Below are 225726 nucleotides of genomic sequence, written 5' to 3' on the forward strand. Positions count from 1 at the left end.
TCGACCACTGGCTTCGGCGTAGCTGCCCAGCGCCGAGGCGCCATCGGCCGAGGCAGTGGCGCGGAAACCGCTGGCCTGCGACTGCGTGCCGCTGGCCGTGGCCTGCGCGCCGCTGGCGGTGCTGTAGGCGCCCTTGGCCTGGGCGCCGGCGCCGGTAGCGCTGGCGCCGAGTTCACTGGCGCGGGCAGCGCTGCCCACGGCCACGCTGTCGACACCACTGGCCTGTGCGTTGGTACCCAGTGCCGCCGCGTTGCTGCCGGTCGCCAGGGCGTCGGCGCCTACCGCCGTGGCGTTGGCGGCCATCGCGTTGGCGCCACTGCCCAGCGCGGTGGCACCGTTGCCGATGGCGTTGGACGCGTTGCCGGCGGCCAAGGCGTTGTCACCGTCCACCAGGGCACCGGCCTCGCCATCGGCATTGCCGCTGGCCTGGAACTGGCGGCTGGTCCTGTCGGCGACGCTGGCAACGGCATCCAGCTGGCCCTTGTTCACCGCGTCGGTGGCTTCGGTACCGGCTGCCACATGGGTCACCTGGCGTTCGCCACCGGCCTTGCCGACGGCCACGGTGTTGTCACGGTCGGCCTTGGAGCCGGCACCGAGGGCGACACTGTTGCTGCCGTTGGCGGTGGCGTTGGCGCCCAGGGCCGTGGCATTGCTGCCGGCGGCCCACGAGTTCCAGCCGATTGCCGTGGCGTAGTCTTCGGTCGCCCATGCGCCGGCACCGAACGCCGCCGCACCGGTGCCACTGGCACGCGACGGGATCAGGCCGAAGAAGGTGCTGCCACCGATGGCCACGCTTTCCTCGCCGCTGGCCTCGCTGGACTGACCCACCGCCACGGCACCGGTACCGGCTGCAGCAGCACCGAAGCCGACGGCGGTCGTGTTGGCACCACTGGCCGCCGAGCCGTAGCCCAATGCGGTGCCGAGGCGTCCACTGGCCTCGGCATAGCCACCGACGGCAGTGGTGCCATCGGCAGAGGCGGCACTACGGAAGCCGCTGGCCAGGGCCTGCGTGCCGCTGGCGTTGGATTCGGTGCCGGTTGCCGTGCTGTACGCACCGCTGGCCTGTGCACGCGCACCGACCGCGCTGGCGCCGAGCTCGCTGGCGCTGGCACCGGTGCCGAGCGCAAGGCTGTCTTCACCGCTGGCCTGCGCTGTGCTGCCCAGCGCCGCCGCATTGTTGCCGGTGGCCAATGCATCGATGCCCACGGCCGTGGCGTTGGCCGCCAGCGCGTTGGCACCGCTGCCCAGCGCGGTGGCCCCGTTGCCGATGGCGTTGGCCGCATCGCCGGCCGCCAGCGCGTTGTCGCCCTCGACCAGTGCCCCTGTTTCGCCATCGGCGTTGCCGCTGGCCTGGAACTGCCTGCTGGTCTTTTCCGCTGCGGCGGCTACGGCGTCGAGCTGGTTCTTGTTGACCGCATCATTGCCCTGCGTGCCATCAGCCACGTTGGTGATCTGGCGGGTGTTGCCACCGCCGCCGACCGACACGGTGTTGTCGCGGTCGGCGATCGAATCGGCACCCAGCGCCACGCTGTTGGCAGCGCGCGATTCGGCGGCGTTGCCCAGCGCGGTGCTGTTGATGCCACCGGACCAGGCGCCGCCACCGACGGCGGTGGAGTAGTTGCCCGATGCTTCGGTGGCCAGCACGCCGAACAGCGATCCGCCGACGGCGACGCTGTTGGTGCCGGTGGCCAGGCTGCCCTGGCCAGTGGCGGTGCTGTAGGCACCGGAGGCTTCCGAATCACCGCCCAGCGCCACGCTGTTGGAGCCGGAGGCATTGGCGAAGTTGCCGAAGGCTGTGGCATTGAAGGCCGAGGCCTGTGCATAGCCACCGATGGCGGTGCTGTAGCCGCCGGTCGCCTCGGCACCGATGCCGAACGCTGCCGACGCGGTGCCACTGGCGACACTCTCGCTGCCGACCGCGGTGGCGCCGCTGCCACTGGCATTGCTGAAGTACCCCACTGCCACCGCCTCCTCGCCGGAGGCTTCGGACAGCACGCCGGTCGCGGTGCTGCCAGCACCGCTGGCGATGCTGGCCGCACCGAACGCCGCACTCTGCTCGCCACTGGCCTCGCTTTCCGCACCCTGCGCGGTTGCGTATTCAGCGGTCGCCTGCGCATTTGCACCGACCGCGCTGGCGTTGGCGGCGCTGGCCAGGGCGTTGACGCCCAGTGCCTGCGCATTGCTGGCCAGCGCGTTGGCGCCACTGCCGAGTGCGGTGGCCCCGTTGCCGATGGCGTTGGCCGCATCACCGGCGGCCAGCGCGTTGTCACCGTCCACCAGTGCACCGGCCACATCACCGCCGTTGCCGCTGGCCTGGAAGAAGCGGCTGGTGGTGGCTGCCGCGCCCGCCACGGCATCCAGCTGCGCCTTGTTCACCGCGTCGGTGGCCTGGGTACCGGCGGCGACGTTGGTCACCTGGCGTTCGTTGCCGGTGCTGCCGACCGAAACGCTGCGGGCGCGGTTGGCGACCGAGCCGGCGCCCAGTGCGACGGCGTTGCTGGCGCTGGCGTTGCTGCCGGCACCGAGCGCGATCGCGCTTTCACCACCGGCCACCGTGTTGGTGCCGATGGCGATGCTGTTGAGGCTGTTGCCCAGCGCTTGGAAGCCGAGCGCCACGCTGTTGTCGCCATAACCGAATGCGCCGCGACCGACGGCGGTGGAGCTGGTGCCGTTGGCCCAGCTGTTGTAACCGATGGAGGTCGCACCACTGCCACTGGCCCAGGCCGCGTTGCCAAATGCCGAGGCATTGGTGGCCGTTGCCCAGGCGCCGGAGCCGAACGCACTCGCCCCGCTTGCGGTAGCCCAGCTGTAGCCACCGACGGCGGTGCTGTCGTCACTGCTGGCGAAGGCGCTGTCGCCAACCGCAACCGCGTAGCTGCCGGTCGCACGCGACTTGCCGCCGGCCGCGAAGCTGTTGTCTCCGCTGGCCCTGGCGGCGTTGCCGAACGCACTGCTGGCAGCACCGGTCGCCTGCGCACCACTGCCGACCGCTGTGGCGTCGGCGACGGCAGTGGTGCCGACCTGCTGTGCCGTACCGTCGGCACCGATGATCGGCTGGTTGTACTCGTCGTAGGCCTGGCCGAGGCCACCGATGGCAACACCGCCATTGCCGGTGGCGTTGCTGTTGCGACCCACCGCCACGGCGTCGTCACCGATGGCCGAGGCTGCTGCGCCCTGTGCAACCGCGCCGGCGCCGATCGCATTGCTCGACGAACCCGCCGCAACCGCACCTTCGCCCTCGGCCAATGCACCCGCATCGCTGCCTGCTTCCGGCTGGGCCTGGAAGAAGCGCGCTGTGCTGTCGGCGGTGCTGGCCACCGCGTCGAGCTGCGCCTTGTTCACTGCATCGGTGGCTTCACTGCCCGCGGCGACGCTGGTGATCTGCCGTTCGTTGCCGGCACTGCCCACGGCCACGCTGTTGGCACGCACCGCTTCGGAGTTGGCGCCGAGCGCAACGCTGTTGGCACCGCGTGCGGTGGCGTAGTAGCCCACGGCGGTGCTCTGCGCGCCGCTGGCCCAGGTCTGCGCGCCGAGCGCGCTGGCGTTCTCGCCCGGTGCGTAGGCGAAGTAGCCGACCGCAGTCGCTTCGGCGCCGGACGCTTCGGTCAGGCTGCCGTTGGCCACCGCGCGATCACCGCTGGCGATGGCACCGGCGCCGACGGCGGTCGACGCTTCGCCGCTGGCCTGGGTCTGCACGAAGAAGCCCAGGCCTGGAATCAGATCGGCCGGGCCGCCGATGGCCACGCTGCTGGTGCCGGTGGCATTGCTCTGCGTACCCAGCGCGGTGGAGTAATCACCGATGGCATTGGCAACCGCACCGAACGCGGACGACTGCGCGCCGGCGGCATATGCGCCAACGCCATAGGACGACGCGGCGAAACCACCGGCCTCGGCACTCGCACCCACCGCAGTACCCCCGACACCGGCACTGGTGGCGCCGGTTTCCACCGGCACGCCGCCACTGGTGATCAGCGGATTGCCATCGGCATCCACCGCAGCACCACCGACGGCGACACTGCCTGGGCCGTTGGCCTGCGCGTTGTTGCCGAACGCGGCACTGTTCTGGCCCGAGGCCAGCGCGTTGTTGCCAACGGCGGTGGCGTTCTGCGCGACGGCGGTCGCACCGGCGCCCACGGCCGTCGCACCCTTGCCGATCGCATTGGCGGCCTCGCCAGCCGCCAGCGCCTCGTCGCCCTCGGCCAATGCACCCGCATCACTGTTGCTGCTGCCCGTGGCCTGGAAACGCTTGGCGGTGGCATCGGCCACGGCGGCGACGCCCTTCAACTGGCCGACGTTGACCGCGTCGGTGTCTTCGGTGCCCGCCGCGACGCTGGTGATCTGCCGGGTCAGGCCGTATTCGGCGGCGCCGACCGACACGGTGTCGACACGGTCGGCCAGCGAGCCGGCGCCCAGCGCCACGCTGCCGGTGGCGACCGCCGCCGAGTTGGACCCCAGCGCGGTGCTGTACTCACCCACGGCAGTGCTGAACGCCCCCACCGCGATCGATGCTTCATTGGCGGCAGTGGCGCCGCGGCCCAGTGCGGTGCTGCCCGGGCCCATCGCCACGGCACCACCGCCGACGGCCGTCGCGCCATCGGCAGTGGCTTCGGACAACGCACCGAGTGCGGTGGCCGCGCCGTTCTCGCTGGCTGCGTACGCGCTGGCGCCGACGGCTGTATCGCCAAGCCCGAACGCGGCCGCGCTCTGCCCGACCACCACGCTGGCATCGCCGATTGCCAGGGCGCCCTGGCCGAAGGCACTGGCGCCGAGACCGGCGGCAATGGCCTGGGTTCCGATGGCGGTGGTGGCGTTGGCCAGCGCCTGTGCACCGGCGCCGGCCGCGACTGCGCCCTGCCCCTCGATCTTCGCCGCGTCGCTGTCATCGCCTGCGCCGTCGGCCTTGAAATAGCGGTTTCCATCGGCGGCTACATCAGCCAGCGCGGCCTGCGTGGCGCGCGCCTGCGCGTCCAGCTGCGCCTTGTTCACCGCATCGGTGCCCTGCGTGCCAGCAGCCACGTTGGTGATCTGCCGCTCCTTGCCGGCATCGCCGATGGACACGGTATTGGCCCGCGTGGCCTTGGAGCCAGCGCCCAGCGCCACGCTGTTGGCGGCGCTGGCATTGCTGTTGCTGCCGATCGCCACCGCGTTGCTGCCCTTGGCCGTGGCCGAGCCTTCGATCAGGCACTTTTCCAGCAGCTTGCCGCTGAATGCAACGCAGGTGGCGCTGCCGCCGATCTGCACCGACTGTGCCGTCGCGCTGCCGCTCATGCCCAACCCCAATACCAGGCCCAGTGCCACCGCCAGCAGTGCGGGCGTGGCCTGTGTCGCATCGCGGCGCTGGTCGACGACCCCGCCACTGCTGCTGTCGGAGGAGGCCAGTTCCGAGGCCACCACCAACTGACCCAGTGCTTTGTTCCAGACCTTGCGATAAATCCGATTCATCGGTACGGCTCCTGATTGGACTGGTTTTGGGCAAAGCAACGCCACCGCTGGGCTTTCCGGCCCAACGTCCCCTGGGGGCGTTTATTCGCGTGATTTACTGCGGGGTATTGCCGAACGGCGCGCAGCGACAGAAAACCGAGCGCGTGCGCCAACCGGTTACTGCGAAATGAATGATTCTGAAACGGGGTTCAAGTGTTAACGGCAACTTTGCAGATCGTCAAGACTTTGACACGACAAATCCTATTGCCGTGAAGCAGTTCACTATTTCACGTGTTTATAAAGGCATTTTGTTAGACATACGTGACGAACTGCTGGCGCATGAAAACGGATGTAACTAGCGGCCAGATCAGCAATTTCACGCACACAAAGAAAAACCCGCCGACAAAGCGGCGGGTTTTTCCATACGCGGTGGCATTGCGGCCTGCGCGGAACGATGCGATCAGCCGCACCACACCCGCGCGTTGCGGAACATGCGCATCCACGGCGAATCACCCTGCCATTCAGCCGGTGCCCAGCTCAGGTTGAGCGCGCGCGGGGTGCGCTCCGGGTGCGGCATCATGATGGTGACGCGGCCGTCGGTGCTGGTCAGGCCGGTGATGCCGTCCGGCGAACCGTTCGGGTTCAGCGGGTACTGGCTGGCGACGTTGCCATGGCCATCGATGTAGCGCAGCGAGACGCGGGCGGCAGCCTGGTCGACGGCGTTGTCGAACACGGCCTGGCCTTCGCCGTGCGCCACCGCTACCGGCAGGCGCGAGCCGGCCATGCCACGCAGCAGGATCGACGGCGATTCCACCACTTCCAGCAGCGCGGTGCGGGCTTCGAACTGCTCGCTGGCATTGCGGCGGAACTGCGGCCAGTGTCCGGCACCCGGGATGATGTTCTTGAGCTGGCTCATCATCTGGCAGCCGTTGCACACGCCCAGCGCGAAGCTGTCTTCGCGCGCGAAGAACGCGGCGAAGGCATCACGCAGCGCACTGCGCTCCAGGATCGAGGTGGCCCAGCCACGGCCGGCACCGAGCACATCGCCGTAGCTGAAGCCGCCGCAGGCGACCAGGCCGGTGAAATCCTGCAGCGCCACGCGGCCTTCGATCAGGTCGCTCATGTGTACGTCGAAGGCGCGGAAGCCGGCACGTTCGAAGGCGTTGGCCATTTCGATCTGGCCGTTGACGCCCTGCTCGCGCAGCACCGCCACGCGCGGACGCGCACCGGTGCTGATGAACGGTGCCGCCACATCCTCGTTCAGGTCGAAGCTGAGCTTGGGCTTCAGGCCCGGTGCGTTGAAGGCACGGGCGACCTCGCGCTCGGCATCGGCGTTGGCCGGGTTGTCGCGGCGCTTCTGCATCGCGTGGGTGACCGACCACCAAGCGTCGAACAGTGCGTCCCAACGCCATTCGGCCAGGTTCTCGCCACCCAGCGACACGCGCACCACCGGCGCGGTGGTCGGCTTGGCGATGCGCTGTGCGCATTCGGTCAGTGCGTGGCGTTCGACCAGGTCGGCGAACGCAGCGCGGTCTTCGCGCGCGATCTGCACCACCGCACCCAGTTCTTCGTTGAACAGGCTGCGGAACGGATCATCGCCCCAGGCATCGAGCGCGATGTCCAGGCCAAGGCGCGAAGTGAAGGCCATTTCGCACAGCGCGGCGAAGGCACCACCGTCGCTGCGGTCGTGGTAGGCCAGCAGCAGGCCAGACTGGCGCGCATCGCGGATCAGCTCGAAGAAGCCACGCAGGCGCTGCGGATCGTCCAGGTCCGGAGCGGCACCGGCGAAGGCCGGCAGGTCGCCATGGTCGGCGTGCACCTGGGCCAGGATCGAACCGCCCAGGCGCTGCTTGCCGGCACCCAGGCCGATCAGCCACAGCTCGCTGTCCACGTCGCGGTCGAGCAGCGGGGTCAGCTGCTTGCGCACGTCGGCGACCGGCGCGAACGCCGAGATCACCAGCGACACCGGCGACACGCTCTTGTGTGCTTCGCCCTGGTCGTGCCACTGCGCCTGCATCGACAGCGAGTCCTTGCCCACCGGGATGCTGATGTCCAGCTGCGGGCACAGTTCCATGCCCACCGCCTTCACCGCGTCGTACAGCAGCGCGTCTTCGCCCGGGTGGCCGGCCGCGGCCATCCAGTTCGCCGACAGCTTGATTTCATCCAGCGCATCGACCGGGGCCGCGCACAGGTTGGTCAGCGCTTCGCCCACCGCCATGCGTGCCGAAGCCGCCGCATCGAGCAGGGCCAGCGGAGTACGCTCGCCGATCGACATCGCTTCGCCAGCCACGCCATCGAAGTCGGCCAGGGTGATCGCCACGTCGGCCACCGGCAGCTGCCACGGGCCGACCATCTGCTCACGCGCGGTCAGGCCACCGACGCTGCGGTCACCGATGGTGACCAGGAAGTTCTTCGAGGCGACGGTCGGGTGCGCGAGTACGCGCAGGCCGGCTTCCTGCAGGTCCAGGCCGCCGGTCTTCAGCGCCGGCCAGCGCGGTGCCGGCGGGTGCGCGGTGTCGCGGTGCATCTTCGGCGGCTTGCCGAACAGCACGTCCATCGGCAGGTCGATCGGCGCATCGGCCGGGGTGTGGCCCGGCACGGCACCGTAGGCCACCACCAGGTGCTCCTCGGCGGTGGCCACGCCAACGGCAGCGAACGGGCAGCGCTCGCGGGCGCACAGCGCGGCGAACTCGGCCAGGCGCTCCTGGGCCACGCCCAGCACGTAGCGCTCCTGCGACTCGTTGCACCACAGCTGCATCGGCGACAGCGACGGATCATCGGTGGGCACCTTGCCCAGGTCGATGACACCGCCAACCTTGGAGTCGTGCAGCAGTTCGGGGATGGCATTGGACAGGCCACCGGCACCGACGTCGTGGAAGAACTTGATCGGGTTGTTGGCGCCCATCGCCACGCAGCGGTCGATGACCTCCTGGCAGCGGCGCTCCATTTCCGGGTTGTCGCGCTGCACGCTGGCAAAGTCCAGGTCCTCGGCGCTCTCGCCGGAGGCCACCGAACTGGCGGCGCCACCGCCCAGGCCGATCAGCATCGCCGGCCCGCCGAGCACGATGACCGCATCACCGGCCTGCAGCGGGATCTTGTCGACCTGCACGCGATCAATCGCGCCGAGGCCGCCGGCCAGCATGATCGGCTTGTCGTATGCACGCACCAGATCGGCGCCTTCGGGCAGCTCGAAGCTGCGGAAGTAGCCGAGCAGGTTCGGTCGGCCGAATTCGTTGTTGAACGCGGCGCCGCCGAGCGGGCCGTCGGTCATGATTTCCAGCGCCGGCGCCATGCGCGGGTTCAGCGCGCGCGGCGCTTCCCACGGCTGCGGCAGCTCGGGGATGCGCAGGTGCGAGACCGAGAAGCCGGTCAGGCCCGCCTTCGGCTTGCCGCCACGGCCGGTCGCGCCCTCGTCGCGGATCTCGCCACCGGCACCGGTCGAGGCACCCGGGAACGGCGCGATCGCGGTCGGGTGGTTGTGCGTTTCCACCTTGATCTGGAACGCGCTGGGCACCTGCGGCTCGCGGCGGTATTCGCCACTGGCCGGATCGGGGCGATAGCGCGAGGCCGGATGGCCTTCGATCACCGCGGCATTGTCGCTGTACGCGCTGAGCGTGTGCTGCGGAGTCTGCTGGTGGGTGTTCTTGATCATCCGGAACAGCGAGCGGTCCTGCTCCTGGCCGTCGATGGTCCAGCTGGCGTTGAAGATCTTGTGGCGGCAGTGCTCGGAATTGGCCTGCGCGAACATCATCAGTTCCACGTCCGACGGCGACCGGCCCAGCGCAGTGAAACGCTCGCGCAGGTAGTCGATCTCGTCCTGGGCCATGGCCAGGCCGAGGCGCTGGTTGGCGGCCTCCAGCTGGTCCACCGGCACGCGCTCCAGTTCACCCCGGGCCGGTGCCGAGAACAGCGCCTGGCCCTGTTCCACGGTCTCCAGCACCGACTGCGTCATCGGGTCGTGCAGCGCCTTGACCAGCGCCTGCTGGGCGGCGGCATCGGCCGGCCAGCCCTGCACGTCGATGCGCAGGCCACGCTCGACCCGGCTGACCGGCTGGCCGGCACCGCGGACCAGTTCGGTGGCCTTGCTCGACCACGGCGACAGCGTGCCCAGGCGCGGCACCACGATGCGGCTGACCGCGCCGTCGGCCACGGCTTCGGCCTGCGGCGCCGCTTCGAGGATGCGGCACAGGGTGGTCAGGTCGGGGGCGGCGCTGCCTTCGGGCTGCACGAAATAGACGTGCCAGGCACCGCTGATGCGCAGGGAGGGAGCGATGGACTGCAGGCGGGATTCAAGACGTTCGCGGCGGAACGGCGACAGGGCGGGCGCGCCCTCGAGGACCATCATGTCCGGGGAACCGTAGTTGGGAAACGGGCCCGACATTGTACCGGAAGCGGGGGAAGGGCTCTGGCCGGGCGGCGCCCGGCACCCGCCGAGGCCAGGGCAACGGCAACAGCAACGGCCAAAGCAAAAGCGGGGTTCCCGTGGGGTGGCGGGGTGGGTCCGGTGGCGGGGGACGCCGTAAACCCGTCCCTGGGGGCTTGGCCGCGGCATCCATGCCGCGGACACCCCCGCCACCGGACCCACCCCGCCTTCGACAGATTTCCGCGATCTGCGGTAAATCCACGCCATGCGTGCATGCTCTGCGGTAGTGCCGGCCGCTGGCCGGCAACCAGGGAAATCTCAGAAGTCAGGCATTGAAGAGCGAAGCGACCGGCTTTTGCTTTTGATTTTTTGTTCTGTCTTTCGTGGCTGGCCGCGCAGGAACCTGTCCGTGGCCGGGCGGGTGGGTTGCGCAGGGGCGTAAGCGCCATGGATGGCGCGCCCGAGCCTACAGGGACGTATTCACGGCGTCCCCTGCGCAGCCCACCCACCCGGCCAACCCCAGAAATCTGCTTTTCGCGGAAAGCCCCCAGCCACGAGGGGGCTCCGCTGATGGCCGCCGACCGCGCGCAGCGCCGCTCTCCGCCCGAATCCCGGAACCATGCGCTTGCTCACGGATTGACCACGCGATTGATGACAACGTTGTCCCCACCTGGCGCCGGACTCTCTCCCCGGCCCCCCAGGTACCCCGTCCGCCCCCTCCGTCGCCTTCCCGGGCGACGCCCGGACCTGCGTCACGCGCGGCGCCATCGGGGCCCGCGCGCCCTTTGATCGGAGACTTACCCATGTACGACCCGATTGTGCGCAGTGCCGAACGTTCGACCCGAAGCTGTCGTCCCCGCCACCTGGCCTGGCTGCTTGCCCTGGCCGCCGGTACCGCCGCCCTGCCCGGCCTGGCGCAGGCTGCCAGCTGTGCCGGCGTGGCCCAGTGGGACCAGGCCAGGATCTACCGGGCCGGCGATACCCTGCAGAAAGGAGGCGTCCTCTATCGGGCGAACCAGGACATCTGGAACGCGCCGCCGGACCATCCGGCCGGTGCGCCCTACTACACCAACCTTGGTGCCTGCGATGGCAGCGGCAGCAACCAGCCGCCGGTGGTCAGCCTGACCTCGCCGGCCAACGGCGCCACCTTCAGCGCCGGCAGCACGGTCAACGTGACCGCTACCGCCAGTGACCCGGACGGCAGCGTCGCCAAGGTCGAGTTCTTCCGCGACGGCAGCTCGCTGGGCGTGGCCACCGGTGCGCCGTATGCGGCCAGCTGGGCCAATGCCAGCGCCGGCAGCCACACCCTGCGTGCGGTCGCGACCGACAACAACAACGCCACCACCAGCACCCCGACCATCACCATCACCGTCAACGCCGCCGGTGGCGACACCACCGCACCGAGCGTGCCGGGCGGGCTGGCGGTCGGCACCCGTACCGCCAACAGCATCGCGCTCAGCTGGAGCCCGTCCACCGACAACACCGGTGGCAGTGGCCTGGCTGGCTATGACGTGTACCGCAACGGCAGCCTGGTCGGTTCGCCGTCCAGCGCCAGCTATGTGGATGGCGGGCTGACCGCATCGACCACCTACCGTTACCGCGTGCGGGCGCGCGACAACGCCGGCAACGCGTCGGCGCAGGGCACCGAAATCAGCGCCACCACGCTGGCCGGTGACGGCGGCACCACCGGCAAGCGCGTCATCGGTTACTTCACCCAGTGGGGCATCTACGGCCGCAACTACCGGGTCAAGAACATCGACAGCAGCGGCTCGGCCGCACGCCTGACCCACATCAACTACGCGTTCGGCAACGTGCGCAACAACCGATGCGAAGTCGGCATCACCCAGCCGTCGGATCCGAACAGCGGTGCCGGTGGCGATGCCTTCGCCGACTACACCAAGGCCTTCAGTGCCGCCGAGAGCGTCAGCGGCAGTGCCGATACCTGGGACCAGCCGCTGCGCGGCAACTGGAACCAGCTCAAGCAGCTCAAGGCCAAATACCCGGGCATGAAGGTGCTGATCTCGCTGGGTGGCTGGACCTGGTCGCGCGGCTTCTCCAGCGCAGCGCGCCCGGAAAACCGCCAGGCCTTCGTCGCCTCGTGCATCGACGCCTACATCAAGGGCAACCTGCCGGTGACCGACGGTGCCGGCGGTGCCGGTGCCGCGCTGGGCGTGTTCGACGGCATCGACATCGACTGGGAATACCCGGTGGCCTGTGGCATCGAATGCGGCAAGCCGGAAGACAACGCCAACTTCACCGCGCTGATGGCCGAGTTCCGCCGCCAACTCGATGCGGTGCGGCCGGGCCTGTTGCTGACGGTGGCGGTGGGTGCCGGCATCGACAAGATCCGTGTCACCGATCCGGCCGCCTACCACCCGTACCTGGACTACATCAACGTGATGACCTACGACTTCCACGGCGCGTGGGATGCGAAGACCAATCACCAGTCGGCGCTGTTCGATTCGCCGAATGATCCGTCCACCGGCGACCAGAAGCTGTACAACAGCAACGACGCCATCGAGGCCTTCATCAGCCGTGGCGTGCCCGCCGCCAAGCTCAACCTGGGCATTGGCTACTACGGGCGTGGCTGGACGGGTGTGGCCAACGCCAACAACGGCCTGTACCAGACCGCGACCGGCGCCGCCCCGGGTACGTATGAAGCCGGCATCGAGGACTGGAAGGTGCTGAAGAACCTGGCGTGGCCGGGCTACACCGACAACACCGCCGGTGCCACCTGGATCTACAACGGCAGCACGCTGTGGAGCTTCGACACCCCGGCCAACATCACCCGCAAGATGGGTTACGTGAAGACCCAGGGCCTGGGCGGCGCGTTCGTCTGGGAGTTCAGCGGTGACGATGCGCAGGGCACGCTGACCAAGGCGGTCAGTGATGGCCTGAAGTAAGCAAAAGGCCGGGGATGCGACACGCATCCCCGGCTTCCTGCCTGTAGAGCCGAGCCCATGCTCGGCTGCTGTTTCCGCAGCCGAGCATGGGCTCGGCTCTACAGAAAAAGACCAGCGACGATCAGCGCTTGGCCGACAGCTTCTCCAGCGCGGCACGCAGCTGCGCCGGCGGCAGGTAGCCGCCCAGCTGGGTGCCATCCGGCGCGAAGATCGCCGGCGTTCCATTCACGCCCAGCTGCTGGCCCAGCGCGTACTGCATCGCCACCGGGTTGGTGCAGTTCCTGGCCGGCACGCTGCCACCGCGCTTGGCGTTGGTCAGCGCCTGGCGACGATCCGCTGCACACCAGACCGAGATCATGTCGGTGTAGTCCTTGCTGCCCAGGCCCATGCGCGGAAACGCCAGGTACTCGACGGTGATGCCGTTGCGGTTGAGTTCGGCGATGTCCTGGTGCAGCTTGCGGCAGTAACCACACTCGATGTCGGTGAACACGCTGATGGTGTACTTGGCGTTCGGCGCGGCAAACACGATGCGATCGCCGTGGTTGGCCTTGGCCAGCAGGCCGCGGCGGTAACCAAGCAGGCCCTCGCTGTTGGCCGGACCCTTGGCGCGGGTGTCGTAAGGCTGCGACTGGAACAGGTAGCGGCCGTCATCGGACACGTACAGCAGCTGGCCGGAAACGACGACCTCGCGGAAGCCGGGGAACGGCGCGGCACCGATGTAATCGACCTGGAAACCCGGATTGAGCGCGGTCAACGCGGCACGTACCGCCTGGTCGGCCGGCGCGTTGGCGGCCGGGCTGGCCTTTGCCGCAGCGGCAGCAGGCGCCTTGGCGGCCGGCGGAGCCGGCTGGGCGCAGGCGGTCAGGCTGAGCGCACCGAACACGGCGGCGATGGCAAATCGGAGCATGGAGCGATCCGCAGCAGAAGAAGACCCCGGATTCTGACACAGCCGCCGGTACCGGGCCGCGACGCCCGGCACGGCCCCGGGCAGCAATTCAGCCCGGCGCTCAGCCGCGCGGATGGTGGCGGGCGTGCAGCTTCTGCAGATGCTCGCGCGCTACCAGGGTGTAGATCTGGGTGGTCGACAAGGAACTGTGGCCGAGCAGCATCTGCAGCGCGCGCAGGTCGGCACCGCGGTTGAGCAGATGGGTGGCGAAGCTGTGGCGCAGGCCATGCGGGCTGATCCGCGCCGGGTCGATGCCGGCCACCTGCGCGTGGCGCTTGACCAGGTGCCAGAACGCCTGCCGGGTCAGCGCATGCAACGTCGGCTCGATGAACAACGGGGTCTGACCATCCGCCAGGGCATGCACCTTGCCCTTGCCGACCAGCAGCGGGCGCGACTGCTGCAGGTAACGCTCCAGCCAGTGCTGCGATTCCTCGCCCAGCGGCACCAGCCGCTCCTTGCTGCCCTTGCCGGTGACCCGCAACACGCCCTGGCGCAGGTTGACCGCCGTGGCCGGCAGCAGCACCAGCTCGCTCACGCGCAGGCCGGCGGCATACATCAGTTCCAGCATGGCGCGGTCGCGCAGGCCCAGCGGGCTGTCGATGTCCGGTGCCGCCAGCAGCGCATCGATCTGGCTCTCGGCCAGCGCCTTGGGCAACAGCCGCGGCAGCTTCGGGGGGTCGAGCAGCGCACTGGGGTCTTCGCTGCGTTCGCCACGGCGCACGCCATCGGCGAAGAACGCCCGCAGCGCCGACAGCAGGCGCGCGTTGCTGCGCGGCGACCAGCCGTGGCGGGTGCGCCAGGCCAGGTAGTCGAACAGCCCGGGACGTTCGATGCCGGCCAGGCCACCGTCGCGTCCATCCATCCAGCGCGCCAGCCCTTCCAGGTCGCGCCGGTAGCTGTCCAGGGTGGCGCGGGCCAGGCCGTTCTCGGCCCAGATCGCATCGAGGAAGCGCTGGATGCGCACACTGTCGTCGGCGCGCAGCTCGGGCAGTTGCTGGACCAGCTGGCGGCGTTCGGCGGGGGTGGAAACAAGGGCCATGCATGCAGGATACGAGGGCCACTGCGGGCACGGCCAGCTTTGCGTATGCTCGGCGCATGTCCCGCCCTGCCACCGACACGGCCCCTGCGGCCGCTACCGAAACGCCCCGTCCGCGCGCGCTGCTGCCCTGGCGCATGCTGGCGATGGTCTACGACGCGCTGCCGGTGCTGGCGCTGTGGATGCTGGCCGGCACGCTGTTCACCCTCGCCTACACCTTCAGCGGCCACGCGCAGCGCGAGAACATCGCACCGTTCAGTATCTGGCAGTGGCTGCTGTGGGCGGTGTGCTGGGCGATCACGGGGTGGTATGCCACGGCCAGCTGGCGCCGCGGCGGGCAGACGCTGGGCATGCGGCCGTGGCGGCTGAAACTGCAGTCGCGCGATGGCACGCCGTTGCGGCACGGCCAGCTGTGGCTGCGCTTCGCGGTGGGGACGCTGTCGCTGCTGCTGGGCGGCCTGGGATTCTGGTGGGCCTGGGTCGACCGCCAACGCCTGACCTGGCACGACCGCGCCAGCGGCACCCGCCTGGTGCGCATGCCCAAGCGGTGATGCACGATCTGTAGAGCCGAGCCCATGCTCGGCTGGCAGGCGGTGCGCAAAAAGCAGCCGAGCATGGGCTCGGCTCTACAGAATCCAGCACGCTGGGCCGGGATGCTGGTGGTCCTGGCACGGATGCCGAAGCGGTGGATTGCCCCGGTAGCGCCGGGCATGGCCCCGCGCTACCAGAATCAGCCCGACTTGCGCCGGAACAACAGTCCGGACACGGCCAGCATGACGATCGGCGGCAGCGCATAGGCAATGCGGTAATCGAACTTCAGCGCACCGGCCATGCGGCCGAAGAACAGCTGCAGCAGCCAGAAGCCCAGTGCAAACAGGATGCCCAGGAACAGGCGCTTGCCCATGCCGCCGCTACGCAGCGACCCGAACGCGAACGGCACCGCGGCCAGGCACAGCGCCAGCACGTTCACCGGGTAGAACCAGCGGCTCCAGTACACATCCTCGAAATCACGCGCATCCAGCCCGTTGCGCTGGCGGTAGGCAATGCTGGTGCTCAGCTCGGCCACGCTGAGGTTTCGCGGCTTGGCGATGCCGGTGGCCAGCGCCGCCGGATCCAGCTTCGAGTTCCACGGCTCACGCGCCACTTCCTGGCGGGTGGCCGAGCGCTCGCCGAAGGTGTCGCGACGCACCCCGGTCAGCACCCAACCGTCCTTGTCGTGCTCGGCGGTGGCGGCATGGGTCAACGAGGCGATATTGCCGTCTTCGGCGATCCGGTACAGCCGCACGTCACGCAGGATCAGCCGCGTGCCCTTGTCGCCCACCAGCTGTTCCTCGCCGCTCTGGGCGTTGAGGAAGGTGTCGCCTTCGCGTGCCCATAGGCCGGAGTAGCGGGTGGTGGAGATGTCCCGCCCCCACTTGGCACTGGCCTTCAATGCATCGGCACGGTCCTGTCCCCACGGGCCCAGCGTCTCGGCGCTGAGCACCATCACTGCGGTCAGCAGCGACAGCGCGATCGCCACCGACACGCTCAGGCGCTTGCGCGACAGGCCCAGCGCACGCAGGGCGGTCAGCTCCGAGGTCGCGGCCAGCTGGCCCAGACCCATCAGCGCGCCGATCACCGCGGCGGTCGGGAACATCGTGTAGGCGCGGCGCGGCACCGTGTACAGCACCCAGGCGGCGGCATGGCCCAGGGTGTAGCCGTTCTTGCCGATGTCCTTGAACTCGCCGGAGAACGCCATCACCACGTCCAGGCCGACCAGCACCGCCCAGGTCAGCAGCACCGTGGTGAACACCGACTGGCCCAGGTACAGATCGAAACGCATCGGGCGCAGCCTCATGCGCGGGCTCCCTTCGAGCGGCCCAGGCGGCCATCACGTGCATACATCCAGATCGCCAGCGCCAGCAGCGGCACGGTCAACCACCACAGGCCGAGCGCGGCCGGAATCTTGCCGTTGGCGATCCAGCCACTGCCGATGAACATCAGGTTGGTGCCCACCATGTAGGCCATCAGGGCCAGCATCATGCGGCCGTAGCGCTGCTGGCGCGGCGAGCTGCGACCCAGCGGCACGGTCAGCAGGGCGAAGGCCAGCGCGATCAGCGGCGGTGCCAGGCGGCGGTGCAGCTGCGCCTGCGCCTGGGGGCGCTCATCGCCGATCAGCTGCAGGGTCGGCATCAGTTCCGGGTCGTCCTCGGTGCGGGTCTGTGCACCGTCGGGCAGGGCCACGTCGTTGCGGGCAAAGGTCGCCAGCCGGTAATCCAGCGCGCCGGCCACCGGGCCTTCCACCTGGTGGCCATCATCCAGCTCCAGAAAGCGCTGGCGGGTGCCCTCGAAGAACATGCGGCCACCATTGGCGGACACCACTTCCAGGCGGTCATCCTTCTGGCGCTGCAGGAACACCTTGCCCAGCTGGGTGCCATCGGGCGAGATCGAGGACAGGTACACCACGCCGCCATTGGGCAGCGGGGTGAAGCGGCCCGGCTCCAGGCCGGCCATCAGCACGCTGCGGTTGGCCTCGATGATCATCTGCTCGGCCATCCGGCCGGCCCACGGGCCCAGCCACAGCGAGCAGGCGCCGACCAGCAGCACCACCGGCACCACCAGCATCAGCAGTGGCCGCAGCAGCCGCTTGGGCCCCACGCCAATGGCGGTGATGACCGCCATCTCCGAGTCGCGGTAGAGCCGGGCCACGGCCAGCAGCAGGCCCAGCATCAGCGCCAGCGGCAGGATCAGCGGCAGGTAGGCGATGAACTGCAGGCCCAGCTGGGAGAACAGCAGCTTGGCCGGCAGGCGTCCGTCGGCGATGTTGCCGAGGATGTCCACCAGCACGCCGCCCACGCTGACCACCAGCAGGACGATCAGGGTAGCCAGGAAACTCTGGACGAAATCGCCCAGCAGGTATCGGTCGAGCTTCAGCATGGGGCGGTGGTTTAAACTCTGGGGTTCGTTCGCGGTGCCGCCCAGTCTACTGTCTGGGCGTAAACGGCCTGCGATTGTACGGACTCGCCAATGGAATCTGCTCAATGGCCCTCGAATTCACCCTGAACCACGTTGCTCCGGCCGCCGCCACCGTTGATTGCCTGGTGGTCGGCGCGTATGCCGACCATACCCTGACCCCGGCCGCGCAGGCCCTGGACGCCGCCAGCGGTGGCCGCCTGGCCGCCCTGGCCCAGCGTGGCGACCTGTCCGGCAAGACCGGCGCGACCACCCTGCTGCACGACCTGCCGGGCGTGACCGCGCCGCGCGTGCTGGTGGTCGGCCTCGGCGACGCCGCCCGCTTCGGCGTGCCGCAGTACCTGAAGGCCGTGGGCGACGCGGTGCGCGCGCTGAAGGCCGGCGCCGTCCGCAGCGCGCTGTTCACCCTGTCCGAAGTGGCCATCAAGGACCGCGACGCGGCCTGGGCGATCCGCCAGGCAGTGATCGCCGCCGATCACGCCGCCTACCGCTACACCGCCACCCTGGGCAAGAAGAAGGCCGACGATGCCGGCCTGGCCCAGCTGGCCGTGGCCGGTGACGACGCCCAGGCCCTGGCCCAGGGCCAGGCCATCGCCGCCGGTGTCGAGTTCGCCCGCGAGCTGGGCAACCTGCCGCCGAACTATTGCACCCCGGCCTATCTGGCCGACGTGGGCGTGAAGTTCGCCGGCGAGCACGAGGGTGCCGAAGCCGAGATCCTCGACGAGCACCAGATGGAAGCGCTGGGCATGGGCTCGCTGCTGGCCGTGGCCCGCGGTTCGGCCAACCGCCCGCGCCTGGTCGTGCTGAAGTGGAACAATGGCGGCGACGCCAAGCCCTACGTGCTGGTCGGCAAGGGCATCACCTTCGATACCGGTGGCGTCAACCTGAAGACCCAGGGCGGCATCGAAGAGATGAAGTACGACATGTGCGGCGGCGCCAACGTCATCGGCACCTTCGTCGCGGCGGTCAAGGCCAAGCTGCCGCTGAACCTGGTGGTGGTGGTGCCGGCGGTGGAAAACGCCATCGACGGCAACGCCTACCGTCCTTCCGACGTGATCACCTCGATGTCGGGCAAGACCATCGAAGTCGGCAACACCGACGCCGAAGGCCGCCTGATCCTGTGCGACGCGCTGACCTACGCACAGCGCTTCGAGCCGGCCGCGCTGGTCGACGTCGCCACCCTGACCGGTGCCTGCATGGTCGCCCTGGGCCACCAGACCGCCGGCCTGATGAGCAAGCACGACGACCTGGCCAACGAGCTGCTGGCCGCCGGCGAGCACGTGTTCGACCGCGCCTGGCGCCTGCCGCTGTGGGACGAGTACCAGCCGATGCTGGATTCGACCTTCGCCGACGTCTACAACATCGGCGGCCGCTGGGCCGGCGCGATCACCGCCGGCTGCTTCCTGTCGCGCTTCACCGAAGGCCAGCGCTGGGCCCACCTGGACATCGCCGGCGTCGCCAGCGATGAAGGCAAGCGTGGCATGGCCACCGGCCGCCCGGTCGGCCTGCTGAGCCAGTGGCTGCTGGACCAGGTCGCCCGCGCCTGATGCCGTACCCGACCCTGGCCGGCAGACGCCGGCCGGGGCCTCGCCCGGCACTGCCGGGCCCTTGCCTGACCCGGACCCTGCCATGCCCCGCGCCGACTTCTACCTGATCGCCAAGCCCCGCTTCCTGACCGAGCCGTTGCGCCTGGTCTGCGAACTGGCGCGCAAGGCCAACGACGCCGGGCTGTTCACCCTGGTGCTGGCCCGTGACCAGGCCCAGGCCGAGGAACTGGACGAGCTGCTGTGGGCGTTCGACAACGATGCCTACATCCCGCACCAGATTGCCGGCGAAGACATGGACGAGGAAGAGGCCCTGGTGCTGATCGCCGCACCCGGCACCGACGCGCCGGCACGCCCGCTGGTGATCAACCTGCGCGATGAGCCCTGGCTGGGCCAGTGCGAGCGTGTGCTGGAAGTGGTGCCGGCCGATCCGGAAGCGCGCGAACCGCTGCGCGAGCGCTGGCGCCAGTACAAGGCCGCCGGTTACGACCTCAACAAGCACGACATGTGAGCCCGGCGAGGACCCCTTGATGCGCCTGCTGATCGCCCTGATTCTTCCCTGGCTGTCCTTCTTCACCATCGGCCGGCCGCTGGCCGGGATCGTCTGCCTGATCCTGCAGATCACCCTGATCGGCTGGCTGCCCGCCGCCATCTGGGCCGCCTACGCGGTCAGCCAGTACCACACCGACCAGAAGATCCGCCGCGCCCTCGGGTCGCGCTGATCTCCCTTCCGCCTTGATTACCGGTTCCCCCGCATGACCCAACTCGCCTCCAGCTACGACCCGACGTCCTTCGAGACCGACCTCTACGAGGCCTGGGAGAAGGCCGGCCACTTCAAGCCGTCCGGTACGGGCGAGCCGTACACCATCCTGCTGCCACCGCCGAACGTGACCGGCACCCTGCACATGGGCCATGCCTTCCAGCAGACCCTGATGGATGCGCTGGTGCGCTACCACCGCATGCGCGGCTACGACACGCTGTGGCAGGTCGGTACCGACCATGCCGGCATCGCCACCGAAATGGTGGTCAGCCGCAACCTGGCGCTGGAAGGCAAGGGCGAGACCCGCGATTCGCTGGGCCGCGAAGGCTTCATCGGCAAGGTCTGGGAGTGGAAGCAGCAGTCCGGCGACACCATCGAACGCCAGATGCGCCGCCTCGGCACCTCCGCCGACTGGTCGCGCAGCACTTTCACCATGGACCCGCAGCCATCGGCGGCGGTCAACGAGGCCTTCGTGCGCTGGTACGAGCAGGGCCTGATCTACCGCGGCCAGCGCCTGGTGAACTGGGACCCGGTGCTGAAGACCGCCATTTCCGACCTGGAAGTGGAGAGCGCCGAGGAGGACGGCTTCCTGTGGTCGATCGCCTACACGCTGGATGACGGCCTGAGCTACGAACACGTCGAGCGCGATGCCGACGGCGTGGAAACCCTGCGCGAAACCCGCGACTACCTGGTCGTTGCCACCACCCGCCCGGAAACCCTGCTGGGCGATACCGCGGTGATGGTGCACCCGGAAGACGAGCGTTACGCGCACCTGATCGGCAGGAACGTAGTGCTGCCGCTGACCGGGCGCCGCGTGCCGGTGATCGCCGACGACTACGTGGACCGCGCGTTCGGCACCGGCGTGGTCAAGGTCACCCCTGCACATGATTTCAACGACTATGAAGTGGGCGTGCGCCACAGCCTGCCGATGATCAACCTGTTCACCCCGGTGGCGGCGCTGAACGAGAACGCGCCGGAACGCTTCCGGGGCCTGGACCGCTATGAAGCACGCAAGGCCGTGCTGGCCGAGCTGGAAGACCTGGGCATCCTGGTCGAGACCAAGGCGCACAAGCTGCAGGTGCCGCGTGGCGACCGAACCGGCCAGGTGATCGAGCCGTACCTGACCGACCAGTGGTTCGTGAAGATGGACGACCTGGCCAAGCGTGGCCTGGACCTGGTCGAGGACGGAAGCATTGCCTTCGTGCCGCCGAACTGGATCAACACCTACCGCCACTGGATGAACAACATCCAGGACTGGTGCATCAGCCGCCAGCTGTGGTGGGGCCACCGCATCCCGGCGTGGTTCGATGCCGCCACCGGCAGCTGCTACGTCGGTCGCAGCGAAGAGGAAGTGCGGGCCAAGCACAACCTGGGCAGCGAGGTGGTGCTGAACCAGGAAAGCGACGTGCTGGAGACCTGGTTCTCCTCGCAGCTGTGGCCGTTCTCCACCCTGGGCTGGCCGAACGAACAGGCCATGGCCGAGCGCGGCTTCGATCGTTACCTGCCGTCGTCGGTGCTGATCACCGGCTTCGACATCATCTTCTTCTGGGTGGCGCGCATGATCATGGCCACCGACAACCTGGTCGGGAAGATCCCGTTCAAGGACGTGTACTTCACCGGCCTGATCCGCGACGGCCAGGGCCAGAAGATGTCCAAGAGCAAGGGCAACGTGCTCGACCCGCTGGACATCATCGACGGCATCACCATCGACGACCTGGTCGCCAAGCGCACCGGCGGCCTGATGCAGCCGAAGATGGTGGAGAAGATCGAGAAGGCCACCCGCAAGGAATTCCCGGACGGCATTGCTGCCCACGGTGCCGATGCGCTGCGCTTCACCATCGCCGCGCTGGCCACCCACGGCCGCGACATCAAGTTCGACATGAACCGCGCCGAGGGCTACAAGAACTTCTGCAACAAGCTGTGGAACGCCAGCCGCTTCGCGCTGATGAACACCGAAGGTGCGGCGTTCACCGGCGTGCCGACCCCGCGCACCGATGCCGAGCGCTGGATCCTTTCGCGCCTGGCCGCCACCACCGCCGAAGCGCAGGGCCATTTCGCCGCGTACCGCTTCGACCTGCTGGCGCAGTGCCTGTACGAGTTCGCCTGGAACGCGTTCTGCGACTGGTTCCTGGAGCTGAGCAAGCCGGCACTGAACGGTGCCGACGCGGCTGATGCCGAAAGCACCCGCCACACCCTGCTGTACGTGCTGGAAGCGCTGCTGCGCCTGCTGCACCCGCTCACCCCGTTCATCACCGAACAGCTGTGGCAGCAGCTGGCCCCGCGCCTGGGCCTGGCCGAAACCACGCTGTCGCTGCGCCCGTACCCGACCGCCGCCGAATTCGCCGGTGATTTCGCCCAGGCCGAGGCCGACGTGGAATGGCTGAAGGCGGTGATCAGTGCGGTGCGTCGCGTGCGCAGCGAATTGAACGTCGCGCCGTCCAGGCAGGTGCCGCTGCGCCTGCAGGCCGGCCTGGAGCAGGACCGCGTGCGCATCGAACGCTTCAGCGCCTCGCTGTCGTTCCTGCTGAAGCTGGACAGCATCCAGTGGCTGGCCGAGGGCGAAAGCGCACCGCCGGCGGCCGCCGCGATCGTGGGTGAGCTGAAGCTGCTGGTGCCGCTGGAAGGCCTGGTCGATCTCGATGCCGAGCGCGCGCGCCTGGACAAGGAGATCAAGCGCGTGGAAGGCGAGCAGGAAAAGAGCGAAACCAAGCTGGCCAGGTTCACCGACAAGGTGCCACCGGCGGTGGTCGACCAGGAGCGCGTGCGCCTGGTCGACTGGAACACCCAGCTGGCCGGCCTGCGCGAGCAGCGCGCGAAGCTGTAACGCCGCTCTGGTGCGTGCCAACCAAGGTTGGCACCTGCCACGGCAGGGGAGGTTGGCACCTGCCACGGCGGGAGAGGTTGGCACCTACCACGGCGGGAGAGGTTGGCACCCACCGAAGCGGAATCGGAAACGTCGGGCGATGCCCGGCGTTTCCATTTGTCCCGCATGGCATCATCGGCGGATGCCGCTTTCCATCTTCCTGCTCGTCCTCGCTGCCGCGGCGCTGCATGCCAGCTGGAATGCGATCGTCAAGCGCGGCCCGGACAAGTTCCTCGGTACCGTGCTGGTGACCGGCAGTGCCGCGTTGCTGTCGGCCGCCGCCCTGCCCTTCCTGCCCTTCCCGGCCGCGCACAGCTGGCCCTGGCTGGCTGCGTCGGTGCTGCTGCAGGTGACCTACTACGGGCTGGTCGCGCGTTGTTACCAGCAGGTCGACATGAGCCTGGCCTACCCGCTGATGCGTGGCAGCGCGCCGATCCTGGTCGCACTGGCCGGCACCCTGCTCGGTGAGCCATTGCCCGCCGCAGCGTGGCTGGGCGTGGTGCTGGTGAGCACCGGCATCCTGTGCATGGCACTGGGTGCGCGCGGCGGCCAGCTGCGCCTGCCGCTGCTGACAGCGGCGATGATCGCCACCTACACGCTGGTCGATGCGCAGGGTGCGCGCCAGTCCGGCAGCGCGCTCAGCTACACGTTGTGGTTGTTCCTGCTGTCGGGCATCCCGCTGCCGCTGTGGGCGTTGTATAAGCGCGGCGGCGCGGTACTGGACTATGCGCGGCAGCATTGGCCGCTGGGACTGGCCGGTGGCGTCGGCACCACCGCCTCCTATGCGATGGCGTTGTGGGCCATGACCCAGGCGCCGGTGGCAATGATCTCGGCGCTGCGCGAATCCTCGATCCTGTTCGCGCTGCTGATCTCGGTGTTCCTGCTGCGCGAGCGGGTGCCGCGCACGCGCTGGCTGGCAGCGTCGCTCATCGTGGGCGGCGTGCTGGCGTTGCGGCTGGCGTGAGCGACGCATCGGTAGTGCCGGCCGCTGGCCGGCAACCCGTCTGCGTTACAGCGGCGGCATTTCCTGCAGATCGCCGTCGACCAGCTCGATCGCCATCACGACCGCATCCTCGCGGCCCTGTGCAGCCGGGTAGTAGCGCGGGCGGCGGCCGATCTCGTTGAATCCTTCGCTGTGATACAGCGCCAGCGCCGGCGTATTGGACGGACGCACTTCCAGGAAGACGCGCTGTGCGCCACGGTCGGCGGCCAGCTGCACCAGCGCGCGCAGCAGCTGGCGGCCCAGCCCGCGCGACTGTGCCAGCGGATCGATGCAGATGTTCAGCACGTGCGCTTCATCGGCGGCGATGCTGAGCACGCCATAGCCGACCAGCAGGCCATCGCGCTCCATCGCCAGGCCGGGATAGCCGGCACGCAGGCAGTCGATGAAGATGCCGCGGGTCCAGGGAAAAGGGTAGCCGCGCAGTTCGATCGCCATTACCGCATTGAGGTCGCTCTCGCGCAACGCACGCAGGCTGACCGGGCCGGGCCGGGTGACCGCGCTCATGGCGTGCCCCGCTTGCGCAGGGCACGCAGCTGCGGCCACAGCGCACGCTTGGCGGCCGGGTCGTGGCGCAGCTGGTCCAGCGGCCAGCTGTCCATCAACCGCTGCGTAGCCGGGTCGTTCGGGTTGCAGCCGGACGCACGCAGCAGCGCGATCTGCAGGCGATCCGGCAGGCGGACCACCGGCTGGCGCGCGTTGCCGCTGGGCATCGGGCGCTCAGCCGCCGGCACGGTATCCGGGGCACTGACCGGCGTTTCGCGGCGCGGCGGTGCCGGCCGTTCCGGGCGGGCTGCGGGCGCCACCCCGGCATGCTGTTCGCGCGACGGCACGGGGGCCCGCACCGGTTCCGGCGGGGCGACGCTGGCCTCGGCTTCGGCCACGCTCAACTGCAGCGCGGCATCCAGCTCGGCAGCCAGCTGGCCATCGTGATAGACGGTGTAGCCCATGGCCTGCAGCCAGGCCTGCTGGGCCGGTGACCACAGCACGGGCAGGTCCTGGCTCACGCGGCCTCGGGCTTCTTGCGCAGGCGCTGCACGGCCCACATCACCGGGCCGGACAAGGCGTACAGGATGCCGACCGCGAACAGCACGCGCGGCAGGTCGATGACCGCAATGGCGATCGCCACCGGCACCAGTGCCAGCACCAGGAACGGCACGCGGTCCGAACGGGTGCCCTTGGCAGCGCCACCCTTGAAGCTCCAGAAGCGGATGCGGCTGACCATCAGCAGCGCAGCGATGATCGTCACCGCCAGCGCCACGTAGCGCAGCTGGTTGCCGTCCCAGCCCAGGTTGCCATCGGCGAACGCCCAGACGAAGGACATCATCAGGCCCGCTGCTGCCGGGCTGGCCAGGCCGACGAACCAGCGCTTGTCGACCACCGCCACCTGGGTATTGAAGCGGGCCAGGCGCAGCGCCGCGCAGGCCGCATACAGGAAGGCCACGGCCCAGCCGACGCGGCCGAGCAGCGGATCGTCGAACTTCAGCCACGACAGCGACCAGTGGTACATCACCAGCGCCGGGGCCATGCCGAAGCTGACCAGGTCGGCCAGCGAGTCGTACTGCACGCCGAATTCGCTGCTGGTACCGGTCAGGCGCGCCACGCGCCCGTCCAGGCCATCCATCACCGCCGCCACGAACACGGCGATGCTGGCATTGACGAAATCCCCGTTGGCCGCGGCGATGATCGCGTAGAAACCGGCGAACAGGCCGGCGGTGGTGAACAGGTTGGGCAGCAGGTAAATCGTGCGCGAGCGCGGCGGCGGTGTGATCGGGTCCATGGAATCCAGTTTAATCGACTTGCCAGCGGTCGGCGCCAATGCTGCAATCGGCGTTCTGCGCCCATTCCGTGGAGTCTGCCATGCGTGCCCTGTCCTGCCTTGGATGCCTGCTGCTGTTGGCCACTGCCAACGCCGTGGCCGGCCCCGTCTACAAATGGAAGGACGCCCATGGCGTAACCCAGTATTCGGAGACCCCGCCGGCGGGCAAGAAGTTCGAGACCCGCGAGCAGGCCCGCACCCCGCAGGCCGCAGCCGGCACCGAGACCCCGGCCGCGCCGGTCCCTGGGCAGTGCAGCACGGCCCGGGCCAACCTGGCCCTGCTGGACGGTGGTGGCCAGGTGATGCAGGACACCGATGGTGATGGCAAGGCCGATACCCCGTTGACTCCGGAGCAGCACACCGCGCAGAGGGGATTGGCGCAGGCCGCCATCAAGGCGTACTGCCCACCGGCCGGTTAAGGGTATCGGCAGGGCTGCGCCCTGCACCTGCAGAGGCTGCAAGCAACGGCAACGTCAAAAGCGGGCATTCCGTGGAATGGCGGGGCGGTGTCGGATTGCGGGGACGCCGTAAACCCGTCCATGGGGGCTTGGCCGCGGCGTCCATGCCGCGGACACCCCGCAATCCGACACCGCCCCACCCCCGACAGATCCCCGGTGGCCAGTAGATCCACGCGATGCGTGGATCAAATCTGTCGGATCTCGAATTGAATCCGGGGTCAGAGCCGTTTTCCTGCGGAAAACGGCTCTGACCCCAGGAGCCATTCCGACAGCTCGCAGGAAACTGTCGAAGGCGGGGTGGGTCCGGCGGCAGGGGTGTGAGCGCCATGGGCCCGAGGCATGCCTCGGGCGGGTTGGGCAGGACGCTCAACACCGGTCTTGCCGTGTGCGCAGGACAGCGCACACGAGCAAGCCGCGACCAAGCCCCCAGGGATGGGTTCACGGCGTCCCCTGCCGCCGGACCCACCCCGCCATCTCCCAGGAAACCCGTTTTTGCTGTTGCTGTTGCTGTTGACGTTGCTTGAGGCGGGTGCAGGGCGCAGCCCTGCCGATACCCCTCCCCCCGGCCGGGCTGGCAGAATAGAGGTCTCTGCCGTTATCCGAAGCCGACGATGCGCCTCTCCCAGTTCCACCTGCACACCACCAAGGAAACCCCCAGCGACGCCGAGCTGACCAGCCATCGGCTGATGCTGCGCGCGGGCATGATCCGCAAGCTGGCATCGGGCCTGTACACCTGGTCGCCGCTGGGCCTGCGCGTGCTGCGCAAGGTCGAGCGCATCGTGCGCGAGGAAATGGACCGGGCCGGTGCCGTGGAATTCCAGATCCCGACCATCCAGCCGAAGGAACTGTGGGAGCAGACCGGCCGCTGGCAGAAGTTCGGCCCGCAGCTGCTGAAGATCAAGGACCGCAAGGACCAGGTGTTCTGCTACAGCCCGACCGCCGAAGAAGCCGCCTGCGACTTCGCGCGCAGCGAGCTGTCCAGCTACAAGCAGCTGCCGGTGAACTTCTACCAGGTGCAGACCAAGTTCCGCGACGAGATCCGCCCCCGCTTCGGCGTGATGCGCTCGCGCGAGTTCCTGATGAAGGACGCCTATTCGTTCCACCTGCACGATGAGTGCCTGGTGCGCGAATACGAGAACATGAAGTCGGCCTACAGCCGCATCTTCACCCGCCTCGGCCTGGATTTCCGCATGGTGCAGGCGGACTCCGGTGCCATCGGCGGTGATGCGTCGCAGGAATTCCACGTCATCGCCGATTCCGGCGAGGACGCGCTGGTGTTCTCCACCGGCTCGGACTACGCAGCCAACATGGAAGCGGCGATTGCCGCCGACCCGGCGCCGCGTGCGGCCGCCACCGAAACGATGCGCAAGGTGGATACCCCCACCCAGAAGACCTGCGAGGACGTCGCGGCGCTGCTCGGCATCGACCTGCAGCGCACGGTGAAGTCGGTGGCGCTGATCGCCGGCGAAGGCAAGGCACAGCAGTTCGTGCTGGCGCTGGTGCGTGGCGACCATGAGGTCAACGAGATCAAGCTGGCCAAGGTCGCCGGCCTGGACGAGCAGCGCTTCGCCAGCGAGGCGGAAATCGCCGAGCACCTGGGCAGCGTGCCGGGCTTCCTTGGCCCGGTCGCCCCGGCCAAGGCCATCCGCGTGGTCGCCGATCGCGAAGTGGCGGCGATGGCCGACTTCGTCGTCGGCGCCAACGAAGCCGGTTTCCACCTGGCCGGCGTCAACTGGGGCCGCGACCTGCCGGAACCGGAAGTGGCCGACATCCGCAACGTGCGGGCCGGCGACCGTGCCGTGGACGGCGGTGAACTGAAGATCGCACGTGGCATCGAAGTCGGCCATGTGTTCCAGCTCGGCCGCAAGTACGCCGAAGCGCTGGATGCCACCGTGCTGGACGAGAACGGCAAGGCCGCGGTGATGGCGATGGGGTGCTACGGCATCGGCATCTCGCGTGTGGTGGCTGCCGCGATCGAACAGAACCATGACGATGCCGGCATCATCTGGCCGGACGCGATGGCGCCGTGGCAGGTGGTGGTGTGCGTGATCAACCCGAAGGGCGATGCGGCCGTGGCCGACGCCGCTGCCAACCTGCTGCAGGAGCTGCGCGAGGCGGGCCTGGACGCTGCACTCGACGACCGCGGCCTGCGTCCGGGCGCGATGTTCGCCGACATGGAGCTGATCGGTATTCCGCATCGCGTGGTGGTCAGCGAACGCGGCCTGGCCGCTGGCACCTACGAGTACCGCTCGCGCCGCGCCAGCGACGCGGAGAACCTGGACAAGGCCTCCCTGCTGCAGCGTCTGCAGGGCTGATCAGGAAAAGACCGGGGCCTGCCCCGGTCTTTTTTTTTGCCCGCGCCCTTCCCCGATATTGCAGCGGACATAATCCGGTCAAAATCACCGGGATGGCGTCTGCATGCCGCCACGCCATGACCCGCCTGCATTTGTGCTGTGATTAATTCATCTCTATTCTGTCCGCCGACGCCATGGACTGGCTTGTCCCGTCCACACATTAGTTTCCGGAGTAACCGTAAATGAGCATTGACCTGACCGGCCTGTCAGCACGCGAGCTGGGCGCCCTGATCCGTACCGCCAAGAAGCAGCAGACCATCGTCGCCAAGCGCCGGCCGATCACCAAGGTCCGGGCCCAGCTGACCAAGCTGGCCAAGACCGAGGGTTACACCATCGAAGAACTGTTCGGCAGCGCCCCGGCCACGCGTGCCCGCAAGGCCGCCCCGGCCGCCAAGGCCCCGTCGAAGACCGCCGGCCGCAAGCTGGGCAAGGTTGCACCGAAGTACCGCAACCCGGCCAATCCGAAGGAAACCTGGACCGGCCGTGGCAAGCAGCCGCGCTGGATGGCTGAACTGACCGCCAAGGGCAACAAGAAGCCGGAAGATTTCCTGATCAAGAAGGCCTGAGGCCGGGATCAGGTTGGAATGAAAGACGCCGGCGGACGCCGGCGTTTTTCATTCTCCGGTGTGTGGACCGGGGTCCACACCCACCGACATCATCACAGGGTCTTGCGAGCGGGCATCAGCAGGTTGCCGAACAGCAGGCCGGCGACCAGCGCCATCACCACGTTGAGCACGGTGAGGAACACGCTCTGGCCGGCGCCGACATCCTGTTGCTGGACCAGGGTCAGCACGCCGCGCAGGCTGGTGCTGCCGGGCACCATCATGATGATGCCGGGCAGGCGGATGATCGCGCCCGGACGCCCGACCAGGCGACCGAACAGATTGCCGCCCGCGGTCAGCAGCATCGCCGACAGGAAGATGCCGGCCGGCGCGCCCCAGGCATGGCCGCCGAACTTGGAGATCGCATAACCGGCTACCGAGGCGGCGATCACCCACGGGTAATCGCGCCGGTTGGCCTTGAACAGCATCGCGAACGCAAAGGCCGCGGTCAGCAGCGAACCCCACTCCACCCACGGCCCCTGCGGCCGCGTGGCGCGGATCACCGGATCCAGCCCGAGCACGTCGGCCAGGGTCACCGCGATCATCGCGCCGACGCTGAGCTTCATGATGGTGGTCAGCGCGCCGGCAAAGCGCGCGGTGCCCGACACCCAGTGCTGGCTGGCCAGCTCATTGACCGCATTGGTCAGCGACATGCCGGGCAGCAGCACCACCAGCGAGGCGATGATCACCGTATTGAGGTTGAGCGCGCCAATGAAGGACGCCACCAGGGTGGCGACCATGCCGGCCAGCAGCGCCGCCAGCGCCTCGGCCGCTTCGCGGGTGGCCGGGCGGCGGTCGGTGACCATGCCGAGCAGGCCGATCATCAGGCCGATGACACCGGCGGTGGCGATGTCCAGCCACGGCAGCTTCCACATGCCGGCCACGCCGGCCGCGCCGAGGGTGAATGACAGGATGGTGCGCAGCTTGCCGCGCCGGCCCGGATCCTTGTCCAGCTGGCGCAGCGCGGTATGGCCCTGGGCGATGCTCATCCGCCCGTTGGACACTTCTTCGGCGATATGGTCGGCGACGCTGAGCTTGTGCAGGTCGTTCTCACCGGGCGCCAGGCGGATCACGCGGGTGATGTCGCTGGAGCCGATCGCCTGCGCCGGATCGCTGAAGCTGAGGATGATACCGGTGGGATTCGACCACGGTTCACAATCCAGATCGAGCTGGCGGGCCAGTGCCACCACCGCCGTTTCCAGGCGCTGGGCCGTGGTGCCATAGCTGTGCAGGCGTCCGGCGATCTCGGAAACAAAGGCCACGCGCTGTGCGTAGGTGGCCTGGGGCGTGGGGATCGTGTGAGCGTCTGCGGACATGCGCCGTAGTATTACCTACGCTGGGGCCCACCGGAGAAATTCATCCGAGTTCGACGCGAAGCCCGATACAGAACGGTTATGCTGCGACCCGAATGGCCCACGTCACCCCGAACCTCGCCCCCCAGCTCGAACAGGATGCCCATGACCCGGGCCTGATCCACCTGTCCGGCACCTGGACCTTGAAGACCGCGCTGGCCGCGGCCGAGGTCCTGCACGGCGTTCCCGACAAGCTGACCGGCATCGATGCCACCGGCATCGAGCAGCTGGATTCGGCCGGCGTGCTGCAGGTGCTGCGCGTGGCCCACCGTGCCGATCTGCACGAAGACGCACTGCAGTTCCGCGCGGACCACCAGGCGCTGGTGTGCACCATCGAGGAAGTGGCCGACGACCGCCCCAAGCCCAAGCGCGATTTCGGCGTGCTGGCCGCGCTGGAACGGCTGGGTGTCAGCGTCCACGCCACTGGCCACAACATCAAGGCGCTGTGCAGTTTCCTCGGCGAGAACCTGGTCAAGGCGGCCCGGCTGGTCAAGGAACCCCGCCGCTTCCGGCTGACCGCCACCGTGCACCAGATGGAGCAGGTGGGGCTGGATGCGGTACCGCTGGTGGCGCTGCTGTCCTACCTGGTGGGTGCGGTGATCGCATTCCTCGGCTCGACCATCCTGCGCGACTTCGGCGCCGAGATCTACGTGGTCGAGCTGGTCAACATCGCCTTCCTGCGCGAGTTCGCGGTACTGCTGACCGCGATCGTGCTGGCCGGCCGCACCGCCAGTGCGTTCACCGCGCAGATTGGTGCGATGAAGGCACGCGAGGAGATCGATGCAATGCGCACGCTGGGCCTGGACCCGGTCGACCTGCTGGTGCTGCCGCGACTGCTGGCGCTGCTGGTCACCCTGCCCTTGCTGACCTTCATCGCGATGATCGCGGGCCTGGCCGGCGGCATCACCGTCGGCGCGTTCGACCTCGACATCCCGCCGCAGATGTACATCGCGCGCATGCACGAGACGATGGAAGTGCGGCACCTGCTGGTCGGCCTGTCCAAGGCACCCGTGTTCGCGCTGGTGATCGGCCTGATCGGCTGCCTGGAAGGACTGAAGGTCGAGGGTACCGCGCAGTCGGTCGGCGAGCGCACCACCTCCAGCGTGGTGCAGACGATCTCGCTGGTGATCATCATCGACGCCTTCGCGGCGTTGTGGTTCATGCACATGGACTGGTGACATGAGCACATCCGCCCTCCCCGACTCCATCGACATGCGCGACGACCAGGGCCACGAACTGGCCATCCGCGTGCGTGGCCTGGTCAACCGCTTCGGCAGCCAGACCGTGCACGAAGACCTGGATCTGGATGTGCGCCGCGGCGAAATCCTGGGCGTGGTCGGCGGCTCCGGTACCGGCAAATCGGTGCTGATGCGCTCGATCCTGGGCCTGCGCGTGCCCGATGCCGGGCAGATCGAAGTACTCGGCCGCGACGCGCGGGCCGACGACGCCGAGAGCCGCCTGCACATCGAGCGCAACACCGGCGTGTTGTTCCAGGACGGCGCCCTGTTCTCCTCGCTGACCGTGGGCGAGAACGTGCAGGTGCCGCTGAAGGAACACCATCGCGAGCTGCCCGAGCGCTGGCACTACGAACTGGCGCTGCTGAAAGTGAAGCTGGCCGGCCTGCCCGCCGATGCGATCAACAAGCTGCCCTCACAGCTGTCCGGCGGCATGCGCAAGCGCGCCGGCCTGGCCCGGGCACTGGCGCTGGATCCGCCATTGCTGTTCCTGGACGAACCCACCGCCGGCCTCGACCCGATCGGCGCGGCCGCGTTCGACCGCCTGATCAAGACTCTGCAGGAAGCGCTGGGGCTGACCGTGTTCCTGATCACCCACGACCTGGACACGCTGTACGCGATCTGCGACCGGGTCGCGGTGATCGCCGACCGCAGGGTGGTGGCCAACGCACCCTTGCCTGACATCGAGAAACTGGATCATCCGTGGATCCAGGAATACTTCCACGGACCCCGCGCGCGCGCCGCGCGTGGCGAACAGATCGAGAGTGCCTGAGCCATGGAAACCAAAGCCAACTACGTGCTGATCGGCGCGTTCACCCTGATCACCGGCCTGGCCCTGCTGGCCTTCGGCCTGTGGGCCGCCAAATACTCCTCCGACCGTACCTGGCAGGAGTACCGCGTGGTGTTCCGCGAAGCGGTGACCGGCCTGTCGGTGGGCAGCCCGGTGCAGTACAACGGCATCGCGGTGGGCTCGATCACCGAACTGAACCTGGTGCCGGACGACCCGCGCCAGGTAGTCGCGCGCATCCGCCTGAACTCCAACACGCCGGTCAAGACCGATACCCGCGCCAAGCTGGCGATCACCAGCCTGACCGGCCCGTCGATCATCCAGCTCAGCGGCGGCACGCCGCAGTCGCCGGCGCTGACCACGGTCAACAAGGACCCGGCACCGATCATCCCGACCACGCCCTCTGCGCTGCAGAACATCACCGACGTCGCCAACCGCATCGTCGAGCGCATGGACCAGATCCTCAGCGACCGCAACGTGGCCTCGATCAACGCGACGCTGGCCAACCTGGAGACGATCAGCGGCGGCCTGGCCGACCGTGACCAGGGCACGCAGGCGCTGCTGCTCAGCGCGCGCGATGCCGCCCGCAGCCTGGACACCACGCTGAAGACCACCAACGGCACCATCGAGCGCCTGGACAGGAACCTGGTGCAGCAGCTGCCTGGCATCATCGACAAGCTCGACGCGACCCTGGCCAAGCTCGACTCGGCCGCCGGCAACGCCGATTCGATCCTTGGCGAGAACCGCGCCGCGATCAACAGCTTCGCCAACGATGGCCTCGGCCAGCTGGGCCCGACGCTGACCGAACTGCGCGGCCTGATCCGCGACCTGCGCCGGGTCAGCGACCGCCTCGAGAACAACCCCGCGCGCTACCTGCTGGGCCGCGACGCACCGAAGGAGTTCGAACCCAAATGAGCCCGACCACCCTTCCGCGCCTGCTGCTGGCCGCTTCGATGGTCACCCTGCTGGGGGGCTGCTCCATCCTCGGCAGCAGCGAGAAAACCGCGGTGACGCTGTACTCGCCGTCCGTGCAGGTCAAGGCGGACCCGGCGTGGCCGCAGGCCAGCTGGCAGCTGGTACTGGCCAAGCCCAGCGCCGCGCGCATGGTCGACAGCCCGCGCATCAATGTGCGGCCGACACCGTCGCAGCTTGAGATCTACAAGGGCGCCAGCTGGGCGCAGCCGGCCACCGACATGATCGAGGACACCCTGCTGCGTGGCTTCGAGGATTCCGGCCGCATCCGCGGCGTGGCCCGCAGCACCGCCGGCATCCGCGCCGACTACAAGCTGTCCACCGATGTGCGCCGCTTCGAATCGGATTACCAGGGCCAGGCCACGCCCACCGTGGTGATCGAGGTCAACGCCAAGCTGATCCATGTCGCCGACCAGCGTGTGGTCGCTGACCGCACCTTCCGCCAGGCGCAGCCGGTCGGCAGCACCGACGTACCGGCGGTGACCGCCGCGTTCGAGCGTGGCCTGCAGCAGCTGGCGCAGGACGTGGTGGGCTGGACGCTGCAGAGCGGGCAGGCCGACCAGCCGACCGTTGCGCGCTGATCGCAGCATTCGCCGGGCATGTGGTTACGGGGTCAGGTCCCTTTCCGGCCGGAAAGGGATCTGACCCCTTCTTCGTCAACGCGGCGAAATCCAACGGAAGGTCAGGTTGATCCGCTCGCCGTGCACCCGCGCCATTTTCGGCAGCGCGTGCTGGTAGAAGCGCTGGGTCTGTCCGGCCATCAGCAGCAGGTCGCCGTGGCCCAGCACGAATTCAGCCTTGCGTGCCGGGTCCTCGCGGCGTCGCAGCAGGAATCGGCGCGCCGCGCCCAGGCTCAGCGAAGCGATCACCGGGGCCGGACCCAGCTCCGGCTCGTCATCGCTGTGCCAGCCCATGTAGTCACCGCCACCGCGGTAGCGGTTCAGCAGCACGCTGTTGAAGCGGCCGTGGCCTTCGGCTTCCAGGCGCCCGCGCATGGCCTGCAACACCGGCGGCCAGGGGCGCGGCACGAACTCGGCACCGGAATAGCGATAGCGGGCCTGCGGGTCGCCGATCCAGCAGCTCAGCCGCGGCGAGTCCACCCAGTTGCCGAACATGCGGATGCGATGGGTTTCCCAGGGCACTTCGGCCTGCAGCGAATACAGGAGCTGGTCGGCCTCGGCCGCAGCCAGCCATCCCGGCAGGTGCAGGACATCGGCATCGGGCAGGTCGTGGGGGAACAGCATGGTCACACGCTAGCACGCCGCCGTTTGCCGTCATGGCCGCCAGCACCGAAAATGGCGCCATGACCGTTGCCCAGATGCTGATTCCGTCCTACCGCCCGCTGTCGCGAGGCCTCGCCCGATGAGCCTGCGCCAGTCGCTGTTCCCGTTGCTGCGCGCCGTGTTCCGGGCCTTGCCGTTGCCGCAGGCGCAGCGCGACCGGTTGCGCACCCGGCTGTTGGCACGGCATGGCGACTGGGTGCCGCCGCCCCCCAAGGGGCAGCAGGATGAGGGGGGCGCGCGCGCCAGTGCCCAGCTGCGCTGGCGTGCCGATGAACCGGCGATCGGCCACGTGCCATGGCGTGAGGGAGCATTGCCGTCACCCATGCCGGCGACGCTGGTCGCTTTCTACCTGCCGCAGTTCCATACCTTCCCGGAGAACGACGCCTGGTGGGGCAAGGGCTTTACCGAGTGGCGCAACGTCACCCGCGCCCTGCCGCAGTTCGAAGGTCACATCCAACCCCGCCTGCCGGCCGACCTCGGCTTTTATGACCTGCGCAACCTGCAGGTGATGCGTGACCAGGCACGCTTGGCTGCGGAGTACGGCATCGGCGCATTCTGCTTCTACTACTATTGGTTCAGCGGCCGCACCCTGATGGAGGACCCGCTGCGTCAATGGCTGGCCGATGACAGCATCGACCTGCCGTTCTGCCTGTGCTGGGCCAACGAGAACTGGGCACGACGCTGGGACGGCCGCGACGACGACATCCTGATCGGCCAGCAGCACAGCGCAGAGGACGATCTGGCCTTCATCGCACATGTCGCGCCCTACCTGCGCGACCGCCGTGCATTGAAGGTCGAGGGTCGGCCGATGCTGCTGGTCTATCGCCCGAACCTGCTGCCCGACGCCCGGGCGACTGCCGAGCGCTGGCGCCGCTGGTGCCGCGACAACGGCGTGGGCGAGATCCACCTGGCCTACGTCCAAGGCTTCGAGCGACCGGATCCGCGCGATATCGGCTTTGATGCCGCCGTCGAATTCCCGCCGAACATGAGTAACCCGCGCTCGTTGTCGGCACAGCAGTGGCTGCTCAATCCTGCCTTCAATGGCGATGTACGCGACTGGCGCGAACTGGCTGCAGAAATCGCAGCGCGGCCGCTTCCGGATTATCCGCTCTATCCCGGCGTGAACCCGGGCTGGGACAACGAGGCGCGTCGTTCCGGCCGCGGCCGCGTGTACCTGCACGCCTCACCCCGTGGCTACCGCGACTGGTTGCGCACCACGATCCATGAACGCCTGGCCCTGGCGCCTGCGCGCCAACGCATGGTCTTCATCAATGCCTGGAACGAATGGGCCGAAGGCGCGGTGCTGGAACCGGATGCCCGGCTTGGGCATGCCTGGCTTGACGCGACGCGCCAAGCGCTGTCCCCGGCTTCGCCCGCCGGCCCCCTGCGGGCCTGCCTGCTGATTCTCATTGATGATCCCGGGCTGATCGCTACAGCTTGCGAGGCCGCCAGCGGCCTGGGCGTGAGCTACCGTGTTTTCATTCCAATGGCGCAGCGCCCTCATGACGCTGCGGTCGATATCATCGGCCATGCGGGCAATGCCCTGTCCAGCATCGTGCAGGTCCTGGAGGCTTTTGGTCCGGATCCATCGTTGCTGGCCTGCTGGCTGGACCTCCGCGGAAGCAGCGAGACAAGACCTCAGCTACCAGGAACGGCCGATCTCGACGCTGTGCTTCAACAGTTCGATGAGCAACCTGCGCTGGGCATGTTCGCGGCATCCACTCCGGAGGCCATCGCCGTTTCACGCCGTCATCTCCGCTGGGCGGCGCGGCTGGGGATGGCCGACGCCCCTACGCCGCAGACAGCAGGCACGATGTGGCTGCGGGCGTCGGCGTTGCGGTCACTGCTGGATGCGCACTGCTATCCCAGTGAGCTGGACAACGACAATGCACTTGATCCGGTCATGCAGTTGCTGCCGGACCTTGTTGCCAACGCCGGCTACGTCGTCGGAGGCGCACAACGCCAACCCTGAGGCTGGCGCTGCGCGGCAACATCATTGTCCTCAACGCCGGAACGCGACGCCGGTCTTTTCCTTCAGCTCTTCATCGCTGACACCCGGCGCGGCCTCCACCAGCAACAGGCCCTTTTCAGTCACGTCGAACACCGCCAGATCGGTGATGATGCGGTCGACCACGCCCACGCCGGTCAACGGCAGCGTGCATTCGGCCAGGATCTTGTGCTCGCCGTTCTTGGCAGTGTGCTCCATCAGCACCACAACGCGCTGCACGCCGGCGACCAGGTCCATTGCCCCGCCCATGCCCTTGACCATCTTGCCGGGCACCATCCAGTTGGCCAGGTCACCCTTGTCGGTGACCTGCATGGCGCCAAGGATGGCCAGGTTCACATGGCCACCGCGGATCATCGCGAAGCTGTCGTGGCTGCCGAAGTAGCTGGCACCGGCACGCGCCGTAACCGTCTGCTTGCCGGCATTGATCAGGTCCGCGTCGACTTCAGCGTCGGTCGGGAACGGGCCGATGCCGAGGAGGCCGTTCTCCGACTGCAGCCACACATCCACGCCTTCGGGAATGTGATTGGCAACCAGCGTCGGCAGGCCGATGCCCAGGTTCACGTAGGCGCCATCGATCAGCTCCTGGGCGGCGCGTGCCGCCATCTCGTCACGGGTCCACGCCATGTCAGTTGCCCTCCGCGCGGATGGTGCGCTGTTCGATTCGCTTCTCAGGATGCGCGTTGTGCACGATGCGGTGCACATAGATGCCTGGCAGGTGCACCTGGTCCGGGTCGATGGCACCGACCGGCACCACCTCCTCCACTTCCACGATGCAGACCTTGCCGGCCATCGCACAGGCCGGGTTGAAGTTGCGTGCGGTCTTGCGGAACACCAGGTTGCCGGCCTCGTCGGCCTTCCAGGCCTTGACCAGTGCCACATCGGCGCGCAGCGCCGTCTCCATCACGTAGTGCTTACCGTCGAACTCGCGGGTTTCCTTGCCCTCGGCAACCACCGTGCCATAGCCGGTGGCAGTGAAGAATGCCGGAATACCCGCACCACCGGCACGCAGGCGCTCGGCCAGTGTGCCCTGCGGGTTGAACTCCAGCTCCAGCTCACCAGCCAGAAACTGCCGTTCGAATTCCTTGTTCTCGCCCACGTAGGACGAAATCATTTTCTTGATCTGCCGGGTTTCCAGCAGCTGGCCCAGTCCGAAGCCATCGACACCGGCATTGTTGGAGATCACGGTCAGGCCCTTGACGCCACTGTCGCGCAGCGCAGCGATCAGCGCCTCGGGAATGCCACACAGGCCAAAGCCGCCCACGGCCAGGGTCTGTCCATCGGCGACCACCCCCTGCAGGGCCTCCGTCGCACTGGCGAAGCGCTTGCCGCGCTTTCCGCCGGAAGTCGATTGCTGCATTGCTCTACTGCCCTGCACGTTGAGGATGACCGCATTCTAGCCGGAGGCAACGAAAGAGCTGGATGCGCCGCAGCATTGCCGAGGCATCGCCAAGGGCTGCGTTGCATGGGGGTTTCTCCTGCCGGTGGTGGGCGCGGCGCTCGGCTCGCCCGCACTGATGGCCCGGACCTGCAACGAAGAGGGCCTGCTTCGCGGGACGGACGCGTGGCCGCTGGAAAAGGGTGAACGCTGCCTGTCAGATGTCGCGGCACGCAGCCATGCGGCGACAGGCGCGTCGCCAGGGTGAAATGCTCGGCCAGAAATTCCTGGCGGGGGGAAGCAACCGCGCCACAAGCCTGCGTCATCCCTGCAGCTGTCCGCGTCCGGCCATCGCCCGCCGGTCCTGCTCCGCCACGTCAAGTACGCCAGCAACGGCGTGATCGCGTTTGGCTGCCAGTGGCAGGAACTCCTGGGGCTGCTGCTGGCTCCCGGCCACTTGACGCAGGCTGGCCTGGCCGTGATCGCCCAGCCAGCGGCCGTTTACCCGCTTGCCAAGCGGTACGGGCGCCCCCGCGTACCCGATACCCTCAGCCAATCACCGGGAGTTGCGGAATGGAAACGATTCCCATACAGGACAAAGGCTACAATCAGTGGCTAAGCTCACATTGGATCTGACCGATGCCCCTGCCCGCCTTCAAGGCCTATGACATCCGCGGCCGCGTGCCGGAAGAACTGAACGAAGACCTGGCACGCCGGATCGGCACGGCCCTGAATGCACAGCTCGCTCCGGGCCCGGTGGTGCTGGGCCACGACGTCCGCCTGACCAGCCCCGCGCTGCAGGACGCGCTGGCGGCCGGCCTGCGCGGTGCCGGCCGCGAAGTCATCGACATCGGCCTGTGTGGCACCGAGGAGGTCTATTTCCAGACCGATCACCTGGGGGCTGCCGGCGGGGTGATGGTCACTGCCAGCCACAATCCAATGGATTACAACGGCATGAAGCTGGTCAAGGAGAACGCCCGGCCGATCAGCTCCGATACCGGCCTGTTCGCGATCTCCGATGCGGTCGCCGCCGATTCATCCGCGGCACAGCCGCCTTGCGCCGGCCAGATCGCCCAGCATGACAAGAGCGCCTACATCCAGCACCTGCTGAGCTACGTTGACACCAGCAAGCTCAAGCCACTGCAGATCGTTGTCAACGCCGGCAACGGCGGCGCCGGTGCCATCGTCGACCTGCTGGCACCGCACCTGCCGTTCGAGTTCATCCGCATCTGCCACGAACCGGACGGCAGCTTCCCCAACGGCATTCCCAATCCACTGTTGCCGGAAAACCGCGCCGCCACCGCCGACGCCGTGCGCGAACATGGCGCGGACTTCGGCATTGCGTGGGATGGCGATTTCGACCGCTGTTTCTTCTTCGACCACAACGGCCGCTTCATCGAGGGCTACTACCTGGTCGGCCTGCTGGCCAAGGCAATCCTCGCCCACCATCCGGGTGGCAAGGTCGTGCATGACCCCCGCCTGGTCTGGAACACCGTGGAGATGGTCGAACAGGCCGGTGGCGTGCCAGTGCTGTGCAAGAGTGGCCACGCCTTCATCAAGGAAAAGATGCGCGCGGAGGATGCCGTGTACGGCGGCGAGATGAGCGCCCACCACTACTTCCGCGAGTTCGCGTATGCCGACTCGGGCATGATTCCGTGGCTGCTGATCGCCCAGCTGGTCTCCGAAAGCGGCCGCTCGCTGGCCGACTGGGTTGAAGACCGCATGGCCGCCTACCCTTGCAGCGGTGAGATCAACTTCAAGGTTGCCGATGCCAAGGCTGCGGTCACACGCGTGATGGAACACTTCGCCGCTCAGTCGCCCGCGCTGGACTACACCGATGGCGTCAGCGCCGATTTCGGCGACTGGCGCTTCAACCTGCGCAGCTCCAACACTGAACCGCTGCTGCGCCTGAATGTGGAATCGCGGGGAGACGCTGCATTGATGCAGGCGCGTACCGACGAGATTTCCTCCCTGCTGCAGAAATAATCAAAGGAAGGCCATGAGCACTATCCAGCCTGTCATCCTGTCCGGTGGCTCCGGTACCCGTCTGTGGCCGCTTTCGCGCGAAGCCTATCCCAAGCAGTTCCTTCCGCTGGCCAGCGAACAGACGATGCTGCAGGCCACCTGGCAGCGGGTGGCGCCGATTGCCGCGCGCGGCCCGTTGGTGATTGCCAACGAGGAACACCGCTTTGTTGCCGCCGAGCAGCTGCAGCAGGTTGGCGCCGAGCCAGCCGCGATCATCCTTGAGCCGGTCGGCCGCAACACGGCACCGGCGATCGCGGTGGCCGCGCTGGAAGCCACCCGCGACGGCGGCGACGCGCTGCTGCTGGTGCTGCCCTCCGATCATGTGATCAACAACGAGACTGCATTCCGCAGCGCCGTCCAGGCCGCCGCCGCTGCTGCCGAAGCCGGAAAGCTGGTGACCTTCGGCATCGTGCCGACCGGCCCGGAAACCGGCTACGGCTATATCAAGGCCGCCGATGGCCAGGGCCTGCGCGCGGTCGAGCGCTTCGTCGAGAAGCCCGACCTGGGCACCGCCACCCGCTACGTCAGCAGCGGCCAGTACTACTGGAACAGCGGCATGTTCCTGTTCAAGGCCTCGCGCTACCTGCAGGAGCTGGAACGCTTCCAGCCCGCCATGCTCGCCGGCAGCCGCCAGGCCTGGCAGCAGGCGCGTCGCGATGCCGATTTCACCCGCCTGGACAAGGAGGCCTTCACTGCCGTTCCGTCCGATTCGATCGACTATGCGGTGATGGAGAAGACCGCCGATGCCGTGGTGATTCCACTGGATGCCGGCTGGAACGATGTCGGCTCGTGGACCGCGCTGCGCGATGTCTCGCAGCAGGACGGCGATGGCAACGCCCACCAGGGCGACGTGATTGCCATCGACTGCCGCAACACCTATGCCTACGCACAGCGCCTGGTGGCGCTGGTCGGGCTGGATGACGTGGTGGTGGTGGAAACCGACGACGCGGTGCTGGTCGGCAAGGCCGACCGCATGCAGGAGGTCAAGACCGTAGTGGCGCAGCTGAAGGCCGAAGGCCGCAGCGAGGCCACCTGGCACCGCAAGGTCTATCGCCCGTGGGGTGCCTACGATTCGATCGACAACGGCGAGCGCTTCCAGGTCAAGCGGATCACGGTCAAGCCCGGCGGCACGCTGAGCCTGCAGATGCATCACCATCGCGCCGAACACTGGATCGTGGTCAGCGGCACCGCTGAAGTGACCCGTGGTGACGAGGTGATCCTGCTCAGCGAGAACCAGAGCACCTATATTCCGCTGGGCGTGACCCACCGCCTGCGCAACCCGGGCAAGCTGCCGCTGGAACTGATCGAAGTGCAGTCCGGCAGCTATCTGGGCGAGGATGACATCGTGCGCTTCGAGGATACCTACGGGCGCAGCTGAGGTTTGCCCATGCTTCGGGAAACAAAAATGTAAAGTGCGCCCTTTCCTTCGGGGATCTGAACGCGCCCGGCGTGAGTCACCGGGCGCTCGCTGGCACCAGTGTCCTCCAGCGGCAGTACACGGTACGCCTAGGGCGGGAAGCTGGTCATGGGGATTCTGATGGCGCGGTGTTGATGCACTTCCCGCTGGGGAGGGATGACGTTAATCCCTCCAATCTCAGGTCCAAACAGGCAAATGCCAGTACTTCCTGGCATTCCCCAGCGTCAGGCTCCTTGCCACGAAGTCCACTATTCAGCACCCTGCGTATCGCCTATGATCCGGACCTCATCGACGTCGGATCCATCTAGGAATCGCATTATCCATGGACAACAAGATCACTCTGCAGTCGCTTCAGGCGTTAAGAGGCGTAGGAGCCGTGGCCGTGGTCGTGTTCCATGCGCTGTCGCTGCATCCCTTTTTCAATTTCCGGGCTGGTGCGGCGGGCGTTGATCTGTTCTTCGTGATCAGCGGAGTCGTGATGTACCTCTCCCTGAGGAACGACGCATCGCCCTGGGAGTTCCTGAAGCGCCGCTTCATTCGCGTAGTTCCAATGTACTGGATCGCGACTACCTTGGCCATCGCCTATTTCTATGCGCGATATCCGTACATGACTCCGTCGACGGAGCACATCGTTCGGTCGTATATATTCGCCCCGCCGCCACCGGGCTACCAGATGCCTTTGCTCTACCCTGGTTGGACGCTGAACTATGAGGTCTTCTTCTACGCGATTCTAGGCACGTTGCTGGTCACCAAGCGGCTCGCGGCCGCGCTCACAATCTGTGTGATTGTCGCCTTGGGCTCGCTGACGAATGTCGTACCGGCCATCACTGGCGTTTATTACTTCCACCAGATCATCTTGGAGTTTGCTGCGGGCATGCTTATTGGCATGGCAATAAGGCACGGCTACCGGCCGAAGAAGCTGGAAGGATTCATTTACCTGGCACTATCCGTCATCCTGTTCGCAGTTCATAACCACTACAAGCCAGAAGGCGTTCTGGCATGGGGCGTTCCGAGTGCCTTGATGGTTGTTGGTGCACTGGCATTCGAATCATCCAAAGCAGTGACCAACAGGATCTGCCAACTCATTGGCAGCGCCAGCTACTCCATCTATCTTTTCCACGCGCTTGCGATCTGGTTGGTCGATTGGTTCTGGCATACTCCTCGCGGCGTGAGCGCAGTACTTTTCGCTATCGCACTATCAGTGGTATGGGGTGTGGTTGCACATTTCCTGATGGAAAAACCATTACTACGCCTGATGCTGAGCTGGAATCGTGGTGGCAGGACTGCCGCCACCCCGTCCCGGGCCAGCGGCTCCTGATCATCGCGGGGTCGAAACCAGTGCAGCGGTGTAGGAATGGCAGATGGAAGTGATTGACTGGATGCCGGCGCTCACTTATTGAGCTGCAACAATCTCCGCCATCACCCGCTTCAGGCCGTCCTGCCAGGCCGGCAGCACGATGCGGAAATCCTGCTGAAGCTTGCGGTTGTCCAGCACCGACCAGGCCGGGCGCCTAGCCGGGGTCGGATACTCGGAACTGGGAATCGCCTCGACCGTCGGCACCTTGGCCAACACGCCGCTGGCCAACGCCTCGGCAAATATGGCCTCGGCAAAGCCATGCCAGCTGGTCTGGCCGCTGGCGGTCAGGTGCCAGGTACCCGACAACTGCCCAGGATGCTGCAGTGCCTGCGCGGTGACATCGGCGATCAACGCGGCCGGCGTCGGTGTACCGATCTGGTCCGCCACCACCCGCAACGCATCGCGCTCGGCGCCCACGCGCAGCATTGTGCGCAGGAAATTCGCGCCGTGCGAGGCATACACCCACGCCGTGCGAAAGATCAGATGGCGGCCACCGGCCGCACGCACCGCGTCCTCGCCATCGCGCTTGCTGGTGCCATACACGCCGAGCGGTGCGGTCGGCTCGTCCTCGCGGTAGGGCGCGCTGCCCTGTCCATCGAACACGTAGTCGGTGGAGTAATGCACGAACGGCACGCCATGCGCCGCACACCAGCGCGCGATCACGCCCGGTGCCTGCGCGTTGGCGGCGAAGGCCGCATCGACGTCCTGTTCGGCGTGATCAACAGCGGTGTAAGCCGCCGCATTGACCACTACCAATGGCTGCACGCGGTCCAGCAATGCCGGCAGGCTGTCGGGCTGGCCGAAATCGGCCGTTTCACAGGTACTTCCGTCGGGCAGTTGGCCGCTGCGCGTGGTTGCAATCACCTTCCCCAGCGGCGCCAGCGCGCGCAGCAACTCCTGGCCCACCTGCCCGTTGCCACCGAACACCAGCACGGTCATGGCACGTAGACCGGCAGGCGATCTTCAGCAATGTCCTTGAGGAACGGCGCGTTCTCGTCCTTGGCCGACAGCGTTGGTGTGCTCACCGGCCAGTCCACCGCGATGTCGGCGTCGTTCCAGCGGACACCTGCATCGAAGTCCTTCAGATAAACCTCGGTGCACAGGTAGCTGAACACCGCACGCTCGGACAACACGGCAAAGCCATGGGCGAAGCCCTCCGGAATCCAGAACTGCTTCTTGTTCTCCGCGCTCAGCACCACCGCTTCCCACTGGCCGAAGGTCGGCGAACCGCGGCGGATATCCACGGCCACGTCGTAGACCTCGCCTTCCAGCACGCTGACCAGCTTGCCCTGCGGCCGCGGCCACTGGTAATGCAGGCCGCGCAGCACGCCCTGCGCAGAGGTGGAGACGTTGCTCTGCACGAAACGGTCCGGCAGGCCCAGCGCGGCGAAGCGCTCGGCATTCCAGGTTTCGAAGAAATAACCGCGGGCATCGCCGAACACCGCCGGCTCGATCACCACGCAGCCGGGCAACCGGGTTTCAATCACTTTCATGGAACGACTCCACGCACGGCGAGCTTATGCAGGTATTCACCGTAGCTGTTCTTGATCAACGGCGCGGCCAGCGCTTCCAATTGTCCAGCGTCGATCCAGCCCTTGCCGAACGCGATTTCCTCGGGACAGCAGACCTGCAGGCCCTGACGGGTCTGGATCGTCTCGATGAAGTTGGATGCTTCCAGCAGCGACTGGTGGGTACCGGTATCCAGCCACGCATAGCCACGGCCGAGCGCCTCCAGGTGCAGGTCGCCTTCGGCCAGGTAACGCTTGTTGAGATCGGTGATCTCCAGTTCGCCACGCGGTGACGGCTTCAATTCGGCCGCGTAATCGCAGGCCTTGCCGTCATAGAAGTACAGGCCGGTCACCGCATAGTTGGAGCGCGGCTTTTCCGGCTTCTCCACCAGATCGATCACCTTGCCGCCCTGGTCGAACTCGGCCACGCCATACCGTTCCGGGTCATTGACCCAATACCCGAACACGGTCGAGCCGTGCACGCGCTCGTCAGCACGCTTGAGCACCTCGCGCAGGCCGTGGCCGTGGAAGATGTTGTCGCCCAGCACCAGGCAGCTCGGCTTGCCGGCGACGAAGTCGCGGCCGATCAGGTAGGCCTGGGCCAGGCCATCTGGGCTCGGCTGCACCGCGTACTGGATGTCCATTCCCCACTGCGAACCGTCGCCCAGCAACTGCTGGAACAGCGCCTGCTCGTGCGGGGTGTTGATGATCAGCACTTCGCGGATGCCCGCCAGCATCAGTACGCTGAGCGGGTAGTAGATCATCGGCTTGTCGTACACCGGCAGCAGCTGCTTGCTGACACCCTTGGTGATTGGATATAGGCGGGTGCCGGAGCCACCGGCGAGGATGATGCCCTTGCGCTGGGTCATGGTGTCTCCTGGGTTCAGTCCGTGGTGCCAATGCGCTGCAGGCGGTAGCTGCCGTCGAGCACGCCGTTGACCCAGTCCTGGTTGTCCAGGTACCAGTCGACGGTGAAGGTGATGCCCTGCTCGAAGGTGTAGGCCGGTTCCCAGCCCAGCTCGTTCTTCAGCTTGGAAGCATCGATCGCATAGCGGCGGTCATGGCCAGGACGGTCGGTGACATAGGTGATCTGGCTGCTGCGCGGCTTGCCGTCCTCGCGCGGACGGCGCTGGTCCAGCAGTGCGCAGATCGCCTGCACCACTTCGATGTTCTGCTTTTCCGAGTTGCCGCCGACGTTGTAGGTCTCGCCGACCTGGCCCTTGGCCAGCACGGTGCGGATCGCTTCGCAGTGGTCTGACACGAACAGCCAGTCGCGCACCTGCTTGCCATCGCCGTACACCGGCAGCGGTTCGCCAGCCAGCGCCTTGGCGATCACCAGCGGGATCAGCTTCTCGGGGAAGTGATACGGGCCGTAGTTGTTGGAGCAGTTGGTGGTCAGCACCGGCAGCCCGTAGGTGTGGTGGAACGCACGCACCAGGTGGTCCGAAGCGGCCTTCGACGCCGAGTACGGCGAATTCGGGGCGTACGGGGTGGTTTCGCTGAACCTGCCGGTCTCGCCCAGGGTGCCATACACCTCATCGGTGGACACATGCAGGAAGCGGAAGGCCGCCCCTTGTCCGGCCGGCAGCGCCTTCCAGTAGTCGCGTACCGCTTCAAGCAAACCCAGGGTGCCCACCACATTGGTCTGGATGAAGGCGCCTGGGCCGTCGATGGAGCGGTCCACGTGGCTTTCGGCGGCGAAGTTCAGCACTGCATCGGGCTGGTGCTCGGTCAGCAGGCGGGCGACCAGCGCGCTGTCGCCGATATCGCCCTGCACGAACACATGCCGCGGGTTGCCGTCCAGGCTGGCCAGGGTCTTCAGGTTGCCGGCGTAGGTCAGTGCGTCGAGATTGACGACCTTGATGCCACGGGCGACCGCTTCGAGAACGAAGTTACCGCCAATGAATCCGGCACCGCCGGTGACGAGCCAGGTAGGCACCATCCATTCTCCAGGTTCGGGGGGGGGGCGCGCGACCGCTTGCAACAGCGCCTCAGGACACACAGGATACCGCCCCAATGCACGTCAAGGCATGACTGGAACCCGCACGCTGGTTTACCGTCGGCAATGCAGGGCTGGAGCCGCCACCAATGGCCACTGCCAAGTCAACCTGAACAACACTGGCAGCTCCTTGGCCCGATAACCGGCGGGGAGCGCCTCGGCCGACATGGCATACACGCAGAATTCTGCTCAGGCACCCGTTCAAAGCGGCCAATGAGCGCGTAGCACAGCGTATACGTGCCGCCCGGATTCTGCCAGAGACCGCGTCCCTGTCGGACCGGGTCCCTTAGAAGACGGTATCGTGCGACAGGCTGCCGTGGCCCACTGCCGCGATTCCGGCAGTGGCAGCAACAGCTATAATCGCCGCCAACATGAGGCGACCGGACCCGGCGCCGAGCACACAAGGACTCTGGCTGGACCGCATGCAACGAACTCATCGCGCACTCTGCGTGGATCTGGATGGCACTCTGCTGCGATCGGATCTGCTCTACGAATCCCTGCTGGCGTTACTGGCGCAGAATCCACTGTACATCTTCCTCCTGCCTCTGTGGCTGTTGCGAGGCAAGGCCGCACTCAAGAGCGAGATTGCATCGCGGGTCAGCCTGGCCATCGAACATCTGCCCTATGATGACCGCGTGCTTGAATTGCTGCGGACGACCGAGCAGCGACCGCGTGTGCTTTGCTCCGCGTCGGATCGGCGCCTGGTCGATGCCATTGCGGACCACCTGGGTGTGTTCGATGAGGTAATGGCAAGCGACGGCACCCGCAATCTGGCCGGCGACCACAAGGCCGAAGCGCTCAATGCCCGATTCCGGCCTGGACAGTACGACTATATGGGCAACGCCAACGTCGATCTGAAGGTGTGGAAGCACGCCGGTGGCGCCTACGTTGTAAATGCAGGGGCCGCGCTTGCTGCAGCGGCCGGCCAGCGGACGCGGGTCCACGCGCACTGGACTGCCCACGGCGGCGGACTGCGCACCTGGATCAAGGCACTGCGGCTCTACCAATGGGCGAAGAATCTGCTGGTACTGGTTCCTCTGCTCACCGCACATCGACTCTTCGAATTGCATTCGGTGATCGATGCATTTCTGGCGTTCATCGCATTTGGGCTTTGTGCTTCCGGCGTCTATCTACTCAATGACCTGCTTGACCTGGCCCCGGATCGACAACATGCACGAAAGCGCAAGCGTCCGTTTGCAGCAGGCAACCTGCCCCTGCTGCACGGCCTGCTTGCCGCTCCCGCGCTCACTGTTCTGGGCTTCGGTCTGGCGTTGTGGACCAGTCCGGCTTTCGCTCTGGTACTTGCGATCTACTACGTCATGACATTGGGCTACTCGTTCGTGCTCAAGCGCATCGTCATGATCGATGTGGTAATGCTAGCGGGGCTCTACACCGTCCGCATCATCGGCGGAGCGGTCGCGATCGATACCGAACTATCGTTCTGGCTGCTCGCGTTCTCAATGTTCATCTTCCTCAGCTTGGCCCTGCTCAAGCGCTACACCGAACTGGGGGCAATGAAGAACAGCGGCAAGCAGAAGGTCGTCGGCCGCGGCTACGATGTGGCCGACCTGTCATTGATCCAGTCACTGGGGGCAGCGGCCGGGTACATCGGCATTCTTGTGTTCGCGCTCTACATCAACAGCCCCGAAAGCCTAGAGCGCTACCACAACCCACGCATACTCTGGTTGCTTTGTCCCGTACTGCTTTATTGGATAAGTCGTGTATGGATCATTGCCCATCGTGGCCAGATGCATGACGATCCAATCGTATTCGCTGCGCGAGACGGCGTCAGCCGAATTGTGGCACTGGCCTCCATCATCATCATCGGCGTGGCTACGGTCGCCTGGTAACCCCCACATCCGGATGCTGGAACCCCGGTCATACACTGGGCATTCGTCGGAGTCTATGCATGTACTTCACCTACATACCCACGATCCTGCTGTCTGTGGCACTGAACGCAGCTGCGCAATTGCTGCTCCGCCAAGGCATGCCGCAGGTTGCATTGACCACGAACGAAGGCGGATTGGCACTGTTCTCCAGCGCACTGAAGATTGTGATCAATCCTTGGGTGTTCTCGGGACTTGTCTGTTTCGCCGGTAGTCTCGTGGTCTGGATGTACGTACTTTCCAAGGTACAGGTCAGCTTCGCCTACCCCTTCAACAGCGTCGGTTACGTGATCGTGGTTGCTGCCGCGTACTTTGTCTTCCGGGAACCCATCAGCGCCATGAAGCTCCTGGGCGTGGGCTTGATCTGTCTTGGTGTTTTTCTCGTCACCAAGGGCAGCTGATTTTCCAGCACCCCAACGTACGCGCCTGAACTCGGCCGGGCCGTGGCTTCACCGAAGAAGAAGTGCCATTCCGGCTACTACTTCCGCCACAAGGCCCTGCGCGGCGCAGAAAATCAAGTCAAGGACACCTTCAGCCATGCAACTCAACGACAAGACTGCCCTGACTGGTCGCATTGCACGTATCGATTCAAGCACATTCGCAGCCAGTGTCGCCGGCGTAATCGTGACGGTGTCAGCTGCCAAGGCAGCTGCCTCCTACTGTGATGTCCCCGTCATGGTTTTCCTCCTTCCCGCTGCGGTTTTCGCTCTGCTGTGGTTCTACGCCTCTGATCGGCGCTGGATAGCGGCTTTGGCTGCAACGGTTGCCCTGCTTGTTGCCACCGCACTTGTCTCCAACTGGCTGCCCGACCCAACCTGGGACGGGAACATGTACCACAAGGTCGCGCTTGTTGCGCTGCATGACGGCTGGAATCCTTGGCGATTCCCGGAGTTTTCCGACTGGCTCAAGACGCAGTCCGCCTTGGAATACAGCGACACGGTGTGGAGCAGCAACATAGCTGCTTCCTGGATCAGCCACTACCCTAATATCTCGTGGCTTTTTGGTGCCGCGCTGATGGACTATGGCTTCGGGTGGGAGTCGACCAAGGCGATCGGCACCATGATGGCCGTCGCGATCTTCTTCCGTTCATTTTCCGTGTTCAGACAGTGGATCGGACGAGACGCGGCAAGCGCCATACTGGCGGTATGCGTGGTGCTCTGCCAACCGCTGCTGGCGCAGATTACGACAAATTATGTCGATGGCATCACCTACGCACTGTTCGTTTTGATCATGCTCGCGTTGCTGGATCAAGAACGAGGTGCGGCAAACAGGATCACAGTCTGGTGCAGCCTGATTTTGCTGGCCGGCCTGAAGTTCACCGGCGCCCTCTATGGTGCGCTCTTGGCGGTTCCCTTCCTTTTCGTCTATCGCCCACGGTTCCGGGAAATGCTGCTGTGGGGCGCCATCGGCCTGACCACGCTTTCGCACCCATACCTCAATCACGTCGTTTCGGGTCTTCCGATCGGCTATCCGGTCACCACCGGCAATCAGATCCTGGCGGGGCAGGCTGAGCAGGCAATGCTTGATCAATCACGCCCCCAAGCGCTGCTGACCTCGCTGTTCTCGAAGGTGTCGAACGATTTCGCCATGCCTGGACTCAAGATTCCAGGGAGTGTCCGCTCTCGTGAAATCGCCATGTCCGGGGTACCTGATACTCGCTATTCAGGCTTCGGTCCGCTGTTCTCATTGGCGGCTCTGCTGGGATTAGTGGCGGGTGTTGCCGCAGCCGTGCGGGCCTACCGGATGAACGGTTGGCGTGATCCTACATGGAAGTTGCATGCATGCATCGGCTTCTTGCTGGTACTGACCCTGATCCACGCCGCTCCTTGGTGGGCACGTTATGTACCGTTCCTCCAGTTCGCCCTGGTTGTCGCACTACTGGCCGGCATACGGACCGGTCCCTCTTGGGCGCGGGGAGTGGCGGTTGCCGGTGCATTCATTCTTGTTGTCAACGGCGCGATGGTCCTGATGGGCGCGGGCAGCTACATCAATCGCGCGTCGATTGAAGGAGGCGTCGCCGTCGACCGCCAGATCATTCATCGTCATCTCCGCGGCGAGAGCGTTGTAGTCCGTGCACCCGCCTTCATGGGATTCCCCGCCATTTACCACGCCCGGGAGGTTCTTCATATGGACTCAATCGATTATCAGGGGGTCAGTCTGGATAAGCTTGACTGTGATGGGCGCGAGGAGCTGGGCACATGGATTGCGCTGGTGAAGTTCTGTCGGGGGGAAATGCAGCCTTGACCGCGGCCGGACCATACGCATTCGCATGGTCACCCCAAGCCAGCTAGAATCGGGGTCCCACCCCCGAACCGGTTGCTGTTGAAGAACCGGATGTTCCCCCCCAGCAAATGTGAGCCGGCCAGCGGCCGGCACTACAAGGACCCCGTACCAGATGAAAATCCTCGTCGCGTACAAGCGCGTGGTGGACTACAACGTCCGCATTCAGGTCAAGCCGGACGGTTCCGGCGTGGTCACCGACGGCGTCAAGCTGTCCCCCAACCCCTTCGATGAAATCGCCCTGGAAGAGGCCCTGCGCCTGCGCGACAAGGGCATCGCCAGCGAAGTCGTGGTCGCCACCATCGCCCCGGCCGATGCCCAGGCGCACCTGCGCAACGGCCTGGCCATGGGCGCCAACCGCGCCGTCCATGTGATCACCGACCAGGCCATCCAGCCGCTGACCGCCGCGCGCACCCTGCTCAAGCTGATCGAGAAGGAACAGCCGGACCTGGTGATCCTGGGCAAGCAGGCCATCGACGACGACGCCAACCAGACCGGCCAGATGCTGGCCACGCTGTGGGGGCGCCCGCAGGCGACCTTCGCCAGCAAGCTGGACATTGCCGACGGCAAGGCCACGGTGACCCGCGAAGTCGACGCCGGCCTGGAAACGCTGGAAGTCGATCTGCCAGCCGTGGTCACCACCGACCTGCGCCTGAACGAGCCGCGCTTCATCAAGCTGCCGGACATCATGAAGGCCAAGGCCAAGCCGCTGGAGACCCTGCAGCTGGCCGACCTCGGCGTTGAAGCCGCCGACACCTTCAAGACCACCCAGTACGCCGCGCCGTCCAAGCGCAGCAAGGGTGTGATGGTCAAGGACGCGGCCGAACTGGTTGCCGCACTCAAGCAGAAGGGGTTGCTGTAATGAGCAGGATTCTCGTCATCGCCGAGCACCACGACGGCAAGCTCAACGCCGCCACCGCCAAGACCGTCAGCGCTGCTGCCGCCATCAGCGGCGCCAGCATCGACGTGCTGGTGCTGGCCGCCGATCCGGCTGCCGTGGCTGCCGAGGCCGCGAAGATCGCTGGCGTCGCCAAGGTCCTGACCGTGGCCAACGCTGCCAACGCGCAGGCCATCGCCCAGGTGCTGGCACCGCAGATCGCGCAGCTGGCCAAGGGTTACACCCACGTGTTCGGCCCGTCGACCACCTTCGGCAAGGACCTGATGCCGTGCGTGGCCGCCCTGCTGGGCGTCAACCAGGTTTCCGACCTGATGAGCGTTGAAGGCAGCCACACCTTCAAGCGCCCGATCTACGCCGGCAACGCGATCATCACCGTGGAAGCCCCGGCCGACCAGATCGTGGTCGCCACCGTGCGTGCCGCCTCGTGGCCGGAAGCCGCCCAGGGCGGCAGCGCGACCATCGAGGCGGCCAGCGTCGATGCTGCCCTGCCGACCCACACCCGCTTCGTCGGCCTCGCCGCTGGTGCCAGCGACCGCCCGGACCTGCAGAGCGCCAAGCGCGTGGTCTCCGGTGGCCGTGGTGTCGGTTCGGAAGAGAACTTCAAGGTCATCTTCCAGCTGGCCGACAAGCTCGGTGCCGCCGTCGGTGCCTCGCGCGCTGCGGTTGATGCCGGCTACGTGCCCAGCGACCTGCAGGTCGGCCAGACCGGCAAGATCATCGCCCCGGAACTTTACGTGGCCGTCGGCATCAGTGGCGCCATCCAGCACCTGACCGGCATCAAGGATGCCGGCACGATCGTCGCGATCAACAAGGATCCGGATTCGCCGATCTTCGAGATCGCCGATATCGGTCTGGTGGGCGATCTGTTTGCGATCCTGCCGGAGCTGGAAAAGGCGCTGTAAGCGGCAGTTTGTCCACATGGTGCACGGGGGGCGATCATCGCTCCCCATGCAGCCATCAGATCATGCAGGCCTGTTTGTCTCGCTGGGGCGCACTCCGGCTCGAAACGGGTGCACGCGGATACCTGATCGACCTGGTGGCGCCGCCTGTAGCCTCAGTTGGACGCAGCAGCTTGTGAGCGCGGGTGAGACTGTTTCCCCCAACCACTTGATCACCGCGACCAACTCACGCACCCAGCACCTGCCGCAGGCGCTCGCGGAACCGTCCGGCGTCGTAACGTTGGCGAAGATAAGCTGATGCCCCTGACGCTGCCGCCACCCAGGCAGCGTCATCCTCTACCAGCTGCTGGATGGCGGAAATGATCACCTGCGGATCATCGCTGACGGGCAGGAAGGCTTCCAGACCATCCAGTCCCTGGGCACCAGCGGTCGACATCACGCAGGGAACTCCCTTGCCGATCGCTTCGAGAACCTTGCCCTTGACTCCCCCGCCGAAACGCAGCGGTGCGATCACTACGCGGGCGTGGCCATAGCACGCATCCAGGGTTGCATCGTCAACGCGCCCCAGAATGCGGACCTGCGTCGTGGACGGCGGCGGCACGTAAGCCTCCATACCGGAACCCACGATGGTCAGCGTGCGTTGTTCCGCGTGCAGCTTCAGCTTGGGCTGCACTTCCCGCAGGAACCAATCCAGGCCATCCACATTCGGCGCGTGTGCGTAGCTGCCAACAAACAGAAGTCCTTGCCGACCACCAGGCGCCCCAACGCAGACGCCACCATCCAGAGTCCACAGCGGGAACATTTCGGCATTACCGGCCAGTGCGCGCGCACGACGGAATGCATTTACCTCGTCTGCTTCCTCCTGGGAGGGATAGAGCACCACATCAGCGTACTGCCACAAGCGTCGCTCGACCCTGCTCATCACCCACCGCTGCCAGAGCAGGCCCCGGCCCGAGATTGCGTCGATGCGCCGCATCGCCTGCAGGCGGCGGAAATGGATGTCATGACCGTAGTAGATGCAGGGGCCAGGCAGATTGCGACGTATGACCGGCAGATACATGGCGGCGATCAAGGGTCGACTCAGTACGGCGCCAGCCAGGTTCCAGGCACGACCGGGACCGCGCAACCATTCTTCCAGCGACCCCGTTTCGCCGCGACAGCAGGCATGGATACCGGCACGATGCAGCGCCGCTCTTCCCGCAGCAGATGGCGTGGTCGATGCTGCCCAGAACACAAGCTCGAATCCGGCCTCATCCACGAGCTTGGCGAACGACAGAATCGCTCGCGAGCCCGCATCACGGTCGATCTCGGGAAAGTCGTGGTCCACCAGCAGAACAGCGCGACGCCCGCCTTGTACAGAGGCCGCGCGCTGTTCGGTCGCTGGTTTGGGAGATCGACTGCGATCGAACCAGCGGCTGTAGAGCTGTGGAACAACCGCCAGCAGTGCTTCCAGCACATGGTGCCTGGCCCTGGAAAGCGGTGCCAACCAGCGACGCATGCTCAATGCCAGGACTTGAGGTCCACGAAGAACTCCGGATACCCCTTCCACTTGTCGCGGAAGTAGGCTGCGTTGCGGTTGAACAGCTGCTTGTAGCGCTCGCTGCCCTCGCTGGCGCCGGTAGTCTGGTGCGGCTGGTGACGGACACCGGCCAGGTCACGGAACGCCACCGAATAACCAGCCTTCTTCACCTGGAAGCAGATGTCCGTGTCTTCGAAGCACGTAGGGTCGTAGAACACATCGAAGCCTTCCAGACGCTCGAACAGGTCACGGGCAATGAACATGCAGCTGGTCCCCAGGAAACCCACGTCATCGCGGTATCCCTTGATGCGGGCCTCGTTGTTCATGCCGCGATTGGGAAGGTAGTCGGAGATGGGTCCACCCAGGTCATCACGCGTGGCGTCGAACCATCCTGCATTCCAGCCGATGGTGCCGACACCGGGGTTGGCCGCCAGGATGTTCACGGCTTCACTGAAGCAGGACGGAGAGGTCAACCACTGGTCGGAGTCGAAGAATGCAATATAACGGCCGGTGGAATGCTTGACGCCCAGGTTGCGACCCGAGGAGCATCCATTCTCACTGTTGCGCACAAGCTTCACCTTGGCATGCCCTGCGTACAGCGATTCAACCAGTTCGGCGCCGCCATCGCTGGACTGGTTATCGACAACCACGATTTCCTGCAGCCATTCCCCGGCGTGCTCCAGCAACGTGCTCACGCAGCGCTCAATGATGCGGCGGTTGTTGTGGATCAGCACAACCACGCTTACCGACAGCGGATACTCCGGTTGCATCAACTGCTCGACATGGCCCAGCCAGGCGTGGCGGGCGATGAATGCGTAGTCTTCCGACGCAGTGGCGCCGGCCAGCTGTGCGGACAGCTGCGCGGCATCCACCCGATGCAGGTTGGGCGACGGTGCGAATGACGGCAGCGCATCGACAAACACCGGCTTCTCCAGCAGCAGCGCCGCCATTGACAGGTCGGCAAGGCGCGTGCGGTCCCCGGCCCCGCCGACGATGACAACCGCATGCGCGCCGGCGATCAGCGGAGCCATCTGCTGCGGCTGCCACGACCAATCGAGGGCACGTACCTGGCGGCTGTCGCGGCCATCCACGTTCATTCCCGTGACATGGAAAACGAGATCGGGGGACGCCTTCAGCGCGGCATCAAGCCAGGCGTCGCCGTCTCCGCCGAGGACAACGAACAGGACATGTTGTCGCCCGTCCTCATATGCCTGCGGCAGCCCATGACTGCGGTAGGAGTCGAAGATTTCATTGTCTCCAGCCGCGCCCAGGAAGCGCGACGGCAGGCCATCGACCTTCTGCTCCGGGGTTCCGGTGACAACGCGATCAGTAAGGACGCGCAGTTCCGCGGAGAGAGAATCCGCACCGAGTGCAGCGAGGTCGACGATCACTTCGGCACCGCGTTCACGTGCCGACCGGGCCAGGCCCAGCGCCTCCGGCGATGCATCGGCAAGCAGAACGCGAGTACCCTCGGCACGCACTTCCTGCAGCCAGGCGTGCGCATCGACAGCGAGACGCGCCGGCAGGCCGCTGCCATCGTCCGGCCAGGCACTTCCATCCACCGCGGTGATGCGCACGAAGAAGCCGGCACGATCGCCCGCCTTCGCGAAGTGCATCGCCCGGTTGGGCCAGCCGTCGGTGGTCAACGTGTTGGCGATCACCAGCAGGCGTTCGCGGCGAACCGGTCGCACCATCGGCGGTGGCGGTTCCGCCATCTGTTGCGTGGCAGCGGTCTGAGGAACACCCAGCGTCTTCATGCGTCGCGGGATCTGTTGCAGTGCGACCTTCAACCCGTGCCGCCTCCAGACCGAAGCCAACTTGAAGGGGGCGGCCAGCAGGCGCACCAGGTCGCGGCGAAGCAACTGCAGGAACCTACGCAGGCGACGCCAGAGATTCAGCGCATCTGCGGTCTCCTGACGGCTGCGCGCCAGCTCGGCCTGCACCTGTTCGATTTGCTGCAGCAGGATCGCAATGTAGACCTCCTTGTCATCAATATAGGCCTGCTTGCCAGCCAACTGCTGCTGGATCTGCTGCAGCATCTGCGCACTTTCCTCCTTGACCTGCTGCAGTGCCTGCGCACTTTCCTCCTTGATCTGCTCCAGTGCCTGCGCACTTTCCTGCCTGATCTGCTGCAATGCCTGCGCATTCTCCTGCAGCTGGCCTTGAGCCGCATCCAGGCGGACCATGTCTTCATTCATCTTCTTTTGCTTCTCGACAAGTTGCTGCGTCAGGTTTGTGTTCTGCGTCGTCTGCTCGGCAAGCTGATGGTCCCGGAACAGCAGTAGATCGTGGGCGCGTTGGCTCTGCTGCCGGGTCTGTTCAAGCTCGACCAGTGCCTGTTGCAACCACAGTGACAACCAGTCTGTGGAGGTTGCGTCGAAGCGAAGGGGCACCGGCGGCAGGGAGGAGCAGCCGTCGAGCAGCTGCAGGTGCGCGCTGGCGGACACTTCCAGGCTGTCCACCACCTGCGGATCCGGCCGCCAGGCTTCGGTGACCAGCGATTCGATCGCCTGCACGAAGCGCTCCGGGCCATCGTCGGTCGACAGCCTCAGAATCGACGGCATTCCAGCCATCGCATGGGCATGCGACAGCTTGTCGTCGTACTCAAGGCCTGCGGTGGGCTTGCCCGCCAGCAGGGCAAGGATGCTGGCATGCAGGCGCATGGACAGCACCGCGTCAGCGCTGGCGATTGTCTGCCAGGTCGCATCCGTTGTTGCCGGTGCGATCAGTTCATCATTGCTGCGCCCGGGTAGCTGCTGGCGCAGCGATTCGATCAAGGGCAGGTCGGACGTCGCACCACTGCCTTCGGTATGGGCCTGGAACGCCACCCATTGGATCCGCCATCCTGCAGGAACTGCAGTGCGCAACGCCTCCACCAGGGACGTTTTCCACTGCCCCTTGTCCCATTCACGCACCACCACCGCCAGTACCTTGTTCTGCGGCTGGCCTGCATCGTGCGCGGCCTGTTGCGCCGGCAATGGGTGATAGCGGCGGAACAACCATCCCGGATCGGCGGCAACGAGGATATCCCGATCCACGCCGATCTGGCGCAGCAGTGCCTTGGATGATTCATCCCGCACGGATACGGCGGCCGCATGCTGGAACAACTCGCGCACCAGGGTGCGTGCGCCCTCTGAACTCAGCGGCCCAACCCCCTGCCCCCATACGATTGTCGGCACTCCCAGTTGCCGCGCGAGCAGCATCGGCCTTGCATAGCCGGAAATGTCGTTCGCATAAGGGAGGTACACCGCATCGAGGTTGAAGGGATGATGGTCCTGGAAGATGCCGCCGCCCCCCATCACCAGTACGTCGCAATGCATCAATGCACGAGCGATGTCCCCGACATTGGCAAACTGCACGGCATCCACACCATGCATGCGGCGGGTCAACGAGGGATCGATGCTGGCAACCACCGGCTCGCCGCCCAGTTCGCGGATGCGACGGACCAGCAGGTCCAGCAGCACCTCGTCGCCCACGTTGGGTGCCCCATAGAAACCCACGACCAGGGCCCTGAATACTGGCTTGGAGTGCGTCATCATGCAGTTCTCACTGGTGCGGTGAAGCGAGGGGCGGGAGCAAGCCAGCCATGACCGGAATGGGGCTGAGGCAATACATCCACATGGCCCGCGTAGGGCACGCGTGAGTGACGGTGGTACTCGCCGGTGTCGAGGTCACCGATGCCCAGTGCCAGCACATAGCGGTTGCCGGTGACATTCAACGTCAACTGCCAGTCGAAAACATAATCGCCCGGTTCCGTCGGCAGCGGCGAAAGGCTCATGTTCTGGGTGGTGCCAGCCCACAGGGCGATGTCATCCACGCTCTTCAACTGAATTCCATAGCAGGGCTGCTCGATACGCCGGCGTACATGGATGGCGACCTTCACCAGTACTTGTTCGCCATGGCCGAACGTCGTCCTTGGCTGCCCCTGCAGGTCGAGAATCTCCACGCCGGTGATTTCGCTTGCCGGCAATGCCGCAGCGTCTGCAGGCAGGCCATCGTCCTGCAAGCTGGCAAGGGCCTCGTCCGCATAGATCACGGCTCCGCCTTCTTCGTCCACCAGGTCGTCGGCATACTTCTTGACAACCTCGCGGCACGGTCCGTCCAGCACGACCCGTCCGCGACGCAGGTAGATGCCCCGGTCGCAGTATTCCAGCAGGGTATTGGTGGAGTGGGTAACCAGGATGATGCTGACGCCTTCAGACTGCATCTTGCGAATGCGGGTAAGGCACTTGGTCTGGAAGGCGGTGTCGCCCACTGCCAACGCTTCATCCACAACCAGGATATCGGGTGACACGTGGATCGCCACGGCGAACGCGAGCCGTACGAACATGCCCGAAGAGTAGGTCTTGACAGGCTGGTCGATGAATTCACCGATATCGGCGAATTTTTCAATTTCAGGCATGAGGCGGGTCATGTCCGCCGAACCCAGGCCGATGATGGCACCTGCCAGGTAGACGTTGTCGCGCCCGCTGAATTCCGGGTTGAAACCAGCGCCCAGTTCCAGCAGCGCCGATACCCGCCCGTTGACGGTCACGCTGCCGGTATTGGCCTGCAACGTACCGACCAGGATCTGCAGCAGCGTCGACTTGCCGCTGCCATTGCGGCCGATGATTCCAACAGTTTCGCCCGGCGCGATGTCGAAGTTGATGTCGTCCAACGCATGGAACACGCGCGCCGGCTGCGGCTGCATGCCCACCAGGCGCCGGAGCCGGTTTGCTGCCGGCTGCAACAGGCGCTGCGCCGGACGGTCGAAAATGCGGAAGACCTTGCCGACACCACGTACCGAAACCACCGGCGCAGCCGTCAACGGCGTATCTGCTGCCTGCATCACATCACCCCCGCATGCCGATAGGCGGCTCGCTTGGCGTCCAGGCTTGCCTGCTGTGAATACTCGCGCGCCATGAGATCCTGCCCTGCCGCCGACAGAGCTGCCAGTCGCGCTCGGTCCTGCGCGCATTCCAGCAATGTACGGGCAAACCCTTCTGCGTCATCACGCACCAGGATGTCCACGCCGTCGGTCGCGCCGATGCCCTCGCACCCCTTGCTGGTGCTGAGTACCGGGATGCCGGCAGACATCGCCTCGACGATCTTGACGCGGATGCCGCCGCCGGACAGCAGTGGCACCATCAGCAGATGCGCTTTGTCCAGCAGCGATTGCAGGTCGTCGACGAAGCCATGCACGAGAACGTTGCGCCCGTCATGCAATGCCTGCAGCGCCTCGGGAGGATTGCCGCCGCAGAAGTGCAGAACAATCTTCCGCTCCTGCAACTGGCCTGCCAGCAGCGGATGGATCTTCTCGGCAAACCAGGTCACCGCCTCCGCATTCGGGTACCAGCCAAAGCCTCCCATCCACAGTACGTGGAAGACATCATCCGGCTTGTCTTCAAAACGCGTGGTACCCAACGGAAAGTGCAGCGGCATGAGGTAGCGCGGGACCTTGTCGGTAACCCGCGACATGTCATGGCGAGAGATGAAGGTCATCGCCGAGAACCCGAAGGCATTGTCGATCTCGACAGCCTTCGCGGCTCGCCGGCTTCGGCTGGCAACCCATTCCATGAAACGCAGCTTCCATCCGGTCAGGCCTGCCGGCATCCAGAACGGAAAAATGTCAGCTTCGATGTTGTGGCTCAGCAAGATGCCCGGCACCTGTGGCAAGAATCGACGGAAGAACGCCAGATGGGTCGAGTTGACCTCGATCGCATCGATGCCCTGTTCCCGGACGATGCGACGTGCAGCCGCAACGGCACTGCGGCTGTAGTAGCTGGCATCGATGAAAGGCAGACCCTGCAGTGCCTGCCGCGCCATCGACAGGGCTCGCTGCACCTTGGGCAGCTCGAACGGCATCTTCGGACGAGGCTCGAGATGGACCGACCGGAACACTTTGTCGTAGAGCGCGCGATGCTGCTCGACTTTGCGTCGGTCGGCGTCGCCGCCGACGTAGCAGAACAGGTGGTAGTCGATCTCCTCGGCGAACGGCAGAACTGCGTTCACCGCATAGATGTCGCCCCCCGTCACCGCCGGCAGCGAAGGCGCCAGCATGAACACGAGGACTTGTTTCTTAACCTGCGGTTTCATCGAAGATATCCGAATCAAAATACGGTGAGAACCTGGTGAGGTACTGGATATCCCGGTTGCGTTCACCGATCTTTCGGGCGGGTACGCCACCCACCACCTCATACGGTGCCACGTCGCGTGCCACGACCGCACCCGCCGCAACCACGGCACCTTCGCCGATGGTCACGCCCGGCAACAAGGTGGCGCGGGCACCGATCCAGGCATGGTCCTGGATGGTGACCACGCCGCCAATCGCGGGAAAGGTCGGTGCGTTGTGGTCATGGTGCAGGCTGAGGATGCAGGTCTGGAAGGAAACATTGACGTTGTTTCCAACAACCACGCCTACCCGGCCATCCAGATACACCTCCCGGTTGATCACGCAGTTGTCACCGATGCTGACGTGCGCGCGCACCGGATAACCGGTGACGAACCAGCGCATGCTGACGTGCGTGTCCTTGCCGATCGCCACCTTGAGCACGCGGGTCAGATAGAACCGGCGAACACATTCGATCGGAAAGCGGGCAACGACATTGTTGCCGAGGTAGTACTTCAGCCCCATAAGCACATAGAAGAAACGCTGGCGAAGAAGCCATTGCTTCAGGCGACTCATCGTGCAAGCTCCTTCTTAAAGGACATCAGCGAATCCACACTTGGTGCGACGGAACCAGACCATTCCCAGCAGGCAGACCACAGACGCGGCAGCAAACTGCCCCGCCAGCTGCCACCAGTCCGGCAGCTGACCGAACACCGCGACGGCACGGGCCTGCTCGATGATCGTCGTAAGCGGATTGGCCAGGAAGAGCGGGCGGATGTACTCGGGAATCTTGGTGACCGGGAAGAACACTGGCGAAATGAACAGCAGGATCTGCGAGAAAACACCCACCACCTGGTTGACGTCCCTCAGGTAAACGCCCACAGACGCCAGTATCCAGCTGATGCCCAGCGCATACAGCACCAGGGGGACCATCACTACCAGAATCAACGGAAAAGTGACCGGAACACCGTTCCCGACGAACACCAGTGCAAGCGCCAGAACGCTCAGACTGATGAACCAATGGAACAGCGCCGATGAACAGGAAACGATCGGCAGAATGCCGATCGGGAACACGACCTTCTTGACGTAGTTGACGTTTCCCGTGATCAATCCCGGCGCGCGGTTGATGCATTCGGCGATGAATCCATGGAGGATCAGGCCGACGAACAACAGGATCGCAAAATCCGCCTGACGCTGTGGCTGATCGCCCCAGCGAACTTTCAGGATCACCGAGAAGAACAACGTGTACACGCTGAGCATCAACAGCGGATTGACGAAGGACCAGAACAAGCCGAGCACTGAGCCCTTGTAGCGGCCACTGACTTCACGCCGGGTGAGCTGGAAGATGAGACCAGCCAGATTCGAGGCACTCATGCGTCAGACACCATGGACAATCCGACGGTCACTGAAGTGCCCTCTCCAGATCCACCTGCAGATCCCCCAGCTCCTCCACGCCCACGCTCAGCCGCACCAGCGCATCGCTGATGCCCAGCTGTTCGCGGCGCGCGACCGGAATCGAGGCATGGGTCATCACCGCCGGATGGTTGACCAGGCTTTCAACACCGCCCAGCGACTCGGCCAGGGTGAACAGTTCGGTCTTCTCGCAGAAGCGCTTGGCCGCCTCGAACCCGCCCTTGAGCACGATCGAGACGATGCCGCCGTAGCCGGCCATCTGCTTGCCGGCCAGTTCATGCTGCGGGTGCGAGGCCAGGCCCGGGTAGATCACCTTCTCCACCGCCGGCTGCTTTTCCAGCCATTGGGCCAGCGCCAGCGCGTTGGCGCAGTGTGCCTTCATGCGCAGCGGCAGGGTCTTCAGGCCGCGCAGGGCCAGGAAGCTGTCAAATGGGCCCTGCACGCCCCCCACCGAGTTCTGCAGGAAGGCCATCTGCTCGGCCAGTTCGGCGTTGTCGCCGACCACGACCATGCCACCGACCATGTCCGAGTGGCCATTGAGATACTTGGTGGCCGAATGCAGGACCAGGTCCGCACCCAGTTCCAGCGGACGCTGCAGCATCGGCGAGGCGAAGGTGTTGTCGACCACTACGATCAGGCCATGGCGCTTGGCGATGGCGGCGACCGCGGCGATGTCGACGATCTTCAGCATCGGGTTGGTCGGGGTCTCGATCCAGACCATCTTCGTCTTCGACGTGATGGAGGCTTCGAATGCCGCCAGATCGGTGAGGTCGACGAAGCTGAAGTCCAGCCCGGCGGTGCGGCGACGCACGCGCTCGAACAGGCGGAAGCTGCCGCCGTAGATGTCGTCCATCGCCACCACGTGGCTGCCAGCGTCGAGCAGCTCGATCACGGTCGAGCTGGCCGCCATGCCCGAAGCGAAGGCAAAGCCGCGGGTACCGCCTTCCAGCGAGGCCACGCAACGCTCATAGGCGAAGCGGGTCGGGTTGTGGGTACGCGAGTACTCGAAGCCCTGATGCTCGCCCGGGCTGGACTGGGCATAGGTCGAAGTGGCGTAGATCGGTGGCATCACCGCGCCGGTGCTGGGGTCGGGCGACTGGCCGCCGTGGATGGCCAGCGTGGCCAGGGCCAGCGCGCGGTCCGGGGAAGAAGCGTTGGACATGTCGTTTCCTGATTGGCGCCGATGACCGGCGCCGTCGAAGGAGCGGGAGTCTATCAGCGCGGCCTTAACGAGCTTTGACGCGGATAAACCGGAATTCAGCAGCGATCTGCGGCGATAAACGCCTTACTGAACGCGCCGACGCAGATAATTCAGCAGGTCGATGCGGGTGATCAGGCCGAGGAAGGCGTCGCCGTCCATCACGATCGCCACCTGGCCGCGGTCGAACACCGGCAGCAGGGCCTCGATCGGCGACTTCACGTCCAGCCGGTCCAGCTTGCTGACCATCGCGGTGGCCACGGTGTCGCGGAAGCGCGCCTCGTCGCCATAGACATGCAGCAGCACGTCGCTTTCGTCGACGATGCCGACCAGCTTCTCGCCGTCCATCACCGGCAGCTGCGAGACGTCGTACAGCTTCATGCGCTGGTAGGCGGTGGTCAGCAGGTCGTTCGGGCCGATCACCACGGTGTCGCGCTGGCCGTACGGGCGCAGGATCAGGTCGCGCAGGTCGCCGTGCTGCGGGCGCTGCAGGAAGCCGTTGTCCAGCATCCAGTAGTCGTTGTACATCTTCGACAGGTACTTGTTGCCGGTATCGCAGACCAGCACCAGCACCCTCTTCGGCGTGGTCTGCTCCTTGCAGTACTTCAGCGCCGCCGCCAGCAGGGTGCCGGTGGACGAACCGCCCAGGATGCCTTCCTTGCCCAGCAGCTCGCGCGCGGTGTGGAAGCTCTCGGCATCGCTGATCGCATAAGCCTTCTTGACGCGGCTGAAGTCGGAGATCGAGGGCAGGAAGTCCTCGCCGATGCCTTCCACCAGCCAGCTGCCCGACTTGTCGTTGAGCACGCCGTCGTTGATGTATTCGGCCAGGATCGAGCCGACCGGATCGGCCAGCACCAGCTCGGTCTTCGGCGACAGCTTGGCGAACGCGCGCGACAGGCCGGTCATGGTGCCGGAGCTGCCGCAGCCGAACACGATGGCGTCGAGGTCACCGCCCATCTGCTCGAGGATTTCCGGGCCGGTGCCGAACTCATGCGCGGCCGGGTTGTCCGGGTTGCCGAACTGGTTGATGAAGTAGGCGCCCGGGGTCTGCTCGGCGATGGTCTTGGCCAGGTCCTGGTAGTACTCGGGATGGCCCTTGGCGACGTCTGAACGGGTCAGGCGCACTTCAGCGCCCATCGCCTTCAGGTTGAAGATTTTCTCGCGGCTCATCTTGTCGGGAACGACGAGGATCAGCTTGTAGCCCTTCTGCTGTGCCACCAGCGCCAGGCCCAGGCCGGTGTTGCCGGCGGTACCTTCAACCAGGGTCGCGCCCGGCTTCAGGTCACCACGCTGCTCCGCCGCCTCGATCATCGACAGGCCGATGCGATCCTTGATCGATCCGCCCGGGTTGGCGCTCTCCAGCTTCAGGTAGAGCTCGCAGACGCCGGTGTCCAGGCGCTGGGCCTTGACGATCGGGGTCTGGCCGATGAGTTCGAGGACGGAAGAATGGATGGGCATTCGGAGGACTTTCGATTCGCGCCACGCAGGGCCGGACCGATGATTATCCGACGGATGGCGCTGAATGTCAGGTCGGTGCAGGCATGCCGCCCGCCTGCCCCATGAAGGGATGCGGGCGGCCCCGGATCGACGAGGAGACCGGTACCGCCCGCATCGGTGAGTTGTGCCTGCTGGCCAAGGCACCACCGCCTGTGGTGCCTTGGCGCGGCCGCCTCATCGGCGGTGCCGCGATGCCGGGGCGGGGTCGCCCGGCGGGGCCATCGATGGCCGGGTCACGCCGTTCCGGGCGCGACGGGGTGCGTCAAAGCGTGGGGGACGTCGTTGGGAGCGGTGTTTCGTACATTCGCAGAAGGCGTTGCTTGGCCAGCAGCTTCTCACGCTTCATGCGACCCAGGGTGACATCATCGATCGGGAGTACACCCAACTCCGCGTCCATGCACTTCTTGTTCAACTTGCGGTGCTGGTCATGGAGTGCCCTGAACTCCGGATCACGCGCGCGACGGGCGTCGATCTCGCTCTGGGGCTGATCTTCAAACATGATGGACCTCCTTCGACAGATACACGAACGCCCCGGCCACAAGGCACGGGGCGTTGTTCATGGAGGAGCGCCGCCCGATGGCCACCTGGACGCCTGCAACGACCTGCGGCACTGGCCTGCGCACGTCGATCTGCTGCGGTTCGCGCCCTGCTTGCATCGGCCCGGCCCTCCCATCGTCCGGTCCGCGGCATTGCGTCCCGGACAATTGACCCTACGCCTGCTCAGGGCGGGGTACAAGACCCCTGCGACAAAAAGACCGAACCCCGCCGGGGCGGGGTTCAGGCTGAATGCTCATTGCAACGAAAAACAAACAATATCAATGCATTACGGGGCGATGATGACCTCGGCCGAACGGGCCCGGGTGGAGGCTGCCTTCTTGCCGCTGACCTGGATCCGGTTGCTGGCGACACCAGCCGCGACCAGGGCGTCGCGCAGCGCTTCGGCCCGCTTCTGACCCACGCCGTTGGCATTGTCGTAGGCCTCGATGCGCAGGCGGCCCTTCTTGCCGATGTTCAGGTACTCGGCCAGCGCCTTGGCCTGGTTGCGGGCCCCACCGGACAGGCTGGAGGCACCTGCAGCGAACGCGTCGCCATTGAAGGTGAAGACTTCGCCTCGCCCATCGAACTTTGAACCCGGCAGTTTCTGCCCGGAGACCAGCTCGGCCTCCTCACGGGCCAGCTTGGCGGCGTTCTGCTGGGCAGCGCTGAGCCGCTGCTGCTGCTTGCCGGCCACGCTGGTCAGGGCGTTTTCGGCGTCCTGGCGGGCCAGGGTTTCGGCCTCGGCGGCCTGGCGCAGGCGTTCGGCCTCCTCGGCCTGCATCTGCGCCTGCATGCGCAGCTGCTCGGCTTCCTGACGGGCGCGGGCAGCGTCGCGGCGGCTGGCCTCGATCAGCAGGTCGCTGCGGGTGCGCTCCAGGCGGTCGACCTCGCGCGCGGCCATCGCCGTGCGCACCGCGGTCTCGGCAATCTCCACCCGGCGCTCGGCCAGGTAGGTGGCCAGCTCCTGGTCACGGCGCTTGGCCTTGTCCAGGGTCGCGATGGCCTGCTGGGCCTGCATGCGCTCGAAGGCGCCCAGCTCAGCGGTATCCGGGTTGGCCTGGATGGCCATCAGGCGCTGGCTCAGCTGCGCCACCATCGGGTTGTCGGCGGCCACGGCCAGGGTCGGCAGCGCCAGCAGCGCGGCCAGGGTTGCGGCGGTCATCGGCTTCACCGGCGGTCCTCCCCGGTCGACAGCTGGCGTTGCAGCTGGTTGACCTCGTTGCGGCGCAGCTGCAGCTGCGCGGTGACGGTGGCTTCCTCGCTGCGGACGCGTGCCAGGTCGGCATCGGCGGCGGCGCGCAGGGCCATCGCCGGGGCGTTCTTCCGTTCGCGGCGGTCGCCGGCGGCGCGCTGGGCCTGCTCCAGCCCCTGCCGGGCCAGACCGATCAGGTCCGGGGCGTACTGGTCGGCGTCGGCCTGGGTGGCCTTGTCGACCGCCTGCCGGGCCTGCGCCAGTTCCAGGGCGGCGTCCTGCGCCCAGGCGGGGGCAGACAGTGCGAATGCAAACGCCATCACATACAGGCCATGGCGCATTCGTGCGAAGCTAAGTCGTTTCATTGGGGAGGCCGTACCGGTTGTCGGTTCACGGCCATTGTCGTCAAGCCGACACCGTGCTGGCAACGGGCGTCGGCCGTTTCGTTGGGGAAAATTCGCAATGGATATCGGCTACTTCCTGAAGCTGATGACCGAAAAGAACGCTTCGGACATGTTTCTGACCACCGGGGCACCGGTCTACATCAAGATCGAGGGGAAGCTCTATCCGCTGGGCAACACCGGCCTGCCGCCGGGCATGGTCAAGAAAATCGCCTACTCGCTGATGGACGAAGGCCAGGTGCCGCAGTTCGAGCGCGAGCTCGAGCTCAACATGGCCATCGCCCTGCCCGACGCCGGGCGCTTCCGCGTCAACGTGTTCAAGCAGCGGGGCGAGGTCGGGATGGTCATCCGCGCCATCCGCAGCCGCATCCCGAGCATCGAGGAGCTGAACCTGCCGCAGGTGCTGAAGGACGTCATCATGACCCCGCGCGGGCTGGTGCTGGTGGTGGGGTCCACCGGTTCCGGCAAGTCCACCTCGCTGGCGTCGATGATCGACCACCGCAACAGCACCACCACCGGTCACATCCTCACCATCGAGGATCCGATCGAGTACCTGCACAAGCACAAGATGTCGATCGTCAACCAGCGCGAGGTCGGCCTGGACACCCACGCCTTCCACAACGCGCTGAAGAACGCGATGCGTGAAGCGCCGGACGTGATCCTGATCGGCGAAATCCTGGATGCGGAAACGATGGAGGCGGCGATCGCCTTCGCCGAGACCGGGCACCTGTGCCTGGCCACCCTGCACTCCAACAACGCCGACCAGACCATCGAGCGCATCCTCAACTTCTTCCCGGAAAGCGCGCACAAGAACGTGCTGATGAACCTGGCGCTGAACCTGCGTGCGGTGATCAGCCAGCGCCTGGTGAAGAACAAGGAGGGCCGTCGCCTGCCGGCCACCGAGGTGCTGATCAACACGCCGATGATCCGCGACCTGTTGCGTCGCGGCCAGGTGCACGAGATCAAGGCGGCGATGGAAGGCTCGCTGGAAGAAGGCATGGAGAGCTTCGACCAGTGCCTGTTCCGGCTGGCCAAGGCGGGCATCATCGAGCAGGAGGAAGCGCTGCGCGCGGCCGACTCGCGCGATGGCCTGGCCCTGAAGTTCCGTTTGTCCGAAGGCAGCAGCGGCGAGCACGACCCGTACGCCGATTTCTCGGCCGGCGCACCCAGCATCACCCACGGCTTCTGACCCCACGAAAAAGGGGACGGAGGGGATTAAGTCGTAAGTGCATTTGCGACTTAATCCCCTCCGTCCCCTTTTTTCTGAAGCGTTCATGGGCGGTCTCATCCAATGAGACCCCTCATCCGTAGGTTTCCTCAATGGAAACCATCCGCAAGCTGGCCATTCTGGCCGACGCCGCCAAATACGACGCGTCCTGCGCCTCCAGCGGCTCGGGCAAACGCGATTCGCGCGCCAGTGGCGGTATCGGCAGTACCGAGGGCATGGGCATCTGCCACAGCTACACGCCCGACGGCCGCTGCGTTTCATTGCTGAAGATCCTGCTGACCAACTTCTGCATTTACGACTGCGCCTATTGCGTGAACCGGGTCTCCAGCAACGTGGCCCGCGCGCGTTTCAGCGTGGACGAGGTGGTCACGCTCACCCTGGACTTCTACAAGCGCAACTACATCGAGGGCCTGTTCCTGTCCAGCGGCATCATCCGCAATGCGGACTACACCATGGAGCAGATGGTGGAAGTGGCCCGGCAGCTGCGCGAAGAACACCGCTACGCCGGCTACATCCACCTCAAGACCATTCCCGAGGCCTCGCCGGAACTGCTGGCCAGTGCCGGGCGCTATGCGGACCGCCTGTCCATCAACGTGGAACTGCCGACCGAAGCCGGCCTGAGCGCCTTGGCACCGGAGAAGACGGTGCATTCGATCCGTGGCGCGATGGGCGAACTGCGCTGGCGCATCGAGGAAGCCAAGGAAGCTCGCAAGGCCCCCGCAGTGGTGGCGCCGACGGCCAGTCGCAGTGTTCGCCCGCGCCCTCCCCGTTTCGCACCGGCCGGGCAGAGCACCCAGATGATCGTCGGCGCGGACGGGGCAAACGACCAGCAGATCCTGGCCAGCGCCGACAGTCTGTACGGCAACTACCGCATGCGCCGGGTCTACTACTCCGCATTCAGCCCGATTCCGGACGCCAGCCGGCAGCTGCCACTGCAGCCGCCACCGCTGCAGCGCGAACATCGCCTTTACCAGGCAGACTGGCTGCTGCGCTTCTACGGTTACGGTGTGGAGGAGATTACCGATACCACCCAGGACGGCATGCTCGACCTGGATATCGACCCCAAGATGGCCTGGGCGATCCGCCATCCCGAGCGCTTTCCGGTCGATCTGAACCGGGCACCGAAGGAAATGCTGCTGCGCGTGCCCGGCCTTGGCGTGCGCAACGTCAAGCGCGTGCTGATGGCACGCCGCCACGGGCGGCTGCGCGTGGCCGACATCGCGCGCCTGAGGGCACCGATGAGCAAGCTGCTGCCGTTCGTGCTGCTGGCCGACCATCACCCGCGCAAAGCACTGGATGATCCGGCGGCGCTGCGCGCGCAGCTGGCCCCGCCGCCGCGCCAGGGTTCGCTTTTCGATGCCCCGTCTGCATCCTGACGCGCAGCGCTGGTCGCTGCGGGTGGATCCGCCGTGGTCGCTGCAGGCCTGGCGCGATGCTGCGCGCGAAGCGTTGCTGCGCGGCGTTGCCCCGCCGCAGCTGGACTGGCTGGAAGGGAGTGACACGTCGCTGCTGGATGCGCCGGCCGTGCAGCAGGCGCCGATGCTTGCCGATGCCGGTGCACCCAACGTTCCACGTGACTTCCTGGAGCTGGCGGCCACCTGCCTGTGCCATCGCGATCCCCAGCGCCTGGCCTTGCTGTATCGCCTGCTGTGGCGCATCGCCCATGGCGAGCGATCAGTGCTGGGCAACCCCGCCGACGCCGATGTCCTGCGCGCGACAGCCCTCGCCCAGGCCGTCCGCCGTGACACGCACAAGATGAAGGCATTCGTGCGCTTCCGCGAGGTACCTGGCCAGCCCGATGCGTTCATCGCCTGGTTCGAGCCGCAGCACCACATCGTCGACCGGGTCGCGCCGTTCTTCGCGCGCCGCTTCACCGGCATGCGCTGGGCGATCCTGACCCCTTCGCGCAGCGTCGCCTGGGATGGGCAGGCGCTTGCCTTCGGCCCCGGTGCACGGCGCGAAGATGCCCCGGCCGAGGATGCACGCGAGTCGCTGTGGCAGACCTACTACGCCAGCATCTTCAATCCGGCGCGGCTCAACACACGGATGATGATGCAGGAGATGCCGGCAAAGTACTGGCGCCACCTGCCTGAAGCACAGTTGCTGCCACGCCTGGTGCGCGACGCGGCCGACCGCGTGCAGGAAATGCATGACCGGCCGGCACAGGCACCGCAACGCAGGATTCCCCCGCGTGCGAACGCTGCGGCGCCGGCAGCCGATGCCAGCAGCCTGGACAATCTGCGCGGACAGGCCATTGCCTGCCGCCAGTGCCCGCTATGGGAGCAGGCCACGCAGACCGTGTTCGGGCAGGGGCCTGCCGATGCGCGGGTGATGGTGATCGGCGAGCAGCCCGGTGATACCGAGGATCTGCGCGGGCAGCCGTTCGCAGGACCTGCCGGCCAGGTGCTGGACCGCGCACTGGCGGAACTGGGAATCGATCGCGCCCAGCTGTACCTCACCAACGCGGTGAAGCACTTCCACCATGAGCGGCGCGGCAAGGTGCGGCTGCACAAGCGGCCGGAAAGCCGCCACATCCAGGCCTGCCGCCCCTGGCTGATGGGTGAGATCGCACGCGTGCGGCCCCAGGTGATCGTATGCCTCGGCGCGACAGCCGCAGCCTCGGTATTCGGTCGTGGTTTCGACCTCGCACGCGACCGCGGACGCTGGCACACCCTCGAGGACGGCACGCGCGGCTACGCCACGGTGCACCCGGCATGGGTGTTGCGGCAGACCGACGATGCGCGCCGCGAGGAAGCCTACCGGGTGTTCCGCGATGACCTGGCCCGTTTGCGGCAGAAAGGGGACGGAGGGGATTAAGTCGTAAGTGCATATACGACTTAATCCCCTCCGTCCCCTTTTTTTCAGGCGGCGTCGGGCTGGTTTTCCGGGCGTGCGCGGTCGAAGGCATCCACTGCCTGGCAGGCCGCTTCGATGCGGCGCAGGGTCGGGTACGGTGCCAGGTCCAGGCCGAAGCGGTGGGCGTTGTACAGCTGCGGCAGCAGGCAGATATCGGCCAGGCCGGGACGGTCACCATGGCAGAAGGCGCCGGTGTCACGGCTGTTGACCAGCAGGGCTTCCATCGCCGCGAAGCCCTCGGCGATCCAGTGCAGGGTCCACTGCGTGCGCGCATCGGCCGGCACCTGCAGATCGCGCTCCAGGTACTGCATCACCCGCAGGTTGTTGATCGGGTGGATGTCGCAGGCCACCAGCTGGGCCAGCGCCCGCACCCGCGCGCGGCCGGCGGCGTCGGCCGGCAGCAGCGGTACCTGCGGAAAGCGCTCGTCCAGGTATTCGAGGATCGCCAGCGACTGGGTCAGCACATGCCCCTCATGCAGCAGGGTCGGCACCTGCTGCTGCGGGTTGAGCGCCCGATAGGCATCCCGGTGCTGCTCGCCACCGTCGCGCACCAGATGCACCGGCCGGGCCTCCCAGGCCAGGCCCTTCAGCTCCAGACCGATGCGCACGCGGTAGGCGGCGCTGGATCGCCAGTAGGTGTACAGCACGATGCCGTCGTTGACCGGGATCTCCATGGCCGCCTCCATGCTCAGGGCCTGGCCGCCTGTTCGATGCGCTGCTCGATCGCACCGAAGATGCTGTTACCGGCGGCATCGAGCATCTCGATGCGGACCACGTCGCCGAACGACATGAACGGCGTGCTCGGCTTGCCGTCGCGCAGGGTTTCGACCACGCGCTGCTCGGCGAAGCACGACGCACCCTTGCTGGTGTCCTCGTTGGCGATGGTGCCCGAGCCGACGATGGTGCCGGCGACCAGCGGACGGGTCTTGGCCGCATGCGAAACCAGCTGGGCGAAATTGAACTGCATGTCCACGCCCGCTTCCGGCGCACCGAACCACTGGCCGTTGATGTGGGTCAGCAGCGGCAGGTGCACCTTGCTGTCCTGCCACGCGGCGCCCAGCTCGTCAGGGGTGACGAACACCGGCGACAGCGCCGAGCGCGGCTTGGACTGCAGGAAGCCGAAACCCTTGGCCAGCTCGCCCGGGATCAGGTTGCGCAGCGAGACATCGTTGACCAGGCCGACCAACTGGATATGACCGGCTGCCTGTTCCGGGGTCGCCGCCATCGGCACGTCGTCGGTGATCACCACGATCTCCGCTTCCAGGTCGATGCCGTAGTCCTCGCTGACCACCTTGACCGCATCGCGCGGGCCGTAGAAGCCGGCGCTGGTGGCCTGGTACATCAGCGGGTCGGTGTAGAAGCTGTCCGGCACCTCGGCGCCACGGGCACGGCGCACGCGCTCGACGTGCGGCAGGTAGGCGCTGCCATCGACGAACTCATAGGCGCGCGGCATCGGTGCGGCCAGTGCCTGCGGGTCGAGGTCGAACACGCCATCGGCATCGCCGGCATTGAGCGATTCGTACAGGGCGTTCAGGCGCGGTGCGATGTGGCTCCAGTCCTCCAGGGCCTGCTGCAGGGTGGCGGCAATGCCGGTGGCGCGCACGCCGTGGCGCAGGTCACGCGAGACGACGATCAGGGTGCCGTCGCGGCCGCCTTCCTTCAAAGAACCAAGCTTCATGGGTGGGTGTCCGGAGTCGTGGGCAAACAAGTTTCAAGTGTAATCAAATCTGCGGCGACGCCAAGCTGCAGCGCGGCATCGGCCCACCCTACCGTAGTGGGGGGTTCGGCAGGGCTTGCTGCCCTGCACCTGCTCAATGCAACAGCAACGGCAACGTCAAAAGCGGCTCTGGCTTTCTACTGGTTGGGCGGGGCGGTGTGGGTGGGCAGGACACGCCGTAAACCCGTCCATGGGGGCTCGATGGCGCCATCCATGGCGCCAACGGTCCTGCCCACCCACACCGCCCTACCCCCGACAGTTTCCCGATGACGGATCGAACATCCCCATCATTCATCGTCGAAATCCGTCAGATATCGAAATAAATCGAATGAGATTCGACAGATCGCGAAAAACTGTCGAAGGCGGGGTGGGTCCGGTTGAGGGGGTGTGAGCGGCATGGATGCCGCGACCAAGCCCCCATGGATGGGTTTACGGCGCCCCCCTCAACCGGACCCACCCCGCCAACCCTCAGGAAGCCAGCTTTTGACGTTGACGTGGCTCTGGCCTCCGCGGGTGCAGGGCTGCAAGCCCTGCAGAGACGCCCCTACCTGAACAGGCCTTTTTGCGCGAAGTCTCGAACATCGTTTAGACTTGCAGGGTCTGCAGCGGCCGTCCGTTTCCCTCCGGGATCGCCGGCGACCAGGGTCCGCCCTCTTCGCCCGCCCCCACTCCGACGCCGTTCGTCACGCATTCCAGCCTGCGCTTCGTGCCGGCTGCACCCAATTCTCGCAGCGCGGTTCACGGGAACGCTCCGAGTCAGCCGATCAGTTTGATCTGCCCCCGTCTGTCCGCTCGGACAGGCGTTTCTTGTACTTGGAGCAAACTCAATGTCTTTTGAATCGCTGGGCCTGGCGCCCTTCCTGCTGCGCGCGCTCGCCGAGCAGGGCTACGAAAACCCGACCCCGATCCAGCAGCAGGCGATCCCGCTGGCGCTGGCCGGTCGCGACCTGCTGGCCGGCGCACAGACCGGCACCGGCAAGACCGCCGCGTTCGGCCTGCCGCTGCTGCAGCACCTGGGCACCGCCTCGCAGGAGGTACGTGCCGGCCCGCGCAAGCCGCGCGCGCTGATCCTGGCCCCGACCCGCGAGCTGGCCACCCAGGTGCATGACAGCCTGCGTGGCTACAGCAAGTACCTGCGCATCCCCAGCGCCTGCATCTACGGCGGCGTCGGCATGGGCAACCAGCTGGACATCCTGCGCCGTGGCGTGGACCTGCTGGTGGCCTGTCCGGGCCGCCTGATCGACCACCTTGAGCGTCGCAGCGTCGACCTGTCCGGCATTGAAGTGCTGATCCTGGACGAAGCCGACCGCATGCTCGACATGGGCTTCCTGCCGTCGATCAAGCGCATCCTGGCCAAGCTGCCGAAGCAGAACCGCCAGACCCTGCTGTTCTCGGCCACCTTCGAGGACAACATCCGCCAGTTGGCGCTGGAGTTCATGCGCAACCCGGAACAGATCCAGGTGACGCCGAAGAACACCGTGGCCGAAACCATCACCCACCGCGTGCATCCGGTCGACGCCGGCCGCAAGCGCGACCTGCTGCTGCACCTGCTGGCGCAGGACAGCCGCGAGCAGACCCTGGTGTTCGCCCGCACCAAGCATGGCAGCGACAAGCTGGCCACCTTCCTGGAAAAGTCGGGCATCAAGACCGCGGCGATCCACGGCAACAAGAGCCAGGGCCAGCGCCTGCGTGCGCTGGGTGACTTCAAGGCCGGCCGCGTGACCGTGCTGGTGGCCACCGACATCGCCGCGCGCGGCATCGACATCAACGAGCTGCCGAAGGTGATCAACTTCGACCTGCCGATGGTGGCCGAGGACTACGTGCACCGCATCGGCCGCACCGGCCGCAACGGCGCGACCGGCCAGGCGATTTCGCTGGTGGCGCAGGATGAAGTGAAGCTGCTGCGCGCGATCGTGCGCCTGCTGGGCCGCGACATGGACATCCGCGATGTGCCGGGCTTCGAGCTGCAGACGCCGATCCGCTGGGGCAACAGTGCGCCGGGCAAGGCGGAGCACGATACCGGTGAGCGCGCGCCGCGCAAGAGCCACGCACGCCGTCCGCACGGCGATGCGCCGCGCCATGCGCATGCCGGCCCGAAGAAGGCCGGTGGTGGCCGTCGCGAGGGCGGCGGCAACGGCCAGCAGCGTGCGGGCGCGGGTCAGGGCCAGCGCCGTGGCGGTGGCGGCAATGGTGGCGGCCGTGGCCGCGGCCAGGGTGGCAACGGCGGCGGTCGCGCCGGCTGATCCCAGCTGACATGGATGGCGCTTCCCGCTGCGCGGGGGGCTATCGAGGAACGGCGCTGACGCGCCGTCCTTTTTTGTTGCTGGCTACCGGGTGACAAAGCACGCGGTAGCAGTACCGAGGGCGGATGGACATGGGGGCAGCGCAGAACACGCTGTAAATACGTCCATGTAAGCTCGATGGCGCCATCCATGGCGCCATCGGTTCTGCGCTGTCCCCATGCCCATCCGCTTCAAGCATTGCCTGCGCCTTCTTCTCCCGCCGGGTAGCCGGGAGAAGAAAGATCCAATTCAAATTCAAATTCAAATTCAAATTCAAATTCAAAGGCAAAAGCCGAAGTCGCAATTCCTGGCTTTGCTTTTGCTTTTGCCCTCGCTCCCGCCTTGGGGTCTGACGCGTCCGCGCCCGCTGGAAACTGTCTTGGGGAGGCCGGGCGGGCTGCGCAGGACCGTTGGCGCCAAGGATGGCGCCATCGAGCCCCCAAGGACGGGTTTACGGCGTGTCCTGCGCAGCCCGCCCGGCCTCCCCCACACGCATCAATCAAGGCGCGCAAACCCTCAACCCCGCGCTTTACTCGGATTCACCAGATTCCCGAAGAAGATCGCGTTGATCAGCAGGCGGTCCGTGCCATGCCAGTACTTGCGATGCGCCGGATCATCGGCGAACAGCACCACGTTACCCTGCCCCTGCGCCGACACCAGCAGCCACGCGCTGCCCGCCACCCGCGTGCGGTTGCGCTCGGACAAGTAACCGTTCACCCGCGGCGGCGCGTCGATGCGTACCACCGTCGAGAACGGGTTCGCACTCGGCTGCAGCGTCACCGTGTTTTCCTTGTTGATCGCCAGTTGCCGGCGCGGCACGCCGAACGCCAACGGATGGCTGGTATCCACGTCGGCACTGAGGATGTTGCCGCTGACCCGCTCGATCGCGGCGATGTCGCGCTGGTCGCCGAACGCACGGCGGCTCTCGTCGGCGGTCTCTTCTTCCTTGCCGAGCTTCTCGCCGTCGGCCAGCTTCTGTTCGATCGCCCACTTCGAGGCGCTGCCGTAGGTCACCAGTGAACCTCCGGCCTGCACCCAGCGCTTCAGTGCGGCCACCGCCGTGGCATCGATGCCGGTGTAGGTGCCGCCGGACAGCACGATCGTGGTGTAGCGGTCCAGCGGCACCTTGCCCAGCTGCTGCGGGTCCAGCTTGCTGGCAGGCAGGTGCAGCTGCTGGTCGAGCAGGAACCACGCCGAACCGATCTCGGTGGCGGCCACGCCCTCGCCCATCACCAGCGCAACCGTGGGTTTGCGCAGCGCCTTGACGCCGTCACTGCCGAGGTCGATGCCTTCGCGGCTGCGGCCGCTGGGCAGTGCGTGCACCTGCACACCCGCCTCGCGCGCGGCCGACGTCACGGCCTCAAGCAGCGCTGCGCCCTGCAGCGATTGCCCGGCCACCGGAATCACCAGGCTGCCGGCGGCGAAGCTGACCTCGCCCTGCGCGGTCGCGGTGGTGAACGGCTGGAACGCCGCACGTGCGCTCACGCCCTTGCCCTGCAGTGCAGCCAGCGCGCGCCCGGCGTTGTAGTCGCGCCAGTCGATCGCGTAGGCGAACCCGGCCTGGCTGCCCAGCACCGCGCCCTGCGCCGCCGGCAGTGCGGTCACGCGTGCACCGCCTTCGATACGGCTGCGGCTACCGGCGAAGGCCACGCCGTAGGCCGGTGCGATTGCATAGCTGGTGCTGCCGTAGAACACATCACCCTTGATCGGCGGCGTCTCGGCAAAGATCGAATGCACCAGGCGGAACTGCGCCTGTTGGACCGGCACAACGTAGGCGCTGCCGGCATCGAAGCGCTGCCCATCCACAGTGACTGCACGATCCAGCGCGCGCACGTCGATGCGATGCAGCAGCAACAGTTCCAGCAGGCGGCGGGTCAGTGCCGGATCATGCGCATCACCGAACACGAAGCTCTTCACCGGCTGCTGTGCGGCCTGCTTCAGCGCGCTCTGGAAGAACTGCTTCTGCAGGTCGAACAGGCCGCTGCGCTCGGTCACTGCGCCACGCACCGTGCCCAGCCCGGTGGCGACCTGGTTGCGGATGGTGAACGGGAACGTCAGCAGGCCATTCACCGATTCCTGCACGCGGCCGCGCGAGCTGGCCTGTTCGACGGTCACGCCGACGGCACCATGGAAGTCCGGGTAGGTCGAGCCGTATACCGGCGAGAAGTTGTCGAAGTTCTCGCCGGTGTAGTACAGCGAGCCCAGCGCATCCAGCGCCTGCGCGTGGTACCTGGCCAGGGTCTTGTTGAATTCGTACGACGCCGCGGGAATCAGCGGACTGTGCATGCTCTTCGGCGAGGGCTCGAAGTAGTAGGTGCTGTCCTTGCCCATTTCGTGGAAGTCGATCTGCACGTTCGGGTGCCACTGGTGGAACACCTCCACCTTCGGCCGCGAGTCCTGCTGGGTCAGCGCCAGCCAGTCGCGGTTGAGATCGGTGAAGTAGTGGTTGGTGCGGCCCTGCGGGAACGGCTCAACGTGTTCCTTGTCGGCCGGGTCGGCCGAGGCCGGATCGGAGGCCCACGCGTTGTGCCAGTTGGCGGCACGATCGCGACCGTCCGGATTCTGCGCCGGGTCGAACAGCACCACCGCCTGCTGCAGCCACTGCTGGGTTTCGGCGCTGCGGTTGGCCACCAGGTAGTAAGCCGTCAGCATCGCTGCCTCGGCACTGGAGGTCTCGTTGCCATGCACGCTGTATCCCAGCCACACCACCACCGGGCTGTCGCCCGCCGCACTGCGCGGCTGCGCCGGATCGGCCAGGGTCGCGTGCTGCTGGCGGATCTGTTCCAACCGCGCGTGGTTGCCTGCGGCAGTGACAGTGGCGATCAACAGCGGGCGGCCCTCATAGCTGCGGCCGATCTCGCGCACGCTGATCCTGTCCGAGCGCCGGGCCAGTTCCTGGAAGTACGCCACCAGCTGGTCGTGCCGGGTGTAACGGCTGCCGATCGGATAGCCGAGGAACTGCTCCGGCGTGGGCACGGCGGTATCGAACGCCGCTGCATCGGCAGCCTGCGGAAAGAAGTAGGTGCTCTGTGCCTGTACCGGCTGCGGCTGGAACAGTGCGGTGGCGGCGGCAAGCAGCAACGGAAGAACGGCACGACGATGCAAGGACACAGTGACTCCCCTGGAACACAACGGCAGGCGGTCGCGCGACCGGTCCCCTGGGGAGACCGGTCGCAGCGGGTGGATCAGAAGCGGTAGTCGAAGCCCAGCGTGAAGTAGCGGCCGCGCAGGTCGTACTGGCTGAAGTCGTACGGCGCGCGGATGCCCGGGAACGAGGCATCGTACGGCGGCGTCTTGTCGGCCAGGTTCTGCACCTTGGCGTACACCGTCAGCTTGTCGATGCCGGTGTAGGCCAGGTACAGGTCGTACTGGCTGTAGCTGCCGACGCGCTGCTGCACGGCCTTGGCGGCGGTGCTGGCCTCCTGGCGGTAGCTGCTGGTGTAGTACCAGGTCACCGCGGCGTTGAAGTCGCCGTATTTCCAGTCCAGGGTGGTGGTGGCCTTGTCCTTGGGCAGGGTCGCGCCGAGGTTGCTGCCGGCGTAGTCGACCAGCGGGCCGCCGACCACGGTCGGGCGACGGTAGTCGCGCACGTGGGTGTAGGCGGAGGACACGGTGAAGTCGCCGAGCGCAGCGGTCGGGATGCGCTGGCGCAGCTCGACGTCGATGCCTGATGTCTTCAGCTCGCTCAGGTTCTGGTAGCGGTTGTAGACGGCCTGCAGCTTGCCGCGCTCGTCGCGCTGCACGGCGCCGGCCACGTTGTCGTTGACCAGGGTCTGGGTGTTGTTGGTGCCGACCAGGTTGTCCAGCTGGATGCGGTAGTAGTCCACGCTCAGGTTGGTGTTGGCCCATGGCGACAGCACCACACCGAAGTTCACGCTCTTGGTGCGCTCGGGCTTCAGTGCGTTGTTGCCAACGGTGAAGAAGGTCGGGTTCTGGCGCGAGCCCGGCACGTCCGGATCACGCGGGTCGGCCACGCTGCCGTAGGCGATGCTGGTGCTGTTGGAGTTCTCCGACAGCGACGGTGCACGGAAGCCCTTCGACGCCGAGGCACGCACCAGCAGGAAATCGAGCGGCTGCCAGCGCAGGCCGATCTTCGGCGAGAACGCATCGCCGAAATCATCGTAGTGATCGGCACGCGCGGCGGCGGACAGTTCCAGGGTCGAGGCCAGCGGCACGTTCACTTCGGCGTAGGCGGCACTGACCTGGCGCTGGCCATGTACTTCGGCGATGGCCGGGCGCACCTGCAGGCCGGCGTCGATCTGCCACGGGTTGTTGGAATCGAGCTTCTCGCGGCGCCACTCGGCACCGGCGGCGAAGCCGATCTCGCCAGCCCAGGTGTGGCCCAGGCTGCCGGAAATCTTGGCGTCGACGCCCTGCAGCTTGGACTCGGCCGGACGCAGCGTGGCGATGTTGATCGAATCACGTACCGACTGCGGCGTGGCCGCCGGATTCAGCAGGTTGTAGCTGCCGGTGGCCAGCGCATCGGCCAGCGCCCAGCGATTGGCGAAGCCACCGGACACGCTCTCACGCTCGCTGCTGCGTGCGCCGAATGCAGCCACTTCCCAGTCCCAGTTCGCAGTGGTGCCACGCAAGCCGAACACGCCGCGATAGGCGGTGGAACGGTTGGTCTTGATCGTGCCGCCGAGGTCGAAGAAGGTGTATTCGATCGGGATCGCACGGCCGTACGGGTTGTACGGATTGTTGGCCGGCAGCAGCGACGACACCGGTTCGGCCAGGCCACTGTTGGCGTTCAATGCGAAGCGGCCGCTCTCCAGGGTGAAGAACGGGCTGCTGCCGAACCACGCGGCACTCTTGATCTGGCTGTACAGCACTTCGCCGAAGGCTTCGACGTTGTCGTTCAGGCGGAAGGTACCGTTGGCATAGGCCTGGTAGCGCTTGGTCGAGGGGATCAGCGTGGTGAACGGGGCCTGGTTGAAGCCGCAGGTGTCGCCGGCCAGGCCGTCGATCGGCGCGCTGGCGACGCGGGTGGTACCGACCGGGCAGTTGCCGTTGGCGTCGAGCATCGGCACCGACACGCCGTTGACCAGGTAGCGCGCGCCCTTGGCCGACCAGCCGTTCCAGCGGCCACCGGGCTTGTCGGTGTAGATGCCGCTCCTGGTCAGGTTGCGTTCGTCCTGGTCCAGACGTTCGCGGTTGTAACCCTGCAGGCTGAAGAGGATGTTGTAGCCATCGGTGTCGAGATCACCAAGGCCGCCGACGAACTTCAGGTTCTGCTCGCGCAGGCCGCCCTGGTCGGCACCGCCGAAGCTGCCGCCGATCTCGGCGCCTTCGAAGTTCTGCCGGGTGATGATGTTGACCACGCCGGCCACGGCGTCGGAGCCGTACACCGCCGAGGCGCCGTCCTTGAGCACTTCGATGCGCTCGACCGCGACCAGCGGCAGCGCGTTGAGATCAACGAACGTATCGGACAGGCCACCGGCCGGGAAGCCGTAGTTGGCCAGGCGGCGGCCGTTGAGCAGCACCAGCGTGTTCTTCTGCGACAGGCCGCGCAGGCCGATGCCGGCCGAGCCGGAGGCCCAGCCGTTGTTGGTGGTTTCGTTGCTGGCGTTGCCGGTGTTGGCCGAGATCGAACGCAGCACATCTGCCACGGTGGCCTTGCCGGTCTGTTCCAGCTGCTGGCGGCCGATCACCTGCACCGGGTTGGAGGCCTCGGTATCGGTGCGCTTGATGTTGGAACCGGTGACACGCACGGCGGCCAGGGTGCTGGCTTCGCCACTGGCGTCGGCGGAGGTTTCGGCGGCGGCAGACAAAGGCGCGGCCAGAGCGACGGCCAGGGCCGCCACGAGCAGGGTGTGCTTGGGCATGACGATGTGGGGGAGGTGGTAAGGGCGATGAAGTTCCGCAGTAGTCCATGCCTGGCCCGGGTCCGGCCAATAACATCTCTTCATACGGATATAAGAGAAACTATCATCTCTTCATCCGGATGGAAAGAGTTACTTCACGAGAGCCCGGCATCCGCTCAGGATGGCCGGCCACCTGCGGCGTACAATTGCGCCATGGAAATCTTCAAAGTCTTCATGCTCGAGGCGGCGCACCGCCTCCCCAACGTACCGCCGGGGCACAAGTGCGCGCGCCTGCACGGCCACTCGTTCCGGGTGGAACTGAAGGTCGAGGGCGAGCCGGGTGCGCAGACCGGCTGGATCATGGATTTCGGTGACGTGAAGGCGGCCTTCCAGCCGATCTACGATCGCCTGGACCATCACTACCTCAACGACATCCCCGGCCTGGAGAACCCGACCAGCGAGAACCTGGCGGTGTGGATCTGGAACGAGCTCAAGCCCGGCCTGCCGGCGCTGAGCGAGATCACCGTGCACGAAACCTGCACGTCGGGGTGCCGTTACCGCGGCCCCACTGCCTGATCAACCCATTGATCTGAAAGGTGTTTCAAAGGCGCCCTGGGCGCCTTTGTTATTTTTGTTGCATTGCCGCATCAAGGGCGTATGCTGCAATGCATCAAGCCACTCCCTGACGCCCCCATGGCCGCCGCCTTCAGCGATCGCTTCAGTGATGCCACCCGCCAGCTCGCCGCCGCGGCAACGCGTGCGAACCGGTTGGCGTTGGAGAACGCGGAAAGCATGTTCGGCGTGCAGCTGAAGGTGATGGAGCGCAACCTGACTGCGACCGGCGGCTGGCTGGGTGAACTGGCCCGCGGCGAGGATGCGGCCGGGACGCTCTCCAAGGGCGCGCAGCTGTGGCAGGACAACCTGCAGCGGCTGGGCCAGGCCCAGCAGGACGTGGTCGGTCTCGGCCTGCAGGCCAGCAAGGCTTGGTCCGAGCTGGTGCAGGGCTACAACGAATCAACGGCGGACGCGAACAACCACTGACGCGACGCAACACTCATTGCGTGGGTCCCTCCCCCCACGCAATCCGGACCCGGCAGATCCCTCCCTCTGCCGGGTCTTTTTTTGCTTGTCGTTTCGATACCGAAGCGCGTCTTCGTGCGACGTCTCTGCAGGCTGAAGGGCCCCGCCGGGGCGGGCAGGGGTCTGGGCAAATGTCCCCCGGCGCCGGCCGTTGGCCGTCACCTCCTCCTTTACTTTGCCCAGACCCCTGCCCGCCCCAACGAGGCTCGGCGTGCGGTGAGGAGAGCGCAGCACGCGCGGCCGCCTTTCAAGGAAGCGCCGACAAACTCCGAACGCAGGGCGGAGGCCCTTGCGTACGAAGTAAAGGAGGAGGTGACGGCCAACGGCCGGCGCCGGGGGACATTCGTACGCAAGGGCCTCCGTCCTGCGCCGCGCAGAATGCATCCGCCACACGCATGTCTTCGTCCTGATCCGCCGCGAACCGATGGGCCCTGCCCGCCCCGACGAGGCTCGGCTTCCGGCGAGGAGATCACAGCGCTCGCGGCCGCCTTTCAAGGAGGCGCCGGCGAACTCCGAACGCCGGGCGGATGCCCTTGCGTACGAAGTAAAGGGGGAGGTGACGGCCAACGGCCGGCGCCGGAGGACATTCGTACGCAAGGGCATCCGCCCTGCGCCGCGCAGATTGAACCCGCCGCACGCGATGCAGGAACGGCTCAGCGCCCGCGACCACCGTGCCAGTGCTGGTGCCACGCCTGGAACATCAACACGTTCCACAGGTGCGTGTGCCACTTGCGCTCGCCCCGCAGGAACGCCTCCCAGACACCACGCACGCGCGCCACATCGAAGCAGCCCTGATTGCGCAGCAGCTGCGGATCCAGCAGCGCCTCCGCCCAGTCGCGCAACGGACCGGCCAGCCAGCGCGCCATCGGCGGGCCGAAGCCGCGCTTGGGGCGATACACCAGCGGATCCGGCAGGTAGCGCGCCAGCAGGTGCTTGAGGATCAGCTTGTGCTCGCCATCGTGGTACTTCAGGTGCTGCGGCAGCCGCCAGGCCAGGCGCACCACCTCCATGTCCAGCAGCGGCGCACGGGTTTCAACGCCCGCCGCCATGCCCGCACGATCAACCTTGGCCAGGATGCCCTCGGCCAGGTCCATGCGGAAATCCAGCAGCTGGATGCGCGCCTCGGCCGGCAGCGCCGTGTCCTGCTGCTGGAAGATCGTCACCGGCTCACGCGCGCCCAGCACCACCTGCGCCGGCTGCCGCCAGCGGGTCACGCGCTGCAGGTAGTGACCTTCCACATCATTGGCAGCCACCTCGGCCACCAGGGCGCGCCAACCACCGAGGCGGCCGCGCTCGACGTTCATGCGGTTGCCGCTGCGCCGCGCCAGGTCGCGTACCCAGTCCGGCAGGCCACCACACAGGCGCGCATTGCGCAGCGCGCGGCCATAGCTGGGGTGGCCGAAGAACAGTTCATCGCCACCGTCACCGGTCAGTGCCACCGGCTTGCGCGCCCCCAGCAGTTCACTGGCCAGCAGCGTCGGCAGCTGCGAGGCGTCGGCGAAGGGCTCGCACCAGACCTGCGGCAGGCGCTGCAGCAGGTCCAGGCCCTGGCGCGCGTCCATGCGATGCAGGTGGTGTTGCACGCCCAGATGGCGCGCGACCTGCGACGCCCAGTCGCTCTCGTCATGCCCCGGATCGTCGAAGCCGACCGTCCACGCTTCGATCGGCAGGGTCGATTGTGCCTGCATCATCGCCGTCACCAGCGAGGAGTCGGTACCGCCGGACAGGAACGCGCCGCACGCCAGGGGCGAGTGCATGCGTGAGGCGATGGCCTTCTGCAGTACCGCTTCAAGCTGGTCGGTGGCCTGTTCCAGGCTCGGCGCCGGCTGCAGCGGCTCCTGCAGTGCACTCTGCATCGCGTCGCGTGCGCACCAGTAACGCGCGCCGCCCTGCGCGGCCTGGCTGGAGCAACCCGCGGCATGGTCGCTGAGATCGATACGCAGCATCGCGCCCGCCACCAGTTTGTGGATGCCACGGTAGATGGTGTGCGGCGCCGGCACATAGTCGTGGCGCAGCAGCAGGCTCAGGGCATCCTGGTCGATGCTCGGCGCGAAGCCGGCGAATGCCTGCAGCGCCTTCAACTCCGAGGCGAACAGGAACTGGCCCTGGTACCAGCCGTAATACAGCGGCCGCTCGCCCACCGGATCACGGGCCAGCCACAGCACGCGCGACTCCCGGTCCCAGACGCTGAAACCGAAGGCGCCTTCGATGCGCGACAGCGCCCGCTGCACGCCCCATTCGACGATCGCCTGCAGCAGCAGCCGCGCATCGCTGCAACTGCGGGGCAGATCGCGCAGCTGCGCCTGCAGGTCGCCGCGGTTGTACAGGCGGCCGTCCAGGCACAGCACGTAGCGACCGCAGTCCGAGCTCAGCGGCTGCAACGGCGTATCGGTCGGCGCCCGGCAATGGCCCAGCGCGAGGCCGGCCTCGGCGTCGGTCCAGTAGCCGATGCGGCCACGCCCACGCTGCTGCAGCGCGCGCAGCATCGGGGCCAGCTGCTGCAGCAGCTGCTCATCCTCGGCGGGCGGCAGCCAGGCCCCGACCACGCCGCTCATCGGAAGCCTCCGCACTGGCAGCGGCGGGACAGGTTCGGCAGGCAGGGGGCGGCGGGCGACATGGGGACGGCACGCGGAGCGGAGGAGACTCCATGCTCGGCGCGGGGGCGCGCGGCGTCAGTCGCTTTGCTGTCAGCGATCGTCACCAGCCGTATCACGAAGGTAACGTTTTGTAACAGCAACAGGCTATGCTGGCCGCCAAGTTGTTGCCGGGACTGAGACCAGGCCCGCGCGCCAGCAACCCCGGCTGAATGGCGCCCGCCCCCGGGACCCGGGCGGCCCGAAGGCTGGGATAGCATCGCCGCGCTCGTGCCGTGGCGGTACGTTTGCGCCCACGGAGGCCTTGGAAATGCTGGATATCGTACTGGTCGAAGACGATGCCCGCCTGGGAACGATGGTCAGCGACTACCTGCAACGGCATGGCTACCAGGTGGCCCACGAGCGCAGCGGCGAGCGCGCCGTGGCCCGGATCCTGGCGGAGAAGCCGGCCCTGGTGCTGCTCGATGTGGGCCTGCCCGACCAGGATGGTTTCGAAGTGTGTCGGCAGATCCGGCCCCACTATGACGGCATCATCTGCGTGCTGACCGCCCGTACCGACAACATCGACCAGGTGCTGGGCCTGGAACTGGGGGCCGACGATTACATCGGCAAACCCATCGAACCGCGGGTGCTGCTGGCCCGCCTGCGCGCCCACCTGCGCCGCCACCGCCGGGTCGAACCGCGTGACGGCAGCCTGCGCTTCGGCGAGCTGAGCATCGACCCGTCCACCCGCAACGTGCACCTGCAGGGCAGCCTGCTGGAGCTGACCACCGCCGAGTTCGACCTGCTGTTCCTGCTGGCCAGCAATGCCGGCCAGATCCTGGACCGCGACGCGCTGCTGCGCGGCCTGCGTGGTATCGCCTTCGATGGCCTGGACCGCTCAATCGATGCCCGCATCTCGCGCCTGCGCCGCAAGCTGGGCGACAACCCGGAGCAGCCGGAACGGATCAAGACCGTCCGTGGCCGCGGCTACCTGTTCAGCCGCTCCGCATGGGGATGAAACGCACACCGTCGGCGATGCGCGGCCACGCCTTCCACTTCCTGCGCTACGGCATCGGTTTCCTGGTCGCCCACCTGTTGTTGATCGTGCTGGGCCTGTGGGCCTGGGACGCCCTGCTGGAAGACCGCACCGAAGCCGGCCTGCAGGCCGAGATGCGCGGCACGCACGCGCTGCTGCAGCATCGCTTCGCCGAAACCCCGCGCGAGCAGTGGCCGGCACTGGCGCGCGAACTCGACGCCGATTTCGCCTACGCGCTGCGCATGGTGCCGCTGGCCGAGGCGGTGAAGGCCCTGCCGGCCAGCCAGCGCCCGCCGTTCAACAACGGCCGCGTACAGATCGACCTGGAGCACATGCGCAGCCTGCAGCGGATCGGCGACAGCGACTACGCCGTGATGCTGGGCCCGTTGGACGAGGCGCTGCCGGACGAAGGCTGGCAGGACAGCGAAGTATCCGGTGTGGCGATCCTGCTGCTGATCCTGATGGTGGCGGTGGCACTGCCGATGTACGTGATGGTGTACCGGCTGTGGCGCGACGTCTCGCAGTTGGCCCAGGCGGCCCGCCGCATGCGCGACGGCCAGCTGGACACGCGTGCGCCGCGCGCCGGCACCGCGCTGGTGCGGCCGTTGGCCAACGCCTTCAACCACATGGCCGAGCAGCTGCAGCAGCTGCTGGAAAGCCAGCGCGTGCTGGCCCAGGCGGTCGCGCACGAGGTGCGCACGCCGTTGGCACGGATGCGTTTCGGCCTGGCCGACCTGGAAGACACCGCGCTCGACGATGTGCAGCGCGATGCGCTGGGCGGGCTGCGCACCGACGTCGATCGGCTGCAGCACCTCACCGATGCCGGCGTCGAATACGCCGCACTGGGCCGCTGCCATCAGCTGACCCGCCAGCGCCTGCAGCTGGCGGCGCTGGTGCGCGGCGTGGTGGCCCAGTTCGCACCGTTGCCGATGCCGGTGCAGCAGGCGTTGTCGCCGGTGGGCCTGGTCAACGTCAACCGGCACATGCTGGAACTGGCGCTGCGCAACCTGCTCGGCAATGCGCTGCGTTACGCGCGTCGGCAGATCCGCATCGCCAGCACGGTCAATGACGGCTGGCTGTGCCTGCAGGTGGAGGACGACGGCCCCGGCATCGCACCGGAACTGCGCGGCCAGGTGCTGCAACCCTATGTGCGGCTGGACCCGGGCAGCCCCGGCTTCGGCCTCGGGCTGGCGCTGGTGCAGGTGGTGGCCGACAAGCATGGCGGCCAGGTCGAGGTGACCGATTCGGCGCTGGGCGGCGCCTGCATCCGCCTGCACCTTCCGCTGGAAAACGGCGGTGTCGTGGAGGCCGAGGCAGCCTGCTAGACCGCCGTTTCCGCGCGCGGCAAGGCAAACACGAACAGCGCGCCCCGTTCGCTGTCGCGCAGTTCGATGCGGCGGCCATGCAACTGCACGATGCGCTGCACGATCAACAGGCCCAATCCGCCGTTGTCGCCACGCCGCGCGCCGAGCGCGGCCGGTGCCTGGAACAGCTGGGTACGCAGCGCCGGGGCTACCCCGGGGCCATCATCGGCGACGCAGACCTCCACGCTGTCGGCGGTCGCGCGCAGGCGCACCTCGATCTGGCCACCCTCGGGTGCATGGCGCAGCGCGTTGTCGAGCAGGTTGGTCAGCACCCGCTCGACCAGGCCCAGGTCCGCACGGACCAGCGGCAGGCCGGGCGGAAACGCCGCGTGCAGCTGCTGGCCACGCGCCTGTGCCGCCAGTTCGAACTTCTGCAGCACGTCCTGCAGCAGCTCCGGCAGCGCGAACACTTCCCACTCCAGCCGCACTTCGCCGTGCTCCAGCCGCGCCAGTTCGAACAGCGCGCGCGCCAGCCGGCCGACCTTGGCGCTCTGTGCCAGCGCAATGCCGAGATAGCGGCGGCGCTCGTCCGGTGACAGCGTGGCGTCCTTCAACGCCAGCGTTTCCAGGTAGCCGTGCAGCGACGACAACGGCGTGCGCAGGTCGTGCGAGATGTTGGCGACCAGTTCACGGCGCTGCAGATCCTGCTGGCGCAGCTGCTGCCACTGCTCGCCCAGCCGCTGCGCCATCTGCGCGTGCGCATGTTCCAGGATCACCAGTTCGTCGCGCTCACCAGCGCGCAGCGGCTCCGGCGGCGGCAGCGGCGTCGGCGCATCGATATCAAAGGCCTGGATCCGCCGGGTCAGCCGCCGCAACGGACGCGTCACCCAGTAGAACGCGACCAGCCCGGCCAACAGGCCGAGGCTGCCGACCAGCACCACCGACCACAGCGTGGTGTTCCACTGGCTGCCGGCGGCAAGATCGTCGGCGAGCATCTGCCGGTGCTCGCCGACCAGCACCACGTACACATAGCCGGCCGGCCGGCCCTGCACGATCAATGGTGCAGCGCTGAACACCTTGCGGCCATCGGCGCTGCGCGGGTCATCGCCGAGGATCGGCAACGGTGCACCGGCCAGCAGGCGACGCAACGGCGCCACATCCACCCGGTTGCGCACCAGATGTCCACTGGGTGCATCGTGACCGAGGATGCGGCCCTGGTCGTCCAGCAGGTAGACCTCGACGCTGGGGTTGACCGCCATCAGCTGGCCGAACAGCGCGCGCACCGCCGCATCGCGCATGCCGCTGGTGTCCATCAGCTCGCTGCGCTGGGCGATGTGTTCGGCCAGGCCCAGCGACAGCCGCTGCACGACTTCCTGCTCGTGGCGGGTGTTGGCACGCATCTGCAGTGCCAACAGCGCCATGCAGCACATCAGCATCAGCGCGGCGGTCACCACCGCCAGCTTCTGCCACAGGTTCGGCTTGATCATGCCGCCGCCCCGGCCGGGTCGACCAGCTTGTAACCGCGGCCCCACACCGTCAGCAACCGCCGTGGGTTGGCCGGGTCGGGTTCGATCTTGCTGCGCAGGCGGTTGATGTGGGTGTTGACCGTGTGCTCATAGCCATCGTGCTGGTAGCCCCAGACCTGGTTGAGCAGTTCCATGCGTGCGAACACCTGGTCCGGATGACGGGCGAAGAACAGCAGCAGGTCGAACTCGCGCGGGGTCAGTTCCAGCGTGTTGCCATCCACCGAAGCGGTGCGCGCGACCGGATCGAGCTGCAGCCCACCCAGCTCGATCGCGCCGGCATCGATGCGCGCGCTCTGCGCCATCGCCTCGGCGCGGCGCAGCAGCGCACGTACCCGTGCCACCAGTTCCGGCATCGAAAAGGGTTTTGCCAGGTAATCGTCCGCGCCCAGTTCCAGGCCGACGATGCGCTGCGTTTCACTGCCGCGCGCGCTGATGATGATGATCGGGACATACCGCGCCATCGCGCGCGCGCGCTGGCACACCTGCAGCCCGTCCACGCCGGGCAGCATCACGTCCAGCACCAGCGCATCCCACGGGCCGTCCTGCTCGAGCAGGCGCAGGCCGGCATCGCCGCTGGCGGCATGGGCGACGTCGTAGCCCTCATCACCCAGGTGCATGCGCAGCAGGTCGGCGATGTGGGCATCGTCTTCAACGATCAGCACGCGTTTGGTCGACATCGGCAGCTCGGGGCCAGTGGGGAGGCTGGCTGCATTGTGGCGCGGGACGGCCGCCGATACCTCACGAAAAATTGAATCCTGCGTGAGGATTCGTTGACCCGGGCGGGCGCAGCATGGCCCCGTCGCCCCTTCCCGGAGTCCGCCATGTCCCTCTCCCGCCGCCATCTGCTGGGCCTGGGCGGTGTCGCCACCGCCGCCGGCCTGTTCGGCCTGGGGGCCTGCAGCCGCGCCGCCCCGGCCGCCGCCGAAGCGCGCCCGTCGCGACAGTTCGAGGTCATGCACAGCGATGCCGAGTGGCGCCAGCGACTGACGCCGGCGCAGTACGCGGTGCTGCGCCAGCAGGCCACCGAGCGCCCCTGGAGCAGCCCGCTCAACAAGGAACACCGGCAGGGCACCTTCGCCTGCGCCGGGTGCGCACTGCCGCTGTTCTCCTCGTCCACCAAGTTCGAGAGCGGTACCGGCTGGCCCAGCTTCTGGGCGCCGCTGCACAACGCCATCGGCGAAGACCGCGACGTCACCTTCGGGATGCTGCGGGTGGAGGTGCATTGCCGCCGCTGCGGCGGCCATCTCGGCCATGTGTTCAACGATGGGCCACGCCCCACCGGGCTGCGCTACTGCATGAACGGTGCGGCGATGGTGTTCGCTCCCGGCGCCACGGATGGCACTGCCGACGGCTGGCGGGTGCCGGTCGGTTCTTCCCCTGCTTCCGGAGCCTGACGATGCTGCTGTTGCTGCTTGCCTATCTGGGGGGCGCGCTGACCCTGCTCAGTCCCTGCATCCTGCCGGTGCTGCCGTTCGTGTTCGCGCGTGCCGATCGCCCGTTCCTGCGCAGCACGCTGCCGCTGCTGCTGGGCATGGCGCTCACCTTCACCGTGGTCGCCAGCCTGGCCGCGGTGGGCAGCCAATGGGTGGCACAGGCCAACCAGGTCGGACGCTGGGTCGCCCTGCTGCTGATGGCGTTGTTCGCGGTCGCCCTGCTCTGGCCACGACTGGCCGACCACCTGCTGGCGCCGTTCCAGCGCGTGGGTGCCCGCCTGAGTGCGCGCGCCGATGCGGCGGATGCCGCGGGGCACGGCGGCGCGTGGACCTCGCTGCTGATCGGCATCGCCACTGGCCTGCTGTGGGCACCGTGTGCCGGGCCGATCCTCGGTCTGGTGCTGACCGGCGCCGCCCTGCATGGCGCCAGCGTCGGTACCACTGCGCTGCTGCTGGCCTACGCACTGGGTGCGATCACCGCATTGGCGCTGGCGGTGTGGATCGGCGGCCGGGTGTTCCGCGCGATGCAGGCGCGGCTCGGCCTCGGCGATGTACTTCGCAAGGTGCTGGGTGTGGCCGCGCTGCTGGCCGTCGTGGCGATCGGCCTCGGCTGGGATACCGGCCTGCTGACCCGCTTGTCCACGGTCAGCACCGCGCGTATCGAGCAACGCCTGCTGGATGCAGTGCCCGGCGCGCAGCCGGCGGCACCGCCGATGATGATGATGGCCGGCGCCAATGCCGGTGCCGATGCAGCGCTGCCGGTGGAAGGCACGCTGCCCGCGCTGGACGGTGCCACTGGCTGGCTCAACAGCCCGCCCCTGAGTGCACAGCAGCTGCGCGGCAAGGTGGTTCTGGTCGATTTCTGGACCTATTCCTGCATCAACTGCCTGCGCGCGATGCCGTTCGTGCACGAATGGGAGCGACGCTACCGCGACCACGGCCTGGTGGTGGTCGGCGTGCACACGCCGGAGTTCGCCTTCGAGCGTGATCCACGCAACGTGATGAAAGCGGTGCAGCAGCTGAAGGTCGAGTACCCGGTGGCGCTCGACAACCAGTACACGATCTGGCGCGCCTTCAACAACCGCTACTGGCCGGCGCAGTACTTCGTCGACGCGCAGGGCAACATCCGCGGCCACCAGTTCGGCGAGGGCAACTATGCGCGCTCGGAACAGATGATCCGTCGCCTGCTGACCGAAGCCGGGCAGACCAATCTGCCGCCGCCGGCCGATCCCGCTGCCGCCGGCCTGAAGGGCGTGGCCGTGCAGGCCGACATGGGCAACCTGCGTTCGCCGGAAACCTACCTGGGCCACGCCCGCGCCGAGCAGTTCGCCTCGCCCGGCGGGCAGCGCAGCGACGCCGCGTTCGACTACACGCTGCCGGCCACCCTGGCGTTGAACCAGTGGGGGCTGTCCGGGCGCTGGACCGTCACCGATGAGGCCGCACAGCTGCAGCAGGCCGGCGGCCGCATCGCCTTCCAGTTCCATGCGCGCGACCTGCACCTGGTGCTGGCACCGAGCGAGGACGGCAGGCCGGTGCGCTTCCGCGTCTGGCTGGACGGCAAAGCGCTGCCCGCCACCGATGCCGGCAGTGATGTTGGTGCCGATGGCAGTGGCGTCGTCGACGAGCACCGCCTGTACCAGCTGATCCGCCAGCGCGGCGCAGTTGGCCCGCATCGCTTCGAGATCGAGTTCCTCGATGCGGGCGTGCAGGCCTATGCCTTCACCTTCGGTTGAACCGGGAGGACATGATGAAACTCTCCTTTGAACAGGGCATCGCCGCCGGTGTGGCCGGCCTGGTGGCCACGGCCTTGATCGCCGGTGTGCTGCTGGTTGACCACGGCGCGATTGCGGCGCCGATCGAAGCCAGCGCGCAGATCCAGGCACTGCCGGCCCCCACCGGCGATGCGGCGTTCCGCGATGACGCCCCCCACGCCAGCGTGGTGTTCGCCGGTGGTTGCTTCTGGGGCGTGCAGGGCGTGTTCCAGCACGTCAAGGGCGTGAGCAATGCCGTGTCCGGCTACATCGGTGGCAGTGCGGCCAATGCGCGTTATGAGCGCGTCAGCGGTGGCCAGACCGGGCATGCCGAAGCAGTGAAGATCGACTACGACCCGCGCCAGGTCAGCTACGGGCAGCTGATGCAGGTGTTCTTCTCGGTGGTGCACGACCCGACCCAGCTCAATCGGCAGGGGCCGGACCACGGCAGCCAATACCGCTCGGCGATCTTCAGTGACGACGCACGCCAGCAGGCTGCCAGCCGCGCCTACATCGCCCAGCTCGGCCAGGCCGGCAGCTACCGCGCGCCGATCGTCACCCAGCTGGTCAGCGGCCAGCGCTTCTACCCGGCCGAGAGCTACCACCAGAACTACATGACCAACTACCCGCAGGCGGCCTACATCCGCTACTACGACGCACCGAAGCTGGCCGCGCTGGGCAAGCAGTTCCCGGCGCTGTACCGGCGCGAGGCGGTGCTGGTGCCGATGCGGTAGCCGGCATTCCCCCTTGGGCTGACCGACGCTCGGCGGTGCTCTCTGTAGAGCCGAGCCCACGCTCGGCTGCTGTTGGCGGAAGTGCAGCCGAGCATGGGCTCGGCTCTACACACAGAAAAAGACGCACGGCCATCCAGCCGTGCGTTTGGGAAGTATCGGCCGTGCCCCGATCAGGCCCGGCCGACAACGACATGCTAGGCTCGCCATCATCATGGGTACAGCACCAGATGGTGGGAAATTCGATGGATACAGATGACCAGAGCGCGATGATCCCACCCCGCTACCAACGGCTGTCCGACGAGCTGGCCGAGGCCATCCACGGCGGACGCCTTCCGGTTGGCAGCCGCCTGCCTTCGCTGCGGCAGATGGCCCTGCAGCGCAGGCTCAGCCTGAACACGGTGATTGCCGCCTATCGCCAGCTGGAGGACGCCGGCCTGGTCATTCCGCGGCCCAAAGCCGGCTTCGAGGTGGCGCCGCGCTTGTCGGTGCCAGAGCGTTCGCTGCGTGATACCCCGTCCGCACCCACCGCACCACTGCAGCAGGTGCTGATGGCCCGCGTGCTGGAAGCACAGCGCCGCCCCGGTGTGATCGACCTGGCCTTTGCCGGTCCGCGCGGGCGCCAGTTCTATCCGGGCGCGCAGCTGGCCCGGCATACCGCACAGGTGCTGCGCCACGGCCAGCAGACGGTGGAGACCTACGCGCGCCCCAACGGCTCGCCACGGCTGCTGGCGCAGATCGTGCGGCGTGGCCCGCGCATGGGGCTGCACACCCACAGCGAACGCCTGCTGCTGACCCATGGTGCGATGGAGGGCCTGCAGCTGGCGCTGCGCGCGGTCACCCAGCCCGGTGATGCGGTCGGCATCGAGGCACCGTCCTACTTCAACCTGTATCCGTTGCTGGCCAACCTCGGCCTGCAGGCCATCGAGCTGCCCACCCATCCGCAGCACGGACTGGATGTGGATGCGCTGGACGCGCTGCTGCAGCACACACCGCTGGCCGCGCTGGTGGTGATGCCGACCGTGCACAACCCGCTCGGCTGCACCATGCCGACCGCCGCCAAGCAGCGCCTGGCCGAGCTGGTCAACGCACGGCAGCTGCCGCTGATCGAGGACGCGGTGTACGCCGAGCTGCAGTTCTGCGAACCGCCGGCGCCCCTGCTGAAGGCCTTCGATCGCGACGGCTGGGTGATGGTGGTCGGAGGTTTCTCCAAGACACTGGCGCCGGATTACCGCATCGGCTGGCTGGATGGCGGCCGCTTCGCCGAGCGCATCGCGCTGCTGAAATTCCAGTCCACCGGCGGCGAGCCGCAGCTGCTCGGTGACGCGGTCGCGGCGTATCTGGAAGCGGGCAGCTACGAGCACCACCTGCATCGCATGCGCCGGCTGTACCGCGAACAGGTGGGACGGCTGCGCCAGCTGGTGGCCGAGCACTTCCCGGCCGGCACCCGCGCCACCGAACCGCAGGGCGGATTCCTGCTGTGGCTGGAACTGCCGGGCGTGGATACGCGCGAGCTGTTCGAGCGAGCGCTGCAGGAGGACATCGTGTTCATGCCCGGCCAGGTCTATTCACGTGGCGCGCGATACCGCCACTGCCTGCGGCTGTCGTGCTGCCAGACCCTGGATGCGCGCTTCATTGGCGCGGTGGAACGACTGGGCGCGATCGCGCGGGAGCTGGCGGCCGCAGCACGGTAGTGCCGGCCGCTGGCCGGCAACATCGGGATCACCGGGTGGATGCGGTTGCCGGCCAGCGGTCGGCACTACCCAGGATCACTCGAGCAGGTGCGCGCTCAGCGCTTCGCCATCCGCACCCGGCAGATGCGGCAGCCGTCCCCAGCACGGCATCGGCAGGCGCTGCTGCAACGTGGCGATGTTCTCATCCTGGCGCTGCATCGCCGGGTCGATGTGGTTGCCGATCCAGCCCAGGCACTGCACGCCGCTGGCCTGCAGCGACTGCGCAGTCAGCCGCGCATGGTTGACGCAGCCCAGCCGCATGCCCACCACCAGCAGCACCGGCAACTGCAGTGCTCGCACCAGGTCCAGCTGGTCCAGCGTGGCCGAGACCGGCGCCAGCCACCCACCGACGCCTTCCACCACCACGATGTCGGCCTGTGCGCGCAGTCGCGCGAACGCAGCCACGATCGGCGCCAGTTCCACCCGCACGCCGTCCTCGGCAGCGGCCAGCTCCGGTGCCAGCGGCTGCCGCAGCGCATACGGGTTCAGATCGGCATAGTCCGGCACCGGCCAGCTGGCCGCCTGCAGCGCCAGCGCGTCTTCGTTGCGCAGGCCCTGCCCCAGGTCTTCGCTGCCGCTGGCCACCGGTTTCATGCCCACCGCGCGCAGGCCGCGCCGGCGCAGCGCCTGCAGCAGCGCGGTGCTGGCCGCGGTCTTGCCGATCTCCGTATCGGTGCCGGTAATGAACAGGGCGGGCGGCAGCGTAGCGGGCAACGGCATCGATGGGCTCCAACAGGGCAACAGAGCGTGCATTATCGCCGGCCCGGCGCGCTTGCTAGACTGCGGGCATGTTCGCCAATGCCTCGCTTACCGGCAGCAAGCCGGAACAATACGCCCAGCTGCTGGAACAGGCCCGTGGCCTGGTCTACGCCGAGTCCGACCGCATCGCCAACGCGGCCAACCTCTCCGCACTGGTCTACCACGCCCTGCCCGACCTGAACTGGGTGGGTTTCTACCTGTACGACGGCACGGAGCTGGTGGTCGGCCCGTTCCAGGGCCTGCCGGCCTGCGTGCGCATCCCGCTGGACAAGGGCGTGTGCGGTGCCGCCGCCAGCCAGCGCGTGACCCAGCGCGTGGACGACGTCGATGCCTTCCCCGGCCATATCGCCTGCGATTCGGCCTCGCGTTCGGAACTGGTGGTGCCGCTGCTGCGCGGCGATGAACTGATCGGCGTGTTCGACATCGACAGCCCGAAGATCGGCCGCTTCGATGCCGATGACCAGGCCGGCCTGGAAGCCATCGCCCGCGTGTTCGTCGAGGCGCTGGGATGAGCGCACCGAAGCTGCGCAACATCGGCCCCAAGAGTGCAGCGTGGCTGCGCCAGGTCGGCCTGCGCAGCCGCGAGGACCTGGTTGCGACCGGCGCAGTCGGCGCCTTCGTCAAGGTCAAGCGCGCCGGCTTCAAGCCCAGCCTGAACCTGCTGTACTCGCTGGAAGGCGCGCTGCTGGACTGCCACTGGCAGGAACTGAGCGAGCCGCAGCGTGAGGCGCTGGTGCAGGATTACGAAGCACGCATCGCCGCGCATCCGCTGAAGGCGGCCGGCCCGGCGTCGGGTCCGGTGCATGAGCAGCGCTTCGATGCCGACGATGACGCGGAAGACAGCGTGACCGAGGATGCGGACGAGGATTGACCGCACCGGTAGTGCCGGCCGCTGGCCGGCAACTGCGTGGTCTTTTCAACATTCCTGAGACTGCCGGCCAGCGGCCGGCACTACCGATGGGTTACGGCTGCTGCAGTTCCAGCAGCTCGCCTGCCAGCCCGGCTTCGCCACGTTCCAGCCGTACCCGCAGGCGCGTGCCGTGGTCGATGCGCAGTGCCCAGCACAGCGACATCGGCAGGCCGCAGACCTGCGACAGCACCATGCGCAGCGGGCCGCCATGGCTGACCACCAGCGTTGGCACCGGGTCGTCATCATCGAGCAGTCGATCCAGCGCGCGCGCGATACGCCGCTCGAAGTGGCCCCAGCTCTCACCGTTGGGCGGTGGGTATGCATGCGGATCGGCATGGAAGGCCGCCAGTGCATCCTCCGGCAGGTCGAACAGCGACTGCCCGTCCCAATCGCCGAAATCCAGCTCTTCCCATTCCTCCTCCGCTTCCACGTCCAGCCCGCGCGGGGTGGCCAGGGCCATCGCCGTGTGCAGCGAGCGCAGCCGCGGCGAACTGATCACCCGTTCCCAGGGCTGCGCAGCGTAGGCGTCGACCAGTTCCTGCGGCAGGCGGGCCAGCTGCGGTGGATCGCTGCGGCCATCGAGGAACTCATCGCGACCGTTGCCGGCATGGCGGACCAGGTCGAGGATCATGCGTGCGTCCTGTACAGGCAACGCGGGAACAGCGGAAAACGGGCGGACATCGGCAACGGCACCACGGGATCGAGGGACCATTCTAAGGGCACAGCAAAGGCAGTCGGGTACGCTCGACGCTACGGGCCGCCTGCGATGCCGTAGACTGCGCGCACTTCCAGGTGACCTGCGGCCACGGCCGGCAGGTTGAAACGGGAAGCCGGTGACGCGTGAATCCACGCCAGGCCGGCGCTGCCCCCGCAACGGTAAGCACGTCAGTTCCAGGCAACAACGCCACTGTGCCGCAGGCATGGGAAGGCGGCTGGACGGTGGCCTCGCGCCACCCGGCGGCAAGCCCGGAGACCGGCCCGGAAGCCTCAGGTCGCGGTGCGGTGGGCATGGCGCTGGATGACCGCAGCCTGCGCTGCGGCGTCGGCGCATGCCTGCCTTCGCGGCTCCTCCCCTTCGCCACGCGGGCGTGCGTGGCACCTGGAGTCCCCCATGAAGCTGCAGTCCCGAATGCTGTCCCTGGCCGTGCTGGCCGCCCTGCCCGCGCTGGCCCAGGCCGCCGATGACACCACCGCGCTCGACCAGATCCTGGTCACCGCCACCCGCACCCCGATCGCCCTGCAGGACAGCATCGCACCAGCCCAGGTGATCGACCGCGCGCAGATCGAATCCAGTCAGGCCACCTCGTTGCAGGAACTGCTGCGCGGCCGCGCCGGCATCAACCTGACCAATGCCGGCGGGCTCGGCAAGCAGAGCTCGCTGTTCCTGCGCGGCACCAACTCGGGCCACACCGTGGTGCTGGTCGATGGCGTGCGCATCAACAGTGCCGACCTCGGCCTGGCCATGTACCAGGACCTGCCGCTGGCGCAGATCGAACGCGTGGAAATCGTGCGCGGCCCGCAGTCCAGCCTGTACGGCGCCGACGCCATCGGTGGCGTGATCCAGATCTTCACCCGCCGCAACCAGGGCGATTTTGCTCCGCACTTCCAGCTCGGTGGTGGCAACAACGGCCTGCGCGAAGCCAGCGGCGGCATCGGAGGTGGCACCGAACGCGGCTGGTTCGGCGCCGACATCGCCTACCAGCATTCCGATGGCGTCGATGCCTGCCGTGGCTCGGCGACGCTGTTCACCGGCTGCTTCGCTGACGAACCCGACCGCGACGGCTACCGCAACCTGTCCAAGAGCCTGCGTGGCGGCTACACCTTCAACGACCAGTGGAATGTGGAAGGCAGTGCGCTGCGCGCCGACGGCAAGAACCACTACGACGGCTATTACAACTACTCGGAAACCCGCCAGCAGGTGCTGGCCGGCAAGGTGCGCTACACCCCGTCCGGGCGCCTGGCGTTCACCGCCAACGTCGGCCGCAGCGACAACGAATCGGACAACTTCGGCGACTTCGGCGCACGCGGCAGCGCGCAGACCCACCGCGACAGCGCCTCGCTGCAGGGTGACTTCACCTTGACCGGAAGCCAGCTGCTGAGCACCGGCGTGGACTGGAGCGAAGACAACCTGGACGGCAGCAGCGCGGGCTACCTCGTCGACAGCCGTCGCAACACCGGCGTGTTCGTGCAGTACCAGGGCCGCTTCGGCCGCCATCAGCTGCAGGCCAGCGCACGCAACGACGACAACCAGCAGTTCGGCAACCACGCCACCGGCAGTCTCGGCTGGGCAATGCAGCTGGACCACGGCCTGCGCGTCAATGCCAGCTACGGCACCGCCTTCAAGGCACCGACCTTCAGCGACCTGTACGACCCGTGGAGCGGCGTGCCGACGTTGAAGCCGGAGAAGTCCAAGAGCGCCAACCTCGGTGTTTCGCAGCAGGGCCAGGGCTGGCATTGGGGCCTGGACGTGTACGAGACCCGCATCGATGACCTGATCACCTACGATGCGTCCACGATGAAAATGCAGCAGGTGGAGAAGGCGCGCATCCGTGGCGCCGAACTGACCGGTGGCGTGCTGCTGGCCGGCTTCGACCTCAACGCGCAGCTGAGCTACACCGACCCGCGCAACCGCACCCATGGCAGCACCCAGTTCGACAACTGGCTGCCGCGCCGTGCACAGCAGACCGCGCGCCTGGACGTCGACCGCCGCTTCGGCGATTTCCGCGCCGGCCTGACCGTGCAGGGTGCGGGCAAGCGCTATGACGATGCCGCCAACGCGGTGAAGGTCGGTGGCTACGGCACGCTGGACCTGCGCGCCGAGTACGCGCTGACGCCGGCGTGGTCGCTGCTGGCACGTGCCGCCAACGTGTTCGACCGCCGCTACGAGACGGTGGCGTGGTTCAACCAGCCCGGCCGCGAATACCAGCTGAGCGTGCGTTACCAGCCGAAATGAAGGCGCGCGCCGGGCATCGCCCGGCGCCGATCTACTGTAGAGCCGAGCCCATGCTCGGCTCACGCAATGAAGCAGCCGAGCGTGGGCTCGGCTCTACACCCGAACGCCCGCGGCCAACCCCGGCAACTCACGCAGGTCGTCAATCACCGCCACCGCCTGTGCGGTGGCCAGGTCCAGGCCACGCGGATAACCGTAACGCACCAGTGCGATCGGCATACCCGCCTCTTCGGCGGCGCGGTAGTCGGTCAACGAATCACCCACCATCAGGCAGGCATCCACCGCCAGCCCGAAGTGCGCAGCGATGTGCCGCAGCGGCTCACCGCTGGGCTTGCGCTGCGGCAGCGAATCGCCGCCCAGTACCAGCGCGAACGCATCACCAATGCCCAGGTGCTGCAGCAGTGGCGGCACCAGCGCTTCGGGCTTGTTGGTGCAGATCGCCAGCGGAACAGCGCGTGCACGCAGCTGCATCAGCGCTTCGGCCACGCCATCGAACAGGCGCGGGCTGCGCAGCAGGCACTCACGGTAGTGCACCATGAACACCGGCATCACTTCGGCCAGGTCGACCTCGCGACCCGCGGCATGCACGGCCTGCTCGACCAGGCGGCGCACACCGTCGCCGATCCAGCCCAGAACCGTGGCTTCCGGCACGCGTGCCATGCCGATGTCTTCCAGCGTGCGGTTCAGTGCTTCGGCGATATCAGCTGCGCTGTCGACCAGCGTGCCATCTAGGTCGAACACGACCAGCGGATAGGGATACGACAAGGGACGGCACCTGCACGACGTGGGGCCGCCCATTGTACGCCGCTGGTTTCTGCGCCGATCCGCCTCAACCGATCCGGCGTGCGCGGGTGGCCAGGAACGTGGGCAGGTAGCGGTCGATCAGGAAGCGCGGCTGCGGCTGCCAGTCTTCCATGAAGCGATCGATGACGAACCCCGCATCCAGCTGCCCGCCGATCAGTTCGGTCAGGCTGTGGCCAAAGGTCAGCGCATCGCCGCGGCCGAGTTTCGCCTCACGTTCTGCGGCGGGCAGGTCTTCCAGGTCCGAATAGGGAATGGCGTACTGCGGCCGGATCAGGCCCTGCGCATCGAGCTGCGGATCGCGCGCGCCGACGAACAGCACCGGGTTGTAGAAGCTGGCCATCAACATGCCGTCGCGCGCCAGCACGCGGCGGCATTCGGTCCACACCGGGCGCACGTCGGGTACGTACAGGTTGGAGATCGGATGGAACACCACGTCGAAGCTGTCGTTGGCGAATACGTGCAGGTCGCGCATGTCGCCCTGCACCGTGCGCAGCTGCAGGCCATCGCGCGCCGCCACGCTGCGGTCCTGTTCCAGCTGCCCGTCGGAGAGATCGAACACGGTGACGTCGGCGCCCGCAGCGGCCAGCACCGGTGCCTGCTGGCCCCCGCCCGAGGCCAGGCACAGGATGCGGCGGCCACGCACATCGCCCAGCCAGTCCAATGGCAGCGCGCGTGGGGTCAGATGCACCTGCCAGCGGCCTTCGCGCGCGGCGGCAATGGTTGAACTTTCCACCGGGCGCGACCATTCGCGCACTTCGCTGGCCTGGCGGTCCCAGGCAGCACGGTTGTGGTCGATCAAGGCCTGTCCATGGTTCATGTGTTCTCCTTGCCCGGTGGGCGCCAATCCAGGTCCTGGAAGGCCGGGCTGGCGAAACACTCGGCCAGGTAGTCCAGGAATCGCCGCATGATAGCGGGCTGCTGTCGCCGTGACGCGTACACGGCATGAATGCCGAGTTCGTCCAGGCTGAATTCGGGCAGCAGTTCGATCAGCTCGCCGGTACGCAGCAGGGGCGCCACCTGGTAGGTCGGCAGCATGGCGATACCGGCACCGGCCCGCACCGCCTCCAGCAGCAGCGAGGCCTCGTTGGCGCTGATGTTGCCGCCCACCGCCACCGACAGCGAACGGCCGTCTCGGTGCAGCTGCCACAGGCTCTTGCCGACGTAGTGGTGGGTCAGGCAGTTGTGCGCGGCCAGATGCTCGGGAGCAGTCGGCGTGCCGCGTGCCTGCAGGTAGGACGGCGTCGCGCACAGCACCGAGCGGCAGGTGGCCAGCCGCCGCGCGATCAGGCTGGGATCGATCTGGCGCGCGATGCGCACGGCCAGGTCCACCCGCTCCTCCACCAGGTTGACCGTGCGGTCGACCAGCAGCAGCTCGATGCGTGCCGCCGGATGGCGCGCAACAAAGCCGGCCACCGCCCGCGCCAGGTGGCTCTGCCCGAACGACACGCTGGCAGTCACCCGCAGCGTGCCATGCGGCTCGGGATCATCGCTGGCCAGCTCGCCCTGCAGTTCCTCGCCGATCGCCAGCATCTGCCGGAAGCGCGCCAGCGCCGCCTCGCCGGGCCCGGTCAGACTGACCCGGCGCGTGGTCCGGTGCAGCAGGCGTGCGCCCAGCCAGCCCTCGACCTCAGCCAGGTAGCGGCTGACCATCGCCCGCGACATGTCCAGCACCTCTGCCGCCGCGGTCAGGCTGCCGCGCTCGGCCACCTCGACGAACACGGTCATGGCGGTCAATCGGTCCATATGCTCGATCCATGCAACAAACAAGCGCGTTATACGCTGTTTTTCGAGCGACTGCAGCGGCCTAGAGTGGCGCCATTCCCACCCCACAGCGCCCCACGGAGTCCTGCCATGAAGATCGCCCTCGTTGGTTCCACCGGCAACATCGGCCGCCAGATCGCCCGCCACGCGCTGGCCCGCGGCCACGAACTCACCGTCATCGTGCGCAGCGCGCAGGACCTCCCGGCCGAGCTGGCCAGTGCCCATCCGGTGATCGCCTCGCTGGATGACCAGGACGCGCTGGTTGCCGCCATCGCCGGCCACGACGTGCTCGCCAGTGCCTACGGCCCGCGCCCGGGCGATGACATCGGCCGCGTCGGCGAGGTCGCCGCGCAGCTGGCGGCTGCCGCGCGCAAGGCCGGCGTGCCGCGCCTGGTGGTGGTTGGCGGTGCCGGCAGCCTGGAAGTCGCACCCGGCGTGCAGCTGGTCGACACCCCCACCTTCCCGGAGGCCTACAAGCCGTACGCGCTGGCCCACCGCGAGGCGTTCAACCGCCTGCAGGCAGTGGACGACCTGGACTGGACCTTCTTCTCGCCGGCCGCCGAAATCGGCCCGGGTGAAGAGCGCGGCCAGTACCGCGTGCAGCCCAAGGCGTTCCTGGCCGATACCAGCGGCCACAGCCGCATCAGCTACGCCGACTATGGCGCGGCGTTCGTCGCCGAACTGGAAGCGCACGCGTATCCGAAGCAGATCATCACCGCAGCGTATTGATCCACGCACGTCCCATGTAGAGCCAAGCCCGCGCTCGGCTCTACGCGAACATGCAGCCGGGCATTGGCCCGGCTCTACACAAGGAATTCCCATGCGTACCGCTGCCCTGCTGCTTCCCCTTGCCCTGGCCGCCAGCTTCACCAGTGCGCCGCTGCTGGCCGCACCGGCCACCACGGCGCCGGCGGCGGCGACGAAATCCCAGTTGCACCTGCAGACCTTCCATCCCGGCCCGCAGGCAATGTTCTCGGTGTCCTCGGTGCTGATCGAAGGCCGCCACGACGCGATCCTGGTCAATGCGCAGTTTGGTGCCAGCGATGCGCGCAAGCTGGTCGAGCTGATCCGCGCCAGCGGCAAGCAGCTGACAACGATCTACATCAGCCACGGTGATCCGGACTACTACTTCGGCCTGGCTACCCTGCAGGACGCGTTCCCGCAGGCGCGCATCGTCGCCACCGCGCAGACCGTCGCCCACATCCAGCAGACCCAGGCCGGCAAGCTGGCCTACTGGGGACCGAAGATGGGTGCCGACATGCCCGCGCGCATCGTGCTGCCGCAGGTGCTGGATGGCGATGCCCTGCAGCTGGAAGGCCAGCGCCTGCCGCTGATCGGCCTGGATGGCCCGACCCCGGACCGCACGGTGCTGTGGGTACCGTTGCTGCGCGCGATCGTCGGTGGCATTCCGGTGGTAGCCGGCGAGCACGTGTGGATGGCCGATACGCAGACGCCGAAGTCGCACACCGACTGGCTGCAGACCCTGCAGCGGTTGCAGGCACTGAAGCCGAAGGTGGTGGTGCCGGGGCATTACGCGCCGGGTGCGGCGCTGGATGCCAGTGCGTTGCGCTTCACCGCGGACTACATCCGCGCGTTCGATGCCGAGACGGCAAAGGCCAGGGACAGTGCGGCGCTGGTGAAAGCAATGCAGTCGCGCTACCCGAAGCTGGATGGCGTGGCATCGCTGGAGCTGAGTGCGAAAGTGGCCAAGGGCGAGATGCAGTGGCCTTAAGGTAAAGGGTTGTTTTGCAGGGCTGCGCCCTGCACCTGCTCAATGCAACGGCAACAGCTGGATATCTGTGGGTTGGCGGGGTGGGTCCGATGGCAGGGGACGCCGTGAACCCGTCCATGGGGGCTTGGTCGCGGCATCCATGCCGCTCACGCCCCCGCAACCGGACCCACCTCGCCTTCGACAGATCTCGGCAATCTGCTGGGGTCGGATCCCGTTGCTGCGCAACGGGCTCTGGCCCCGCCTTTGCCGATCAGAGGGATGTGGAATCGCTCGGTCCGTGCTCGAACAATTCCCCCTGCACCACGGCCTCCTTTTCGCGGAACCCACCCAGCCCGACCCCGACCAGCCGATAGCGCGTCTCCGCCGGCAGGTCGACGCGGGCGCGCAGGGCCAGTGCGATGTCGCGCAGTTCTTCCATCGATTCCGGCGGGCGCTCCGGGGTGAAGCTGCGGGTGAGGATGCGGAACTGCGCGGTCTTCAGCTTCAGCACCACGGTGTGGCCGACGCGTTCGGTCTTGCGCGTGGCATTCCAGGTCTTCTCCGCCAGCTGCACGATCGCCTCGCCCAGGTCTTCCAGCAACAGGTCCTCGGCAAAGGTGTCCTCCGAGGAGATCGACTGCACCTGCTGGTCCGGTTCCACCGGCCGCTCGTCGATGCCGCGTGCACGGTTGTACAGGCTGCGGCCGAAACTGCCGAACGCCTCTTCCAGGTCGACCAGGGACCACTGCCGCAGGTCGCCGCAGGTGACGATGCCACGCGCAGCAAGTTTGCCTTCCATCACCTTGCCGACGCCGGGTACCCGATTCACCGGCAGCGGCAGCAGGAACGCGTCCACCCGCTGCGGTGGAATCACGAACTGGCCATCGGGCTTGCGCCAGTCCGAAGCGATCTTGGCCAGGAACTTGTTCGGCGCGATCCCGGCTGAGGCGGTCAGGTTCGTCTCCTCGCGGATCTGCGCACGGATGGTGCGGGCGATGTCGGTGGCCAGTTCGATGCCGCTCTTCGGCTCGGTCACGTCCAGGTAGGCCTCGTCCAGCGACAACGGCTCTACCAGGTCGGTGTGGCGCAGGAATATCTCGCGTACCTGGCGTGACACCGCCTTGTAACGTGCAAAGTCCGGCGGCACGAAGATCGCGTCCGGACACAGGCGTTCGGCGCGCAGCGCCGGCATCGCCGAACGCACGCCGAACACGCGTGCCTCGTAGGACGCCGCACACACCACCGAGCGCGCGCCGCGCCATGCCACAACCACCGGCTTGCCCCGCAGTGACGGATCGTCGCGCTGCTCCACCGACGCGTAGAACGCGTCCATGTCGACGTGGATGATCTTGCGCAGTCGGGTCATGTCAGGCGGAAAGGGCGGGGGCGTGCCGAACGGGCCACACGCCGAAGTATGGTCGTTGCACATCAACAGGATGCGCGTATTCCATTGAAAACACTACGGTTGCGTACGGTTGAAATGTTTGATCGGCGCAGTTTCCACGGGCATCCTCGAACGCTTGTTTCCCTGTTTCCCGCTTCCAGGATTGTGCTTCATGACCCGTCTCCACGCGTTCAACCGCGAACAGCTGCTGGCCAGCGCACGCGGTGAACTGTTCGGCACCGCCGCCGGCCGTTTGCCCAACGATCCGATGCTGATGTTCGACCGCATCACCGACATCCACGAGGACGGCGGACCGCACGGCAAGGGCATGGTACGCGCCGAGCTGGATATCCGCCCGGACCTGTGGTTCTTCGACTGCCACTTCATCGGCGACCCGGTCATGCCCGGCTGCCTGGGCCTGGACGCCATGTGGCAGCTGACCGGCTTCTTCCTGACCTGGCTGGGTGCCCCCGGCAAGGGCCGCGCACTCGGCTGCGGCGAGGTGAAGTTCACCGGCCAGGTACTGCCGGACGCCAAGCTCGTGCGCTACGAGATCGACATCAGCCGTGTCATCAACCGCAAGCTGGTGATGGCCCAGTCGGACGCCCGCATGTACGTGGATGACCGCGAAATCTACAGCGCGCGCGACCTGCGCGTCGGCCTGTTCACTGAAACCGGGAGCTTCTGATGCGTCGCGTCGTCATCACCGGCATGGGCATCACGTCCTGCCTCGGCAATGATCTGGATACCGTTTCGGCCGCGCTGCGCGAAGGGCGCTCGGGCATCACCGCCTTGGCCGACCATGCCGAAGCAGGCCTGCGCAGCCAGGTCGGCGGTCGCGTCGACCTCGATCTGGAGGCGCTGATCGACCGCAAGCAGAAGCGCTTCATGAGCGACGCGGCGGCCTTCGCTTACCTGTCCATGCGCGATGCCATCGCCGATGCCGGGCTCAGCCCCGAGCAGGTCAGCAACCTGCGCACCGGCCTGATCGCCGGTTCCGGCGGCGGCTCCAGCGAATGGCAGATCGGCGCGGTCGACCTGCTGCGCGAACGTGGCGTGCGCAAGGTCGGCCCGTACATGGTGCCGCGCACAATGTGCTCGACGGTCTCGGCCTGCCTGGCCACGGCCTACCAGATCAAGGGCGTCAGCTACTCGCTGTCGGCCGCCTGCGCGACCTCGGCGCACTGCATCGGCGCTGCCGCGGACATGATCCGCCACGGTGCGCAGGACATCATGTTCGCCGGTGGCGGCGAAGACCTGCACTGGTCGATGAGCGTGATGTTCGATGCGATGGGCGCGCTGTCGACCAGCTTCAACGAAACCCCGGCCAGCGCCTCGCGTCCGTACGACAAGGACCGCGACGGCTTCGTCATCGCCGGTGGCGGCGGCATGCTGGTGCTGGAGGACTACGACCACGCCGTTGCGCGTGGCGCGCACATCCATGCCGAGCTGATCGGCTACGGCGTGACCTCCGATGGCGCCGACATGGTCGCGCCGTCCGGCGAGGGCGCGGTGCGCTGCATGAAGATGGCACTGCAGGGCGTCGATCGCCCGCTGGACTACCTCAACACCCACGGCACCTCGACCCCGCTGGGCGATGTCACCGAGCTCAACGCGATCCGTGAAGTGTTCGGCGATGCGGTACCACCGCTGTCCTCGACCAAGGCGCTGTCCGGCCATTCACTGGGCGCGGCCAGCGTGCACGAGGCGATCTACTGCCTGCTGATGATGCGCGATGGCTTCGTCGCCGGTTCGGCCAACATCGGCGAGCTGGACCCGAAGTTGGAGAGCTTCCCGATCCTGCGCGAGAGCCGCGAGCAGAAGCTGGACACGGTGATGTCCAACAGCTTCGGCTTCGGTGGCACCAACGCTGCGCTGGTGTTCGGGCGGGTGTGATTGAACAGGTGTGCCGACCAACGGTCGGCACCCACCAGAAGATGTGGAGCCGAGCCCATGCCCGGCTCAGTGCCAACCAAGGTCGGCAGCCACCGCTACTTCGGCAGCAGCGGCAGCAGCAGGGCGTGCGCGTCCACCAGCGAGCCGACGATGCGGTGGCCCAGTGCGCGCAGCTCTTCATCCGGATGCACCAGGTCCGGCACCTGGATCACGGTCATGCCGGCGGCCAGTGCGGCCCGCGTGCCGGCCGGTGAATCTTCCAGCGCCAGGCAACGTTCGGGCGCCTGGCCCAGCCGCTGCGCGGCCAGCAGGTAGATATCCGGCGCCGGCTTCGGCTGCGCCACATCACCACTGGTGATCACGGCATCGAAGTACGGCAGCAGGCCTGCGGCCGCCAACTTGCGGTTGGCGCGCGGCTGCCGCGTGGTGGTCGCCACCGCACGCGGTACCGCGTGCGCCTTCAGCAGCTCCAGCAGCTCCAGGATGCCCGGCCGCAGCGGCAGCCCGGTCTGCGTGCGTGCTTCGTACAGCTCATGGCAACGTGCCGCCACCGCGTCGATCAGGCTGTCCTCGATGCCCTGCGCGCGCAGCAACGCATGCGTATCGTGGTCGCCGAGGCCGACCATGCGCAGGAACACCGCTTCCTCCAGGCCCAGCCCGAATTCGTCGGCGGCCTCGCTCCAGCAGGCCAGCGAGACCCGCTCGCTGTCGATCATCAAACCGTCCATGTCGAAGATGACGGCGTCGGGCAGGAACGGCAGCGCAGCGAAGGGGGTCATGGAGCGAACAACGTATCCAGGTCGGTGGAAGTGAGCTGCCGCCATTGCCCTTCGTCCAGCCCCTGCAGGTCCAGCCCGCCGACGCGGCTGCGGTGCAGGGCCTGCACGTGGTTGCCGGTGGCGGCGAACATGCGGCGTACCTGATGGTAGCGGCCTTCATGCAGCACCAGGCGTGCGCGACGCGCCTCCAGCACTTCGAGTTCAGCCGGCAGCAGGGGCGTCTTCTCGGACTCCAGCATCAGCGTGCCGCTGGCGAACAACGCCACTTCGTCGCCGCGCAGGTCCTCGCTCAACTCGACTTCGTAGACCTTCGGCAGCTTCGACTTCGGCGAGATGATCCGGTGCAGCAGGCCGCCATCGTCGGTCAGCAGCAGCAGGCCACTGGTCTCGCGGTCGAGGCGGCCCACCGTGGACAGCACCGGATCACGGTCGCGGAAGCGCGGCGGCAGCAGGTCGTAGATCAGGCGGCCGGTGTCCTTGGTCGAACAGGTGTAGCCGGCGGGCTTGTGCAGCGCGATCGACAGCCCCACCGGCGGGTCCAGCGGCTCGCCATCGACGCGGATCGCCTCGTGCGGCACCTGGTCATCGGCGTACAGCACCTCACCGTCGGCGTCGGTGACGCGGCCTTCGCGGAACATCCACTGCACCTGCTTGCGGCTGCCATAGCCCAGGTTGGCGATGAGCTTGACCAGCTTCACTTGCTCTTCCCCTTCACTGCTTCAACCAGCTTGAAACCGTCGCGCTCGGCGACCACGCGCACCGCACCGAAGCTGTCGTTGAGGGTGTGCTCGTACGGCAGATGGCGGTTGGCCACCACGTACAGGCGCCCGCCCGGGCGCAGCGCCTGCGCGGCCACGGCGATGAAGCGCTGGCCGATGTCCGGGCGGTCGGCACGCGACGGCGTGTGGAACGGCGGGTTGCTGATGATGACGTCGTAGCCCGGCTCGATGCCGGCGGTGACGTCGCGCCACAGGAAGCGCAGCGGCAGCGCGCGCGGCGGCGGCGCCAGGTTCAGTTCGGCCAGGGCCAGCGCACGCTGCTCGGCCTCGTACAGGTCCAGCGCGGTGATCTTCGGGCAGCGTTCCAGCAGCTCGCGCGAGAGATAGCCGTAGCCTGCGCCAAGGTCGGCGGCGCGGCCGGCCAGGTCGGCCGGCAGGTGCTCGGCCAGCAGCGCCGATGCCGGATCGATGCGGTCCCAGGCGAACACGCCCGGGCGGCTGAGGAAGCGTCCGCCCATGATCGGGCGCACCGCATCCAGCGCCGACCAGCGCTTGGCCAGGTCGGGGTCGTGCTGGCCCTGCAGCGGGGCGGTCCAGTACACGCGGCAGTGGTTCTTGGTCAGGCAGCCGCCGAGACCGGCCAGCTGCTTGAGGTCGCCTTCACCGGAGCGCGCGCCTTCGTTGTTGGCCTGGCAGGCAACGATGCGGCCGCCCTCGGCGACCAGCGCCAACGCGCGGGCGAACAGCGCACGGGCTTCTTCACGCTGGCGCGGTGGCAGCACCAGCACCAGCGGGTAACGGCCCTTGCCGGCCACATCGTCCAGCTGGCCGCTGACGGTCCAGCCGGTGGCCTGCTGCAGCGGCTGCGCGAACGGGGCAAAGCTCTGTTCGCAGTGCAGCTCGCGGTTGCCGGCCGCTTCGCGCAGCGGCCAGCCATCGCGGGCACGCAGGAAAGCCACCGGGCCCTCCGGCCAGCGCAGGGCGCCTTGGGAGAACGGCAGGAGCAGGGTCTGCAGGGGGGCGTCGTCGCTGGAGGCCATCGGCGCGGGTACTTCAAGCGTGAGGGCCGTCCATTGTACCGGCTTGGCCGGGCCGGCCCCGGCAGGCCGCTTTGCGAAACCCGAACGGGGCCTTGATCTGCCAGAAACATTGAAACGTTCAGGGTAGAGGCTCCCCCGGAAACCCAGGAGAACCTGCATGCGAGCCTTGTTCGTCGGTGGCGTCGTCGACAACAGTGAAATGGACCTGGAAGGCAGCCATCCGCCCGTGCACTACCCCGAGGACACCGGCGGCGGGCACTCGCGTTATCGGCTGCACCAGGTCGGCCATGGCGCCGATGGCAGCGTTGCCTACGCCGTCTATGGGGCACCGGACCTGGCCGATGACGAGGTGGCGAGGGTTGCAGAGGAGCGGGCGTACGCACGCCGATTCGAGGCGACGCCGACCCTGTTCGAGCATTGACACACCGGTAGCGCCCGAGCCCACGCTCGGGCGACGGCGCCAGCCGAGCGTGGGCCCGGCTCTACATCGGATCAAGGCGCCTTGGGTGGCAGGCGGTTGATGCTGGCAATCTCGTCCAGCCACACATGGTGCTGCTGCACCGGCGTGTCGTAGTCATCCAGGCGCAACTGGCCGTTGCTGCCTTCATCACCAGCGACGTTGCGGTACTGCTGCACGGTTGGCCTCACGGCCACCGTGCCGAGCAGGCGGCGGCCATCGTGCAGAATCAGTTCCACCTGCGTTTCGCCTTCCAGCTGCGGCAGCAGGGCTTCCAGGCGCGCGATCTGCGCCGGATCGGTATGGATACGGGGAGCTATGCGGGACATCGGCGACCTCCTGCATGCAGGGTCGCCGATCGGCCGTGAATGCTCAGTGCAGCGCGCTGTCGGCGCGGGGTACCTGCACCTTGCGTACCGCAGCCACCAGCTGCGCCACCGAGTACGGCTTGGCCACGTGTTCCTGGAAACCCGACGCCAGCGCACGGCGGCGGTCATCGGCACGCGCCAGCGCGGTGACGGCGACCGCGGGCAGGGTCGTGGCATCCACGCCCATGTCCTCGCGCAGCGTGCGCACCAGGCCATAACCATCCATGCCCGGCATGCCGATGTCGGTCAGCATCACGTGGTACTGCAGATGGCCGGTGTCGGCCAGCAACGCCAGCGCCTCACCGGCCGAACTGGCCGCCGACACGCTGGCGCCCTGCTCTTCCAGCATGCGCCGCAGGTACTCCAGCACTTCCGGCTGGTCTTCCACCGCCAGCACGTGCATGCCGCGCAGCGGATACGGCTCGACGATCACCGGTTCCAGGATCGGCCCGCTGATCACTTCGCGCAGCGGGCGCCGCTCGGCATCGGGAAGGTGCTGCGGCAGGCGCACGGTGAACGTAGCGCCATGGCCGTGCCCCTCGCTGGCCGCGGCGACCGTGCCGCCATGCAGTTCGACCAGCTGCTGCACGATCGCCAGGCCCAGTCCCAGTCCACCATGGCGTCGGGTGGTGGTGCCATCGGCCTGGCGGAAGCGGCTGAACAGGTGATTGAGGAATTCGGGTGCGATGCCATCACCGGTGTCGCGCACGGTGATCTCCCAGTGGTTGCCGTCGGCCCGCAGCTGCAGGTCGATGCGGCCTTCAGCCGGGGTGAACTTGATCGCGTTCGAGAGCAGGTTCCAGAACACCTGCTGCAGGCGCGTGGCATCGCCCAGCACCAGGCTCGGCTGTTCGGGCAGCTGCAGGTGCACGTCCAGTGCCTTGCCTTCGGCCACCAGTTCCTGCGCGCCGATGGCCTCGCCCAGCACCGTGCGCAGGTCCAGCACTTCCACCTCCAGCTGCACCTTGCCCAGCAGCATGCTGCTGAGGTCCAGCATGTCCGAGATCAGCCGCTTCTGCGCACCGGCGCTGTTGGCGATCACGTTCAGGCCCTTGTACAGAGGACTGGTGTTGTCCACGCGCTGCAGCAGCAGCTCACTCCAGCCGAGGATGGTGGTCAGCGGCGTACGCAGTTCATGCGACAGCGTGGCCAGGAACTCGTCCTTCAGCCGCGCCATGTTCTCCGCAGCGCTGCGCGCGGCGCGCTCGGACTGCAGCAGTTCCTCGCGGGCCAGTTCGATCTCGCGGCGTTCGGTCACGTCCGGGCTGCTGCCGGCCAGGCCGATGAAGCGGCCCATCCGCGAGAAACGCGGGCGTGCGTTCATCTCCAGCCAACGCCACTGGCCATCGGCGCGCCGCGCACGCACCAGCGCGTGCATCGAACGCTGCGCCTTCAGCGCTTCCTGCAGTTCGTATTCGAATACCGACGCATCGTCCGGATGCACCAGGCCGCGCCAGACATCTTCCGGCACACGCGTCTCGTCGCCACCGAAGAACTCGCTGAAGGCGCTGTTGACGAAACGGGCATGGCCGCGCTCATCGAGCACCCACACCGGCATCGGCAGGCCGTCGGCCAGCGCGCTGAAGCGCGCTTCGCTCTCGCCCAGCTCCACTTCCATCTGCTTGCGTGCGGTGATGTCGAAGAACAGGATGCCGACCTTGTCCTCGCCTGGCCGGCCCACGCGCACCGCGTCGACCGCGAACGAACGACCCAGCGCACGCGCTTCCATCTCGAACTGGGCAGGACGGCCGCTGCGTGCGACCTCGCCGTAGATACGGAACCAGTCCTGCTCATGGTTGGGTTCCAGCTCGGTCATGCGCTGTCCACGCGCATCCTTCAGCCCGGTGTGGCGCTCGAAGGCATCGTTGACCTCGAGGAAACGATAGTCGACCGCACGATCGCCCTCGAACAGCACCTGGATCACGCAGAAACCAGCGTTGATGCGCTCAAGCACGCCATGATGCAGGTCGGGTTCGGGCGCCTGCACCATCATCGGTGGGCGCTCCACGAGGGGCGGCAGTGTGGACAAGGGCGTCTGGACGGGCCGGATTGGAAGCACAGCATCTTCCAAAGCGCGTATTCACAGCGTCAAGCGCCGTCAGTCATGGTTGACGACGATGAATTGGCGGCAACCGCTCTTGTCGGTGTCGCAATCGGCCGTTGCGGTGGCTGGAAAGCGGGATCACACTCGATCTATAAATCGCATCGTCCCCGTCGATGGGACGCAGGAGACCGTCATGAACCGCTCGTTGGCCACTGCCCTGCTGCTGGCAGGCGCCCTCATGGCGGGCAGCACGAACGCCGCGCCGCGCGCCGTCACCGATCCGGATGCGCCCCGCGCGCTGCAGGCCAATGGCCCGGTCAGCGTGAAGTGGGACGATCCAGCCGGATTCACCGAAATCCGCCAGAGCACCAACCGCTTCGAGGCCGAACGCGGCAACTGGGTGCAGCAGCTGGCCAGCTACGTGCAGACCACGGCGGCCAAGCCGCTGCAGCCCGGGCAGACCCTGGACGTGACCCTGGTCGACATCAAGCGCGCCGGCGACTACGAGCCCTGGCACGGCCCGCGCGGCAGCGACATCCGGATCATGCGCGACATCTATCCGCCGCGGATCACCCTGCAGTACACGCTGAAGGACGCCAGTGGTCGCATCGTCGATGAGGGAGAAGCCAAGCTCAGCGACACCGGCTACCTGCACAACCTGGGGCTGAAGAGCGACAGCGATCCGCTGCGCTACGAGAAGCGCCTGATCGACGACTGGGTGAAGCGCGAGCTGAGCACGCGGGCTACTGCTGCACGATGATTCCGGGCAGCTCTACCTGCCGGCAGGTGTCGACCTTGGTCGACACGCATTGCACGGTGCCGACCAAGGTCGGCTGCTACCAGAGCCGAGCGCGGGCTCGGCTCTACACGTAGACTTTCGCCACGCGCTTGACCGCGCACGGCAGCTGGTAGGCACTCACGCCGCAGCGCGGCGCCAGTTCCGACAGCGTCGGCGCAGAACCCCACAGTTCCACCACACTGCCGATGCCGGCCTGCGCATGCGCGGTCAGGTCCACCGTCAGCATGTCCATCGACACGCGCCCGATCAGTACGCCGGGCTGGCCATCGATCAGTACCGGCGTGCCGTTGGGGGCGAACTGCGGATAACCGTCGGCATAGCCAAGCGCGACCACGCCCACGCGGGTGCGCGCCTTGGCCACGAAGCGTGCGCCATAGCCCACCGGCTCACCGGCCTCGATCCAGCGCTCGGCAATCACCTTCGACTGCATCGTCATCACCGGGCGCAGGCGCTGGGTCAGCGCGGTGTTGTCCGGCAGCGGATTGGCGCCGTACAGCATCAGGCCCGGGCGCACCCAGTCGCTGCGTACATCCGGCCAGCCCAGCAGTGCCGGCGAATTGCACACGCTGGTCTCGCCGTCCAGGCCGTCGATGGCGCGCGCGAAGGTCGCCGCCTGTTCATGGGTGCGTTCGCTGTCCAGCTCGTCGGCACGCGCCAGGTGGGTCATCAGCACGATGCGCTCGACCTGCGGCAGCGCCGACAGGCGTGCATGCGCGGCGCGGAAGCTGTCCACGTCCAGGCCGAGGCGATGCATGCCGCTGTCCAGCTTCAGCCACACGGTCAGCGGGCGCGGGCTGTCGAATGCGACCAGCGCTTCCAGCTGCCACGGCGAGCCCACCGCGAACCAGAAATCGTGCTCGGCCACCAGCGCCATGTCACTGGGTTCGAAGATGCCTTCCAGCAGCAGGATCGGCGCACGGATCCCGGCCTGGCGCAGTTCCAGCGCCTCTTCGATGGTGGCCACGCCGAAACCATCAGCCTCGCCTTCCAGCGCCTGTGCACAGCGCACCGCGCCATGGCCATAGGCATCGGCCTTGATGATCGCCAGGGCCTTGCCACCGCCCAGTTCACGGGCAAGCCGGTAATTGCTGCGCAGGGCGCCCAGATCGATCAGCGCGCGGGCAGGACGCATGTGCGGTTCTCATGTTGCGGGGCGTGACCGTACTGGCCGTAGCGGAAAATATCCAGGCCTTCGGTGCTGATCTGCGGCTGGCGCGCGCTCATCAGGTCGGCCAGGTAACGGCCCGAGCCGCAGGCCATGGTCCAGCCCAGGGTGCCGTGGCCGGTGTTGAGGTACAGGTTGCGGAACGGCGTGGCGCCGATCACCGGCGTGCCGTCCGGCGTGGCCGGGCGCAGGCCTGTCCAGAACTGTGCGCGCGACAGGTCGCCGCCCTTCGGGTAGAGGTCGCTGACCACCAGCTCCAGCGTCTCGCGACGACGCTGCGACAGCGACAGGTCGAAACCGGCCACTTCGGCCATGCCACCGACGCGGATGCGGTCGTCGAAGCGGGTGACCGCCACCTTGTAGCTCTCGTCGAGGATGGTCGAGGTCGGCGCCATCGCCGGGTCGGTGATCGGCAGGGTCAACGAATAGCCCTTCAGCGGGTACACCGGCAGGTGCATGCCCAGCGGTGCGACCAGCGCCGGCGAATAGCTGCCCAGCGCGACCACGAAGCGGTCGGCGGTTTCCCGCTTGCCGTCGATGCGCACGCCGGTGATGCGGTCGCCCTCGAACTCCAGGCCGGTGATGTCCTGGTCGAAGCGGAACTCGACGCCGGCGTCCACGCACATCTGCGCCAGGCGGCGGGTGAACAGCTGGCAGTCGCCGGTCTGGTCACGCGGCAGGCGCAGCGCGCCGACCAGGCCGTCGACATGGGCCAGGGCCGGTTCGGCCTGGATGATGCCGGCGCGATCCAGCACCTCGTACGGCACGCCGTACTGGGCCAGGATCTCGATGTCCTGCGCGGAGGCATCCAGCTGCTGCTGGGTGCGGAACAGCTGCGTGGTGCCCAGGTCGCGGCCTTCGAACTCGATGCCGATCTGCGCGCGCAGCTCGTTCAGGCAGTCGCGGCTGTACTCGGACATGCGCACCATGCGCGCCTTGTTGATCGCGTAGCGCTCGTGGGTGCAGTTGCGCAGCATCTGCCACAGCCAGCGGTACTGGGCCAGGTCCATGCCCGGCTTGATCGCCAGCGGCGCGTGCTTCTCGAACAGCCAGCCGATGGCCTTCTTCGGCACGCCCGGGGCGGCCCACGGCGAGGTGTAGCCGAACGACAGCTGGCCAGCATTGGCGAAGCTGGTCTCCAGCGCCGGGCCGGGTTGGCGGTCGATGACCGTGACTTCAAACCCGGCCTGTCGCAGGTACCAGGCACTGGTGGTGCCGATCACGCCGCTGCCGAGAACTAGGACTCGCATGGGACTTCTCCAACCCGATCATTCCCTGCACTGGAGCGTGCCGGGACCATAATTGGGGAAGTATAGACAGCCAATCCCAGTTGATTTGCCTGATTTGAAATCAACCGGCAGGATGTTCCCCTGCAATTCATTCCCCAAGGTTGACGGCCATGGCCACCCGTACCCGCGAACTGGACAAGATCGACCGCAAGATCCTGCGCATCCTGCAGGCGGAGGGCCGTATTTCCTTCACCGAACTGGGTGAGCGGGTCGGCCTGTCGACCACCCCGTGCACCGAGCGCGTGCGCCGGCTCGAGCGCGAAGCGGTGATCACCGGCTACCACGCCCACCTGGACCCGGCGGCGGTGAAGGCCAGCCTGCTGGTATTCGTGGAGATCAGCCTGGCCTACAAGTCCGGTGACATCTTCGAAGAGTTCCGGCGCGCCGCCCTGAAGCTGCCCAATGTGCTCGAGTGCCATCTGGTCTCGGGCGACTTCGATTACCTGCTGAAGGCGCGGATCAGTGAGATGGCCTCCTACCGCAAGCTGCTCGGCAGCACCTTGCTGACACTGCCGCATGTGCGTGAATCCAAAAGCTACATCGTGATGGAAGAAGTGAAGGAAACGCTGAGCCTGCCGATTCCGGATTGAGGCGGTCGCAGGTTGGGGTCAGAGCCCGCGTTGCGGGATCCGACCCCGGTCGGGGTCAGGCAAGGGGTCAGATCCCGCGCAGCGGGCTCTGACCCCGGTCATGTCGCCAGTCAGCGCTGCTGCGGATGCTTCTGCGAGCGCTGTTCCTGCTGCTTGCCACCCTTGTGCGGCTGCTGCGGTTCCATCTGTTGCTGTTGCTGCTGATGCTGCGGGTTGCGGCCCTGCGGTTCCTTGCCGGGATGACGGTTCTGCTGGTTTTTCATGATCGCGATCCAGTGGACAAAGGACATGCGGCGGCGGGATGCCGGCGCAGGGCCACGGTGGTCCCGGCACGGTTAATCGCAGGCGAAAAAGCAGTGATCGGCAGGATGTTGTTTTCGTGCGTTCAGGCCGTGCAGTGTGTGGAAGCTGCCACCCTTGCCTGGCATCCGAGGTCAGCGCTTGATCTGCTGCCCATCGCCGGCCGGCACGCTGTCGTAATAGCGGCCGGTACGCGAATCGAACACCCGGTTCGGGCCAGCCGGGCGCACGCCAGGCACGATGCGGCCATTGCGGTCATAGACCTTGTCGGCCGGCCTCGGCGCCGGGGTGGGCGCAATCCGGGCAGGACCCGTGGACCTGATCGGCTGCGCCGGCTGCGGCGACGGCAGCACCTGCGGCTGCGGGCGTGCGGCCTGCGGCGGCGGTACCACCGGCGCCGGAGCCACGGTGGTCGCGCTGCGGGTGACCGTCGGGTCGGCAGCAGGCACCTGGGCCAGCGCCAACGTGGGCAACAGGGCCATCAGCAGCAGGGGAAGGGTCGGTTTCATGGCACGCTCCGGCGTGGATCGCATTTACCTTGCGCCTGCGCCTGTGTGCCGCCCATGAACGGCCGTCACACTTGCAAGCGCGCGCCGGCACCCCCACGTTTTCCGGCATCCCCAGGCCATCGACCCCACGGAGAGCCGGCATGACTGCCTTCGACCTGACGCCCCCCACTGCCACCCAGACCGAGGCGCTGATCGCCGGCCTCAGCAGCGAAGAGCGCCGCGTGCTGCTGCAGCACGGTACCGAAGCGCCGTTCTGCGGCGTGTTCCTGGACAACAAGCGCGAGGGCGTCTACTGCTGCCGGCTGTGCGCGCTGCCGCTGTTCCGCTCCAGCACCAAGTTCGATTCCGGCACCGGCTGGCCCAGCTTCTTCGCCCCGTTCGACCCGGCGCACGTGCGCGAGATCCGCGATACCAGCCATGGCATGGTGCGCACCGAGATCACCTGCGCGCGCTGCGGCAGCCACCTCGGCCACGTGTTCCCGGATGGTCCGCCGCCCACCTACGAGCGCCACTGCCTGAACTCCGTCTCACTTTCGTTCACCGGCAATGGCGAGCCCTGGCCCGACCCGTTGCAGCGTGGCGGCGCGGAAAGCGGTGTGGCGGGCTGAAACACCCCGCTGACCGATTTCACAGAATTCCCTCTTCAGAAAACCGGGTGACGGGCCGACAAGGAGATATCCCCTCTCCTTGCGTCGCCCCATGCTCATCATCGTTGGATTCCTGGTCGTCATCATCAGCGTGATCGGGGGCTACCTCGGTGCCCACGGCCGCCTGGGTGCCCTCTGGCAGCCCTACGAGCTGGTCATCATCGGCGGTGCCGCACTAGGTGCGTTCCTGGTCGGCACCCCGGCCAAGACGGTCAAGCAGACCCTGCAGGCCATGGTCGGCGTGTTCAAGGGCCCGCGCTACAAGCAGCAGGACTACATCGATGTCCTCAGCCTGCTCTATGAACTGCTCAACAAGGCCCGCCGCGAAGGCTTCATGGCCCTGGAAGACCATGTCGAGCGGCCGGCCGAGAGCGCCCTGTTCGCCAACTACCCCAAGGTGCAGGCCGACCACCACCTGATCGACTTCATCACCGACTGCCTGCGCCTGATGATCGGCAGCAACATCGAGCCGCACGAGCTGGAGCCGCTGCTGGAGCTGGAACTGGAAAAGCACCACGCCGAGGCCATGGCGCCGTCGCAGGTGCTGACCAAGGTCGCCGACGGACTGCCCGGTTTCGGCATCGTCGCGGCGGTGCTCGGCATCGTCATCACCATGGGCTCGATCGGCGGTGACATCGTCGAGGTCGGTGGCCACGTGGCCGGCGCGCTGGTCGGTACCTTCCTCGGCATCCTGCTGGGCTACGGCTTCGTCGGCCCGATGGCGGCAGCAATGGAGGCACGCGCCGAGCAGGACAGCCGCATCTATGAATCGGTCAAGACCGCCCTGCTGGCCTGCCTGCGCGGCTACAACCCGAAGATCGCGCTGGAATTCGCCCGCAAGACGCTGCCGTCGAACGTGCGCCCGGCCTTCTCCGATTTCGAGCAGCACCTGAAGACGGTCAAGTAAACCATGGCCGAGACCAAGCCCACTGTCATCGTCCGCCGGGTCAAGAAGGCCGGCCACGCCGCCCATCATGGCGGTTCGTGGAAGGTGGCCTATGCTGACTTCGTGACCGCGATGATGGCGTTCTTCCTGGTGCTGTGGCTGATGGCCACCACCAACAAGAACGACCGTGCGGCCATTTCCGAGTACTTCCGCAACCCCAGCCCGCTGAGCGGGCAGAACGCCACGCCGGCGCCCGGCATGGCCGGCCCGGGCGGCGCCAGCACCTCGATGATCAAGCTGGGTGGTGCCACCGACATCTCGCGCGGCAGCAGCAACGATCCCTTCCAGAACCAGAAGGAAGCGGTGCCGCAGCCGGTGGACCAGCAGCAGCGCGACAAGCAGCAGCTGGAAGCGTTGATGAAGGAACTGCAGGAAGCGATCAGCAGGAGCCAGGCACTGGAGCCGTTCAAGGACCAGCTGCTGCTGGACCTGACCCCGGAAGGCCTGCGCATCCAGATCGTGGACAAGCAGAACCGGCCGATGTTCGACCTCGGCAGCGCTACGCTGAAGCCGTATACGCAGCAGATCCTGCACGAGCTGGCCAACTACCTGAACCACGTGCCGAACCGGATCAGCCTGACCGGCCACACCGACATCACCGCCTATTCGGCCGAGCGCGGCTACGGCAACTGGGAGCTGAGCGCCGATCGTGCCAACGCCGCACGGCGTGCGCTGGTGGACGGTGGCCTGGAGGACAGCAAGATCACCCGCGTGGTCGGCCTGTCTTCGTCGGTGCTGTTCGACAAGGCCGACCCGCAGAACCCGATCAACCGCCGCATCAGCATCGTGGTGATGACCCAGGCCGCCGAAGCGGCCGCCCTGGCCGGTGCCGGCCCGCAGGTGGGACTGTCGGCGCCGACCGCCGACCCGGACGTGCAGGCCGCGCAAGGTGAGGCCGCGCCCGTGGCACATTGAACCGGGGTCAGATCCCTTTCCCATGGAAAGGGATCTGACCCCGCCTGTGTGCGGCCGGTACAATGGCGGTCTTTCCGTTTCCAGGTGACCCCACCCCATGTCCCAGAACTCCAAGGCCAAGCGCGACAAGCGCAAGAAGCAGCAGGCCAAGCGCCCGTTCCTCCGCCTGAATGCCCAGCAGCAGGTGCAGAACCATGCCGTGCTGACCAACGAAGACGGCCAGGTGGTAGCGGCCATCGGCCTGCAGGGCCGTGAGTGGCTGCTGGCCATCGGCGGCCAGACCATGGGCAACGCCGAAAACCCGGTGCCGATGCTGGCCATGCTCAAGCACCTGTCCAACGTGCAGGAAAAGGAAGGCCGCAAGGTCAACCTGGAGTACTCGGAACTGCTGCAGAAGCTGCTGGACACCCTGGCTGCCGAATCCGAGCAGACCGCTGACGAATACCTGGACAAGCTGGTTGCCGAATTCGAAGGCGTCGACGCCGCTGAGGGCGAAGAAGGCGAAGCCGTCGAAGGCGACGCGGCCGAAGAAGCCGCTGCCGAGGCCGCCCCGGCCGCTGACAGCGACAGCAAGCCGCAGGCCTGAACCGGCCGCGGCGGTGACGGTCTACGTCGATGACGCGGTGCATCCCTGGCGCGGACAGCGCTGGGCGCACCTGATGGCCGACACCCTGGCCGAGCTGCACGCGATGGCGGCGCAGCTCGGCATTCCCCCGCGGGCCTTCCAGAACAAGGCCAGCGGTGCTCACTACGACGTCACTGCCGAGCTGCGCGCACAGGCAATAGCGCTCGGTGCGCGGGCGATTTCCCGGCACACCGACCGCGAGCTGGTCAAAGCGGTGATTGCCAACGCCAGGGCGCAGTACCGGCCGTAGGCCGCGCCCAGCAGATCGTCCCCGCCGGGTCGTGCCCGGCGGATCGGCCCATCGCTCAGAACGGGTCGCTGCCCAGCCGGATTTCCACGTTCAGCAGCGAGCACAGCGCCAGCATCGCGTCGTCGTCGCGGGTCAGCGCCATCACGCCGGTGAAGCCGTCGCTGCCGGCATCCACGCTCCACAGCGTGTAGTTGTGCTCGCGCAGGCGGTCGAAGGCGGTGGACATCAGCTGCACGCCGTCCAGGCCCTCGGCGAAGTCCTCGTCGTCCAGGTCGCCGCCCCAGTCGAGTTGCAGGTTGAAGCGCGCCGACAGCTCGTTCACCGCCGACTGCAGCGATTCCAGGTCATCGCGCTCCACATCGAAACCGGACTGCCAGGCGATGGCCGTGAACAGGGCCGGCAGCCAGTCGCTGTCCGCTTCCAGCGGCTGCCCGTCCTCGGACAGGTGCTCGCGCCAGCGGTTGAACTGCTGCAGGGCCAGCTCTTCGTCGCCCGGGTTGATCAGCACCAGCAGGTTCCAGACCCGCGCCTCGAAGCCCTCCTCGTCGAAGTCGTGGATGTCTTCCTCGAAGTCGAAATAGTCGCTGTTGTCGGGCATGGCGGAACGTCCTCTGGGGCAGGCCCGCATTCTACGGTTTATCCTGTGCCGCTGAAGCCGGCCTTGGTGGCCGTCACTGTGAATGAAGCGATGAGCGATACCCCTCCCGACCACCTGGCGATCAACCCGGCCAGCCCCTTCCATGATGCACAGGCGCTGGAGCGCGGCGTTGGCGTGCGTTTCAACGACGTCGAGCGCGACAACGTCGAGGAATACTCGGTCAGCGAAGGCTGGATCCGCGTGCAGGCCGGCAAGGCCCGCGACCGCCGCGGCAATCCGATGACCATCAAGGTCAAGGGCAAGGTCGAGGTGTATTTCCTGGACCAGAAGCCGGAATAACCCGCTGTTCCGACCTGGGGTCAGGTCCCTTTCCTGCGGAAAGGGACCTGACCCCGCTCGACGGCGCACGACCGCCGCGTCATTCGCGCTTGCGCGATTCCAGCAGGTCCAGGTTGCGGATCAGGCGCCGCGAGATCTCATCGGAGATCACCCCGCGCCGGGTCAACCGGAACAGTTCCTCGCGCTCGGCATTGAGGCCCGCGCTGCGCAGCTGGCGGTAGCCCAGCTCCATGCGCCGCACCTTCTCCGGGTCCACGTCGGGGCCGTCGTTGTCTTTCTCCAGGTGCCGCTGGTACAGCAGGCTCACCCGCGAGGCAGCATCGTTGTACAGCTGCACGTTCTCGGTGTTCTGGTTCATCACCAGCTGCTGGCGCATGCGTTCGACCCCGGCCAGCGCGGCCTTGGAGGACAGCTTGCGTGCCAGGTCCTCTTCCTTGCGCTCGCCCGAATCGGCTGGCAGCTGCAGGCCCTTCAGCAGCTGCGGCAGCGCCACGCTGGCGCCGATCAGCGAGAACAGGATCACCGCCGCGGCCAGAAAGATCACCAGGTCGCGCGCCGGGAACGCACTGCCATCGGGCAGGAACAGCGGCAGGGTCAACACACCGGCCAGGGTGATCGCGCCGCGCACACCAGCCACCGAGGTCGCCACCACGATGCGCCAGTTCGGCGCCTCGCCCCGCTCCAGGCCACGGCGGCGCGCGCGCAGCAGGTTCCAGCGCAGCGACAGCCATACCCACAGCAGGCGCAGCAGGATCAGCGCCAGGTTGATCACCACCACGTATACCAGCAGCCACCATGCACTCTGGTGGCCGGACTCGTTCATGGTGGTGGTGGCGCGCTCGACGATGCCCGGCAGCTGCTCGCCCAGCAACACGAACATGATGCCGTTGAAGCTGAACTGCAGCATGTTCCAGACGCCCGCGCGCTGCACGCGCATGCTGCCGGAGACACGGCCGGTCAGCTCGACGTAGCTCATCGCGATACCGGCGGCGACCGCAGCGAGGATGCCCGAGGCATGGATTTCTTCGGCGAGCAGGTAGGCCGCGAACGGAATCAGCAGGTTGACCAGCATCGCCGCACCCGGCTCTTCGCCGAAGCGGCGCCACAACCAGCGCTGGAAGGTGGACACGCCGAGGGTGACCGCCACGCCCACGGCAAGGCCGGCCACCGCCACCCACAGGAAGGTCAGCGAGGCCGTGGCCAGCGAGAAGGAGCCGGTCATCACCGCGGCCACCGCGAAACGGAAGCAGACCAGGCCGGACGCATCGTTGAGCAGCGACTCGCCTTCCAGGATGTGCATCAGGCGCTTCGGGATCGGTGCCTTGGAGGCGATCGCCCCGACCGCCACCGGGTCGGTCGGCGAGACGATGGCCGCCAGCGCGAAGCACACTGCCAGCGGCATCACCGGAATCATCCAGTGGATCAGCAGGCCGGCGCCGATCACAGTGAACACCACCAGGCCGAACGCCAGTTCGAGGATCGCGCCCTTGTCGCGGAACAGGCCCTGCTTGGGAATGCGCCAGCCATCCAGGAACAGCAGCGGCGGCAGGAACAGCAGGAAGAACACTTCCGGCTCCAGCGCATGGCCGCGGTTGAACACGCCGGCGATCACCGCGCCCAGGCCGATCTGCACCAGCGGCAACGGCAGCGAGAACGGGAGGACGCGAACCAGGTAGCCGCTGGCGACAACGGCCACCAGCATCGCCAGGACGACTTCAATGGTATGCATGCTTCTTCCAGGAAGCGGCGCGTGGGGAGGCACGAGGGCCAGCGCCGGAAACCCGGAAAAAACTACCACATGCGGCCCTGACCGCGACGGCCGGGGCCGCCGCGCGTCAGCCCCGGCTCATGCCCCGTCGAACCGGTATAGATCCATGGCCAGGAAGCCGGCATCGATGCCGGCGTCGATGCGGCGTGCGCCGAAACCGCCCTCGCCGGCCGCTCCCATCGCGAAGAACAGCGGCAGCAGGTGCTCGTCGGTCGGGTGCGCACGCTCGGCGAACGGGGCCTGCCGGCGGTAATCGAACAGCGCCTGGCGGTCATCAGCGGCCAGCCGCTGCTCCACCCACTCGATGAAGGGCCGCACGTATGGCGCTTCCTTGCCGTCCTGGTAGTCGCCCCAGTCGTGCAGGTTGTGGGTGATGCTGCCCGAGCCGACCAGCAGCACGCCTTGTTCGCGCAGTGGTGCCAGCGCGCGGCCCAGCGCAAACTGGTGCTCGGGGCCGAGCAGCGGCTGGATCGACACCGGCACGACCGGGATGTCGGCCTGCGGGCGCAACAGCCGCAGCGGTACCCACGCGCCGTGGTCGAGCCCACGCTGCGGGTCGATGGCCACTGGCAGGCCTGCGGCGGCGATGCGGCCGGCCACTTCTTCGGCCAGTGCCGGATCACCCGGCGCCGGGTATTGCAGTTCGAACAGCGCGCGCGGGAAGCCACCAAAGTCGTGGATCGTCGGCGGCTGCGGATGTGCGCCGACCAGCGGCTGCCGGCCCAGCCAGTGCGCCGAGGCCATCACGATGGCGCGCGGCGGCGGCAGGTCGCGCGCCAGCTCGGCCAGGCGCACACCGACCTGGCCCGGATGCAGGGCGGTCATCGGCGAACCATGGGAGATGTACAGCGAAGGCAGGCGGGACATGGAATTCTCCAGTTGCAGGATCAGGCGGCGATCAGCGCGAACGCAGGGTCCACTTGCCATCGCCGACCAGGAACAGCACCACCAGCGCCAGCGCCCAGAACGCCGGGTATTCCCAGCCGCCGCCGGCATTGGCGAAACCGAAGCCGTTGGCGCCGTGCACGGTGACGATGGTGCCCAGCAGCAGCGGCACGCCGACCAGGCCCACCCAGCGCGCATAGATGCCCAGCAGGAGCGCGACAGTGATCACCAGCTCGACGCCGAGGGTGAGGTAGCCGAGCACGCCGGGCAGGCCCAGCGACTCGAAGAATGCTGCCGTGCCGGCCGGGGTGAATACCAGCAGCTTGGTCAGCGCATGGACCAGGAACAGCACGCCCAGTGCCAGGCGCAGCAGGGTGGCGCCATACGGGGCCAGCGGCGAAACAGGAGCGGTCGTGGCGTGCATCGGAAAGCACCTGGAAGGGAGTGGGCTCAGGTTATTGCGCCTTCACAGGCCGATAAATACGATCGATTGACCGTATTTATTTCAGAAGGCGCAACAATGGACACCCTTGAGGCGATGCGCGTGTTCGTGGCGGTGGTCGAGCGCAACGGCTTCAGCACCGCCGCCCAGGCCCTGGACATGTCCACCGCCGGCGTTACCCGCCAGGTCGCCGCACTGGAAAAGCGCCTGTCCACCCGCCTGCTCCATCGCACCACGCGGCGGGTCAGCCCCACCAGCACCGGCGCCGCCTACTACGCCCAATGCGTGCGCCTGCTGGCCGAGTTCGACGCGCTGGAGGCCAGCATCGGCGCGCAGGCGCTGGAGCCCTCCGGCACGCTGCGCATCAATGCACCGGTCAGTTGGGGCATCGCCCGCCTCGGCCCACTGCTGGCCAGCTACCGCGAACGCTTTCCGCAGGTGGAACTGGACCTGGCCCTGTCCGACCGCCTGGTGGACATGGTCGAGGAAGGCTACGACGTGGCCATCCGCATCACCCGCGAGCCGGGCCCCACCCTGATCGCCCGCCGCCTGGGCGAATCGCGGGTGAGCCTGTGCGCCGCGCCGGCCTACCTGGCCGCACGCGGCGCCCCTCAGACCCCGCAGGACCTGCAGGCGCACGCGTGCCTGGGCTACAGCTACTGGGCCGCCGGTGACCACTGGCCGCTGCAGGGGCCGGGCGGCGAAGTGAAAGTAGCGGTGAACAGCCTGCTGCACGCCAACAACGGCGACGTGCTGCGTGAAGCGGCGATCGCCGGCATGGGCGTCATCCTGCAGCCCGACTTCCTGCTGGAAGACGCGCTGGCCGATGGCCGCCTGGTGCGCGTACTGCCGGAATGGGAGGCCTCGCCGATCGGCATCTTCGCGGTCTATACCAGCCGCAGCCACCTGGCACCGAAGGTGCGCAGTTTCATCGACCATCTGGTGGACGCCGGGGTGTAGCCGAGTCTGGCGCTTGCCGGTAGTGCCGGCCGCCGGCCGGCACATACGAACCCCCGTCATGCTTCGGTCGGGTAGTGCCGGCCGCTGGCCGGCACATACGAAGCCCCGTCGTGCTTCGGTCGGGTGTGCCGGCCGCTGGCCGGCACATACGAAACCCGATCAGGCGGGGACCTCATCCAGCGCGTCGATGATCTGTTCCAGCGGCGCCGGCCGCCCCAACAGGTAGCCCTGCACCTGGTCACAGCCATGCGCAGCCAGCCAGTCCAGCTGCCCCGGCGTCTCCACGCCTTCAGCGATGATGGTCAGGCCCATGCTGTGGCCCAGCGACAGCAGCGCGCGGCAGATCGAGGCATTGCGTGGATTGGTTTCCACGTCGGCGACGAAGCTGCGGTCGATCTTCAGGATGTCCAGCGGCAGGTGCTGCAGGTAGGACATGCTGGAATAGCCGGTGCCGAAATCATCCAGCGACACGCGGATGCCCTGCTCGTGCAGGCGCTGCATGGTCTGCATCGCCTGTGCCGGCTTGCGCATCAGGCTGCTCTCGGTCAGCTCCACGTGCAGCGCGCCACGGGCCAGGCCGAAATCCTGCTGGGCACGGGTGAATTCGGCCACCAGGTCGCTGTTGAAGAACTGAACCGCCGACACGTTGACCGCGATCGGCAACTCACCCCACCCGGCCTCGACCAGACGGCGCTGCGCCTTCGCCGCCGCGCGGATCACCCAGCGGCCCAGTGCCAGGATCAACCCGGTGTCCTCGCACAGCTGGATGAACTCGTTGGGCGGGATGAAGCTGCCATCGGCCTGCGGCCAGCGCAGCAGTGCCTCCAGCGCTGCCGGGCTGCCATCGCCGGCATGCCGGATCGGCTGGAAATACAGCTGGAATTCGTTGTCGATGGCGGCATGGATGCGCCCGGCCAGGCGCAGGCGGTCGGCCAGGCGCGTGGTCACGGCCGCGTCGAACCAGACCACCACGTTGCCCTCGGCGCGCGCCGCATGCGCGGCCTGCGCGGCCATGCCGATCACCTGCTCGGCCGTGTGCCCGTCACCAGCGATGTGCACGGCCACGCCGATGCGCGGCTCGAACTGGTGCAGCGAGTCCTTGCCGCGCATCGGCGCCGACACGATCTGCAGCAGGTCGTCCAGCACGCGCTGGGTATCGTGCTCGGCACCGATGGCGAAGACGAAATCCTCGGCCGGCTGGAACGCCAGCGTGCCACAGCGTGCGCCCAGGCCCCCGAGCCGGGTCGCCATCGACTGCAGCACCGCATCGCCGATCTCGCGGCCCAGCGTATCGGCCACCAGCTGCAGCCCGCGCAGCTGCACGAAGGCGATGGTGTAGCCCTCCTCCTGCTCGTCCAGCTGTTCGGTCAGGGCGCGCACATTGAGCAGGCCGGTGGCCGGGTTGTGCCGTGCCTGATAGGCCAGGTCGCGCTCGTAGGCCAGCCGCTCGCTGACATCCTCGGCCAGCACCAGGCACGCGGGCTGCCCGTCGAAGTCGAGCTTGGACAGGTGTGCGCGCACCTCGAACACACTGCCGTCCTTGCGCCGGTGCAGGCGGACGGTCGCGTCGGGGGGATCGCCCACCTGCGCCCGCTGGATGGCACCACGCACTTCGTCCCAGCCTTCGCGCGGGCGGATGTCGAGGATGCTCATCGCCAGGAACTCGTCGCGGCTGTAGCCGTACTGGCGCACTGCAGCGTCGTTGACCTCGATGAAGCGCAGCGTATCCGGGTCGAACACCCAGAACGGTGCCGGATTGCGGTCGAACAGCAGGCGGAAGCGGCGTTCCACTTCGCTCATCTGCTCGCGCGCCTGATAGCGTTCGCTCAGGTCGGTCAGCGCACCGATCATGCGCCGCTCGCTGTCGGCCACTTCCACCCGCTGCCCGCGCGCGCCGACCCAGCGCACCTCGCCCCCGGGAAGCACCAGGCGGAACACCTGGTCGAGCACAGCGCTGCCGGCGAAGGCCTGGTCAAAGGCCTGCTGCAGGCGCGCGGCATCATCGCGATGCACGCGCGCGAAGAAGTCCGCGACCGGCAAGGCGTCGGTCTGTACCCCAAAGATCTCGCGGGCCAGCGGCGACCAGCGCAGCAGCGCGGCGTCCTCATCCACGTACCAGGTGCAGACACGCCCGACCTGGTGCGCCAGGCGCAGCTCGGCGTGGCCCGTCTTCAGTTCCTCGGCCATCGCCTGCTGGCTGCGGGTGCTGCGGCGCACGGCGTACAGCAGTACCAGCAACACCGCGATGTAGGCCAGTACGATCGCCACCGACGCCTTCAGGTACGGCCACCACGGTGCGAGTACATCTTCGTCGGCCAGGCCGACCTGCACCGCCAGCGGGCTGCGTTCGAGCGTGCTGATGGTGAGGATGCGCGGCACGCCGTCGACGACGCCGGGCATGCTGCCCAGCTCGACCACTGCCTGCGTGCCGAGCAGGTCCCGGCGCGGCAGGTCGTAGCGGCGGCCCACCGTGCCATGCGGATCGGGTACGCGGGCCAGCATGTAGCCTTGGGCATCGCTGATCGAGACCAATCCGTTGGGACCGACATCCAGGCCGCCGACGATGCGCTGCAGTTCGCCACAGCGCAGCCGTGCCAGCAGCCAGCGCCCATCGGCCATCGGCAGCGCCAGCGGGACCACCCAGCCCCCGTCGCTGGCACGCTGCGGCGGGCCGATGTACAGCGCGCTGCCCGAGCCGCGCCGTTGCGGATCGGTCCACAACGGCAACTGCAGGTCGCCCTTGCCGGCCGTCAATGCGCGGCCATAGCTGTCGAGCACCACGATGCTGTGCAGTTCGGCGTGCCGGCGCAGCACGCCGCCGATGGAGGCATCCAGCAAGGCCGGCGCCTGTGCCGGCACGCTGCGGAACAGTTCCGCGGCGTCGGCGGCGATGCCGGTCATGGCCCGCTCCAGGTTGCGCAGCTCCAGCGCCAGCAGGCGCTCGCTGCCCACCGCCAGCGCGCGGCTCTGCCGCTGCGCCGCTTCCAGGCGGCGGTGGTGGTCGTTGACCAGCATGAGGGCCAGACCGGTCACCAGCAGTACGCCCAGCAGCACACCGCCCCAGGTGATGGCGCGCAGCGGCCGGGCCAACGCCCGTTTCAGCGCGGGCATCGGTTGATGTTCCTTGTGCAGTCGGCTGGCTTCATGCGCGAACGAATCCTCCACGTCCCCGACCTCAACGGCCGGCGGACGCCATTCTTGACGCCTGACCCCATCCTGCATGGCCACCTCCCCGTGTCCGCGCAGGGCTCGAGGGTCCAGCATGCACCACCCCGGTGACGGCGTGAAGATCGCATCCGCACGTTCAGCCAGATCCTGCACAGGGCGGGCCCCGCAGGGGGGCGGCCAGTGGCGCCGGAGCGGATTAGACTTGGGGTTTTCCGCTGCAAGAGAAGTCCATGTCCAAGCTGCGCCGTCCCACCCTGGCGCTGGCCATTGTTGCCAGCCTGTCCCTGGCCGCCTGTGACCGCCCGGCCGACCCGGCCGTCGGTGCCACCGCGCCGGCCGATGCCGCCCCCGCTGCGGCCAAGCCGATGCTGGGCAGTTTCGGCTTCGATGCCAGCGGCATGGACCGCAGCATCGCCGCCGGCGACGACTTCTTCGGCTTCGCCAACGGCACCTGGGTGAAGAACACCGAGATTCCGGCCGACCGCTCGCGCTTCGGCAGCTTCAATGTCATTGCCGAGAAGACCCTGGCCGACACCCGCGCCATCCTGGAAGGGGCCGCCGGCAACACCCAGGCCAGCGGCGACGACAAGCTGATCGGCGACTACTACGCCGCCTACATGGACGAAGCCGGCATCGAGCAGCACGGTCTGGCGCCGGTGCAGCCGCAGCTGAAGGCCATCGATGCGATCGCCGACAAGGCCGGGCTGGCCCGCGCACTCGGCGGCGACCTGCGCGCCGACGTCGACCTGCTCAACGCCACCAACTTCTACACCGACCGCCTGTTCGGCCTGTGGGTGTCGGTGGACATGCTGCAGCCGGATCGCACCGCGCCGTACCTGGTGCAGGGCGGCCTGGGCATGCCCGACCGCGATTTCTACCTGGGCGATGGCCGCATGGCCGAACTGCGCAAGCAGTACCAGGCCTACATCGCACAGATGCTGCAGCTGGCCGGCGTCGCCGACCCGGCCGGCAAGGCGCAGCGCATCCTCGCGCTGGAAACGAAGATCGCGCAGGCGCATGCCACCCAGGAAGAAACCAACGACGTGACCAAGGGCGCCAACCCCTGGACCCAGGCCGACTTCAACGCCAAGGCGCCGGGCCTGGACTGGAACGCCTTCCTCGATGCGGCCGCGCTGGGCAACCAGCAGGACTTCATCGTGTGGCAGCCCAAGGCCGTGGCCGGCCTGTCCAGGCTGGTCGCCACCGAGCCGCTGGACGCCTGGAAGGACTACCTGGCGTTCCACGCGCTGGACCGTGCCGCCGCCTACCTGCCGAAGAAGTTCGCCGATGCCCGCTTCGCCTTCCATGGCACCGCGCTGAGCGGCACGCCGCAGCAGAGCGACCGCTGGAAGCGCGCGGTGGACGATGCCAACCATGCCGTCGGCGAAGCGATCGGCAAGCGCTACGTCGAAAAGCACTTCGACGCCAGGACCAAGGAGCGCGCGGACGAAATGGCGAAGAACATCATCGCCGCTTTCGCCAAGCGCATCGACGCGCTGTCGTGGATGTCGCCGCAGACCAAGGCGCATGCCAAGGCCAAGGTCACGGGCCTGACCGTGGGCATGGGCTATCCGGAGAAGTGGCGCGACTACACCGGCCTGGAGATCCGCCGTGATGACCCGCTGGGCAATGCACAGCGCGCCGAGCTGTTCGAGTACCAGCGCAACATCGCCAAGCTGGGCAAGCCGGTCGACCACAGCGAGTGGGCGATGCTGCCGCAGACCATCAATGCGATGAACGTGCCGCTGGAGAACCGCCTGGTGTTCCCGGCCGCGATCCTGCAGCCGCCGTTCTTCGACGGCGCTGCCGACGACGCGGTGAACTACGGTGCGATCGGTGCGGTGATCGGCCACGAGATCAGCCACGGCTTCGACAACGCCGGCGCGCTGTTCGATGAGACCGGCAAGCTGCACAACTGGTGGACCGCCGAGGACCTGAAGCAGTTCAACGCCGCCGGTGATGCGCTGGCCGCGCAGTTCAGCAGCTACGAGCCGTTCCCCGGCGTGCACGTGAACGGCAAGCTGACCCTGGGCGAGAACATCGCCGACGTGGCTGGCCTGGGTACCGCCTACGATGCCTACCAGCTGTCGCTGCAGGGCAAGCCGGGCCAGACCCTGGAAGGCTTCAGCCCGGACCAGCGCTTCTTCCTCGGCTTCGCCCAGGCGTGGCGCAGCAAGAGCCGCGAGCAGGCGCTGCGCAATTCGCTGCTGACCGATGTGCATGCCCCGGGCCAGTTCCGCGCATTGACCGTGCGCAACATCGACGCCTGGTACCCGGCGTTCGAAGTGAAGGAAGGCCAGAAGCTGTACCTGGCCCCGGACAAGCGGGTCAAGGTGTGGTGATGTAACCGGAACGGGCGCCGCAAGGCGCCCGTTTCATTTCAGGGTAGCGGCCAACCTTCGTCGGCACATACTCCGCTCTGGTGGGTGCCGACCTTGGTCGGCACGGGGTAGGAATCCACGCATGGCGTGGATCTACCTGCGGGTGATGGCAGCCATCAGCAGGGCACTCCCAGCCAACACCGCCGCAGCCCACAGATTCGCATGCAGGCCCACGCCATCCAGCAGGCGGCCACCACCCCACGCACCCATTGCGATGCCGATGTTGAATACCGCCACATACAACGCGGTGGCGATCTCCACGGCCTGCGGCACCGCCTTCATCATCCAGCTCATCAGGCCCACCGATACACCGCCATAGGCCAGACCCCACAGCAGCAGCACTGCAATACCTGCGGAGGGCGCATTTCCCACCCACAGGAACAGCAGAGGCGTCAGCAGCAGGCCCGAGGCTATCGCCAGCAGCATGCCCCGTGGATGGCGCGCAGCCAGCGGCCCGGCGATGAAGTTGCCGGCGATGCCAGCCAGGCCGTACCCAAACAGCAGTGCACCTATCCACGACGCATCCACGCCCGATACGGACGTCAGCAGCGGCCGCACGTACGTGAAGGCGATGAAGTGCCCGGACACCAGCAGCCCGGTCAGCCACAGGCCACGCCGCAGGTTGCGCTGGCCAAGCTGCTGCACGAACTGACGCGGCCGCACCGATGTGCTGACCGGCAACGCGGGAACCACCCGCAGATGCAGCAGCATCACCGCCGCACTGAACAACGTCATCGCCGCGAACGCGCTGCGCCAGCCCAATGCATCCCCGATCAGCGCGCCCAACGGAACGCCGAGCACCGAAGCTGCGGCCACGCCGCCGAAGATGATCGAGGTGGCCAGACCGATGCGCTGCGCAGGTACCAGGCGCGCTGCCAGCCCACCGGCAATGGTCCAGATGCCGCCCATGCAGAACCCCACCAGCACACGCGCGGCCAACAGCCAGCCGATGCCAGGTGCCAGCGCCGACGCAAGGTTGGCGACCAGCAGCAGGCCCAACAGCACACACAGGATGCGGCGACGATCGATGCCACCGGCTGCGATCACCGCAAGCGGGGCGAACACTGCCGCCAGCAGGGCGGGCAGTGAGATCATCAGACCGGCGGTGCCGGTGGACGCGCCGAGATCTTCGGCGATGGGAGTCAGCAGGCCGACCGGCAGCATTTCGGTGGTGACCACCGAGAACGTGGCGAGGCCGACGGCGGAGACCGCCCACCACGGATGGCGGGGCACAGACGCGGCATGCGCAGGCGATGAAGCGCTCACGGAATGATTCCTTCAGGAGATGTGGACGCGGCAGACGGGCGCAGCGCACGTTGCACGAGCAAGGCGAACAGCAGCACGCCACCGCCTGCCGCCAGCGCAACCACAAAACCACTGCGCACGCCCGCCGCATCGACGCTCTGTCCGGACAGCGCCGCGCCCAGCGCCACGCCGATGTTGAGGCCGGCCAGCAGCCACGTCATGCCTTCGGTCAGGCGTGCTTCGGGCACGCGTTGTTCAACCAGCGACATCGCCACGATCATCGTCGGCGCGAAGAACACCCCGGCCAGCAGTACCGCAGCGGCCAGTGCCGGCAGACTGCCGACCCACAGCAGCGGCAACGTGGTCAATGCGGTGGCCGCTGCTCCGGCCAGCAACAGGCGCGGCAGCGGCATCGGCAGCTTCAGGGCACCAAACAGCAGCCCCGCCGCGCAGCTGCCCAGCGCGTAGGCCGACAGCACCCAGCTGGCAGCTAGTGGCTGTCCGCGCAGCTCGGCCAATGCCACGCTGGTGATGTCGACGGTGCCGACGATCACGCCCATCGCCAGCATCAGCAACGCCAGCAGGCGGATCTCCGGTTGCCGCAGCAGCGAGTGCGAGGATGTTGCACCTTCGTAGTGCTGTATCGGCGGCTCGGTGCCCCGCTGCAGCACCAGTGCGGCGACGCCGGCCACCAGCAGCAGGGCGGCCGCCAGTACGCCAGCCTGTGGCCATACCGCCACCGACAATCCGACGGACAACGGTGGCCCGGCGATGAAGGTCACCTCGTCGAACACGGTCTCCAGCGAATACGCGGTCTGCAGCTGTGGTCGTCCGCGATGGGTCGCGGTCCAGCGCGCTCGCACCATCGCCGACACGCTGGGCATGCAGCCGGCCAGCATCGCCGCAACGAACAGCGTCCAGTCCGGCGCGGCCAGCAGCGTGCACGCGAGCAGCAACAGCAGACCGGCCGCACTGGCCGCAGTGGCCCATGGCAGTACCCTGCCCTGCCCGCGCCGGTCGACCCAGCGCGACACCTGCGGCGACAGCAACGCATAGGTCAGCACGAAGGTGGCCGACACCGCACCGGCCAGTGCATAGCTGCCGCGCAGCTGGGACAGCAAGGTGATGATGCCGATACCGGTCATCGGCAGCGGCAGGCGTGCCAGCAGCCCGGCCAGGGCGAGGCCGGCGGTGCCGGGGGTCGCGAACAGGTCGCGATAGGGGGTGGCCATCAGGTTCTCCAAGGCAGCGACTTGCCTGGCGCACAGGGCGCCATGACAATACATACGGGGCGTATGAATAAGAGGCTACATTCATACGCGCCGTATGTAAATAATCATGCACTGCGTATGTAAGGAGCTCTGAATGGTTCGCCGCACCCGCGCCGAGATGGAAGAAACCCGCGCCACCCTCCTGGCCACCGCCCGCCGGGTGTTCAGCGAGCATGGCTATGCCGCCACCTCGATGGACGACCTGACCGCCCAGGCCGGGCTGACCCGCGGCGCGCTGTACCACCACTTCGGCGACAAGAAGGGTCTGCTGGCGGCTGTCGTCGCCCAGCTCGATGCCGAGACCGACCAGCGCCTGCAGGCGATCAGTGATGCCGCCGACGATGCCTGGGAGGGCTTCGTGCAGCGTTGCCGCGCGTACCTGGAGATGGCGCTGGAACCGGAGATCCAGCGCATCGTGCTGCGCGACGCGCGCGCGGTGCTCGGTGGCGCCTCACCGGAATCGCAGCGCCACTGCGTGCATTCGATGCAGCACCTGATCGAACATCTGGTTGCCCAGGGCGTGGTGGCGCCGGTGAATGCGCAGGCGCTGGCGTCGCTGATCTATGGCAGCCTGGCCGAGGCCGCGTTCTGGATCGCCGAGGGCGAGGATGGCGACGTGCGCCTGCGGCAGGCGACGGCGGCGCTGGAGATGCTGTTGCGCGGGTTGAAGTCGGCGGGGTAAGGCCCATCCACGCATGGTGTGGATCTACTGCGGCTCCTGCGGCACCGCGCGCAACGCGTGCCAACCAAGGTTGGCACCTACCGGGGAACGGTGGGCCACTCGCGCAGCACCGACACCGGCACGCCCATGCGCGCACAGGCGCGGCTGGCCAGGCCATCGGGCAACGCACGGCGGAACAGCGGCGCCATGCCCTGCACCAGTGTCGCCGACGCGGCGGCCTGCGCGCGCTGACGGCCACTGCGTTCAAGCATGCCTTCGGCCCAGTCCGGCAGCAGTGCCGCGCCTGCACCCAGGAACACTTCGCGCGACAGCCCCGGCACCGGTACCGGCAGGCGCACGCCGGACAGCACCTCCAGCACCTCGCGCGAGCGCTCGTCGACGCGCAGCTCCGGCTGCCGCGCACAGAAGTACGCCGCCACTTCCGCTTCGCTGCGCGGCACGTCCACCGCACCCAGTGCCTCGGCCACGCAGCGGTACTCATCGTAGTAACGGTCGGCGATGTGTGCCGGCACCTCCCGTCCATACCGGCGGAAGCCCTGAAGGAACCCGAACGCCTCGGTCACATGCACCCAGGTCAGCAGTTGCGGATCGTCGGCGGCGTAGGGTTCGCCCTGTGCGGTCTGGCCGCGGATCCGTGCATGGATGCGGCGCACCTTGGCCACCAGCGCCTCCACCTCGCCGGTGGGCGCATAGCTGGTACCGGCAACGAACGCGGTGGTGCGACGCAGGCGACCCACCAGGTCCTGGCGGAAATTGGAGTGATCGTAGACCCCGGCCAGCGCGTGCGGATGCAGGGTCTGCAGCATCAGCGCGCACAGGCCACCGGCCAGCATCGAGGGGAACTCGGCGTGCAGGCGCCAGGTCACGCTGTCGGGTCCAAACCAACCCGGGTCACCCAGCGGCTGGTCGTAATCGATGCCGCTCTGGCCACGGGGGAAGGCCTCCAGCACCCAGCGCCGGATCGGCGCGGTGACGGGGCGGGAGAGTCGCTGCAGCAGAGCCGGCATCACAGGTCCAAGAAAGACGGAAGAACAGTCGCATCTTGCGCGGTTGGCTCCGATTCTCGGCGATCACGACCGCGGCCGCGAGTCTCCGCGCTCAGCCACGGTTCCATGTGCAGCCGCAGCACGTTTCACCCTGCGACATCCTGTCGCAGGCTGCGACCGCGATGCTGCGATGCAACAACATTCACCGATTCAGGGGAAGCCCTTGCGCAGCTTGGCATTGCGCCCATTGCACGGCTCGCTGGAAGTGCTAGAACTGGAACCGCCACACCGTCCAATGCTGATCGACGCACGTTCCACAAGGAGCCAGCCATGATTGCTTTGTTCAAGGGTTTGGGAATTCTGCTTCGCGACAACGAGCTCTACAGCAGCCCGTTCGATAAACAGGTCGCGCATTGGCGCAATCTCAGCGAGCAGCAGATCCGCGATGAAGTCGCGGTGCTGGCCCAGGCCAAGTGCCAATGGCTGATCGCCTCGATCGTCGGCTGGCAGGCAGCCTCGCTGCTGATTCTTGGCCTGATCGCCAACTACCTCTGGCGCGACGACTTCCATATCACGTTCACCCGCGTGGTAGTCGTGTTCGGCTCGTGGGTCTCGATCCTGTTCGTGATCTGGTTCATGGCCAACATGTTCGATCAGCAGGCCGGTTTCGAGCGCTGGATGAAGGCGTTCAACAGTCGCGCACGCATCAGCTCCAAGGCCGACAGCGTCGAGCACGTGGCCGAGGCACTGGACCTGGCCGAGCATTACCCGGAAGTGCTCGATTACAAGCAGGCGGTCACCGCCAAGCGCGAGCTGCGCCACGAGGACATCCGCATCATGACCGAGATCGGGCGCATGAAGCAGCACTCCGAACTGGTCGGCCGCCTCAACCACGTGGGCGAGAACGAGCACCACCACGACCTGACACTACAGCCTGCCTACTGACCCTTCAGGGAAGCGGGGGGAGCCACAATGCCACCGTGATCACTCACGGTGGCATTGTTCTTTCCGATCCTCGCTGACGCACTGGGCGAAGCCCTTCGGCAGGCCCCTGAACTCCCGGGTCGTGCCGGCCGCCAACGCGAACGACCGTATCGGCGCTTTCGCACAGGCGGCATCAGGACGACAGGCCGGGTCCAGCACCAGGTAATGGCACTGGCCGCTGCGGCTGGCCATGCACTCGAAACGCGCCACGCCGTCCACTACCGTGCGCTTGCTGTACAGCGTGTCCACGCTATTGGCAGTGGTGCGGGTGATCGCGGTTTCAGTGGACTTCCGGCAACCGGCAAGCGCCAATGCGGCGAGGCCGACAAGCAGGAAAAAACGCATGCAATGCTCCTGGCGGCGGAGACTGCGGCGCGGCTACATGCCGCGGAACAGGCTCATGAACGGTTGGCTGACCACCAGCGTCTCCGTGCGCCCGCGCAGGCGCAGCACGCCGCGCCCGGTGTCGTCGCGGCTCACCGCTGCCACCGCCTTCATGTTGACGATGGTGGAGCGGTGGATCTGGCGGAAGTGCTGCGGGTCGAGCACTTCAAGCAGTTCACGTAACGGTGTGCGCAGCAGGCTTTCGCCGGCAGCGGTGACCACGGTGGTGTACTTGTTGTCGGCGCGGAAGTAGGCCACATCTTCCAGCATGATCAGCTGCGTCTCGCGGCCGTTGCTGGCGGTGATCCAGGCCAGTGGCGGGCGCTCCGCTGCGCCCTGCGACGGGCCCAGCCGCTGCAGCAGGCGCTCCAGCACGGCATCGTCCTGTCGCGTCGATGGCAGCCGCGACAGGATGCGCTCGCGGGTGGCCAGCAGGCGCTCATCACTGACCGGCTTCAACAGGTAGTCCATCGCGCCCTGCTCGAACGCATCGATGGCGTACTGGTCGTAGGCGGTGACGAATACCACCTGGGTGCGCGGGCTCAGCTCGGACAGCGAGCGCGCGACCTCGATGCCGCTGATGCCGGGCATGCGGATGTCGAGGAACGCGATGTCCGGCCGCGTCTCGGCCAGCTGCTCCAGCGCGCTGGCACCGTCCTCGCACTCGGCCACCAGCTTCAGCTCCGGCCACAGCCGGCCCAGCTGTTCCACCAGTGACTGCCGCAGCAGTTCTTCGTCTTCGGCGATCAGGGCTTCAAGCGGCATGGCTGCGCTCCTTGTGCGACTGCGGCAGGGTCATGGTCGCGGCCACGCCGCTGGGGAAGTTGGCAACGATCGCCACGCCGGCCTGCTCGCCGCAGGTCAGGCGCAGGCGCTCGCGCAGATTCTTCAGGCCGATGCCGGTACCGCTGGTGCCCTGGCCGAAGCCAAGCCCATCGTCGGCCACGGTCACGGTCACGTGGTCATCGAAGCCGCGCGCCAGTATCCAGATCGTGCCACCGCCGGGCTTGGGTTCCAGGCCGTGCTTGATCGCGTTCTCCACCAGCGTCTGCAGTGCCATCGCCGGCAGGTGCACGCCGTGCAGTTCGTTCGGTACCTGCATTTCCACCGCCAGCCGTGCGCCCATGCGGATGCGCAGGATTTCCAGGTACGCGCGGGTGCGGTCCAACTCCACGCCCAGCGTGGATACCGATTCGTCCACCTGCGGCAACGAGCTGCGCAGGTATTGAATGAGGTGGCCGAGCATCTGTTCGGCACGCGCCGGATCGGTGCGGGTCAGTACCTGCGCGTTGGCCAGCGTGTTGTAGAGGAAGTGCGGTTCCACCTGCGCATGCAACAGGTTCAAGCGTGCCACCGACAGTTCCTTTTCCACCTGGGTCTGTTCGGCCGCAGCCTGTTCGTCGCGGCGCTGGTCGGCGACGCGGCGGCTGATCGCACGGGTGACTGCTTCGGCGTTCTCGAAGTTGCTGCCCTCGTCGAGCGCCAGCAGGTCGGCCCACCAGCCGGCATCGGGTTCGAACAGCAGGGTCACGGTGCTGGTGCCCTGCCCCGGCGTGACCGTGGCCAGCACGCTGTTGCGCTTGATGGCCAGCCGCGCCGGCAGGTTCCAGCGCGAGGGCTGGCGGCCGTTCCAGAGGTCGACCCGGCGCACATAGGCGCGCACCTGCAGGCTGCCGGCCGAGCTTTCCACGTCTTCGACGCGCGGTAGTTCGGAAATCGCCGCCTCCACCACCGAGAAGGCGTGGCCGGCGTCCATCGGCAGTTCGATCTGGCGGCGCTGGCGGCCGGACAGGGTGGTGGCATCCAGGCGACCGGCCACCAGCCAGACCCGGCGGATGTGGGTGATGGCACTGCCCAGCGCGGAAATGATCAGGAACATCGCCAGCAGCCCGAAGATCCAGCCCGGGCCATCGTTCATGCCGCTGAAGATGCCGCTCCAGACCATGCCGGCGACAACCAGCGCGGCAGCCCAGGCCAGCAGGTGGCGGATCAGGAGAGAGAGGCTGGCGAACACGGCGGCGCCTTGAGGAAGGGGGTGAGCCGAGCATAGGGCGGCCCGCCGGGCAAGCAAGCAGGCTGCGACGAAGGCCGGGAAAGTTGGGATGGAAGCCGTTATGGAAACGCCAGGCACGGCCCGGCGTTTCCGGGGGCGGCAATGCCGGCCAGCGGCCGGCACTACCGGACGCCGTTACTTGCGCTGGTCGGCGCTGGCGTCACGCACGGCGCGGAACGCCTCGTCCTTGCTCCAGTTCGGCCAATCGCGGGAATTGGCCAGCTGGTTGCCCAGCGTGTACAGCACTTCCAGGTCGCGCGCGGCACCGGCAAACACCCAGTCCGGCTGCCACTCGTCGCCCTGCTGGTGATAGCGCTTGGCGGTGTAGTCCTCGGAGGCCTTCTTGCCTGCGGCCACGCCACCGTCCACCCAGTCCTGGCCGGCCGACCAGGACAGCGCCGGCACGCCACGCTTGGCGAACGGGAAGTGGTCGGAGCGGAAGAACAGGCCCGCTTCCGGCTTCGGGTCCGGCGTGTAGCGGATGTCCCAGCCCTTGGCCACGTCCTTCAGCTGGTCCAGCAGCTCGAAGCGCGCGGCACCGTAGATGCCGAAGTCACGCGACGGGCCGAACGGCGCCATGCCGTCCATGTTGATCACGGCCACGGTCTTTTCCAGCGGATACAGCGGATGGGTGGCGTAGTACTCAGAACCCAGCAGGCCCTTTTCCTCGGCGGTGACCGCCAGGAACAGCAGCGAGCGCTGCGGGCGCTTCTCCTTGGCGAAGCCACGGGCCAGCTCGACCAGCGAGGCGGTGCCGCTGGCGTTGTCCAGCGCGCCGTTGAAGATGCGGTCACCGCGCGCGTCCGGCTCGCCCACGCCGATGTGGTCCCAGTGCGCGCTGTAGATGATGGTCTCGTCCGGATGGCGGCTGCCTTCCAGGCGCGCGGCCACGTTGTGAGAGGTGATCACTTCGGTCTTCACCGCGTACTTCGCGTCCAGGCTGGCGCCGGTCAGCGGCACCGGGGTGAAGTCGCGCTGCTGCGCCTTCTTCTTCAGTGCCTCGAAATCCTGCCCGGCCGAGCGGAACAGCTCCACGGCAAGGTCGCGCTGGATCCAGCCTTCCAGCAGCGGGTGGCTTTCTGCCGGGTTGTCACGCACCACGTCGAACATGGTGTTGGTGTTGGAGCCGGCCACGGTGGCCCAGCCATACGACGCCGGTGCGGTCTCGTGCACGATCAGCACGCCCAGCGCACCCTGACGGGCGCCTTCCTCGTACTTGTAGGTCCAACGGCCGTAATAGGTCATGCCCTTGCCGTCGAAATCACCTTGGCCGGTTTCGAAGTCCGGGTCGTTGATCAGCACCACGGCGATCTTGCCCTTCAGGTCCACGCCCTTGAAGTCGTCCCAGTTGCGCTCCGGTGCCTTCACGCCGTAGCCGAGAAACACCAGCGGGGCCTTGCTGATGTCGACGCTGCTGGCGCCGTTCATGGCGGCGCGCACGGCGATCTGCTTGCCCTGCTCCAGCGGCAGGGTCTTGCCGCCCTGGTGCAGCGCCAGCTGCGGTGCGCCGACGATGTCGCCCTTGCGCAGCGGCACGGCCTGGGTCCACAGGCGCTTGCCGTCCTTGAGGTCGCCGCCCGGCTGCAGGCCGGCGTCGGCAAACTGCCTGCTGAGGTAGGCGATGGTCTTTTCTTCGCCGGCGGTGGCCGGCGAGCGGCCTTCGTAGGCGTCGGAGGCCAGTTCCTTGACGTCGGCGGAGATCCGCGCGCCATCGAATTTCGGGGTGGCCGCCATCAGTGCGCTCGACACCGACAGGGCCAGCACGCCCAGTACCACTCGTTTCATTGCTCTCTCCAGCAGGGAAATCCTTCTGGAGTGTAATGGGATTCGCCAGGGCTGCGCCCTGCACCTGCCGAAACAACGGCAACAGCCGAAGCAACAGCAAAAGCTGGTTTCCTGAGGGTAGGCGGGGTCCCACTGCTGTTGGTGGGTGTCGACCTGGGTCGACACGCACGGAAACACGAAGGGGTCAGATCCTTTTCCCGCCGGAAAAGGGCTCTGACCCCATCGGTGTGTTGCTTGGGCGTGTTACCAGTTCGGGTCTTCGGCCGGGGCGGCAGCGGGCTTGGGCTTCGGCTTGGCCGCCGGGCGTGCGGCGGCGGCGGGAGCGGCCGAGGCAGTCGCACCTGCGGCGGCGGCCGGCTTGCTGCCCAGCTTCTGGCGCAGTTCGATCTGGCCCGGGCGGAAACCGCCGCGCATCGCGTCGACGCCGTCTTCGATGGTGCCGTACGAGGTCTGTGCGGCCACGCGGTCGATGCGGATGGTGCAGCACGGGTGTTCACTGCGGCCCAGCGAGCGGCCGGTCTGCGGGTCCTTCAGTTCCTCGCCCAGGCGCACGGCCTGCCAGCGCTGGCCGGCCTGCAGGGTTTCGCCACCCTGGCTCAGCACCACCTGGTCACCGTCCACAGAAACCACCGACACCGGGAACAGCGTGGTGACGATGGTGGTACCGATCTGGCCCGACAGCGATTCCATCATCGCCGCGGCCATGTTGCGGCCGTTGACCACGCGGGGCAGGGTGCTCGGGCCGGTCGAGGCCAGCTGGTGGTCGAAGCTGTCGGACATCACCACCTGGCCGGTGGTGGCGTTGATCAGGCGCAGGGTGATGCGGCCGCCACCGGAGTACGAGGTCACCTGGCGGTCGGACATGCGCAGGTTGCGTACGCTGCGCGGGTACTCGAAGCGTTCGATGGTCGGGATCAGGATCAGGTCGGTCGCCAGCTGCTGGCCGACGCGTGCGGTGTCCTGCAGGCGTACGTTGCCGCTGTTGATATGGTCGATCTCGGCCTGCAGTTCGTCGCCGAACTCGCGATCCAGCACGATGAAGCGCTGGGTCTGGGTCAGCGTGTCGGACAGGCGCGCGCGGATCGCGTCGGCCACTTCATCGGCACTCACGCGGCCATCGCCCACGGCATAGCTGCCGGCCTTGGTGCGCGGCAGCGCGACCACGATCTTCGGCTTGCCCTGCTCGTCCGGTGCACGGTACTGGGCAATCTGTGCACGCACGCGCACCTTCCAGTAGCTGCGCATGCTGCGGTGGGTCACGTCCGAATCGAACGAGCTTGCGCCACGCTTGGCATCGACGCTGACCTTCTCGTCGTAGCTCTCCTTGACGCTGGCCGAGGCTCCGCCGCCCTTGGCCGTGGCCTCGCCGGACGCGCTGGCAGAGGCCGAACCCTTGAAGCTCCAGCCTTCGTCGCTGGCGCGCACGCGCGCGATGGTTTCTTCATCCAGCTGCCGCACTTCGTCCTGCGACAGGATTTCATAGCCCAGCACCGCGCCCTGCGAGCCGGCGATCATCTGCTGGGTGAACGCGTCGGCGCGGATATCGCCGACGTGTTCGTCATCCACATCCACATGCAGGCCTGCACGCAGGCTCTGCATCTGGCTGGCCACGCGTACGCCGTTGACCTGCGCCACCGCCGACTGCAACGCCGCCAGCACCGCCAGTTCCGGGGTGCTGCCGATGCCGTCGGCCTCGCGCGCGACCTGGGTGGTGCCGCCGAAATCCGGCGTGCCACGCAGGGGCGCTGCTTCCACTGGCGCATTGCTGGCCAGTGCACTGGTTGCCTTGTCCTTGGCAGGTGCGGGCGCTTCGGCCGGGGTGTCCTGCTTGCCACAGGCTGCAAGCAGCGCGGCAGCCAGGCCCAGGCCGATCAAACGGGAGGTCGTACGCATGGGGATTCGCCTCGGATCAGTTCATCTTGTCCAGCTGGCCCAGCATCGAGTCGGCGTTGGACGGCACCTTGACCTTGCTCTTCTTGGCGAAGGTCACAGCCGACTTGGTCGAACCGTACAGGCCCTGGATGAAGCCCGGCGATTCCTTGGCCACCCATGCACCAGCGGCCAGCTTGCGGCCGACGGTAGCCATCTGGGTGGCGCCCAGGTTCTTCATGCCGGCGGTGAAGTTGCTGGCTTCGCCACCCAGCTTCTGCGCTTCGGCGGCCGACGCCAGCAGCGAGACCAGGCCTTCGGCGTAGTGCTGCTTGGATTCAGCGTTCAGCTCCGGCTGCGCGGCCTGGCGCTCGTCGATCGCGGCCTGGGCGGCTTCGCTGACCGACACCGACTTCTTCATCGCATCGACGCTGACCGAACCCGACGACAGCGCCTGGCGCTCGGCTTCCAGCAGCTGCACCTGCTCGGCCAGGCCGAAGGCACGGGCGAACGAGGTCTGGGCCTGCAGCGAGTGCGACTGCGAGCTGACGAAACGACGCACCAGCGCTTCCTGCGCGGCTTCGTCCGGGGCAGCGGCGCTGGAGGTGCTGCTGGAGGAGCCGGTGGAGCCACCAGCCAGGTCCTTCAGCTTGCCCAGGCCGGCATGGGCCGGCATCGACAGGGTGGCGGCCGCGATGGCCAGGGCAAGAGCGGTATTGCGGATCATGTGAGAGTCCTTTGGGAGAAACGGCCGCGTGCGGCACGTGGGGAATCGGTAACCCAGGGGCGATGCCGAGCGAGCTCGGCACCCACCGGGGCGGCGGATCAGCGGACCGCCTTGACGTTCAGTTCGTTGATCATCTGCTGGGCGGCCTTTTCGGCAGCCAGCTGCAGGGCATTGGTACGGGCCACGGTTTCATTCGGGCCGGTGCCGGAGAACTGCACCGGGCCGACCGACGACACGGTGCGCGGGAAACGACCGGTCACGTCCAGCACCTTGCCGGTGACAGTGACGAACACGCGGGTGTTGCCGCTGGCCGGATCGCGGTCACGCATGCCGACGTCGAGGGTGCCGACGGCGATGTACGGGATGTTGGCCGCACGGATGCCATTGGCGGTGTCGCGCAGGGTGGCCGGGGCCAGGTCGTTGCCGGTGCTGAAGTCCTTGCGGATGCGCTCGATGCTGAGCAGGCCGCGCGACTCGCCTTCCACGTACTCGGCTTCAACCACCTCGTAGCCGGCGGCGCTGAAGGCACCGGTCATCGCGGTGTTGACTTCGGCGGCGTTGGCCACCTTCCAGGTGATGTTGTCGGCGCGCGCGGTGGTGCTGCCGCCGCTGGTGACCGACACCGAACCGTTCTGGTTGATGCTGCCGTTGGTGCTGACCGAGTTGCCGCGGAAGCTGTCGCCTTCACGGGTGTTCTCGCTGTAGCTGCTGCTGGCGTCGACGCGGCGGTACTCCTTGTCCTGGAACGACTGCACGGTGTCCTGCGAGCGCGCCATGAACAGGAAGGTCAGCAGCGAGCGCTGCGCAGCGGTGGCGCCGGCCACGGCCGAACCCGCATCCAGCTTGGTCTGCAGCAGGGTAGTGTTGATCTCGGCGCGGACGGTGACGCTGTAGGTCTTGGCCTTCTTGTCTTCGGTGTCCGACAGCTGCACGGCGCTGAGCACGTAGCGGTCGATCTCGCCGATGAACTCGGCGCGGCGCGCCTCGAACAGGCGCAGCTTGGCCGCACCGGTTTCGGCGATGTACGCCTCCAGGGCATTGACCTTGGCCTTGTTCAGGGCCTGGGCACGGGTATCGGCGCTCAGGCGCAGGCCGTAGCTGGCCGAGCCGGTACCGCGCGAACTCGCGGTCTGCGCAGCGACCGGCGAGGCCACCGCCAGCGCGATGAGGATGAGCAGGATGGTACGCATCAACGACATGACTTGATCAACTCCTGGAGGGCTTGGGTCTGCTGCTGCAACGGGCGGCCGCCCGGCTTCTGTTCGTCCAGCCAGGCGCGCGAATCGGCACGCTTGGCGGCGGCGCCGGCGAAGGCGTCGAAGCCGGCCAGCAGGGTTTCGTAGCTGGCCGACCACTGGTCGACCTGCCACTGCGTGACCGGCACCACCTTGGTGGCCCCCTTGCGCAGCGGCTGTTCGAAATAGACCTTGCCCGAGAACGGCTCGCTCACCTTGGCGGTGAAGAAGGCGCCGAACAGCATCGTCTTCATCGCCGGGGTTTCCTCGATCACGCCGTTCTTCAGTGCATCGACCTGCAGCTGGATGACGTAGTCGGGTTCGGGAATCTTCAGCTGGTAGACCTTGCCGTCGGCAAAGCGGGCGGCCATCGCACCGCCGATCGCCTGGCCCGAGGCCGGCGGCAGCAGGCCAACGCCAGTGTTGGATGACAGCGTCTTGGACAGTTCGTGCGCAAGCGTGGCACGCAGCGGTGCTTCCCACTTCGGATCGGGCAGCTTGGCGCGTGCCGCGTCGGACAGGGTCACCCCGCCCACCTGCAGGCGACGCACGGCGGCATCGGGCAACCGGGCCTGCGCCAGGCTGGCCGCCAGTACCTGCGACAGGCTGGTATCGGCACCGCCGTACAGCAGATCGGCGACGATCGCGTCGATATCGTCGTTGTCCGGACGGTAGTCCTGCACGTCGATGCGCTGCAGGGTGAGCGGATAGGAGGCGATCACCTGGCGCTCGCGGAAGTCGAAGAACAACGCCTGCAGCGCCACTTCCACCAGCACCTTGTACTGGTCGCCGATCGGTTCGACCGAGACCAGCTCGCGATCCAGCGCAGCGGCCAGCACGGTGGCACTGGTGGTGCCGTCGAGCATCGCCACCGGCTGGTCGATCAGCTCCAGGTGGGCCGGTGCGCGGCGCTTGAGCGACTGTGCCAGCGTCTGGTTCAGCGGGACCAGCCCACGCCGTTCCAGCACCGCGTGCGCATGCGGGGTGGTCGCCTGCACGGCGGCGGCGTCAGCGGTATAGGCAAAACCGGCCCAATAGGCCTGCTGTGATTTGTCCGCAGCCTGCACGGCCATCGGCCATACGGCCACGCACAGGGCACAGGCAAGCAGGCGCGCAAAAGCGCGCGATGCGCTCTTCGTCCTTGAATACATCCAACCGCTCCTCGGTCAATACGCACGGATCGCGGACGCTGATGCGTCCGCTGGGCGCGAAACATAGCCGCTCAGGCGGCCGGCGACAAGTGCTGCCTTTGTCGGCTCAGTCCGTGGGGGGCAGGCCCGCCCGTTGCCGCAGCAGTCCGCGCTCGGCCTGGTTCTGGCTGAGCCGAGCGGCCTGGCCAAAAGCGTCACGTGCGTCCTGCTCACGCCCCAGTGCCTGCAGCAGCTCGCCGCGCACCACCTGCAGCGGCGCATAGTCGCGCAGGCGCGCGTCGACCAGCAGGGGCTGCAGCTGCGCCCACGCGGCGAACGGGCCTTCGCTGCGCAGGATCGCCACCACCCGGTTCAATGCCACCACCGGCGAAGGTTGCACCTGCAGCAGCTGTGCATAGAGCGCGGCGATACGCGGCCAGTCGGTCGCGTCGGCGCGCCGCGCAACCGCATGGCAGGCCGCGATGCGCGCCTGCAGCACATAGGGATCCTGGTCGCCACCGATGGCCAACGCGCGCGCCAGCACCTGCTGCCCGCGGTCGATCTGCAGCCAGTCCCAGCGCGCGCGGTTCTGCTGGTCCAGCAGCACCGGCGCGCCCTGCGCGTCCACCCGTGCCGCTGCGCGCGAGGCCTGCAGTTCCATCAGCGCCAGCAGGCCCAGTACCGGCGGCACCGGCAACCGATGCGCCAGGATGCGGGCCAGCCGCAGCGCTTCCTCGCACAGCGCCGGGCGCATCCAGTCATCACCGGCGCTGGCGGCGTAGCCTTCGTTGAACACCAGATAGATCGCTTCCAGCACCGAGGCCAGGCGCTCCGGCATCGCGTCGGCGCGTGGCACTTCATAGGGCACCTGCTTCTGCGCCAGCGTGCGCTTGGCGCGCACGATGCGCTGGGCGATGGTCGGCTCCGGCTGCAGGAACGCACGCGCGATCTCGACGGTGGTCAGGCCACCGAGCAGGCGCAGGGTCAGTGCCACCCGCGCATCGGCCGGCAGCACGGGATGGCAGGCCACGAACATCAGCCGCAGCAGGTCATCGCCCAGGTCGTCCTCCAGTGCCTGGCTGTCATCCGGCGCCGGCAGTGCCGCCGGATGCAGTTCCTCGCCCCACTGCGCATGCTGCTGCGCCACCCGCTGGTGCTGGCGCAGCACATCGATGGCACGGTTGCGCGCGGTGGTCATCAGCCAGGCTCCGGGGTTGTCCGGGATACCCTGCTCCGGCCAACGCTCCAGCGCGGCCAGCCAGGTGTCCTGGGCCAGCTCCTCGGCACGGCCGACATCGCCACCGAGCAGCCGCGCCAGGCGCGCAATCAGCACTGGCGACTCCATCCGCCAGAGGGTTTCCAGACGCTGCGTCAGTGCGGGCTCGAGCATGCGCCGATCACAGCACGCACGCCCGGCCCGCACAAGCGCCGCAGCTCACGCTTCAACAATCGGCTTGAAGCCACCCCAGAACATGCGCCGGGTATCGAACGGCATGTCCTTCGGACCCAGCGACGCCAGCCGCGGGTCGGCCATCACCTTTGCGTTGATGCGGTCGCGTGCCGCGCGCGAGCGGAACACCACGAAGGCGACGATCACCGTCTCGCCCGGTTTCGCCTTGACCGCGCGCGGGAACGAGGTGCTCTTGCCCGGCTCCACATCGTCGGCCACGCATTCCATGTACTGCAGCGCGCCATGGTCCTTCCACACCGCACCGGCCTTGCGGGCAAGGCGACGGTAGGCCGCCACCTTGTCCTGCGGGCACGGCAGCACGTAAGCGTCCACGTAAGCCATGCGGGTTCTCCCTGCGGCGGCCGTCAGCCCGGCTCGCCGTCCATGTGTGCGATTTCCCAGAGATGGCCATCCAGGTCCTGGAAGCCACGCTGGTACATGAAACCGTAGTCGCGCGCGGGCTGCGGTTCACTGGCGCCGGCCGCCAGAGCCTTGTCCACCATCACGTCCACCGCCTTGCGGCTGTCCGCCGACAGGCAGGTGATCACCTCGGTCTGGCTGCGTGCGTCGGCGATTGGCTTGGTGGTGAACTGCTTGAAGAACGGCTGGGTCAGCAGCATCACGAAGATGCTCTCGCTGATCACCATGCAGGCGGCATCGTCATTGGTGAAGGTCGGGTTGAAGCTGTAGCCCAGCGCTGCGAAAAAGGTCTTGGACGCGTTCAGATCCTGCACGGGCAGGTTGACGAAGATCATCTGCGGTTGCGGTGCACTCATCGGTGAAGCTCCTTGTGGATGAAAGAAAGAGAGGAATCAGGGCTGCTTCATGCAGTTGACCATCCACGGCTTGCCATAGCGGTCGACCAGCATGCCCCAGCGGTGCGCCCAGAACGTTTCGGCGATCGGCATCTGCACCTGGCCCCCCTCGGCCAGCGCGGCAAACACGCGTTCGGCTTCTTCGATGCTGTCGACATCGACATTGATGGTGGTCGAGCCACCCTCGCCGCCGCCGGGGCCGTCGGCCGCCATCACGATGGCGTTGCCGATCTCCAGCTGGCTGTGGGCGACGTGGTCCAGGGTTTCCGGCGGCATCTCGTTGCAGCCCGGCGAGCCATCGGAGGGCGGCATGTCGCGGTATTTCATTTCCGAAGTGACCTGGCCACCGAGTGCCTTGGCGTAGAACGCCATCGCCTCGTGGGCCTGGCCGCTGAAGCCGAGGAAGGGAATCAGTCTCATGGCAATACTCCGTGATGTAGTTCAGGGCGGTAGCGCCGGGTCGTGCCCGGCGTGGAGATGAATCGGGTCAACCTTCCAGCTGTGCACGCAGACGCTGTTCCTGCTGCTGTAATTCGGGGGTGAAGGCTTCACCGAAGTCTTCAGCGGAGATCAAGGGACGCAGTTCGAGCGTGCCGCCACTGCCGAACGGTGCGCGGCTGGCCCATTCAACCGCTTCGTCCAGCGACCGCACCTCCCACAGCCAGAAGCCGGCGATCTGTTCACTGGCAGGACCGAACGGACCGGCCTCGACCTGGGGTGCCCCGCCGCCGAAGTGAATGCGACGGCCGCGCTGGGTGGCGTGCAGGCCTTCACCGGCCAGCATGATGCCGGCGGCCACCAGTTGTTCGTTGAAGGCGCCCATTTCGGACAGTTCCTGTTCGCTGGGCATGCGGCCGGCTTCGGAGTCGGCGTTGGCCTTCACGATCACCATCACTTTCATTGCGGTCTCCCGTGGGGACGCGTGGTGCGTGCCCTTCATTGGGTACAACGAACCAGGGGGCTGGGAATCGACACGTCCTCTGAAAATTATTTCTTCCGTGGAAAGCGCGCCTTCGGCGGAGGTCGGCGAACGGCGGAGCCCCTCCGTGGTGGGTTGGGTGGGTCGCTGAAAGCGCGGGTTCATGGGTTTGGCCGGGTGGGTAGGCGGGTCGGGGGACGCCGTAAACCCATCCATGGGGGCTTGGCCGCGGCATCCATGCCGCGGACACCCCCGCCCCGCCTACCCACCCGGCCCTGGACAGTTTCCTGCCTCCGGTACCCACCACGGGAAGATCAAGAGAAAAGGCAACAGCAACGGCGACAGCAACAGCAACAGCAAAAGCAAAGACGGTTGGCTGGCGGGCTCGGCTTTGCGAGCGAAGCGACCCGCTTTTGCTCTTGCTTGTTGATTTCCCGTGGTGGATCGGCCGCCGGAATCTGTCTGGGGCCGGGCGGGTGGGGTTGGCGGGGTATCCGCGCCATGGATGGCGCGGCTAAGCCTCCAGGGACGGATTCACGGCGTCCTCGCCAATCCCACCCGCCCGGCCCACCCTCAGGAAACCCGCTTTCAGCGACCCACCCAAACACACCACGGAGGGGCTCCGCCGTTCGCCGCCCCCGCCGAAGGCGCGCTTCTGCGCTGCAACATGCCCATGCGCCATCCTGCGCCATCATGGGCACCCCGCCCCCGCCAGGACCGTGCCATGCAGCAGTACCTGCTTCTGATCTACATCGAGCCTGCCCTGCTGCAGGCCCTGCCCATCGAAGAATTCAACGCGCTGATGCGCGACTGCCTGGCCCACGCCGACAAGCTGCAGGCCGAAGGCACGCTGCTGGCCGCGCAGAAACTGCAGCCGGTCGACACTGCACAGACCCTGCGCGTGCGTGATGGCAACAGCCGTGTTCTCGATGGCCCGTTCGCCGAAACCCGCGAACTGCTGGCCGGCTTCAACCTGATCGTCGCCCGCGACCGCGACGAAGCCATGCGCATCGCCCGCGACTTCCCGTGGGCGCGCTTCGGCAGCATCGAAGTGCGGCCGCTGGAAGACATGGACGCCGAGCGCGAACGTTGCGGCGCCCCGGCTGCGGCTATGGCAGCAGCCGTACCCTGATCTCGCGCGGGCCGACGCCTTCGTTGCCGCTGTAGTCGCGCACGCTGGCGCGCACGATGTACTCGCCCGGCGGCAGCGCCGCCGGCTGCCAGCGCCCGGTTTCCATCAGGCCGTCGCGCACGGTGTTGGTGGCCAGGTAGCGGAAACGGGTGACCGCGCTGCCATGCACGGTGATGCCGCTGTCCGGTGCGTAGGCCACGCGCACCGCTTCCTTCTGCGGCGGCATGCGGTTGAACACGATGTTCCAGCGCGGCTGTTCGTAGCCCTGCAGCGTTCGGCCACCGGCGTCGAGGATCTGGTAGCCCACCTGGTACATGCCCAGGCGGCGGCGCGGCAGGTTGTTGTCGACCTGGTCCCAGGCCTCGACCACGATCTGCACGCCGCGGCCCTGGCGCGCCACCATCACCACGCCATCGCTGCCGGCGGCCATCGGCTGGTCGTTGTCGTCCAGCAGGGCCACATCGGTGATGCGCGGCGCGAAGTGGTCGGCGTAGCCCTGGAAGCCCAGCGCCACCGCGTTGGTCTCGAAGCCGGCGGTACCCACCGCCAGGTGCACGTGCGCCTGGTTGTTGATGCTGCCCAGGCGGTCACCGACGTGGATGCGCATGCCGCGGCGCACGCGCATCCGCTCCAGCCTGCCCTGCTCGTCGTACAGCGCCTGCCAGCGCACATCGTAGGGTTCGTCGCGCGGGGTGCGGCCGACCCGCATGTGGATGTACTTGAGGCGATCCACGACCAGGCCCTCGGCCTGCTCACCCAGGTTCCAGGCGGCCACCGGGCTGCTGATCTTGCCTTCGGCGATCGCCAGCACGGTCTGGCCCACATCACCGCGCACGTCGAAGCCGCCATGCAGGTGGTGGCGGCTCTCACCGGTGAAGTTGCCGCGCACCTCGCCCAAGGTGCCGACCACTTCGTGCCAGCTGTCCTGCGGTGCCAGCGGCCAACGGCCCCCGGTCTTCGGCAGCGCGGCATCGGCAGCCGGGCCGACCAGTGCCGGTGCCGGCAGGTCGCCCACCGGCAGCGGGCGCAGGCGATGCAGGCGGTAGCTGGCGGCGTCGGCCACCAGCACGCTGCCATCGGCATCCAGCGCCAATCCGCTGGGGCGGGCCAGGCGCGGCAGGCGGCCATTGCCGACCAGCGCGATCTGATGGCCCTGCGGCGTCACCTGCACGATGCGGCCATCGAGATCACCCACGTACAGCACGCCGTCATGGGTGGTGGCCAACGACAGCGGCCCATTGATCACGCCACCGGCGGCGACCACGGTGCTGACCGTACCATCGGCACCCACCCGGCGCACGGCGTTGTTGAACAGGTCGGCCACCAGCAACGCGCCCTGCGCGTCGAAGGCCAGCGCCACCGGCGTATCGAAGCGCGCAGCGGCGCCCACGCCATCGGCAAGGCCCGGCCGATCACCACCGGCCAGGGTGCGCACGCTGCCATCCGTACCGATCACCCGGATGCGATCGTTGAACGTATCGGCCACGTAAACCTGGCCCTGCGCATCCACGGCGATGCCCATCGGCGCATCGAAGCGGGCCTGCGCGGCAGGGCCGTCGGCGTGGCCCTGTTCGCCACCGGCCAGCGTGGTCACCTGGCCATCGGTGCTGATGCGGCGGATCGCATGGTTGCCGGTGTCGGCCACATACAGGTTGCCCTGCGCGTCGGCGGCAATGCCCGAAGGCGTGTTGAAACTGGCCTGCAGTGCAGGGCCATCGACACGTCCCTCGCCCTGCCCGGCCACCGTTTCAACGCGGCCATCGGGAAGGCGGCGACGGATCCGGTTATTGTCGCCGGCATCGGTGAAATAGACGCTGCCATCGGCACTGCGCAGCAACGCGTACGGATCGGCGAAGCGTGCCTGCGCGGACGCGCCATCACGGTCACCCGGGTGGCCATCGCCGGCCAGCGGTTCAATCTGCGCGGTCCACGCCAACGGCGTCGGAGCCGGACCCGCCGGTTCAGCCAGCGTATGCAGCGGTGTCTCCCACCAGGTCGCAGCCAATGCCACTACCGTCGCCAACGCTACGCCTGCCGCCATCCATTGCCACCGTGCCATCGTGCTGCGCTGCCTGCCTGCTGTCTGAAGAGGCACCGACAATAGACGCTGCGCGTGCGATCCGCCACGGCCGATTGTGCGGCTGAACGCCAGAATTCGCTTCGTCGTGCTTGTCCTCGCTGGCTGCAGCAGGTTCAATGCGGTTCCCACGGATGGAGATTCTCCATGCCCCGCGTTCTCCCGCTCACCGCCCTGCTGCTGGCCGCATTGGCCAGCACATCCGCCACTGCTTCGATCACGGTGGCGCCGCAGAAGCCGTCAATCACCGCCGATGCGATGCACCAGGCCTATGCCACGCGCTGGGATGAGGCCATCCAGCAGTCACGCAGTGGCAACACGCTGGGCGCGCTGATCAGCATGGAACGGCTGATGGAGGATCCCCTGCTGGACGACTTCGATGCCGAGCATCGTGGCCGCGCCTCGCAGGTCGCTGGCTGGACCGCACTGATGCAGAAGAAGCCGGCCCTGGCCCGCCGCTACCTGCAGCGGGCGCAGGAGGCCCTGCCGGAGGATGCACAGATCCTGCTTACCCAGGTGTCGGTGGAACTGTCGGACAACCAGCCGGCCGCAGCCACCGCCTTCCTGGTGAAGGCACTGCAGCATGCCGACGCGCCGCTGCCGGTCGATCACCACGCCATCAACTACCTGCAGTACCGCCTGCGTGACCAGCCGATGAAGCGCATGGACCTGCTGCAGGCGCTGTTTGACAACGGCTGGAAAAGTGCCGGCCTGGAACCCACCGGGCTGTGGCTGACGCTGGCCACGCTGCAGGCCGACAATGGCCGTGGCGACGGCATTCCAGCCACGCTGGCCCGCATCGACAGCCCGGCCGAGATCATCCGCCTGCGCAGCGACAAGCGCTTCGACCGTTATGTCGATCGCGGCGATGCGCGTTTCGATCCGGTGCAGGCGGCGCAGCGCCACCTCGATGAACTGCGCGTCTCCGGCCTGCTCGACCGTGCACTGGACGCGCGCATGGCCGAGTTCAGCACCACCCTGCTCATGCTGGACCGCAACGAGGAAGTGCTGTCGTTGACCGAGGGCATGGCCGGTGCCGCGAGCAACGGCGAATCACCTGCCGCCGCCGAAGCGGAATGGGTGGCCTGGCTGCTCAACAGCCGGCTCACCGCACTGCGCCGGCTGGGCCGCACCGATGAGGCACTGGCCACGGCGCAACAGGCCCAACGCATCGGCGCACTCGGCCCGGATGGTGTCGAGCACCAGATGAATGTCGGCTTCGTCTTCAGTTCGCTGGGGCGCATGCAGGACGCTGCGCAGGCAGTGAATGACATGCCGGGCCTCGCCGGCTACGGCAAGGCCGCGCAGGCGCTGCTGCAGTTCGCCGCCGCCCGCGAGCGCGGTGATGCCGAGGCGCGCGACGCAGCACGCGCGGTGATCCTGGCCCAGCGCGAGGATGCCCGCCTGTTCCATCGCGAAATGCTGCTGGAGGAAGGCAACCTGGACGGTGCCGCCGCCGTGCTGATCGAACAGCTGCGCTCGCCCATCGAACGCGGGGAAACCCTGGCCAGCCTGCAGGACATGCGCACGTATCCGTCATTGCCGGGTGATGTGCGCATCGATGCCGCGTGGCGTGCACTCAAGCAGCGTGCCGACGTGCAGGCCGAGGTGGCACGCGTCGGCCGCATCGAGCGCTACGACCTGGTCAGCACCTCCACCTCGCGCTGAGCGGCTTTTGTGTAGAGCCGAGCCGATGCTCGGCTGCAATTGGCGCAGCCGAGCATCGGCTCGGCTCTACAACGCCACGTGCAGGCAGCACCGTCCGCTAGCGCGCCGGCACTTCGGTGCGGATGCCCATCGCTTCGCGGTAGCGTGCGTACAGCGCCATTACCTTGTCCACGTAGGCCAGGGTTTCGGCGTAGGGCGGCACGCCCTTGTAGCGGGTGACCGCACCGATGCCCGCGTTGTAGGCGGCCGCCGCCAACGGGCGGTCGCCGTTGTAGCGGCGCAGCAGCGCGCGCATGTAGCGCGCGCCACCCTCGATCGACTGCTGCGGCGAGAACGGATCGCTCACCCCGTATTCCTGCGCGGTTTCGGGCATCAGCTGCATCACGCCCTGTGCGCCCTTGCTGGATACCGCCAGCGCGTCGAAATTGCTTTCGGCGTGGGCGATGGCACGCAGCCAGGCATCATCGACGCCGGTGGCCCTGGACGCGGCCTTGAACTGCCTGGCGTGCTGCGCCAGCTGCGGCGTGCCGACCTTGCCCAGGCCTTCGTGCGCCGGCTCGCCTGGCGGCGTGGCCACGGTGAACTTCAGGAACACCCGCGAGCCGGGCAGGTTGCGCGTGGAGTAGACCAGCGCCCCGTCCTGTTCGCGCTCGTACAGCACGCCGCTGAACACGCCCATGTTGCCCCACAGGTTCGGGGTCTGGACGGCGTTGTCGTCGATCTCCTTCGGCGTGCACCGCGATCCCGGCTCCGGCGCGGTGGCCAGGCTGACGGTGTTGCCCTGCACGCAGCGGTAGACGGTGCGCGCGGCGGCCAGCCCGGGCCACAGGCTGGGCAGCAGCAACAGCGCGAGCAGGAGGGGGCGAGGGGACATGGCGGCCGGATGATCCGGCCGTGCCCGCTAATGTTGGGTGAATGGGGCCGGCAGGGCGGCGTCCTGCACCCGTGGTAGTGCCGGCCGCTGGCCGGCAACCTCCCGCGACCTGCCGGGGTCGCGACCTGCCGGGGTCAGATCCCGTTGCTGAGCAACGGGATCTGACCCCACTTCGGATCACTTCGCGGTCCTCCGACGCACCCAATAGCCCACGCCCAGCAGCACGAACCACGCCGGGCTGGCGATCAGCGCCTGGCGGGTGTCGCCCTGCAGGCTCAGCAGCACCAGCACGGCGGCGAAGAACACCAGGCAGGCCCAGCACATCGCGACGCCGCCGGGCATCTTGAAGATCGATGCAGCATGGCGCTCCGGATAGCGACGGCGATAGGCCATGTAGGCCACCAGGATCAGCGACCAGACGAAGATGAACAGCACCGTCGCCAGTGTCGTCACCAGGGTGAAGGCGGTCACCAGGTTGGGAATCAGGTAGATCAGCAGCGTGCCGCCCAGCAGGCACAGGCACGAGAACAGCAGGCCACGGGCCGGCACTGCGGCGCGCGACAGTTTCGACAGCCCGCGCGGGGCGTGGCCCTCTTCGGCCAGGCCGTACAGCATGCGGCTGGTGGAGAAGATGCCGCTGTTGGCCGAGGACGTGGCCGAAGTCAGCACCACGAAGTTGATCAGGCTGGCGGCGGCGGGAATGCCGGCCAGCACGAACAGCTGCACGAACGGGCTCTTGTCCGGCACCACCTGGCGCCACGGGGTGACCGCCATGATCGCGATCAGCGCCAGCACGTAGAAGATGATGATGCGCACCGGGATCGAGTTGATCGCCTTGGGCAGGTTGCGCTCGGGGTCGGCGGTTTCGGCGGCGGTGGTGCCGACCAGCTCGATGCCGACGAAGGCGAACACCGCAATCTGGAAGCCGGCGAAGAAGCCGACCAGCCCCATCGGGAACATGCCACCGTCATTCCACAGGTTCGACAGCGACGCGGTGTGGCCGCTGGGTGAGGTGAAGCCCCACGCCACCAGCCCGGCGCCAGTGATGATCAGCGCGCAGATCGCCACGATCTTGATCAGCGCGAACCAGAATTCCATTTCGCCGAACAGCTTCACCGTCACCAGGTTCAATGCCAGCAGCAGCATCACGCAGGCCAGCGCCGGTTTCCAGGCTTCAAGCCCGGGGAACCAGAACTGCGCGTAGGCGGCAATGGCGATCACATCGGCGATGGCGGTGACGATCCAGCAGAACCAGTAGGTCCATCCACAGAAGAACCCGGCCCACGGGCCGAGCAGGTCGGTGGAGAAATCGATGAAGGATTTGTACTGCAGGTTGGACAGCAGCAGTTCGCCCATCGCGCGCATCACGAAGAACAGCATCGCGCCGATGATCAGGTAGACGAAGACGATGGAGGGGCCGGCCAGGCTGATGGTCTTGCCCGATCCCATGAACAGGCCGGTGCCGATGGCACCGCCGATGGCGATCAGTTGCAGGTGGCGGTTGGACAGGCTGCGGCGCAGGTGCTCGGGGGGCGTTGCGGGCTCGGTCATGGGCGCGGGCAAAAGGGGCGGGCGAAGCATTCGACGGTAGTCCTCCGCGGCGCCGAGCGCCAGCGCCAGACGGACCCATTGCGTCAAAGCGGGCCGCTTTCACCACAATGTGACCGAATACCGTATTGATCCCATTCCGCCCGGCCCGGCGCCATGCTCAGATAGCCGCACCTGCCCAAGGACCGGCCCACCATGCGCCCTGCCCCGCCCGCCCCGCTGGAGCCCCGGCCATGAGCCGGCTGCGCGTCATCATCGGCGGCACCGCCCTGGCCCTGCTGGCCGCTGCGCTGCCGATCGCGGTCATGGCCTACGCCACCTGGGACCGCGCGATCAGCGTCGAACAGCAGCGCCTGCGCGACATCGCCGATCGCACCCTGCGCCGCTCCGACCTGTCCTACCAGGAAGCGCTGGCGGCACTGAAATCGGCCGAGGCCGGCGCCTATGTACCCTGCAGCCCCGAACACATCCGGCGCATGCAGACCCTGGTGATGACCACCCCATCGATCGACCAGATGGGCTACTTCGAAGGTGGCAAGCTGCGCTGCACCTCGTGGGGTCCGTTCCTGTCCGATGTGGATCAACCCACGCCGGACCACGTCACCAGCGATGGCGCAGGCATTGCAGTGGATGTGCGCCCGGAAATCAGCGGCCGCCGCCAGGTGCTGGCGGTCCTGTATGGGTCCTACGACGCACTGGTGGACCCGCGCCGCTTCGTCGATGTCATTGCCGACCCGAACGTGCGGCTGGCGCTGGCCAGCCCCGATGGACGCCTGCTGGCCAAACAGCCCGGCCTGGATCCGGACCTGCTGCAGGCACTGCTGCGCGACCCCGGCGAAGGCCTGGATCACGCCACGCTGTTCGCCAGCGCGCGCAACGAGGAATGGCTAGCCATCGCCACCACGCCGCGCACCGCGCTGGCCGCCGCCTTCCGCCAGCAGGCATGGCTGTACGTGCCGGTCGGCCTGCTGCTGGCCGCCGCCGGGGCCGGCCTGGTGATCTGGCTGTCGCGGCGCCGCCTGTCGCTGCGCGGTGAGCTGGCCACCGCCATCCGCCGCCGCGAGCTGTACCTGCATTACCAGCCGATCATCGAACTGGACACCGGCATCTGCGTCGGCGCCGAGGCGCTGGTGCGCTGGCAACGCCCGGATGGCACCCAGGTGCGGCCGGACCTGTTCATTCCGCTGGCCGAAGAGGCCGGCATGATCGCCGACGTCACCGACCTGGTGATCGAGAACGTGGTGCGCGACATGCGCGAGCTGCTGGTGGCCGACCGCAGCGCGCACATCGCGATCAACCTCGCCGCCGAAGACATCAGCAGCGGCCGCGCCCTGAAGATGATTTCCCGGCACATGGCCGGAAGCGGCATCCTGCCGCAGCAGATCTGGATGGAGGCCACCGAACGTGGCTTCCTCGACCTGGACCGCGCGCGCACCATGCTCGCCGCCGCCCGCCGCGCCGGCCACAGCGTGGCGATCGACGATTTCGGCGTCGGCTTCTCCAGCCTGCAGTACCTGCAGCAGCTGCCACTGGATGCGCTGAAGATCGACAAGTCGTTCATCGATGCGATCGGCACCGAAAGCGCCACCAGCCCGGTCACGCCGCACATCATCGACATGGCCAAGGAGCTGGGCCTGTGGGTGGTGGCCGAGGGCGTGGAAACCGAAGCGCAGCTGGCCTACCTGCATAGCCGGCATGTGGAATTCGGCCAGGGCTGGCTGTTCTCGCGGCCGCTGCCGCGTGATGAGTTCGTCGCCTTCCACCACAAGCGGCAGCAGCAGTACGGCGCTGCACGCGAGCACATGCGGAACCCGCGCAGCGTGCCGATCGAGCGTGAAGGGATCGAGTAGGACGGCCAACGGCAGAGCCCCTGGTGGTGGGTCGCGTACAGCTATCCCGGCGTTGGCCGGGACGGTCTCTGACAGGTTCTGGCGGCGGTCCCACCACGAAATCAACAGAAGAAGCAAACGCGGGTCGCTGCGCTCGGTAGATCCACGCCATGCGAGGATGGCGCGGCCCACGGTAGTGCCGGCCGCTGGCCGGCACCGCATCATCGTTGAGCGCCGCCTACGCCCACGCCTTCGGCCGTGCCAGCAACCACGCGACGGTCACCGCCAGCAACAGCAGCGGCAACCATCCCAGCTGGCTCGGGCCGCTGGCCTGCAGCAGCACGCCGCCTGCCACGCCGCCGGCCGCAATGGCCAGGTTCCAGCCGGTCACCAGCATCGACTGCGCCAGGTCCGCAGCGGCCCCGGCGCGTCGTGCCAAGGCGGTCTGGAACAGGGTCGGCACCGCGCCGAACGCCACGCCCCACAGGATCGTCGCCAGCAGCAGCGCGCTGGCCACGCCGGGCCATACCAGCAAGGCCAGCACCGGTACGATGAAGCCGATCACCGCCGCCCACACCAGCGCACGCAGGTGGCGATCCACGCCCCAACCAGCAATCCCGATGCCGGCAATCGCCGCCACGCCGAAGGCGAGCAGCAGCCGGTCCAGCCACGGGCCGGCACCCGCCTCCACCGCCAACGGTTCGATGTAGGTGTAGAGCACGTTGTGCGCCAGCACGTACAGCACCATCACCAGCAGCGCGCTGCGCACGCCCGGCATGCGCCAGACCTTGGCCAGCGACGCACGTTGACCGGCACCGGCCGCTGGCAGCGCCGGCAGTGCCCAGCGCGCGTACGCCAGCAGGCCCACGCCCAGCACGCTCATCAACGCGAACGCCCAGCGCCAGCCGACCTGCTGGCCCAGCAACGTACCGGCCGGCACGCCCAGTGACAGCGCCAACGGCGATCCCACCATCGCCACCGCGATCGCGCGCCCCTGCAGCGACGGCACCACCATGCGTGCGGCATAGCCAGCCACCAGTGACCACAGCAGGCCACCGCTCACGCCGGCCAGGAAACGCGCAGCAAGGATCAGCGCATAGCTGCTGCTCAGCGCCGTCAACGTGTTGACCACCACGAAGCCGGCGATGGCCGCCAGCAACAGCGGACGCCGCGGCAGGCGCTGGGTCAACGCCGTCATCGGCAGTGCTGCCATCACCGAGCCCAGCGCATACACGCTCACCAGCTGGCCCACCGCCGCATCACTCACGCCCAGGCTGTCGCCCATCGGTCGCAGCACGCCGGCCGGCAGGGTCTCGGTCAACAGGGTGATGAAGCCGCCGCCGGCCAGCGCCAGCAGGCCCGCCCACGGCAAGCGTGTGGCCTCACCGGCCGGGCTGGCCGCATCGATGGCGTGGCCGCTCATCGCGCAGCCTCCAGGTCTGCATAGACCGCATCGCGCAGGTCATCGACGAAGGCACCATCCATGCCTTCGTACAGGGTGTTGGTCAGCGCCACCACGCTCAGCCCACGCGCCGGATCAACAAACCAGCTGTGCCCATAAGCACCGCCCCAGCGCCAGGTGCCTTCGCGCTGCGGCGTGCCGCTGGCAGCGGCCTCGCGCAGTACTGCAAAGCCCAGCCCGAAGCCCCAGCCGGCCGGTTCCGGCGGCCCAAATTCGCCCACCTGCGGGCTGGCCATCTCTGCCGCCAGCGCGGGCGGCACCAGGCCGGAGCGCTGCACGTCACGCAGCGCCTCCAGCACCGACATCACGTCATCGGCAGTACCCACCAGGCCGGCGCCGGCCGAAGCGAAACGGCTGGCATCGAGGGCACGCGCAAGGCTGTACTCGATGCCCACCGTTCCCTCGAACGGCGCGACCACCTCCCCTTCCTGCAGGCGATGCGGCTGGGGCGTGTCGCTCACATACGGCGTGGCCAGCCGTGCGGCAGCGCGCGTGGCGAACGCGGTATCGCGCAGGCCCAGGGGGGCAGCCAGCAAACGCTTGAACAGCACCTGCAGCGTTTCACCGGTCGCCGCTTCGGCCACTGCACCGGCCACGTCCACGCCCAACGAGTACAGCCATTGGCTGCCCGGTTCGAACAACAGCGGCGCCTGTGCGATACGGCGCACGTTCTCGGCCAGGGACACCGGGTTGGCGTCCATGCCATCGCTGACGCCGGCCCGGGCGTACGGTCCGTGCGCATCGGCTTCCAGGAAACGGTAGCCCAGCCCGCTGCTGTGGCTGAGCAACTGGCGCAGGCTGATCGGCGGCCTGCGGCCATCGGCCAGCGCCGGCCGGAAGTCCGGCAGCCAGCGCCGCACCGGCGCATCGAGGTCGAGCACGCCCTCGGCCACCAGGCGCAGGATCACCGTGCTCAACAGCGGCTTGCTGACCGATGCCAGCCGGAACAGCTGGTCGCGCTGCATCGGCAGGGCCGACTCGCGATCGGCCTGCCCGGTCGCGCTGGCATGGCGCAGCACGCCGTGCTCGCACACCAGCACCACCGCACCGACCAGGCGCGTCGGGTGGACCTGCTGCAGCAGCCGCTGCACCGAAGGCAGCATCGGTGCAGGTTCGAGGGAAAGAGCGGCATTCATCGCGGTGATCCGTGGGGAGAGGCCCGCCACGTTAGGCAGCACGGCGCGGTGCAAAAAGCCGGTTGCGGCTCCGGGCATCATGGACCGTGGAGTCCGCAATCGGCATGATGGCCGGAACTGCAAGGCCGCAACAGCAGGCGCCCCCCACCCTGCACCACAGTGTTGCGGTAGCGGCGCCGCCCGCCGTGATCACGCCGCCCCTACCCTGCCGCTTTCATTGCCCCTACGCCGATGTCAGTCCTGGACAATCTCGCCAACCTGCAGACTTTCGTGCACGCCGCCGACACGCGCAGCTTCGTCGAGACCGGGCGCCTGCAGGGCATCTCCGCATCGGCCGCCGGCAAGTGCGTTGCCCGGCTGGAGCATGCACTGGGCGTGCGCCTGTTCCACCGCAGCACGCGCAGCATCACGCTCACCGCCGAGGGCCAGCTGTTCCTGGCGCGCTGCCGGCGCATCCTCGACGAGCGCGATGCCGCACGCACCGAGCTGGCACAACCGCACGCCACGCCCAGCGGCACGCTGCGCATCAGCCTGCCGCTGGTCGGCGATCTCACCCTGCCGTTGATGGCCGAGTTCATGGCGGCGTATCCGGACATCCGCCTCGACCTGGATTTCAGCGACCGCCTGGTCGATGTCATCGAGGAAGGCTTCGATGCGGTGCTGCGCGTCGGTGAACCCAGCGACTCGCGGATGAACGCACGCCGGCTGGGGGTGTTCCCGCGCCGTGTAATCGCCTCGCCGGGCTACCTGCAGCGCCGCGGGGTTCCGCGCACGCCGGCGGAACTGATGCAGCACACGCTGCTGCACTATCGCTTCCCCAGCACCGGCAAGCTGGAGCCGTGGCCGATCCACTGGCCCGATGACGAAGCACCGCAGGAACTTCCGGTGCACATGGTGGCCAACACCATCGAAGCGCGGGTGGCGCTGGCACTGCGTGATGTCGGCCTGGCCTTCGTGCCGGTGCACTCGGTGCGCGATGCGCTGGCCGACGGCCGCCTGGTCACCGTGCTGGAGGATCATGTGCACTCCTGCGGCACCTTCCACTTGTTGTGGCCTTCGGGCCGACACGTACTGCCGAAGCTGCGGGTGTTCATCGACTTCGTCGGCGCCCGCCTGGGTACCGTGCCGTAGATCCACGCCATGCGTGGTGCTTAAGGTCAGCCGAGCATGGCTCGGCTCTACCGCTGCACGCAGCCATTCAGCCAGTCCCGCTATACTGGCCCCTCATTCCTCCAAGAGGCTCGCGACCAATGCGCCATTGATGCCGCCGTCTTCCCATCAGACGGCCTGACTCTTCCCGCCCCTGCGCGCAGGGGAGAACCCGGCATCCATGGAGGTCGCATGACCCCGCATTCCCTCACGCTCGATCGCGTGTCGTATCGACTGGCCGACGGCCGCCCGCTGTTTTCCGATCTGACGTTTTCCTTCGATCCGGTCGCCACCGGCCTGGTCGGTGCGAATGGCGCTGGCAAGAGCGTGCTCGCACGCCTGCTCGCCGGCCGGGTGCAGCCAGAGAACGGGCAGGTACGCGGCAGCGGCCGCGTGTTCCTGTTGCCGACGCCCGGCTATCCACCCGCTGGCACGGTCGGTGAACTGGCCGGCGTTGGCGCTGAACTGGCCGCGCTGCAACGCATCGAAGCCGGCAGCGTGGACGAGGCCGACTTCGCCTGCGTCGGCGAGCGTTGGGACCTGCGCGAGCGCCTGCAGCAGCAATGGCAGGCGCTACGGCTGCCCGACGACCTCGATCCGGCCCAACCCGCCGGGCGCCTCAGTGGCGGCCAGGCCATGCAGGTGGCGCTGTCCGGCGCCTGGGCCAGCGGCGCTGATTGGCTGATCCTGGACGAACCCAGCAACCACCTCGATGCCCGCCATCGCCAGCAGTTGTACGAACGGTTGCAGCAGTGGCGCGGCGGCCTGCTGGTGATCAGCCATGATCGCGAACTGCTGGCGCACATGCAGCAGATCGTCGAGCTCGACGCGCGCGGGCTGCATCGCTATGGCGGGCCGTGGCAGCACTACGCCGACGCGCGTGCCGCCGAACGCGAAGCGGCCGCGGCACAGCTCGACCACGCCCGCGCCCAGCACCGGCAGCAGCAGCGCAGTGCGCGCGAACAGCACGAACGCCAGCAGCAACGCCAGGCACGTGGCAATCGCGATGCAAAGCAGGCCAACCAGGCGCCGATCCTGCTCGGCCGACAGAAACAACGTGCAGAGGGCAGCCACGGCCGCGCACAGCAGGTACAGGCCGAGCGCCTGCAGGCCAGCGCAGACCAGCTGCGCGCTGCAGCCTCGGCGGTTCACGCCACACCGGAGCTGGCACTGTTTGCCGGCGAGGGGGAACGCGGCAGCGCACGCCTGCTGCAGGCCGAGTCGCTGGTGCTGCCGCATGGCTGCCGCGCGCCGTTGCAGCTGGACATCCGCCGCGGCCAGCGCATCGCCGTGGTTGGTGACAACGGCAGTGGCAAGTCCACGCTGTTGCGCGTGTTGGCCGGCCAGTTGCCTGCACGCAGTGGCAACGTACAACGGCATGCACCACTGGCGCTGCTCGACCAGCAGTTGCTGGGGCTCTCCGGCGAGCGCAGCATTCTCGACACCGTGCAGGCTGCCAACCCGGCGGCCGATACCGGTGAACTGCGCACACGGCTGGCCCTGCTCGGGCTGGACGCGCAGCGCATCCAGCGTGCAGCCCATCACCTCAGCGATGGCGAACGGGTGAAAGGCGCGCTGGCCAGCGTGCTGTATGCCGATCCCGCACCGCAGATGCTGCTGCTGGACGAGCCCGGCAATGCGCTCGATCTGGGTGCCCTGCAGGCGTTGGAAGAACTGCTGGTGGCATGGCCGGGCGCGCTGGTGATGGTCAGCCACGACCGGCACCTGCTGCAGGCGTTGCAGCCGACGCAGGTGTTGCAGGTGAGCGCCGAGGGTTGGCAGTGGCGTGACGCCTTGTAGATCCACGCCATGCCTGGATCTACTGCAGCAGCCGAGCATGGGCTCGGCTCTACAGGATTGGCCGCGACGGATCACATTGTAGAGTCGAGCCATGCTCGACTCCGCCATGCATCCATCCACGCATGGCATATCGACCAGGGGTAGTGCCGGCCGCTGGCCGGCAACCCATCGATCCTCAGTGCACCGTCACCGCTTCCACACCGGGAACGCCTGCGGCAACTGATGCCACAGCAGCGGTCCCGCACGCAGCTCCTGGTCGTTGAGCAGGCAGGCATCCAGTTCCGCACGTACCGCACGCTCATCCATGTGCACGCCGATCACCACCAGCTCCTGGCGGCGATCCCCCCACAACGGGTGCCACAGGCGCTGCATCGCCGAGTGCGCGGCCGCATCCGGGAAGTCTTCCGGCCCCGGCAACGGTGCGCTCCAGCAATCGGCCTGCTGCCGCGCCCAGCCCAGGTCGCTGTACGGCAGCGGCGTGGGCGGCAGCAACGGCGGCGTGTCCTCCAGCCCGGCACGCACGCGATCGCGTGCGGCGTACCAGAATCCCGCCGCCTGCGTCCGCGTCGCGGCACCCACGGTGTTCAGCTCGCCCACCCAGTCCATGCGGTTGGCCAGCCAGAACCAGCCCTTGCTGCGGATCACGCCCGGCATGCCCGACTGCAACGCGCGGGCGAAACGCGCGGGATGGAACGGTCGCCGCGAGCGGTAGACGAAACTGGCGATGCCGTACTCCTCGGTTTCCGGCGTGTGCTCGCCACGCAGCTCCTTTACCCAGCCCGGCGCACGTTGCGCACGCTCGAAGTCGAAGCGACCGGTGTCCAGCAGCTCGGCCAGCGGCACGTCACCGAAGCTGGACAGCAGCAGTTTCGCGTCGCGGTTCAGGCCACGCAGCACGGCCAGCGTGTCCTGCAGCACTTCGTCATCGGTCTGATCGACCTTGCTGACCACGATCACGTCGGCGAACTCGACCTGTTCGCACAGCAGGTCGACCACGCCGCGATCGTCATCCGGCCCAGCCTGCTGGCCACGCTCGGCCAGGCGCAGCGTCGAGCCGAAGTCGGCGAGGAACGCGCTGCCATCCACCACCGTCACCATCGTGTCCAGGCGCGCGATGTCACTCAGGCTGAAGCCCTGCTCGTCGCGTACCGCGAAGGTGGCCGCCACCGGCATCGGCTCACCGATGCCCGTCGACTCGATCAGCAGATAGTCATAGCGCCCCGCATCGGCCAGGCGCCGCACTTCCTGCAGCAGGTCATCGCGCAGCGTGCAGCAGATGCAGCCATTGCTGAACTCCACCAGCGTCTCTTCGGTGCGGCGCAGTTCGGCGCCGCCCTCGCGTACCAGCTGCGCATCGATGTTGACCTCGCTCATGTCGTTGACGATGACCGCCACACGCAGGCCCTCGCGGTTGCGCAGGATCTGGTTGAGCAGGGTGGTCTTGCCGGCCCCGAGGAAGCCGGACAGCACGGTGACCGGAAGGCGACGGTCGGCGCGGGAAACAGTGTTCATGTCGGAGCGGGTTGGCTGCGGAACGGAAATGTTACTGTATAACAATTGCTGCGCAAGGAACCTCCCCCCATGAAGTCGCCTTCTGCCGCCCTGCTTGATGCCAGCGCGGTCGCCCTGTCCAGCCTGTGCCTGCTGCACTGCCTGGCGCTGCCCCTGCTTGCCGCCGCGCTGCCGCTGTTCGGCACGTGGGCCGAAGCGGAATGGGTGCATCTGCTGTTCGTGGCCATCGCCTTGCCGCTGACCGGCTACGCGCTGTGGCGGGCAGAACGCCGTCACCCGCTGCCCGTGCTGGCCTGGGCCACCGCCGGCGCCGGGCTCGGCCTGCTGCTGGCCGGCGCGTTGGCGCTGCCCTCGCACGACTGGGAAACACCGATGACGGTCACCGGCAGCCTGCTGCTGGCCGCCACGCATATCTGGAACGCGCGACACCGCCACGGGTAGTGCCGGCCGCTGGCCGGCAACCTCATGAACGGGGAAGACAACCTGCAGTCGCCGGCCAGCGGCCGGCACTACCCGGTCATTTGCCGTAGCGGCGCAGCAGCTCGACCAGCACCTGGGCCTCGGCCGCCCGCTGCTGCGGGTCTTCGGCGCCCACCACGTGTTCCTGCAGGTGCTCGTGCAGCAGCTCCATCAGCAGGCTATGGGCGGCACCGCGCACGGCGGCAACCTGCACCAGCACGTCCGCACAGTCGCCGGCCTCACCCTCCGGCCTGTCCAGCGCCTGCTCCAACGCCGCCACCTGGCCGCCGATGCGGCGCACCCGGGTCAGCAACTGCTTTCGATGCTTGTGTACATGAGCCATGCCGGAATCATATACCCTATGGGGGTATCCACTCCACCGCTGGCCCCCATGCACCTGGACGCCCTTGCCGCCGCCCGTCGCCACGAACACCGCTTCGACGACGGCAACCCGCTGGCCGAACGCAATACCCGCCGCGCCCTGTGGCTCACCGTCAGCATGATGGTCGTGGAGATCGTCGGCGGCTGGTGGTTCAACTCCATGGCCGTGCTCGCCGACGGCTGGCACATGAGTTCGCATGCGCTGGCGCTGGGCCTCTCGGTGTTTGCGTACCGCTGCGCACGCCGCTACGCGCACGACCCGCGCTTCGCCTTCGGCACCTGGAAGATCGAGATCCTGGCCGGCTATACCAGCGCCATCGCCCTGCTCGGCGTGGCCGCGCTGATGGCCGTGCAGTCGCTGGAGCGGCTGTGGGTACCAGCACCGATCCACTACAACGAAGCCATCGCCATCGCGGCGGTCGGGCTGGGCGTGAACCTGCTGTGTGCCTGGTGGCTGCACGACAGCCCGGGCCACGCGCATCATCACCATGGCCATGACCACGGGCATGGCCACGAACACCACGACCACGGCCATGCGCACGGTCACGACCTCAACCTGCGCTCGGCCTACGTGCACGTGCTGGCCGACGCCGCCACCTCGGTGCTGGCCATCGTCGCCCTGCTCGGCGGCAAGCTGCTCGGCCTGACCTGGCTGGACCCGGTGATGGGCCTGGTCGGCGCCGTACTGGTCACGGTGTGGGCGGTCGGCCTGCTGCGCGACAGCGGCCGCATCCTGCTCGACGCGCAGATGGACGCGCCGGTGGTGGCCGAAGTACGCGAGGTGATCGAACAGGGCCCGTGGCCGGCACGCCTGGCCGACCTGCACGTCTGGCAGGTGGGTCGCGGCAAGTACGCGGTCAGCGCCAGCGTGGTCACCAGTGACGCCACGCTGGATGCCGATACCGTGCGCAACGCGCTGGCCATCCACGAAGAACTGGTGCATGTAACGGTGGAGATCCACCGCAGCTGATTTGGTCCGACTGCCGTCGCACTTGTAGAGCCGAGCCATGCTCGGCTGCCGCAGGCCATCAGCCGGGCACGGCTCGGCTCTACAGTCAGAGCTTCAGCATCATCCGCAGCAGGTACATCAGCAGCGGCAGCGCGCTCAGCACCGCACCGCTGATGCCGATCCATGGCCAGCGCTCGCCACGCACGCGCGCGGCCACTGCCAGGCCGCCGCCCACCAAGGCCGCGCCCAGCACGCCCACGCCCAGCCCAGCGGCCATGCCATTGCCGCCTGCAGCGACTGCCGCCTGCGCCGCCACGGTGCCCGCGCCCCACCCCACAGCAATCCCCAGCCAACTGGCCACGCCGCACCACGGTGCCTTGCCCTGCGTCATCCGAAAACCCCTGTGTCCTTGCCGAATTCCTGTACGGGCCGCGCCCGCGTGCTGCCTACACTAGCCGCACCTGCCCTGTAGGGACATCCCATGCGCACGCTCCGCCTGCTGCTGCCCGGTGCCCTCCTGCTGCTCACTGCCTGCGGCGACGATGCGCGGCTTCCCTTCTCCGCCGACCCGTTGCAGGGCTGCTTCGCCACCGGCGCGCGCAAGCCCGCCGACTTCCGCATCGACAAGGAAGGCGGCCAGTACTTCGTTTCCTTCAGCCGTGGCGAGCAGTGGCAGCGCGAACCGAACGCCCTGCACAAGGCCACGTCCAGCGAGATCAGCCGCTACTTTCGCGACGACGCCGACCAGATCGACAGTGCCCTGATCCGCATGTCCGGCGGCTTCGGCATCTTCCACTTCAACAAGGGCGCGACGCTGAAGGGCAAGGCCAGCGACAGCGACTACATGGCGCTGATGCTGATCGGGGCTGGGCCGGTGTATGCGGTGAAGTGCGATTGAACTGTAGAGCCGAGCCCACGCTCGGCTACGTTTGCAGTAGATCCACGCCATGCGTGGATGCAGGCATGGTGGAGCCTAGGGCGGGCTCGGCTCTACAACAGCTGCGGTACCATGCCCTCCCCCGAACCGCCCCGGTACCCGCCGTGCCCCATTACACCGGCCCCCTGCTGACCCGCGACAGCGCCGATACCCTGCGCCGTGCCCATGAAAAGGGCGCCGCCGACTGGCAGGGCTCGCTCGACCTCGGGCGCAGCCAGGACAGCGTGGCGCTCGATGCGGACGGCTTCCACTTCCGGGGCCAGCCCTATCCCTGGCCGGGCAAGCTGAAGGACCGCACCCTGTACTACTGGGATGGCGAGGACTTCGCGCCGATCTCGCGCTACAGCGGCTCGCTGATCAAGCTGGTGCCGACCGAATGGGGCGCACCGACCTTCGAGATCGACGGCATCAAGATGCTGCCGACCTCGAAGCTGTCGCCGTTCGAGGATGCACGCCGCAAGGTGGAGCTGGTCGCCCCGGCCGGCAAGGTCATCCTCGATACCTGCGGTGGCCTCGGCTACTTCGCTGCCTGTGCGCTGGAAGCCGGTGTCGGCCAGATCCGCTCGTTCGAGAAGAACGCCGATGTGATGTGGCTGCGCACGCTCAACCCGTGGTCGCCGGATCCGGACTCGGCTGCCGCCGGTGGCCGCCTGCAGTTCAGCCACGGTGACGTCTCGCAGCAGATCGAACAGGTGGCCAGCAACAGTGTCGACGCGATCCTGCACGACCCGCCGCGCTTCGGCATCGCCGGCGAGCTGTACTCACAGGTGTTCTACGACCACCTCGCCCGCGTGATCCGCAAGGGCGGCCGCCTGTTCCACTACACCGGTGCGCCGAACAAGCTGACCAGCGGCCGCGACGTGCCGCGTGAAGTGGCCAAGCGCCTGGAAAAGGCTGGTTTCAAGGCCGAACTGGCGCTGGACGGCGTGCTGGCCGTCAAGCGCTGAGCCTTACTCCGAATCGACCTTGGCCAGCTTCATCACCCACGCCGGCACCTCGGGCTCGCCGGCGTAGAAGTCCTTCGGCTTGTTCTCCGCCATCGCCCAGCGGTGCAGCCAGCTCGGGCCATAGCGGCCGTTGTAGCCTTCAGCACCCCGCGCATACGCGGGGTCACGCATCGCCTCGTCCAGCGAAATGAAGCGATAGCCGCGTCGCTTTGTGGCCGCCACCAGTTCGGCGAAGGTGGCCGCGTTGAGCTCATTGGCGTGCATCAGCCACACCTGCGGCAGCGCGTACCCCAGCAGCGCCTGCGATTGTTTCTCGTAATAGTCCAGCTTGTTCAGCATGTACGGCACGTAGCCCTTGCGCAGCTGCGCCAGCGTCGCCGCGCGCGCGGGCGAGTCCGCCTGCTCGTTCATCACGTTGGCATAGGCGAACGCCCACACCCACTCACCGTTGTCCACCGTCACCGGTGCCACGCGGTAGCCATGCTGCTTGAAGAACACATCCATCTGCACGCGCTCATCCGCGGTGCGCCCGGCACGCAGGTAAGGGTGGCGCATCCACTGCGGCGCCTGCCCCTTCTCGGCCAGCAGCGGCCGCAGCACCGTCTCGCCGCGCAGGAAATCCTGCTGGAACGCCGCCAGGCCCTTCGCATTCAGATCCATGTGCGAGTACGTGTGATTGCCCAGCACATAGCCGGCATCGCGCCAGTCGCGCAGCATCTGTACCCGCGTCGGCTGCACCTGTCCATCAACCTCAAGCTTGTTCTCGTTGACGAAGCCCACCACCGGCACGCCAGCCTCGCGCAGCTGGGCCATCAACGCTTCATGCCGCGCCTGCAGATCCGGCGGCACGATCTGGTCCAGCCGTGCCCACGGCAGATCATCGATGGTCACCGCGATACGGCGGTCCACCTCGGCGGCATGCACCGCCAGCGACAACAGCAACAACGGCAACGCACGCAGCAACAAGCGCATCGGGTCTTCCCTGGAGTGGCGAGGCGTCGACTGTAGCGCGATTGCCGCGCGCCGCCGAGCGTGCTCAGCCCGCCCGGGCCCGCGCGATCGCACGCCACAGGGCAACGCCGCCGGCCATCGCGGCCAACAACAGCACCGTCAACACCAGCGCCAGATCATCCGGATTACGCAGCAGTGGCGCGTTCACCCGCGTCAGGATGTGGAACACCACGCGCTGCGCCTGCTCCAGCGGTACATCGCCCTCCGACACCAGCTCCACCAGGCACGCCGTGGGTGACAGCCGCGCCACATTACTCCACGCATCCTCGTACAGGTGGAGCACCCATCCGGCCAAAGCCAGTGCGCCACCGTGCAGCACCATAAGCGCCACGTTCGCCGTGCGCAGCCGATCGCGCAGCCACAGCGCACGGCTTGCGCATACCGCCATGGCCCCCAGCAAGGCCAGCACCAGGCCTACCCATGGAATCCAGCCCAGGGGTTGCCAGTCATCCAGTGCGCCCGCACGCGCCATCACCTGTTCGGCAACCTGCAATCGCGCCTGCGCGTCCGGCCCCCCACAGGCCACCGTCACCGGCTCCAGCAACAGCTCCACGCGGTAATGGAAGAAGCCGGCAGCCAGCACCACAGACAGCAGCGCGACCCACTGGAGCATCAACAGGATCGGCCCCTGCCCACAGATGCGGCGGATTCGGGAAGTGGCGGCGCTCATCGGTTCATCCATGACAGCAAAGAGCCATCCTAACCAAGCGCTTCGCACGTGTCGGCTGGCGGATGCGACACGCACCACGCAGCGCCGTTACGATGACGAGGTTGATTGAATCCGTGTGTGCCAAGCAGGATGTTCCCGATGGTGATGCTGTATCTGGTGGTACGAACGCTGCTGCCACTGCTGGCATTCGTGCTCGCATGGTGGCTGCTCTGGCGCCTGATCAATGCGCGCGTCGCCCGGATGCCACGCGTCCCGTTGAACCTGCCGGAGCACAGCAGCAGCCCCCGCAGGAAGGATCGACGCATCTACGCGCGCAAGCTGCGGCGCAAGCCGGGCCTGCGCACGGCAACCCGCGCCGCCACCGCACCCCGCAGCTGGCACGTCGCCGCGGCCATCCTCTCGCTGATGGCGCTGATCGCCACCGTGCTGGTCATCCCCGATGGCGCACGCGTCCAGGTGATGGTGGACAATCTCACCGGTTATGCGGGAACCGTCGTCGAGGCGCAGGTTCCCGTGGCCGCACAGCCCGTCGTGCTGGAGGCATGGCAACCCGCGCTCGCACAGCTGGGGCGGCCCACGGCGATGCGCTACCCGATCGGTCGCACCGGCGGTGAGCATGAAGCCCATGCGGTCGTGCCCGTGCAGGTCCGGCAGCAGGGCGACCGCCTGCAGGTGGCCATCGCGCTGCCGTTGGACACCGAAATGCTGCGTGCGGAACTGGCACGGCTGGCCGGGTTGCCAATCGAGGCCATTGACGTACAGCAACGCGAGGTTGCACCGTGGAGGGAGGCGGACTGGCAGCCACTGCCCGGCCCTTAGCGCCGAACCCGTGCTCCGCTGCCCTTTGCCCTTTCCTCGGACGGCACGCGCTGCGCGCGCCAGCCGAGCATCGGCTCGGCGCTACACCAGGCCCACACCCAGCCTTTGATTCACGACCCACGCGGCAGCTTCGCCGCCCACATGTTGTCGACCAGGTTGGGATAGCGCCGCCCGTTCTCCTCGGCACGTTGCCGTGCCGCCGCCTTCTGCGCATCCGATAGCGGTTGCGACATCTGGCCCTTGGGGTTGGGCTTCTTCCACGGGGGTGTTCTGGTCTGGCGCATGGCCGCAGCTTAGCGCTTCAGGAAGTTCAGCAGGGCCAGATTGAAGCGGTCGGCGTGGCTGGTGTTGCAGCCATGTGGCGCGCCTTCCAGGATCACCACCTCGCTGCCTTTGATGGCCTTGTGGGTACGCTGGCCGGAGCCCTCGAACGGCACGATGGCATCGCTGTCGCCGTGCAGGATCAAGGTCGGCACCGTGATCTTCTTCAGGTCATCCCGGAAATCGGTCGTGGCGAACGCCTTCATGCAGCCCAGCGCCGCCGTCTGGTCGGATTGATGGCACAGTGCGATCGCCGACTGGCGCGTCTCTTCGGTCACCATCAACTGGCCGTTGGCGCTGAAGAAGTCGCGGGTGAAGCCGTCGAAGAACGCCTCGCGGTCCTTCTCCAATCCGCTGCGCATTTCATCGGCCTTGTCCTGGGTCAGCGGACCTTCCGGATTGTCGTCACTGCGCAGCAGGAACGGCGGCACTGCCGCAGCGAACACCACACTGTGCAGGCGATCCTGGCCGTGGTTGGCCACGTAGCGCGCCACCTCGCCACCGCCCATCGAGAAACCGACCAGGGTGGCATCGCGCAGGTCACGTTCCTCGATCAACCCCGCCAGGTCTGCCGCCAGGGTGTCGTAGTCATAGCCGTCGGCCGGCTTGTCAGAGCGGCCAAAGCCGCGCCGGTCGTAGCTGATGACCCGATACTGGGCATCGCGCAGGATCGCCACCTGGGTCTTCCAGGCGTCGGCAGACAGCGGCCAGCCGTGGATCAGGATCACTGGGCGGCCGTCGCCACCGGTATCTTCAACGTGCAGGCGGATGCGGGAAGCAGGCATGGGCGCTCCTGTGGAAGGGGAGGATTGCAGGCTAGCGGCCGCGCCCTGTGGCAGCCGTGAGGGAATCACGCCCCCTCGTGACATCGCCTGCACATGCCGCCACGCGAAGCCGCACCGGCCTGGCCGGCCTTCGCACCGCGCCCAGGCGGTTTCGTCGCAAGGCCGTACCGCCGCGGTCACCGGCATGCCAGCCTTCGCGCACCGTCTCCTGGAGTTTCGCCATGCTGCTGCTCACCCTGCCCCTGCTGGCCGCCGGCCTGGTTGCCGCGCCAGCGCCGCCCGATGACCTGCGCGAGCAGATCCGCCAGGCCGATACCCAACTATTCGCCATGGCCTTCGAGGCCTGCGACGCCGACAAGGCCGCCGCGATGACCACCGAAGATATGGAGTTCTTCCATGACAAGGATGGCAAATCGGCCAGCAACCGCGAGGACTTCCGCCGCAGCGTGGCCAGCCTGTGCGACAACGCGCGCAAGGGCGGCTGGCGCCTGCGGCGCGAGCTGGTGGACTCCTCGCTGCAGGTATTCCCGCTGCACGACGAGCGGGCGCTGGAAATCGGCGACCACCGCTTCCACGAGCGCGGCAAGGACGGCGTGGAGCACTGGGTCGGCCAGGCCCGTTTCATCCAGGTCTGGCGCCGCGTGGACGGGCACTGGCTGGCCGAACGGGTGATCAGCTATGACCACCGGCCGGCGGACTGACCTTTCCGGCGCCCTTCACCGGCCGGATCTATACTGGCGGGGTTCACCCCGACCCACCGCTACCGTTCGATCGCCATGGCAGAACTCACCCCCAACCACCCCGACTATGGCCTCCATCAGCAGATCCGCCAGGGCGTGTCCGCTCTGGATGCCCAGCATGGCCGTGCGTTCGACCAGACCAGCGAACGCCTGACCGCCAGCCTGACTGTGCTGGCCCGCGAGCAGGGCCTGCAGCAGGTCGACCACGTGCTGGTCAGCAACGCCACGGGCCAGCACCCGGCCGGGCACAACATCTTCGTGGTGCAGGGCGACCCGGCCAACCCGGCGCACCTGCGCGCGATGATGCCGACGGCCGTGGCGGCGCAGACGCCGGTGGAGCAGTCGATGCAGAAATTGGGGTTGGCCCCGCAGCAGCCGGCCGTGGGGTTAGTGCCCGAACAGCAGGCCCGTGAGCAGGAGCAGCAGCAGAACCCGGCACACCGTCTGGGCTGAGCCGCCTCCAGCGTTGCTGGCGGGGCCGCGCGAGTACGGCGGCTCGCCGTGGCGCTTGCTGCGCTAGGCCATGCGCGGACCGGACTGCTCCTGCACCTGGCGCTGCTGCAGCTCATCCTGCGTGCGCACCTGTGCAGACTGCGACAGCTGCTCGGCACGCTCGAACGAAGTTTCTGCCGGTGTCTGCGCAGCCACCGCTGTTGGCATGCTGGCGCGCAGCTGTGCCGGATCGTTGCGCTCGCCCTGCACGATGAAGATGTTCTGCGCAGCGTCGGCCTGCGCGGTGCGATCGCTCAGCAACACATGGTCGACTTGGGTCAGGCCGTTCGCCTTGGCCAGGACGTACAGGCTGGCGCTGATGTTCTCGCTGGTGGCGTCGAAGTCGCGGCCCCGCTCTGCATCCAGCAGCGCCACGCCCCGGTGGATCTGCGAGAGCAGCGGATCGTTACCGTGCCGGGCCAGACGATCACCGCTTCGTTCGCCCATGCCCTCAGCGTCACTCAGCATGTGTTGCTTGAAACTACGCTCCGGCATGGGATTGGTTTTCCTCTGATTGAGCTCGCTGTCCGGAAACGGCGGATCAATGCTGTCCACGCCATGGATGTTGCGCAGCGGTCGGAATCCATCCTTGCCTGCCCCGTTGATGTCCAAGGGAATGCGGACATCCGGAAGAAGCTGCCCAGCAGGACCTCCCAGCGCGTTCACGTCGATACTTCTTTTCCGCTCGATGCCTGCGTGGTTCAAGGCTTCCCAGGTGAAGTCCACGCAGTTGTTGCGCACGTCCTGATAGTGCTTGCTGAAGCCGAACTTCTCCGGGTCCGATCCGAACTGCTGGAGCTTCCTGTACTGGTCTTCGCTGATCTCGAGCGTGCGGGTATAGCGCGGGTCCTTATAGACCGTTGCGTCGTCCTCCATGATGGTGCCAGGACCATTCACGCTTCCGTGCTCCTTGGGAGCAAATCCATAGCTCTTCGCAGGCGCGCCGGGTGCATGCAGGACGTAGAACATGTGGCCGGGGGCGGACGTCTGCGGAATGCCCTCCGCGTCGACGGCCTGCTTGCGCGTCCTGGGGTCGATCAGCGGCGTGCCAGGAGCAGCGATAACGATCTCTACGGTATAGCGTGGCTTGTCCATAAGTTGATTCCTTCGTTCCTTCCGGTGGTGAGGTCGTTTACTTGCCTGGCAGTCGGGCGGCATGTACCCGCAACTGAGCCGAGTAATGCTGCAGTTCCGGCGTGGCCTTTACCGTGCGAACCTGAACGCGATAGCGGGTGTCAGGCTCCACTGGCAGAGCAACCAGGCTCAGCGTGTACTGGCCGTCACTGCCCATGTGCGGTGACGTATACCGCCATTCGCTGGATGCATGCCATTTTGGAAGCGGCTCACCTGCATTAAGTACCCCGGCCTGGTAGCTGTCGTAGGTGGGAACATCCTTCCAGGCATCGGCGACCCGTTGCTGCAGGGTCACCTCGAACGGGACCCTCAATGCGCCCACGTCTGGCTCATCGGGCCTTCGCGCCCCCTGGCGCCGTAACTCCAACTCCACGGCGTAGGTGCGATGTGGAATGTAATTTCGCGCGTTCATCTCGAACTCGAACTTCACCCCTTGGCCCGGCTGATCCACAGCGATCGGCTGCGCCAGATCCAGCGGCTCGGGTGGGACAGGATCACGCCCGGAACAGGCGCCCAGCCCTGTGCTCAACATGATCAACAGGCCGACGCGCAGCCAGCGGTGGATACCCAGCATGATTCAGATCCTTTGGCTCCCTGCCATGGGGTTCAACCCTAGCGGGTTGGCGCTGGGTACTGCAACCGAGCAAAGAAAAAGGCAAGGCCTGCGCCCTGCCTTCTTCATGCGACGCGTGACGGAGCGGGGCCTTGCGTCAGCGCCTTACAGCTGGATGCGCGCCACGCTCTCGTCAGCGCCCTTGTCATCCTTCTCGCCGTTCTTGATGCTCACGAACAGCACGTTGTTCTTCGCATCCAGCGCCAGGCTGTTCGGGTGGGTCGGCACCTTGTAGGTCGCCACCTTCTGGTAGCTGTCACTGTTGTACGCGGTAACCGTACCGGCTTCGCGGTTGGTCACGTACAGGCGCTTGCGCGGTGCATCCAGCAGGATGCCCAGCGGGCCGGCATCGGTCGGGATGCTGGCCAGTTCCCTGCCGGTACTGCGGTCCAGCACCAGCACGCGCTGGCCCGGATGCTTGCTGACCAGGCCGCTGCTCTTGGCCTGGTAGCCACGCAGGAATTCCGAGCCCTGGTCGGTCACGAACAGGCGCTTGCCGGCCGGGTCCAGCGCGATGTTCATCGGCTGCTCGGCAGCGATCCTGTGCTGCGCCACCACCTTGTTCGAATCGGTGCCCACCACCACCAGCTCGGCCAACAGGTTGCTGGTGTAGACGCGCTTGTTGGCCGCATCCAGCGCCAGGCCCGGCGCCTTGGCATTGCCCAGGCCGTCGATGGTGTTGATCACCTTCAGCGTGTTCGTATCGATCACGAACAGCACGCTGCTCACGTCCGGCTGGCTGCTGTGGCCGGTCACGTACAGGCGGTTGGCCGCGCTGTCGACCACCAGCTCGCGCAGGTCGTGGGTGTAGGCAGCCTTGCCGTCCTTGCCGGTCTTCTTCTCCATCAGCTGGATGGTGCCGACGGCCTTGTTCTGCGCGGTGTCGACCACGGTCACCGACAGGTCCACGGTGTTGCCCACGTACAGGCGGTTGTGGGCGTCATCCAGCACCACACCGAACGCCTTGCGCTCCAGCGGGATGCGGGTTTCCACGGCGAGCGTGGCCGGATTCAGGCGCAGCACCTGGGCCGGGCCGGCGTCATCGCCGAAACCGCCGGAGGAGGCCACGAACACGGCGTTCTGCTTCGGGCTGTAGGCCAGCTCGTACAGTCCCTTGGCCACGGCCTGGCGCTGTACGGCGGTGGTGGCGCTGGCGTCGGGCGCGTTATCGGCGAACGCCGAAGGCACGCCGAGGCTGAGCGATACAGCAAGGGCCAGGGCGGCCGAGCGGAAGAGAGGAGTACGGAACATGCGAGCGTCCTTGAATGGGCACGGGAAGGTGTCCTGGCTCGCTGGGCCGTACTGCGACGGCCCGACCTGCATCTGTCTGCGCGGGTGGGCTGGCTGGGGTTGCGGGGGAATGGTAGCAGGTGGGGGGCGTGGCGTGCGCCGGCGCGGGCATGGCAGACGTTCGACCTTGGCGCTACCCGCCGGCTATGCCATCCGCGGGCCGTGGCTCTGTTGCAGTTGCTGCTCTTCCTGCAGCCGCTGCACATCGCGCTGCGGCAGGTTCTGCTGCATCTGCGCCACCCGTTCGAACGAGGCCTCCACTGGTGCCTGCGCTGCCAGCTCCGCAGGCATGCTGGCGCGCTGGTGTGCCGGGTCACCGCGGTCCCCCTGCACGATGAACAGCTTCGGCGCGGTATCACCGCGCTGCTCGCCCAGCACCACTTCGTCCACGCGCGAGAACTGCTGCTCCTTCGACAGCGCGAGGAGGCTGGCACTGACATTGCCGTTGCGTGCACCGAAAGCGCTGAGGTCGGCCACCTGCTGGTGGATCTGGTTGAGGCGGGCATGATCCTCGTGCGCCGGGTCTGCGGGCGTGCCGCTTGCCGCGAGGGTGCTGTTGCCGCGCCACTGCTCGCCGTTCTCGGTGAACATCCACTCGCGGAACGTCTGCTTCGGCATCGGGTTCCACTGCACCCTGTCCAGCTCGCTGCCCTTCACCTGCTGCGGAATGACGTTGACGGCGCGGATGTTGTCCAGGACCTTGGTGGCGCCCTCGTAATTGGTGATCTCCCCGGCCAGCCCAACCGGGCGCAGGCCTGCGTGATTCAGGGCACCCCAGGCGAAATCGGTGCAGGCGTTGGAGAAGAAGTCGTAGTTCATGTCGAAGCCGTGCTTCTTCGGGTCTGCCGAGAACTCGAGGATGCGGTCGTACTGCGCCTTGCTGATCTCGATCGTGCGCTCGAAGCGGGGCTTGTCGTAGACCGACACGTCCATGTCATCGACTTTGCCCCTGTTCGGCTCGTCCTTGGTGCCTGCGTGGGTGAAACCAATGCTCTCCGGCAAGGGTTCACCCGAACGGCGCAGCGACAGGAACATGTGCCCCGCGAACGAAGGCTCCAGCAGAAACCTGTTTCCCTCGGCATCACGGCCGTAGCGCGGCGTGCCGGGGGCCGCCAGATGGATGGTTACGCTGTAGCGTTCGGCATCGTCCTTGTGCATGTCTACTTTCCTAGTGATTGGTAGCCAACGATCAGTTCTGCTTTCAGGCCGTCCAGCTGGGGTCGATCTTCCACAAGGTCGACCCGCAGAACGTAGCGCCCGGGTGCAATGCCTCCGGCCTGCGCCAACTGCAGCGTGCGATAGAGCACGTCTTCAGAGTACAACCCGGCCTCGGCCAAGCTGTTGATGTCCACACTCCCCGTCGTCAGGTCTGTGACCACGCCATCATCCCCGATCTTCTGCGAGTCGCGTCCGTCGCGTGTACGCTGCCAGAGCTGCACATGACGAGGCGCGCTGCCATCAATCCGCTCCAGGCGCAGCCGCGTTGGCAAACGTCCGAGAGTGATCTTCTCCGAAGCATCCAGCAGCCGTCGCGCGTTGGTATCCCGCAGCCGCAACCCAATGTTCAGGATCGGAATGGCCGGCTTCTGGGGTGCCGGCAAGTCAAACGTGACCTCGGCAATCCGACCGGCCTTCTGCAACTGCACGGCCCGCGTGAACGGCACAACCGTGCGGGCCTCGGCCTGTGCGCGCGTCAGCAGGGGCGGCGCAACCTCAGGCGCTGGTGACGCACGGCATGCCGCCAGCGCACCCAGCACCGCCAGTACCACCAGCCCCCGCCGCAGTGGTCGCGTCATTGCTCCTTCAACCGCAGCGAATCGGCTACATCGGTCTTGGCCGCCACCTCGGTGGCGATGCTGGCGCGGCGATGTCCTGGGTCGTTGCGGTCGCCCTGCACGATGAAGATGCTCTCGGCGGCATGGCTGTTCTGGGTCGGCCGGCTGAGCAGCACGTGGTCCACGCGCGAGAGATTGTTCTGCTTGGCCAGCACCAGCAGGCTGGCGCTGATGCGCTGGCTGGCCGCATCGAACGGGCGGCCGTGCGCGGCGTCCAGTTCGGCCACTTTCTGGATCAGCTGCGAGAACAGGCGATGGTCCGGATGCGAAGGGTCCAGCAGCGTGCCGGCCACTTCAATCGGCGTCGGCGGCGGCTCATCGCTGGCGCGGTCGCCCTGGCGATGATGCTCGGCCTCGCGCTCGGGCATCGCATGATGGGTCTCGGCATTCAGATCACTGCCCGGGAACGGCGCGGCGATGCACTGGATTTCCGGCAGGTTGAACAGCACCGCGAACTCGCCCAGGTTGCTGCCGCCGTCCAGCGGCGCCGGCAGCGGATGCAGGCCGACATAGTGCAGCGCGGCCCAGACAAAATCGCTGCAGCGGTTGATGGTGGCCGGGCGATCCACATCGAACTCGAACTCGGCCGGTTCCTCGGCGAAATCGCGCAGGCAGCCGTAGTGCTCCTCGGTGATTTCCAGGGTGCGGCTGTAGTACGGGTCCAGATGCTCGTCGGCATCGTCGTGGCGCACCTGCGCGTACTGCAAGCCGGTGCGGGTTTCGCCCGGTGCCTGGCGCGGTGGTGCGAAGCCATAGCTGTGCGTCTCGTCGCCCGCAGCGACCTGCAGGTACATGTGGCCGCGCGGAGAGATGTCCCCACTTTTCAGCGGGGTGCCGGGCGCGGCCAGATAAAGGGTTACGGTGTAGCGTGTTGCCTGCTCCATGCCTGTTCAGCCTTGATGGGTGCTGCGGTCCTGGCCGGATGATGGCATAGGTGGGATGGGGGGCAGGTGGAGGAATAGAGGCGACCGATCGCGGCTTGCTGAATGTGTGAGCCAGCATGCAGTAATGACCCCGCGATGGCTGCGGTCCCGGCTGCGACTGGAGCTTGCCATTCCACCGATCTATAGTCGTTCCGATCATGCAGGGGAATCGCCCATGAGCAGAGCACCGGCTTGCCGGCTTGCTTCCTTCGCCCTGGTGGCCGTGTTGAGCACCACCGCCTGCGCGAAGGCCCCATCCACGGAAAAGGACCCGAACGGAACCCCCATGTCCGAAACCGCAACCAGCCCACGTACGGTGGGCGGACAGACCTACACGACGCAGCCGGTGGAAGCTCGGCTTGGCCCGCACCGCCTCATGTTCCCGGCCAACCTCTACTACAACCAGACGGGCCCCCTGGCCGATGGGGGCGTCATGCTCACGGTGTTCTGGCCGGATTTCGATGCAGCGCCCCCCGGTGATCGCCCGGTGCGCAGCACGCTGGACAGCCGGCGGCAGGTGCTGGTCGAACTTAGATACATCGATCGCGTTCCCATCCATAACTATCTGGCACGTCGGTCCAGCAGTGAGGCCAGAAGCGCACCGGGATCACTGGAACGAAGGGACCCGGTAGAGAACCTTGCGCTGCGCGTTGCACAACCCGAGCGCTGGGGTTTGACGCCGTATGCGATCGACCCATCGTTGATGGCAGCCTATGCAAAGGACTCGGAGGCTGCGCTGGGCAGGCCTTACGTGCACAACCCGGGTATGGAGCCAGACTGGTATGTAGCCCGCTCGGTGGAGGGCCAACTGACAACGTTCATCAGCTGCGACCCGGCAGACCGCATTCCTGACGGACTTGTAGTTCAGGGAAAGACACTTGAACGCGCCGGCGAAGGCCGGATCGCAATGTGCCGCCATTCCATCGTGGATGTGGGCGACAGCATTGCCATCGAGATGAACTATGCACGCGTCATGCTGAGCGACTGGCAACGCCTGGAAACCAGCGTGCGTGATCTTCTGAGCCGCTATCGCGCTCAATCGCAATGAATGGAGATCCCGGCGTTCTTCATCCGGGTCGTACAGTACCTTCAACACCGTCAGGGACTCACCGATGGGCATCACAACGAAGGAGGCTTCGGTTTTGCTCTCCGTCATCATGACCAGATTGCTTCGGCCGCAGCTACCTCGAGCTATGTTGCGCGCGGCTCACATTGGTGCTCTTTTCGGACTGTCAGCCATGCTCACGCTGACATCTGCATGCGCGCGATCGACGGATACGTCTGCCCTCAATGAACGTGCCGCTGCCGCAGATACGCAGCCTGCCCGCATCTCCATGGCCGAGTTGCAGAAACGGATTCTTGCCTACGCCGATTCGCTCAGGTCAAGGGCGGACATCAGTCCGGACAAGCTCGGCACGGCGATCGGTGTCTCACTCGTGCCAGACGAAAAGGTCAGCATCAGGCATAGCGCAAAGGACCTGGCAACAACGGACGGCTATACCTACGGGGTGACTTATCTATCGGTTGAGTCGGCACGTGAATTCCCCAACCAAGAGGTGATCTTCTATCAGCTGGGCAAGCAGCCAGTGACAGATGCTCCGAATGGCGTGTGCTACTGGGAAGCCGAAAGTGCCGGACGAGCGCTCGAAGCCCTCGGATACAGGACCGGAGGAGAAGTGCCATTCCAGAGAGGGGGCATCAGGCAGTACCGGCGCCCCATCACCGGTGGTAACCAGGGTATGGATACCAGCCTGTTGACCTATCGTTCCGATGAAGGTGATACAGCGAGAACCTGCGTCTACGCGGTCCAGTTCGGAGGGGGAGATAGATGAATACGATCCCCCGCTATCGGAAGATTGTCGAGCTGACTTACCCGTGACACTCAGCGTACCGGCGGTGGCGAGGCTGCCTTACTTTGGCCTGCGCAAGTAAGCAACCAGGAGTTCCGGGTGGTACGGCTCAAGCTGTGGCAGAGGGGAGTGCAGTTGCACTTCAACCCGGTATCGGCCCGGCGATGGATTGCGTGCCCATGCGAAGGCCAGTTGTGCATAGTTATCATCGGGTCGTTCCAGCCCAGCATTCTGCAGCGCCAGCACGTCAACATCGTCCAGCCACGCATTTGTCACTCGACCATCGGCGGGGATGGGAATTGTTCTGGCAGGTTCTCCAATGACCCATTCCAGCCGGTGCAAGGGCACGTCCTTCCATCCACTCGGTTCCAGGCGCTGCATGGAAACCTTCGCCTGTAACTCGGACGCCCGAACATCGGCCAGTGCCCCAAACGCCGCGGTGTTATCCGTACGGTCAACGCGAATGCCGATCATGAGCGTTGGAGAGGAATTTTTGCTGGGAGCAGCCACATCGAACTCGACCGTCAATGGTGCACCCATTGACGAGGTGGGCATGGCTCGCACAAGCGGCACCAGATCCGGACGATGGGCCGCTGCTATCGAGCCTTCGTCGCGAGCCGCATCGGGCCGGCAGGCGGTAGCCAGAAGAACGAGTAGTCCCGCGAGCATGCATATCCGGCACATTCCTTGTGGCTTCATCTTCGGTCCTTATCGCAGGTCGCCCAGTGCAGCTCACACGTTGATCATCCCCCGCTGGCCGCACGAATCTGGATGTCGTGCTGCACCCGCTGATCTTCGAGCTGCTGATCCATCTGATTCGCAAGCGCACGCTGATTCGCTTCACGGCTGACCGCATCGAACTGTTGCAGTGACTCTTCAACTGATGTCTGCGCCGCCAGCTCGGTCGGCATCGCAGCGCGCTGATGGGCCGGATTGCTCGGTTCGCCCTGGACCACGAACAGCGTGTGCCCTGCCGGGTGTTCGTGCGTGGCGTTGCTCACCAGCACATGGTCCACCCGTTCCAAGTCGTTGTCCTTGGCCAGCACCAGAAGGCTGACGGTCATGCGTTCGCTGACTTCATCGAAGCTGCGGCCGTGCTTGGCGTCCAGCGCTTCCACGCCCTCACGGATCTGCTGATACAGCGCGTGATCGGGGTGGCCGGGCTGCGTGGGGTCCTGCAGCGCCCGGTTCGGGCCCGATGCCTCATCCGGTGCGGGTTCGGCTGGCTCAGGGCTTGGCGCAATCGTAGGCTCGGCAGGAACAGGGACAGCCGCAGTGACGGGCTGGAGGTCATCCAACGGAGCCGGTTCGGGCTCTGGCACGTGTTGTGCCGCTTCCTGCTCCACAGGCCATGGATCGCGCGCGGGCTCAGCAGGCAGCGGCTCCTTGAACGGCACCGGTTCCACCTCCTCAACTGCCATGTCCTGCTTTGGAGCTGGAGCAAGCACAGGCATCGGGACCATCTTTTCCGGTTCCGCCGCCTGCTCTATGCGCTGTGTTGGCATCGCCTGCGTTGCCGCATCCAGAGGCGCGGCGGCATGTGGCGTCGCGCGCTCAGGTGCAGCCTGCTGCGCCTGCATCGGCCCAGTGGGCTCCGGCGTCTGTGAGGCGGTACGGTCTTCGGTGGGCGCCTCGCTGTTTGGATGGGGCTGAGGTTGCGGCTCCGCCTCACGCCGCGGCGGGTCGCGCTGTTCGGCGTGCCGCTGAGGCTCGGGCTTATCCTTTGGGGCGGGCGTAGGCGGTGGTGCGACCGTTATCGCTGGCGACGCCGCCGCAACCGCCGCAGGCGCGATGGGTTGCGCAGTCGCCGGCTCTTCAGGCCGCACTTCCACGTTCCCATCCTGCTCGGATGGCTTGTCGCCATGTGCCACCTGCGCGGCTGCTCGTGCAGCCTGTCCTGCATCTACCTGCGCAGCACCCAGCCGATTGGCTTCCTGCAGTGCCTGCCGGTACGCCTCCTGCTCACCCGCCGACAGCGCAGCAATGCGCAGCTCGGGCGAGTCGGGCAACGGCGCCTGCTCATTGGCACGCGCGCGCACCTCATTCCATGCGGCCTGCAGCTCCTGCGTGCTGGTGGTCGCGACGGCGCGCGCCACGCCATCCTGGCCTACCTGGTAATGGGTGATGGGCCGGGACGCGCCCGCGTTGCCCTCGGCTACAGGCCCCAGTTCCTGCAGCGTGGGACCCGTAATGCCGTGCTGCTCGCGCGTGCGCGCCGTGGCCAGCGCAATGGCCTCCTCCCACGCCGGGGTCAGCGCAACGCCCGCAGCGTAGTAGCTGTGGCGCAGCTCGTTCTGGTTCACTTCCGCCGCAGACGGCAACGGCCGCGCGTCCAACGCGGCAATGGTCTGGTTGAACTGATCGAGCGACGGCTGCTGGATGGTGCGGGTCAGCTCCAACTCCAGCGCCATGTTCCCCTGCGCGATCTGGCGAGCTTGGCTCCATTGCCCCGCTTCGTCGCGTTGGTAGAGCTGGTTGTCCGAGCCCTGGATAGCGTCGGGCTTGGCACGGGCCTGCTCGACTGCTTCCGGCACCAGCGGCACGAAGTCACTTGCGCGTGTAGCAGCACGGGTCTCCAGGTAGCTGGCGGCGATCGCGGCCTTGCCGTTGGCGATGTTGTTCTCGATGCGCTGCACCGCCTCGCGATTCAATTCGCTGGCGCGTTCGGGGCTGGCGGTCTGCGTCTCGTACACACCCCGGTCGTTGGCACCGGACACGCCAATCTTGACCTGCCGCGTCCACTGTTCGGTCTGCGCATCGCGGTGCCAGTTGGGATTGTCCAGACGGCCCTCGCCGACCTTCGCCGGGATGCTGAAAGGATCCTGCGGCGGCGGCGCCTTGCCCAGCGCCAGCTCTACCGCTTTTACGTGGGCGTATGCACCCAGCTCGCGGGCCTTCTCGTAACTGGCACCCACACTGCGCTCAGCCGGATTGCCCAGGCCGTCGCCTGTGCTGTCCATAACCGCCTGGCGCTGCCAGTTGCGGCCATCGAACTGCCACGAGACGCCGGCCTTGTCGGTCTGCCGGTAAACGGCGCGGTTGTCGAGCAGATCGGCGCCCCTGTCGAACGCCTTGCTCATCAGCAACGCATCGCCCGCGACGATGGCTGCAGGGACGAAACTGGACGTGCCGATCACCGACGCGGTGGCCATGCCGCCGATCCAGCCACCGCCGTTGCGTGCCAGAGCGTGGGTGAGCTCGGACTGGGCGGCGGTGCCGTTGCCTTCTTCCAGCAGCTGTGAGGTGCGGCGGGCGGTGATGACGGCGTCGGCGCCAGAGGCGAGCAGGCCACCGGATCGGATCAGTTGGCTGGTGGAGGCTTCGCCGAGGAGGAGGTCGATTGTGACCTGCCCCTGCTGCAAGCTCGGCGCACGGATCCGATTCGCCGCACCCTCGCCCAAGACGCGCTCGACCGTCTGGATACCCGGCTCTGTCAGAACAACTCGGCCACCGTGGTGGGCATTGGAAATGGCAAGCGACAGGCCGCTTCGCTGCAACTCAATATTTCCACCGCGAGTCAGTGGCTTGGCGTCATACTCGATTCTATTGAGCGTAGTCACGATACCACTTTCGGAATGAGTGACAGCCACCCAGCCGAGGTCGACCCCAGTGAAACCTTTCAAGGCTTGAATCTGAGCGATATGTGTTTGGTGGTACTCAGGAAATCCGTCAAAAAAATCCCGGATTCGTTTGTTCGTGATCGCAGGCGTGCTTCCCAGCGGAGTATTCGTGTTGAGATCACCGTTGATCAACCCGACCTTGACGGTGTCTCGCAATGCTTCAACGCGTACCATCACTCTATCGAGGGCGTCAGAGTCATTCAGCAGCGCGGCCTTACCGTCTCGCGTTCTCTGAATTTCGTTCAAGCGCCGAATCATTCCGTTCTGGTACTCACCCAACGGCCCGCCACTGTGCGGCGTAATGCCCATCGCATCTGCATAGGCAGGGTTTGCAGGCAGGAACAGCCGGTTCTCTTGGGCGTGAATATTGAATCGCCCGGCCTCCTGCAGCTTTGCGAGCAATGGGCTGTGCCTCAGCGTCTGCTGCTCAATCGCGTGATGGTCCTGCAAATGAGTGGAATGTCCAGCCACAAATCCTCCTTGACTCAAGCATCGCCTGGTCTCAGCAGTTCACCGCGTCATAGAACCACAGACCGTTGGACGTACCGCTGGCGATCAGTCCCGCGGCTTCGACCGCCTCCTTGAAAGTGCGATCGCAGAAGACACCTTCGTAGTAAGGGAGCCGGAATACGTGAGCATCGCCGATGACCTCCCTCTTGAACGCCAAGCGGACGTCGCCAGTCAGATCGTAGTATTTCCCCTCTTCATAGTCGTCACTGACGATGATCTTCAGCTGGGATGCTGCCTCATCCAAGGCATCAATGGTTCTGATGACATCGCAAAGGAAATAAGGGCCACCCATTGCTCCATCAGCGAGTCGATAGTCAGTCTCCCTGAACGCAAAAGCTCCTGGGTCCACGGCCGCCATCACCTCGCGGAGACGCCCGGAAACGAGCCAATAGCCGCTCATCCCAGCTTCAAGATCCTCCGGTGGCCACCCTTCGCTTGGGTAATACACTAGGCGCGGGGTCTCGCGCAGAGGCGGGAAGCCCCCCTGATCGGGACGCAAGAGGAAATTTGGAGGCGTCTTCAAGGAAGACTCGTTCTCAAAAACGACGCCATGCCCTTTGCCGCGCCGTCGGGCATCTGGGCGCAACTCGAAGAACTCGCCCTTCTTTGGCAGATTCGAATTCATTGCTTGTCTCACCTCAGAATCAATCTAAATAAGCGTGCCAAGAGCTTATCAGAGGGTGCCAAACTTCCATGCCCCCTCGAGTCATGCCCGCGCGCTCACAGCCTGAAGCTCCCTCCGGAAAGCCAACCGCGCACTGGACCGGCATAGCGCACTGCTGCTTTTCTCCGACGCGTGGTATCAGGCACTAGGAGGAAGTACTCGCCAGGAACAGAATGGGTCGGCTTCGACGGTTCCATGCTTTTTCATCACCCCCAGATGTTTGTGCTCCAACGTAGAGACATAACCAGGTCTCGGGAAGGCGTCGGCTGTCAGTTATGTGAAGACCAGCCACTCATGAATTCTCTGCCGGCTTGGGCCACACCCTAAATGTCCGCGGCATCCGTCAACCACACGCCGCCCGCATCGCGGTCAGTGTCTATACCGGCTGCAGCCATTGCATCCCTAAACACGCGGTCACAGAACACGGAGCCGGAGAATGGAGTCCTGAAGACGTGGGCCTGCCCCAGCCTCTCCCGGTCGAACGTCACACTCGCGCCGCCGCCGAAGTCGTAGAACTTCCCGTTTATGAATTCCTCGGTGGTGTCGATGAAGAGCTTGGACGCACCTTCGTCCAACGCGTCAATGACCTGGACCACGGTGCACAGGAAGTGGCGATCGCCTGGGCTGCCGTCTTCCAGGCGATAGTCGGCTTCCGCAAGGTGAAGGCGTGAGGATCCACGGAGACCATCACGTCATGCAGCCGCTCAGAGACCAGCCAGTAGCCGCTGAACCCCGACTCCAGATCCCGAGGCGGCGGTCCTTCGCTCAGCTTAAGTACCAGGCGCGGCGCCTCGCGAAGCGAGGGGACGCCGCCCTCCTCCGGCAGCAAGATCATGCGAGGGGGAGACAGCAGGTGATCCAGATTCTCGAAGACGACCCCGCAGGGCCGCTTATCGCCCCTGGCTCAAGGAGAAAGAACTCCGATTTTCGAGGATGGCGGGTTGAAACCGAATCCATGCACTGCCTCCAAGTCATTGTCGCTCCGACGGCGGAGCGAAGGTCTCCACCCATTTCCGATCATGTGAAGGCGATCGGTGAATGTTCACCCGAACAAGCCGCAGCCCTTTTCTACCCTGACTTGCACGGGCCGGCAATCGGACCAAAACGAAATCAAATGATTGCCGAGCTCCTCTCCCATCCGGTGAGATCTACCGCGGCCAAACTCAGCTCCCCCTCTGGAGGACGACTGTGACCAAGATCGAACCCGCATGGCTGGAAGCCTTCGACAAGGAACTTCTCCACCTGTTCGCCATCGACCATGGCGACGCCGGCATGGATGAGTACCTGCTGGGCTGCTACGCAGACCTGCCGCCACGCGAGGCGGCGCTGGCGTTCGGAAGCGACTACGACCTGGAGCGCGACGATGCGCTGTGGCCACGGCCGGGCGTGGCGCTGCAAAGTTAAGCTGTGTCGCAATCGGCACGCTGCACGTATCAGCCCAGCGGGCTAGGTGTCGCTTTTGGGATCCTACACGGCTGCAAACCGTACTTTTTGAAGCGCATCCGGTCGATAACTTAACACCGGCCGAAACCACTGCACCGCAAGGGTTCTGCCACACGCTCGCCATGCAACAATGCCGTAAGCGTCAGCATTTGCGGCCTCTGCGGCCTACGGTTTCTTGGCATCTCGCAACCATGCGAGTACACCTTGGCATGCCACCGGAGAAGGGTGGCGCGGGACTCGAAAACCCGTCCATGTACCAGATGTATGCGCTTGCCAGCCGGCGCCACCGTTTGTGTGGCGCCGGCTGGCAATCCGTTCGCGTTTCCATGGCGGGCGGTGCGTGGGGATCTTCGGATCCGCCGGTCTGGTACATACCGGTTTTCGAGCCCGCACCGTCCGCCGCCTTTATCGGTGGCGTTGCTATCTGTCCTGTACGGAGCATTGCCATGAACACATCGGACTTCCGTTCCCTGCACGCGCAGTACGATCCGGACAACGCCGAACCCGAGCGCGGACCGTCCGTCGATCCCAACGCCTTCGTCGCCACGCTGCACCGCATCGGAACCGGTGCAGCTGCGGACGGCCAGCCTTGGCCGGAGCGGCATCAACTGCCTGGGCGCTGTCTTCAGCTGGCGGATGCGGATTGCGCGTTGGCGGGGCTGCGTGTGGTGGCGGAGCTGATGCTGGCCGCGGAGCGGACTCGGCAAAACGGTGCACCCGAGGAGTACCTGGGGGATCGGGTGATGGAAGGGTTGAAGATGGCGTGTGTGGCGTTGACTGCGCAGGTGACTGAGCGGTTGCACGTGCGGGGGTAGCCCAGTTGGATCTGGCCATCTGTCTCGTGGCTGCTGGTCAGCCACGCGCTATTGGCGGACCGTTCGCCTTCTTGTCCATCCCCTATCTGCAAAGCGTCCAATAAAGCCTGTGATCTATGGCGCTGTTCTGCTGGCGGCGCTGTCTGCGACGACCGCCAGCCATCACGACCCTCAAGCCGGCTTGAAACTATGAACCTTTCGCATGGTCTCCGATGCTGATTTTTCTGTCATATGCAAAGAATCGATTCGATTTGCGCGTGGAGGCATGCATGATGTATGAAGCGCGGCACCCGAGTGATAGATACTTCGTAGTCAGTTGACGTAGCGCACCTGTGATGCTGGCGGATAACTCGTTGGAGTAGCCTTTGACTGTGTTGTATGCGGGCAGGGAAGTTGATGTCCCCTGCATTGAGCCGGTGCTGTTGCATTGGAGTAGGCGGATTGTGCCGACACCTAATCCTTGCTGGTAAAGAATAGGAAGCTTATGCGATCCAGTGGAGATCGGATCATGATGTGCATGCATTCCGCGGGGGATGCGCAGGGAGGAATTGCCGCCAGCATGACGAATTTTCGGGGAATGTTGCGAGGCAGGGAGGCTTGAGAAAGTAGCCAGAGCATCGATGCAGCGCTATAACGTACTGAACTGAGGCGTAGCGCCATTCTCCTTCACTAACCAATGGAACTGCACACACTCTCCACGCGTCAAGTGGAGGCGACCTTGGATGAATTCTCTTCTCACATGAGCGAATCTACAGACTGACCAGTACCCGCAGAGATTTGTAGCGCCTTCAGCCTGAAAAAGGATGGAAATGCATCACGATCAGCTTTTACAGATAGAACGAGATAGGTCTTCAAAAGCCTTGAAGCTTATGCGGGAACTACTTCAGCTTACCAAGCCGATTGCGGTGCACCCGAGATGGTCTCACGAAGAGCGGTCTCTTCTTGCAATGCTGCTAACTTCCTCTGCCCGCTCTACCGAAAGCGTCTTCCTGCTCTGCTCTTACGGGCAATTGTGGGATGCCGAGATGGTCCTTCGTGCAGTGGCGGAGGCTACACTGAAGACTGCATACATACTGCAGAGTGAAGATGAATTCAAAGCGAGGGTTGCTGAATACTCCACCGACCATTTCAACATTTCTTTACTCAAGGACGACTCAAAACTGAGAAGTACCCTTGCGGCACTGTCTGAACCGGATTCACGCGAGTGGCTTCCTCTTAGGGAGAGGCTTCTTAGCGAAGAAGAATTGGATGAACTTGGCCGACTTTACGACAAGACTAAGCGTCGCTCGATCGAATCGCGCTGGGGAGTTGGTGGACTTTTGAACTCACTCCGCAAAGACGCCCCGCATCGAGTCCCTAGATATGATGCCCTGCTTCACAATTACTCTTTGTCAAGCCATATCCAGCATGCCGATTACATTGGAATCTCTCTCCCATACGACAGAGAGTCCCGAGACGAGGAGAGGCGAGATGCTCTAGAACTAGCGCACCTCTCACGCCTAATTTCGGACTGCTTCTCTCTTATGTACTTACGGATCGTGTCTGGCTACCGACTCTTAGATCTGGATCTCAAGCCCATCTTGGATGGACAGAAGCGAGTCGACGAAATGGAAAATGGCTTTGGAAATGCATTTGGAGAATGGATGAAAGTTGAATACGGCGAAGATGAAAGTTCAGAATAGAACCTTGGGGACGCTCTGAACCAATCACGGCTCAGTCCTGAATCTCCAGCGCCGGAGTGATCCGGGGCTATCTTATGCAGAGTCTTGGCATATTCTTACGCCCCGTAGTGCCCTTACCAGCATCTCGGGACGCAGTTGACGCCACGGTAGAACCAGCTGCCGGCGCCCCATATTCGACGGCGCGAACATCGTGAGCACCCACACGGTGCTCTTGGCCGGCCCTCGGCAGCTGACCGGGCGCAGCCGAACTGCTGCCTATCACCCCGAACGGATGCTCAATCTTGGCGCGCAAGCTGGCTTTTGCCGCCTCCCGGAGCTGCGCCTGCTTTCGCTCGCGCGCTCCTGATTGTCTTCACCCCGGATCTCTTAGCCGTGTTGATGATCGGCGCTTTGCAGTCGGCCAGGCCACTCGCTTGTCTGCGCCGGTATTGCCGCGATCGCCCAACACGCAGCCGTCCTTGTCGTGGAGCATTGCTTCAATGACCGTGACATCGCCCACATTGGTTGCAGTGCACTTCACGTGGTGAGCCAGACCTGAAATCTCATCCACGCCGATATGCACCATCATGGGCTGGTGTCGACGGCTGCCTCTGCGGAGCTGATGCATCTCAGGATCGCGCGCCTCGCCCGCGTTCTTGGTCGAACTGGGCCTATAGGCAATGGTCCATTCCAGGAGCGTGCCTGCGCGCAGCCTCTAGCCTCTGCAGGCAGTATACGCGTTCGCCACTTCGGGCATCTTAGCGGGCAAGATCCCGCGTCTCCAGCAAACGACGGAAGTGGAATCTCGTGGTCTCACCCGGAATCGCATCGAGGCCGCTGAGTCGGGTGAATAATCGCATCGAGGCAAACTCGCGCAATGCTTCCTCCTCGCCCGCGTCGCTCAATGGATCCCACGGCCACAGCAGATGGCTGCCTGGATGGCTCCTCAATTTGTGTCGTCATTCTTTTCGGGGATGCCGGTACTACCCGAAGGCATGTTCAGAGTGTCCCTTGACGTTTCCGAAGCAGCGGATGAGAGAACGCAATCCGTATGTGGTCGGTCTGCAGCATCATGCGCTCGGCATCTTGGTCGCACAGCAAACCTGCGTAGCCGGTCCCGAACCGATGCTGCCGTCGCGCTACAACTCCGATCGCTGGAGGGCTCACGCGGCTCTGAACCAAGTCACCCAATTCGTCGCAGAGCGGGTCAAGGCCGGCGGCCCACCTCTGGAGCCGGTCACGGTGCTCGATCTGCGTCGCACGATCTAAGTGCCGCATTTACAACCACGCCTTCCAGAACCCCTTTCTCGAGAATATCTAGCAACACCACGCTCTGCCTTTCAGTCGGAAGCCTGGAGGGAATCTGCATAGCAACCTTGAGCACTCCGTCTTCCTTTGGCGTGAGCAGATCCCTCTCAAGTAGTGACTGATAGATGCGAGCCCACTCCGTGCCGGGAATCGTCAGCACCTTTCGCTGCGCTTCGATACCGTTGTCGATCCTCTGCGTCTCCTTCGCAGTCTTCACGATCGCTGCCTGATCGTCCTGCGGGACAAGTCGATCGTAGAACTCGGGTGGGAGAAGATTGGCAATGGCGTCAGTACGGGCCCGTATCCTAGTCCAGCACGCCTCCCTTTTGCACCACTCGGAAATGTTGGAAATTCCTTGCGGTGGCCTGATGATGTCGTCGTTCACGCCCGCCGACACGACAGCGATGGCACTTTCGAGCACTGGGTCGACCTTCTGCGCATTCCAAGTGCCGACAAAGTCGATGCACTCCTTCCTACGCCTTGTGATATCACCGAGTACTGCCAGCGTGTAAGCGACGATGTTTGCTCGGTACCCGCCGTTGTACCAAGGCTGTGCAGAAACGATGCGCTCCGTTGCGCGGAAGATCAGGCCACGTGCGACAGCCCTCTTGAAATAGAACTCGTTGAACGCATCGGATGATTTCTCCCACTCACTGCCGATGCGGGCGGCATAGCGTGCAAAGTTCTTCTGGGAACCAAGATTAACCCACCTGGGGTGGTCATCCCAGACATTCTCGAACTTCGCAAGATCCGTCTTGGTGAACATTTGTGGCTTGGGATGCTCCACCTTGAAGCGACGCTGCTCCGCAGGAGTGAGCTTCGAGTGCGCATCGGCATACTGGCCGCGCGCGCGCTCATAGAACCAGCGCGTCTCGCGCGGGGCTCCCTTCTGCGCCGGTGCCCAGATCCGACGGGAAAATCCTTCCATCCGCACATGGAACGGGTGGTTCGAGAAGAAATCGGCGGCATTCACCCTATTCTGGGTGTTCGCATATTCCGATATCTTTGGAACGACCGTTTCGCTCTTTAGATTGTCGATGACGGACAGCTTCAACTGAACGAATATCTGGGAAAGATCGGCCTTGTCGCGCTTACGTGTGTGGAACAGCGATGCAGTGGTCTGGCCACCATTCACGATCTGGAGGTCGACAACCCTCGTGATTGCCAGACCGGAATCCGTCATCCCTGTTTCGACGCTCTGTGCTGTGGCTGTTATCCCGTTGTTGTAGGCAAAGAACATCCCTGGTTCGTTCAGGATCGTCGCCCTTATTCCCTGGTTCACATTGCCGCGAGCCTGCAGGAAAGTTCGGACGTTCTGCTCAAGCAATCGCGCTCCGAATTTTTCGTACAGAGCTGCCAACACTTCGGCAGGCATGACCATCAGATAGGATTGATAGGCGTCGGTCTCCAGATGTGCTGGAAGGCAGGCGATGCCCTTACCGAACATCTGTTCAAAGTCGAGGTCGAGTGGTTCCTTGTGGCTGCGGGAGCTTCGCTGCCGATGAAGCCTCGAGATGTCCCATATGTGGTGAGCAGCCGGAACTCCTGCCACTTCCGCATCAGGAAGGGCCTGGATTTTCTCGCTGAGCGTGCGTTCGGAGAAGAGAACCAAGTTGACCTGCCGAATGGCGTCCTTGCGATCCGCAATCTGCCTAGCAAGGCCGTACTCCGGCGATGTGACCTCCAGTTCGCCGGCCAGGCCCTTGTTGGCGCTGGCTTCGAGGAAGTTGGCAGCACGCTTGAATGCCGCGGCCACTTCCGTTCTGGTGAGCGATGCCAGCTCGTTTCGGGAGTCGAAGTCCGCGATGAAAAGGTCCAGAACTCCTTCGTCATTGAACCAGTAGCCATCCACGCGCATGCCACGCTGCGCCCGGAAATGGCAGAGTTCAAAACCTTCCGTGAAGCCGGTCTCGACAAGGTCGTTCGCGATGGTCTCCATGAACTCGGAGAGCTGGAAGCTGCCATTGGCTTCGGCGCCCGCCAACAGTTCCTGTCGGAAGTCGTGGAAGAACTCTTCCTCGGTCTGCTCCATCAATCCTCCCCGAAGATGGCCGCTTCGTTACACTCGTACGGAGCAATCGTTTCCAGCCTGATGTCATAGGCCACGTTGGTAATCCCTGGCGGCAGTTGCGACCGCATCAAACGCGGAAATCCGTCACCAACACGATAGCTGCGCACGTCGCTGACGACAAAGCGCGGCTCATCGTAGCCAAGAAGGGGCGCATAACCATGCGCCACCAGCTTCCGGTCAAAGGCCTCGACGGCATCCGCCTCGCCGAGTCGTGCCTGGACTGAGGTAACAATCTCGTTGAGCGAGCGGGCTCCTGCCGTATCGGCCAGATTGCTCAGCCGGTACACGCGGAGGAACAGCGCGTCGTTCAGTGATTCGAGTTGGTCTTCCGACGATACGCGGACGCTGCTCCGCTCCGCGCCCGAGAGCGATTTGATCTCGACGGCTGTGTTGCCGAAGATGAAATCCTGATGCGATCGTTCCGGACCGAGCCAGGCTTCGACGGCGGCCCTGCTCGACATCTGCCGATCGATCAGTTCCATCAGAAACACGATTTCGGCGAAGAGGCCGCGAACCTCCTCGATGGACAGATGCTGACTTCGGCCTGACAGGAAGGTCTTCCAGCGGCAGATATGCGCCAGCGAGACGGCGAGAGAGCTGGCCGAATCGGTGGCGTGCTCCAGCGAGGATGCAAGGGTGCGGCAAAGTCCTTCGAAGAGATCGCGATCGACCTGTCTTTCAAGGGCGAGGACCAAGTGCTGCTGCCCCTGAACTCCGGCACGGAGATCGACGTCGATGCCGTTCACCGTGACCGCATTCTTCCGGTACTGGGCTGCATGATCCCCCTGAAGCTCTACGATGAACAGGCAGGCGCCCCCGGCATCGCGTCCCCAGAAACAGGGCACGGCCGTTCCCACCGCAACTTGGCGGACATTGAAGTCCGATCCCGGGACGGCGATGTCATCCCAAGGAGAGGAATCAGGCATCGTAGTCATCCTCGTCATCAGGGTTGTCCGCAGGGCCCTGCATCTGCTTCAGCCAGACTCGATTGACAACAACCTTAACCTCAGTTCTATAGAGACCATCTGGATAACTCACGCCGAAAGCAGGGATACGACACCCTGTAAACTCTTCGTTATCCATTGGGGTCAATACATGAAGCATCAATAGCGGCTTATTCCGCACCACTCGATAATGGTAATCCGACGGCTTCCCCGTTTTACTCTTAATACCGGAGGCCGCTTTTCTCTGGGCGTCAAGAATTTGCTCTTCACGCAAGCCAAATTTCTCGTCGCCCCGACTCGCAACCCGATATCCGGATATTCTCCATTCATCCGCAGTCGCCCCTTCTGCCGTCCGATCCTGTGGACCAAGCCTGAAGTTGTCAGCATCACCAGCCCCCTTAGAGATAAGTAAAACATCGCCATTCGGATACTGATCTCTTATGGCTTCCAAATAATCCAGAGCCATCATCTTCTTCAGGGATGAATTTTTGTGTGTTTTGAATTCAACCAAAAAGTCCTCAATATCGCCAACTCCAACATTGGGGATGAACCATCCCTTGTCCGTTGACTGAGCTCGGCTGCTGAGTCTTTTCCATAAATCCTCTATCAGCCGCTCATTTGCATTGTTGATTTCCTTGTCAAATGGCAGCGAGGTGCTCTCAACGAGCTGCCCGGTAAGGTTCTGATTAATAACAACCTCTTCTGCCGCGCGCATCTTATTCGCCGCAGTAATCAACAGGCTCTTCGAATGTGACCGAACGTACAAGCCGAAATAATCAGGACTCAGTCCATTCCGACTCATCTGCTTAGCCTGTTGGATAAGTTCTTCTGCTGCTTCGGCAATATGAGAGTACCAATCAATCGAATCGCGAGAGAGATGAACGCGGCAGAGGTCCTGGAAGCCCGGCCGGTAACCGAACCAGCGCCCCATCTGCATGAGGGTGTCGTACATCTTCGTATTGCGGTACATGTAGCTGACGGTCAATCCCTCGATGGTCAGGCCTCGGGAGAGGCTCAGACCACCGACCGCGACTGCGGTCAGCCCGACTCCTTCCTTCGCGTAGCGGGCGTAGTCGAGCACCTCGTCACTCTTGCTATTGATGACATAGAGGTGGAGGTGCTCGAAGACGCCGCTGAGGGCTGCCTTCACCTCCGCCCAAGTAAACCCAGCATCGGCATATTCCGCATCGAAGGCGTGCTTCAGGCCCTGCATGTACGCGTTTCTTGCGGAAACCTCTTCCGGCATCGCGTAGTTGGCGAGAACCGCTTCCCTGATCTTCTTCTCCCTGAGACTCAGGAAGTCACGCACGGCCTTCTGAACGGGCACGAAGCGCGACACATTGACCATCATTGAGCAATGCTTGCCTATCTGCCCACGCAGGTTCCGGATGGCGCGGGCGACGATGAATTCGTCGAGTGCGCGATAGAGGCTGGGGGGCAACTCGGGGACAGGATCGTCACGCTTGTGGGCGTACGGAATGAGATTCTCACAATCGTCGATCGGCCTCACGATCGATTGACTGGTCGCCTCGTCGAGGAACACCTTCTCGGCACCGAAGTACGTCGTTGGCGCGTCCAGGCAATAGATGAAGTCGCGAGGGAACAGCTCCTCACGCACATCATCGCCATAGGCGTCGGGGTTGATAAAGATGTTGGCGAATGGGGTCGCCGTGTAACCGACATAGCACGATTTTGCGAACAGCCCGAGGATGCGCCGGATCATCGCATTCGTTCGTGTCGGATCCAGATCCTCCTTGTTCGTGTTGATCGACGCGTTGTCGGCCTCGTCGTCAATCAGCAGCATCGGCACGTCGGAAATCCGGCCATCGCCCTCGGCGTTCAGCTCCTTCAGCCATTTGTGAAGAGCCGTGAGCGTCGTCACATTCTTCTTGATGACCAGAATGATCGGCTTACTGAAGTCGTTGATCTTCCAGCCGCTCTTTTCCGCCGTGTTCTTGTTGAAGTCCTCGTTGATGTTGGTGAGGGTGGCCGGATGCGGATAGCCCGACGCGAGGCCGACGCCGATGTTGCGACGATCCTCGGGATCGCTGGACCGGCCGATGAAGGCCTCATCGATGCGCTGCTGCGTCTGCTTGCGCAGATTGTTGTGAATGCCGGCGACGACGATGATGAACTTGTAGCCGGCGTCCGCGGCGCGTGCTATCAGGCCGGTGTAGTTGGCCGTCTTGCCCGACTGCACATGACCGATGACAAGGCCGCGACGGTTCCAGGTTGTGCCCTCGCTCAACGGATCCTGCAGGTGGCCAAGAATGCGGGTCGTGACATCGCTCAGCGACTGGACCATCTGCGGCGGCCAACCTTCCTTGAGAAGAAAGTTTCCATAGGATTCCGCATATGTCCAAGCGACATCATCACGCTTGTGGACCCACTGATCATCATGCTTCGCAGTGACATCCACCAGCGAAACACCGGCCCCCATACGCGTGTCAACCGATATCAACGCCTCGGTGACGATATTGCGGAGATCGCCCGTATAGCCGAAGATCGCGGCGATCTCTATCGCCTTCTCCTCCACCTGCTCGCGCGTCGGCGTCTCGGCCATGTTGGCAAGGCCTGAGATGAGCGCGTTGGCGATGTTTCGTTCTTCCGTGATGACTGTGAGGCTCATGCAAAGGTCTCGCTGATGAATTTTTCGGCCAGTTCGATCTGGCCATCGAAAAGGTGCGTCGAGCGCACGATCTGGAGAAAGGCATTCGGATCGCCCGGCCCGTCGCCGTAGAGCACCTTCCTGAGACTCTTCAGGCGCTCCAGAGTCTGGCTTTCATCCACCGCCCTCCGGTTGATCTGGCGCGGATGGGTCGAGTAATCGGAATAGATCATCTCCACCGGCAGGGAGGCGGCAATCGAATCCAGCAGGACACGAAGCAGATCCGCATCCTCGGGCGAAAGTCTTGTGCCCAGGGATGCGATGAGAGGATGCTGCTCGTTGATTGCGAAACGGATGCCGCCGTGATCGGCGTAGCGCTCCCAGAATAGGGCCTGGCTTTCCTGAAAGAGCTTCTGCCCGCGTCCCCTATGCACCGTCACGCTGCGGGCAGTAATCCTGTTGATGATCTGACGCAGCCGCTCCCGCACCCCATGCGGCGGGCGGGCACGCGATTTCTTGATGTCGATGGTCCAGGCTTCGTCCAGACTGTTGGGAAAGTCGATCTGTACCCGGGCCAACTTGGTAGCCTCACCCTTCGGCACGAGTCTGAACCAGTCGCCCCAAGCCATTAGGCGGCCGTTTCGATAGACGTAGCCCCCCTGATTAGAGATGAAGTCACTACGATCCTGGTAGTAGTCGTACTCGGACGCGGACAGACGACTGTGATGCGGAAGCACGTAAGGCTGCAGGCGCACCTCGGCCTCGCCGATGCGGACGATCTCCTCTGGAAGCACCTGGGTGGCAGGATTCTTCCTGCAAAAGGGATCGAATGCCGTAATCGGACGACCATTGACGGTGAGAGAAATCCTGGCATGTCCCTTGATCTCACCCGAGAGAAACCGGTGGAAGACAAGTGACAGATGTCTGCCCACCGCCTCAAGCTTCTCATTGACAATCTCGTCTCGACGATGCCCGGCTTCGTCCTCCATCAATCGATCGAGCTCTCGCCAAATAACGGCCGTGCCGCGGGCGCCGAGCCGTTCGACATAAGGGAACCCATGGATGTCCGCATCGTCCAGGATGGAAAGAATCCAGTCGTCGGCAGCATCGATGCGATCCAGATTCCATTCGGCTCCGCAGAAAGTTCCATCGCGTGTGCTCACAACGGTCAATGAGCGACATTGGGAAAACGAGGCTGTCTTCAGGCCAAGGCCGAAGCGCCCAAGATCCTGCGGCGACCGATGCTGCCTGGGGTTGCCGGTCCCATGACGCATTGCACCGAGCAGCTCGTCTTCTGTCATCCCCTTGCCGTTGTCGAGGATGACCATCACAGGATGATTACCGGACGCATCGCAAATGATGTCGATGGTGTCCGCGCCAGCGGAAATGCTGTTGTCGATCAGATCGGCAATCGCAGTTTCGAGCGAGTACCCAAGGTCCCGCATCGATTCCGAAAGGCAGGCCGCGCTCGGTGGATGACTGCGATCACGAGCCATCGGCTTCCTCTTGCGTCTTCTCGTTAGTCAAGCGCATGGTAAGCTCCGAATTGCTGCTTCGGGTATCGTATTCATCCGTTCGCATTGCCAAGCGGAAGCGCGGAGCTGCCATTCCTGCAGACATTCAGGCGGAAGATGCTCAAGACCATGCGCGTTCCAACCACTCCGCAGCGCAGCCGCATGATGTCGAGCATTCGCGGAAAGAACACCCGGCCGGAGCGGATACTTCGCTCCCTTCTTTTCGCCAGGGGCTTTCGATATCGACTTCATGTGCGGGGGCTGCCCGGCTCCCCCGACCTTGTGTTCCCGAAGCACAAAGCAGTGGTATTCGTCCATGGGTGCTTCTGGCACCGACATGAAGGGTGCCGCTATACAACCACTCCCAGTACCAATGAAGATTTCTGGCTGCAGAAATTCCAGGGAAATGTCGCTCGCGACACGCGCCATGCGGAGATGATTCATGCGCTCGGCTGGCGTATGGCGGTCGTATGGGAGTGTGCCTTGAAGCACTCGCGCGAGGAGACTGCACAGGTGGTTGAGGAATGGCTGCATAGCGGCGAGGATGTCTTGGTGATCGGTCAAAGCACTGACTAGCCCGCTTCAATAAGTACCGGAAGCTGTTCCGGCAGGTTTCGCTACATACTTCCCGCCGGCATCTTCTTTAAGATGTAACCAGTCTGCCTTCGCCTCCTCTTATTCATCTCGTTCAAAAGGCTACGAACGGTCTTGGCTAGCTTGTGGGCAAGCAACGGAGGCACCGCATTGCCGACCTGGGTGTACTGCTCCGTGCGGTTGCCCGCGAAGAGGTAGTTGTCGGGAAACGTCTGGAGCCGTGCTGCTTCCCTGACCGTAAGACTTCTGCATTGCGAGGGATCGTAGTGGATGTAGTAGTGCCCATCCTTCGCAATGTGGGCCACCACCGTGGTGGACGGTTCATTCCTGCACTGCACGCGGAACCGGTCCTTGAATGGGATCACTTCGGATTCCCGATCGACATGCGCATTGATGTGATCAGGAAGCAGCTTGGGAGGGAAGACATCCAGCGTCGGGCAGTATCCCGATAAGTGAGCAAAACTGGCCGAGAAAAGATACCGAGCAAGATCGGATGCCATGTGCCCACGCGCCTCATGCTGACAAACCCCCCCCAAACTTCGGTCGTGAAGCCATTGCTGAAGCTCTGTTGGCTTCTTTAGCCTTTTGTAGTCCCGTGAAATAAAGGCGCCACCAGTGGTAGTGCTGGTTGCCGCAGCAGCAAAGGAACGCATTTTCTCGATAATGGCAGATTCATTCTCTGTCTTCCAGCCCTTGACGCACGAGGGGGCAGCTTGGACAGCTTTGCGCCACGCCTCCACCGAATCGCCACGCGACAACTTGCTGCGGATTCGAGGAAGATCGTCAATGGCCTGCTTGACCGTGACAGGCTTTGCCACGGGTGCCAGCAACTGATGTTGAGGCATATCCAACCCCTTCCTCACTCCGAGCAGAATCACGCGATGCCTGCTTTGCGGGATACCATGTCGCTCGGAATGAATAAGGTAGTCGGTAGGTTCCAGCGAGCTCTCGTCGCCCTTCTTGGTGAAGGATCGGATTTCGTACTCGAGCCCCTCGGTCGGCATTGAAAGATCCGCGATGATCTTCTCGAACATCGGATTGCCGGAGTGCTTGGAGGAAAGCAAACCCTTGACATTCTCCATTACGAAAATGGTGGGCTTGTGCACTTGGATGATTCTCAGGTACTCCCTGTAGAGGAAGTGCTTTTCATCCTTGTGAAAGTCTTTGTCGTTGGCACGCCTGGAGCGCCCCGCCAGCGAATACGCTTGACAGGGTGGGCCGCCGATCAGCACCCAGGTTTCCTGCCCCTTAAGTGCAGCCCGAATTTCCTTGTCGATACTGACTTCATCGGACTTGCCAAGTTCTAGGCATCTCGCCTCGGTGGCAGCATGCTCAAAGGCGCTGGCCACGGCAGGGATCTTGCGAAAAGCAGCCTCATCGATCTCGCGCCGTATGTAGCTGTAGTAGTGCTTGACGTCCTTGGTGCCACGCAGGCGCCTGAACACTGCCCTGAGCGACAGCGTGCGATGTGCGACAGCATCCTTCTCAATAGAAAGGGCAATCTCGAAGAATGGCTGCCTCTTGTGGCCCCGCAGGGACGCGAATCCTTCCCCGAGCCCTCCTGGGCCAGCAAAAATATCAATTATGGGAACTGGCACGCCAGAAATCCTCCCCTTAGTACTTCCGGAAATTTGATGTGATAAGCCCTCCTTAGAACTGAGAGCATTCAGAAATCACCACTCATCTTGTTTGGCAACTGCCCAAACCTGCAGTCAGCGCAAGCACGCTAGCACTTCGTCCATTCTTCCCACCTTCGTTCCATAGATTTGCGCGCCGCTTAAAGTCAGGAGATAGATCCACCTCACATTCCTTCAAGCGCGCCAGCAGTAAATCAATCGTCCTGCTCTGCTCGAATAAACCCATCTTCGCAGGATAAAGAACGCGTTAATGAAATTACCCGAGCTCCGCCGCTCAACTTCGAGACCGATCCCGCCCCCCGCTAGAATCCGTCGCTTCCAGTGGCATTCCTGCATCAACATTACTGCCCACCGCAGAAACCCCATATAGCAGACCGTTTTCGCTTTCATTGTATTCAATTCAATGACATTCACATCGTTAGCAAAATAAAAAGGGCGGCTACTCGCCGCCCTCTTTATCACCACAGATGCCATCTCGGCAAGGGCACTACATCAAACCCCAACAGGATTAGCCTTCTCCGGATCAATCTTGTACTGCTTGATCGCCCGGGCCACATCCTTCGCGGTCATCTTCCCTTCCTTCGCCAGCGCCGCAATCGCGGCATGCGCGATGTAGTAGCGATCCACCTCAAAGAACCGGCGCAGGTTCGCACGCGTATCCGAGCGACCAAACCCATCCGTACCCAGCACCGTGTACGACATCGGCACGAACGCGCGGATCTGGTCCGCATACGCACGCACGTAGTCGGTGGCGGCAATCGCCGGGCCCTGGCGGCCTTCCAGCAGCTCGGTCACGTAGGCCTTGCGCTGCTCACCTTCCGGATGCAGGCGGTTGGCACGTTCCACGTCGAAACCATCGCGACGCAGTTCGTTGAAGCTCGGGCAGCTCCAGATGTCGGCGGTTACGCCGAAGTCCTTGTCCAGCAGCTCGGCGGCGGCAATGGCTTCGCGCAGGATGGTGCCCGAGCCCAGCAGCTGCACGCGCAGCTCGCCCTTCTTCGGCTTGCCGGCGTCGGTCAGCAGGTACATGCCCTTGACGATGCCTTCGGCCGCGCCTTCCGGCATTTCCGGGTGGGTGTAGTTCTCGTTCATCAGGGTGACGTAGTAATACTCGTCCACCTGGTCTTCCATCATGCGCTTGGTGCCGTGCTGCAGGATCACCGTCACTTCGAAGCCGAAGGTCGGGTCGTAGCTGCGCACGTTCGGGATGCCACCGGCCACCAGATGGCTGAAGCCATCTTCGTGCTGCAGGCCTTCACCGTTCAGCGTGGTGCGGCCGGCGGTGCCACCCAGCAGGAAGCCGCGGGTACGCATGTCGGCGGCCTGCCAGGCGATGTCGCCCACGCGCTGGAAGCCGAACATCGAGTAGTAGATGTAGAACGGCAGCATCGGCACGTTGCTGACCGAGTAGCTGGTACCGGCGGCCATCCACGAGCTGATCGCGCCCGGCTCGCTGATGCCCTGCTGCAGCACCTGGCCGCTCTGGTCTTCGCGATAGAACATCAGCTGGTCGGCATCGACCGGCTTGTACTTCTGGCCGAACGGCGCGTAGATGCCGATCTGGCGGAACAGGCCTTCCATGCCGAAGGTACGGGCTTCGTCGGCCACGATCGGCACGATGTGCGGGCCCAGTTCCTTGTCACGCAGGGTGATGTTCAGGCTCTGCACGAAGGCCATGGTGGTGGAGTAGCTGCGCTCGCCGCTGCTCTTCAGCAGGCGCTCGTAGGCTTCCAGCTTCGGCGCCACGAAGGTCTTGTCGGCCTTGCGGCGGCGCTGCGGCAGGTAACCGCCCAGCGCGGCACGGCGTTCCTGCAGGTACTGCACTTCCGGCGAATCCGGGCCCGGGTGGTAGAACGGCACCTGGCCGTCGGCCAGCTGCGCGTCGGTCACCGGAATGTTGAAGCGGTCGCGGAAGTGGCGCACCGCTTCGTCGTCCAGCTTCTTGGTCTGGTGGGTCGGGTTCAGTGCCTCACCGGCGCTGCCCATGCCGTAACCCTTCACGGTCTTGGCCAGGATGACGGTCGGCATGCCCTTGGTGTTCACGGCCTGGTGGTAGGCGGCGTACACCTTGTGCGGGTCGTGGCCACCACGGTTCAGGCGCCAGATGTCGTCGTCGCTCAGGCCGGCGACCATCGCGGCGGTTTCCGGGTACTTGCCGAAGAAATGCTCGCGGGTATAGGCGCCGCCGAAGGCCTTGCAGTTCTGGTATTCGCCGTCGACGGTTTCCATCATCAGCTTCTTCAGGACGCCGTTGGTGTCCTTGGCCAGCAGGGCATCCCAGTAACCGCCCCACAGCAGCTTGATCACGTTCCAGCCGCCGCCACGGAACACGCCTTCCAGTTCCTGGATGATCTTGCCGTTGCCGCGCACCGGGCCGTCCAGGCGCTGCAGGTTGCAGTTCACCACGAAGATCAGGTTGTCCAGGCCTTCACGGCCGGCCAGCGCGATGGCACCCAGGGTTTCCGGCTCGTCGCTCTCGCCGTCGCCGATGAAGCACCACACCTTGCGGTCGGACTTCTCGATCAGGCCACGGTTTTCCAGGTAGCGCATGAACTGCGCCTGGTAGATGGCGGCCAGCGGGCCCAGGCCCATCGACACGGTCGGGGTCTGCCAGTAGTCCGGCATCAGCCACGGGTGCGGGTACGAGGACAGGCCACCGCCGTCCACTTCCATGCGGAACTTGTCCAGCTGCTCTTCGCTGATGCGGCCTTCCAGGAAGGAACGCGCGTAGATGCCCGGGGCGCTGTGGCCCTGGATGAACAGCAGGTCGCCCGGGTGGTTCTCGCTCGGGGCGCGCCAGAAGTGGTTGAAGCCCACGTCGTACAGGGTGGCGCCGGAGGCGAACGAGGCGATGTGGCCGCCCAGGTCACCCGGCTTGCGGTTGGCGCGGACCACGGTGGCCATCGCGTTCCAGCGGATGATCGAACGGATGCGCCATTCCAGCTCGGCGTTGCCCGGGCTCTTGGCCTCGAACTGCGGTTCGATGGTGTTGACGTATTCGGTGGTGGGAGAGAACGGCAGGTAGGCGCCCGAACGACGGGTCAGTTCCACCATGCCTTCCAGCAGCTGATGCGCGCGCTCGGAGCCCTCGACATCAATAACGGCCTTCAACGACTCGATCCACTCCTGGGTCTCCACAGGATTCGGGTCGTTGTTCAGCACCTCGTTCAACCAGTTCATTAGCGCTCCCATAACCGCACGCACGCGCGCGACTGTTGTATAGATTTCTAGACCGCAAAGTGTAGCGCACCAAGGGCTTTCGTCACTTGGCTACGCAGGCGTATGGATGCAACCGGCCAGTGTCCGCAAGGGGCTTGCCGCGCCCGCTGACGGCCCTGCGGCGGGCCTTGGCGGCTGCGCGGGCTGTCGCTTGCGGGCCGCTGCGCCCATGTGCAGGACGCAGTGTTACCGCTGCCGATGACGGTTGTAGGGCAACTCCGGCACCGCTGTAGGGGCGGTTCGGGCAACGGTACTGAACCGGCGACAACATGTCGCACCTGCCTCTGGATCGGTACCGGCTGCGGGTCCAACGTGGGCCGCGAGTGAGGGGCCTGGCGGCCCTGCTCCCTTCCACGGTTCGCCGGGGCGCCCTGCAAGGGGCGCCCCTTTTGCTGTGCACGCGGCCGCCCGTGGCCCAAAACGGACCTGCTTGTGGCCGGATCGATGATTGCCGGCTTCGATATATCGATATATCGTTTGCACACTCGTTTACCGATATATCGAAATGAGCCGCCCCCCTTCTCCCAGAGCCCGTTCCACCGATCCGGCGGTGCCCCGCCGCAACGGCCAGCCACGCGTGCTGAGCCGCGGTGACCTGCGCCTGCTGGTGCTGGCCCTGATCGGCGAGCAGCCGCGCCATGGCTACGAACTGATGCAGCTGATCAGCAACCAGTTCATGCAGGCTTACACGCCCAGCGCCGGCACCATGTACCCGCTGCTGGCCAGCTTCGAGCAGGCCGGCTGGATCGAGGCCGAGGAAGTGGATGGCAAGCGGATCTTCCGCATCACCGCTGCCGGCGAGTTCGAGCTGAAGGTGCAGCGCACCCAGGTGCGGCTGGCGCAGCGGCGTGCCTTCGACCGTGCCCGCGAGATCACCAAGGCCTCGCTGCCGCCGCCGCTGGCCACTGCCCTGCGCGAGTTCAAGCGGGCGCTGGTGCATCACCACGGCCGCTGGGCCGAGGGCGAGGCGGAAGAAGTGGCGGCGCTGCTGACGCGGGCCTCGGCCCTGCTCAACGGTACCGCCGGTAGCGAGAGCCCACCGTTTTCAACGACCCAGCCAGACTGAATCCAGCCAGGTCCTCCCCCATGCCGCGCGCCCCCGCGCGACACCTTTACAGGTATCCCCATGACCGAACACAACAACACGCGCCTGCGCCTGGATGTGCGCTTCCGTGAACTGACCGTGCTGCGCACCGAAGAGGTCACCCCGCACATGCGCCGCGTGGTGCTGGGTGGCGACGATCTGGCCGGCTTCGATTCGCCCGGTGCCGACGACCACATCAAGCTGTTCTTCCCCAACGCCAGCGGCGAGATGGTGCTGCCGGTGCTGACCGCCGAAGGCCGCAGCTACCCGGACGGCAAGGCGCCCTCGCCGTCGCGCGACTACACCCCGCGCTGGTGGGACCACGAAACCGGCGAGCTGGCCATCGACTTCGTGCTGCACGACCAGGGCATTGCCGGGCCGTGGGCCGAGCGCGCGCAGCCGGGCGACACGCTGGTGATCGGCGGCCCACGTGGCTCGTTCGTGGTGGCCGACAGCTACGACGCCTACGTGCTGATCGGCGATGAAACCGCGCTGCCGGCCATCGCCCGCTGGCTGGACGTGCTGCCGGACGGTGCCGAGGTGCAGGCCTTCATCGAAGTGCGCGACGAGGCCGAACGCCAGGACCTGCCGCAGTACGAGAACGTGCGCATCCACTGGCTGGAGCGCAACGGCTTCCCGGCGGCCAGCAGCACGCTGCTGGAAGACATGCTGACCGACTTCGAGGCACCGGACGGCGATGTCTTCTATTGGATCGCCACCGAATCGCGCCGCGCGCGGATGATGCGCAAGTTCATCGAAGGCCACCTGGGCGTGCCGCGCGACTGGATCCGCTCGACCGGCTACTGGAAGGCTCACCCGGACGAAACCGACGGCGATTGACCGGCTCGGGGTCAGATCCCTTTTCCTGTGGAAAAGGGATCTGACCCCATGCACCAGAACCTGCCTGGTGGGTGCGGACCGTTGGTCCGCACGCCCTTGACTGTGTAGAGCCGAGCCCACGCTCGGCTGCTCTCCGCTCCGCCATCGGAAAACCCTCGCGCTGCGCGCGATGAGCCGAGCGTGGGCTCGGCTCTACACGGATTCCGACACCCGGTTCAACGCATCAGCCGCCAGGCAATGCGACAATCGCGCTCCTTTCCTGCAGCAACGAGGCCCACATGGCCAAACTGACCCTGGCCAGCGTGGACGCGCTGCGTACCCGCTTCGCCGATGACGCCGCCTGCGATGCGGCCCTGGCCGCCTTCGCCGACACCGCTGCACTGCGCGCGCCGCTGCGCGAGCTGGTGGCGGCACAGCACCGCTACCTGCAGGCCGAATTCGAAGTGGCCCAGGTGGCCGACGTGCTGCGCCGCGACCAGAAGTACGCGCCGGTGGGCCGGCCTTCGATCAACATCGTGCAGCTGCGCAAGCAGCAGGCCGCGACCAAGCAGGCGGCGCTGATCGCACGCCAGGTGGTGGCGCAGGCCGCGCAGACCTTCGTGCGCGTGAGCGGGCTGGCGGTGAAGGCCAAGCAGAGCCCGAGCGAAGCGTGTGGGGCGTGGCTGGGCGCGTTGCGCTGAGCGCGCGTACCCGGTAGATGCCAACCTTGGTTGGCCTGCGGAGTGCCCATGTGCCAACCAAGGTTGGCATCTACCAAAACACTCTCCGGCCCGCATGAACCGGTAGTGGCCAACCTTGGTTGGCCTGCGGAGTGCCAGTGTGTCTACCAACGCGCGTTCCCCCGCACCCAAAAAGAAGGCCCGCTTTTCAGCGGGCCTTCTGCCTTCTCACGACGAGTGAGCGGGGTGCATCAAGCGGCCGGCTTTTCGCCGGTGGCTTCGGTGGTGATGCGGATCTTCACTTCATCGCTGACGTTCGGAGCGTAGGCGCCGACGCCGAAATCGCTGCGCTTCAGGGTGGTGGTGGCATCGAAGCCGGCGGCCGGAACCTTGGCCATCGGGTGCTCGCCGCCGCCGTTGACGGTGACGTCCAGGGTGACCGGCTTGGTGATGCCCTTGATGGTCAGGTCGCCGGTGACGGTCAGCTTGTTGGTGCCGGTCGCTTCCACCTTGGTGCTCTTGAAGGTGGCATCGGCGAACTTGGCGGCGTCGAAGAAGTCGGCGCTCTTCAGGTGCTCGTCGAACTTGGCGGTGAAGCTGTTCAGGCCGCTCAGCGGCAGCTTCACTTCCACGGTGGACTTGGTCACGTCTTCGGCGTTGTACACCAGGGTGCCTTCGACGTTGCCGAAGTGCGCGCTCGGGTTGGAGAAACCGAAGTGGCTCCACTGCGCCAGCACGTCGGTGTGGCTCGGGTCCAGCTTGTAGGTGCCCGAGGCGATCTTGATCGCTTCGGCGGCCGGCGCGGCAGCAGCGGCATCAGCCGCCGGGGTGGCGGCCTGCTCGGTGGTGGCCGGGGCGGCGGCATCGGCCGCCGGGGCAGCGGTGTCGGCCGGCTTGGAGCAGGCGGCGATGGCCAGGGTCAGGGCCAGCGGCAGCAGCAGTTTACGGGTGGCGCTCATCTGAGGAACTCTCCGGATCGTAGGGTGGGTACACGGTGCAGCAAGAGCCCGCCGCGCGACGGCAGGCCCGAAACCGATACAGCGACTTACGCGATGCGCGCCGCTTCGTCGAACGACAGGCGCGGCAGGCGCGGGAACAGGCCCGCCGGATCACCGTAACCCAGGTTGACCAGGAAATTCGACTTGATGGAGGTGCCGGCGAAGAAGGCTTCGTCGACCTTGGCCGGGTCGAAGCCGGACATCGGGCCGGCATCCAGGCCCAGCGCGCGCGCGGCCAGGATCAGGTAGGCGCCCTGCAGGCTGCCGTTGCGGATGGCGGCTTCGTGGCGGCCTTCCTGCGGGCCGTCGAACCAGGCCTTGGCATCGGTGTGCGGGAACAGGTACGGCAGCTTCTCGTGGAAGTCCAGGTCGAAACCGATGATGACGGTGACCGGCGCAGCCATGGTCTTGGCCAGGTTGCCTTCGGACAGCGCCGGGGCCAGCTTGTCCTTGGCCTCCTTCGAGGTGACGAAGACAAAGCGGGCCGGCGTGGTGTTGGCCGCGGTCGGGCCCCACTTCACCAGGTCGTACAGTTCCTTCAGCAGGCTCTCGGGGACCGGCTTGTCGAGGAAGGCGTTCTGGGTGCGGGCCGTGCGGAACAGCTGATCGAGGGCAGCAGCGTCGAGCGCGTGGGACATCGGTGGATCTCCAGGGCGGCGAAAGGAAGTCAGTGCCCGCGGGCGGCGCGGGGCGAATCGACGAGCCGCAGTGTAGAGTGTCGCGACTGTTGCAACACCCAGCAGGACTGAAACGAATTAATGCCAATGGTGAAACGATCGAGCGCGCCCTGGACGGTCACTGACGGCCGCGCGGGCAATGTCCGCCAGGCGGTCGCGCTGGCCTCGGCATTGCGCCAGGGCACCCACCGACCGCTGCTGCTGCAACCGCGCGCGCCCTGGCGCTGGCTGGCGCCGCGGCGCCTGCCCGGCGATGTGAACGGCTACGGCGAGGCCTTCGCGACGCTGGCTGCCGACGCCCCGGCGTTGGCGATCGGCTGTGGCCGCCAGGCCGCTGGCGCCCTGCGCGTGCTGCGCGCACGCGGCACCCAGGTGGTGCAGATCCTCGACCCGCGCATCGGCGCGCGCCACTGGGACGTGGTGGTGGTGCCCGAACACGACGCCCTGCGCGGCAGCAACGTGCTGACCCTGCTCGGCAGCCTCAACCCGGTGGACGATGACTGGCTGGCCTGGGGCCGCGCCGCGTTCGCCGGCTTCAGCACCCTGCCCGGCCCGCGCACTGCGCTGCTGGTGGGCGGGCCGACGCCACTGGCGCCGTGGGATGAGACGGCGATGGTCGGTGTATTCCAGGCGCTGGCCGACCAGATCCGCAGCGAAGGCGGCAGCCTGCTGGCCACCACCTCGCGACGCACGCCGCCGGCGTTGGCGGAGATCCTGCGCGCGAAGTTCGCCGACCTGCCGCACGTGATCTGGGGCGATGGTGGCGACGGTACCAATCCCTATGGCGGCCTGCTCGGCTGGGCCAACCGCGTGGTGGTCTCGCCCGATTCGGTGAACCTGCTCTCGGAGGCGTGCGCCACGCGCATGCCGGTGATGGTGGCGCTGGCCGACACAGCGCAGGGCCGCCTGGCGCGCTTCCAGCAGCAGCTGCGCGAACGCGGGCGGTTGCAGGCGCACTGGCTGGACTGGCAGTACGACCGCATCGAGCCGCTGCGCGAAACCGCGCGGGTGGCGGCGGAAGTGAAACAGCGCCTGGCATCACGGTAGTGCCGGCCGCTGGCCGGCAACGCTGTACCTGACATCACGGTAGTGCCGGCCGCTGGCCGCCAACGCTGCACGCATTGCCAAACCCTGCCGTTGCCGGCCAGCGGCCGGCACTACCCGATTGCGCGGCGCAAGGGCGTGGATCGCCCGCTGCGCTGAGCAGCGTATGATCGGCGCGCGGGCCTGCCCGCCGTTGAAGGTACCGACATGGATCGTTTTTCCCGCCTGCCCCGCGCCGCGCTGCTGATCGCCAGCCTGCTGGCGACCGCACCGGCCTGGGCCAACAGCACCGCCTGCCGCGAGCGCTACCCCAGTGTGGCATCGCAGGCGGCGATGCTGGACGTGGCCTGGACCACCGCCGAACGCCTGGACGCGCTGCCCGATGTGGACGTGGTGGTCGCCGCGCGCGGTGGCCAGGACCTGAGCCGCTATGGCTTGCGCCACAGCCACCTGGCCTTCCTGCTGCGCGAGGACGACGGCCGCTGGCGCGCGATGCACCTGCTCAACCGCTGCAAGACCGACAGCTCGCAGCTGTACCACGAGGGCCTCGGCAACTTCGTCGGCGAGAGCGGCGGCCATACCGACCTGCGCATCGGCGTGCCGTCGGCCCCCTTGCGTGCCGCACTGCGCGCGATGCTGGTGTCGCCCTCGATCCAGCCCAAGGCGCTGCACGAAACCAAGTACAACGTGGTCGCCTACCCGTTCGCCACCGACTACCAGAACTCCAACCAGTGGGTGCTGGAAGTGCTGGCGGCGGCGATGGCGCAGGCCGAAGGCGCGCCGGCCATCGTCAAGCGCGAACAGGCACAGCAGTGGCTGCGCCAGCAGAAGTACCAGCCCAGCGTGCTGCATATCGGCCTGGGCAAGCGCGTGGGTGCGCGCCTGTTCGTGGCCAACGCCACCACCACCGACCATCCGGCCGGCGAACGCATCTCCGGCAACTATTCGGTGGTGACGGTGGAATCGGTGTTCGACTTCCTGCACCAGCGCAGCCAGCTGCAGCAGGAACTGGTGATCCCCCATGTGCCGGTGGCCGGTGCCACCGCCGCCTCGCCCTGAATCCCGCAAGGAGAACGACATGCGTCTGCTGCACAACTCCCTGGTATCGATGCTGATCGTCACCGCGCTGGCCTGGTCATCGGCCGCCCATGCCGAACGCCGCATCGTGATCATCCATGACCCGGGCCCGCAGGGACCGAGCCTGGAAATGTCCACGCAGATGGTGGCCTCGGCCCGCGCCGCCGCGGCGAAGGAAGCCCAGGATGCCGCCGATGCCGGCCAGCCGCTGGCCCGCCCGCAGCAGATCAAGCTGCCGCAGATGGAGGTGAGCGCGATTGCCACTACCGTCGACGGCCGCCGCGAAGTGCTGCTGCGCGATGCCAACGATCCGCAGAACACCGCGTCGATGCAGTACCCGCGCGGCGTTGGCGACCCGGCCGTGCAGTTCACCGTGGGCCAGACCGTGAACTTCGAGCCGACGGGCAATGACCAGGGCTGGCAGTTGAAGGACAACCAGGGCCGTGCGCTGGAATACCTGCCCGAAGCTACCGGCCCGCGCGACATCTTCGATACCCGGCGCTGAGCCGCCGCCCCACGCTGACCAGGAGGTCTCCATGTTCCGTTGCCTGCGCGTTCCCACCACTGCATTGCTGCTCTCAGCGCTGCTGGTGCCCACCGTCCATGCCGGCGCCGCGCCGCAGTTGAACAGCAGCGAGGCCAGCGTGATCGTGACCTCGTTCGTGGTGCTGTCGCTGCCGATGGCGGCCTCGATGGGCCTGTCCGAACTGTCCAAGGCGCCGTTCAAGGCCAGCGAACGCAATGCCAGGGCGACCCGCACCAAGGCGGTGCCGCTGCCGCCGATGGAAGTGAAGAAGGTGGAGACCACGCCCACGGGCGAACGCCAGGTGCAGTTGCAGGTACCGGACAAGGCCGACCACACCGCCACCCTGCGCTGGCCGGTGCAGCCGCCGGGCGAGAACCCCACTGCGGCCTTCGTGGTCGGGCAACAGGTGCATTTCGACCCCACCGAGGCCGGTGCCGGCTGGAACGTGAAGAGCGCGCAGGGCCAGACCCTGGCCTATGTGCCGACGGCCTATGCCGCCGGTGATGTGATGAGTGAAGCGCTGTAAAGCTGAACGACCGGTTTTGGCTTTGCCGCAGGCCGGGCGGATAATGGGCAATCCCCTTTGTCCCCTTGGCTCGCCATGTCCGTGCGTCCTGCCCCTCTGTTTGCCCCGCTGACCCCGCGCGCCCTGGTGCTGGCGGTACTGGCCATGGGTGCAGTGGTGCTGCTGTCCAACGTGCTGGTGCAGTACCCGATCAACGACTGGCTGACCTGGGGCGCCTTCAGCTATCCGGTCGCGTTCCTGGTCAGCAACCTGATCAACCGCCGCTTCGGCCCGGGCCCGGCGCGCCGCGTGGCGTGGATCGGCTTCGCGGTGGCGGTGCTGCTGTCGATCTGGGTGGCCACCCCGCGCATCGCCATTGCCTCGTGCTCGGCGTTCATCGTGGCCCAGCTGCTGGACATCACCGTGTTCGACCGCCTGCGCCGCGGCAGCTGGTGGCGCGCACCGATGGTGGCCACCACCTGCAGCGCGACGGTGGATACCACCCTTTTCTGGTCGATCGCGTTTGCCGGTTCCACCTTGCCGTGGGTGAGCTGGGCCGCCGGCGACCTGGCAGTGAAGCTGGCGATCGGTGTCTGCCTGCTGGCCCCGTTCCGCGCGTTGTTGTGGAAGATGGCGCCGTTGCGCGCCACCAGCTGACCGCCATTGATCCGGTGGGTGCCGACCGTTGGTCGACACGCCCTGCAGAACTCATCGCTGCTGACAGATTGTGCCGACCAACGGTCGGCACCCACCAGGAGCGGCCATCGCAGGGCCATTGAGCCGGTAGTCGCCAACCTTGGTTGGCGCTTGGCATTCATGCCAACCAAGGTTGGCATCTACCAACTGCAGTCCTCCGCCATCCGGCACTCAGGCGAACGGCAGCTCTGCCGCTCTGCACGCCGCCGTAATCGCTGCACACGCCTCTTCAATCGCCGGCGTGGTCGGGGCCAGCCGCGGGCGGCGGTCCAGCGTGCAGGCCAGGCCCACGTCCAACAGCGTGGCGTGCGCGCCATGCAGCGCCTGCGCGGTGGCATCGGGCAGGAAGCCCGCAACCGCCAACGCATTGATCAACGACGGCGTATCGCGCGGCTGCAGCAACGCCACGTGCCGCGCACTGCGCGCAAGCACACCGGTCTGCAGCAGGAATTCCAGGTCCACCACGCCGCCCGCACCCTGCTTCAGGTCCAGCCGTGCGGCGTCGCTGCGGTCCAGTTCGGTGCGCATGCGGCCGCGCATCTTCAGCACGTCGGCATACAGCACACCCATGTCGCGCTCACGCCCCAGCGTCTGTGCACGCACCTGCTCGAAATCGGCCAGCAGGCTGGCATCGCCGGCCACGCCACGCGCGCGCACCAGCGCCTGGTGTTCCCAGGTCCACGCACGTTCGCGCTGGTACTCGGTGTAGCTGGCCAGCGAAGACACCAGCGACCCCTTGCCGCCATCCGGGCGCAGGCGCACGTCGATGTCGTACAGGCGGCCGGCGGCGGTGACCGCACCGAGCAGCGCCATCACCTTCTGCGCCAGCCGCGCATACCAGCGCCCCGGCTCCAGCGGACGCGCGCCGTCGCTGGCCTCCACGCCGGCCGGGTTGTCGTGCAGGAATACCAGGTCCAGGTCGGAACCGAAGCCCAGTTCAAGCCCGCCGAGGCTGCCGTAGCCGATGATCGCGAAACGTCCACCGGGAATCGCGCCGTGCGCGGCGCGCATGTCCGCCTCGGCCATCGCCAGCACGGTGACCACCACCGCCTGCGCCAGTTCGGCCAGTTGCCGCGTGCTGTCCACCGCGCCCTGGCGGCCGTCCAGCGTGGCCATCGCCATGCGGAAACTGAGCGCCAGCCGCGTCTCGTTGAGCCAGCGCAGTGCCGATTCGGGATCTTCCACCGCCAGCACCTGCTGGCACTCGGCCAGCATGCCGGCCGCATCGGGCATCGGTCCGGACACGCGCACGTCCAGCAGTTCGTCCAGCAACAGCGGGTACGCGGCGAGCCGCTCGGCCAGCAGCGCGCTGCGCGCCAGCACATCGACCAGACGCGCCAACGCGCTCGGTTGTTCGTCCAGCAGCGCCAGATAGCTGGTCCGGCGCAGCACCGCCTGCAGCAGGCCGAGCACGCGCTTGAGCGCGGCATCGGGCTGCGGCGAACGCGTGGCCGCATGCAGCAACGCGGGCAGTACGCGATCCAGCCGCGCACGCGCCGCATCGGACAATGACTTCACGCCGGTGCCCTGGGCGAAATCGCGCAGCGACTGATCGGCGCCATTGGCATCGAGGAAACCGGCTTCGGCCAGCAACGGCGCGTTGCTGCCCTCGGGCAGGCTGCGCCAGTAGTTGGCCAGCGCGTCGGGCGCGGCCTGGCCCTTGCGCGGGGCCAGCAGCGCGGCGAATTCGGTGCTGACCCGCTGCTGCTGTTCGGCCAGTGCCGCGCGCAGCACCTCCCAATCCGGGTAGCCGAGGCCGATGGCAATGCGCGCGCGGTCCAGCGCGTCGCTGGGCAGCACGTGGGTCTGCGCGTCGCGCAGCATCTGCAGGCGGTTCTCCAACCGGCGCAGGAACAGGTAGGCCTCGCGCAGCGCAGCGCCATCGTCGGGCGCAATCTGTCCGGCGGCCACCAGCGCGTCCAGTGCCACCAGCAGGCGGCGCTCGCGCAGCGCCGGCTCACGGCCACCGCGGATCAGCTGCAGCGCCTGGCACAGGAACTCGATTTCGCGGATGCCACCGGCGCCGCGCTTGATGTCTTCGTGCAGCTCGCGGCGCGCGACTTCGGCGGTGATCGCCGCCTTCATCTCACGCAGGCCGTCGAGCGCGGTGAAATCCAGGTAGCGGCGGTATACGAACGGGCGCAGGGTCTGCAACCACGCTTCGCCGGCGTCGATGTCGCCGGCCACCGCGCGCGCCTTCAGCCACGCATAGCGCTCCCAGTCGCGGCCTTCGCGCTGGAAGTACTGATCCATCGCCGCGAACGACAGCGCGACGCGACCGGCGCTGCCGAACGGGCGCAGGCGCAGGTCGACGCGGTGGCTGAAGCCATCGACCGTGGTTTCGTCCAGCAGCTTGGCCAGGCGCTGGCCGAGGCGGGCGAAATACTCCTCGGCGGCCAGCGCGCGCGGACCGTCGGATTCGCCGCCCTGCGGGTACGCATAGACCAGGTCGATATCGGAACTGAAGTTGAGCTCGCCACCGCCGAGCTTGCCCAGGCCGAATACCACCAGCTGTTGGGGGATGCCTGCGCCATCACGGACCACGCCGTGCCGCTGTGCGAATTCCTGCTGCAGGGCGTCCAGCGCCAGCCGCAGGCAATCCTCGGCCAGGGTGGTGGCGCCAGCCAGGGTCTGCGCCACGTCATCCAGCCCGGCCAGGTCACGCCAGATCAGCCGCGTGGACATCGCGGTGCGCCAGCGCCGCAGCTGTGCCGGCCAGTCGCTGGGTTGCAGCGGATCGAGCACCGGCGCCGGGATCGGCGGGCAGCCGGGCGCGGCCAGCTGCGCCAGCAGCGCCGGTTGCCGCGCCAGGGTGTCCAGCGCGAAATCGCTGGCCACCGCCAGCCGGGTCAGCAGCGGCAGCAGCTCGGCAGGAACAGGCTCGGGCAGGACCTGGGCCAGGCGCGCCAGGGCGCGGTCGACAAGGGGCTGCAGGGTGGCGGGCAGGTCAGCGGTGGCGAGGGTCATGCGCTGATTCTCGCGGGGTCGGATCCCTTTGCCAACGGCGAAGGGCTCTGACCCCGAGGTGCCGCCGGTTGATGCCGCTGCTGGGGTCAGAGCCTTTTGCCCTTGGCAAAAGGATCCGACCCCGAAGGGGTGCCGCGCATTCATTCTGGGCGGCAGGCAATAAAAAAGCCCGCTTGCAGCGAACTGCCAGCGGGCTCTGCTCCCTCCCCCACGTCGGGATGCAGGGCCATCGTGCGGGCTGCGAAAGCACTTTGCACGCTGCACTGCAAAACAAAACCGGTGGGTATGGGTGACCCCGGTGGGGAAAAGCCATTCCACGAAGGTAGAACCCCCCGTACGGATGAGGATGGCCGATAATCGGGTTTCCCCCCAGAAACACTGTCGTCATGTCTGTTGATCGCATCGCCAACGCGCGTCTTCGTGACCGCGTGGTCTCCGCCGAGGCCGCAGCCGCGCTGATCCAGCCCGGTGAAACCGTGGCCATGAGCGGCTTTACCGGCTCCGGGTATCCCAAGGCCGTTCCCGTGGAACTGGCCCGCCGCATCGAAGCGGTGCACGCCCAGGGCCAGCCCTTCCAGATCAAGCTGATGACCGGCGCCTCCACCGCGCCGGAACTCGATGGCGCGCTGGCCAAGGCCGATGGCATCGCCATGCGCATGCCGTTCCAGAGCGATCCGGATGCGCGCAACCGCATCAACGAGGGCAAGCTGGATTACATCGACATCCACCTCAGCCACGTCGCCCAGCACGTGTGGTTCGGCTTCTACGGCGAGATCGATACCGCCGTGATCGAAGTCTCGGCCATCCGCGAAGATGGCTCGCTGGTGCCCTCCACCTCGGTCGGCAACAACAAGACCTGGCTGGACCTGGCCAAGAAGGTGATCGTCGAGGTCAACGAATGGCAACCGGCCGGCGTCGACGGCATGCACGACATCTACTACGGCACCGCGCTGCCACCGCACCGCAAGCCGATTCCGCTGGTGAACGCCAACGACCGCATCGGCGACACCGCGCTGCGCTGCGACCCGGACAAGATCGTGGCCGTGGTGCGCACCAACGGCCCGGACCGCAACAGCCCGTTCAGTCCGATCGATGCGACCAGCGAACAGATCGCCTCGCACCTGATCGAGTTCCTCAAGCACGAGGTGAAGAAGGGCCGCCTGCCGCCGAACCTGCTGCCGCTGCAGTCGGGCGTGGGCAACATCCCCAACGCCGTGCTGGCCGGCCTGGCCAGGAGCGGTTTCCGCGACCTGGCCGCGTTCACCGAAGTGATCCAGGACGGCATGCTCGACCTGCTGCGCGATGGCGTGCTGAGCTACGCCTCGTGTACCGGCTTCGCGCTGAGCCCGCAGGCCAACGAGACGTTCAAGGAGAACATCGATTTCTACCGCGAGCGCATCATCATGCGCACGCAGGAGATCTCCAACCATCCCGAACTGGTGCGCCGCCTGGGCTGCATCGGCATGAACGGCATGATCGAGGTGGACATCTACGGCAACGTCAACTCGACGCACGTGATGGGCACGCGGATCATGAACGGCATTGGCGGTTCGGGTGACTTCGCCCGCAACGGTTTCCTGTCGGCGTTCCTGAGCCCGTCCACTGCCAAGAACGGCACCATCTCGGCGATCGTGCCGATGGCCAGCCATGTCGACCACACCGAGCACGACGTGTCGGTGATCGTCACCGAACAGGGCCTGGCCGACCTGCGTGGCCTGACCCCGCGCAAGCGCGCGCAGGTGCTGATCGACAACTGCGCGCACCCGGATTTCCGCCCGCAGCTGCAGGATTACTTCGACCGTGCCAGCCGCGAAAGCTACGGCAAGCACACCCCGCACCTGTTGCCCGAAGCACTGTCGTGGCACCAGCGCTGGCTGGATACGGGCACGATGAAGGGCTGACCCCGGGTCCGGACATCGGGTAGAGCCGGCCGCTGGCCGGCTTCCCCTACAGCCGGCCAGCGGCCGGCTCTACCTCACGTGGTGCGCAGCGCCGCCAGCGATTCGGCCTGCAGCCGCTCGTAGATCTCGAACTCGTCATTCACCGCCACGCCCAGCGCCTGCTCGAAAGCCTCGCGGTTGGCGTGCGCGGCATACGCGCGCTGTTCTTCGCCGCCCAGGTTCGACTGGAAGATGCCCGCGGCACTGACCGGCAGGAAATCCTCGTAGACGATCGGATCGGCCGTGGCCAGGCCGGCGGCCACCAGCACTTCGGCAGGCAGATCGGCCACGCGTTCCGGCGCGGCGCGGCCGGCGTCGGTCAGCTGGTAGCGGTAGTAGCCCAATCCTTCCTGGCGCAGCGTGTCATGGTCATCCGGGAAGCTGGCGAATACCGCCTGCAGGCGCTGCCCGTAGTCGCCACCGGTACTGCCTTCGCCACCGGCATCGCGTGCCTGCGACAGCAGCTGGTCGTACAGCGCGCGGCCCTTCGGGGTCAGCGCAAGGCCGCGTTGTTCGATCTCGCCGAAGCGCGCGGTATGGGTGCCGGCATCGCCACCGTCCGCATCCGGGAAATGCACGGCCTCTTCCAGCGCCTTGAAGCTGGTCTGGCGCAGCAGGATCGGGCAGGCGCGGCGCGGCGGCCCTTCGATCACCGCCTTGGCCGCCATGCCGTGCTCGATCATTGCCGCCTGCGCCGCGTCGATGTCCAGCGTGCGCGGGGTCAGGTGGTTGATGTGCGGGCCACGGAAACTGACCACGTCGGCCACCAGGCGGTGCGCATTGTGCAGCGCGTGGTAGGTCGGCAGATCGACCGTGGCATCGCCGTGCCAGCGGAAGGTTTCCAGTGCTTCGTCGACGAAGCGCTCGGCGTCGGCCTGCGACAGGCCACCGTCACGCTCGGCCTGGTCGATCAGCGCCAGTGCGCCGTCGGTGAAGATGCGGCGGCGTGCCAGGATCTTCGCCGACTCGCCACGCAGGGTTTCGTCTTCGATCAGCTCCAGGCGCAGCAGCGAGGTGAACACGCGGAACGGATTCTGCGCCAGCGCGGCGCCGGTCAGCGGGCGGAACGCGGTGGAGTGCACCGGCACGCCGGCTACCGACAGGTCGTAGTAGCCGACCGGGTACATGCCCATCACCGCGAACAGGCGGCGCAGCGTCGCCAGCTCCTGCGCGGTGCCGACGCGGATCGCGCCATGGCGCTCTTCGTCCAGGCGCGCGCGCTCGTCGTTGCGCTGCAGCTGCGCGGCCAGTGCCGGGTCCTGGGCAAGCACCTGCGCGTTGATCCGCTCCACCAGTTCCACCAGCGTGCCGTACAGCGGCACTTCGGTGCGGTACATGCGGGACATGGCCTGCGCGAACAGGCGGCGGATCACATCAGGCGAAACGAAAGAGGCGCTCATCAGTCACTCGATTACGGGAACGGGGAACAGCTCGGACCCGTATTGTCGCCGGAGCGCGCGGCGGCGGCGATACGCAGAGCAACATGGCCGGGTAGTGCCGGCCGCTGGCCGGCAACCTCCTGATGCCTGTAAGGATGCAGTTGCCGGCCAACGGCCGGCACTACCGCTTCAACTGGCGCTTCAGGGTGGCATCCAGGGTGATCGGCCGGTCCCAGTGCTGGTAGCTGGCCACGATGGCATGCCGCACAGCGCGGTAATGCAGGTTGTCCGGCTTGGCCGGCATGCGCTTCACCACCGCTTCCCAGCCGCCCTCCGGGTCCTGGCTGAAGGCGCGCACGCTGTCGCGGCAGGTCTGGCCGCTGGCCTTGGCCCAGAAGCAGGCGAAATAGATATCCCCGGCCTGCCAGCCATGGGTGGTGAACAGCGCATTGATGTAGCCGCGGGGGACATCGGCGTAGCGCGACACTTCATCGAGGAAGGCATCGGGGTAGCGTTCGGCGTAATGGTTGATGTCCTGCAACTGGGCATCGATCCAGCGGTCACCGGTTTCCACGGTATACGCCGCCGAACGCTCGGCGGTCTGCTGGGCCGGCACGGTGGCCGGCACCAGCAGCAGGGACAACAACAGCGCGCGCAGTCGGACGTTCATGCCCCGATTCTGCCGCAGCTGCCGGGCCCTGTCAGGCCGCCGCAGCGGCCTTGGCCTCGATCGCCGCCAGTGCGGCCGGCCAGTCGTGGGCGGTATCGGCGGTGACCATGCGCGGTTCGTCGTCGGCCACGCCGTGCTGGGTCTCATGGGCCCAGGTCACCGCGTACGGGGTATGCACGCCCCAGCCACCCAGGGTCACCACCGGCTCGATGTCCGAGCGCAGCGAGTTGCCGACCATCACGAAGCGCTGCATCGGCAGGTCGAATTCGGCCAGCACGCGGGCGTAGGTTTCCGGGTCCTTCTCGGAAACGATCTCGATGCGCGGGAACAGCTCGGCCAGGTTGGCGACCTTGATCTTCGCTTCCTGGTGGAACAGGTCGCCCTTGGTGATCAGCACTACCGGGTAGTGCTCGGCGATGGCCGCCACGGCTTCGCGCACACCGTCGATCAGTTCCACCGGGTGGCGCAGGGTATCGTGGCCGATATCCAGAATGCGCTGGATGTCCTTGGCCTCGATGCGCTGGCCGGTGATGTCGATGGCCGCTTCGATCATCGACAGGGTCATGCTCTTCACGCCGTAGCCGAAGGTGCCCAGGTGGCGCTGCTGAACTTCCAGCAGGTGGCGCGCGGTCTGGGTGTCGTGCACGTCGACATAGCGCGACAGCAGGTCAAGGTAATCCTGCTCGGCCTTGCGGTAGTAGTCCTCGCTCTTCCACAGCGTGTCGTCACCGTCAAAACCGACCAGGCCGATGGCGCGCGACGGCGCAGGCGTGGACGTGTTCATCGGCCAAGGATACAGGGGTGGCGATGACGAGAAAAACCCGGGCGGCCGCAGCCGCCCGGGTCCCCATGCACCGGTCTTCCCGAATCAGGTCTGGATCAGCGGCCCTGCGCCGCGCCGGCACCCGCACCGGCCTGCTGCGCGGCCACGTAGGCCTTGTACTCGTCGGCGCTCAGCTCGCCGTCCTTGTTGGTATCGGCCTGGTCGAACACCTGGGCCAGGCCGGCGTTCACCTGCGCCTCGGTCTTGCTGATGGTGCCGTTGCCATCGGTATCGATGCTGGCCCAGGTCTGGCCACCACCGTTGGCCTGCGCCGAGGCCGCTGCGGCCGCATCGGTCGCCTGGTCAGCCGCCTGCCCGGCCTGTGCTGCCGCCTGCTGGGCCTGCGCCGCTTCATTCTGCGCATGTGCGGCCTGCTGCTTGGCCGACTGGGCCATCGCCGGAATGGCCAGCACGCTGCCAGCGGCGACGATCAGGGCGATCAGGGGCTTGCGGTTGCGAATAGTCATCAGGGGTGTCTCCTGCATATTGGGTGGTGTTGCGCGGCCTGTTGTTTCCGCACGGCACCTACCCTGCCACCGCGTTTCTGAATCGATTTTGGGCCGCGACCGGCCTCCACACGCACGATTAACCACTCGCATCCACGCATGCTTTAGCGCGCTGGTTAGCGAGGAGTGAGCGGCTCATAAGATGCGCATTCAACGCCTCTGCATTTAACCGGCAGGCAACGAAAAACCTGCGTCAGTCGACGGTTTTTTCCAATGACCGCGAACTGAACAACACCCATCCCAAGGCGACACCGGCGAGCGCGCCGGCGATTTCCAGCACGACACGGCTGCCGAGCTCGTTCGGATCGTGGATGGTGGCCAGGAACAGGCGCGCGTACAGCGGCGACTCCAGTCGCACGATGCCCATGTAGAACAGCTTCCACGCATCGATGCCAGCGGAGGCCACCACCGAGATGACGCAGGACCAGCCGATCGCATGTCCCACCGACCAGTGCAGCAGCCGGCACAGCCGCGACCACACGAAGTACACCAGCAGCCCGACCAGCAGGGCGATGGCGCCGGCTTCCAGGGTGCCGAGCAGGCCGAAGTGCAGGGGAAGGTTCATCGGGTGGGCTGGGATGAAGAGGCGGCCAGTGTAAGGGATCTGCGCAGGACCCAATCGGCAGCCACAGTGGATCCACGCCATGCGTGGATGAATCTCCATCCAAATCGAATATCTCGACGATTGAACAAGGAGCAGCCGAGCATGGGCTCGGCTCTACAACGGACCACGCGGGAAACTGTCAGAGGCGGGGCGCAGCCCTGCCGATGCCCCTACCGTACCGGGACATCGTACGCGGTGCCGGGATCCGGTTCGGGCTGCAGGGTGTAGTGCCACCACTCCTGCGGATAGTTGACGAAGCCCCGCCGCGCCATCGCGCGCACCAGTTGCTGGCGATTGGCCTGTTGCGCATCGCTCAATCCGCTTGCCTGCGTATGCGCGCGTGGACCGAAGAAATCGAAGTCGGTGGCCATGTCCAGCGGCGTGCATGCACCGCTGCGGCAATCCAGCAGGCCCAGATCAACCGTGGCGCCACGACTATGGCCAGAGCGCTCGGCGATGTAGCCGTCGGCCAGCAACCGTGGTTTGTCCAGGTCCGGGTACTGCTGTGCCTTGCGCGAGCGCTCGCGCGGATCGTTCACCCAGGCCATGAAGGCCTGCACCGAACGCACCGGCCGGTAGCAGTCGTAGAGGCGCAGGCCGAAGCCATCGCCGCGCAGGTCCTGTTCCACCTGTGCCAGCGCCTTCGCCACCGGCGCCAGCAGATAACACGATGGCGCCTCGTAGCCGGGCACGCGCGCCCCGGTGAAGTTGTTGGCACCGGCGTAGCGGATATCCAGGTCGATGCGCGGCGACAACGTGCGGATCTCCACCAGTCCGGCGCTGGCCGCGTCGGTTGCCGGTGAAACGCGCGGTGGCTCAGCGGCGCTGGTGGTCGCCGCCAGCGCAGTCGCCAGTACGAGTGAAGTGCAGATCCTGGAAGTCATAGCTGAAGTCGATGTCCGGGTCGATGGCGCGCAGGTCCAGCGTCGGTGCCGGGCCTTCGCCTGGCTGCAGCCACGCCTGCGCCTCGTCGCCCAGCGTATCCCAGCGCAGCAGCCAGCGCCCCTGCAGCTGCAGCACCGTGGCCTGCAGCCGGGGCGACTTGTCCACGCTGAAACGCAGGCCGTCCTTGCCCGGGCAGAGCGAGGCCGCGCCCAGCCACGGATCGCGGTAGCGGCCCTGCCAGCGGGACAGGTCCGTGCGGCTCGTCTCCTGCGCCGCCGCGGTGGATGGCCGCGAATGGCCGGTCGCGGCCCGCGTTGCCTGGTCAGCCTTCAGTTCGGCCAGGTATTCCATCGCCGGACGCGCATCGTCCGCTGCGGTGAAGCGCTTCAGCGCGGCCTGCATCAGGGCCATGCGTGCGTCCTCGCCTTCGCCGTTGATCAGCATCACCACGCCCACCTTCCGGTCAGGCAGCAGCGCCAGCGATGAATACATGCCTGACAGCGTGCCGGTGTGCGCCACTTTCCACTGGCCGTCCATGTCGGACACGCGCCAGCCATAGCCGTAGCCGTAGAAGTGCGCGTTGTCCCAGCGCCGCTGGCGTTCACCCAGCGGCATCGGCATGTGCAGGGTCCACAGCGTGCGGCGCTGCTCCGTGTCCAGCCAGCCGGGCGCCAGGGTGGGATCGAGCAGCACCTGCATCCAGCGCGTCATGTCGCGCAACGAACAACGGATGCCGCCGGCCGCCATCGACGGCAGGTCCGGGCTGGTTCCACCATCGGCGTTCACCACTTCATTGCGTTCGCCACGCCAGGCATGCGGCTGCGCTACGTTGCCCACGCGTTTCACCGACCACGCCCCCACCTGGCAGCGCGTCATGCCCAGTGGTTCGAACACCTGCTCGCGCATCAGCTGGTCATACGGCTTGCCGCCCGCCGCAGCGGCCACTTCACCGGCCACCACGTACATCAGGTTGTCGTAGGCATAGTGACTGCGGAAGCTGCTGACCGGCTTGAGATGCGCCAATGCGGCGATGATGTCGGCACGGGTGAACGCGTTCGGCTCCGGCCACAGCATCAGGTCCCCGGCGCCCAGGCCCAGGCCGCTGTTGTGGATCAGCAGGTCGCGCACCTGCATCTGCTGGCCCACCCACGCATCGTGCATGCGGAAGCCCGGCAGATGCCGCTGCACCGGATCATCCCAGCGCAGCCTGCCCTGCTGCACCAGCCGCGCCAGCAGTGCAGCAGTCATCGCCTTGCTGTTGGAGGCGATCTTGAACAACGTGTCCTCGTCGATGCGGCCGCCATCGCCACGCGCGCCCTCGGCGTGGCGATAGACCACCTGCCCGTTGTCGACCACCGCCATCGCCAGCCCGGGCAGGTGCTCGAGCTGGACGACGGCAGCGACATCGGCATCGAGGGAGGCGGTCGCGGTGGTCTGTGCCACCGCAACCGGGAACACCGCCAGCGCCGCCGCGCAGACACAGTTTCGAGCCTGCCGTGCGGGCTTCAGTAGGCCCATGTCACGGTCAACTGCGCATAGCGCGGTGACTGGAAGCCGGTGCCGTAGCGGTACAGCGGGTTCGGCGTGCCGATGCTGTCCTGCGGCTCGTAGTCCTGGTCCACGGTCACCACGCGCTGCTGGTTGAGCACGTTGTACACCGCCAGCTTCAGGCGCAGATCGGTGGGAATCGGTACCTTGTACGAGACGCTCACGTCCAGGTCATAGGTCCAGGGCGTGCGGCCATCGCCACCGCGTGGCGAATGCACGAACACGCGCTGGGATGGAACCGTCGCCTGGCAGTTGGACACGCACACGTAGTAGCTGTGGAAGTCGGTGTCGTCGAACGGATTGCCGGCGCCGAAGCGGGTAATCGGGCTGCCCGACTGCACGCCCAGGGTGGCGGCCACGCTCAGGTTCTCGGTCAGCGCGTAGCTGCCTCGGAACTTGAACTGGTGGCGGCGATCATTGGCCAGGTAGCCGTAGCCACCGTAGTTGACCCAGGGGTTGTCGAAGTTCTCGGTGCGCCCTGCATCGGCGAAGTCGGTATCGGAGTTGACCGGGCCCTCTGCGTTGCCGCGACCGTATGCAAGGGTGTAGGAGGCGTTGAAGCCCCACTTGCCGTCCCAGGCGCGGTCGACCTGCAGTTCCAGCGCCTTGTAGTCACGCTTGGGCTTCACCCAGCCGCGCTGGCCGACATAATTGCCGTTGTCGTCATACAGCGCCCAACCTTCCTTCGAGGTGTCGATGCTGATCCAGCCATCGTTGCGGCCGTCGCAGTCGGTGTCACCCCATACGGTGTTGGTGCGGCCCGGGTTGCCCATGATCCACACGCCGTCGATGGCGCCGCACTGGCCGGTCGCGGTGATGTTCATGTCATCGATGGCATTGTGCAGGCGCCGGTAGGTCACGCTGGCGCCCACCGACCAGGCCTCGTTGATCATCTGCTGGAAGCCCAGGATCGCTTCATCCTGGTAGACCGGGTCCATGTCCCGGTTCACTTCCGCGCGCAGGTCCGGCACGCTGCCGTCGCCCTGCGAGTTGTCCACTGGGCCGATCTGCGCGCCCAGGTTGGGGATGTTGTTGGCTGCGCCGGTGTAGCCGAGGAACTCGTACCAGGTGCGCTCGTCGAGGAAACCACCGGCCTGCTTGATGTTGATGACGTTGGCCACCGGCAGGAAGTATCGGCCCAGGTTGCCGAACACCTTGGTCGTGCCATCGCCGCGCACGTCCCAGGAGAAGCCCAGGCGCGGGGCCAGCATGTCGTCGATCTTGATGTAGCTGCTGCCGTCGCCGCCCTTGTTGTCGAAGGCTTCCAGGCGCAGGCCCATGTTCAGCAGCAGATTCGGCGTCACCTGCCAGTTGTCTTCCAGGTAGTAGGCCGAGTTGATCGTCTCGAAGGCCCCGTCCACTTCATAGCGACGGGTGCGCACGACCACGCCGCTGGCCGGCACCACGCCACCGTTCAGCGAGCTGCCGGGAGTGCGGTAGTAGATGTCGTAGCGGAAGCCGCCCGGGCCCGGATAGGCGCGGCTGTAATCGGAGGTGTTCTCTTCCCGATCCAGGCCGAACCGCAGCAGGTGGTTGCCCAACGTCCATTCGAAGTCCGCGCGCGCGGCCTTGCGCGTGTCCAGCGCCGACTCCAGCTGCGAGCTGCTGGTGCAGCTGCGGTCGCCCTGCAGTGACGGCGGCACGCCCTGGCCGGCCGTGCGGTTGTCGAACACGCGGTTGCAGTTCTGGTCCATCAACGAGCTCTGCACACGGTTGCGCTTGTTCTCGCCGTACATCAGCTTCATGGTCAGGTCGTTGTTGACCTGCCAGCTGTAGGTACCGGACCAGTTCTTGCCACCCACCGTGTTGTAGATCTGGTTGCTGCGCTCGCCCACGGTCTGCCCCGTGGCGTAGTCGTAGGCGTAGACGTCGGTGAGGGTCTTGCTCTTGTCCGAGAAGCCGAACAGCGACAGCATCTGGTTGTCGGTGATCTGCCAATCGATCTTGCCGCCCCAGAACGGATCATCGGCCTTGCCCTGGCTCAGGCGCGTGCCGGCATCATTGGTCGAGGTGGGACGGTAGTCGCGCGCCTCGTACATGCCGAAGAAGAACAGGCGGTCCTGCACCAGCGCACCGGAAGCGAACACATTCAGCGCGCTGCGGCTGTAGTCGTCGCGGCTGGCGGTGATGTAGCGGCTGCCGCTGCCGTCGTAGCGGTCGCGTGCCTGCGACTGCCACGCGCGCGGCTCGAACACCAGTTCGGCACCGGCCTTGAAATCGTTGCTGCCCGAGCGGGTCACCGCATTGATGACGCCGCCGGTGCTGCGCCCGAACTCCACCGAGTAGCCGCCCGTCTTGACCTGGAATTCCTGGTAGAACGAGAACGGCACCGACGAGAAGCCGACCCGGTTGTAGAAGTCGGTGACGTTCAGGCCATTGATGTAGACGGTGTTCTCGGCCACCGACGAACCGCCGAAGGAAATGCCCTGCCCGCCCAGCGACCCCTTGCCCTTCACCGCGCCCGGCGCGAGCAGCGCCACCGCGGTGATGTCACGGTCCACTGGCAGGCGCGACAGTTCCTCGCGGGTGATGTTGGTGGCCGACTCGGTGGACTTCACATCCACCATCGACACCACCTGCGGCGCCCGCACTTCGACCGTGCCCAAGGTACTGACCGCACCCAGCGGCACGTTCACCGTGGTCGCGCTGCCGAGACTGACCGTCACCTGGCCGACACGGCTGGCGCCTCCACCCGGCAGGCTCACCTCCATGTCATAGGTGCCGACCGGCAGCAGCGGAATGCGGTAGCTGCCGTTGGCTTCGGCCTGCACGGAGCGTACGAAGCCCGTTGCCGGGTTGCGTACGGTCACCGTGGCACCGGCCGGTACCTGGCCGGCATCGCTGACCAGCCGGCCGACCACTGAACCATCCTGTGCGAATGCGCTGGGCGCGATCACGCCCAGACACGCCCCGAGAGCGACGCACAACGCCGCCCGCTTGATGCTGTAAGCCTTCATCCCCTGCTCTCTCCTGCAAGAATTGAATGGTGTGGAATGCGATGTGTCGCGCTAGCGTTGCCTGGCTGGCAGTACCCGCCACTGGAAGTCGTAGCTCCATTGGTCGAAGTACAGGTTGCCGCCTGCCCACTCGGCCTCGCCGCGCTGCGAGTCGACCGTTTCCGAGCGGAAGTGCTGCTTGGCCGGCACGAGGGGCTGGCCGAAATCATCGTTGAAGGCGATGCGGTAGCCATCGAGGCCACCCAGGTAGAAGTTGCGCAGGGCCGGCACATCGCTGGCCAGTGCGCCGGTGGTCACGTCCATCGGCAGCCAGCCATACGGCGCCAGGTAGACCTGTCCCCAGTCATGCAGGTTGTTGTAGCCACTGCCATCGTCGGAGAACACCATGCCCGACTGCCAGCGCGCGGGAATGCCGTTCAGGCGCAGCAGCGCGATCAGCAGCAGGGTCTGCTGCCCGCAATCGGCATGGCCGGAACGCAGCGCGTAATCGCTGATGTTGCTGAGCGTGGAATATTCGCGCGCACCGGCCCAGGGAATACGGTCGACCGCAGCAAACAGCTTGCGCACCACTTCATATGGGCGCGTCTCGCCCTGCAGCACCTGTTCGGAGAACAGCTTCAACGCAGGGGTGAAGCGCACATGCGGCAGCTGCTCGGCCAGATACGGCTTCAACGCCGTATCGGCCGGGGTCGGTTGCACCACGGCCGGGTCGATCGCGGTGTGCCGGGCGAAGATCGTGACCGCGTAGCGGATCTCGAAGCGGGTCGGCTGCCCGGCCACCGCTTTGGCCTCCAGATAGGCCGTGCGTTGCAAGGTGCTGGCCGGTGCCACCCGCGCCTTGCCTGGGCTGCTGCCCAGCCACTGCACCTGCTCCTGCTGGCCGGGGATCTCGCGTGGGTACGGAATCCAGGCACGCACGGTTTCGCCGGCCGGCACGGCATCGGCCTTCACCGTGAGCGATTGGGTGAATTCGATACGCTGCGGCAGCACCGACGCCCGGCCACTCTGTTCGGCCGCGGCGACCACGCGCGTGTGGTGCGCGTTGAGCACTTCGTTGGGCCCTGGAGGCGGCATCGGTGCATCCGCACGGCGGCGTGCGCGTGCTTCGTCGCTGAGCAGGAACAGGTTCGACGGTGCGCGCTTGAAGTACCAACGCTCGCCATCGATATCGAGATGCTCGATCAGGCCAAGCTGGTCCCAGCGCGCGAATTCCTCGTCGGTCAGGTCGGGAATCCAGCGGCGCACGGCAGACTTGGCGGCGGTTTCGTCGAGGGAAAGATCCAGGCGGATGCGGCGCATGCGCTCACGCTGGAACGCGCCTTCGGTAGCATCGCTCCCAGTCGCCAGCAACGCATCGGCGTCGCTGAAGCGGCCGCCGTCGATCAGGTCGATCACCTGCGCCTGGCGCGCACGCTGCTGGCTGCTGCGCCCGTCTGCCGCCTGCGTGACCGACACCCACAGCAGCAGCGCGGCATACAGGCCGGCAGCAGCAG

194 protein-coding genes, 1 pseudogene and 1 riboswitch (2 of these 196 only partly in view) are annotated in these 225726 nt (G+C 66.5%); of the genes and pseudogenes, 83 read left to right on the top strand and 112 right to left on the bottom strand.

Going from position 1 to position 225726, the window contains the following annotated elements:
* Positions 1–5442, bottom strand: partial view of an ESPR-type extended signal peptide-containing protein gene (locus ACUVWL_RS14560; RefSeq protein WP_445978488.1) — the 5' portion only. 1740 nt of this gene lie to the left of the window's left edge; 5442 of the gene's 7182 nt are visible here — the first part of the coding sequence; the start codon lies at positions 5440–5442; the stop codon falls past the left edge of the window.
* Positions 5443–5881: 439 nt separating this feature from the next.
* Entirely contained in the window at positions 5882–9766 is a 3885-nt protein-coding gene (gene purL / locus ACUVWL_RS14565; RefSeq protein WP_445978489.1) for a phosphoribosylformylglycinamidine synthase, read from the bottom strand.
* Positions 9767–10587: 821 nt separating this feature from the next.
* On the opposite strand from purL, the gene ACUVWL_RS14570 reads away from it, so the two are divergent.
* On the top strand, positions 10588–12687 hold the full coding sequence (locus ACUVWL_RS14570; protein WP_014645883.1) for a glycosyl hydrolase family 18 protein: 2100 nt from the start codon (positions 10588–10590) through the stop codon (positions 12685–12687).
* Between the two features lie 121 nt (positions 12688–12808).
* Here the strand turns inward: ACUVWL_RS14570 and ACUVWL_RS14575 are convergent, their stop codons facing one another.
* Positions 12809–13594, bottom strand: coding sequence for a thioredoxin fold domain-containing protein (locus ACUVWL_RS14575; RefSeq protein ID WP_014645882.1), 786 nt, complete (start codon positions 13592–13594; stop codon positions 12809–12811).
* Between the two features lie 100 nt (positions 13595–13694).
* The gene (xerD, locus tag ACUVWL_RS14580; protein WP_046428433.1) at positions 13695–14672 is read right to left on the bottom strand and encodes a site-specific tyrosine recombinase XerD; all 978 of its coding nucleotides are present in this window, start codon (positions 14670–14672) and stop codon (positions 13695–13697) included.
* Between the two features lie 56 nt (positions 14673–14728).
* Between xerD and ACUVWL_RS14585 the strand changes: the two genes are divergently transcribed.
* Entirely contained in the window at positions 14729–15220 is a 492-nt protein-coding gene (locus tag ACUVWL_RS14585; protein WP_445978490.1) for an RDD family protein, read from the top strand.
* A 179-nt stretch (positions 15221–15399) separates the two neighbouring features.
* Here ACUVWL_RS14585 and lptG read toward each other — a convergent pair whose 3' ends face one another.
* Together lptG and lptF are read right to left on the bottom strand one after the other, a co-directional pair.
* Positions 15400–16506 (bottom strand): LPS export ABC transporter permease LptG, encoded by a 1107-nt coding sequence (gene lptG / locus ACUVWL_RS14590; protein WP_032962258.1) that lies wholly within the window; start codon positions 16504–16506, stop codon positions 15400–15402.
* Positions 16503–17585: an LPS export ABC transporter permease LptF gene (lptF, locus tag ACUVWL_RS14595; RefSeq protein ID WP_032962260.1), complete on the bottom strand. Its 1083-nt coding sequence runs from the start codon at positions 17583–17585 to the stop codon at positions 16503–16505. The genes lptG and lptF overlap by 4 nt, the downstream gene beginning before the upstream one ends.
* A gap of 104 nt (positions 17586–17689) precedes the next feature.
* Between lptF and ACUVWL_RS14600 the strand changes: the two genes are divergently transcribed.
* The 5 genes from ACUVWL_RS14600 to ACUVWL_RS14620 all read left to right on the top strand — a co-directional run bounded on the left by ACUVWL_RS14600 (position 17690) and on the right by ACUVWL_RS14620 (position 23752).
* Positions 17690–19168, top strand: coding sequence for a leucyl aminopeptidase (locus tag ACUVWL_RS14600; protein WP_075076732.1), 1479 nt, complete (start codon positions 17690–17692; stop codon positions 19166–19168).
* An 82-nt stretch (positions 19169–19250) separates the two neighbouring features.
* Positions 19251–19676, top strand: coding sequence for a DNA polymerase III subunit chi (locus ACUVWL_RS14605; RefSeq protein WP_111206579.1), 426 nt, complete (start codon positions 19251–19253; stop codon positions 19674–19676).
* 19 nt (positions 19677–19695) lie between these two features.
* Positions 19696–19887 (top strand): YqaE/Pmp3 family membrane protein, encoded by a 192-nt coding sequence (locus ACUVWL_RS14610; RefSeq protein ID WP_014035920.1) that lies wholly within the window; start codon positions 19696–19698, stop codon positions 19885–19887.
* A 33-nt stretch (positions 19888–19920) separates the two neighbouring features.
* Positions 19921–22749 (top strand): valine--tRNA ligase, encoded by a 2829-nt coding sequence (locus ACUVWL_RS14615; protein ID WP_032962264.1) that lies wholly within the window; start codon positions 19921–19923, stop codon positions 22747–22749.
* A gap of 181 nt (positions 22750–22930) precedes the next feature.
* Complete coding sequence (locus tag ACUVWL_RS14620; RefSeq protein ID WP_262092963.1) at positions 22931–23752, top strand: EamA family transporter; 822 nt, start codon at positions 22931–22933, stop codon at positions 23750–23752.
* Between the two features lie 45 nt (positions 23753–23797).
* On the opposite strand, the gene rimI is transcribed toward ACUVWL_RS14620, so the two are convergent.
* From rimI to pssA, 3 genes are read right to left on the bottom strand one after another with little or no spacing between them, the layout of a single operon-like run.
* Positions 23798–24295: a ribosomal protein S18-alanine N-acetyltransferase gene (rimI, locus tag ACUVWL_RS14625; protein WP_014645873.1), complete on the bottom strand. Its 498-nt coding sequence runs from the start codon at positions 24293–24295 to the stop codon at positions 23798–23800.
* Positions 24292–24795: a hypothetical protein gene (locus ACUVWL_RS14630; protein ID WP_014645872.1), complete on the bottom strand. Its 504-nt coding sequence runs from the start codon at positions 24793–24795 to the stop codon at positions 24292–24294. Before ACUVWL_RS14630 ends, rimI begins: the two co-directional genes overlap by 4 nt.
* Complete coding sequence (gene pssA / locus ACUVWL_RS14635) at positions 24792–25568, bottom strand: CDP-diacylglycerol--serine O-phosphatidyltransferase (RefSeq protein ID WP_005415206.1); 777 nt, start codon at positions 25566–25568, stop codon at positions 24792–24794. The genes ACUVWL_RS14630 and pssA overlap by 4 nt, the downstream gene beginning before the upstream one ends.
* A gap of 80 nt (positions 25569–25648) precedes the next feature.
* Between pssA and ACUVWL_RS14640 the strand changes: the two genes are divergently transcribed.
* The 3 genes from ACUVWL_RS14640 to ACUVWL_RS14650 all read left to right on the top strand — a co-directional run bounded on the left by ACUVWL_RS14640 (position 25649) and on the right by ACUVWL_RS14650 (position 28985).
* Positions 25649–26026 (top strand): DUF4124 domain-containing protein, encoded by a 378-nt coding sequence (locus ACUVWL_RS14640; protein WP_329768584.1) that lies wholly within the window; start codon positions 25649–25651, stop codon positions 26024–26026.
* A gap of 650 nt (positions 26027–26676) precedes the next feature.
* On the top strand, positions 26677–28380 hold the full coding sequence (locus tag ACUVWL_RS14645; RefSeq protein WP_014645869.1) for a proline--tRNA ligase: 1704 nt from the start codon (positions 26677–26679) through the stop codon (positions 28378–28380).
* A gap of 221 nt (positions 28381–28601) precedes the next feature.
* Positions 28602–28985 carry an H-NS histone family protein gene (locus tag ACUVWL_RS14650; RefSeq protein ID WP_010480700.1) on the top strand — a complete coding sequence of 128 codons (384 nt, stop codon included), beginning with the start codon at positions 28602–28604 and terminating at the stop codon, positions 28983–28985.
* A 92-nt stretch (positions 28986–29077) separates the two neighbouring features.
* Here ACUVWL_RS14650 and ACUVWL_RS14655 read toward each other — a convergent pair whose 3' ends face one another.
* A complete protein-coding gene (locus ACUVWL_RS14655) occupies positions 29078–30337 on the bottom strand; it encodes a threonine/serine ThrE exporter family protein (RefSeq protein WP_014645868.1) in 1260 nt (419 codons plus the stop codon).
* 92 nt (positions 30338–30429) lie between these two features.
* On the opposite strand from ACUVWL_RS14655, the gene ACUVWL_RS14660 reads away from it, so the two are divergent.
* Genes ACUVWL_RS14660 through ACUVWL_RS14675 form a run of 4 tightly spaced genes read left to right on the top strand, consistent with a single transcriptional unit; the run spans position 30430 to position 33948 of the window.
* Positions 30430–31551 carry an MlaE family ABC transporter permease gene (locus ACUVWL_RS14660; RefSeq protein WP_014645867.1) on the top strand — a complete coding sequence of 374 codons (1122 nt, stop codon included), beginning with the start codon at positions 30430–30432 and terminating at the stop codon, positions 31549–31551.
* Position 31552: 1 nt separating this feature from the next.
* Positions 31553–32380: an ABC transporter ATP-binding protein gene (locus ACUVWL_RS14665; protein WP_046428302.1), complete on the top strand. Its 828-nt coding sequence runs from the start codon at positions 31553–31555 to the stop codon at positions 32378–32380.
* A gap of 3 nt (positions 32381–32383) precedes the next feature.
* On the top strand, positions 32384–33310 hold the full coding sequence (locus ACUVWL_RS14670; RefSeq protein ID WP_014645865.1) for an MlaD family protein: 927 nt from the start codon (positions 32384–32386) through the stop codon (positions 33308–33310).
* Positions 33307–33948 carry an ABC-type transport auxiliary lipoprotein family protein gene (locus tag ACUVWL_RS14675; protein ID WP_014645864.1) on the top strand — a complete coding sequence of 214 codons (642 nt, stop codon included), beginning with the start codon at positions 33307–33309 and terminating at the stop codon, positions 33946–33948. The genes ACUVWL_RS14670 and ACUVWL_RS14675 overlap by 4 nt, the downstream gene beginning before the upstream one ends.
* A gap of 75 nt (positions 33949–34023) precedes the next feature.
* Here ACUVWL_RS14675 and ACUVWL_RS14680 read toward each other — a convergent pair whose 3' ends face one another.
* Complete coding sequence (locus ACUVWL_RS14680; protein WP_032957923.1) at positions 34024–34611, bottom strand: alpha-ketoglutarate-dependent dioxygenase AlkB family protein; 588 nt, start codon at positions 34609–34611, stop codon at positions 34024–34026.
* A gap of 118 nt (positions 34612–34729) precedes the next feature.
* On the opposite strand from ACUVWL_RS14680, the gene ACUVWL_RS14685 reads away from it, so the two are divergent.
* Positions 34730–36622 carry a glycoside hydrolase family 99-like domain-containing protein gene (locus ACUVWL_RS14685; protein ID WP_188239224.1) on the top strand — a complete coding sequence of 631 codons (1893 nt, stop codon included), beginning with the start codon at positions 34730–34732 and terminating at the stop codon, positions 36620–36622.
* 30 nt (positions 36623–36652) lie between these two features.
* Here ACUVWL_RS14685 and ACUVWL_RS14690 read toward each other — a convergent pair whose 3' ends face one another.
* Together ACUVWL_RS14690 and ACUVWL_RS14695 are read right to left on the bottom strand one after the other, a co-directional pair.
* On the bottom strand, positions 36653–37282 hold the full coding sequence (locus ACUVWL_RS14690; protein WP_053494810.1) for a CoA transferase subunit B: 630 nt from the start codon (positions 37280–37282) through the stop codon (positions 36653–36655).
* Position 37283: 1 nt separating this feature from the next.
* Complete coding sequence (locus ACUVWL_RS14695; protein WP_053494809.1) at positions 37284–38015, bottom strand: CoA transferase subunit A; 732 nt, start codon at positions 38013–38015, stop codon at positions 37284–37286.
* Positions 38016–38672: 657 nt separating this feature from the next.
* Between ACUVWL_RS14695 and ACUVWL_RS14700 the strand changes: the two genes are divergently transcribed.
* The 3 genes from ACUVWL_RS14700 (at position 38673) to ACUVWL_RS14710 (ending at position 42793) form a co-directional block, all read left to right on the top strand.
* A complete protein-coding gene (locus ACUVWL_RS14700; RefSeq protein ID WP_053494807.1) occupies positions 38673–40019 on the top strand; it encodes a phosphomannomutase/phosphoglucomutase in 1347 nt (448 codons plus the stop codon).
* 13 nt (positions 40020–40032) lie between these two features.
* A complete protein-coding gene (locus ACUVWL_RS14705) occupies positions 40033–41436 on the top strand; it encodes a mannose-1-phosphate guanylyltransferase/mannose-6-phosphate isomerase (RefSeq protein WP_053494806.1) in 1404 nt (467 codons plus the stop codon).
* A 361-nt stretch (positions 41437–41797) separates the two neighbouring features.
* The gene (locus ACUVWL_RS14710) at positions 41798–42793 is read left to right on the top strand and encodes an acyltransferase family protein (protein WP_197561390.1); all 996 of its coding nucleotides are present in this window, start codon (positions 41798–41800) and stop codon (positions 42791–42793) included.
* A 75-nt stretch (positions 42794–42868) separates the two neighbouring features.
* Here the strand turns inward: ACUVWL_RS14710 and rfbD are convergent, their stop codons facing one another.
* Genes rfbD through rfbB form a run of 4 tightly spaced genes read right to left on the bottom strand, consistent with a single transcriptional unit; the run spans position 42869 to position 46279 of the window.
* Entirely contained in the window at positions 42869–43771 is a 903-nt protein-coding gene (gene rfbD / locus ACUVWL_RS14715) for a dTDP-4-dehydrorhamnose reductase (RefSeq protein ID WP_445978491.1), read from the bottom strand.
* A complete protein-coding gene (rfbC, locus tag ACUVWL_RS14720) occupies positions 43768–44325 on the bottom strand; it encodes a dTDP-4-dehydrorhamnose 3,5-epimerase (RefSeq protein WP_262088251.1) in 558 nt (185 codons plus the stop codon). The genes rfbD and rfbC overlap by 4 nt, the downstream gene beginning before the upstream one ends.
* Positions 44322–45209, bottom strand: a complete 888-nt coding sequence (gene rfbA / locus ACUVWL_RS14725) for a glucose-1-phosphate thymidylyltransferase RfbA (RefSeq protein WP_445978492.1) — start codon at positions 45207–45209, stop codon at positions 44322–44324. The genes rfbC and rfbA overlap by 4 nt, the downstream gene beginning before the upstream one ends.
* Before the next feature lie 14 nt (positions 45210–45223).
* Positions 45224–46279: a dTDP-glucose 4,6-dehydratase gene (gene rfbB, locus ACUVWL_RS14730; RefSeq protein ID WP_069118021.1), complete on the bottom strand. Its 1056-nt coding sequence runs from the start codon at positions 46277–46279 to the stop codon at positions 45224–45226.
* A 509-nt stretch (positions 46280–46788) separates the two neighbouring features.
* Between rfbB and ACUVWL_RS14735 the strand changes: the two genes are divergently transcribed.
* From ACUVWL_RS14735 to ACUVWL_RS14755, 5 genes are all read left to right on the top strand, one after another.
* A complete protein-coding gene (locus ACUVWL_RS14735) occupies positions 46789–48189 on the top strand; it encodes a UbiA family prenyltransferase (RefSeq protein ID WP_445979171.1) in 1401 nt (466 codons plus the stop codon).
* 59 nt (positions 48190–48248) lie between these two features.
* Positions 48249–48626, top strand: a complete 378-nt coding sequence (locus ACUVWL_RS14740; RefSeq protein ID WP_197557142.1) for an SMR family transporter — start codon at positions 48249–48251, stop codon at positions 48624–48626.
* A 136-nt stretch (positions 48627–48762) separates the two neighbouring features.
* Positions 48763–50469: a hypothetical protein gene (locus ACUVWL_RS14745; RefSeq protein ID WP_445978493.1), complete on the top strand. Its 1707-nt coding sequence runs from the start codon at positions 48763–48765 to the stop codon at positions 50467–50469.
* A 151-nt stretch (positions 50470–50620) separates the two neighbouring features.
* Positions 50621–51367, top strand: a complete 747-nt coding sequence (locus tag ACUVWL_RS14750; protein ID WP_445978494.1) for an electron transfer flavoprotein subunit beta/FixA family protein — start codon at positions 50621–50623, stop codon at positions 51365–51367.
* Entirely contained in the window at positions 51367–52305 is a 939-nt protein-coding gene (locus tag ACUVWL_RS14755) for an electron transfer flavoprotein subunit alpha/FixB family protein (RefSeq protein ID WP_014645853.1), read from the top strand. Before ACUVWL_RS14750 ends, ACUVWL_RS14755 begins: the two co-directional genes overlap by 1 nt.
* A 223-nt stretch (positions 52306–52528) precedes the next feature.
* Here the strand turns inward: ACUVWL_RS14755 and ACUVWL_RS14760 are convergent, their stop codons facing one another.
* The 11 genes from ACUVWL_RS14760 to ACUVWL_RS14810 all read right to left on the bottom strand — a co-directional run bounded on the left by ACUVWL_RS14760 (position 52529) and on the right by ACUVWL_RS14810 (position 66087).
* Positions 52529–53800, bottom strand: coding sequence for a glycosyltransferase (locus ACUVWL_RS14760; protein WP_197561385.1), 1272 nt, complete (start codon positions 53798–53800; stop codon positions 52529–52531).
* A 2-nt stretch (positions 53801–53802) separates the two neighbouring features.
* Positions 53803–57360, bottom strand: coding sequence for a polysaccharide pyruvyl transferase family protein (locus tag ACUVWL_RS14765; protein ID WP_445978495.1), 3558 nt, complete (start codon positions 57358–57360; stop codon positions 53803–53805).
* Positions 57357–58649, bottom strand: a complete 1293-nt coding sequence (locus ACUVWL_RS14770; protein WP_053494792.1) for an ABC transporter ATP-binding protein — start codon at positions 58647–58649, stop codon at positions 57357–57359. The genes ACUVWL_RS14765 and ACUVWL_RS14770 overlap by 4 nt, the downstream gene beginning before the upstream one ends.
* A complete protein-coding gene (locus ACUVWL_RS14775; RefSeq protein ID WP_053494791.1) occupies positions 58649–59896 on the bottom strand; it encodes a glycosyltransferase in 1248 nt (415 codons plus the stop codon). The genes ACUVWL_RS14770 and ACUVWL_RS14775 overlap by 1 nt, the downstream gene beginning before the upstream one ends.
* Positions 59880–60485, bottom strand: a complete 606-nt coding sequence (locus ACUVWL_RS14780; RefSeq protein ID WP_069118025.1) for an acyltransferase — start codon at positions 60483–60485, stop codon at positions 59880–59882. Before ACUVWL_RS14780 ends, ACUVWL_RS14775 begins: the two co-directional genes overlap by 17 nt.
* 15 nt (positions 60486–60500) lie before the next feature.
* Entirely contained in the window at positions 60501–61283 is a 783-nt protein-coding gene (locus tag ACUVWL_RS14785) for an ABC transporter permease (RefSeq protein ID WP_053494789.1), read from the bottom strand.
* A gap of 28 nt (positions 61284–61311) precedes the next feature.
* Positions 61312–62484 carry a cystathionine gamma-synthase gene (locus ACUVWL_RS14790; RefSeq protein ID WP_445978496.1) on the bottom strand — a complete coding sequence of 391 codons (1173 nt, stop codon included), beginning with the start codon at positions 62482–62484 and terminating at the stop codon, positions 61312–61314.
* Between the two features lie 123 nt (positions 62485–62607).
* Positions 62608–63978: a pyridoxal-phosphate dependent enzyme gene (locus ACUVWL_RS14795; RefSeq protein WP_014645842.1), complete on the bottom strand. Its 1371-nt coding sequence runs from the start codon at positions 63976–63978 to the stop codon at positions 62608–62610.
* A 301-nt stretch (positions 63979–64279) separates the two neighbouring features.
* On the bottom strand, positions 64280–64516 hold the full coding sequence (locus ACUVWL_RS14800) for a YdcH family protein (RefSeq protein ID WP_005407964.1): 237 nt from the start codon (positions 64514–64516) through the stop codon (positions 64280–64282).
* A gap of 324 nt (positions 64517–64840) precedes the next feature.
* The gene (locus ACUVWL_RS14805) at positions 64841–65725 is read right to left on the bottom strand and encodes an OmpA family protein (RefSeq protein ID WP_080281838.1); all 885 of its coding nucleotides are present in this window, start codon (positions 65723–65725) and stop codon (positions 64841–64843) included.
* Positions 65722–66087 carry a DUF4398 domain-containing protein gene (locus ACUVWL_RS14810; protein ID WP_005415160.1) on the bottom strand — a complete coding sequence of 122 codons (366 nt, stop codon included), beginning with the start codon at positions 66085–66087 and terminating at the stop codon, positions 65722–65724. The genes ACUVWL_RS14805 and ACUVWL_RS14810 overlap by 4 nt, the downstream gene beginning before the upstream one ends.
* A gap of 121 nt (positions 66088–66208) precedes the next feature.
* On the opposite strand from ACUVWL_RS14810, the gene ACUVWL_RS14815 reads away from it, so the two are divergent.
* The 3 genes from ACUVWL_RS14815 to ACUVWL_RS14825 all read left to right on the top strand — a co-directional run bounded on the left by ACUVWL_RS14815 (position 66209) and on the right by ACUVWL_RS14825 (position 70192).
* Positions 66209–67336: a PilT/PilU family type 4a pilus ATPase gene (locus ACUVWL_RS14815; protein ID WP_014645840.1), complete on the top strand. Its 1128-nt coding sequence runs from the start codon at positions 66209–66211 to the stop codon at positions 67334–67336.
* Positions 67337–67467: 131 nt separating this feature from the next.
* Complete coding sequence (locus ACUVWL_RS14820; RefSeq protein ID WP_445978497.1) at positions 67468–68751, top strand: putative DNA modification/repair radical SAM protein; 1284 nt, start codon at positions 67468–67470, stop codon at positions 68749–68751.
* The gene (locus ACUVWL_RS14825; protein ID WP_445978498.1) at positions 68732–70192 is read left to right on the top strand and encodes a UdgX family uracil-DNA binding protein; all 1461 of its coding nucleotides are present in this window, start codon (positions 68732–68734) and stop codon (positions 70190–70192) included. Before ACUVWL_RS14820 ends, ACUVWL_RS14825 begins: the two co-directional genes overlap by 20 nt.
* A 44-nt stretch (positions 70193–70236) precedes the next feature.
* Here ACUVWL_RS14825 and maiA read toward each other — a convergent pair whose 3' ends face one another.
* Both maiA and ACUVWL_RS14835 read right to left on the bottom strand, forming a co-directional pair.
* Entirely contained in the window at positions 70237–70905 is a 669-nt protein-coding gene (maiA, locus tag ACUVWL_RS14830) for a maleylacetoacetate isomerase (RefSeq protein WP_142235403.1), read from the bottom strand.
* Positions 70906–70919: 14 nt separating this feature from the next.
* Positions 70920–71909, bottom strand: coding sequence for a fumarylacetoacetate hydrolase family protein (locus tag ACUVWL_RS14835; RefSeq protein WP_049442134.1), 990 nt, complete (start codon positions 71907–71909; stop codon positions 70920–70922).
* An 866-nt stretch (positions 71910–72775) separates the two neighbouring features.
* Here ACUVWL_RS14835 and ACUVWL_RS14840 point away from each other — a divergent pair.
* The gene (locus tag ACUVWL_RS14840; protein ID WP_046428694.1) at positions 72776–74191 is read left to right on the top strand and encodes a DEAD/DEAH box helicase; all 1416 of its coding nucleotides are present in this window, start codon (positions 72776–72778) and stop codon (positions 74189–74191) included.
* 555 nt (positions 74192–74746) lie between these two features.
* Here ACUVWL_RS14840 and ACUVWL_RS14845 read toward each other — a convergent pair.
* Together ACUVWL_RS14845 and ACUVWL_RS14850 are read right to left on the bottom strand one after the other, a co-directional pair.
* Entirely contained in the window at positions 74747–77341 is a 2595-nt protein-coding gene (locus ACUVWL_RS14845) for a M14 family metallopeptidase (RefSeq protein ID WP_445978499.1), read from the bottom strand.
* Positions 77342–77415: 74 nt separating this feature from the next.
* Positions 77416–80055 (bottom strand): TonB-dependent receptor, encoded by a 2640-nt coding sequence (locus ACUVWL_RS14850; RefSeq protein WP_445978500.1) that lies wholly within the window; start codon positions 80053–80055, stop codon positions 77416–77418.
* A gap of 192 nt (positions 80056–80247) precedes the next feature.
* Between ACUVWL_RS14850 and queD the strand changes: the two genes are divergently transcribed.
* Both queD and ACUVWL_RS14860 read left to right on the top strand, forming a co-directional pair.
* On the top strand, positions 80248–80610 hold the full coding sequence (queD, locus tag ACUVWL_RS14855; protein WP_014645831.1) for a 6-carboxytetrahydropterin synthase QueD: 363 nt from the start codon (positions 80248–80250) through the stop codon (positions 80608–80610).
* Between the two features lie 117 nt (positions 80611–80727).
* Entirely contained in the window at positions 80728–81075 is a 348-nt protein-coding gene (locus ACUVWL_RS14860; RefSeq protein ID WP_014035870.1) for a phasin family protein, read from the top strand.
* A gap of 692 nt (positions 81076–81767) precedes the next feature.
* On the opposite strand, the gene asnB is transcribed toward ACUVWL_RS14860, so the two are convergent.
* Positions 81768–83669: an asparagine synthase (glutamine-hydrolyzing) gene (gene asnB / locus ACUVWL_RS14865; RefSeq protein ID WP_241887253.1), complete on the bottom strand. Its 1902-nt coding sequence runs from the start codon at positions 83667–83669 to the stop codon at positions 81768–81770.
* Positions 83670–84018: 349 nt separating this feature from the next.
* Here asnB and ACUVWL_RS14870 point away from each other — a divergent pair, with 349 nt between their 5' ends.
* Positions 84019–84708: a winged helix-turn-helix domain-containing protein gene (locus ACUVWL_RS14870; protein WP_014645829.1), complete on the top strand. Its 690-nt coding sequence runs from the start codon at positions 84019–84021 to the stop codon at positions 84706–84708.
* Positions 84705–86051 (top strand): ATP-binding protein, encoded by a 1347-nt coding sequence (locus ACUVWL_RS14875; RefSeq protein ID WP_069118028.1) that lies wholly within the window; start codon positions 84705–84707, stop codon positions 86049–86051. Before ACUVWL_RS14870 ends, ACUVWL_RS14875 begins: the two co-directional genes overlap by 4 nt.
* Here ACUVWL_RS14875 and ACUVWL_RS14880 read toward each other — a convergent pair.
* Positions 86048–87517, bottom strand: coding sequence for a sensor histidine kinase (locus tag ACUVWL_RS14880; protein ID WP_032959213.1), 1470 nt, complete (start codon positions 87515–87517; stop codon positions 86048–86050). The genes ACUVWL_RS14875 and ACUVWL_RS14880 overlap by 4 nt on opposite strands.
* Entirely contained in the window at positions 87514–88233 is a 720-nt protein-coding gene (locus ACUVWL_RS14885; protein ID WP_014645826.1) for a response regulator transcription factor, read from the bottom strand. Before ACUVWL_RS14885 ends, ACUVWL_RS14880 begins: the two co-directional genes overlap by 4 nt.
* Before the next feature lie 144 nt (positions 88234–88377).
* On the opposite strand from ACUVWL_RS14885, the gene msrB (ACUVWL_RS14890) reads away from it, so the two are divergent.
* The 4 genes from msrB (ACUVWL_RS14890) (at position 88378) to ACUVWL_RS14905 (ending at position 93165) form a co-directional block, all read left to right on the top strand.
* Positions 88378–88950 carry a peptide-methionine (R)-S-oxide reductase MsrB gene (gene msrB / locus ACUVWL_RS14890; protein ID WP_032959218.1) on the top strand — a complete coding sequence of 191 codons (573 nt, stop codon included), beginning with the start codon at positions 88378–88380 and terminating at the stop codon, positions 88948–88950.
* Between the two features lie 2 nt (positions 88951–88952).
* On the top strand, positions 88953–90722 hold the full coding sequence (locus tag ACUVWL_RS14895) for a cytochrome c biogenesis protein DipZ (RefSeq protein ID WP_134808476.1): 1770 nt from the start codon (positions 88953–88955) through the stop codon (positions 90720–90722).
* A gap of 14 nt (positions 90723–90736) precedes the next feature.
* Positions 90737–91474: a peptide-methionine (S)-S-oxide reductase MsrA gene (msrA, locus tag ACUVWL_RS14900; RefSeq protein WP_041864052.1), complete on the top strand. Its 738-nt coding sequence runs from the start codon at positions 90737–90739 to the stop codon at positions 91472–91474.
* Positions 91475–91716: 242 nt separating this feature from the next.
* Complete coding sequence (locus tag ACUVWL_RS14905) at positions 91717–93165, top strand: aminotransferase-like domain-containing protein (RefSeq protein WP_014645822.1); 1449 nt, start codon at positions 91717–91719, stop codon at positions 93163–93165.
* Positions 93166–93240: 75 nt separating this feature from the next.
* Here the strand turns inward: ACUVWL_RS14905 and bioD are convergent, their stop codons facing one another.
* The gene (bioD, locus tag ACUVWL_RS14910) at positions 93241–93924 is read right to left on the bottom strand and encodes a dethiobiotin synthase (protein WP_041864050.1); all 684 of its coding nucleotides are present in this window, start codon (positions 93922–93924) and stop codon (positions 93241–93243) included.
* A 68-nt stretch (positions 93925–93992) separates the two neighbouring features.
* On the opposite strand from bioD, the gene ACUVWL_RS14915 reads away from it, so the two are divergent.
* Together ACUVWL_RS14915 and ACUVWL_RS14920 are read left to right on the top strand one after the other, a co-directional pair.
* Positions 93993–94475, top strand: a complete 483-nt coding sequence (locus tag ACUVWL_RS14915; RefSeq protein ID WP_014645821.1) for a GAF domain-containing protein — start codon at positions 93993–93995, stop codon at positions 94473–94475.
* A complete protein-coding gene (locus ACUVWL_RS14920; RefSeq protein ID WP_014645820.1) occupies positions 94472–94834 on the top strand; it encodes a TfoX/Sxy family protein in 363 nt (120 codons plus the stop codon). Before ACUVWL_RS14915 ends, ACUVWL_RS14920 begins: the two co-directional genes overlap by 4 nt.
* Positions 94835–94925: 91 nt before the next feature.
* Here the strand turns inward: ACUVWL_RS14920 and ACUVWL_RS14925 are convergent, their stop codons facing one another.
* Entirely contained in the window at positions 94926–95504 is a 579-nt protein-coding gene (locus ACUVWL_RS14925) for a histidine phosphatase family protein (protein ID WP_049441334.1), read from the bottom strand.
* A 142-nt stretch (positions 95505–95646) separates the two neighbouring features.
* Positions 95647–95869: riboswitch (cobalamin riboswitch) on the top strand.
* Positions 95870–95984: 115 nt separating this feature from the next.
* Here ACUVWL_RS14925 and btuB point away from each other — a divergent pair.
* On the top strand, positions 95985–97826 hold the full coding sequence (gene btuB, locus ACUVWL_RS14930; RefSeq protein ID WP_329768438.1) for a TonB-dependent vitamin B12 receptor: 1842 nt from the start codon (positions 95985–95987) through the stop codon (positions 97824–97826).
* A gap of 93 nt (positions 97827–97919) precedes the next feature.
* Here btuB and gph read toward each other — a convergent pair whose 3' ends face one another.
* The 3 genes from gph to ACUVWL_RS14945 all read right to left on the bottom strand — a co-directional run bounded on the left by gph (position 97920) and on the right by ACUVWL_RS14945 (position 100370).
* Positions 97920–98588 (bottom strand): phosphoglycolate phosphatase, encoded by a 669-nt coding sequence (gene gph, locus ACUVWL_RS14935; protein ID WP_126411685.1) that lies wholly within the window; start codon positions 98586–98588, stop codon positions 97920–97922.
* Positions 98589–98652: 64 nt separating this feature from the next.
* Positions 98653–99444 (bottom strand): class I SAM-dependent methyltransferase, encoded by a 792-nt coding sequence (locus ACUVWL_RS14940; protein WP_014645816.1) that lies wholly within the window; start codon positions 99442–99444, stop codon positions 98653–98655.
* Positions 99441–100370: a LysR family transcriptional regulator gene (locus ACUVWL_RS14945; protein ID WP_014645815.1), complete on the bottom strand. Its 930-nt coding sequence runs from the start codon at positions 100368–100370 to the stop codon at positions 99441–99443. Before ACUVWL_RS14945 ends, ACUVWL_RS14940 begins: the two co-directional genes overlap by 4 nt.
* A gap of 108 nt (positions 100371–100478) precedes the next feature.
* Here ACUVWL_RS14945 and ACUVWL_RS14950 point away from each other — a divergent pair, with 108 nt between their 5' ends.
* Together ACUVWL_RS14950 and ACUVWL_RS14955 are read left to right on the top strand one after the other, a co-directional pair.
* Entirely contained in the window at positions 100479–101117 is a 639-nt protein-coding gene (locus ACUVWL_RS14950; RefSeq protein WP_142235396.1) for an NAD(P)-dependent oxidoreductase, read from the top strand.
* 91 nt (positions 101118–101208) lie between these two features.
* A complete protein-coding gene (locus tag ACUVWL_RS14955) occupies positions 101209–102120 on the top strand; it encodes an MBL fold metallo-hydrolase (RefSeq protein ID WP_445978501.1) in 912 nt (303 codons plus the stop codon).
* 250 nt (positions 102121–102370) lie between these two features.
* On the opposite strand, the gene dinB is transcribed toward ACUVWL_RS14955, so the two are convergent.
* On the bottom strand, positions 102371–103465 hold the full coding sequence (gene dinB / locus ACUVWL_RS14960) for a DNA polymerase IV (RefSeq protein ID WP_069118103.1): 1095 nt from the start codon (positions 103463–103465) through the stop codon (positions 102371–102373).
* A gap of 190 nt (positions 103466–103655) precedes the next feature.
* On the opposite strand from dinB, the gene fabA reads away from it, so the two are divergent.
* Both fabA and fabB read left to right on the top strand, forming a co-directional pair.
* A complete protein-coding gene (gene fabA, locus ACUVWL_RS14965) occupies positions 103656–104171 on the top strand; it encodes a 3-hydroxyacyl-[acyl-carrier-protein] dehydratase FabA (RefSeq protein ID WP_445978502.1) in 516 nt (171 codons plus the stop codon).
* The gene (gene fabB, locus ACUVWL_RS14970) at positions 104171–105379 is read left to right on the top strand and encodes a beta-ketoacyl-ACP synthase I (protein ID WP_445978503.1); all 1209 of its coding nucleotides are present in this window, start codon (positions 104171–104173) and stop codon (positions 105377–105379) included. Before fabA ends, fabB begins: the two co-directional genes overlap by 1 nt.
* A gap of 95 nt (positions 105380–105474) precedes the next feature.
* Here fabB and ACUVWL_RS14975 read toward each other — a convergent pair whose 3' ends face one another.
* The 3 genes from ACUVWL_RS14975 to ACUVWL_RS14985 are packed head-to-tail and all read right to left on the bottom strand — an operon-like array spanning position 105475 to position 107917.
* Complete coding sequence (locus ACUVWL_RS14975; RefSeq protein WP_445978504.1) at positions 105475–106158, bottom strand: HAD family hydrolase; 684 nt, start codon at positions 106156–106158, stop codon at positions 105475–105477.
* Positions 106155–106856 carry a pseudouridine synthase gene (locus ACUVWL_RS14980; protein WP_014645809.1) on the bottom strand — a complete coding sequence of 234 codons (702 nt, stop codon included), beginning with the start codon at positions 106854–106856 and terminating at the stop codon, positions 106155–106157. The genes ACUVWL_RS14975 and ACUVWL_RS14980 overlap by 4 nt, the downstream gene beginning before the upstream one ends.
* On the bottom strand, positions 106853–107917 hold the full coding sequence (locus ACUVWL_RS14985; RefSeq protein ID WP_445978505.1) for a class I SAM-dependent methyltransferase: 1065 nt from the start codon (positions 107915–107917) through the stop codon (positions 106853–106855). Before ACUVWL_RS14985 ends, ACUVWL_RS14980 begins: the two co-directional genes overlap by 4 nt.
* A 157-nt stretch (positions 107918–108074) precedes the next feature.
* On the opposite strand from ACUVWL_RS14985, the gene ACUVWL_RS14990 reads away from it, so the two are divergent.
* Positions 108075–108338 carry a hypothetical protein gene (locus ACUVWL_RS14990; RefSeq protein ID WP_005407925.1) on the top strand — a complete coding sequence of 88 codons (264 nt, stop codon included), beginning with the start codon at positions 108075–108077 and terminating at the stop codon, positions 108336–108338.
* 71 nt (positions 108339–108409) lie between these two features.
* On the opposite strand, the gene ACUVWL_RS14995 is transcribed toward ACUVWL_RS14990, so the two are convergent.
* Together ACUVWL_RS14995 and ACUVWL_RS15000 are read right to left on the bottom strand one after the other, a co-directional pair.
* Positions 108410–108703, bottom strand: a complete 294-nt coding sequence (locus ACUVWL_RS14995) for a DUF3247 family protein (RefSeq protein WP_032959238.1) — start codon at positions 108701–108703, stop codon at positions 108410–108412.
* 43 nt (positions 108704–108746) lie between these two features.
* Positions 108747–110735 (bottom strand): hybrid sensor histidine kinase/response regulator, encoded by a 1989-nt coding sequence (locus ACUVWL_RS15000; RefSeq protein WP_014645806.1) that lies wholly within the window; start codon positions 110733–110735, stop codon positions 108747–108749.
* A 244-nt stretch (positions 110736–110979) separates the two neighbouring features.
* Between ACUVWL_RS15000 and ACUVWL_RS15005 the strand changes: the two genes are divergently transcribed.
* Positions 110980–111546 (top strand): DUF3016 domain-containing protein, encoded by a 567-nt coding sequence (locus tag ACUVWL_RS15005; protein ID WP_111205897.1) that lies wholly within the window; start codon positions 110980–110982, stop codon positions 111544–111546.
* Positions 111547–111649: 103 nt separating this feature from the next.
* Here ACUVWL_RS15005 and alr read toward each other — a convergent pair whose 3' ends face one another.
* A complete protein-coding gene (gene alr, locus ACUVWL_RS15010) occupies positions 111650–112717 on the bottom strand; it encodes an alanine racemase (RefSeq protein WP_046428645.1) in 1068 nt (355 codons plus the stop codon).
* Positions 112696–114000: a D-amino acid dehydrogenase gene (locus ACUVWL_RS15015; protein ID WP_014645803.1), complete on the bottom strand. Its 1305-nt coding sequence runs from the start codon at positions 113998–114000 to the stop codon at positions 112696–112698. Before ACUVWL_RS15015 ends, alr begins: the two co-directional genes overlap by 22 nt.
* 149 nt (positions 114001–114149) lie before the next feature.
* Between ACUVWL_RS15015 and ACUVWL_RS15020 the strand changes: the two genes are divergently transcribed.
* The gene (locus ACUVWL_RS15020; protein ID WP_004140558.1) at positions 114150–114629 is read left to right on the top strand and encodes an Lrp/AsnC ligand binding domain-containing protein; all 480 of its coding nucleotides are present in this window, start codon (positions 114150–114152) and stop codon (positions 114627–114629) included.
* A gap of 110 nt (positions 114630–114739) precedes the next feature.
* On the opposite strand, the gene ACUVWL_RS15025 is transcribed toward ACUVWL_RS15020, so the two are convergent.
* Together ACUVWL_RS15025 and ACUVWL_RS15030 are read right to left on the bottom strand one after the other, a co-directional pair.
* Complete coding sequence (locus ACUVWL_RS15025; RefSeq protein WP_014645802.1) at positions 114740–114919, bottom strand: hypothetical protein; 180 nt, start codon at positions 114917–114919, stop codon at positions 114740–114742.
* Between the two features lie 144 nt (positions 114920–115063).
* The gene (locus ACUVWL_RS15030) at positions 115064–115438 is read right to left on the bottom strand and encodes a hypothetical protein (RefSeq protein ID WP_014645801.1); all 375 of its coding nucleotides are present in this window, start codon (positions 115436–115438) and stop codon (positions 115064–115066) included.
* Positions 115439–115578: 140 nt separating this feature from the next.
* On the opposite strand from ACUVWL_RS15030, the gene msrB (ACUVWL_RS15035) reads away from it, so the two are divergent.
* From msrB (ACUVWL_RS15035) to ACUVWL_RS15055, 5 genes are all read left to right on the top strand, one after another.
* Entirely contained in the window at positions 115579–116046 is a 468-nt protein-coding gene (gene msrB / locus ACUVWL_RS15035) for a peptide-methionine (R)-S-oxide reductase MsrB (RefSeq protein ID WP_005415117.1), read from the top strand.
* 91 nt (positions 116047–116137) lie between these two features.
* A complete protein-coding gene (motA, locus tag ACUVWL_RS15040; protein ID WP_014645799.1) occupies positions 116138–116992 on the top strand; it encodes a flagellar motor stator protein MotA in 855 nt (284 codons plus the stop codon).
* A gap of 3 nt (positions 116993–116995) precedes the next feature.
* A complete protein-coding gene (motB, locus tag ACUVWL_RS15045) occupies positions 116996–117946 on the top strand; it encodes a flagellar motor protein MotB (RefSeq protein ID WP_046428632.1) in 951 nt (316 codons plus the stop codon).
* Positions 117947–118043: 97 nt separating this feature from the next.
* Positions 118044–118532, top strand: coding sequence for a hypothetical protein (locus ACUVWL_RS15050; protein WP_046428629.1), 489 nt, complete (start codon positions 118044–118046; stop codon positions 118530–118532).
* A 13-nt stretch (positions 118533–118545) separates the two neighbouring features.
* Positions 118546–118821: a DUF4031 domain-containing protein gene (locus ACUVWL_RS15055; RefSeq protein ID WP_046428626.1), complete on the top strand. Its 276-nt coding sequence runs from the start codon at positions 118546–118548 to the stop codon at positions 118819–118821.
* A gap of 55 nt (positions 118822–118876) precedes the next feature.
* Here the strand turns inward: ACUVWL_RS15055 and ACUVWL_RS15060 are convergent, their stop codons facing one another.
* Entirely contained in the window at positions 118877–119419 is a 543-nt protein-coding gene (locus tag ACUVWL_RS15060; RefSeq protein ID WP_032959249.1) for a DUF6630 family protein, read from the bottom strand.
* A gap of 90 nt (positions 119420–119509) precedes the next feature.
* Between ACUVWL_RS15060 and ACUVWL_RS15065 the strand changes: the two genes are divergently transcribed.
* Positions 119510–119758, top strand: a complete 249-nt coding sequence (locus ACUVWL_RS15065; RefSeq protein WP_005415112.1) for a DUF3297 family protein — start codon at positions 119510–119512, stop codon at positions 119756–119758.
* A 79-nt stretch (positions 119759–119837) separates the two neighbouring features.
* Here ACUVWL_RS15065 and ACUVWL_RS15070 read toward each other — a convergent pair whose 3' ends face one another.
* The 3 genes from ACUVWL_RS15070 to ACUVWL_RS15080 all read right to left on the bottom strand — a co-directional run bounded on the left by ACUVWL_RS15070 (position 119838) and on the right by ACUVWL_RS15080 (position 122835).
* Entirely contained in the window at positions 119838–121487 is a 1650-nt protein-coding gene (locus ACUVWL_RS15070; RefSeq protein WP_014645794.1) for a Na+/H+ antiporter, read from the bottom strand.
* Between the two features lie 117 nt (positions 121488–121604).
* On the bottom strand, positions 121605–122393 hold the full coding sequence (locus ACUVWL_RS15075) for a dioxygenase family protein (RefSeq protein ID WP_032959251.1): 789 nt from the start codon (positions 122391–122393) through the stop codon (positions 121605–121607).
* Positions 122394–122424: 31 nt separating this feature from the next.
* On the bottom strand, positions 122425–122835 hold the full coding sequence (locus ACUVWL_RS15080; RefSeq protein ID WP_046428617.1) for a DoxX family protein: 411 nt from the start codon (positions 122833–122835) through the stop codon (positions 122425–122427).
* Positions 122836–122931: 96 nt separating this feature from the next.
* Between ACUVWL_RS15080 and ACUVWL_RS15085 the strand changes: the two genes are divergently transcribed.
* A complete protein-coding gene (locus tag ACUVWL_RS15085; RefSeq protein ID WP_445978506.1) occupies positions 122932–123813 on the top strand; it encodes a LysR family transcriptional regulator in 882 nt (293 codons plus the stop codon).
* A gap of 159 nt (positions 123814–123972) precedes the next feature.
* Here ACUVWL_RS15085 and ACUVWL_RS15090 read toward each other — a convergent pair whose 3' ends face one another.
* Positions 123973–127035 carry a bifunctional diguanylate cyclase/phosphodiesterase gene (locus ACUVWL_RS15090; protein WP_032959255.1) on the bottom strand — a complete coding sequence of 1021 codons (3063 nt, stop codon included), beginning with the start codon at positions 127033–127035 and terminating at the stop codon, positions 123973–123975.
* A gap of 176 nt (positions 127036–127211) precedes the next feature.
* On the opposite strand from ACUVWL_RS15090, the gene ACUVWL_RS15095 reads away from it, so the two are divergent.
* A complete protein-coding gene (locus ACUVWL_RS15095) occupies positions 127212–129323 on the top strand; it encodes a M13 family metallopeptidase (protein ID WP_032959257.1) in 2112 nt (703 codons plus the stop codon).
* Positions 129324–129455: 132 nt separating this feature from the next.
* Here ACUVWL_RS15095 and ACUVWL_RS15100 read toward each other — a convergent pair whose 3' ends face one another.
* On the bottom strand, positions 129456–130628 hold the full coding sequence (locus ACUVWL_RS15100) for an MFS transporter (RefSeq protein ID WP_445978507.1): 1173 nt from the start codon (positions 130626–130628) through the stop codon (positions 129456–129458).
* Entirely contained in the window at positions 130625–131839 is a 1215-nt protein-coding gene (locus ACUVWL_RS15105; protein WP_049406328.1) for an MFS transporter, read from the bottom strand. Before ACUVWL_RS15105 ends, ACUVWL_RS15100 begins: the two co-directional genes overlap by 4 nt.
* A gap of 133 nt (positions 131840–131972) precedes the next feature.
* Here ACUVWL_RS15105 and ACUVWL_RS15110 point away from each other — a divergent pair, with 133 nt between their 5' ends.
* Positions 131973–132560, top strand: a complete 588-nt coding sequence (locus ACUVWL_RS15110; RefSeq protein WP_014645786.1) for a TetR/AcrR family transcriptional regulator — start codon at positions 131973–131975, stop codon at positions 132558–132560.
* A gap of 77 nt (positions 132561–132637) precedes the next feature.
* Here ACUVWL_RS15110 and ACUVWL_RS15115 read toward each other — a convergent pair whose 3' ends face one another.
* On the bottom strand, positions 132638–133567 hold the full coding sequence (locus ACUVWL_RS15115; RefSeq protein ID WP_445978508.1) for an oxygenase MpaB family protein: 930 nt from the start codon (positions 133565–133567) through the stop codon (positions 132638–132640).
* 309 nt (positions 133568–133876) lie between these two features.
* On the opposite strand from ACUVWL_RS15115, the gene ACUVWL_RS15120 reads away from it, so the two are divergent.
* Positions 133877–134491, top strand: a complete 615-nt coding sequence (locus ACUVWL_RS15120; RefSeq protein ID WP_014645784.1) for a hypothetical protein — start codon at positions 133877–133879, stop codon at positions 134489–134491.
* A gap of 39 nt (positions 134492–134530) precedes the next feature.
* Here the strand turns inward: ACUVWL_RS15120 and ACUVWL_RS15125 are convergent, their stop codons facing one another.
* The 13 genes from ACUVWL_RS15125 to ACUVWL_RS15185 form a co-directional block, all read right to left on the bottom strand.
* A complete protein-coding gene (locus tag ACUVWL_RS15125; protein WP_111205904.1) occupies positions 134531–134875 on the bottom strand; it encodes a hypothetical protein in 345 nt (114 codons plus the stop codon).
* Positions 134876–134908: 33 nt separating this feature from the next.
* Positions 134909–135679 (bottom strand): LytR/AlgR family response regulator transcription factor, encoded by a 771-nt coding sequence (locus tag ACUVWL_RS15130; RefSeq protein WP_049441363.1) that lies wholly within the window; start codon positions 135677–135679, stop codon positions 134909–134911.
* Positions 135669–136928 (bottom strand): sensor histidine kinase, encoded by a 1260-nt coding sequence (locus ACUVWL_RS15135; RefSeq protein ID WP_046428597.1) that lies wholly within the window; start codon positions 136926–136928, stop codon positions 135669–135671. Before ACUVWL_RS15135 ends, ACUVWL_RS15130 begins: the two co-directional genes overlap by 11 nt.
* Positions 136929–137102: 174 nt before the next feature.
* A complete protein-coding gene (locus tag ACUVWL_RS15140) occupies positions 137103–138752 on the bottom strand; it encodes a M28 family metallopeptidase (RefSeq protein WP_053495490.1) in 1650 nt (549 codons plus the stop codon).
* A 243-nt stretch (positions 138753–138995) separates the two neighbouring features.
* Complete coding sequence (locus ACUVWL_RS15145; protein WP_041863036.1) at positions 138996–140645, bottom strand: CsgG/HfaB family protein; 1650 nt, start codon at positions 140643–140645, stop codon at positions 138996–138998.
* A 16-nt stretch (positions 140646–140661) separates the two neighbouring features.
* Entirely contained in the window at positions 140662–141348 is a 687-nt protein-coding gene (locus ACUVWL_RS15150) for a hypothetical protein (protein WP_014645778.1), read from the bottom strand.
* 98 nt (positions 141349–141446) lie between these two features.
* Positions 141447–142547, bottom strand: coding sequence for a hypothetical protein (locus tag ACUVWL_RS15155; protein ID WP_014645777.1), 1101 nt, complete (start codon positions 142545–142547; stop codon positions 141447–141449).
* Positions 142538–143734 (bottom strand): hypothetical protein, encoded by a 1197-nt coding sequence (locus ACUVWL_RS15160; protein ID WP_046428593.1) that lies wholly within the window; start codon positions 143732–143734, stop codon positions 142538–142540. Before ACUVWL_RS15160 ends, ACUVWL_RS15155 begins: the two co-directional genes overlap by 10 nt.
* A 106-nt stretch (positions 143735–143840) precedes the next feature.
* Positions 143841–145103 carry an RNA polymerase sigma factor gene (locus ACUVWL_RS15165; RefSeq protein ID WP_445978509.1) on the bottom strand — a complete coding sequence of 421 codons (1263 nt, stop codon included), beginning with the start codon at positions 145101–145103 and terminating at the stop codon, positions 143841–143843.
* Positions 145104–145148: 45 nt separating this feature from the next.
* Complete coding sequence (locus ACUVWL_RS15170) at positions 145149–145505, bottom strand: DUF1428 domain-containing protein (RefSeq protein WP_014645774.1); 357 nt, start codon at positions 145503–145505, stop codon at positions 145149–145151.
* 23 nt (positions 145506–145528) lie between these two features.
* Positions 145529–145939: a VOC family protein gene (locus ACUVWL_RS15175; protein WP_014645773.1), complete on the bottom strand. Its 411-nt coding sequence runs from the start codon at positions 145937–145939 to the stop codon at positions 145529–145531.
* Positions 145940–145975: 36 nt separating this feature from the next.
* Positions 145976–146398, bottom strand: a complete 423-nt coding sequence (locus tag ACUVWL_RS15180; protein WP_014645772.1) for a VOC family protein — start codon at positions 146396–146398, stop codon at positions 145976–145978.
* A 67-nt stretch (positions 146399–146465) separates the two neighbouring features.
* Entirely contained in the window at positions 146466–146879 is a 414-nt protein-coding gene (locus ACUVWL_RS15185; protein ID WP_014645771.1) for a YciI family protein, read from the bottom strand.
* Between the two features lie 742 nt (positions 146880–147621).
* On the opposite strand from ACUVWL_RS15185, the gene ACUVWL_RS15190 reads away from it, so the two are divergent.
* A complete protein-coding gene (locus tag ACUVWL_RS15190; protein ID WP_012479004.1) occupies positions 147622–148029 on the top strand; it encodes a YciI family protein in 408 nt (135 codons plus the stop codon).
* On the opposite strand, the gene ACUVWL_RS15195 is transcribed toward ACUVWL_RS15190, so the two are convergent.
* Positions 148007–150088 (bottom strand): NHL repeat-containing protein, encoded by a 2082-nt coding sequence (locus tag ACUVWL_RS15195; RefSeq protein ID WP_445978510.1) that lies wholly within the window; start codon positions 150086–150088, stop codon positions 148007–148009. The genes ACUVWL_RS15190 and ACUVWL_RS15195 overlap by 23 nt on opposite strands.
* Before the next feature lie 165 nt (positions 150089–150253).
* Here ACUVWL_RS15195 and ACUVWL_RS15200 point away from each other — a divergent pair, with 165 nt between their 5' ends.
* On the top strand, positions 150254–151774 hold the full coding sequence (locus ACUVWL_RS15200) for a hypothetical protein (protein ID WP_445978511.1): 1521 nt from the start codon (positions 150254–150256) through the stop codon (positions 151772–151774).
* A 97-nt stretch (positions 151775–151871) separates the two neighbouring features.
* On the opposite strand, the gene ACUVWL_RS15205 is transcribed toward ACUVWL_RS15200, so the two are convergent.
* Both ACUVWL_RS15205 and cycA read right to left on the bottom strand, forming a co-directional pair.
* A complete protein-coding gene (locus tag ACUVWL_RS15205; RefSeq protein ID WP_111206132.1) occupies positions 151872–152648 on the bottom strand; it encodes a lytic transglycosylase domain-containing protein in 777 nt (258 codons plus the stop codon).
* A gap of 177 nt (positions 152649–152825) precedes the next feature.
* On the bottom strand, positions 152826–154199 hold the full coding sequence (cycA, locus tag ACUVWL_RS15210) for a D-serine/D-alanine/glycine transporter (RefSeq protein WP_032962245.1): 1374 nt from the start codon (positions 154197–154199) through the stop codon (positions 152826–152828).
* A gap of 230 nt (positions 154200–154429) precedes the next feature.
* On the opposite strand from cycA, the gene ACUVWL_RS15215 reads away from it, so the two are divergent.
* Positions 154430–156046: an EAL domain-containing protein gene (locus ACUVWL_RS15215; protein ID WP_445978512.1), complete on the top strand. Its 1617-nt coding sequence runs from the start codon at positions 154430–154432 to the stop codon at positions 156044–156046.
* A gap of 217 nt (positions 156047–156263) precedes the next feature.
* Here ACUVWL_RS15215 and ACUVWL_RS15220 read toward each other — a convergent pair whose 3' ends face one another.
* On the bottom strand, positions 156264–157448 hold the full coding sequence (locus tag ACUVWL_RS15220) for an MFS transporter (protein WP_014645765.1): 1185 nt from the start codon (positions 157446–157448) through the stop codon (positions 156264–156266).
* On the bottom strand, positions 157445–158623 hold the full coding sequence (locus ACUVWL_RS15225) for a serine hydrolase domain-containing protein (protein WP_445978513.1): 1179 nt from the start codon (positions 158621–158623) through the stop codon (positions 157445–157447). The genes ACUVWL_RS15220 and ACUVWL_RS15225 overlap by 4 nt, the downstream gene beginning before the upstream one ends.
* 231 nt (positions 158624–158854) lie before the next feature.
* Here ACUVWL_RS15225 and ACUVWL_RS15230 point away from each other — a divergent pair, with 231 nt between their 5' ends.
* Positions 158855–159754: a LysR family transcriptional regulator gene (locus ACUVWL_RS15230; protein WP_014645763.1), complete on the top strand. Its 900-nt coding sequence runs from the start codon at positions 158855–158857 to the stop codon at positions 159752–159754.
* Between the two features lie 210 nt (positions 159755–159964).
* Complete coding sequence (locus ACUVWL_RS15235) at positions 159965–161572, top strand: ATP-binding cassette domain-containing protein (protein ID WP_346601663.1); 1608 nt, start codon at positions 159965–159967, stop codon at positions 161570–161572.
* A 186-nt stretch (positions 161573–161758) separates the two neighbouring features.
* Here the strand turns inward: ACUVWL_RS15235 and ACUVWL_RS15240 are convergent, their stop codons facing one another.
* A complete protein-coding gene (locus ACUVWL_RS15240; protein ID WP_014645761.1) occupies positions 161759–163084 on the bottom strand; it encodes a GTP-binding protein in 1326 nt (441 codons plus the stop codon).
* 69 nt (positions 163085–163153) lie between these two features.
* Between ACUVWL_RS15240 and ACUVWL_RS15245 the strand changes: the two genes are divergently transcribed.
* A complete protein-coding gene (locus ACUVWL_RS15245; protein ID WP_046428559.1) occupies positions 163154–163525 on the top strand; it encodes a MerC domain-containing protein in 372 nt (123 codons plus the stop codon).
* 76 nt (positions 163526–163601) lie between these two features.
* On the opposite strand, the gene ACUVWL_RS15250 is transcribed toward ACUVWL_RS15245, so the two are convergent.
* Positions 163602–163886, bottom strand: coding sequence for a metal-sensing transcriptional repressor (locus ACUVWL_RS15250; protein ID WP_041863029.1), 285 nt, complete (start codon positions 163884–163886; stop codon positions 163602–163604).
* Between the two features lie 48 nt (positions 163887–163934).
* On the opposite strand from ACUVWL_RS15250, the gene dmeF reads away from it, so the two are divergent.
* Positions 163935–164894 (top strand): CDF family Co(II)/Ni(II) efflux transporter DmeF, encoded by a 960-nt coding sequence (gene dmeF, locus ACUVWL_RS15255; protein WP_032961767.1) that lies wholly within the window; start codon positions 163935–163937, stop codon positions 164892–164894.
* An 85-nt stretch (positions 164895–164979) separates the two neighbouring features.
* Here dmeF and ACUVWL_RS15260 read toward each other — a convergent pair whose 3' ends face one another.
* Complete coding sequence (locus ACUVWL_RS15260) at positions 164980–165264, bottom strand: hypothetical protein (protein ID WP_445978514.1); 285 nt, start codon at positions 165262–165264, stop codon at positions 164980–164982.
* Between the two features lie 90 nt (positions 165265–165354).
* On the opposite strand from ACUVWL_RS15260, the gene ACUVWL_RS15265 reads away from it, so the two are divergent.
* The gene (locus ACUVWL_RS15265; RefSeq protein WP_014645757.1) at positions 165355–165771 is read left to right on the top strand and encodes a hypothetical protein; all 417 of its coding nucleotides are present in this window, start codon (positions 165355–165357) and stop codon (positions 165769–165771) included.
* A 65-nt stretch (positions 165772–165836) separates the two neighbouring features.
* Positions 165837–166757, top strand: a complete 921-nt coding sequence (locus ACUVWL_RS15270; RefSeq protein WP_258010663.1) for a class I SAM-dependent methyltransferase — start codon at positions 165837–165839, stop codon at positions 166755–166757.
* Positions 166758–166760: 3 nt separating this feature from the next.
* Here the strand turns inward: ACUVWL_RS15270 and ACUVWL_RS15275 are convergent, their stop codons facing one another.
* Positions 166761–167729, bottom strand: a complete 969-nt coding sequence (locus ACUVWL_RS15275) for a polysaccharide deacetylase family protein (RefSeq protein WP_180835731.1) — start codon at positions 167727–167729, stop codon at positions 166761–166763.
* A gap of 64 nt (positions 167730–167793) precedes the next feature.
* Positions 167794–168438, bottom strand: a complete 645-nt coding sequence (locus tag ACUVWL_RS15280) for a hypothetical protein (protein WP_014645753.1) — start codon at positions 168436–168438, stop codon at positions 167794–167796.
* A 138-nt stretch (positions 168439–168576) separates the two neighbouring features.
* Here ACUVWL_RS15280 and ACUVWL_RS15285 point away from each other — a divergent pair, with 138 nt between their 5' ends.
* Positions 168577–169257 carry a hypothetical protein gene (locus ACUVWL_RS15285; RefSeq protein ID WP_445978515.1) on the top strand — a complete coding sequence of 227 codons (681 nt, stop codon included), beginning with the start codon at positions 168577–168579 and terminating at the stop codon, positions 169255–169257.
* 110 nt (positions 169258–169367) lie between these two features.
* Here ACUVWL_RS15285 and ACUVWL_RS15290 read toward each other — a convergent pair whose 3' ends face one another.
* Both ACUVWL_RS15290 and ACUVWL_RS15295 read right to left on the bottom strand, forming a co-directional pair.
* Positions 169368–169541 (bottom strand): hypothetical protein, encoded by a 174-nt coding sequence (locus ACUVWL_RS15290; RefSeq protein ID WP_227864213.1) that lies wholly within the window; start codon positions 169539–169541, stop codon positions 169368–169370.
* A 9-nt stretch (positions 169542–169550) separates the two neighbouring features.
* Positions 169551–170363 carry an alpha/beta fold hydrolase gene (locus ACUVWL_RS15295; protein WP_445978516.1) on the bottom strand — a complete coding sequence of 271 codons (813 nt, stop codon included), beginning with the start codon at positions 170361–170363 and terminating at the stop codon, positions 169551–169553.
* A gap of 221 nt (positions 170364–170584) precedes the next feature.
* Here ACUVWL_RS15295 and ACUVWL_RS15300 point away from each other — a divergent pair, with 221 nt between their 5' ends.
* Both ACUVWL_RS15300 and ACUVWL_RS15305 read left to right on the top strand, forming a co-directional pair.
* The gene (locus ACUVWL_RS15300) at positions 170585–171064 is read left to right on the top strand and encodes a nuclear transport factor 2 family protein (RefSeq protein WP_445978517.1); all 480 of its coding nucleotides are present in this window, start codon (positions 170585–170587) and stop codon (positions 171062–171064) included.
* Positions 171065–171139: 75 nt separating this feature from the next.
* Complete coding sequence (locus tag ACUVWL_RS15305; protein ID WP_445978518.1) at positions 171140–171556, top strand: XVIPCD domain-containing protein; 417 nt, start codon at positions 171140–171142, stop codon at positions 171554–171556.
* A gap of 63 nt (positions 171557–171619) precedes the next feature.
* Here the strand turns inward: ACUVWL_RS15305 and ACUVWL_RS15310 are convergent, their stop codons facing one another.
* The 6 genes from ACUVWL_RS15310 to ACUVWL_RS15335 form a co-directional block, all read right to left on the bottom strand.
* On the bottom strand, positions 171620–172690 hold the full coding sequence (locus tag ACUVWL_RS15310) for an XVIPCD domain-containing protein (protein ID WP_445978519.1): 1071 nt from the start codon (positions 172688–172690) through the stop codon (positions 171620–171622).
* Between the two features lie 37 nt (positions 172691–172727).
* A complete protein-coding gene (locus ACUVWL_RS15315; protein WP_445978520.1) occupies positions 172728–173303 on the bottom strand; it encodes a hypothetical protein in 576 nt (191 codons plus the stop codon).
* A 144-nt stretch (positions 173304–173447) separates the two neighbouring features.
* Complete coding sequence (locus ACUVWL_RS15320; protein WP_445978521.1) at positions 173448–174593, bottom strand: YncE family protein; 1146 nt, start codon at positions 174591–174593, stop codon at positions 173448–173450.
* Between the two features lie 183 nt (positions 174594–174776).
* Entirely contained in the window at positions 174777–175790 is a 1014-nt protein-coding gene (locus tag ACUVWL_RS15325) for an XVIPCD domain-containing protein (RefSeq protein ID WP_445978522.1), read from the bottom strand.
* A gap of 2 nt (positions 175791–175792) precedes the next feature.
* Positions 175793–176428: a hypothetical protein gene (locus tag ACUVWL_RS15330; protein ID WP_445978523.1), complete on the bottom strand. Its 636-nt coding sequence runs from the start codon at positions 176426–176428 to the stop codon at positions 175793–175795.
* Positions 176425–177351, bottom strand: a complete 927-nt coding sequence (locus ACUVWL_RS15335; RefSeq protein WP_445978524.1) for an XVIPCD domain-containing protein — start codon at positions 177349–177351, stop codon at positions 176425–176427. Before ACUVWL_RS15335 ends, ACUVWL_RS15330 begins: the two co-directional genes overlap by 4 nt.
* A 325-nt stretch (positions 177352–177676) precedes the next feature.
* Here ACUVWL_RS15335 and ACUVWL_RS15340 point away from each other — a divergent pair, with 325 nt between their 5' ends.
* A complete protein-coding gene (locus ACUVWL_RS15340) occupies positions 177677–178438 on the top strand; it encodes a hypothetical protein (protein WP_445978525.1) in 762 nt (253 codons plus the stop codon).
* A gap of 64 nt (positions 178439–178502) precedes the next feature.
* Positions 178503–179222 carry a hypothetical protein gene (locus ACUVWL_RS15345; protein WP_069118061.1) on the top strand — a complete coding sequence of 240 codons (720 nt, stop codon included), beginning with the start codon at positions 178503–178505 and terminating at the stop codon, positions 179220–179222.
* Positions 179223–179300: 78 nt separating this feature from the next.
* Here the strand turns inward: ACUVWL_RS15345 and ACUVWL_RS15350 are convergent, their stop codons facing one another.
* The 4 genes and pseudogenes from ACUVWL_RS15350 to ACUVWL_RS15365 form a co-directional block, all read right to left on the bottom strand.
* Complete coding sequence (locus ACUVWL_RS15350) at positions 179301–179939, bottom strand: hypothetical protein (protein WP_445978526.1); 639 nt, start codon at positions 179937–179939, stop codon at positions 179301–179303.
* A gap of 44 nt (positions 179940–179983) precedes the next feature.
* Positions 179984–183331, bottom strand: a complete 3348-nt coding sequence (locus tag ACUVWL_RS15355; protein WP_445978527.1) for an XVIPCD domain-containing protein — start codon at positions 183329–183331, stop codon at positions 179984–179986.
* Positions 183332–183362: 31 nt separating this feature from the next.
* Positions 183363–183995: a DUF1629 domain-containing protein gene (locus ACUVWL_RS15360; RefSeq protein ID WP_111188413.1), complete on the bottom strand. Its 633-nt coding sequence runs from the start codon at positions 183993–183995 to the stop codon at positions 183363–183365.
* Between the two features lie 362 nt (positions 183996–184357).
* Positions 184358–184896: pseudogene (locus ACUVWL_RS15365) on the bottom strand (imm11 family protein).
* Between the two features lie 326 nt (positions 184897–185222).
* On the opposite strand from ACUVWL_RS15365, the gene ACUVWL_RS15370 reads away from it, so the two are divergent.
* The 3 genes from ACUVWL_RS15370 (at position 185223) to ACUVWL_RS15380 (ending at position 187974) form a co-directional block, all read left to right on the top strand.
* The gene (locus ACUVWL_RS15370) at positions 185223–185438 is read left to right on the top strand and encodes a hypothetical protein (protein WP_445978528.1); all 216 of its coding nucleotides are present in this window, start codon (positions 185223–185225) and stop codon (positions 185436–185438) included.
* A 485-nt stretch (positions 185439–185923) separates the two neighbouring features.
* On the top strand, positions 185924–186292 hold the full coding sequence (locus tag ACUVWL_RS15375) for a hypothetical protein (RefSeq protein WP_445979172.1): 369 nt from the start codon (positions 185924–185926) through the stop codon (positions 186290–186292).
* Positions 186293–187101: 809 nt separating this feature from the next.
* Positions 187102–187974 carry a DUF5677 domain-containing protein gene (locus tag ACUVWL_RS15380; RefSeq protein WP_445978529.1) on the top strand — a complete coding sequence of 291 codons (873 nt, stop codon included), beginning with the start codon at positions 187102–187104 and terminating at the stop codon, positions 187972–187974.
* Positions 187975–188326: 352 nt separating this feature from the next.
* Here ACUVWL_RS15380 and ACUVWL_RS15385 read toward each other — a convergent pair whose 3' ends face one another.
* Entirely contained in the window at positions 188327–188542 is a 216-nt protein-coding gene (locus tag ACUVWL_RS15385) for a transposase (protein ID WP_445978530.1), read from the bottom strand.
* 443 nt (positions 188543–188985) lie between these two features.
* On the opposite strand from ACUVWL_RS15385, the gene ACUVWL_RS15390 reads away from it, so the two are divergent.
* Complete coding sequence (locus ACUVWL_RS15390) at positions 188986–189222, top strand: hypothetical protein (protein ID WP_445978531.1); 237 nt, start codon at positions 188986–188988, stop codon at positions 189220–189222.
* Here ACUVWL_RS15390 and ACUVWL_RS15395 read toward each other — a convergent pair.
* Genes ACUVWL_RS15395 through ACUVWL_RS15410 form a run of 4 tightly spaced genes read right to left on the bottom strand, consistent with a single transcriptional unit; the run spans position 189191 to position 196380 of the window.
* On the bottom strand, positions 189191–191293 hold the full coding sequence (locus ACUVWL_RS15395; RefSeq protein ID WP_445978532.1) for an AIPR family protein: 2103 nt from the start codon (positions 191291–191293) through the stop codon (positions 189191–189193). The two genes, ACUVWL_RS15390 and ACUVWL_RS15395, sit on opposite strands and share 32 nt — an antisense overlap.
* Positions 191293–192258 carry a PD-(D/E)XK motif protein gene (locus ACUVWL_RS15400; RefSeq protein ID WP_445978533.1) on the bottom strand — a complete coding sequence of 322 codons (966 nt, stop codon included), beginning with the start codon at positions 192256–192258 and terminating at the stop codon, positions 191293–191295. The genes ACUVWL_RS15395 and ACUVWL_RS15400 overlap by 1 nt, the downstream gene beginning before the upstream one ends.
* Complete coding sequence (locus ACUVWL_RS15405) at positions 192251–194905, bottom strand: Z1 domain-containing protein (protein ID WP_445978534.1); 2655 nt, start codon at positions 194903–194905, stop codon at positions 192251–192253. Before ACUVWL_RS15405 ends, ACUVWL_RS15400 begins: the two co-directional genes overlap by 8 nt.
* Complete coding sequence (locus tag ACUVWL_RS15410) at positions 194902–196380, bottom strand: ATP-binding protein (RefSeq protein ID WP_445978535.1); 1479 nt, start codon at positions 196378–196380, stop codon at positions 194902–194904. The genes ACUVWL_RS15405 and ACUVWL_RS15410 overlap by 4 nt, the downstream gene beginning before the upstream one ends.
* Before the next feature lie 135 nt (positions 196381–196515).
* Here ACUVWL_RS15410 and ACUVWL_RS15415 point away from each other — a divergent pair, with 135 nt between their 5' ends.
* Positions 196516–196974: a very short patch repair endonuclease gene (locus ACUVWL_RS15415; RefSeq protein WP_070490040.1), complete on the top strand. Its 459-nt coding sequence runs from the start codon at positions 196516–196518 to the stop codon at positions 196972–196974.
* A 41-nt stretch (positions 196975–197015) separates the two neighbouring features.
* Here ACUVWL_RS15415 and ACUVWL_RS15420 read toward each other — a convergent pair whose 3' ends face one another.
* Together ACUVWL_RS15420 and aceE are read right to left on the bottom strand one after the other, a co-directional pair.
* On the bottom strand, positions 197016–198590 hold the full coding sequence (locus ACUVWL_RS15420; RefSeq protein WP_395136180.1) for a DNA cytosine methyltransferase: 1575 nt from the start codon (positions 198588–198590) through the stop codon (positions 197016–197018).
* A gap of 531 nt (positions 198591–199121) precedes the next feature.
* A complete protein-coding gene (gene aceE, locus ACUVWL_RS15425) occupies positions 199122–201809 on the bottom strand; it encodes a pyruvate dehydrogenase (acetyl-transferring), homodimeric type (protein ID WP_012478970.1) in 2688 nt (895 codons plus the stop codon).
* A 544-nt stretch (positions 201810–202353) separates the two neighbouring features.
* On the opposite strand from aceE, the gene ACUVWL_RS15430 reads away from it, so the two are divergent.
* From ACUVWL_RS15430 to ACUVWL_RS15440, 3 genes are all read left to right on the top strand, one after another.
* On the top strand, positions 202354–202914 hold the full coding sequence (locus ACUVWL_RS15430) for a PadR family transcriptional regulator (RefSeq protein ID WP_049441440.1): 561 nt from the start codon (positions 202354–202356) through the stop codon (positions 202912–202914).
* A gap of 60 nt (positions 202915–202974) precedes the next feature.
* Entirely contained in the window at positions 202975–203772 is a 798-nt protein-coding gene (locus tag ACUVWL_RS15435) for a siderophore-interacting protein (protein ID WP_445978536.1), read from the top strand.
* 278 nt (positions 203773–204050) lie between these two features.
* Complete coding sequence (locus tag ACUVWL_RS15440) at positions 204051–204452, top strand: hypothetical protein (protein ID WP_414611577.1); 402 nt, start codon at positions 204051–204053, stop codon at positions 204450–204452.
* Positions 204453–204682: 230 nt separating this feature from the next.
* Here the strand turns inward: ACUVWL_RS15440 and ACUVWL_RS15445 are convergent, their stop codons facing one another.
* On the bottom strand, positions 204683–205390 hold the full coding sequence (locus ACUVWL_RS15445; protein WP_445978537.1) for a YceI family protein: 708 nt from the start codon (positions 205388–205390) through the stop codon (positions 204683–204685).
* 86 nt (positions 205391–205476) lie between these two features.
* Entirely contained in the window at positions 205477–206067 is a 591-nt protein-coding gene (locus tag ACUVWL_RS15450; RefSeq protein ID WP_005415046.1) for a malonic semialdehyde reductase, read from the bottom strand.
* A gap of 126 nt (positions 206068–206193) precedes the next feature.
* Here ACUVWL_RS15450 and ACUVWL_RS15455 point away from each other — a divergent pair, with 126 nt between their 5' ends.
* From ACUVWL_RS15455 to ACUVWL_RS15475, 5 genes are all read left to right on the top strand, one after another.
* Entirely contained in the window at positions 206194–207153 is a 960-nt protein-coding gene (locus ACUVWL_RS15455; protein ID WP_445978538.1) for a mitochondrial fission ELM1 family protein, read from the top strand.
* 204 nt (positions 207154–207357) lie between these two features.
* Positions 207358–208209, top strand: coding sequence for a DUF2145 domain-containing protein (locus ACUVWL_RS15460; RefSeq protein WP_014645730.1), 852 nt, complete (start codon positions 207358–207360; stop codon positions 208207–208209).
* 19 nt (positions 208210–208228) lie between these two features.
* The gene (locus ACUVWL_RS15465) at positions 208229–208732 is read left to right on the top strand and encodes a hypothetical protein (RefSeq protein WP_014645729.1); all 504 of its coding nucleotides are present in this window, start codon (positions 208229–208231) and stop codon (positions 208730–208732) included.
* A gap of 31 nt (positions 208733–208763) precedes the next feature.
* Complete coding sequence (locus ACUVWL_RS15470) at positions 208764–209279, top strand: hypothetical protein (protein WP_049441435.1); 516 nt, start codon at positions 208764–208766, stop codon at positions 209277–209279.
* Positions 209280–209354: 75 nt separating this feature from the next.
* Positions 209355–209915: a queuosine precursor transporter gene (locus ACUVWL_RS15475; RefSeq protein WP_014645727.1), complete on the top strand. Its 561-nt coding sequence runs from the start codon at positions 209355–209357 to the stop codon at positions 209913–209915.
* 210 nt (positions 209916–210125) lie between these two features.
* On the opposite strand, the gene glnE is transcribed toward ACUVWL_RS15475, so the two are convergent.
* Positions 210126–212921, bottom strand: a complete 2796-nt coding sequence (gene glnE / locus ACUVWL_RS15480; protein ID WP_445978539.1) for a bifunctional [glutamate--ammonia ligase]-adenylyl-L-tyrosine phosphorylase/[glutamate--ammonia-ligase] adenylyltransferase — start codon at positions 212919–212921, stop codon at positions 210126–210128.
* A gap of 386 nt (positions 212922–213307) precedes the next feature.
* Here glnE and ACUVWL_RS15485 point away from each other — a divergent pair, with 386 nt between their 5' ends.
* Positions 213308–214822, top strand: coding sequence for an acetyl-CoA hydrolase/transferase family protein (locus ACUVWL_RS15485; RefSeq protein ID WP_032960979.1), 1515 nt, complete (start codon positions 213308–213310; stop codon positions 214820–214822).
* A 74-nt stretch (positions 214823–214896) separates the two neighbouring features.
* Here ACUVWL_RS15485 and hglS read toward each other — a convergent pair whose 3' ends face one another.
* The 9 genes from hglS to ACUVWL_RS15530 form a co-directional block, all read right to left on the bottom strand.
* Positions 214897–216261 (bottom strand): 2-oxoadipate dioxygenase/decarboxylase HglS, encoded by a 1365-nt coding sequence (gene hglS / locus ACUVWL_RS15490; RefSeq protein ID WP_445978540.1) that lies wholly within the window; start codon positions 216259–216261, stop codon positions 214897–214899.
* A gap of 160 nt (positions 216262–216421) precedes the next feature.
* Positions 216422–216910, bottom strand: a complete 489-nt coding sequence (locus ACUVWL_RS15495; RefSeq protein WP_032960973.1) for a hypothetical protein — start codon at positions 216908–216910, stop codon at positions 216422–216424.
* A gap of 31 nt (positions 216911–216941) precedes the next feature.
* Positions 216942–217694 (bottom strand): HAD family hydrolase, encoded by a 753-nt coding sequence (locus ACUVWL_RS15500; RefSeq protein WP_049397778.1) that lies wholly within the window; start codon positions 217692–217694, stop codon positions 216942–216944.
* 95 nt (positions 217695–217789) lie between these two features.
* The gene (locus tag ACUVWL_RS15505) at positions 217790–218200 is read right to left on the bottom strand and encodes an EF-hand domain-containing protein (protein WP_014035758.1); all 411 of its coding nucleotides are present in this window, start codon (positions 218198–218200) and stop codon (positions 217790–217792) included.
* A 232-nt stretch (positions 218201–218432) separates the two neighbouring features.
* Positions 218433–218804, bottom strand: a complete 372-nt coding sequence (locus ACUVWL_RS15510) for a hypothetical protein (RefSeq protein WP_046428249.1) — start codon at positions 218802–218804, stop codon at positions 218433–218435.
* A gap of 209 nt (positions 218805–219013) precedes the next feature.
* Positions 219014–219727, bottom strand: a complete 714-nt coding sequence (locus ACUVWL_RS15515) for a M15 family metallopeptidase (protein WP_232017601.1) — start codon at positions 219725–219727, stop codon at positions 219014–219016.
* Positions 219660–221246, bottom strand: a complete 1587-nt coding sequence (locus ACUVWL_RS15520; protein ID WP_445978541.1) for a serine hydrolase — start codon at positions 221244–221246, stop codon at positions 219660–219662. Before ACUVWL_RS15520 ends, ACUVWL_RS15515 begins: the two co-directional genes overlap by 68 nt.
* Positions 221234–224233 (bottom strand): TonB-dependent receptor, encoded by a 3000-nt coding sequence (locus ACUVWL_RS15525; protein WP_241884924.1) that lies wholly within the window; start codon positions 224231–224233, stop codon positions 221234–221236. The genes ACUVWL_RS15520 and ACUVWL_RS15525 overlap by 13 nt, the downstream gene beginning before the upstream one ends.
* A gap of 51 nt (positions 224234–224284) precedes the next feature.
* Positions 224285–225726: the 3' portion of a transglutaminase-like domain-containing protein gene (locus ACUVWL_RS15530; RefSeq protein WP_445978542.1), read on the bottom strand. It continues 31 nt past the right edge of the window; only the last 1442 of its 1473 coding nucleotides appear in the window; its start codon lies off the right edge, out of view — the gene reads right to left on this strand; it ends in the stop codon at positions 224285–224287.

It is taken from the genome of Stenotrophomonas muris (assembly GCF_052751275.1).

Excerpts from the sequence above, each read along its gene's own strand:
- bioD (WP_041864050.1), bottom strand. The coding sequence starts at position 93,924 with ATGCCGTTGCCCGCTACGCTGCCGCCCGCCCTGTTCATTACCGGCACC.
- msrB (WP_005415117.1), top strand. The coding sequence starts at position 115,579 with ATGACTGCCTTCGACCTGACGCCCCCCACTGCCACCCAGACCGAGGCG.
- ACUVWL_RS15145 (WP_041863036.1), bottom strand. The coding sequence starts at position 140,645 with ATGCGTACGACCTCCCGTTTGATCGGCCTGGGCCTGGCTGCCGCGCTG.
- ACUVWL_RS15000 (WP_014645806.1), bottom strand. The coding sequence starts at position 110,735 with ATGATGGTGCAGGCGCCCGAACCCGACCTGCATCATGGCGTGCTTGAG.
- ACUVWL_RS15195 (WP_445978510.1), bottom strand. The coding sequence starts at position 150,088 with ATGGCACGGTGGCAATGGATGGCGGCAGGCGTAGCGTTGGCGACGGTA.
- ACUVWL_RS15060 (WP_032959249.1), bottom strand. The coding sequence starts at position 119,419 with ATGCCCGACAACAGCGACTATTTCGACTTCGAGGAAGACATCCACGAC.
- ACUVWL_RS14765 (WP_445978495.1), bottom strand. The coding sequence starts at position 57,360 with ATGATGACGCACTCCAAGCCAGTATTCAGGGCCCTGGTCGTGGGTTTC.
- ACUVWL_RS14985 (WP_445978505.1), bottom strand. The coding sequence starts at position 107,917 with ATGGCCTCCAGCGACGACGCCCCCCTGCAGACCCTGCTCCTGCCGTTC.
- ACUVWL_RS15465 (WP_014645729.1), top strand. The coding sequence starts at position 208,229 with ATGCGTCTGCTGCACAACTCCCTGGTATCGATGCTGATCGTCACCGCG.
- ACUVWL_RS15275 (WP_180835731.1), bottom strand. The coding sequence starts at position 167,729 with ATGCGCTTGTTGCTGCGTGCGTTGCCGTTGTTGCTGTTGTCGCTGGCG.
- ACUVWL_RS14585 (WP_445978490.1), top strand. The coding sequence starts at position 14,729 with ATGTCCCGCCCTGCCACCGACACGGCCCCTGCGGCCGCTACCGAAACG.
- ACUVWL_RS15180 (WP_014645772.1), bottom strand. The coding sequence starts at position 146,398 with ATGAGACTGATTCCCTTCCTCGGCTTCAGCGGCCAGGCCCACGAGGCG.
- cycA (WP_032962245.1), bottom strand. The coding sequence starts at position 154,199 with ATGACCGAGCCCGCAACGCCCCCCGAGCACCTGCGCCGCAGCCTGTCC.
- ACUVWL_RS15280 (WP_014645753.1), bottom strand. The coding sequence starts at position 168,438 with ATGAGCGCCGCCACTTCCCGAATCCGCCGCATCTGTGGGCAGGGGCCG.
- ACUVWL_RS14710 (WP_197561390.1), top strand. The coding sequence starts at position 41,798 with ATGGACAACAAGATCACTCTGCAGTCGCTTCAGGCGTTAAGAGGCGTA.
- ACUVWL_RS15220 (WP_014645765.1), bottom strand. The coding sequence starts at position 157,448 with ATGAGCGGCCACGCCATCGATGCGGCCAGCCCGGCCGGTGAGGCCACA.
- ACUVWL_RS15245 (WP_046428559.1), top strand. The coding sequence starts at position 163,154 with ATGAAGTCGCCTTCTGCCGCCCTGCTTGATGCCAGCGCGGTCGCCCTG.
- ACUVWL_RS14940 (WP_014645816.1), bottom strand. The coding sequence starts at position 99,444 with ATGAACCATGGACAGGCCTTGATCGACCACAACCGTGCTGCCTGGGAC.
- dmeF (WP_032961767.1), top strand. The coding sequence starts at position 163,935 with ATGCACCTGGACGCCCTTGCCGCCGCCCGTCGCCACGAACACCGCTTC.
- ACUVWL_RS14600 (WP_075076732.1), top strand. The coding sequence starts at position 17,690 with ATGGCCCTCGAATTCACCCTGAACCACGTTGCTCCGGCCGCCGCCACC.
- lptG (WP_032962258.1), bottom strand. The coding sequence starts at position 16,506 with ATGAGGCTGCGCCCGATGCGTTTCGATCTGTACCTGGGCCAGTCGGTG.
- ACUVWL_RS14835 (WP_049442134.1), bottom strand. The coding sequence starts at position 71,909 with ATGAAGCTTGGTTCTTTGAAGGAAGGCGGCCGCGACGGCACCCTGATC.
- motB (WP_046428632.1), top strand. The coding sequence starts at position 116,996 with ATGGCCGAGACCAAGCCCACTGTCATCGTCCGCCGGGTCAAGAAGGCC.
- ACUVWL_RS15315 (WP_445978520.1), bottom strand. The coding sequence starts at position 173,303 with ATGCTGGGTATCCACCGCTGGCTGCGCGTCGGCCTGTTGATCATGTTG.
- ACUVWL_RS15285 (WP_445978515.1), top strand. The coding sequence starts at position 168,577 with ATGGTGATGCTGTATCTGGTGGTACGAACGCTGCTGCCACTGCTGGCA.
- ACUVWL_RS14815 (WP_014645840.1), top strand. The coding sequence starts at position 66,209 with ATGGATATCGGCTACTTCCTGAAGCTGATGACCGAAAAGAACGCTTCG.
- ACUVWL_RS15330 (WP_445978523.1), bottom strand. The coding sequence starts at position 176,428 with ATGACGCGACCACTGCGGCGGGGGCTGGTGGTACTGGCGGTGCTGGGT.
- ACUVWL_RS15380 (WP_445978529.1), top strand. The coding sequence starts at position 187,102 with ATGCATCACGATCAGCTTTTACAGATAGAACGAGATAGGTCTTCAAAA.
- ACUVWL_RS15385 (WP_445978530.1), bottom strand. The coding sequence starts at position 188,542 with ATGATGGTGCATATCGGCGTGGATGAGATTTCAGGTCTGGCTCACCAC.
- ACUVWL_RS15470 (WP_049441435.1), top strand. The coding sequence starts at position 208,764 with ATGTTCCGTTGCCTGCGCGTTCCCACCACTGCATTGCTGCTCTCAGCG.
- ACUVWL_RS15265 (WP_014645757.1), top strand. The coding sequence starts at position 165,355 with ATGCGCACGCTCCGCCTGCTGCTGCCCGGTGCCCTCCTGCTGCTCACT.
- rfbD (WP_445978491.1), bottom strand. The coding sequence starts at position 43,771 with ATGACCGTGCTGGTGTTCGGTGGCAACGGGCAGGTGGGCCAGGAGTTG.
- lptF (WP_032962260.1), bottom strand. The coding sequence starts at position 17,585 with ATGCTGAAGCTCGACCGATACCTGCTGGGCGATTTCGTCCAGAGTTTC.
- ACUVWL_RS14990 (WP_005407925.1), top strand. The coding sequence starts at position 108,075 with ATGCGAGCCTTGTTCGTCGGTGGCGTCGTCGACAACAGTGAAATGGAC.
- ACUVWL_RS15085 (WP_445978506.1), top strand. The coding sequence starts at position 122,932 with ATGGACACCCTTGAGGCGATGCGCGTGTTCGTGGCGGTGGTCGAGCGC.
- ACUVWL_RS14700 (WP_053494807.1), top strand. The coding sequence starts at position 38,673 with ATGCCCCTGCCCGCCTTCAAGGCCTATGACATCCGCGGCCGCGTGCCG.
- ACUVWL_RS15310 (WP_445978519.1), bottom strand. The coding sequence starts at position 172,690 with ATGGACAAGCCACGCTATACCGTAGAGATCGTTATCGCTGCTCCTGGC.
- ACUVWL_RS14770 (WP_053494792.1), bottom strand. The coding sequence starts at position 58,649 with ATGCAGGCAGCAGATACGCCGTTGACGGCTGCGCCGGTGGTTTCGGTA.
- ACUVWL_RS15430 (WP_049441440.1), top strand. The coding sequence starts at position 202,354 with ATGAGCCGCCCCCCTTCTCCCAGAGCCCGTTCCACCGATCCGGCGGTG.
- ACUVWL_RS15455 (WP_445978538.1), top strand. The coding sequence starts at position 206,194 with ATGGTGAAACGATCGAGCGCGCCCTGGACGGTCACTGACGGCCGCGCG.
- ACUVWL_RS15340 (WP_445978525.1), top strand. The coding sequence starts at position 177,677 with ATGTCCGAAACCGCAACCAGCCCACGTACGGTGGGCGGACAGACCTAC.
- ACUVWL_RS15205 (WP_111206132.1), bottom strand. The coding sequence starts at position 152,648 with ATGTCCCCTCGCCCCCTCCTGCTCGCGCTGTTGCTGCTGCCCAGCCTG.
- motA (WP_014645799.1), top strand. The coding sequence starts at position 116,138 with ATGCTCATCATCGTTGGATTCCTGGTCGTCATCATCAGCGTGATCGGG.
- ACUVWL_RS15300 (WP_445978517.1), top strand. The coding sequence starts at position 170,585 with ATGCTGCTGCTCACCCTGCCCCTGCTGGCCGCCGGCCTGGTTGCCGCG.
- rfbA (WP_445978492.1), bottom strand. The coding sequence starts at position 45,209 with ATGACCCAGCGCAAGGGCATCATCCTCGCCGGTGGCTCCGGCACCCGC.
- fabA (WP_445978502.1), top strand. The coding sequence starts at position 103,656 with ATGACCCGTCTCCACGCGTTCAACCGCGAACAGCTGCTGGCCAGCGCA.
- ACUVWL_RS15305 (WP_445978518.1), top strand. The coding sequence starts at position 171,140 with ATGGCAGAACTCACCCCCAACCACCCCGACTATGGCCTCCATCAGCAG.
- ACUVWL_RS14810 (WP_005415160.1), bottom strand. The coding sequence starts at position 66,087 with ATGCGCCATGGCCTGTATGTGATGGCGTTTGCATTCGCACTGTCTGCC.
- ACUVWL_RS14920 (WP_014645820.1), top strand. The coding sequence starts at position 94,472 with ATGAGCGCACCGAAGCTGCGCAACATCGGCCCCAAGAGTGCAGCGTGG.
- ACUVWL_RS14750 (WP_445978494.1), top strand. The coding sequence starts at position 50,621 with ATGAAAATCCTCGTCGCGTACAAGCGCGTGGTGGACTACAACGTCCGC.
- ACUVWL_RS14655 (WP_014645868.1), bottom strand. The coding sequence starts at position 30,337 with ATGTCCGCAGACGCTCACACGATCCCCACGCCCCAGGCCACCTACGCA.
- aceE (WP_012478970.1), bottom strand. The coding sequence starts at position 201,809 with ATGAACTGGTTGAACGAGGTGCTGAACAACGACCCGAATCCTGTGGAG.
- ACUVWL_RS14680 (WP_032957923.1), bottom strand. The coding sequence starts at position 34,611 with ATGCTGTTCCCCCACGACCTGCCCGATGCCGATGTCCTGCACCTGCCG.
- ACUVWL_RS15460 (WP_014645730.1), top strand. The coding sequence starts at position 207,358 with ATGGATCGTTTTTCCCGCCTGCCCCGCGCCGCGCTGCTGATCGCCAGC.
- ACUVWL_RS14640 (WP_329768584.1), top strand. The coding sequence starts at position 25,649 with ATGCGTGCCCTGTCCTGCCTTGGATGCCTGCTGCTGTTGGCCACTGCC.
- ACUVWL_RS15030 (WP_014645801.1), bottom strand. The coding sequence starts at position 115,438 with ATGAAACCGACCCTTCCCCTGCTGCTGATGGCCCTGTTGCCCACGTTG.
- ACUVWL_RS15050 (WP_046428629.1), top strand. The coding sequence starts at position 118,044 with ATGTCCCAGAACTCCAAGGCCAAGCGCGACAAGCGCAAGAAGCAGCAG.
- ACUVWL_RS15070 (WP_014645794.1), bottom strand. The coding sequence starts at position 121,487 with ATGCATACCATTGAAGTCGTCCTGGCGATGCTGGTGGCCGTTGTCGCC.
- ACUVWL_RS14915 (WP_014645821.1), top strand. The coding sequence starts at position 93,993 with ATGTTCGCCAATGCCTCGCTTACCGGCAGCAAGCCGGAACAATACGCC.
- ACUVWL_RS15175 (WP_014645773.1), bottom strand. The coding sequence starts at position 145,939 with ATGAGTGCACCGCAACCGCAGATGATCTTCGTCAACCTGCCCGTGCAG.
- msrB (WP_032959218.1), top strand. The coding sequence starts at position 88,378 with ATGTCCCTCTCCCGCCGCCATCTGCTGGGCCTGGGCGGTGTCGCCACC.
- ACUVWL_RS15200 (WP_445978511.1), top strand. The coding sequence starts at position 150,254 with ATGCCCCGCGTTCTCCCGCTCACCGCCCTGCTGCTGGCCGCATTGGCC.
- ACUVWL_RS14925 (WP_049441334.1), bottom strand. The coding sequence starts at position 95,504 with ATGATCCTCGACCTGGTCCGCCATGCCGGCAACGGTCGCGATGAGTTC.
- ACUVWL_RS14945 (WP_014645815.1), bottom strand. The coding sequence starts at position 100,370 with ATGGACCGATTGACCGCCATGACCGTGTTCGTCGAGGTGGCCGAGCGC.
- ACUVWL_RS15230 (WP_014645763.1), top strand. The coding sequence starts at position 158,855 with ATGTCAGTCCTGGACAATCTCGCCAACCTGCAGACTTTCGTGCACGCC.
- ACUVWL_RS14675 (WP_014645864.1), top strand. The coding sequence starts at position 33,307 with ATGAGCCCGACCACCCTTCCGCGCCTGCTGCTGGCCGCTTCGATGGTC.
- ACUVWL_RS15005 (WP_111205897.1), top strand. The coding sequence starts at position 110,980 with ATGAACCGCTCGTTGGCCACTGCCCTGCTGCTGGCAGGCGCCCTCATG.
- asnB (WP_241887253.1), bottom strand. The coding sequence starts at position 83,669 with ATGAGCGGCGTGGTCGGGGCCTGGCTGCCGCCCGCCGAGGATGAGCAG.
- ACUVWL_RS15495 (WP_032960973.1), bottom strand. The coding sequence starts at position 216,910 with ATGAACGTCCGACTGCGCGCGCTGTTGTTGTCCCTGCTGCTGGTGCCG.
- ACUVWL_RS14645 (WP_014645869.1), top strand. The coding sequence starts at position 26,677 with ATGCGCCTCTCCCAGTTCCACCTGCACACCACCAAGGAAACCCCCAGC.
- ACUVWL_RS15320 (WP_445978521.1), bottom strand. The coding sequence starts at position 174,593 with ATGTTCCGTACTCCTCTCTTCCGCTCGGCCGCCCTGGCCCTTGCTGTA.
- ACUVWL_RS14610 (WP_014035920.1), top strand. The coding sequence starts at position 19,696 with ATGCGCCTGCTGATCGCCCTGATTCTTCCCTGGCTGTCCTTCTTCACC.
- ACUVWL_RS14795 (WP_014645842.1), bottom strand. The coding sequence starts at position 63,978 with ATGCCCATCCATTCTTCCGTCCTCGAACTCATCGGCCAGACCCCGATC.
- ACUVWL_RS15450 (WP_005415046.1), bottom strand. The coding sequence starts at position 206,067 with ATGTCCCACGCGCTCGACGCTGCTGCCCTCGATCAGCTGTTCCGCACG.
- ACUVWL_RS14650 (WP_010480700.1), top strand. The coding sequence starts at position 28,602 with ATGAGCATTGACCTGACCGGCCTGTCAGCACGCGAGCTGGGCGCCCTG.
- ACUVWL_RS15170 (WP_014645774.1), bottom strand. The coding sequence starts at position 145,505 with ATGGCTTACGTGGACGCTTACGTGCTGCCGTGCCCGCAGGACAAGGTG.
- pssA (WP_005415206.1), bottom strand. The coding sequence starts at position 25,568 with ATGGACCCGATCACACCGCCGCCGCGCTCGCGCACGATTTACCTGCTG.
- maiA (WP_142235403.1), bottom strand. The coding sequence starts at position 70,905 with ATGGAGATCCCGGTCAACGACGGCATCGTGCTGTACACCTACTGGCGA.
- ACUVWL_RS15015 (WP_014645803.1), bottom strand. The coding sequence starts at position 114,000 with ATGCGAGTCCTAGTTCTCGGCAGCGGCGTGATCGGCACCACCAGTGCC.
- ACUVWL_RS15410 (WP_445978535.1), bottom strand. The coding sequence starts at position 196,380 with ATGGCTCGTGATCGCAGTCATCCACCGAGCGCGGCCTGCCTTTCGGAA.
- ACUVWL_RS15350 (WP_445978526.1), bottom strand. The coding sequence starts at position 179,939 with ATGAAGCCACAAGGAATGTGCCGGATATGCATGCTCGCGGGACTACTC.
- ACUVWL_RS15115 (WP_445978508.1), bottom strand. The coding sequence starts at position 133,567 with ATGCCGGCTCTGCTGCAGCGACTCTCCCGCCCCGTCACCGCGCCGATC.
- ACUVWL_RS15505 (WP_014035758.1), bottom strand. The coding sequence starts at position 218,200 with ATGACTATTCGCAACCGCAAGCCCCTGATCGCCCTGATCGTCGCCGCT.
- ACUVWL_RS14790 (WP_445978496.1), bottom strand. The coding sequence starts at position 62,484 with ATGTCCAACGCTTCTTCCCCGGACCGCGCGCTGGCCCTGGCCACGCTG.
- ACUVWL_RS14685 (WP_188239224.1), top strand. The coding sequence starts at position 34,730 with ATGAGCCTGCGCCAGTCGCTGTTCCCGTTGCTGCGCGCCGTGTTCCGG.
- ACUVWL_RS15130 (WP_049441363.1), bottom strand. The coding sequence starts at position 135,679 with ATGCCGCTTGAAGCCCTGATCGCCGAAGACGAAGAACTGCTGCGGCAG.
- ACUVWL_RS15020 (WP_004140558.1), top strand. The coding sequence starts at position 114,150 with ATGGCCACCCGTACCCGCGAACTGGACAAGATCGACCGCAAGATCCTG.
- ACUVWL_RS14760 (WP_197561385.1), bottom strand. The coding sequence starts at position 53,800 with ATGCGTCGCTGGTTGGCACCGCTTTCCAGGGCCAGGCACCATGTGCTG.
- ACUVWL_RS14995 (WP_032959238.1), bottom strand. The coding sequence starts at position 108,703 with ATGTCCCGCATAGCTCCCCGTATCCATACCGATCCGGCGCAGATCGCG.
- ACUVWL_RS15415 (WP_070490040.1), top strand. The coding sequence starts at position 196,516 with ATGCTCAAGACCATGCGCGTTCCAACCACTCCGCAGCGCAGCCGCATG.
- ACUVWL_RS15025 (WP_014645802.1), bottom strand. The coding sequence starts at position 114,919 with ATGTCCTTTGTCCACTGGATCGCGATCATGAAAAACCAGCAGAACCGT.
- ACUVWL_RS15155 (WP_014645777.1), bottom strand. The coding sequence starts at position 142,547 with ATGTCGTTGATGCGTACCATCCTGCTCATCCTCATCGCGCTGGCGGTG.
- ACUVWL_RS15515 (WP_232017601.1), bottom strand. The coding sequence starts at position 219,727 with ATGACTTCCAGGATCTGCACTTCACTCGTACTGGCGACTGCGCTGGCG.
- ACUVWL_RS14690 (WP_053494810.1), bottom strand. The coding sequence starts at position 37,282 with ATGGCGTGGACCCGTGACGAGATGGCGGCACGCGCCGCCCAGGAGCTG.
- ACUVWL_RS14975 (WP_445978504.1), bottom strand. The coding sequence starts at position 106,158 with ATGACCCCCTTCGCTGCGCTGCCGTTCCTGCCCGACGCCGTCATCTTC.
- ACUVWL_RS14870 (WP_014645829.1), top strand. The coding sequence starts at position 84,019 with ATGCTGGATATCGTACTGGTCGAAGACGATGCCCGCCTGGGAACGATG.
- ACUVWL_RS15290 (WP_227864213.1), bottom strand. The coding sequence starts at position 169,541 with ATGCGCCAGACCAGAACACCCCCGTGGAAGAAGCCCAACCCCAAGGGC.
- fabB (WP_445978503.1), top strand. The coding sequence starts at position 104,171 with ATGCGTCGCGTCGTCATCACCGGCATGGGCATCACGTCCTGCCTCGGC.
- ACUVWL_RS14850 (WP_445978500.1), bottom strand. The coding sequence starts at position 80,055 with ATGCCCAAGCACACCCTGCTCGTGGCGGCCCTGGCCGTCGCTCTGGCC.
- ACUVWL_RS15110 (WP_014645786.1), top strand. The coding sequence starts at position 131,973 with ATGGTTCGCCGCACCCGCGCCGAGATGGAAGAAACCCGCGCCACCCTC.
- rimI (WP_014645873.1), bottom strand. The coding sequence starts at position 24,295 with ATGAGCGCGGTCACCCGGCCCGGCCCGGTCAGCCTGCGTGCGTTGCGC.
- ACUVWL_RS15125 (WP_111205904.1), bottom strand. The coding sequence starts at position 134,875 with ATGCGTTTTTTCCTGCTTGTCGGCCTCGCCGCATTGGCGCTTGCCGGT.
- ACUVWL_RS15165 (WP_445978509.1), bottom strand. The coding sequence starts at position 145,103 with ATGCTCGAGCCCGCACTGACGCAGCGTCTGGAAACCCTCTGGCGGATG.
- ACUVWL_RS15435 (WP_445978536.1), top strand. The coding sequence starts at position 202,975 with ATGACCGAACACAACAACACGCGCCTGCGCCTGGATGTGCGCTTCCGT.
- ACUVWL_RS14755 (WP_014645853.1), top strand. The coding sequence starts at position 51,367 with ATGAGCAGGATTCTCGTCATCGCCGAGCACCACGACGGCAAGCTCAAC.
- dinB (WP_069118103.1), bottom strand. The coding sequence starts at position 103,465 with ATGACCCGACTGCGCAAGATCATCCACGTCGACATGGACGCGTTCTAC.
- ACUVWL_RS14660 (WP_014645867.1), top strand. The coding sequence starts at position 30,430 with ATGGCCCACGTCACCCCGAACCTCGCCCCCCAGCTCGAACAGGATGCC.
- ACUVWL_RS15250 (WP_041863029.1), bottom strand. The coding sequence starts at position 163,886 with ATGGCTCATGTACACAAGCATCGAAAGCAGTTGCTGACCCGGGTGCGC.
- msrA (WP_041864052.1), top strand. The coding sequence starts at position 90,737 with ATGAAACTCTCCTTTGAACAGGGCATCGCCGCCGGTGTGGCCGGCCTG.
- ACUVWL_RS14575 (WP_014645882.1), bottom strand. The coding sequence starts at position 13,594 with ATGCTCCGATTTGCCATCGCCGCCGTGTTCGGTGCGCTCAGCCTGACC.
- ACUVWL_RS15510 (WP_046428249.1), bottom strand. The coding sequence starts at position 218,804 with ATGAACCTTCCCCTGCACTTCGGCCTGCTCGGCACCCTGGAAGCCGGC.
- ACUVWL_RS14785 (WP_053494789.1), bottom strand. The coding sequence starts at position 61,283 with ATGAGTGCCTCGAATCTGGCTGGTCTCATCTTCCAGCTCACCCGGCGT.
- ACUVWL_RS15065 (WP_005415112.1), top strand. The coding sequence starts at position 119,510 with ATGAGCGATACCCCTCCCGACCACCTGGCGATCAACCCGGCCAGCCCC.
- ACUVWL_RS15090 (WP_032959255.1), bottom strand. The coding sequence starts at position 127,035 with ATGCAGGATGGGGTCAGGCGTCAAGAATGGCGTCCGCCGGCCGTTGAG.
- ACUVWL_RS15095 (WP_032959257.1), top strand. The coding sequence starts at position 127,212 with ATGTCCAAGCTGCGCCGTCCCACCCTGGCGCTGGCCATTGTTGCCAGC.
- ACUVWL_RS15345 (WP_069118061.1), top strand. The coding sequence starts at position 178,503 with ATGGGCATCACAACGAAGGAGGCTTCGGTTTTGCTCTCCGTCATCATG.
- ACUVWL_RS15120 (WP_014645784.1), top strand. The coding sequence starts at position 133,877 with ATGATTGCTTTGTTCAAGGGTTTGGGAATTCTGCTTCGCGACAACGAG.
- ACUVWL_RS14670 (WP_014645865.1), top strand. The coding sequence starts at position 32,384 with ATGGAAACCAAAGCCAACTACGTGCTGATCGGCGCGTTCACCCTGATC.
- hglS (WP_445978540.1), bottom strand. The coding sequence starts at position 216,261 with ATGAGCGCCTCTTTCGTTTCGCCTGATGTGATCCGCCGCCTGTTCGCG.
- ACUVWL_RS14665 (WP_046428302.1), top strand. The coding sequence starts at position 31,553 with ATGAGCACATCCGCCCTCCCCGACTCCATCGACATGCGCGACGACCAG.
- ACUVWL_RS14860 (WP_014035870.1), top strand. The coding sequence starts at position 80,728 with ATGGCCGCCGCCTTCAGCGATCGCTTCAGTGATGCCACCCGCCAGCTC.
- ACUVWL_RS15335 (WP_445978524.1), bottom strand. The coding sequence starts at position 177,351 with ATGGAGCAGGCAACACGCTACACCGTAACCCTTTATCTGGCCGCGCCC.
- glnE (WP_445978539.1), bottom strand. The coding sequence starts at position 212,921 with ATGACCCTCGCCACCGCTGACCTGCCCGCCACCCTGCAGCCCCTTGTC.
- ACUVWL_RS15150 (WP_014645778.1), bottom strand. The coding sequence starts at position 141,348 with ATGATCCGCAATACCGCTCTTGCCCTGGCCATCGCGGCCGCCACCCTG.
- ACUVWL_RS14950 (WP_142235396.1), top strand. The coding sequence starts at position 100,479 with ATGAAGATCGCCCTCGTTGGTTCCACCGGCAACATCGGCCGCCAGATC.
- btuB (WP_329768438.1), top strand. The coding sequence starts at position 95,985 with ATGAAGCTGCAGTCCCGAATGCTGTCCCTGGCCGTGCTGGCCGCCCTG.
- ACUVWL_RS14825 (WP_445978498.1), top strand. The coding sequence starts at position 68,732 with ATGCCCCGTCTGCATCCTGACGCGCAGCGCTGGTCGCTGCGGGTGGAT.
- queD (WP_014645831.1), top strand. The coding sequence starts at position 80,248 with ATGGAAATCTTCAAAGTCTTCATGCTCGAGGCGGCGCACCGCCTCCCC.
- ACUVWL_RS14570 (WP_014645883.1), top strand. The coding sequence starts at position 10,588 with ATGTACGACCCGATTGTGCGCAGTGCCGAACGTTCGACCCGAAGCTGT.
- ACUVWL_RS14615 (WP_032962264.1), top strand. The coding sequence starts at position 19,921 with ATGACCCAACTCGCCTCCAGCTACGACCCGACGTCCTTCGAGACCGAC.
- ACUVWL_RS14885 (WP_014645826.1), bottom strand. The coding sequence starts at position 88,233 with ATGTCGACCAAACGCGTGCTGATCGTTGAAGACGATGCCCACATCGCC.
- ACUVWL_RS14840 (WP_046428694.1), top strand. The coding sequence starts at position 72,776 with ATGTCTTTTGAATCGCTGGGCCTGGCGCCCTTCCTGCTGCGCGCGCTC.
- ACUVWL_RS14880 (WP_032959213.1), bottom strand. The coding sequence starts at position 87,517 with ATGATCAAGCCGAACCTGTGGCAGAAGCTGGCGGTGGTGACCGCCGCG.
- ACUVWL_RS15360 (WP_111188413.1), bottom strand. The coding sequence starts at position 183,995 with ATGAATTCGAATCTGCCAAAGAAGGGCGAGTTCTTCGAGTTGCGCCCA.
- ACUVWL_RS15295 (WP_445978516.1), bottom strand. The coding sequence starts at position 170,363 with ATGCCTGCTTCCCGCATCCGCCTGCACGTTGAAGATACCGGTGGCGAC.
- ACUVWL_RS15325 (WP_445978522.1), bottom strand. The coding sequence starts at position 175,790 with ATGCACAAGGACGATGCCGAACGCTACAGCGTAACCATCCATCTGGCG.
- ACUVWL_RS14955 (WP_445978501.1), top strand. The coding sequence starts at position 101,209 with ATGCGTACCGCTGCCCTGCTGCTTCCCCTTGCCCTGGCCGCCAGCTTC.
- ACUVWL_RS15185 (WP_014645771.1), bottom strand. The coding sequence starts at position 146,879 with ATGAAAGTGATGGTGATCGTGAAGGCCAACGCCGACTCCGAAGCCGGC.
- ACUVWL_RS15240 (WP_014645761.1), bottom strand. The coding sequence starts at position 163,084 with ATGAACACTGTTTCCCGCGCCGACCGTCGCCTTCCGGTCACCGTGCTG.
- ACUVWL_RS15400 (WP_445978533.1), bottom strand. The coding sequence starts at position 192,258 with ATGCCTGATTCCTCTCCTTGGGATGACATCGCCGTCCCGGGATCGGAC.
- ACUVWL_RS15140 (WP_053495490.1), bottom strand. The coding sequence starts at position 138,752 with ATGAAACGAGTGGTACTGGGCGTGCTGGCCCTGTCGGTGTCGAGCGCA.
- ACUVWL_RS14695 (WP_053494809.1), bottom strand. The coding sequence starts at position 38,015 with ATGCAGCAATCGACTTCCGGCGGAAAGCGCGGCAAGCGCTTCGCCAGT.
- ACUVWL_RS15080 (WP_046428617.1), bottom strand. The coding sequence starts at position 122,835 with ATGCACGCCACGACCGCTCCTGTTTCGCCGCTGGCCCCGTATGGCGCC.
- ACUVWL_RS15475 (WP_014645727.1), top strand. The coding sequence starts at position 209,355 with ATGTCCGTGCGTCCTGCCCCTCTGTTTGCCCCGCTGACCCCGCGCGCC.
- ACUVWL_RS15160 (WP_046428593.1), bottom strand. The coding sequence starts at position 143,734 with ATGTATTCAAGGACGAAGAGCGCATCGCGCGCTTTTGCGCGCCTGCTT.
- ACUVWL_RS14620 (WP_262092963.1), top strand. The coding sequence starts at position 22,931 with ATGCCGCTTTCCATCTTCCTGCTCGTCCTCGCTGCCGCGGCGCTGCAT.
- ACUVWL_RS14820 (WP_445978497.1), top strand. The coding sequence starts at position 67,468 with ATGGAAACCATCCGCAAGCTGGCCATTCTGGCCGACGCCGCCAAATAC.
- ACUVWL_RS15215 (WP_445978512.1), top strand. The coding sequence starts at position 154,430 with ATGAGCCGGCTGCGCGTCATCATCGGCGGCACCGCCCTGGCCCTGCTG.
- ACUVWL_RS15525 (WP_241884924.1), bottom strand. The coding sequence starts at position 224,233 with ATGAAGGCTTACAGCATCAAGCGGGCGGCGTTGTGCGTCGCTCTCGGG.
- ACUVWL_RS15405 (WP_445978534.1), bottom strand. The coding sequence starts at position 194,905 with ATGAGCCTCACAGTCATCACGGAAGAACGAAACATCGCCAACGCGCTC.
- ACUVWL_RS15260 (WP_445978514.1), bottom strand. The coding sequence starts at position 165,264 with ATGACGCAGGGCAAGGCACCGTGGTGCGGCGTGGCCAGTTGGCTGGGG.
- rfbC (WP_262088251.1), bottom strand. The coding sequence starts at position 44,325 with ATGAAAGTGATTGAAACCCGGTTGCCCGGCTGCGTGGTGATCGAGCCG.
- ACUVWL_RS14740 (WP_197557142.1), top strand. The coding sequence starts at position 48,249 with ATGTACTTCACCTACATACCCACGATCCTGCTGTCTGTGGCACTGAAC.
- ACUVWL_RS15485 (WP_032960979.1), top strand. The coding sequence starts at position 213,308 with ATGTCTGTTGATCGCATCGCCAACGCGCGTCTTCGTGACCGCGTGGTC.
- ACUVWL_RS15225 (WP_445978513.1), bottom strand. The coding sequence starts at position 158,623 with ATGAATGCCGCTCTTTCCCTCGAACCTGCACCGATGCTGCCTTCGGTG.
- ACUVWL_RS15270 (WP_258010663.1), top strand. The coding sequence starts at position 165,837 with ATGGTGGAGCCTAGGGCGGGCTCGGCTCTACAACAGCTGCGGTACCAT.
- ACUVWL_RS14705 (WP_053494806.1), top strand. The coding sequence starts at position 40,033 with ATGAGCACTATCCAGCCTGTCATCCTGTCCGGTGGCTCCGGTACCCGT.
- ACUVWL_RS15075 (WP_032959251.1), bottom strand. The coding sequence starts at position 122,393 with ATGTCCCGCCTGCCTTCGCTGTACATCTCCCATGGTTCGCCGATGACC.
- ACUVWL_RS14875 (WP_069118028.1), top strand. The coding sequence starts at position 84,705 with ATGAAACGCACACCGTCGGCGATGCGCGGCCACGCCTTCCACTTCCTG.
- ACUVWL_RS15440 (WP_414611577.1), top strand. The coding sequence starts at position 204,051 with ATGGCCAAACTGACCCTGGCCAGCGTGGACGCGCTGCGTACCCGCTTC.
- ACUVWL_RS14775 (WP_053494791.1), bottom strand. The coding sequence starts at position 59,896 with ATGAAACCGCAGGTTAAGAAACAAGTCCTCGTGTTCATGCTGGCGCCT.
- ACUVWL_RS14905 (WP_014645822.1), top strand. The coding sequence starts at position 91,717 with ATGGATACAGATGACCAGAGCGCGATGATCCCACCCCGCTACCAACGG.
- ACUVWL_RS14745 (WP_445978493.1), top strand. The coding sequence starts at position 48,763 with ATGCAACTCAACGACAAGACTGCCCTGACTGGTCGCATTGCACGTATC.
- purL (WP_445978489.1), bottom strand. The coding sequence starts at position 9,766 with ATGATGGTCCTCGAGGGCGCGCCCGCCCTGTCGCCGTTCCGCCGCGAA.
- ACUVWL_RS14780 (WP_069118025.1), bottom strand. The coding sequence starts at position 60,485 with ATGAGTCGCCTGAAGCAATGGCTTCTTCGCCAGCGTTTCTTCTATGTG.
- ACUVWL_RS14895 (WP_134808476.1), top strand. The coding sequence starts at position 88,953 with ATGCTGCTGTTGCTGCTTGCCTATCTGGGGGGCGCGCTGACCCTGCTC.
- ACUVWL_RS15105 (WP_049406328.1), bottom strand. The coding sequence starts at position 131,839 with ATGGCCACCCCCTATCGCGACCTGTTCGCGACCCCCGGCACCGCCGGC.
- ACUVWL_RS14605 (WP_111206579.1), top strand. The coding sequence starts at position 19,251 with ATGCCCCGCGCCGACTTCTACCTGATCGCCAAGCCCCGCTTCCTGACC.
- ACUVWL_RS15395 (WP_445978532.1), bottom strand. The coding sequence starts at position 191,293 with ATGGAGCAGACCGAGGAAGAGTTCTTCCACGACTTCCGACAGGAACTG.
- ACUVWL_RS15390 (WP_445978531.1), top strand. The coding sequence starts at position 188,986 with ATGAGAGAACGCAATCCGTATGTGGTCGGTCTGCAGCATCATGCGCTC.
- ACUVWL_RS15520 (WP_445978541.1), bottom strand. The coding sequence starts at position 221,246 with ATGGGCCTACTGAAGCCCGCACGGCAGGCTCGAAACTGTGTCTGCGCG.
- ACUVWL_RS15445 (WP_445978537.1), bottom strand. The coding sequence starts at position 205,390 with ATGAGCGCCACCCGTAAACTGCTGCTGCCGCTGGCCCTGACCCTGGCC.
- xerD (WP_046428433.1), bottom strand. The coding sequence starts at position 14,672 with ATGGCCCTTGTTTCCACCCCCGCCGAACGCCGCCAGCTGGTCCAGCAA.
- ACUVWL_RS15235 (WP_346601663.1), top strand. The coding sequence starts at position 159,965 with ATGACCCCGCATTCCCTCACGCTCGATCGCGTGTCGTATCGACTGGCC.
- alr (WP_046428645.1), bottom strand. The coding sequence starts at position 112,717 with ATGCGTCCTGCCCGCGCGCTGATCGATCTGGGCGCCCTGCGCAGCAAT.
- ACUVWL_RS15375 (WP_445979172.1), top strand. The coding sequence starts at position 185,924 with ATGAACACATCGGACTTCCGTTCCCTGCACGCGCAGTACGATCCGGAC.
- ACUVWL_RS15500 (WP_049397778.1), bottom strand. The coding sequence starts at position 217,694 with ATGAACACGTCCACGCCTGCGCCGTCGCGCGCCATCGGCCTGGTCGGT.
- ACUVWL_RS14800 (WP_005407964.1), bottom strand. The coding sequence starts at position 64,516 with ATGTTTGAAGATCAGCCCCAGAGCGAGATCGACGCCCGTCGCGCGCGT.
- ACUVWL_RS15190 (WP_012479004.1), top strand. The coding sequence starts at position 147,622 with ATGCAGCAGTACCTGCTTCTGATCTACATCGAGCCTGCCCTGCTGCAG.